The following is a 229,837-nucleotide window of genomic DNA, read 5'->3' as shown; positions in this document are numbered from 1 at the left end:
ATCCTCGGAATCTTCCACTTGGTGACTTGAGTCGTTTCCGTCCGCGGGCGGTCGCCGGCACTGCGCGCCGGCGCCTGCGGTGGCTGCCACAAAGCAGGGTTTGGAAGCCCACCGAGCCTTGTGGCAACCCGGCCCCCGGGAGGGACGGAAACGATGAAAATGGCGAGACAACGCCGAACACGGGGCCCCGCGCGAGGTCCGGTATCTTGAACGCTACCCCCGGTAAGGTCAATAGGCCGAAAATGCGTAAGCGGATGATTTCGCTGCCAATTGTGTTCACGATAAATGACTCGCCGGTCGCCCATTTTGTTGAAAATCAAACACCTGGCGGCGGATAATCCAAACAGTTGTTTGAGCATTTGTGAAAGAGAGTTTCACATCTGCCCAATTGGTGGTGCCATCCAACGGATGCTTATATACTCGCGCCACCCCAAGAACCTCCGCCCGCACCGGCCAGGCCCAACCGCCTCGGGCCCACGGCGTCACGGCGAGGTCCCGGCCGGCCCCGACAAGGCAAAATAAGGGCCGTAACACAACCGAAAGCTAGGAGACAGGCTGTGGAACGCGAATCAATGGAAGTCGACGTCGTTATCGTCGGCGCCGGTCCCTCCGGTCTGGCAACCGCCTGCCGTTTGGGACAAATCGCCCAGGAAAGCGGCCAGGAACTCAGCGTGGTGGTCGTCGAGAAGGGCTCCGAAGTGGGTGCCCATATTCTTTCCGGCGCGGTGTTCGAGCCGCGCGCGCTGAACGAACTGTTCCCCGACTGGAAAGACAAGGGCGCGCCCCTCAATGCCCCGGTCACCGCCGATGAAATCTATTATTTCACCGGCGCCGACAAGGCCAGCAAGGTGCCCGGCCCGTTCGCCCCGAAAACCATGCACAACGAGGGCAACTACGTGATCTCGTTGGGCAACCTGTGCCGCTGGTTGGCGGAACAGGCCGAGGGCCTGGGCATCGAGATTTTCCCGGGCTTCGCCGCCACCGAAATCCTCTATAACGACGATGGCTCCGTGAAGGGCATCGCCACCGGGGACTTCGGCATTGATCACAACGGCGAAAAGAAAGACAGCTACATGCCGGGCATGGAGCTGCACGCCAAGTACACCGTCTTCTCCGAGGGCTGCCGTGGCCACCTGGGCAAGCAGCTGATGGAGAAGTACAACCTGCGCGAAGGCGTCGATCCGCAGCACTACGGCATCGGCATCAAGGAGCTGTGGGAGATCGACCCGTCCAAGCACCAGAAAGGCCTGGTGATGCACAGCGCCGGCTGGCCGCTGAGCGAATCCGGTTCCCCGGGCGGCGCCTTCCTTTATCACCTGGAAGACAACCAGGTGACCCTGGGCCTGATCACCGACCTGGCCTACTCCAACCCGCACGTCTCGCCGTTCGACGAGATGCAGCGCTGGAAGACCCATCCGGAAGTCAAAAAGTACCTGGAAGGCGGCAAGCGCGTCAGCTACGGTGCCCGCGCCATCGCCAAGGGCGGCCTGCAGTCGCTTCCGAAGATGACCTTCCCGGGGGGCCTGCTGGTGGGCTGCGACGCCGGCACCCTGAACTTCGCCAAGATCAAGGGCAACCACACCGCCATGAAGTCCGGCATGATGGCCGCCGAGACCATCGCCAAGGCGATCGCCGATGGCCGCGCCAGCGACGAACTGGGCGAGTACAAGGACACCTTCGAGAAGAGCTGGGTGTACGAGGAACTGCACCAGCAGCGCAACTTCGGCCCGGCCCAGCACAAGTTCGGCAACCTGCTGGGTTCAGCCTTCGCGTTCGTCGATCTGAACATCTTCAACGGCAAGCTGCCGTTCACCATGCACGATACCACCCCGGACCATGACACCCTGAAGCCGGCGGATCAGTGCAAGAAGATCGATTATCCGAAGCCGGACGGCAAACTGACCTTCAACAAGCTGGATTCGGTGTTTCTGTCCAACACCAACCACGAAGAAGATCAGCCCTGCCACCTGCAGCTCAAGGACCCGAGCATTCCGATCGAGTACAACCTGCCCAAGTACAACGAGCCGGCGCAGCGTTATTGTCCGGCGGGCGTGTACGAGGTGGTGACCGACGAGGAAAGCGGTGACAAGCGGTTCCAGATCAATGCCCAGAACTGCGTGCACTGCAAGACCTGCGACATCAAGGACCCCACCCAGAACATCAACTGGGTGGCACCGGAAGGCACCGGCGGGCCGAACTACCCGAACATGTAAGCGGGTCTCTCGCCGGAACAGGAAAAGCGCCCTTCGGGGCGCTTTTTTTTATGCGCCCCCACCTGACCAGGCACGTAGGAGCGACTTCAGTCGCGATCAGCACCAGTGCCATCTTCATCGCGACTGAAGTCGCTCCTACCGGCGAGTTCCATGCCGGCGGGTTCCATGCCGGTGAATTGCATGCCGGCGAATGCCATGCGGGTGATAGGGGGTTTCAGGTTTCGCGGCGGCGTTTCAGCCAGTCGCGCAGCCTGGTTTCCAGGGCGTGGATCAGGCCCAGGGGCGGCATGGCGGGCATCGGGAACGGCGGTTCCGGCGGGCGCTCGGGCAGGGGTTCGGGGTCGTGGCGGTCGGATCGGTCCATGGCTCACCTCCTGAAGGGCCAAGTTGGCGAAAACGTTCTGCAAGCGCAGGATGGCGCCGCCACCTTGTTCAATCCAACGAAAAGTTCTACATTGACCTTTCAGTTTTTCTGAAAGCATCCCGGAGCCCTCATGCCTTCCTCCCCGGACGCCGCTATGCCGCCCCTGCTCGACATCGAGGTGTTGCGCAGCTTCGTGGCGATCGCCGAAAGCGGCAGTTTTACCCGCGCCGCCGGTCAGGTATTCCGCACCCCGTCGGCGTTGAGCATGCAGATCAAAAGACTGGAGGAAACCCTCGGGCACCCGCTGTTCGTGCGCGAGGCCCGTCAGGTGCGGCTGACGCCGGAGGGCGAGACCCTGCTGGGCTACGGCCGGCGGTTGCTGAAACTCAATCAGGAGGCGGTGTCACGGTTTCTGGCGCCGTCGGTGGAAGGCACGGTGCGCCTGGGTACTCCGGACGACGTGGGCACCCGCATCCTGCCCGAGGTGCTGGGCCGCTTCGCGCGCAGCCATCCGGCGGTGCAGGTGGAAGTGCTGGCCGGGCGCAGCGGCGAGCTGGTGCGCCGCATGACCGAGGAACGGCTGGACATGGTGTTGATCACCGAGGGCAACGACGACCTGGCGCCGGGGCTCGGCGAGGTGGTGCATACCGAACCGCTGGTGTGGGCGGGCCGTGACGGAGGCGTGGCGGCAATGCGCTCACCGCTGCCCTTGTCGGTGGCCAACGCCGGCTGCGCCTGGCGGGCCATGGCCCTGGCCGCGCTGGACCGGGCCGGCATCGGCTACCGGGTGGCCTACAGCAGCGAACACTGCGCCGGCCAGGAGGCCGCCATGATCGCCGATCTGGCGGTGGCGGCCTTTCCGCGCAGCCTGGTGCGCCCGCCCCTGCGCATTCTCGGCGAGGAGAGCGGCCTGCCGGCCCTGGGCGACTACCGGGTGGCCCTGGTGCGCGGGGAGGCTCCCTCCCCCGCCGCCGAGGCCCTGGCCGGGCAGATCACCCAAGCGTTCCGCGAGCGCCGTTAGGTTTCCGAATCCAGCGCCTGCTGGCCCTTCCAGACCAGGCTGTAGAGATCCTTGCGGCGATCGCGGATGTTGGTCACCGAGCCCTCGCTGTGCAACAGCTTGAGCTTTTCCAGGTCGACATCGGCGAACAACAGCATTTCGGTGTTGGGCTGGGATTCGCTGATGATGGCGTCGTGGGGGAAGTAGAAGTCACTGGGCGAGAATACCGAGGACTGGGCGTACTGAATGTCCACGTTATCCACCCGCGGCAAATTGCCGACGCTGCCGGAAATGGCCACGTAGCATTCGTTCTCGATGGCCCGTGCCTGGGCGCAATGGCGCACTCGCAGGTAACCGTTCTTGGTGTCGGTCCAGAACGGCACGAACAGGATCTCCATGCCCTGCTCGCCGAGCAGCCGGCCTAATTCCGGGAACTCCACGTCGTAACAGATCAGAATACCGATGCGCCCGGCGTCGGTGTCGAAGATGCGCAGATCATCGCCGCCCTGGATCGCCCAGTCCTTGCGTTCGTGAGGCGTGATGTGGATTTTCTTCTGCTCTTCCACGGAACCATCGCGACGCATCAGGTAGGCCACGTTGTAGATACGGCCGTCCTCTTCCAGGGGCATGGAGCCGCCGATGATGTTGATGTTGTAGCTCACCGCCATGTCCGCCATGGCATCGCGGATTTCCTCGGTGAAGCTGGCCAGGTAGCGTACCGCCTCCACCGAATTGAGATCCGGCTTCAGGCCCATCAGCGGCGCGCTGAAGAATTCCGGCAGCACCGCGAAATCGGCCCGGTAATCGGACAGCGAATCGACGAAGAACTCCACCTGGCCAAGCAGGTCCTCCACCGAGCGGGCGGCGCGCATGCGCCGCTGCACCACGCCCAGGCGCACCACCGAGCGGCGCGGCCAGTCGCCGTCGTCCTCGGGCTGGTAAAGGATATTGTCCCACTCCAGCAGGGTGGCGTAGCCCCGCGAGCTTTCGTCCTCGGGCAGATACTTGACCAGCAGGCGCTTGACGTCGAAACCGTTGGACAGTTGGAACGTCAGGATCGGGTCGTAGATGGCCCGGGATTCCACCTCCTCGATGTACTGGGTGACGCTCATGTTGTCCGCGTAGTCCTTGTAACCGGGCAACCGACCGCCGGCCAGGATGGCGCGCAGGTTTTCTTCCCGGCACAGTTCCTTGCGCGCCTCATAGAGTCGCCGGCCCAGCCGGTAGCCGCGGTACTCCGGATCGACGAACACGTCCAACCCGTAGAGGGCATCGCCCTTGCGGCTGTGTGAGCGCACCTTATCGTCGGTGATCAGGTCCTCGTAGCGGTGGGGGTTGGAGAAGCGGTCGTAGCTCACCTTCACGGTCAGGGCCGTGGCCACCAGGTTGCCGTTGTCCTCAATCGCCAACTGGCCCTCCGGGAACAGGCGGATCAGGGTGGCGATGGTCTCCTCCGGCCAGGCGCCGCCGATGTCGTGGTAGACCTGGTCCATCAGCCGCGCCAGCGCCGGGTAATCCTCCAGGGTCAGTTGACGCAAACGCAGTCGGGTACTTTCTTCGGCCATGCTTGTCTCCAATCGCGGACGGTGTCAGGCATTGAGGGGCGGAAACGGAATCAGCCAGTGGCAATCCCGGTTGCGCAGGGCGTCCTCGCCGGACGCGTAGAGGGCCACGCCGTCCGGGCGCACGAACAGCACCGCGCCGGAGTTAAGGCCGATGTAGCCGGAGCTTTGCTCCGCCACATAGCCGTCCGGTTCCAGGTACAGCGGGCACAGCGCGTCGGGAATCGCCTCGTAGCCCACCAGGCCATTGGCCAGGGGATCTTCCACCGCGCGCCGGTCACGGTACAACGCCACCGCGTCGCCCCCCACCAGCAGCACCATGCCCTGGTGAAAGTGCAGCAGATTGACGGCCCCCCGGGCGGGTAATGACAGGACTTCCTGCCGTGCGATAATCGTATCCATTAAGGCTCCGCGAACGTTCAACGGTAAACGGGAGACGGTGAAGCATGCAGGAAAAGATTGTAATACTTACCGGCGCCGGAATCTCGGCGGAGTCCGGCATCAACACCTTCCGCGACGCCGGCGGCCTGTGGGAAAACCACCGCATCGAGGACGTCGCCACCCCGCAAGCCTTCCAGCGCGATCCCGCCGGCGTGCAGGCATTCTACAACCGCCGCCGCGAGCAACTGCGCGACCCGGCGATTCGCCCCAACGCCGCCCATGAAGCCCTGGCCCGGCTGGAGCGGGAGCGGCCCGGCGAGGTGCTGGTGATCACCCAGAACGTGGACAACCTGCACGAACGGGCCGGCAGCCGCAACCTCATTCACATGCATGGTGAATTGCTCAAGGCGCGCTGCCAAAGCACCGACAGCCTGGTGCCCGTGGACAAGGACCTGAACGTGGACCAGGAGTGCGGGGTGTGCGGCGTAAGCGGCTGCCTGCGCCCGCACGTGGTGTGGTTCGGAGAAATGCCCCTGGAGATGGAGCGCATCTTCGATGCCCTGGCCGGCTGCGAACGCTTCATCAGCATCGGCACCAGCGGCAACGTCTATCCGGCGGCGGGGTTCGTGGCCGAGGCCCGCGCCCACGGGGCTCACACCGTGGAACTCAACCTGGAACCCTCGGAGCAGGCCACCGCCTTCGCCGAGCACCGCCACGGCCCGGCTTCCGAGCGGGTCCCCGAGTACGTGGCGGAGTTGCTGGCCGGCGGCTGAGCCGGCCCCGCTTTACAGCACGAAGGATTTGATCAGCGTGTCCAGGCGCTCGACCTGGCGACGCATTTCCACGGCGGCCGCCGAGGTCTGCTGTACCATGGCCGCGTTCTGCTGGGTCATGGCGTCCATCTCCGCCACCGCCGTGTTGACCTGACCAATGCCCCGACTCTGCTCCCGGGCACCGGTGCTGATGTCGGCGATCAGTTCGCTCACCGGCGTAACGCTGTCGACGATTTCCTTCATGGTGGCGCCGGCCCGGCGCACCAGTTCCGACCCCTGCCGGGTGCGGGTCACGGAGGTATCGATCAAGCCACGGATTTCCGCGGCGGCCTCGCCACTGCGCCCGGCCAGATTGCGCACCTCCTGGGCCACCACCGCGAAGCCCCGGCCATGCTCGCCGGCCCGGGCCGCTTCCACCGAGGCATTCAGCGCCAGAATATTGGTCTGGAAGGCGATGCCATCGATCAAACCAATGATCTCGGCGATGCGTGCCGCCGATTCGTCGATGGCGGCCATGGTGGTTTCCACTTCCTGCATGGCGCGACCGCCCTCCCCGGCCACCCGGGCGGCGCCGGTCACCATGGTGCTGGCCCGTTCGGCGGAGTCCGCGGTGTGATCCACGGTGGCGGTGATCTCCTCCATCGACGCGGAGGTTTCCTGCAGGCTGGCGGCGGATTGCTCGGTGCGGGTGGCCAGTTCCTCGCTGCCGGAGGCGATTTCATCGGCGGCGCCGTTCACCGAACCGGTGGTATCGCGCACCTCGCGCAGCGCATCCTGCATGCGCGACACGAAGGCATTGAACTGGCGCGCCAGATCACCCACCTCGTCGTCGCCGGTGACCACCAGCCGGCGGGTCAGATCGCCTCTGCCCCGGGCGATGTCCTCCATGGCACCGGCGGTGTCACGGATCGGCTTGACCACCCGGCGAACCAGCCACCCGGCGAGCACGCCCACCACCAGCAACAGGGCGGCACCGGCCAGCACGCCGATCACCACCGCATGGCGTTGATCCGCCCGCGCCGCCGCCTCGATGGCGGCCATGTCCTCGTTGATGTCGGTGATATAGACACCGGTGCCAATCACCCAATTCCATTCCGGCACCGATACCAGGTAGGCGTATTTGGTTTCCACCTGGCCGGTGCCTGGATGCAGCCACTTGTATTGATAGTCCCCCTCCCCATGATCCCGGGCAACCTGGACCATGTCGCGGACGATGTATTGACCGTCCGCGTCCTGAAGGTCCCAGGAATTACTGCTCGGATTGTTCGCGTTGGCGACTTTATTGCCCTGGAAGTCGTAGGCGAACAAATAACTGTCACCGTCGAATTTCATGCCAAGGATCATCGTCTTGGCGAGGCGTTGGGCTTGCTCTTCGTCCGCCATGTTCAACAGCGGGCGGATCGCCGAGCGAGCCACTTCCGCGGCGCCGCGGATACCCAGTTCGCGCATCCCGATCATCGCCTGGCGCTGCTGCGCCAGACTGTGGTCCGTCGCCCGGGCCCGCTCCACGGCGGACCACAGCGTCAACACCAGTACCGCCACCACCAGCGGCACCAGCGAGAGCAACAGAATCTTGGCCTGCAGACGCAGACCGCTAAAGGAAAGAGGTTTCATGGCTGTCCCGATGGCTAACGTGAAATAGGCGTCCCCGTTATCGGCGCCATAGGCTGAAACCTTAGCGGTATTCCGCTAGACTGCGGGTCTTCCGGCCATTCCGACCAACAAGCAGCCAGATCATGAGTCAGATACAGGTAGACGACATCAACATCGAGTCCCAGGAGGTGCTGATCACCCCCCGGGCGCTCAAGGAAGAGTTGCCGCTGAGCGACGGCGCGCGGGAAACCGTGCTGCAAGGGCGCCAGCAAATCCGCGATATTCTCGACCGCAAGGACCCGCGCCTGTTCGTGGTGATCGGTCCGTGCTCCATCCACGATCCCAAGGCGGCCATGGAGTACGCGGAGCGGCTCAAGAAGCTGGCCGCCGACGTGGACGACGCTCTGTTTCTGGTGCTGCGTGTGTACTTCGAGAAGCCGCGCACCACGGTGGGTTGGAAGGGGTTGATCAACGACCCCTACATGAACGATTCCTTCAAGGTGGCCGACGGCCTGCACATTGCCCGCAAGCTGCTGCTGGACGTGGCCGAGCTGGGCCTGCCGGCGGCCACCGAAGCGCTCGATCCGACCACCCCGCAGTACATCCAGGATCTGATCTCCTGGTCGGCGATCGGCGCGCGCACCACCGAATCCCAGACCCACCGGGAAATGTCCTCCGGCCTGTCCGGCCCGGTGGGCTTCAAGAATGGCACCGACGGCAGCCTGGACGTGGCGGTCAACGCCATGCTCAGCGTGCGCCACCCGCACCGTTTCCTGGGTATCGACCCGGATGGCCGCGTCGCCCTGACCACCACCAAGGGCAACCAGTACGGCCACGTGGTGCTGCGCGGCGGCGGTGGCAAGCCGAACTACGATTCAGTGTCCGTGGCGCTGGCGGAAACCGCCCTGGACAAGGCCGGTGTATCCACCAACATCATGGTCGACTGCTCCCACGCCAACTCCAACAAGGACCCGAGCCTTCAACCGCTGGTGATGGAAAACATCGGCAACCAGATTCTGGAGGGCAACACCTCCATCGTCGGGTTGATGGTGGAATCCCATCTCAAGCAGGGCAATCAGAAGATCCCCGCCAACCTGGATGATCTGGAGTACGGCGTATCGGTGACCGACGGCTGCATCGGCTGGGACACCACCGAGCAGGCGGTACGCGACCTGGCCGACAAAGTGCGCGACACCCTGCCCCGCCGCGGTAACTGATCCGCCCCTCGCCCGATCCAAAAGCCCCGGCCGGAGCCGGGGCTTTGGTCTTTACGACAATCACGGTAATCGAATCAGGGCGCCAGGCCACCGAGCAGGCCGGTCAGCAGATCCGGCAGGTTCTCGCCGGCCTCCAGCAAGCACTCCACCGGCAGCGTCGGGGTGAACCCGCCGGCTCCCGCCTCCGGGCACAATTGGCCGGTCACCGGATCTCCGCCATCGCCGCCGGCGCCGGCGCCGGCAAGCAGATCCTGCAGCTGCGTCAGATTACCGCCGGCTTCGGTAAGGCAATCCAACGGCGTGGTGGGGCCGATTTCACCCTCGGCGGTGGCCGGACAGATTTGACCGAGCAACTGGTCGGCACCGGGAATTTGCGGGTTGTCACCGCCGCCGGGCAGCGGCAACGCGCCGGGCAGGCCTTCCAGTGCTTCCATGAAGCAGGCCGCCGGGTCCAACTGATCGGCGCCGCCGGCCACCGGGCAGAGAGAACCCGTCAGCGGGTTGTCGCCACCGCCGCCCAGACCACCGAGCAGATCCTCCAGCCCGCCGAAGCCGCTGCCCAGTTCCGCCAGGCATTCGATCGGCGTGGTCGGACCCGGCTCACCGGCCGCCGCGCTCGGGCAGATCTGCTCAAGCAACATACCGGTGCCAGGAATCTGCGGCGTACCACCGCCTCCACCGGAGGGCAGATTGGCCAAGGCTTCGCTGAAGCAGGCCGCCGGGTCCAGTTGCTCCTCCCCGGACGCCACCGGGCACAGGGCGTCGGTGAGCGGGTTGGCGCCGCCCAGTCCGCCGAGCAGGTCGGTCAGGCCACCCAGGGAACCACCGGCCTCGGTGAGGCAGTCCACCGGCGTGGTGGGGCCAATCCCGCCTTCCAGGGTAAGCGGACAGATCGCCGCCAGCGCGTCGCTCAGTTCGCCAGGCAGCTCCGGCGTTCCACCACCGCCACCACCGGGCAGCCCCGGCAAATCACCCAGCCCGGGCAGCGACGGCAGACCGCCGCCGGACAGGGCTTCCTCGAAGCACACCACCGGGTCCACCCGTCCAGTGCTGTCCTCCACCGGGCACAGCGCTTCGGTGACCGGGTTGGGGTTGGTGATCATGTCCATGATGGTGATGTACAGCCGCGTGGTTTCACTCAGGCAGTTGATGGCCATTTCCGGGCCCATTTCACTTTGCGCGGCCTGGGGACACAACTGCCCGGCGCCGCCGATCGGCGAGCCATCACCGCCGCCTCCGGGCAAGCTGGGCAGACCATCGCCTCCCAGGGAAGCGGCGATCTCGGAAAAGCAGGTGGCCGGGTCAAACTGATCCGCCGCCGCGGCCAGTGGACACAGTTGGTCGGTCAGCGGGTTACCGCCACCGATCAATTCCTCGACGCCACCCAGGTTGGTGGCGGATTCCTGCAGGCAGGCCACCGGAAAGCTCAACGGACCATCGGTGAGAAAGCCCTGGGGATCGGCGAAAGCCGCTTCGAACGCCGCCGGATCAAACAGCCCGGTGGGGTCGAAGGAAGCCGCCGCCACCGGGCAGAAGCGGGCCACCACGCCGTCCAGGCCGGGCACGCCGCCTCCCTCTTCCGCTTCTTGTAAACAGGCCGCCGGATCCAGGTCGGCGCCGGGCGCCTGACCATCAGTGGTGTCGGGACAGAATTCACCGGTGAATTCGCTGGTTTCATCCACCACCGCCGCCATTTCCTGCGGCAGTTCACGGGTGGACGGGGTGGGTGTGTTGGCGCCACCGCCATCACCCCCACCGCCGCCACCACCACAGGCGGTGAGCGCCAGGGCCAACAGGCCGCCGCCCAGCAAATGCTTGATATGGATATCCAAGGTCTACCCCTCCCTTATTATTGATTCTCGTCGTTATGCCGTATTGGGAAACACGGTATTTCCGACTATGGAAGGGATGACGCGAAGGCATGTAGACACGGGCCGTTGCGGCTGTGTAATGAAGCGTAGCCCTGGTAATCAAACGGTTAGCATGGCGCCACCAACAGACACCTTTGTTTACCCGGACACGGCTTTTCGGCACGCTGGTTCCAGAGCGCTTGTAGTCAGCCGGGGCGGAACAGGACACAATAGCCGGATTCCACGGCACCGCACCACGAACCGCCACCCCGGTGGCCCGGTAAGGAGGGTTATGAGCCCCGACTCCGCCTCATTGCGCGACCGCTGGCGCCACATTATTTTCGGCACCGACACCCCGGCCGGTCGTTATTTCGACCAGTTGCTGATCATCGCCATCATCGCCAGCGTGATCGCCGTCATGCTGGACAGCGTGCACTCCATCCACCGCGAGTACGGTGCCATCCTTTATGCCGCCGAGTGGTTCTTCACCCTGCTGTTCACGGTGGAATACCTGATCCGCCTGTGGGTCAGCGACCGGCCGGTACGCTACGCGCGCAGCTTCTACGGCATGGTGGACCTGGTGTCGGTGATCCCCACCTACCTGAGCCTGCTGTTCCCCGGCGCCAACTACCTGCTCACCATTCGCGCCCTGCGGGTGTTGCGAGTGTTCCGGGTGCTGAAGCTGGCGCAATTGATGGACGAGGCCAATCAACTCGGCACCACCCTGGTCCGCACCCGCCGCAAGATCGGCGTGTTCATGTTCGCGGTGACGGTGGTGATCATTATCTTCGGCAGCCTGATGTACGTGGTGGAGGGGCCCGCCAATGGCTTCAGCAGCATCCCGCGCAGCATCTACTGGGCCATCGTCACCATCACCACGGTGGGCTACGGGGATATTTCGCCGCAGACCCCGTTCGGCCAGGCGGTGGCGTCCCTGGCGATGATCACCGGCTATGCCATCATCGCCGTGCCCACCGGCATCGTCACCGCGGAGATGTCCAAGGCGCACATGGTGCGCCGTTACGAACGGGAATGCCCGGGCTGCCACCGCCACGATCACGACCCCGACGCGCGCTACTGCAAGCAGTGCGGCACCGGCCTGCCGAAGCCCGGGGAAAACCTCTGAGGGAAGGGGCCGGGCTAAAGCCGGCCCAGTTCGAAGGCGTGGCCGTCGGACTCCACCACCAGAAAGGTGGCGCCGTCGCGTTCTTCCTGGCGCGCCCAATCCACCAGCTGGTAGAACACGTTACGGGCGATCAGCGCTTCCAGGTTGTCGCGCACATGCACATAGGGGGAAGGTTCGCCGCTGTGCGGATCGGTCTCCACGCGCAGCGGATGTTTTTCGCCGGCCACCACATGGCTGTCCACGTTGGTGGTGAACACCAGCTTGTCCGGGCCATCGCCACTGACCCGCTCCACCCCGGTGGCCACGAAAGGCACGTCATCCACCTGGATGCGCAGTTTTTCCACCGGCGTGATCAGGAAGTAATCGTCGCCCTCGCGCAGCAGAATGGTGGAGAACAGCCTGACCATGCGATGGCGCTCGATGGGCGAGCCCTGATAGTACCAGGTGCCGTCCCGGGCGATGCGCATGTCGATGTCGTCATGACGGTCCGGGTTCCATTCGTGCACCGGCGGCAGGCCCTGTTCATCCTGATCGGCCTTTTCCAGCAGCGCCAGTAGTTCCTCGGCTTTGCTCATGGGCTCCTTCCGTCGGGGTTATTTGCCGCGCTGGCCCTTGTTGCCCATGCGGATGCCGATTTCCACCAGGAAGTCGAGGAAATCCGGCTTGTCGTCGATCAGCCGCTGGTAGAACGGCGACTGCATCAACGCCACGGCGCCATGGGCCAGCGCCCAGGCGGCGCAAATGTGGTACATGGGCGGCACGTCCTCCAGGGAACCTTCCTGGATACGTGCCTCGACAATATGAGTCAGCTGGGAGAAGTTGGCCTCGCGCAGGCGGTGCAGCTTGTCCACCAGGTCCGGCACCGCATGATCCTTGATCACCTTGTTCTCGAGCCGGTCGAACAACTGGTAACGGGCCGGGTCGCCGATGCGGAAACGAAAGTATTCGCGGGCCAGAGCTTCCTTGTCGCTGCTATCGGAAATGCTGTCGAAGACCTCGGCCAGATCCTCCTCGTAGCGCAGCATCAGCAACAGGTAAATCTCGTTCTTGGTTTCGAAATGCTTGTAGATGGTGCCTTTGCCGATACCGACCCGGTCAGCGATCATTTCCACCGTGACCCGATCCTCCCCCTGCTCCAGAAACAGCGCCAGGGCGGCGTCGAGGATTTCCTGCTCGCGTTGGCGGAACTCCCGCGCCTTGCGCGTCGCTTTTTCCAGATCACCCATCGACACTTCTCCTCAATCCGCCGCCATCGATGGCGACTGCGTTTACCCTATCACAAGCCGGGACGCTGCACGCCCCCGTCCCGCTCGCTACAATCCCCCGGGAGCGGCTCGCAAGCCGCGCCCCATTCGGGCTGGATCATACTCAAGGAGCCTCCCATGGTCGATCTCAAAGCGGAATTTCCCCTGCGCGACGACGTGCTCTATCTCAACCACGCGGCGGTGGCGCCCTGGCCACGCCGTACCCGCGACGCGGTGGTCGCCTTCGCCGATCAGAACATTCATCTCGGTGCCCGGGATTACCCGGACTGGCTGGCCGTGGAAACGCGCCTGCGCCAGCGCCTGGGCTGGCTGATCGGCACCGACCCGGCGGACGTGGCGCTGCTCAAGAACACCTCCGAGGGTCTGTCGGTGATCGCCCAGGGCCTGGACTGGCGGGCCGGCGACCGGGTGGTGATCAGCGATCAGGAATTTCCCTCCAACCGGATTCCCTGGCAGGCCCTGGCGGATCGGGGCGTGGATGTGGTGGAGGTGGACGTGAGTGGCGAGGGCGCCGAGCAAAAGGTGATCGACGCCATCGGCGAGGGTACCCGGCTGGTGTCGCTATCGTCGGTGCAGTATGGCGCCGGCATCCGCCTGGACCTGGCGCCCATCGGCCGGGCCTGCCGGGAGCGCGGCGTGCTGTTCTGCGTGGACGCCATCCAGAGCCTGGGCGCGCAGGCTTTCGACGCCACCGCCTGTTTTGCTGATTTCGTGGTCGCCGACGGCCATAAATGGATGCTCGGGCCGGAAGGCCTGGCCCTGTTTTATGCCCGCCCGGCAGCCCGCGAACAGCTCACCGTGCACCAGTTTGGCTGGCATATGATCGAAGCCGCCGGTGACTATACCCGTAAGGACTGGAGGATCGCCGAGGGCGCCACCCGTTTCGAGTGCGGCAGCCCCAATATGCTCGCCACCCATGCCTTGGACGCCTCGCTGTCACTGTTCCAGGAACTGGGCATGGACACCGTGCAAGCAGCGCTGCGGGAACGGGTCACCTGGCTGTACGAGGCTCTGAGAGCGCGCGGCGCCGAGTTGCTGAGCCCGGCGGACCCGGCGCGGCGCGCCGGTATCATCACCTTCCAACTGCCGGGCGAGGCGCCGGCGGACACCCGCGCCCGGCTGCAGGCCGGCGGCGTGGTGTGCGCGGAGCGTGGCGGCGGCGTGCGCCTGTCACCGCACTTCTATACTGACTATTCGGTCATGGAACGCGCTCTGGCGCTGCTGTAGGATCGCGCCATGAACTCTCAACGGCTCTACCAATGGTTGTGCGAGCGACTCCAGCGGCAACCGGAGAAAAGCGAATGGCCGCTCGGCGACCTGCAAAGCCAGCGCGCCCAGCTGCGCCCCTGCGATGTGCTGCTGGTGGACGGAGACAGCCGGCTGGACCGCCGTCTTAAGGTCCTTACCGGCGGTCGCTTTTCCCGCGCCCTGCTCTATATCGGCCGACCCCACGAAGTGGCCGACCCGGCGCTGCGCGCCCTGCTCGCCGACTACCTGCCCTGCGGGCCGGATACGCAGCTGGTGCTCGACGCCAGCCTGGAACGGGGTCTGTGGGTGCGGGATCTGAGCAATCTGCGCGGGCTCCATCTGCGCGTATGCCGGGCCCAGAACCTGTCCGCGGAGGAATGCCAGGACGCCCTGCGCTTCGCCATCAGCCGGCTGGGAGCCGGCACCCAGCATGGCTGGAGCACCCTGGCGCTATTGTGGCTGCTGCCCTGGCGGTCCCTGGGCGGACATTCACGCCGGCGCCTGCTCAACCGCTGGGCCAATGACCTTCTGCGCGCCATCACCGGCACCACCGTCGGCGAAGCGTTCGCCTTCATCCAGTTCCCGGTGCATCCCCTGGTCAAGCAGACCGGTGATAATGCCTCCCGCCTGCTGCGTCTTCAGCCGCGCGTGTTTCACGCCGCCGACTTCGACCACTCCCCCTATTTCGACATCATCAAGGCGCCCTATCTGCTAAACGCCGTGCCCGCCGGTTTTGGCGCCGTGCCCTGGAAGGGCAATGCTGGCGCGCTTACCCCGGAGCAACGGCGCTCCCATCTTTCCGTGGTGGATTCAACGGCGGACCGCGGCTAAAGCCGCTCCCACCGCATTCTTCCTCCGTAGGAGCGACTTAAGTCGCGATCAGCCCGCGCCTCGCCGGATCAGCGGCGGCGCAAAACACCCAGCCCCGCCAGCACCACCAGCAGCCAGAAACCAACCGGGCCACCGCCGCCGCCACCACCGCCGCCACCGCCGCTATCACGGGTGCTTTCGGTACCGGCCCGGGACGGCGTCACGAACGCCTGCGTATCGCCGGCGGGGAAATCACCACTGGCGCTGCCCGCCTCCATGTAGACCCGGCCCTCGCCGGTGCCATCAAGCACCAGGGTACGACTGGCCGTCTCGCCACGAGCCAGGTCACCCAGATCACAACGTACCGGCTGGGTGGCCGTGCAACCCTCCGGCAGGCTGCTCCAGTCCCAGCCGTCCGGCACCTGGAAACTGACCCAGGCGTTGAAGGCATCGCGATGATCCGCCCGGTTCTCCACCACGGCGCTGACGCGCACCTTGCCGTCGCGGCGTATCGCCGTGGCGGCCAGCTTCAAATCCGGCTGATCGGAAAACACCAGCTCCAGACTTTCTTCATTGGCGTTGTAATAGTCGTGCTCGTCACTGATCGGTACCACCCGCGCGGAGGCCGCGCCGGTGCCGGCGTCGGCGTGGGACAACCACAGCCGGTGATCATCGCCGGTGGCGCCGGTATCCAGGTTCTCAAAGCCCAGGCAATCGGTGTGATCCGCGAACGCGGTGCAGTCCAGGTTATCGGCGTAGACCGTCAGCCCGCCGCCATGGAAGATCCGCACGCCGACCCGGCGCGCCGCGTTGACCAGGCTGCGGTTACTGACACGGGTATCCAGACTCAACGACTGACCGGGGCCGGCGTAGCGGGCCTCACCATTGGTGTCGCTTTCCAGGTCCACCATGGCGCCGCCGGAGGTTCGCTCGATCCAGTCCAGGTAGGCACTGACCCGGGTATACACCGCCGGCACGCCGGAGGCGCATTGGCGGGTGCCGTAGCTGGTGATGCCGGCCAGCCAGACTCCGCCGTCACGGCGATATACCAGAGGGCCGCCGCTGTCGCCCCGACAGGTGTCCTGATCCACGCCGGCCACCGGGTTCATTTCACCGGCGCAAAGCTGGCCACTGCCCAGGTTATTCCAGTAACGGCCACATTCGCTGGGCGTCACATAGTCCAGCGCCGCCTGCCGCAGGGTCGGCGACATGCTGCTGTCCTCGGTCTTCCCCCAGCCCAGAGCCAGCAGGGCTTCATCCGGATTGCCCCGGCGCAGCCGGTTCATCTCCGCGCTTTTGGCCAGATCCAGCGCCACCATCGCCGAAGGACGCTCCAATTCAAGCAGCGCCAGGTCGTTCTGGTAGATATCGTCGCGGTAGCCCTGGTGCACATGCACCGCCACCACGGCGATGCGTTCCTCCGGCTGTTCCTGACGATTCAGATGACCGAGCGCGGCGAACAGGGTTTCCGGCTCGAAAGTGCCATTGTCGTCGCGAACGCAGTGGGCGGCGGTGAGCACCCAACGGGGCGCCACCAGGGTGCCGCCGCAGCGGGTCGACCCGAAAGAGGGGTTACCCGACAAGCTGCGTTCCACCTCCACCATCCAGGAAGGCGCGCTGCTGACCGCCTCGCCGCCGATGATACGCGGCTCTACCTGATCCGCCTTGACTGATCCGAACGCCCCCGTGAGGAGGATGAAGATTACGAAGATTGAACCGCGCATGGCCTTTTACCTAGAAGATATTCGTAGCACGCGAATACTAGGTACAGACCTGTGAAGAAACCATTAGCAAAAAGATGAAAGAGTCATACTTTTATCTTATTTGTGATCTATTTATTAGCAATAAAGTGGGTCAAATCACAGAAATGAATCGAAAAATATGAAACTCACCGCAGTGAAAAACAATGAAAGGCATTTTGGAACTACGAATATGGAACCAGGAAGGGTGTCATCCCGAGAGCGGCGCCGGACCCGCTAAAGTGCGATGAACCATAAAAAAGCCCCGCCGGCACACGGCCGGCGGGGCTTTCGGGTGGTTCGGGGCTCAGCGATTATTCGGGTACCACCCCACAGGCGGCACGGGCGCCACCACCGCCCAGCGGCTTCGGCTGATCGGCATAGTTATCGCCGCCGGCGTGAATCATCAAGGCGCGGCCCTTGAGGTCGTCCAGGTCCGGGCGCGGAGCCAGCACCGGCAGGGTCGCCTTGCCATCGTCGTCCACATAAAGCGCCGGCAGATCACCCAGATGCCCATCGCCCCAAGGGGTACCGTGGCGACCGGTCTCATCCGGATCGTAGTGACCACCCGCCGCCGCGGCCGCGGTCATCTCACCATTCTTCTTGGCCGGCTCGCAGGAGCCGTTTTGATGCAGATGGAACCCGTGAATACCTTCGTCCAGGCCCTCCAGTTGCGGTGTGAACACCAGGCCATACTCCGACTCGCTGACCGTGATCTGGCCTATACGGTCGCCGACGCCGTCTTCGTCCACGGCGTTCATGGGGATGGTGATCGCGGCCTGGGTGGCGCCAGCCAGAGAGGCGGCGATCAGACCCAGGGCGAAACGTTCGCGAATACGCATTGCTTGCTCCTTGCCAGTGAATACGTTGCCCCCGTTTGTAACGCGGTGGTCATCCTCGTGCCAGGGCGTGGGCGGCGGGAAGCGCGGATTTTTGAGTTGTTTACGTTCCCGCCTCCCAACCCGCTTGTGAGCCGCCCGGGGGCCCCCTACTCTGACTCTTCCAGGGAACGACCGCCACCCATGCAGGAGGCCCCATGGCCAAGCAGGCCCGTGGCGCGCGGCGCGGTGCCGCCCCCGACCCAGGCGGGGGGTGGTCATGATGGCGCGCGCGCCGCACCGCAATACCATGATCGTCGCCCACGACGTGCCGGGGCTGCACCGGCTGTTCGATGGTGATCGTTTGCGCCTGGCGGTTTATCTGTTCGCCAGCACCGTGTTGTTCGCCTCCCTGCTGCTGGCGTTTCTGCTCCATCTACGTACTACCCCGTCGCTGTTCGCCGTCGCCTCACGCAGTCTGCATGCGGAACTCGCCGGTGCCGGCGGTCTGGCCCTTGCCGCCGGCGCCCTGGCACTGAGCGGCGCGGAGCGGGCGGTGCACCGACAACGCCTTGCCCGCGGCCTGGTTCTTACCGCTCTGCTGATGGGGCTGTTGTTTATCGCCTGCCGGGCTCTGGAAGGCTATATGGAATACCGTGCCGGGCTGCTGCCGATTCCCGGCCAACCGTTCGCCTACGAAGGTCCCCGCCCCCACCAGGCCCTGCAATTCTTCCACTTCCACCATTTGCTGGCCGCCCTGCACCTGCTGTTCATGGTGCCCGCGTTGCTGGCCCTGTTACCGGCCCTCGCCGCCCGGGCGAATCCGCAACGGGCGGCGACACGGGTGAAGCTGGCCGCCGGCTACTGGGCGCCGGTGATCCTTGCCTGGGCCGCCTGCTACCCCGCTTTCTATCTGCTCGACCCGGTATGGTGACGGGGCCCCAAAGGCCAGCGCGGCCGGAAACTATCCGGGTCGGCCGCGTGCCACCAATCACCGTAGGGCGTGGCATCCGGATCATCGAGCAGGCTGCCCGGCTCCAGGAATGGATAAAGCCGGTCCAGGGTGACCAGCTCCGTCGCGCCGCGCCGCTGCAGCAGATGGCGCGGCAGTAGCTCCCCCGGGTGCTCGAGGCCGGCGGCGGCGATCAGCTCCGCCAGATGCTCCAGGGTGTGGCGGTGGAAATTGGCCACCCGGGGCGCCTTGTCCGCCACCACCAGGCCGCGCTGGCGGCTGGCGTTCTGGGTTGCCACCCCGGTCGGGCAGCGGTCATTGTGGCAGCTCTTGGTCTGCACGCAGCCCAGGCTGAGCATGAAGGCCCGCGCCGCGTTACACCAATCGGCGCCAAGCGCCAGGTTGGCGGCCAGGGTGTAGGCGCTGTAAACCTTGCCGCTGGCGGCCAGCCGTACCCGTGAACGCAGCCCGGTGCCCACCAGGGCGTTGCGCATCAACAGCAGCCCCTCCCGCAACGGCAGCCCGACATGGTCGGAGAACTCCTCCGGAGCGGCGCCCGTCCCCCCCTCAGCGCCATCCACCACGATGTAGTCCAGCACGATGCCGCTATCCAGCATCGCCTTGCAGAGGGCGAAGACTTCCCAGGGATGACCCACGCACAACTTCACGCCCACTGGCTTGCCGCCGGCGTCCTCGCGCAGGGAGGCGGCGAATTCGAGCAGTTCCCGGGGCGTGGAGAAAGCGCTGTGAAACGCCGGCGACCGGCAATCCTGGTTGAGAGGAATGCGGCGGGTCTCGGCGATCTCCGGGGTGATCTTGGCCGCCGGCAGCACGCCACCGTGGCCGGGCTTGGCACCCTGGCTGAGTTTGATCTCCAGCATGCGCACCTGATCCCGGGCCGCCTGCTCGCGGAACAGCGCCCGGTCAAAACGCCCGCGCTCATCCCGGCAGCCGAAATAACCGCTGCCGATTTCCCACACCAGATCACCGCCGTGGCGCAGATGGTACGGACTGATGGCGCCCTCGCCGGTATCCTGATAGAAACCACCCCGTCGAGCGCCCAGGTTAAGCGCCTCCACCGCCGGCGCGCTCAGTGAACCGAAACTCATCGCCGACACATTCAACAGCGAGGCGTCATAGGGGCGCGCGCATTGCTCCCCTCCCACGCGCACGCGAAAATCCGCGTCCGGCTTCGGACACGGCGCCATGGAGTGCGCCAGCACCTGAAACTCGGCGTCGTAGGCGTCCAGATCACTGCCAAAGGGTTTCACGTCCACCTGATCCTTGGCGCGCTCATAAATCAGCGAACGCTGGTCACGGTTATAGGGCCGCCCCTCCCGGTCGTTCTCAACGATGTACTGGCGCAAAAAAGGCCGCAGGAATTCGAAAAACCAGCGGAAATGCGCCAGCAACGGATAGTTGCGCAGTAGCGAATGACGCGACTGAAACAAGTCCCACACACCACACAGAGCAAGCCCGCCAGTGCCGGCAAGCGCCACCCAGGCGAGCCCGGAACGGGGTGCCACCACTACCGCGGCGGCGGCCAGAAAAGCCAGTAACAACACCAGAATCAGCGGCCCGAAGCGGGCCGACCTGGAACCACTCATGGATCGGTTTCCTTGGCAAATGGGGAACGTCATCCAGCAGGTTAACGCAAAGCCACCCACCTGCCGTCTCGGGATTGTAAAAGCCTCTTAAAGCCCAGGCACCGGAACCGCCGCCCATGCATGGGCGGGACGCCCCAGGTCGATTACACTCTGCCCTCGACGAATGCGGTGGTGGAGATCCATGGCGAGCAAAAAATACATCAAACTTCGCGCGCGGCTAATGCGCGACGAGGAAATCGCCTTTGGCCCCGGCAAGGCGGATCTGCTGGCGGCCATCGACCGTACCGGCTCGATTTCCGCCGCCGCCCGGGACATGGGCATGAGCTACCGGCGGGCCTGGTTGCTGGTGGATACCATGAACCGCTGCTTCCGCTCACCGCTGGTGGATTCCGCCCCCGGCGGCAAACACGGTGGCGGCGCCCGCCTTACCGATACCGGCCGCCGCGTGCGCCAGCGTTACCTGGAAATGGAAGCCGCCCTGCGCGCGCTCGCCGACGAGTTCGAAAAGGATCTGAACAAAGACCTGCGCTGATCACGCCTGGCAAGGCGGTTGCCCTCGCCGACCTCTTCGCTATATCCTGCCGTGCATAACGAATAGCCGAGAGCTTCCATGAAAAAACCGAATCCGCCGGCGGCCTTTCTGTGTCTGCCGCTGGCCTTGCTGTGTGCCGCCCCCCGGGCCGATGAACATCCTTCCCGTTTTGAACTGGGCGTCCTGGAACCGGTGGTCGTCGACGGCTCCCAGGCCGACTTCTCCGACGCCACCACCGAGGAAACCGTCAGTGCCGACGACATGGCGCGCTTCGACCGCACCGACGTCTCCCAGGCGCTGGAGCTGTTGCCCGGCGTCAACACCGTGATGATGGGCGGCCGCAGCGAGCGGCTGATCAATGTGCGCGGTTTCGATTCCCGCCAGGTGCCGCTATTCATCGATGGTATTCCGGTGTACGTGCCCTATGACGGCAACATCGATCTGTCCCGCCTGACCACCTACGACGTGGCGGAAATATCGGTGAGCAAGGGCTACACCTCGCTGCTGGCCGGCCCCAACACCCTGGGCGGCGCCATTAACGTGGTCGGCCGCCGGCCGCGCCTGGGCACCGAGGCGGAAGCCGGCTACGGCATGAGCTTCGACGATCGTTTCTCCCGCAATGCCTGGGACAGCTATGCCAACGTCGGCACCAACCAGGGGCGCTGGTACGCCCAGGTGGGCGGCTCGATCCGCGATCAGGATTATTTCCCGCTGGCCGGTGACTTCGACCCCACCGCCAACGAGGACGGCGGCCGCCGGGAGAATTCGGAGTACACCGACCGCAAACTGTCACTGCGCCTGGGCTTTACCCCCAACGCCTCCGACGAATACGTGTTCAGCTACTACAAGCAGGACGGCGAGAAGCAGACCCCGCCCTACGCCGGCGACGACCCCAACACCCGGGTGCGTTTCTGGCAGTGGCCCTGGTACGACAAGGAAAGCTTCTACTTCAATTCCAGGACCCGGCTGCATGAGCATCTGCAGGCCAAACTACGGCTCTATTACGATAGCTTCGAGAACTCACTGCGCTCCTACGACGACGCCACTTACAGCACCATGAACCGGCCCTACGCCTTCGACAGCACCTACGACGATTACTCCTGGGGCGGCAGCGTGGAGCTGGCCACCGATCTTTTCGAGCGGCACGACCTGCGCCTGGCCGCGCACTACAAAACCGATGTGCACCGGGAGGTGGGCGACATCGGTGACCCGGAGCAACGCTTCGAGGACCGCACCGTGTCGGTGGGCGTGGAGGATCGCTACGCGGCCACCGAACGGCTGACGCTGCTGGCCGGCGTCAGCTATGACCGGCTGCGCGGCGAGCAGGCGGACAATCTGGTCAACGGCGCCATCGAGCCGTTCGACCTGGCCTCCACCTCGGCGGTCAACCTGCAGGCCGGCGCGCTCTATGCCTTCAATGATCGGCTCAAGGGCCGCCTGATCGCCTCCAAACGCAGTCGCTACCCGACCATCAAGGACCGATATTCATTCCGCATGGGGTCCGCCCTGCCGAACCCGGATCTGGACGCGGAAACCAGCACCGGCGTGGAAGCCGGGCTGGCCGGCGATGCCCTGGTCGGCGCCGATACCCGGCTGCACTGGGGCGCAGCCGTGTTCCGCAATGAAATCGACGACAGCATCGAAAGCATCGCCATCGACAACGGCCTGTGCACCTCTCCGCCCTGTTCGCAATTACGGAACGTGGCGGAGTCGGTCCTGCAGGGCGCCGAAGCGGAGCTGACCCTGAACATCGGCAGCGCCTGGCAATACCACCTGAACTACACCTACCTGGACCGGGACAATAAGTCCGACCCGGAGGTGCGGGCATTGGACACTCCGCGCCACAGCGGCTTCACCTACCTGAGCTGGTTTCTCGGCGACACCTGGACGCTCACCGCCAGTGCCCGCGCCGACAGCGGACGCTACAACGACAGCGACGGTACGCGGCAAACCGCGGGCTTCGTCACCACCGGCCTCAAAGCCGCCTGGCGGCCGCTGCCGCAATGGAGGGTGGAAGCCGGCGTGGACAACCTGGGCGACAAACTCTACGCCTACGACGAGGGTTACTACGAGCCGGGCCGCACTTACTTCACCAAGGTGCGCTGGCGCTACTGATGGCCGGCCTTCAGGAGATCGGAATGAAAGTATTACTGGCTCTGGCGCTACTGCCTCTGCCCCTGGCCGCCCTGGCCCAGGCGGAGAACAGTGGTTGTGAAACCTATGCTGCCCCGGAGCAGGCGGTGGTCGAACGGTTCGCCGCTGCGTCCCTGCCGGCCCCGACCGGCGGGGAGGACGGCACCCCGGCGCGCCTGGACACCGGTACCGCCTACCAGGTGACACTGCAGCCACAGGCGCGGGTCCGGTTCGTCGCCGAGCCTGGCCGCCACACCCTGGCGGACGGCGCCTACGCCACCACGCTGGTGTTCCATGCCGACCAGGCCGGCCCCTATCGCGCCTATATCGACGACGCCAGCTGGGTGGACCTGGTGGATGAAAACGGCAAGCGGGTACCCTCGGAGGACTTCGGAGGCCGCCATGACTGCCGTCCGTTGCGCAAATTCGTGGCCTACAGCCTGGAGGCGGACCACGACTATGTGCTGCAACTGAGCGGCGGTACACGGCAGCGGCTACGGGTGCTGGTGCAACCGGACCCTCGTTGATGCGCCCTCGATCGATCCGATGCGCGCCGTTGCTCACCGGCACGCTGATCGGCTTGCTGACCGGGCCGGCGGGCGCCGAGCCACCGCCGGACCCGCGCCGGGGGGAGGCGTTCTTCAACACCGCCTTCGTGGCGGCGCCCTCCCCGGCCACCCTGCGCGATGGTCTCGGCCCGCTGTTCAACGCCGCCGCCTGCGACCAGTGCCACAGCCGGCGCGGCCGGCGCGCGCGGCCCGGCGATGGCGAGCCCTTGCCCAACGCGCTGGTGGTACAGCTTAGCCAGCGCCGGCCCGGTGGCGGCTGGGCACCCCACACCGCCTACGGCACCACCTTCAATCCCCTGGCGGTGGCCGGCGTGCCCGCCGAAGGCCGGGTCATCGTCCATTGGCGCACGGAACAGGGCCGCTACGCCGACGGAAAAAACTGGCGCCGGCAAGCGCCGGACTATGAATTCCAGGCACTCAGCCACGGCCCCCTGGGCCCGGAGGCGGCGTTCTCCGTGCGTGGCGCCGCCGCCCTGGACGGCGTGGGTGCCCTGGCGCGGATTCCGGCGGCGGTGGTGCTGGCCCTGGCCGACGCCGAGGATCGGGACGGCGATGGTATCCGCGGCCGGCCCAACTGGATTGTCGAGGACGGCGAACCACGCCTGGGGCGTTTCGGCTGGAAGGCCAATCACCCGGATCTGGAAAGCCAGATCGCCGCCGCCCTGATCAATGAGCAGGGCATCAGTACCTCGCGGCGCCCGGAATCGGGCTGCGCGCCGCCACAGAAGCGCTGCCAGGCGGCGCCGAACGGCGGCGAGCCGGAGATGGCCGACGACGATCTGGCCGCCCTGGTGGCGTTCGTGGCCGGGTTGGCGCCGCCGGCGCCGGTAGCCGGCCATGACCCGATCGGCCACGGCGCCGCCCTGTTCCGGGCACTGGGCTGCGCCGCCTGCCATCAACCGTCCATCGAATGGCGGGAACAAGGACAGCCGGTACGGCTGGCACCGTACACGGACTTGCTGCTGCACGATCTGGGCGAGGGGTTGGCCGACCATCGACCGGACCAGCACGCCGGTGGCCGGGAATGGCGCACGACGCCGCTGTGGGGGCTGGGGCGGGCGCGACGCGCCGGGCTGCCGGCGTGCTATCTGCACGACTGCCGGGCGCGCACCCTGGAGGAGGCGATTCTCTGGCACGGCGGCGAGGCCGCCGCCAGCCGGGACGCCTTCACCGCCCTGCCCGCCCCACGCCGGCGGACGCTGCTGGATTTCCTGGAAGGCCTTTGATTGGTCGCCCCCATAGCAGCTCCGTAGGAGCCCTGTAGGAAGCAGCTCCGTAGGAGCCCTGTAGGAGCGACTTCAGTCGCGATGGCGAGGCACTCCGCCGCTGATCGCGACTGATGCGGAGCGCCGCCCGGTCGCTCCTACAGCCGCTACGGAGCGTCCCGGTGTGGTCCCCCTTCGGGGACGCGGCCCCGCTGGAGGCGCCGGCCCGCGTTTCCCAATCCGTTAATCGTCGCCGGCGTCGGTGATGTCGTCGGCGCGCTCTTCGCCGTCGTCGTCGTCCACCTTCTCCGGCAACGCCCGGCGCGCCTTGGCACCCAGGTCGCGCAGTTTGTGGGCCTGACCGAGCAGGTTGCCACGCCCTTCGGTGAGACGCTTGTAGGCGGTTTCCCAGGACAGCTGCGCCTTGTCGATCTTGTCGCCCACGTCACCGAGGGCTTCGGTGACGCGGGAAATCTGATCGCAAATCAGGCCGGCCCGGTTGGCGATGTCCAGAGCGTTGCGGTTCTGATACTCGTAGCGCCAGATGTTCTGGATGGTGCGCAACGTGACCAGCAAGGTGGTGGGGCTGACCAGCACGATGTTGCGTTCGTAGGCCTCGGTGTACAGACCCGGGTCGGCGTCCATGGCGGTCATGAAGGCCCCCTCCACGGGGATGAACAGCAGCACGAAATCCAGGCTGCGCACCCCTTCCAGATTGCCGTAGTCCTTGATGTTGAGGCCCTTGATATGGGCGCGCAGGGACTGTAAATGCTGTTCACGGCTGTCGCGGCGGCCTTCCTCGTTCTCGGCGCTGACCAGCCGCTCGTAGGCCACCAGCGACACCTTGGCATCGATCACCACGTCCTTGCCCTCGGGCAGATGGACGATGGCATCCGGCAGGCGGCGACCGCCCTCCTCGCTCTTCAGCGCCACCTGGGTGTCGTATTCACGGCCCTTGGTGAGCCCGGAACTCTCCAGCACCCGCTCCAGGATCATCTCGCCCCAGTTGCCCTGGGTTTTCACCTGCCCCTTGAGCGCCTCGGTGAGATTGCGGGCATCCAGATGCATCTGCTGGTTGAGGCTCTTGAGATGCTGCAACTGTTCGGTCATCGCCGCCTGGGCACGGGCATCATCGCTGTGGATCTGATCCACCCGGCGGCGGAACTCCGCCAGTTGTTCGCGGAATGGATTGAGCAACGTGTCCAGGCCCTGGCGGTTCTTCTCCTCGAACTGCTTGCTGCGGTGCTCGAAGATTTTCGCCGACAGATTCTCGAACTCCTGTTTGAGTTGCTCGCGGCTTTGCTCCAGGAACGCCAGTTTGTCGCGCTGGCCGGTAAGCCTCTCCTCCAGGCGGGCCTTGTCGGCGCGCTCCCGGGCAACCTGGTCCTGGGTGTCCCGTAGTTGTCCTTCCAGCGCCCCCAGTCGCTCCCTTTCGCGCTCTAGTTCCCGACGCAGCGCATCGCCGTCATGAAGCGCCTGGTCGCGCTCGCGGCGCGCCCGGGCCAGCGGCGCCCGCGCCAGGATCAGCGCCAGCAACGCCGTGAGCACCACCGCCAGGGCCACGGCCAACCCCAGTTGCACGGGATCGTTCATGAGGCCGCCTTGCTGAACAGCGTGTAGAAGTTATCGCGGGTAACGCGGGCCAGCTCGGCCACCGGCAGGTCCTTGAGCTCCGCCACGCATTCCGCCACCCGGGCTACATAACGCGGCTCGTTAGGCTTGCCGCGATACGGCACCGGCGCCAGCCAGGGGGAATCGGTTTCAATCAGCAGTCGCTCCACCGGCAGCGCACGCACGGTTTCGCGCAGGGCTTCCGCGTTGCGAAAGGTGACGATACCGGAAATGGAAATGTAGAAACCCAGGGCCATGGCCTGCTCGGCCATGTCGGTGTCCTCGGTAAAGCAATGCAGCACACCGCGCACCTCGCCGCCGCCGTGCTCGCGCAACAGCGCCAGGGTGTCGTCCTTGGCGCCCCGGGTGTGGATCACCAGCGGCAGGCCGGTACGCCGCGCCGCCTCGATGTGCGCCACGAAACGCTTGCGTTGCCACTCCCGCTCATCCTTGGCGTAGAAATAATCCAGACCGGTCTCGCCGATGGCCACCACCCGGGGATGATCCGCCAGGCGCGCCAGTTCGTCGGCGTCCGGTTCCCGGGAATCCTTGTAGAGAGGGTGCACGCCCACGGTGGCGTGAACGTCATCATGGCGTTCCGCCAGTTCGCGCACCCGCGGGAAGGTTTCCAGGTCCACGCCAATGCACAGCATGTGGGAAATGCCGTCGGCGCGGGTGGCGGCCATCATGGCCTGGAAGTCGCCCTGGTAGGCGTCCAGGTTGAGCCGGTCGAGATGGCAATGGGAATCCACCAGGTCGATCGCGGTGTCGGACATAGGGCTCGGCGTCTCCGCTGCTTACTTGAACAAGCGCCCTATTCTACACGCTATCGGGGGGTCACATGGTATGGGTGGGGCGATCCGATTGCAGCGCACCGGCGAGATGATTCTCGATGGTACGGCGGGCGGTATCGTCCTGGTCGGAGAACTGCACGCCGATGCCGGCGGTACGATTGCCCTGGGCGCCCTGGGGGGTGATCCAGACCACCTTGCCGGCCACCGGAATCTTCTCCGGCTCATCCATCACGTTGAGCAACAGAAAGATTTCCTCGCCGAGCTGGTAGTTCTTGTCGGTGGGAATAAAGAGTCCGCCGTTGGTGATGAACGGCATATAAGCGGAATACAGGGCCGCCTTGTCCTTGATGCTCAACGACAGGATGCCGCTGCGGCCTCCAGGCATTTTCATGTCCGTCTCCCCCGTGCGGGAGCCCTCGGGCACCCGTTTTTCTGTTTCAGGCAGATTAGAAGCCGCTGGCGGAGGCGTCAACGCCCACCAGCACCAGCAACCACTGCTCCATCAGCAATTCCTTATTGGGGTTGGCGCCGGCCAGCAGTTGGCGGCGGCCTTCCATGACCCGGTGAGCGGCGCGCAGCAGCCGCGCCGGCGGCACTTGCGCGGCCAATTGGCGCAGCAGGGGCTCCACCTTGGGGTCGGTGACGGTGGCCGGGTCGGCATCGCCACCCTGCTCCCCCAGCGCGGCCAGCACCGCGGCCCGGGCCAGCCAGCCATACAGCACGCCGGCCATCACCCGGGGATCGTGGGCCGCCAGCGCCTGGCCCGCCTGGGCCGGCGACGCGCGCCCCAGGGCCACCGCCAGTAACTGGCCGGCCAGTTGCTCGCGGGCGGCGAACCAGTCCGCCTCCTGTAACCCCAGGGCCCGCAACGGGGAGCCCTGGGCGGCGGCGAGCAGGGCCGGCGCGTCGCGCTCGCCCACCTGGGGTGTAAGCCACTCCAGCGCCGCTTCGCGGCCCGGCAGAGGCAGATAGCGCTGCTGGCAGCGGCTGCGGATGGTCGGCAACAACAGGCTGGGCTGGTCGCTGACCAGGATCAGCACCAGCCCCTCGCCGGGCTCTTCCAGGGTCTTCAAAAGGGCATTCTGGGCGCTGCGATTCAGCGCCTCCGCGGGGGCAATCAGCGCCACCCGGGCACCACCGTAATGGGCGGTGCGGCCGGCGAATTCCACCAGCCGACGTACCTGATCGATCTTGATCGCGTTGGAACCGGCTTCCGGCACCAGGGTCTGGGCATCCGGATGGGTGCCGGCGGCGCTCAGATGGCAGCCGTCGCACTGGCCACAGGCGAGCCCGGCCCGGGGCTGCGCGCAGAGCAACGCCTGGGCCAACGACTGGGCCAGGCGGAACTTGCCAATGCCGGCGGCACCGGCGAACAGCAACGCGTGGGGCAGCCGGCCCTGGCCATGCTGGTCCAGCAGCCTCTGCATCTCGTCCCGGTGCCAGGGACAGGGCACCTGGATCGGTGCCCGGCCCTGGGATTCACTCACCGCCACCGCAGCATCTCCTGAAGATGGGTTTCCAGTTGCGCGCGCACCGCTTCAAGGTCGGCGCCGGCGTCGATCACCCGGAACCGCTCCGGCTCCGCCGCCGCCCGATCAAGATAGCATTGCCGCACCCGCTCGAAGAAAGCCACCGCTTCGCGCTCGATGCGGTCCGGGCTGGAGCGCTTGCCGGCACGGGCCATGCCCTGGGCCACCGGCACATCGAACAGCAGGGTCCGGTCCGGGCTGAGCCCCTCCAGCACCAGGGATTCCAGAGCGGCGATGGCATCGCGGTCGAGGCCCCGGCCGGCGCCCTGGTAGGCCCAGGTGGCGTCCATGAAACGGTCGCACAGCACCCAATCGCCGCGTGCCAGGGCCGGTCGGATGCGCGCCGCCAGATGCTGGGCACGGGCGGCGAACACCAGCAGCAGCTCGGTGGTATCGGCCATCGGCTCGGGCCCCGGGTCCAGCAATACCGCGCGGATTCGCTCCGCCAGTTCGGTGCCGCCCGGCTCCCGGGTCACGGTCACCGCCACCCCGGCGGCGCGCAGGCGCTCGGCCAGCCACTCCAGATTGGAGCTCTTGCCGGCGCCTTCGCCGCCCTCCAGGGTGATAAAGCGGCCGCTCACTGGGACGGCCCCGGGTGCGAGCGGTAATCGGAACGACGCCGCAACTGGTATTCACGCACCGCCCGCTGGTGCTCGGCCAGGGTTCTGGAAAATTTGTGGCTGCCATCGCCCCGGGCCACGAAGTACAGGTCTTCGGTGGGCGCCGGGCGCACCGCCGCGAGGATTGAATCACGCCCGGGCATGGCAATCGGCGTCGGCGGCAGGCCGCTGATACGATAGGTGTTGTAGGGGGTGGCGCGGCGCAGGTCGGAGCGACGGATGTTACCGTCGTAGTCCTCGCCCATGCCGTAGATCACCGTCGGATCGGTCTGCAGGCGCATGCCCCGGCGCAGCCGGTTGATGAACACCCCGGCGATGCGACCACGCTCATCGGGCACGGCGGTTTCCTTTTCGATGATCGAAGCCATGATCAGCGCCTGGTAGGGGTCGTCGTAAGGCAGATCCTCGTCCCGGGACAGCCACGCCTCGTCGAGAATACCCTGCTGACGCCGCAGGGCGCGACGCAGCAGGTCCAGGTCCGAGGTGCCGCGGGTATAGAAATAGGTTTCCGGCGCGAACCAGCCCTCCGGGTGCTGATCCGGCAGCCCCAGGCGGGCCATGATCTCGCTTTCTTCCAGCCCCCGGGTTTCGTGTTCCAATCCGTCCAGCCCTTCCAGCAGGGCCCGCCATTCGCGGAACGTCCAGCCCTCCACCAGGGTAATGCTGCGCTGCATCACCTCGCCCCGATCAATCTTCTCCAGCAGCGTGAGCAGGGAGTCACCGGGGACAAGCTGGTATTCGCCCACGTAGAGACGGCTATCCAGGCCGGTGAAGGCGCTGTACAGCCGCGCGCCCCAGCGGCGCAGACGTGCCTCGCCGGGGTCGCCCAGCAAGCCGTCGCGGCGCATGGCGGCCAGCACGCCACTGAACGTGGCGCCCCTTGGCACATCCACCACCGCGGTGTCTTCCAATGGCAACGACTTGTGCAGATAGCTGCTCACCCAGAAACCGGCCACCGGAATGCCGATCACGATGAACAGCACCAGTAGCCCGAGCAATCGAATTTTTCGGCGCATTATTGAAAAAGGAGATCCAGATCCCGTTGAAATCGTCGTACCGGTTCAGTCACCGGCCAGACCCATGGCGCCAGTTTACGCACCGGCAGCACGCCCACAACACTGTTAGCGAGAAAAACCGCGTCGGCGGCGTGCAGATGTGACAGCGGCCTCATACGCACATCGATGCACCAGCCTTGCCGCTCCGCGTGCTCCAGCAGCCATTCCCGGGCCACTCCCGCCACCCCGGCGCGCTCCAGGGCGGGGGTCCAGAGGGTGTCGCCATGGAGCGCGAACAGATTCATGGCGGTGGCCTCCACCGGCCGCTCCCACTCATCGAGCATCAGCCCTTCATGCCAGCCGTGGCGGGCCACCTCGCGGCGACCCAGCACCTGCGGCAGACGGTTGAGGTGCTTGAAACCCGCCATCGGATCAAGGCCCAGCCGGGTATCACAAATGCCCAGTTCCAGGCCGTCATGGCGACATTCCCGGGACCAGACCGGCGATGGGCCGAAACGGGCGAACAGCGTGGGCGTGGGGGATTCCGGGGGTAGATAACCGCGACCACCGGGGCCGCGGGTCAGGGTCAGCTTGAGCACCCCGGCGCCGGTGGCGCCGGCCAGCGCCTCGGCGCGGCAGCGCTCCACCGTGTCCCGGTCCACGGGAATGCCGAGACGCTCGGCGCCGGCCAGCAGCCGCGCCCGGTGGCGCGGCCACAGCGGCGTGGCGCCGCCAGCGGAGACCCGCAGGGTCTCGAACAGGCCATCGCCGTAGGCAAGGCCCCGGTCATTGCTGGCGACGGTGTCGTTCACACCTTGCGGAACAGCAGGGAACCGTTGGTGCCACCGAAGCCGAAGGAGTTGGACAGGGCCACGTCGATGGGACGGGCCTGGGCTTCGTTGGCCACCAGGTCCAGGTCACAGCCCTCATCCGGGCTGTCCAGGTTGATCGTGGGCGGCGCCACGGAGTCACGCATGGCCAGCAGGGTGAAGATCGCTTCCACCGCGCCGGCGGCACCCAGAAGATGACCCACCATGGATTTGGTGGAGCTCATGGCCAGCTTGTAGGCGTGATCGCCAAAGATCTTCTTCACCGCGTGGATCTCGATCAGATCCCCGACCTTGGTGGAAGTGGCGTGAGCGTTCACGTAGCCCACTTCCGAGGGGTCGATGCCGGCGTCGCGGAAGGCGTTGCCCATGGACAGGGCCGCCCCGGCGCCATCCTCGGAGGGCGCGGTCATGTGATAGGCATCGTCGCTGAGGCCAAAACCGGCCACTTCGCCGTAGATGGTGGCACCCCGTGCCTTGGCACGCTCGTATTCCTCCAGCACCACGGCGCCGGCGCCATCGGCCAGCACGAAGCCGTCACGGTCCTTGTCCCAGGGGCGGCTGGCCGCCTGGGGATCATCGTTGCGGGTGGAGAGCGCGCGGGCGGCGGCGAAGCCCCCCATGCCCAACGGCGTGGACCCCTTCTCGGCACCGCCGGCGATCATCACGTCGGCGGTGCCGAGCTGAATCTGCTGGGCGGCGAAGCCGATGTTGTGAGTGCCGGTGGTGCAGGCGGTGACGGTGGCGAAGTTGGGCCCCTTGAGGCCGTACATGATGGCCAGGTTACCGGCGATCATGTTGATGATGGTACTCGGCACGAAGAACGGAGACAGCTTGCGCGGGCCGGAGGCCAGCAGCTTCTCGTGATTTTCCTCGATATTGGTGAGGCCACCAATGCCCGAGCCGATGGCGGCGCCGATACGCTCGCCGTTTTCCTTGTCCATCTCCAGCCCGGCGTCACGGATCGCCTGAATGGCGGCGATCATGCCGTACTGCACGAACAGGTCCATCTTGCGCGCTTCCTTCGGGGACAGATAGTCCTCCAGCGCGAACTCCGGCACCAGGCCGGCGAATTTGGTGGCGAAGGCCTCGGTATCGAAATGCTCGATCGGCCGGATGCCGCTGCGCCCGGCCTTAATGCCTTCCCAGGTGCTGGCCACGTCCGCCCCCAAGGGACTCAACATACCCAGACCGGTCACTACTACTCGACGTCGTGTCACCTGCTTTCCTCCCGCGTCAGGATTGCCGCGCGGCGACCGCCGCAATCCCCACTGTAGCACGCGCCAGGGCCCCCGAAAGCCCCGGCGCGAGCCGGCGATGTTCCGAAAAAAAACCGCAAGCCCGACGAGCCTGCGGTTTTTTTGACTGTCTGTTCAGTCGGCCGCGATCAGTATCAGCTGTGCGCCTTGATGTAATCCACGGCAGCTTGAACGGTACTGATCTTCTCCGCTTCTTCGTCGGGAATTTCAGTCTCGAATTCTTCCTCGAGGGCCATTACCAGCTCAACAGTGTCCAGGGAATCGGCACCCAGGTCCTCGACGAAGGAGGCTTCGGATTTGACGTCTTCCGGCTTGACGCCGAGTTGTTCGACGATGATCTTCTGGACCCGTTCTTCGATGCTGCTCATGATGTTATAACTCTCCTGTTGATGGTGTGCGAGCACCTATGAGCGGCTATTCTAGGTGAACGCCATTCGCGCTTGCAAGCCGCTCTCGGCACCCGCTTTCACGGATTAGGTTTCCAAATGTTTAGCTTCGGATGCGGGCACGATAGCGTTTTTTGCCGTTCGTGTCCCGTGCAATTCCCTGACCCTGGTCAACCAGTGAACATCCCGCCATTGACGTGCACCGTGGTGCCGGTCACATAACCGCCGCCGTCGCTGGCCAGCCAGTTCACCGCGCTGGCCACTTCCGCCGGCGCGCCCAGGCGCCCCAGGGGAATACCGCTGAGCAGTGCTTCGCGCTGCGCCTCGGGCAAAGCATCGGTCATATCGGTCTGAATAAAGCCCGGCGCCACCGCGTTGACGGTGATATTGCGCGAGCCCAGCTCACGGGCCAACGCCCGGGTGAAGCCTTCCACCCCGCCCTTGGCGGCGGCGTAGTTGGCCTGGCCGGCGTTGCCCATGGTTCCGACCACGGAACTGATGTTGATGATCCTGCCCCAGCGTGCCTTGGTCATGCCCTTAAGGCACGCCTTGGACACCCGGTACAGGGAATTCAGATTGGTGTTGATCACATCCGCCCACTCGTCGGCCTTCATGCGCAGCATGATGTTGTCACGGGTGATACCGGCGTTGTTGACCAGCACCAGCGGCGCGCCGTGGGCCTCGCCGATGTGTTTGACGGTATCGGCCACGGAAGCATCGTCGGCCACGTCCATGACCACCCCGGTGCCCCGCTCGCCGAGATACTCAGCGATGGTGGCGGCCCCTTTTTCGCTGGTGGCGGTGCCCACCACGAACAAGCCGGCATCGGCCAGTTGCTCGGCGATGGCGCGGCCAATGCCACGGGTGGCGCCGGTGACCAGCGCGACTTTACGTTCTTCACTCATTACGAAATCCTCGTCACTCGCCGCTCAGGGCCGCTTCGAAGGCGGCGCTGTTTTCCAGCGGCTTGGCGGTCAGGGAGCGATCAATGCGCTTGGCCAGGCCGCTGAGCACCTTGCCCGGGCCGCACTCGTACAGGGTTTCCACGCCGTCGGCGGCCAGAGCCTGCACCGTTTCCACCCAGCGTACCGGGCAGTACAACTGCCGTACCAGGGCCTCGCGAATGCGCGCCGGATCGGTTTCCCGGGCCACGTCCACATTGTTGATCACCGGCAGTTCGGCCGGGTGGAAATTGGTGTTCTCGAGATGCCCGGCGAGCCGCTCCGCCGCCGGCTTCATCAGCGCGCAGTGGGACGGTACGCTCACCGGCAGGGGCATGGCGCGTTTGGCGCCGGCGTCCTTGCAGGCCGCCACGGCGCGCTCCACGGCACTGGCCTGGCCGGCGATCACCACCTGGCCTGGGGCGTTGAAGTTGACCGCCTCGACCACTTCGCCATCGGCGGCGGCGGCGCAGGCCTGGCGTACCTGGTCATCATCCAGGCCCAGAATCGCGGCCATGCTGCCCTCGCCGTCCGGCACCGCCTGCTGCATCAACTGGCCACGGGTGCGTACCAGGCGCACGGCATCGCCCAGATTCAGCACGCCGGCGCAGGTCAGCGCGGTGTACTCACCCAGGCTGTGGCCGGCCAGCAGCGCCGGGCGCGGCCCACCGGCCTGCTCCCACAGCTTCCACAGCGCCACGCCGGCGGTAAGCAGCAGGGGCTGGGTGTTCTCGGTGCGGTTGAGGGCGTCCTGCGGGCCGTCCTGGGCCAGGGCCCACAGGTCCAGGTCCAGAGCGCCGGAGGCTTCCTGAAAGGCCTGACGCACCGGGGTGCGATCAGCGAAATCGGCCAGCATCCCGAGACTTTGGGAGCCCTGACCGGGAAAAACGAATGCGGTTTTCGACATGGGGATCCTCTATCGGTATTCGCCCGTTGCTTCGTGGCCGGCAGTATGCCCGTCCGCGTCGGACTTGTCCGGTGCCGGCCTGCAACAAAGTATGAACCGGCGCCATTCGGGCCCGCCCCGCGATCGCGACGCCCCGCCCGGCCGCCCCTACAATCGCGCCTACAACAAAGAGTCGGTCGGCGCCAGGGCGTCCCGGATCAGCGCCGGCACGTTACGCTCAGCTTCCAGCACCGCCACTTCCAGGGCGCTGGCGAAGCCTTCCACGCTGGTGCCACCGTGGCTCTTCACCACCACGCCATTGAGCCCCACCAGACTGGCGCCATTGTAACGGTCCGGGTCCATGCGTTTCTTGAGCCCGCCGAGCAGCGGCAAGGCGAACAGGCCGCTGAGCTTGCGCAGCAGCGAACGGCTGGCTTCCTCGCGGATCATGCCGCCGATCATCTTGGCCACGCCTTCCATGGTTTTCAGCGACACATTGCCGACAAAGCCATCGCACACCACCACGTCCACGTCGCCCAGGAAGATGCCATTGCCTTCCACGAAGCCCACGTAGTTCAGGTCCTCGGCCTGGCTCATCAGGTTGGCGGCTTCCTTGATCTGTTCATTGCCCTTGATGTCTTCCTCGCCGATGTTCAGCAACGCCACCTTGGGCCGTTTCTGGCCGTCCACGGCGCGCACCACCGCCTGCCCCATCATGGCGAACTGCAGCAGGTGGGCCGGCTCGGAATCCACATTGGCGCCCAGATCGAGCATGTGGCAGTGGCCGGAGGCGGTGGGAATGGCGGTACAGATGGCAGGCCGGTCGACACCGGGCAGGGTCTTGAGGACGAACCGGCTGACCGCCATCAAGGCACCGGTATTGCCGGCGCTGACGGCGGCCTGGGCGCGGCCTTCCTTGACCTGGTTGATCGCCACGCGCATGGACGAGTCCTTCTTCTGGCGCAGCGCCACCGCCACCGGGTCATCCATGGCGACCACCTCGGAGGCCGGCGCCACGCTCACCCGGGGGTGCGCGTCCAGGCCTTCCTTCTTGAGTTCCGGGGCGAGCGCCTCGGGGGCGCCCACCATGATCACGCTCAGATTGGCGTGGCGGGCCAGCACCCGCGCCACGGCCGGCACGGTCACCGGCAAACCGTGGTCACCGCCCATGGCGTCCACGGCCAAGGTCACAACCGCTGACATGGCAAGATTCCATCTGGGAAGAAGCGACGGCCATGATACGGCGTCGTCATGGCGTTAACAAAACGGGAGCCACCAGGGCTCCCGTCTCGGTTCGGTCCAAACGCCACCGGCGGGCGGCGGCGGGACTTACTTACTCTTCTTCGTCGTCGATCTCGTCATTGCGGATCACCTGACGGCCCTTGTACATGCCGTCCGGAGAGATGTGGTGACGACGGTGCACTTCACCGGTGTTGGCGTCCTCGGTGAGCGTGGGCGCGGACAGCGCGTCGTGGGAACGGCGCATGCCGCGCTTGGAACGGGTCTTGCGATTCTGTTGAACAGCCATTGCTTGCTCCTCGGCGTGTTACTTGCGGCGGCCCTTCAATTGGGCCAGCACGGCAAACGGATTATCCGAATTGGTTTGCGTGTCGTCCGGGTCCTGCTCCGGTTCCGGATCGGAACCGGCCGACGCCGGACGCGGGCACTCATCGTGCAGAGCCACCAGGGGCAGGGCCAGCAGCAGCTCTTCCTCAACGAGCTCCGCCAGGCTCAGGCGCTCCTCGGTGACCAGCAAGGGGTCCAGATGCGTCGGCAACGCCTTCGCCTGATCCTCGCTCCACACCAGCACCAGATCCACGTCGGCCGCGACGGGATGGTGCACCGGTTCCAGACAACGCTGGCAAACCAGTATCAGGGTGGTCTCCACACGACCTTGAACACGTCCGCGGCCGTCATCATCGCGGCCAAAGGCCAGCTTCACCCGAACCGGCTGGTCCTGGCTGTCGCGATATTCCCGCAGACGGGGCAGATCCCCGACCCGGGCTTCGCCTTCGACGACGCGTTCCTGGTCCGCGTACTTGCGCGGTTCCAGATACGGTGGCAGTTGCCCTGAAAACATAAGCGCGCAATTCTAGGCGCGCCCCCGCGTCCTGTCAAAGCCAAATTGCAACCCGGGGACGCACCTTAACTGATTGAGAAAACTGGATTTTTCGTGCACCACCTGGATCGGGCCGGTACACTCCGCCGCGCCCAAGCCTCCAACCGCAAGCGAGTCAGCCATGAAGCAACGGTCTCAACCCCTGATCCTGGCCTCTTCGTCGCCGTTCCGCCGCGAATTGCTCGGCAAGCTCGGGCTGGCGTTCGACCACCACGGCCCGGACATCGACGAAAGCGCCCGGCCCGGGGAAACGCCCACCGAACTGGTGCTGCGTCTGGCCCGCGCCAAAGCCGCCGCGCTGGCCGGGAATCACCCGGACGCGCTGATCATCGGCTCCGACCAGGTCGCCGTGATCGATGACGAGATGCTCGGCAAACCCGGCGACCGGGACACCGCCGTGGCCCAGTTGCGCCGCGCCAGCGGCCGCACCGTGACCTTTCTGACCGGCCTGTGCCTGCTGAACGCGGAAACCGGTCGCCACCAGAGCGCCTGCGAACGTTTCACGGTGCACTTCCGGCGTCTGCGTGACACCCAGATTGAACGTTACATCGAGCTGGAACAACCGCTCAATTGCGCCGGCAGCTTCAAATCCGAAGGGCTCGGCATCGTGCTGTTCAAGAGCCTGGAAGGCCGCGACCCCAACGCCCTGGTGGGCCTGCCGCTGATCCTGCTTACCGACTTCCTGGCCGCCGAAGGCGTCACCCTGCCCTGAGGCGGATCGCGACTAAAGCGGCATGCCGCCCAGTCGCTCCTACGCGCCATTGATTCGCTGTAGGAGCGACTTTAGTCGCGATCAGTCGCTAGCGAATCGTTGGCGCCCCGCTTTCCAGGCCGAGCGCCTGGCCAAGGCCATCACCAATGGACACCCCGAACTTCTTGAGCACCTTGTCCAGCGGCGAGGCGCTCACGGTGTAATCCACGGTGCGCTCCACGCCCACCACGTCCCGGGCCACCTGCCCCGGACTCTTGAGGCCATCCACCAGACCCAGCTCCAGGGCGCGCTGACCGGTCCAGAACAACCCGGAGAACAGCTCCGGATGCCCCTCCACCTTGAGCCGGTCGCCACGGCCCTGCTTGACCGCCCCGATGAACTGCTGGTGAATCTCGTCAAGCATGGCCTGCACGTGCTCGCGGTCCTTGTCCTTCACCGGCGCGAACGGATCAAGAATGTCCTTGTTCTCACCGGCGGTGTAGACGCGACGCTCCACGCCCAGCTTGTCGGCGGCCTCCTGGAGGCCGAAGTTGGCCATGATCACGCCGATGGAGCCGACGATGCTGGCCGGGTCGGCGTAGATCTCATCCGCGGCGGAAGCGATGTAGTAGGCCCCGGAGGCGCCCATGTCGGTGATCGCCGCGTACAGTTTCTTGTCCGGGTGCTCGGCGCGCAGGCGGCGGATTTCGTTGTAAACGAAGCTGGACTGCACCGGCGAACCACCCGGGCTGTTGATGCGCAGGATCACCGCCTTGGCGTTGTCCGCCTCGAAGGCCTCGCGCAGCCCGGTGCTGATCAGGTCGGCGCTGGCCGGGGAATCGGCCATGATGGCGCCGTTCAGATCCACCACCGCCACATGGGGCTCGGCCACCGCCAGGGAGTCCCCGGGCCGGTTGGCGGAAAACAGGAACAGCAGCGAGAACAGGTAAATAAAGCCCAGGCTCTTGAAGAAAATCCCCCAGCGCCGGCTCTTGCGTTGTTCCGCCTGGGCCTGGCCCAGCAGTTTCTCGATCAGTTTCCACTCTTTGTTGTTGCCTTCCATCGTCACACTCTTCGCTCGCGTTCAAGTCGCTCGTGTTCAAGTTCCCCGGGCAGCCCGACCACGGGCAGCAGCTGCGGCAGGGCGTCGATCACCGCCAGGGGGTCGAAGGTCATCAGCCGGCCCACGGGATGGGCGCCATAGCTCACCCCCACCCGATCCACGCCGGCGGCGCGGGCCATTTCCAGATCGAAGGAAGTATCCCCCACCACCAGGGCCCGTTCCGGACGGACAGCCAGTTCCAGCAATAATTCCTCGACCATGGCCGGATGCGGCTTGGAACGGCTCTCATCGGCGCAGCGCGAGGCGTGGAACCAGTGCCCCAGGCCGGCGTTGCTCCACACCCGATCCAGCCCCTTGCGGCTCTTGCCGGTGGCCACCGCCAACCGCAGGCCGGCGTCGCGCAGCGCCGCCAGGGTCGCTTCCGCGTGCGGGTAGAGCCGGCTGGGGGTGGCCTCCGCCGCCACGAAGTGAAACGCGTAGCGGTCGCGCATGCGGCCCAGCATGGGATCGTCGATGTCCGGGTACAGAGCGCGAATCGCCTCCGGCAGCCCCAGGCCGATGATGCCACGCACGGTGTCATCGTCCAGCACCGGCAGATCAAGGTCGCGGCCGGCACTGTGCATGCATTCCACGATGCGCGCCGTGGAGTCCATCACGGTGCCGTCCCAATCGAAAATCACCAGGTCGTAATTCATGCCCGCTTCCCCGCCCTCAGGCCAGCGAGGATGGCCTCGAAATCCTCGTCCAAAGGCGCGGTGACGGTAATCCTCTCACCACTCTCCGGGTGACGGAACGCCAGGGTGCGGGCGTGCAGACACAGCCGCCGCCGACCCAGGTCGGCCAGCTTGCGGTCGCCCCGTTCACTGCCGTACTTGTCGTCGCCGAGCAACGGGAAGCCACCGAACTGGGCATGCACGCGGATCTGATGGGTGCGGCCGGTGCCCAAGGTGGCCTCCACCAGGGCGACGTCGCCAAAACGCTCGATCAGCGCGAAATCGGTGACCGACGGCTTGCCCTCCCGGGACACCCGCACCACCCGCTCATTGCCCTGCATGAGCTTAAGCAGCGGCGCCTCCATGCGGCGCTCCTTGCCCTTGAAGCCCTGGCAGAGCAGCCAGTAACGCTTCTCCACCCCACCCTGCTGCATCAGCCTCTGCAGCTTACGCAGGAATCCCCGGTGACGAGCCACCATGATGCAACCGCTGGTATCCCGGTCGAGCCGATGCACCAGCTCCAGTTGGGTCTCCTTGGGATAGAGCACGCGCAGCGCCTCGATCAACCCCAGGCTGACACCGCTGCCGCCATGCACCGCCAGGCCGGCGGGCTTATTGAAGATCATCAGGCGGTCGTCCTGGTAAATCAGCGCCCGGGACAGGCGCTCGGCGAGGCCGTCGCTGACCACCGGCGGCGCCGACGACTCACTGGTGCGAACAGGCGGGATGCGCACCACGTCGTCGGTGGCCAGCCGGGTGGTGGGCTTGGCGCGCTTCTTGTTCACGCGCACCTCGCCGGCACGGATGATGCGGTAGATACGCGAGCGCGGCACGCCCTTGAGGTGGACGAACAGGAAATTATCCAGGCGTTGGCCGTCGCGCCCGTCATCAATGGTGATGAAGGTGACGCGATCGGCGGCGGGGGTGTCAGACATGCGGCGATTCTAGCCAAGGCGCCCGGCCCGCGCCAGCGCCGGCGCGCGGCCCCGCCCGATTCGTCGACCTTCACCCCCTCATTCATGTATCTGATTGATCGCATTATGGTTTCACTGCTATTATCCGGTGTCGGCCGAGGCTGGCCAACGGCGACGCGCAGCGACCATTCGCCGTCGGTAGACACAGTACCCGCCAGCCCGCCCGACAAAAACAGAGACGAACGGGCCCTTGGGGCCCCGACGCTGCATGGCACCGCGGAGCGGTCACACACTCCCTCCGGCGGCCGACCGAAAACCAACAACGGCGGTCTGCAGCATCAGGTCGAAGACAAAACGGTGTGCCGTCGTGGCCGCGCGTGACGCGCCCGACGACACCCCGGCACGGTATACAGACACGAAGAGTTTACCCGGTCCGACGCGCCTGGCGCGCCGGACACAGCGCGAAGCCGATAAGAGGATATCGCCTCGCGAGCGACGCCAACGGCGCAACTTCACCCGGTCCGGAGAACAAGGAAAGGTCGAGAGCAGGCACCATCACCGTTGATCCGGCGCCCCGCGCCACCACCCGTGACGTTCATGCCTGACAGGCATTTCCCCTCCCCCGGACCGCAGGTCTGATACCGGTTATTGATACCGGCCCGCTGCATGCCGCCACGAACCTTGTGGTAGCACAATGAAACGTATGTTGATCAATGCCACGCACCCCGAAGAAATTCGGGTGGCGCTGGTGGATGGCCAGAGACTTTATGATCTGGACATCGAGCACCGCACCCGCGTGCAGAAAAAAGCCAATATCTATAAAGGCAAGATCACCCGGGTCGAACCTTCCCTGGAAGCCGCTTTCGTGGATTTCGGCGCCGAGCGCCACGGTTTCCTGCCGCTGAAGGAAATCTCCCGTCAGTATTTCCAGAAGGACCCGAAGGACATCCAGGGTCGCATCAACATCAAGGATGTGATCAAGGAAGGCCAGGAAGTGATCATCCAGGTGGACAAGGAAGAGCGCGGTAACAAAGGCGCCGCCCTGACCACTTTCATCAGCCTGGCCGGTCGTTACCTGGTGCTGATGCCCAATAACCCCCGTGCCGGCGGCATCTCCCGCCGCATCGAGGGCGAGGAACGCCAGCAGCTCAAGGAAGCCCTGGGCAGCCTGCAGATCCCCGACGAAATGGGCGTGATCGTGCGCACCGCCGGCCTGGGCCGCTCCGCCGAGGAACTGCAGTGGGACCTCAACTACCTGCTCAAGCTGTGGGGTTCCATCGCCGAGGCGTCCGAGACCCGCAAGGCGCCGTTCCTGATCTATCAGGAATCCAACGTCATTATCCGCGCCATCCGCGACTACCTGCGCAAGGACATCGGCGAAGTACTGATCGATTCCCAGAAGGTCTACGACGAAGCACAGGCCTTCGTGCAGCAGGTGATGACCGACTTCCAGCACAAGATCAAGCTGTACAACGACGACACCCCGCTGTTTTCCCGCTACCAGATCGAGTCGCAGATCGAGACCGCCTTCGAGCGTGAAGTGAAGCTGCCCTCCGGCGGTTCCATCGTCATCGATCCCACCGAGGCACTGGTGTCCATCGACATCAACTCCTCCCGCGCCACCAAGGGCGCGGACATCGAGGAAACCGCCCTGCAGACCAACCTGGAGGCGGCGGACGAAATCGCCCGCCAGCTGCGCCTGCGCGACATCGGCGGCCTGATCGTGGTGGACTTCATCGACATGGGCCCGGCGCGCAACCAGCGCGAAGTGGAAAACCGCATGCGCGAAGCCCTGGAGGCGGATCGCGCGCGCATCCAGTTGGGCCGCATCTCCCGGTTCGGCCTGTTGGAGCTGTCCCGTCAGCGGCTGCGTCCCAGCCTTGGCGAGACCTCCAGCATCGTGTGCCCGCGCTGTGACGGCCTGGGCCACATCCGCGACGTGAAATCCCTGGCCCTGAGCATCCTCCGCCTGATCGAGGAAGAGGTGATGAAGGAGCGCACCGGCGAGATCCAGGCCCAGGTGCCGGTCGCCGTGGGCACCTTCCTTCTCAACGAGAAACGCCAGGTGCTGCGCGAGATCGAGGCCAACCACAATGTGCGCGTGCTGGTGATCCCCAACCCCAATCTGGAGACGCCCCACTTCGAGGTGGAGCGCATCCGCGACGACCAGACCAAGGCCCTCGTGAGCCACGAGCTGGAGTTGCACGAAGGGCACAAGGACCCGGCCACGGTCTCCGCCCAGGACACCGAGATCAAGACCCAGGAGCCCGCCGTCAAGGTGGTGGCGCCGGACACCGCGCCGCCGCCGCCCAAGCCGGTCGCCGAGAAGCCCCGGGAACAGCCGCAGGCCAAACAACAGCCCAACCGGCCCCAGCAAGGCAAACCGCCGGCGGCCAGGAACGATCAGGCGCCGCTGCAGCCCGGGCTGCTGGCACGCTTCTTCACCTGGCTTTCGGCACTGTTCGGTGGCTCCGAGGACGAGCGGAAGGCCCGCGCCAAGGGTCGCGACGAGCAGCGTAAAGGCCAACGTCAGAATCGTGGCGACCGTGACGACGCGCGCGGCAACCGCAACGATAACCGTCGTGGCGGCCAGAACCGCGGCAAGGGCGGAAATCAGCGCGGCGACAAGGCCGGGGGCAACCGCGACCAGAACGACAACCGCAACGGCCAGCGGGACGACAGACGCAAAAGCGGCAAGGACGACGGTGACGGCAGAAACGGCGAAAACCGTGGCCGTAGCCGCAACCGCCGTGGCGGTCGCGGTGGCAACAACCGCAACAATGAAAGTCGCAACGGCGAAGGCCGCAACACGGAAGGCCGCAACGGCGACAATCGTGACGGCAAGGCCGACAACCGTCAGGATAATCGCCAAGACAGCCGTCAGGACGCCAAGCCTGATAATCGGGGCGGCAACGACGGCAAGGCCGGCGGCAGCAGAGGCAAGAGCGCCGACAAGCAGGACAAGGCGCCACGCAAGGACGACGGCCCCAAGGCAACCCGTCGTACCGAGTCCAAGGACGACCGGCCGCTGCGTGAACGTCAACGCCCGGATGGCAAGGACGCCCAGGCCCAGCAGCCCGCCAGGCCCCAGGACCAGGCTCCGGTCGAGGCGCCCCGGGAGGAAGCCACCACCCTGCCCGCGCGCATGACCTCGGAGGACAACACTCCGGGCCGTGATCAGGAGCGCGGTGACAGCCGTCCGCCCAAGGCCAAGCTGGTGCCCGCCGACGAGCACGCGCCCAGCATCGAGCGGCCCGCCCCGGCCGCCCAAGCCGACGCCGAGAAGCCGGCCGCCCAGAGCGACCAGCCCAAGGCCGAACCGGCTCCGGTGCGGGAAGCGAAGCCGGCCCGGGAAGAGAAGCCCGCGCAACAGGACAAGCCCGCCCAGGACGCGAAGCCCGCGGAGCAGGCCCAACCGGTGACGCCGGCGCAACCCGCCGCCGAGAGCCCGGCTGAGCAGCCCGCCGCCAAGCAGCCTGAGCCGGCGTCCAGACAGCCTGAGCCCAAGCAAGCACAGCCTGAGCCCCAGCAAGCACAGCCCGAGCCCCAGCAAGCACAGCCCGAGCCCGATGGGGATAAGCCCGAGCCCAAGCAGCCGGAAGTCGGGACCCGGCAGGCCGAGCAGCAATCGGAGCCGCAACAACCGGAGCAGGCCAAGCCGGCCGTCGCGGAAGCCGAACCGGCTGAACCGGCCCAGCCCGAGCCGGTGAAGCAGCCGGAGCCGCAACAGCCGGCCCCCGCCGCCGAGGCCCCGAAACAGCCGGAACCAGCCGCCGAAGCCAAAGCGGAGGCCCAGGCCAGGCCGGAAGCGGACGCCGAACCGAAGCCCGAGCCCGCCGCCGAGGCGCCCCGCGCCGACGCGGAACAGGCCGCCCCGCGACGGGCCGCCAACGATCCGCGCTCGCGGGCGCCCGGCACCCCGGCGCCGCGTCCGGCGCCCAAGCCGCGGCCCGAGAAGCCGGCTCCGGCGGCCCAGGAAAGCACCTTCGAGGCGCCGACCTTCGCCAAGCCGAAACCGGCGGACATTCCCGCCGGCCGGGCCGGCAACGACCCCCGTCAGCGCCGTCGGCAGCAACAGGCCGAGCAGGCGTCCGGGAATGATCAGGACACCAATCCCGGTACCTGATTGATCCCGCCGTAACGAAAGAAGCCGCCTTCGGGCGGCTTTTTTTTGGTTCATCGCGCTTTGACGGGAAATCAATGCGGGCGGTCTCTATCGGGGACACGGATCTGTGTGGGTGCCTTCCGGGATCGCTCAAGCCATCCATGGGCGCTCCCGTTTTTGGCATCCCTGCCAAAAAGGGTCCCGGAAGGCACCCACACAGCTCCGCTTCGAGGTAGCGGAACCGGGCCGGGTACCAACAACGATGAACCAGGGTGGGTGGTGGTGGCGGCTCCGTAGAACCCATTGCGCGGAAGCTCACAGCTCAGCGGCTCAGGGCGCGATGGCCCGGCGGGTTGGTTAATGCCGCGCCGGTTGATCGGGGTTAAAGCCGCGCTTGCTGCTTTCCATGAGGTCGTCGAGAGCCAGATAGAGGCACGGCACCACGAACAGGATCAGGGCGGTGGCGAACACGATGCCGAAGCCCAGGGAAACCGCCATGGGAATCAGATAGGCCGCCTGCAGGGAGGTCTCGAAGATGATCGGCATCAGACCGGCAAAGGTGGTCAGAGTGGTGAGCAGGATCGGCCGGAAGCGTCGCAGACCGGCTTCGTAGACGGCATCCGCCGCGCTCAGGCGGTGCCGTTGGCGGTTGGCGTAGTCGACCATGATCAGGGAGTCGTTCACCACCACGCCGGCCAGCGCGATGATCCCCATGAAACTCACCAGGGACAGATCCATGCCCAGCAACATGTGGCCAAGCACCGCGCCCACGGCGCCGAACGGAATCGCCAGCATCACCACCAGCGGCTGCAGATAGCTGCCAAAGGCCACCGCCAGAAGGGCGAAAATCACGCCCAGGGCCAGGCCAAAACCGCCCCAAAGCGCCGAGGTGGATTCGCGCATGTCCGCCTGGCCACCCTGGAAGGTCCAGGTCAGTCCCGGGTAGTCAGCGCGCAGTTGCGGCAGGATTTCATCGCGCACCACGTTCAGCACCCGGGTGGTGGCGCTCTTGGGCAGCACGTCGGCGCCCACGGTGATCACCCGGCGGCCATCGCGGCGGTCGATGGAGCGGAACGATTCGCTCACCGAAACCCGCGCCACGTCCATCAGCGGCACCTCGCCGCCGTCCGGCAGTTGAACGATGAAATTATCCAGGTAGCGCAGGTCCTGGCGCTCCGCCTCCGGCAGGCGCACGCGGATTTCATTTTCATTGATGCCGCGCAGCTGGCGCAGGGCGATGGCGCCGTAGAAGGCGTCCCGAAGCTGCCGCCCCACTTCGGCGCCGGTCAGTCCGAGGGCGTCCGCCTGGGGCGTGAGGCTGATGTCGAACTGGGGCTTGCCGGCGGTGTAGCTGTCATTGACGTTGCGCGTCTGGGACAGTCCCTTGAGGGCTTCGAGCAGGCGTTCGCTGGCCTTGGCGAGCACGTCGATGTCGGTGTGGCTAAGATCAACGCTGATGTCGTCGCGCCAGGAGCCGGGCCCCTGCTCCGCCTCGAAGGTGATCTGATCGACGCCCTTGAAATCACCGATCTGGTCACGCCACAGCTCGACGATCTGCTGCACCGTCATGTCCCGCTCGTGCTCCGGCTTGAGCACCAGTTCCACGTCGATCACCCGCTCGCCGCGCACATTGCTTTTTATGCCATGGGCATTGCGACCCAGATCGTGTTCCTCGAACAGGCGCTCGGTTTCGCGGGTCAGCGCCAGGGCGAGATCGGCGGCCTGGCGGGGCGTGGTGCCCACCGGCAGGCGGATACCGGCCTCGATCTCGTCCGCCGGCGCTTCCGGCATCATGATCATGCCCATGTGATCACTGACCGCGTAGGCGCCCACCACCAGCATCAGGGTCACGGCGGCGCTCAGGGTCAGGTAGCGGGCAGCCAGGGCACGGTCCAGCAGCGGTCGGTAGCCACGTTCGACCAGCGCCTGGAAACGTTGGGAGAAGGCGCGCTGCACCCGGTGCAGGGCGCGCCCGTACACGGTCACCGTGCCTCGACCGCTGTGCGCCAGGTGGGCGGGCAGAATGAACAGCGCCTCGAACAGGGAGATCGCCAGCACCACGATCACCACGGCCCCCAGGGGCCACCAGAAATTGCCGGTGACACCGGGCATGAACAGCAGCGGCATGAAGGCGACGATGTTGGTGAGAATACTGAAGGTGACCGGCCCGGCAATGTCGCGGGCACCGCGAATCGCCGCCTCCATGAAATCCATGCCTTGCTCGCGGTATTCGTAGATGTTCTCGCCCACCACGATGGCGTCGTCGACGACGATGCCAAGCACCATCAGGAAGCCGAACATGGAGATCATGTTGATGCTGACGCCCATCACCGGCAGAAACAGCACGCCGCCCACGAACGATACGGTCATGCCCATCATGATCCAGAACGCCAGGCGGTATTCCAGGAACAGGCTGAGCACCACCAGCACGATGACCATGGCCAGCACGCCATTCTCCAGCAGCATGCTCATGCGATCCTCGAACTGCTCGGCGCGGTTGCTGTCGATACGCACCCGGATGCCCTCGGGCAGCGTGGTTTCCAGCTCCGCCATCACCGCCTCGGCGGCCTCGGCGATATCCAGCGGCGACTGCCCGCCGGTGCGGAACAACTCGATTTCCACCGACGGCTTGCCGTTGAAGCGGGAATGGAAGCCCCCCTCCTCGAAACCATCATGGACGGTGGCGATGTCGCCCAGGGTAACCACCGCGCCGGTGTCGGCGCGGCTCACCACGATGCCGGCGAATTCATCGGCCCACTGCTTGCGTTCCTTCAGGCGCAGCAGGATATCGCCGTTGTCGGTGGCCAGGTTGCCAGCGGGCACGTCGCGACTGGACTGCTCGATGATCGACGCCACCTTGTTCAGGGTGAGGCCGTATTCACGCAGCGCGTCCTGGGGAATTTCCACGCTGGTCAGGTAATCCGGCACGTCGCTGATGTCCGCGCGGGTGATGCCCGGTTCACTGAGCAACCGGTTGCGCACCTGTTCGCCAAGCTGTCGCAGAGTCCAGATGTCGACGTCGCCGTACAGCACCAGTTCCATTACGTCCGGGGTGTGCGCCAGCAGGCGCACGCGCGGTTCCTCGGCCTGGTCCGGGAAGGTCCGCACCCGGTCCACCGCCTGTTCGATGTCCTGCAGCGCCTGCATGCGGTTGGCGCCGGCCACCAGTTCGAGCTGGATCACGCCGCTGCCCTCACGGGCGGTGGACACCATCTCGGCGATGCTCTCCACGCCCTGAACCGCCTCCTCCACCGGCATCAGCACGCCCTGCTCCACCTCCTCCGGCGCGGCGCCGGGGTAGGTGACTTCCACTTCCACCACATCAAGCCGCGCTTCCGGGAAGATTTCCTTCTGCACCTGCGCCGCCATCCACAAACCGCCGCCGAGCAGCAGGATCATCAGCAGGTTGGCGGCGATGCTGTTGCGCGCCATCCACTCAATCGGGCCTACCCAGCCCTGGCGGCGCGGCGCGCTCATTCCGGTGCCTCGCCGGCGGGCTGTTCCAGGCGCAGGGGCGCACCGTCCACCACCGTGGCCAGATCGGTGCGCACCACCTGATCACCGTGGGCCAGCCCGTCGGCGATGTAGGCGTATTCACCGTCGCGCAACAGTACCGTCACCGAGCGGATATCCAGGGCGCCGTCGGCCATCACCCAGACGGTGTCGCCGCGACGCACCAGGCCCCGCTCCAGACGTACCACGTGTTCCAACTCACGGCCCTGGATCAGCGCGCTGACGAAGCCGCCCAGCATCAGCGGCGGCGTACCCGCCGGCGCCGCCAGGGCAAGCGGGTCGTCCACGGTGATCAGCACCCGCGCCAGGCGGGCGGCCTCGTCCAGCTCGCCCACCAGCCGCCGCAACCGGCCTTGGCGGTACCGGTCCTCGCCCCACACCGCATCCTGGCGCAGGGTTACCGGCGCGCCCTCCGTGTCGCCCTCGGCGAACCGCAGCCAGCGCAGCCGCGACAGTGGCACGCTGGCTTCCACCCAATAACGATCCGTGGCCACCAGCCGGGCAAGACCGTCGCCGGCGTTGATCTGACTGCCCAGGGTGACCTCGCGGCTCAGAATCTGGGCGTCGAACGGCGCCGTCAGCCGGGTGCGTTCAAGGTCCAGCCGTGCCCGCCGCAACGCCGCTTCGGCGGCCTCTACCCGGGCCCGGGCCTGCTTGAGCTGCGGCTGGCGCAGCACCAGGGCGCGGTTGCCCTGGTCCAGGTCCTCGCCGAGCAGTTCGAAATCCTGCCGCGCCACGGCCTGGCGACCCTGCTCCAGTTCCAGGTCGGCGCGGGCCTGGTCCAGTTCGCTGCGGCGCTGGCGTAACACGGCGTCGTAATCGGCCGGGTCCAGGCGCAGCAATACATCGCCCTCGCCCACCCGGCCACCGGGCTCGAACGCCTCGCGGGTCTCGATGACCCGACCGCCCACCCGCGGGCGCAGGGTCACTTCGCGGGCCGGCACCACCCGGCCCATCACCTCGATGCTCGGGTGGAAGCTGCCCCCTTGCGCCGGCGTCACCTCCACCAACATGGCGGTTTCCCTGGCCACGTCGCGGCGGGTGGCGGTGGGCTCGGTCTTGAAGATCAGTACCATCAGGGCAACCCCGACCAGCAGGATCGCCACCGAGATCAGCGCCGTCTTCAGGCGACCGGCGCGACCGCTTTCCGGGCGGGCGGCCCGATCATCCACCGGCTTGCTCATGCGTTCTCATCCTCCTCGTCAACCGGGAGCCCCCCGGCCAGGGCGCGGTACAGGGCGACCCGAAAGGTCAGCAGTTCCTGGCGGGCGGTGATCAGCGTGCGGCGCAGCGCCTGACGATCCTGCAGCGCGCTGAGCACTTCCAGATAGCCGACCGCGCCGTTGACGTACTGAATGCCCAACTGGCGATAGGCGGTGTCCGCCAGTTCCACCTGCTCGCGCAGGCTCTCCATGCGGCGCTGCTGCTGGCGCTCCTGGACCAGGGCGTCCTCCACTTCCTGGAACGCCACCAACGCCGCCTGGCCGTATTCATGGACACGCTGCTCGCGCAGGGAGCGGAACCGGCGTGCCTCGGCGCGGCGCTGACCGCCGTCCACCAGCGGCAGCACCAGGTTGCCGGCCAGGGTGGAGAGCCAGTCATCGAACAGATCGGCGCTGTCGTCGGCCTCGCTGGTCACCGAGGCGGACAGGGTCAAACGGGGAAAGCGCTCGGCGACGGCCGAGGCCAGGTCGGCGTCGGCGGCGCGCAGCCGGTACCAGGCGCCGAGCAGGTCCGGGCGCCGTTGCACCAGATCCGCCGGCAGCCCGGTGGCGGGCAGCGGCGGCAACGCCGGCAGGGTGCCATCGCCGGGCAGCGTCACGGCGCCCGGCGGCACGCCCAGCAGCACCGCCAACTGGTGTTCCAGCACCTGGATGCGCGCCTCCACATTGAGCAGTTGTTCCCGGGAGGCGGCCACCAACTGGCGCTGGCGCAGCACATCGGCGCTGGCGCTCTCGCCGATGGCGAAGCGGGCACGAATCAGCGACAGCACGTCCTGGTTGGTCTCCAACTGAGCGCGGGCCAGTTGCCGCTGGGTACGCTGGGTGAGCAATTGGAACCAGGTGTTGGCGACCTCCGCCGCCAGGGACAGGGACGCCGCCTGATAGTCCGCCAGGCCGGCGCGGGCGCGCAGGGCCTCGGCATCCGCCTGGGCGCCCACCCGCCCCCACAGATCAAGCTCATAGTCGGCGGCCAGGCCGGCGCTGAACAGATCGCTTTCGGTATCGCCGTCATCGCGACGCTGGGCACCGGCACGGGCTTCCAGGCTGGGGAACAGCCCGGCCCGCTGACGATCACGTAGCGCCCGGGCCTGGCGCAGCCGCTCATGGGCGGCGCGCAGATCCAGGTTGGCGCCCAGGGCCTGCTCCACCAGGGTGTTCAGGGAGGCATCATCGAAATCGGTCCACCAGCGCTGGGGGGCGGGCCGCTCGCCGTCGCGGGAAAAAGCGTCCGGCGGCGACACCGGTGGCGGTGGGGTATCCGGCTTGATCGCGCAGCCGGCCAGCGCCAGCAGCACGGACAGCAAGGCGGCGCGAGCCGCGAACCGGAGGTCGGCGGAGGAGGACATCAACGTCAAGGAATCCTGATTTCTTATTGGCGGCGTGCCAGCGAGGCGAAGCGCTATTAGGCTAACAGGGGCAGCCCGGCATAACCACCGACGAACGGTGGGGCCATTCGGATTCATCGCGCTCGCCGGAACGCCCGCTCTCCATTGGGGCCGCGTCTCCGCAGGTTGGATATTGCTGTAGGAGCGACCGGGCGGCGTACCGCTAACGACCTGGCAGCAGCACCGGTTCCTGCTCCAGATCCACATCGAAGCGCTGGCGCACGTCGGCGCGCACCGCCGCCGCCAGGGCGCGCACGTCGGCGGCGCGGGCGCCGCCGTGGTTGACCAGCACCAGGGCCTGGTCGCGGTGCATGCCCACCGGCCCCAGGCTGCGGCCCTTCCAGCCGGCCCGTTCGATCAGCCAGCCGGCAGCCAGCTTCATGCCGTCGCGGTGCGGGAAGGCCACCAGTTCCGGCCAGACGGCCTTGAGGCGATCGTGATGGGCGGTGGACACCACCGGGTTCTTGAAGAAACTGCCGGCGTTGGGCAGTTCCCGAGGATCGGGTAGCTTGCTTCGCCGCTGCTCGATCACCGCCTGGCGCACCGTGGCCGGGTCCAGACTGGCCGGGTCGGTCCCGGCGAAGCGTGCCGCCAGGGCGCCGTAATCCACCCGGCAGGGGCCGTGGCGGCGCAGGGTCAGGGTAATGCCGGTAATGATGAATTCGCCGCGTCGGCGGCTCTTGAACAGGCTGTCGCGGTAATCGAATTCGCAGTCGGCGGCTTCGAAGCGCACTGGACGGCCATCCGCCACCGCCAGGGTGTCCACGCTGTCCAGCACGTCGGCCAGTTCCACGCCGTAGGCGCCGATGTTCTGAAACGGCGCGGCGCCGGCGGTGCCGGGGATCAACGACAGGTTTTCCAGACCCCGCCAGCCGCGCGTCACGGTGTCCGCCACCAGGGTATCCCAGACCACGCCAGCCCCCACGGTGACGCGCGCGGTATCGCCCTGCTCCCGGTACTCGATGCCGGAGAGCGCCGGGATCAGGGTCAGCCCGGGCAGATCACCGTCGAGCACGATGTTGCTGCCCTGCCCCAGCACGAACAGGGGTTCGCCTGCGGCCCGCGCCGCCAGGGCCTCGGCCAGGGCCTCCTCGCTGGCGGGCCGGGCCAGCCGTTCGGCCCGGGCCGGCAGCGCCAGGGTGTTGGCGCCGGACAGGTCCGCGTTCCGTTCGATCACAGCCGCTCCCGCAGCCGGTCCAGCCACAGATCGCTGGCCTGCTCCACCAGGTCGAGCACGTGGTCGAAGCCATCGTCGCCGCCGTAGTAAGGGTCCGGCACTTCCCGGGGGCCGGCGCCGCCGAGCACGTCCAGGAAGCGGGCCAGCACCACGCCGTCATCGCCCCCCGCCCCGGCACGCAGCGCTTCCAGATCCGCCAGATTGTTATCGTCCATGGCCAGCACATAGTCGAAACGGTGGAAATCGTCGCCGCTGACCTGGCGGGCGCGCAGGTCGTCCATGGCGTAGCCCCGTTGCGCGGCGGCGGCGCTGGCGCGGCGATCCGGCGCCTTGCCGATGTGCCAGTCACCGGTGCCGGCGCTGTCGATGCGAATGCGTTGTTCCAGGCCGGCGTCGATCACCCGCTGCCGGAACACCGCCTCGGCGGTGGGCGAGCGGCAGATGTTGCCCAGGCATACGAACAAAACGGATACCGACATCAGGCTTCTCCCGCCAGGTGGCGACGCATGCGCGCCAGGTCATCCTCGGTGTCGACGCCGCCGGGCACCGGCTCCCGGGCCGGCGCCACATGGATGGCGGCGCCGTTGGCCAGGGCGCGCAATTGCTCCAGGGATTCCAGTTGCTCCAGGGGCGCCGGCGGCCACTGCACGAACTGGTGCAGGAAGCCCACCCGGTAGGCATAGATGCCGATGTGCCGCCACCAGCGGCCACCGCTCAGGTCTTCCCGGTCGCGAGCGAAGCCGTCCCGGTGCCAGGGAATCGGCGCCCGGGAGAAATACAGCGCGCGGCCATTGACGTCGAACACCACCTTGCAGACGTTGCTGTTGAACAGGTCCGCGGCGTCCTCGATGGGTTCACACAGGGTGGCCATGCGGCAATCGTCGTGGCGGCGCAGATTGTCCGCCACCTGATCGATTACCGTCGGCGGAATCAGCGGCTCGTCGCCCTGCACGTTGACCACGATGTCGTCGTCGTCCAGGCCCAGTTGCGCCGCCACTTCCTGCAGCCGGTCGGTGCCGGAGGGATGGTCGTCCCGGGTCATCACCACCCGGGCGGTATCGCCCACCGCGTCACGTACCCGGGGATCATCGGTGGCCACCAGCACCTGGCCGGCGCCGCTGCGCGCGCAGCGTTCCGCCACGCGCACGATCATCGGCTTGCCGGCCAGATCCGCCAGCGGCTTGCCCGGCAGCCGCGACGAGGCGTAACGGGCCGGCACTACCACATAAAAACTCATTGTCTCTCCTCGCGGGGACCCTGCCCCAGGGTCCGGTCGAGCATGGCGTCCAGGATCGCCGGCGGCAGGTCGGCGCGCACCGGCAGCGTCCACAGACGGGGATCATCGAAACCCTGGCATTTTACCGCGTCCTTCTCGGTCATGATCACCGGGCGGTCGTCACCGAAGGTCAGGTCCGAGGGCCGGAAGGCGTGGTGATCGGGGAACGCGTGGGGAGTCACCGTCAGGCCGAGCAAGTCCAGGGTGCGGAAGAACCGCTCCGGGTGGCCAATGCCGGCCACCGCGTGCACCGCCGGATAGCGGTCCCGGAAAGTGGCCGCGTCCAGGGCAGCGCCGTCACTCAGCCGCGACGGATCGCCGGGCACCAGGTGCATGACCACGGCGCCGGGCCAGGGCCCGCCGTTGGCGACCACGAAGTCCACCCGGTCAAGGCGGTCGGCGGGCTCGCGCAGGGGACCGGCCGGCAGGCAGCGACCGTTGCCCAGGCCCCGCCGGGCGTCGATCACCGCCACCTCGGCGGAACGCGGCAAGGCGTAATGCTGCAGCCCGTCATCACTGATCACCAGATCGGCGCCGTGGCGGCGCGCCGCTTCGTCCAGGGCCCGGTCGCGGCGCGGATCAAGCACCACCGGCACGTCCGCGCGGCGGGCGATCAGCAGAGGTTCGTCGCCAACCCGGGCCGGGTCATCATCGGCGCGCACGGTGAGCGGATAGTCACCGCCCTCGCCGCCATAGCCCCGGGAAATCACCACTACCGTGAGCCCCCGCTCCCGGGCCCGGCGCGCCAGGGCGATCACCAGCGGCGTCTTGCCGGTACCACCCACGGTGACATTGCCCACCACCAGCACCGGCACCGGCGGCGCCTCGGCGGCGGCCAGGAAGCGGCGCAGCCGGCGCCGCGCCACCCGGCCCACCAGCCAGCCCAGCGGACGCAATGGCGCCAGCCAGGGGCTGCCGGCGTACCAGCCCTGTTCAACGCGGCGGGCCCAGTCAGCCATTGCCGCTGTCGGCGAAATCCATCTTGTAGAGCTGGGTATAAAGGCCGTTGCGGGCGAGCAGTTCCTCATGGCTGCCCTGCTCGATCAACTGGCCCTGGTCCAGCACCAGGATGCGATCCGCCTTCTCGATGGTGGACAGGCGATGGGCGATCACCAGGGTGGTGCGACCGGCCATCAAGCGCTCCAGCGCCTGCTGAATGTGGTGTTCGGATTCCGTGTCCAGGGCACTGGTGGCCTCGTCCAGAATCAGGATCGGGGCATCCTTGAGCAGCGCCCGGGCGATCGCCAGACGCTGGCGCTGGCCGCCGGAAAGCTGGGCGCCGTCCTGGCCTACCTCGGTGTCCAGGCCATGTTCCAGGCGCTGGATGAAGTCCCAGGCATAGGCGTTGCGCGCCGCCTCCTCGATGGCGGCGTCGTCGGCGCCGCGCATTTCCCCGTAGGCGATGTTGTTGCGCACGGTGTCGTTGAACAGCACCACCTTCTGGCTGACCATGGCGATCTGCGCACGCAGATCCGCCAGTTTATAGTCCGTCAGCGGCACGCCATCGAGGCGCACCTCGCCGGAATCCGGGTCGAAGAAGCGCGGCAGCATCGCCGAGATGGTGCTTTTGCCAGCACCGGAGCGACCCACCAGGGCGATGGTCTCGCCGCTGGTCACCGAAAAACTCAGGTTGCGCAGCACCGGCTGGGCCGGATCATAACCGAACGTGACATTGCGAAATTCGATCTCGCCGCTGGTGCGGCTCAGGGTCTGCGTACCCAGGTCCGGTTCCGTGGGCCGGTCCATCAGCTCGAACAGGGACGAAGCGCCGGTGACGCCACGCTGGATTTTCACGTTCACGTCGGTGAGTTGCTTAAGCGGCTTTTGCACCATGCCGGCGGCGGCGATGTAGGACAGGAAGCCACCCACGGTGAGCGCCTCGCCCATCAGGGTGATGTACAGATAGGTGACCGCGCCGATCGCCGCCGCCACGAACAGCTGCACGATCACCGTGGAGGCGATCTTGCTGGCGTTGAGCTTGGTGTTCTGCCGCGAAAAACGGCGGCTCACGGAATGGAAACGGTCGGCCTCCAGCTTCTGGCCACCAAAGATCTTCACCGCCTGGTTGCCCTCGATGGCCTCGCCCAGGAACTGGGTGATGTTGCCCATGGACGACTGGATGCGCCGGCTGATGCGGCGGAAACGCTTGCTGGTCAGGTTGACCACGGTGGCCACCAGGGGCGCCATCACCAGCAGGATCAAGGTCAGCTTCCAGTTCTGGTAGAGCAAAAAGGTGATCAGCCCGATCACCGTCAGTCCCTCGCGCAGCATCACGATGATGGCGTCGGTGCCGGCGCTGGTGACCTGCTGGGCATCGAAGATGATCTTCGACATGATCCGCCCGGAAGCGTTGTTGTTGTATTCCGCCTGGGGCAGACGCAGCACCTGGCCGAACACTTCGTTGCGCAACCGGTAAACAATCTCCTGGGCCACCCAGGTCATCGAGTAACTGCCCATGAACTGGCCGATGCCCTGGGCCAGGGCGATAAAGAACGGCGCGATGGACACGATCACCACCCGGTGCGGTTCCGGGTTGACCACGGTCTCGCCCAGGTAACCGGCGAGCTGGGCGGCGCCGGCCTGGGTGGCGGCGTAGATGGCGTAACCGAAAAAACTGGCGAGCAGAATCGCCCAGTGGGGTTTTACGTAGGAAAGCAGCCGTTTGTAGGTCTGCCAGGCATCATCGGGTAGTTGGCTCATTGCCCCTCGTCATCGGCTTCGCGCGTGGTGAGCGACAGCTTATCAAAGCCGAGCTGTCCGGCCACGTCCATCACGCGCACCACCGCCTGGTAACTGGCGTTGGCGTCGGCGGTAATGATCATCGGCCGGGTGGTCTTGTCCTGACCCAGACGCAACAGCGCCGAGCGCAGACCCCGCTCGCTGTTGTCGGCGAGCTTCTCGCCATTGATCACATACTCGCCCAGCGGCGACACCAGAATCTCCACCGCCTCGGGCACCGCTTGCGGCGGCGTGCCCTTGGCCTCGGGCAAGGTCAGCGCCAGTTGGGTCTCGCGGGTGAAGGTGGTGGACACCATGAAGAAAATCAACAGCAGGAACACCACGTCGATCAGCGGCGTCAGGTTGACGCTGATTTCCTCCTGACGCGGGCGCGGAAATTTCACGGCTTGCCTCCGGCACCGTCCGCCGGGCCGGCTTCCCGGTCACCGTGCACCAGATCCACCAGGTGCACCGCGTTCTGTTCCATGCCCACGGTAATCTCCTCCACCCGGCGCACGAAGAAGCGGTGGAAGAAAATCGCCGGGATCGCCACCACCAGACCGGCGGCGGTGGTAAGCAGCGCCTGGGAAATGCCGCCGGCCAGTTGGGCGGCGTCACCGGTACCGTGGATCATGATCGCGGCGAACACGTCGATCATGCCAATCACCGTGCCCAGCAGGCCCAGCAGCGGGGCGATGGCGGCGATGGAACCCAGGGTGGCCAGGTATTTTTCCAGGTCGTGGACCACGCCGGTGGCTTCCTCCTGGATGCTCTCCTTCATGATCTCGCGGCCATGGCGGGCATTGGCCAGGCCGGCGGCGAGGATGCGCCCCAACGGCGACTGCTCACGCAAGGCATTGAGGCGCTGGGCGTTGAGTTGCCCTTTGCGCAGCCAGCCGCGCACCTGGTTGAGCGTATCCGGCGGCGACAGTTTACTCGGACGCAGGGTCCAGAAGCGTTCCACCACGATGGCCAGGGCCACCACCGAACTGATCAGGATCGGGAGCATCATCCAGCCCCCGGACCGCACTAGATCCTGCACGTAAGATCCCCTTTCCACGATTCACCAATAGCGCCCGCTGGCGGGCCGGTGCCAGGGCCGGCCATGGTCCTGGCGCCACTTTGTTATAAGCGCGGCATTATCAAGGCCCCCCAGGCGAAACACAATCATGCCGGTCCGGTCGGTGCGCAGAACCGTGACACCGGCCGCTTCCAGGCGGGCGACCAGGTCCGGCGCCGGGTGGTGGAAGCGGTTGGCGTAACCCACCGAGGCCACCGCCCAGCGCGGCGCCAGCGAACGCACCCAGGCGTCGGCGCTGGACGAGGCGCTGCCGTGATGGGCCAATTGCAGTACTTCCACCGGCGCCACCTTGCCCAGCAGTCGGTATTCCACCGCCGTGGTGATGTCGCCGGTGAGCAGCAGGCTGGCGCCCACCGCGTCCACGCGCAGCACACAGCTGGCATCGTTACCGCTCCAGCCATCGTCGCGGGGCCACAGCACCCGGAAATCAACGCCGTCGAAACGCCAGTGCTGACCGGCCCGGCAGGCCGTGGCCGGCGCGGAGAGACGGCCCGGCTCCCCGGCCAGCAAGCGCCCCGGCCAGGGCAGATCCCCCAACCCGCCGGCGTGGTCGCCATCACCATGGCTGACCACCGTGACATCCGGTCGCAGCCGATGACGGCGCAGCCAGGGCACCACCACCCGGGCCATGGCGGAGCCGCCCTCCCAGGCCGGCCCCACGTCGTACAGCACCAGATGCCGGGCGGTGCGCAACGCCAGGACCTGGCCCTGGCCGACCTCGAACACCACCAGATCCACCCGCCCCGGCGGCGGTGCCCCCGGGTCCGGCAACCACCAGGGCAGCAGACACAGCACCAGCAACCGGCGCGGCCAGGGCCAGGCTGGTAACAGCCACAGCAGGCAGGCGGCCAACAGCAATGCCCCACCCCAGCCGGCCGCCGGCGGCAGCGACGGGGCCGGCCAGGTGGCCAGGCAGTCCATGATCGCCACCGCCAGTTCCACGCCGGTCGCCGCCGCCATCAACGGCGGGCCGCTGTCCACGACCGCCCCCAGCAACGCCGCCGGCACCACCAGCAGGCTGAACAGCGGCACCAGCAGCAGATTGGCCAACGGTGCCCACCAGGCCCAGATACCGAACAGCGCGGCGCCGGCCACCGCCATGGGCACCGGCAACGCCAGCATCACCGGCAGGCGCCCGCCGTCGAGCAGCAACAGAATCACCGCCACGGCGCCGAATGACAGCCACAAGCCCGCCGAGAGCGCCGCCAGCGGGTCCACCAGCAGCACCGCCATCAACGCCAGAGCCAGCACCCGGCCGGCGGGAGGCCCACGCCGGCGCAGCCGGCACCAGGCCAGCACCGCCATCATCAGCAGGGCCCGCTGGGTAGGCAGGCTGAACCCGGCCAGAGCGGCATAGCCCAGCCCCCCGGCCAGGGCCTGCAACCAGGCCAGTTGCTGCAGCGCCAGGTGCCGGGCCGGTGGCCACGCCCAGGCGTACAGGGGCGCCAGCAGCCAGCGACCGACCCACCACAACAGGCCGGTGACGAGAGTGAGATGAAGGCCGGAGATCGCCAGCAGATGGGCGGTGCCGGTGGCCTGGAACCGTTCCCGCAGGGTGGGACCCAGGCCGCGCCGGTCACCGGCCACCAGGGCCGGGATCACGGCCGCGCCCAGAGGGCTGCCGGCCAACCGCTCGCGCAGGCGCGCCGCCAGCCGCGCGCGAAAGGCATGCAGCCCCCCGGCAGCCCGCACCGGGCCCTCCACGGCCACCAGCTCGCCACGGGCATCCAGGCGCCGGGACAGCGCGAAACGGGCACCATCCGGCCCGGTCTGGTTGTGCCAGCCATGGGGGAAATAGAGCCGCACCCGGCCCTGGAAGCGGTCTCCGGCCTGGAGGGCGGGCAAAGGCCCCCAGGCGGTGACCCGCACCCGGTGGCGCCCCGGCCAGCGTGGCTCACCAGGACCCGGGCTCACCTCCAGCCATAGCCGCTGCCAGGCCACCGGCTCGCCGTAGCGGGCGCGCTGGTCACGCTCCACCAGATCCACCACCCGGGCCCGCACGCTCAGTTCCTGGCCGTTCAACGGCTCCGGCAGCCGCGCCGCGAGGCCCTGGTGCAGCGTCAGCGCGCCCAGCCCCCAGGCCAGCGCCAGGCTCACGGCCAGGCGCGGCTGGCGGGCCACCACGGCCAGCCCCACCAGAGCCGCCAGGGGCCATGGCGAGGTACTCCATACCGCCGCGACCAAGGCCACGGCGACACCGGCGTAACGCATCCTTGCGCTCCTGATCATCCTGGTCGCGGAGATTCCCTAGGCGACGGCGCCCGGGATCGGCATAATAGCGCCCGCAACGGAACCCTCGTATGGATTCCCGCCCGGGAAGCAGTCTCACATGCCGAAACGGTTATTCCGAAAATACCTGCCCTCGCCGGACCGCCTCAAAGGACATAAGTCCCTGAGCTTTCTGGGTGGCGTGTTGTCGGACCCCAACCTGTGGCACATCAACCGCCATTCCCTGGCCGGCGCCGCCTTCATCGGCGTCTTTACCGGGCTGCTGCCCATTCCCCTGCAGATGGGGCTGGCCGCCCTGCTGGCGGTGCGCTTCCACTGCAACCTGCCGCTGTCGGTGGTTCTGGTATGGATTTCCAACCCCGTTACCTATGTGCCGATCTTTTATTTCACCTACCGGATCGGTGCCTGGATGCTGGGCATGACCCCCAGCCCGCCCCACGGCATCAACGTGGCCTGGTTCGTGGAGCAACTGGTGCCGCTGTGGGCCGGTTCCCTGGTCTGCGCGCTGATCGCCGGCTTCACCTCCTACCTGGCGGTGAAACTGTTCTGGCGGCTGGCGGTGGTGCGCAGCTGGCACCTGCGCGCGCGGCGGCGCCGTCAGCAGCGCCGTAACAGCCGCTGAACCCGGCCACCCGACAGGACGCAGAATACCCGCCACGCCGGGCCGCCGCTGTCGGCCATCGCGGTGTCTTTGCGTAGGCTGGGGCTTACCCGGCGTCAGAACGTTCTGAGAAGACCTTCGTGGAGTTCGTGGCGGGTCTGGCAGCGGCCGGCGATGCGATGATCGTGGGTAACGATCAGCAACGCGGTGCCCAGGCGCCGGTTGAGATCCAGCATCAGTTCCTGAACCTGATCGGCGGTGCGCTCGTCCAGGTTGCCGGTGGGCTCGTCGGCGAGCACCAGGGCCGGGTCGGTGACCAGGGCCCGGGCAATGGCCACCCGTTGGCGTTCGCCGCCGCTGAGCATGGCCGGCTTGTGGCTGGCGCGTGCCGCCAGCCCCACCTGGTCAAGCAGGCGCGCCGCCCGTTCCCGGGCCTCGGCGGGCCGCAAGCGGCGGATCAGCAACGGCATGGCCACGTTTTCCAGGGCGGTGAATTCCGGCAGCAGATGGTGGAACTGGTAAACGAACCCCAGGTAGTGGTTGCGAATACGCCCCAGACCCCGGTCGTTGAGCCCGGCCAGGGGCTGCCCACCGATGGCCACGGTGCCCTCGGTGGGCGCGTCCAGGCCACCGAGCAGATTCAGCAGGGTGGACTTGCCGGAGCCCGAGGCGCCAACGATGGCGGCGGTGTCGCCACGGCGCACGGTCAGGTTGACGCCGCTCAGCACCTCCAGCTCACCCTGCCCTTCCTGGTAGCGTTTGATCAGGCCATCGGCGGCCAGCACGATGTCATTCATAACGCAGCGCCTCCGCCGGCCGCACCCGGCTGGCCCGCCAGGAGGGGTAGAGAGTGGCGGCGAAGGTGATCACCATGGCGATGGCGACGATGATCCCCACGTCGCTCCATTCCAGTTGCGACGGCAAATAGTTGACGAAGTAAGCATCGAACAGCCGGGTATTGAAGGTGCGTTCGATCCAGGCCGCCACCTCGCTGACGTTATTGGCCAGCAGCACCCCGAGCAGGGTGCCGAGGATGGTGCCGGCCAGACCGATCACCGCTCCCTGGACCATGAAGATCCGCATGATGGTACCCGGCGACGCGCCCAGGGTGCGCAGCACGGCGATGTTGCCGCGCTTCTCGGTGACCAGCATCACCTGGCTGGAAATAATATTGAACGCGGCCACCGCGACGATGAAGCTGAGCAGCAGGGTCATCATGCTCTTTTCCATCTTGATGGCCTGGAACAGATTGCCGTGGGTGCGGGTCCAGTCGGTGGTGTAGTAATCCGGGCCAAGTGCTTGCTGCAGCCCCCAGCCGATGTCCGGCGCCGCGAACAGATCGCTCAGCCGCAGATGGATGCCCTCCACGGTGCCAGGCTGGCGGTGCAGCACGGCGGCGTCCCGGGTGGATACATAGGCATACAGGCCGTCCACCTCGGCGCGGGCGCGGAACACCCCCACCACCTTGAAGCGCTTGAAGCGCGGCATCACACCCGCCGGCGACACGCTGGCCTCGGGCAGCACCAGGGTCACCTTGTCACCGACCTCCGCGTTCAGCTTGCGGGCCAGACCGTAGCCCAGCACCACCCCGAAACGGGTATCCGCCAGGGCATCGAAATCCCCTTCCCACATCATGTCGCCAACGATGGAAACGCGCCGTTCCGCCTCCGGCTCGACGCCATTGATCAGGGCGCCGGCCACGTTGCCCTTGTGGGTGAGCATGCCTTCAAGCTGAATGAACGGCGCCGCCGCTTCCACGCCCGGGTAACCGCTCACCTGATCGGCGAGCTGGCGCCAGTCCTCCACCGGCTCGCGGCCATGCACGGACAAATGGGTCACCATCCCCAGGATACGGGTCTGAAGCTCACGGTCGAAGCCGTTCATCACCGACAAGACGGTGATCAATACGGCGACGCCGAGCATCAGCCCGAGCGCGGAGATCAGGGTGATCACGGAAATGAAGCTATTACGGGCCCGGGCGCCGGTGTAGCGCAGGCCCACGAACAGGGCAAAGGGTCGAAACATGGCGCGCATTTAAGCACTAAAAGGCCGCGGGGCGCCAGACGAAAACCGGCCCGCTGCCGGGATTGGCACGGGCGGGTTGTGATCGGCATCCACGACCGTCCAGCGCGGTCCTGGTTGAATTCGAATCCGCCGGCGAACACCGACGGTGTTCGGGCGAGGGTCCCGTTGGGACCGCGCCACTTGAACAAAGGTTCAGACTGTGGATGCTAAGGGGTCCAGATTGGGGGAAGGAACAATATGAACAACATCATTGCCGCGCTGCTCGTGGCGCTGATCGTCTCGCCGATGGCCGCCTGGGCCGCCGACGGCCCTACCCGGGGCATGAGCAAGGCGCAGGTTCGCCAGCAGTTCGGCGAACCGCAACGGGTGCGGACACCGGTGGGCAATCCGCCCATCGGGCGCTGGCACTACCCGGACTTCACCGTTTATTTCGAGAACGACATCGTGCTGCACAGCGTGTCCGAGGAGCGCCCGGCACGCACCGATGAGACCACCACCGTGCGTGAACGGGAAACCGGCCACCCTTTGCCTCCGGACGTGGAGAACGAGGAAACCCAGATCGAAGTGGAGTCGCGCATCAAGAACCGGGACGCGGATTCCGACGATGAGCGCGACAAGAAAAGGGACGACGACGAAACCGACGAATCCGACATCGCCCCGGGCAGCACCGGCGTGCGCGCCGCCGGCAGCGAGCAGGAAGAGGAAGCGGAGCGCGACCTGGATGCCGACCCGCAAGACCAGGACACCGCCACCGACCCGGACAAAGCCGCCGACCGGTTCCGTTTCGACCCGGCGTCCGGCCGCATCGTGATCGAGGATGAGGACGACAACGAGGGCTAGGCGGTTATCATTGACGCTGATCGGCGACCGCCACACAATCGCGCGGTTGCCAATCAGCGAGCCGACCGATGCGCCTGTTATTGCCCGAATGGCACCCCCAGTGGGGGGTGCTGCTGGCCTGGCCCGACGCCGACACCGACTGGGCCCGCCAGTTGGACGCCGCCCACGCCACCTACACCGCCCTGATCCGTGCCCTGCTCGACCACGAGCGGGTGCTGTTGCTGTGCCGTGACGACGAGCGCGCCGACCAGGCCCGCCGATGCCTGGCCGAGGCCGGCGCCGACCTGAGCCGGCTGCGCATCGAGTTGGCCGACTACGACGATACCTGGGCCCGGGACTTCGGCCCCATCAGTGTCGCCGACGACGGCGCCCCGCGACTGCTGGACTTCCGTTTTACCGGCTGGGGCCACAAGTTCCCGGCGCGACGGGACGACGCCCTTAACGCCACCCTGCCCTGGCGCGCCCCCCGGGAAACCGTGGACCTGGTACTGGAAGGCGGCGCCATCGACACCGACGGCCACGGCACCCTGCTCACCACCCGGGCCTGCCTGCGCAACCCCAACCGCAACCCGCTGCTCAGCGAGCAGGAACTGGCCGAACGCCTGCGCGTCACCCTCGGCGTCGAGCGCATCTGGTGGCTGGACCATGGCGAGCTGGAAGGCGACGACACCGACGCCCACGTGGACACCCTGGCGCGCTTCGTCAACGCCAACACCATCGCCTACGTGGGCTGCGACGACCGGGAGGACGCCCACCACGCGGCCCTGGCGGACATGGCCCGGGAACTGGAAGCCCTGGCTGATGCCCACGACCTGAGGCTGGTGCGCCTGCCCATGGCCAACGCCCAATACAACGCCGAGGGCGAGAGGTTGCCGGCCACCTACGCCAACTTCCTGATCACCAACCGCAAGATCCTGGTGCCGGTGTACGGCTGCGCCAGCGACGCGGCGGCACTGAATGCCCTGGCGGCGGTGGCCGGCGAGCGCGCCGTGGAGGGTATCCCCTGCCGGCCGCTGATCGAGCAGGGCGGCAGCCTGCACTGCGTGACCATGCAACTGCCGGAAGGCGTGCTGTAGACTGATTCACCCAACCCCTGAAAAGGAACACCATGCGCGTCGCCGCCATTCAGCAGCAAAACAGCGCCGACCTGGCGCGCAACCTGGACCGCTCCATGGAGAAGATCCGCGAGGCCGCCGCCGCCGGCGCCGAGCTGGTGATGCTCCAGGAGCTGCACCGCAGTCTGTATTTCTGCCAAACCGAGGATACCTCGGTGTTCGACCTGGCCGAGCCGATCCCCGGCCCCAGCACCGACGCGCTCGGCGCCCTGGCCCGGGAGCTGAACATCGTGATCGTGGCCAGCCTGTTCGAGAAGCGCGCCACCGGCCTGTACCACAACACCGCCGTGGTGCTGGAACGCGATGGCAACCTGGCCGGCCTGTACCGCAAGATGCACATCCCCGATGACCCGGGCTTCTACGAGAAGTTCTACTTCACCCCCGGTGACGCCACCTTCAACACCGGCCAGTCCGGCTTCACACCGATCCGCACCAGCGTCGGCAAGCTGGGGGTGCTGGTGTGCTGGGATCAGTGGTACCCGGAAGCGGCGCGGCTGATGGCCCTGGCCGGCGCCGACCTGCTGCTCTACCCCACCGCCATCGGCTGGGATCGCACCGACGAGCCCGACGAGCAGGCCCGTCAGCTGGACGCCTGGATCACCGTGCAGCGGGCCCACGCGGTGGCCAATGGGCTGCCCGTGGTGGTGGCCAACCGTACCGGCTTCGAACCGGCGCCGGACGGCGACGGTGGCATACAATTCTGGGGTAACAGCTTCATCTGCGGCCCCCAGGGCGAATACCTGGCCCGCGCCGGCGACGACCAGGAGCAGATCCTGATCGCCGACCTGGACCCGGCACGCTCCGAATCCGTGCGCCGCATCTGGCCCTACCTGCGCGACCGCCGCATCGACGCCTATGAGGACCTGACCAAGCGCTTCCGGGACTAAACCCTGAGCGACTGTAGGAGCGACTTCAGTCGCGATCCCCCCGCGATCACCCCACCGCGATCCGGTTTGGCAACCGCCGGGGATCGCGGCTGAAGCCGCTCCTACGCGGGCGCTACTCGAACTGGTCGTTCTCGCTGGCGTAGGCCACGAACAGGCAACCGGCGCCCACGTTGATGGCGCCGGTGGGACTCATGGTGGAAATCAGCAGGCGCACGCCGCGCTCCTCCGCCGCCACCTTCAGCTCCGCGTAGCCCGGCATCGCCGAGACACGGCTCACGTCACCGGCGTAGCTCAGGCACACATGGCGGGAAATCAAATGGCCGCCACGAATGCGCCCGGCCACGTGCTCGAACAGCCGCCGCACGGATTTTTCGTAGCTGCGGTTCACCGCCGCCGGATTCTCCTCGCCGCCATGAATGCGGATGATCGGATGCATGGACAACGCCGACCCCACGCTCAGCGCCAGCCCGCGCATGGAATCCGAGAGCCGCTTGCGCTCGCCCTTCTTGAAACCCCGGTCGCGCACATAGCCCAGGTCCGCCGGCACCATGTAGCCGCAAACGTGGGGAACCATCTCATCGATATTGAGGCGAATGGCGTTGCGATTGGCACCGCCGCGAATCAGCTCCACCGCTTCGCAGACCAGTACCGCGGTACCGGAAAAAAGGGTCTTGCTGTCGATCACCCGCATGGAGAACGGGCCTGACACGCCGGCATCGGCGCGCACCTTCTGGTACTCCTTGAGGATCGAGAAGGACGCCTGGGTGGCGTTGTCGAAAATCTGGCTGCGCTTGCCGGACACCGTGATGCAGAACACCAGGTCGTAATCCAGCACCAGTTCCTCAAGGAACACGGCGCGAATCTGATCCGCCGAATAAGGAATGGATTCCGCGTCGCGGCCCTTGGCGTCGAGCTGGTCACGGTAGAAACGCGCGGTGGCGTCCGGGTCCCGCTTGTCCACCAGCAGGTCTTCACCGAGACGGACGGAAATAGGCAGGATGCGAAGATTGTGTTCGCGGAAATATTGTTCCGGCAAATCGCAGGTCGAGTCGACGACGATACCGATACGCATGGTGGTTCCCCCAAATTGTGCTTGTTGTTATGGCGCGGCGGCTGGCCTCAAAAACTAGCACGCCGGTACGGCAACAACCACACCCCGATACCGTGGCATTGACCGTCGGTATCGACATTAGGGGAAAAAAGGTCAGCGGCAATTGGCGCCAGCTTTGCCCGGCCGGGTCGCCGGAGCAAGCGGTCCGGCGCCGCTCAGGCCGGTTTCTTCTCGATCCAGTAAAGGTACAGCTCGCCGTCCTGGCGCCACTCCAGCAGGCGGTGACCGAGAAACTGGCAGAACTTGGGAATATCGCGCTCGGTGGAGGGGTCCGTGGCGCGCACCTCCAGCACCTCACCGGGCGCCATGTCGCGGACCTTGCCGTGCAGCAGCATGACCGGTTCCGGGCACAGCAGGCCGGTGGCGTCGAGGTGGTGTTGCGGCTGAATGTCAGTCATGGGGTATCGGCATTTCGGAGGGTGCGAAAAAAGGGCGGCCATTATAACCGGCCCGCCAAGGGCGGCGGCAAGCGATCACCGCCCACCGCGCCGGTCACGGCGCCCGGGTATCCACCCAGACGGTGATTTCCTCGCGGTCATGGTAAAGATGGGAAGCCTGGATCAGCGCCCCCACCTGGCGGCGTTCCAGGCCATCGGCAAGGCGCTCCAGCAGCGCCCGGCTTTCCCGGTAACGGCGCGCCATGGGCAGCTTGAGGTTGAACAGCGCCGCCCGCGCCCAGCCCTGCTCCAGCCATTTCTGCATCAGCGCCAGAGTTCGCGCCGGCTTGTCCACCACATCGCAGACCACCAGATCCACCGGCCGCTCCGGGCGCCAGGTAAAGGCATCGCCGGACACGTGACGCACCGGGTACTCGTCCAGCAAACGGGCATCCAGGCGCCCATGATCAACGCCGGTGACCTTGAGCCCCAGGCGTGCCAGCTGCCAGCTCCAGCCGCCCGGGGCGGCGCCCAGATCCACGGCGGTGTGCAGGCCCGGCGGCTTGCCCCGGCCCAGGAAGCGCAGCATCGCCTCCTCCAGTTTCAGCGCTGAACGGCTGGGCGCCTCCGGCGCCAGCCGCAGCCGCGTGACGCCGCCTTCCGGCAGCGGCACCTCGATCGGGCTGACGCCCACCCGGCCAGTGCGGGAATCCTCGAAGAAAAGATGCAGGCGGCGATCGGCCCGGTCGCGCAACAGACCGGCCTTGCGCAGGCGCGGTTCCAGGGCCTTACGGAAGCCGCGCAGAAAGCGCGCCAGCTCCCGGCCATCGTTGGTGTCGGGGTGCTCCAGATAGAGCTCGGCGAACGGCCCCTGCAGTGCCAGCTCCGGCCACAGGGCGCCGATGCGATCGTGCTCCGGCAGGTCCTCGAACGTCGCCGTGAGCGGGTAGAACGAGCGACCGAAGATCAGCCCGGTGTGCAGCAGAGCATCCGGGTCCCCCTGCAGGTTGTTCCACAGCACATAGCCGCTGCCGTCGGTGGCCTGGGGGTACCCGGAGGCCCCCAGTTCGGCGCAGCGGTCGGTGAGTTCCCCGGCCAGGTCCGATTCGAACCCGGGCCGGCACAGCGCCAGGAACACTTCCTCGCTGGATGACATGATGACTCCATACAGGGCCCCATCGCGGCTGAAGCCGCTCCTACGAAAACGTGGGGGGCGGCTACTTAACAAACACCACGGTCTTGTTGCCGTCGACGATGATGCGGTCCTCCAGGTGCCAGCGCACCGCGCGCAGCATCACCTGACGTTCCACATCCTGGCCCAGACCGCGCAGCTCGGCGGCGGAATGCCGGTGCGAAACGCGCTGCACGTTCTGCTCGATGATCGGCCCCTGGTCCAGGTCCTCGGTGACGTAGTGGCTGGTGGCGCCGATCAGTTTGACGCCCCGGTCCCAGGCCTGCTGGTAGGGATTGGCGCCGACGAAGGCGGGCAGGAACGAATGGTGGATATTGATGATGCGGTGCGGATGCCGGGACACGAATTCCGGGCTCAGGATCTGCATGTAGCGCGCCAGCACGATCACGTCCGCCTGGCCTTCCAGCAACTCCAGGGCCCGCGCCTCCGCCTCCGCCTTGTTGTCCTTGTTGACCGGGATATGGTGGTAGGGAATGCCGAAGCGTTCCACCTCGTCGCGCAGGTCGTCGTGGTTGCTGATCACCATCGGGATGGTGGCCGGCAGGTCGCCCCGGGATACCCGCCAAAGCAGGTCCATGAGCACATGGTCGTGGCGCGACACCAGGATCGCCATGCGCTTCTTGGCGCCGGGATGGCTGATGTGCCACTGCATGCCATAGCGCGCCGCCACCCGGTTGCGGAAGTTGTTTTCCAGGGCCTCGTGGCTGCAATCCAGATCCGGAGTCTGAAATTCCAGACGCAGGAAGAAAGTGCCATCCTGCTGGTCGCTGGAATGCTGGTCGAAATCGGTGATGTTGGCGCCGTGGTTGTACAGGAACGTGGATACGGCACTGATGATGCCCGGCTGGTCCGGGCAGGTAACGAGCAGGCGCGCGGTGGCGTCGTCAGCGGCGGTCATTGAGGTCTCCGTGGAAATCGCCGAAATGTTGTCGCCGGTAGGCGGACGGGGTCTGGTTGGTCCATTTCTTGAACGCCCGGTGGAAGGAGCTGGCCTCGCTGAAGCCCATCAACAGGGCGATCTCGTCGATGCTCAGCTCCGGCTTGGACAGGTAGTACACCGAGGCGTCCTTGCGGATCGAATCCTTGATCTCCTGATAACTGGTGTTGCCCTCCTTGAGACGGCGGCGCAGGGTTTGCGGGGTCATGTCCAGTTTCTCGCAGATTTCGCCGAAATCCGGAAAGTGGTTGCCGTACTCAGTGGAGATGATGGCGCGAATCCGCGCCGGCAGGCCCACGTTGTGCACCGTGCCGTCGAACAGTTGCGCCAGGGATGCGCGCAGGAACTTGGACAGTGACAACTCGTTCTGCACCAGGGGCAGGTCCAGGTAGTGGGCGGGAAACAGCACCTGGTTGCAATCACTGTCGTGGTAGGTGGGGCAATCGAACATAAAACGGTATTCATCGTCCTCGCGCAGGGGCTCGTAATCCAGGTAAACCGCTTCCGGCACCACCGGCTTGCCCACCAGCCAGCCCATGAAACGCAACGACAGGAACAGCATCGTCTCGATGATCACATCACGGAAATCCAGGCGGGGATCGACCCGGGTGATCAGCCGCGCGGTATCACCGTCGCGCACCAACTCACTGTTCATGCTGAGATTGAACAACTGGTAGAAGCGAATACCCCGGTCCACCGCCGCTTCCAGGTTGGGACAGTTGATCACCGCATGGGCCATCATGGAAAAAGTGCCCGGCTTGGATTTGCGGCCCTGGCCGAAGCCCAGGAACTCGTCCTGGGTCTGCTCCATCACCCGGAGCATCAATTTGATGAAGGTATCGCGCTCGATGCGCGCTTCCGGATCCTCCAGTACCCGCCGTTCGATGCCGCAGTCATCCAGCAGGGCGGGAATGCTCACCCCGCCACGGGCGGCGCCCTGCAGCACCTTCACCACGCGGCGCACATTGATGGTTCTTTTCTGAATCATTGGCCGTCCTGAAGCGTCTTCGTTCCCCGGGGAACCCTGCCCGAAGCGGGCAAGCGCCCCATGATAATGAAACTGACGCCGAATGGCATGGCCGGCACCCTCGTTGGCCGCCGCCGGCCCACGGCGCGGGCGCCGATTCCCCTTTTAATTAAATTAAATATTAATTAAATTAGCGCCATGAAAAAGCCCCCTGCCGCCAAAACGCCGCGACGGCGCGGCCGCCCCAGCGACGAAACCGGCAACCTGCGCGACCGGCTGCTGGACAGTGCCGTGCGCCTGTTCGGCGAGCATGGCGTGGCCGGTACGCCCCTGAACCGCATCGCCCGGGAGGCCGGCGCCACGCCCGCGCTGATGCACTACTACTTCGGCAACAAGGAACGCCTGCTGGAGGCGATCGTCGAGGAGCGCATCCTGACCCTGATGGCGCCGGCCATCACCCTGGTGCTGAACGCCCCGCCGTCGCGACCGGCACGGGCGGTGATCGTCGAGCTGACCCGCCACCTGATCGTCACCGTGGACGCGGCGCCCTGGCTGCCGCCTCTGTGGATCAAGGAAATCATCTCCCGGGAGGGCCAGCTCCGCCCCCTGCTGATGCAACGCGACGCGCCCCGGCTGTTCCGCCAGCTCGGCGAACTGGTGGCCCGGGGTCAGGCGGAAGGTGACCTCAATCCGGATCTCGAGCCGCGCCTGTTTCCCATTTCCCTGATCGGCCTGACCATGTTCACCCTGGCCTCCCGACCGATCTGGTCACGGCTGCCTGATTACGGCGACATCCGCACCGAGGATCTGATCAACCATGTGCTGGCCCTGCTCGACCGGGGCCTGGGGGGACCACCATGAAAACCACTGGCGCCGTTCTGTTCGCCAAGACGGCCATTCGATTTGCCGCCGTGGCCATTCGATTTGTCGCCGTGGCACTGTCCCTGGCCCTGTTGAGCGCCTGCGACGCCGAACCGGAGACGCTGCCTGGCACCCTGGAATGGGACCGGGTCGATATCCTCGCGGAAGCCTCGGAACCGGTGGTGGAGTTGTCGGTTCGGGAGGGCGAGCGGGTCGAGGCGGGGCAATTATTACTGCGCCTGGACCCGCGCCGAACCCAGGCACGGCTGGACGAAGCGCGGGCCACCCTGCGCCAGCAACAGGCCCGCCTGGAAGAGCTGCGCCACGGCGCCCGGCCGGAAACCGTGGATGCCGCCCGGGCGGAACTGGCCCAGGCGGAAAGCGACCGCGACACCGCCCGCACCGCCCTGCGCCGGGCCCGCTCCCTGCAAGAACGGGGCGCGCTCGCCCAAGCCGGCCTGGACGATGCCCGCAACGCCTTCGACACCGCCGAGGCCCGGGTCAACGCCCAGAAGGCCCGCCTCACCGAGTTGCTGCACGGCACCCGCCCGGAGCAACTTGAACAGGCGGAAGCGGCGGTGGACAGCGCCACCGCCCGGGTGGTGGGCCTGGCCATCAGTCGCCAGCGGCTGGACGTGATCGCGCCGGCGCCGGGCCGGGTGGACGCCCTGCCCCATCGCCTCGGCGATCAGCCCACCACCGGCGCCACCCTGGTCACCTTGCTGGCCGGCGCGGCACCTTATGCGCGGGTGTTCATCTCCGAGCCACGACGGGCTTCGATCCATCCCGGGGACCGCTACCGGGTGCGCGTCGACGGCGTCGACACGCCGTTCGACGCCGTCGTGCGCAGTGTGCGCAGCGAGCCTGCCTTTACCCCCTACTACGCACTCACCGGCGACGACGCCAACCGGCTCTCCTATCAGGCGGAGCTGGTATTGCAGGGCGAGGCGGCGCGGCAACTGCCCGCCGGGCTGCCCTGCCAGGCCTGGCCGGCGGAAGACGGTGATGAGCGATAACCCGGGCAGCCCCGCGATCCAAACCCGGGGCCTGACCCGTCGGTTCGGCGACCTGGTGGCCGTGGACCACCTGGACCTGTCGGTGCCGCGCGGCCAGGTGTACGGTTTCCTCGGCCCCAACGGCTGTGGCAAATCCACCACCATCCGCATGCTGTGCGGTCTGTTGCTGCCCAGCGACGGCGACATCCGGGTGCTCGATCTGGACATCCCCCGCCAGGCCGAGACACTCAAGCAGCACATCGGCTACATGACCCAGAGCTTTTCCCTGTACCGGGATCTGAGCGTACGCGAAAACCTGGAATTCGTGGCGCGACTGTTCGGGCTGTCCCGGGCACGCCGGCGCCAGCGGCTCGACGAGCTGTTCCAGACCTACCGCCTGGAAGCCCTCAGCGAGCAACTGGCGGGCACCCTGAGCGGCGGCCAGCGCCAGCGGCTGGCGCTGGCCGCCGCCGTGCTCAACGAACCGGAACTGCTGTTTCTCGACGAGCCCACCAGCGCGGTGGACCCGCAATCCCGACGTGATTTCTGGGACGTGCTGTTCGGCCTCGCGGACAGCGGCACCACCCTGCTGGTGTCCACCCATTACATGGACGAGGCGGAACGCTGCCACCGGCTGGCCATCCTGCAGCAGGGCGAGCTCGTGGCGGAGGGCAGCCCGGACCAGCTCAAGCAACGGATGGAGGCGGTCTCCCTGCTGGTGGAAACCGACCGCCCGCGCCGCGCCCAGCATGCCCTGGACGGCCTGGAAGGAGTGCGCTCCTGCGCCCAGATCGGCGCCACCCTGCGGGTACTGGTGGACGACGAGGCCGCCCTCGCGCCGGTGCGCCAGCGGGTACGCACGGTGGACCCGGACGCCGGGGTGAACGTCACCGACGTTAACCTGGAAGACGTGTTCGTGGCCGCCACCCTGGCCCGCGCCCGGCACGGGGAGGCGCAGTGATGATCGGATTCAGCCCCCGGCGCCTGTGGGCGGTGGTCACCAAGGAACTGCGCCAACTGAAACGGGACCGGCTCACCTATGCCATGATCGTGGGCATCCCGATCATGCAGCTGCTGCTGTTCGGCTACGCCATCAACATGGACGTGCGCCACCTGCCCGCCGCCGTGGTCGACCAGGCGCACAGCAGCCGCAGCCGCCAGGTCATCGATGAACTGCATCAGGCGCGGGTGTTCGATTTCCTGCACGCTCCAACCACCGCCGACCAGGCCCAGCGCCTGCTGCGCGCCGGCGACATCAAGGTGATCCTGGTGGTGCCAGCGGATTTCGAGCACCGTCTGACCACCGACCAGCCGCCGTTGCAGCTGATCGTGGATGGCTCCGACCAGGTGGTGCAGCAGGCCGCCCGCCAGCTCAGCCAGTTCCCGGTGCGCGCCTATCTGAACGGGCAATCACTGAGCCCGCCAGCGGCGCAGGTGGCGGTGGTCGCTTACTACAATCCGGACCGCGAGGCCCCGCTGAACACCGTGCCCGGCCTGATCGGCGTGATTCTGACCATGACCATGGTGATGTTCACCGCCATTGCCCTGGTGCGCGAACGGGAGCACGGCAATCAGGAGTTCCTGATCACCACACCGTTGTCATCTGCGGAACTGACCCTGGGCAAGGTGCTGCCGTTCATCGCCATCGGCCTGATCCAGACCAGCCTGGTGCTACTGCTCGGCAAGCTGATCTTCCAGGTACCGGTGCGCGGCCCGCTGCTGGACCTGTACCTGGCGGCGCTGGTGTTCATCGTCGCCAGCCTGGCGTTGGGCATCCTGATCTCCACCGTGGTGCGCAGCCAGTTCCAGGCCATGCAGGCGGCGATCTTCACCTTCCTGCCACAAATTCTGTTGTCCGGCTTCATGTTCCCGTTCGAGGGCATGCCAAGGCCGGCGCAATGGTTCGCCGAGATTCTGCCGCTCACCCACTTCGTGCGGCTCAGCCGTGGCATCATGCTGCGCGGTGCCGACCTGTCATCGCTGTGGCCGGAACTGCTGGCGCTGACGGTGTTCTCGGTGGTGGCGCTGGGCGTGGCCATTCTGCGCGTCAACAAGCGGCTCGACTGATACCGACCGGCGGCGGCTTGACTCGCCGTTGATGGCCACCGGCTATGCTGGGGCTTCCACCAGCGCGATGCACCATTTGGAAGTCCCATGCCCCGACCCCGCTTGATTCTGATTCTCGGCGACCAGCTCAGCCCCGGCCTGAGCAGCCTGGCCGAGGGCAACCCGGCCCGCGACCGCATTGTCATGGCGGAGGTGCGCGAGGAAGCCGGCTATGTGCCCCACCACCGCAAGAAGCTGGTGTTCCTGTTCAGCGCCATGCGCCACTTCGCCGCGCGCCTGCGCCGCCAGGGCTGGACGGTGGATTACCACGGGCTGGACCAGGGGCTGGGTGACCTGTGTGACGCGGTACTGAAAAGCGCCCGGGAGTTCGACGCCGGCGAATTGCTGGTCACCGAACCCGGCGAATACCGCCTGCGCGAGGCCATGAAACGGCACTGGCCGCAACGGCTGAGCCTGTCGGTACGGCTGTTGGAAGACCGCCGTTTTCTGTGCCGCGCCGAGACGTTCCGCGATTGGGCCGCCGGCCGCAAGCAGTTGCGCATGGAGTTTTTCTACCGGGAAATGCGCCGCCATACCGGCCTGCTGATGGAGCCGGACGGTGAGCCGGTGGGCGGTCGTTGGAATTTCGACGCCGACAATCGCAAGCGCTACGACGGCAAGCTGCGGCTTCCGGGGCCAGCACGCTTCGAACCGGACGCCACCACCCGTCAGGTGATCGACCTGGTGGCCGAACACTACCCGGACCGCTTCGGCGATCTGGAGCCGTTCTGGTTCGCGGTCACCGAAACCCAGGCCGAGGAAGCCCTGGCCCATTTTCTGGAGCAGGCCCTGCCCCACTTCGGCGACTACCAGGACGCCATGACCGAGGGCGACGACTTCCTTTTTCACAGCCTGCTGAGCCCGTACCTCAACGCCGGCCTGCTCGACCCGCTCAAGGTCTGCGAGGCGGCGGAACGCTGCTACCGGGAGGGGCGCGCGCCGCTCAACGCGGTGGAGGGCTTTATTCGCCAGATTCTCGGCTGGCGCGAATACGTGCGTGGCATCTACTGGCTGCTGATGCCGGACTACAAGGAAGAGAACCGGCTCGCCAGCCACGCCGACCTGCCCTGGTTCTACTGGAGCGGCGAGACCAAAATGCGTTGCGTGGCGGAGGCGGTGCGCGCCACCCGGGAGCACGCCTATGCCCATCATATTCAGCGGCTCATGGTCACCGGCAACCTGGCGCTGCTGCTGGGCGTGGAGGTAAAGCAGATCCATGAGTGGTATCTGGCGGTGTACGTGGACGCCTATGAATGGGTGGAACTGCCCAATACCCTGGGCATGGTGATGCACGCCGACGGCGGCTACCTGGGCTCCAAACCCTATGCGGCCAGCGGCAAGTACATCCAGCGCATGTCCGATTACTGCGGCGCCTGCCGGTACAAGGTGAGCAGCGCCGAGGAGGACAACAGCTGCCCCTTCAACAGCCTCTACTGGCACTTTATTCAGCGCCACCGGGGGCGGTTCGGAAAGCACCCGCGCATGGGCATGGTGTACAAGGCCTGGGAGCGCATGGCGCCGGCCAGGCGCCGGGCCATTCTCCAGCGCGCCGAGGCGCTGCTCGACGACATCGAAAACCTGTAGTTCCACCCACGCTTTGGTGGGGTTTTCCATTCGGGCCGCGTCTCGGAAAGGGGCCCACACCGAGACGCTTCGAGGTAGCGTCCCGCGCGGCTCCTACGGAGGCGACCGGCGGTCCAGGGTGGGGCTGGTCCAGGCGCGCTCGAGGGCCGAGGCAAGGCGCTCGTTGCCCCAGAACAATTCGCCGCCGACCACGAAGGACGGCGCACCGAAGATGTCCAGGTCCCGGGCCCGATTGACGTCGGCGCGCAGTCGCTGGCCACCGCCCTCGGCCAGGGCCCGCTCCAGGGGAGCGTCGTCCAGGCCGGCGGCACGCAGGCAGGCCGATACCACCGTCGGCGTGGCCGGGTCGCGACGCTCGGCGAAGCCGGCCCGGAACAAGGCCCGGCAGTATGCGGGCAGGCGCTCGTCCGGCTCGATCCAGGTGGCGGTCTTGGTGGCCAGGGCACTGTTGAACGGGAACCGGGTGGGCCTTTGCCAGGGCACTCCCAACCGGCGGGTCTCGCGCTGCAGATCGCGCCACAGGTAGCGGCCCTTGGCGGGGAACAGATTGAACGGCGAATCGGTCCAGCCCTGTTCCTGGAAGATCGGTCCCAGCACGAAGGGCTTCCAGCGTACCATCACGCCGGCGTCGGCGGCGGCGGGCTCGATCGTCTCCGCCGCCAGGTAGGCGTACGGGCTGGCGAAATCAAACCAGAATTCCAATTCGGCCATGGCTGTTTTCCGGTGAGTCCCCAAAAAAACGCAGTTTAGGCGCAAAAGGCGGGGCGCTTCACCCTCCCGTTGCTCATTTCGCCGTGCGTCGCCCATGGCGTCTTGCCAGCCGGCGGGAAGACGCTATCGTTAGACGCATCCCAGCCGTCCGTGATTCAGCACCGAGGAGCGCCGTTGCGTCAGTCTCTTTCCATTCGTGAAGTAAGTGCCCTGATCCGCACCCGTCTGTGGTTGCAGATCGTGATCGCCATGGTGCTGGGCGTGGCCCTGGGCCTGCCGCTGTCGCCGGAAAGCGGCGGCCCGCTGGCGCTGGACGGCGCCACCGCCGCCGCCCTGGGTGAGTGGCTGACACTGCCCGGCGCGCTGTTCCTGAACATGATTCAGATGGTGGTGATTCCGCTGGTGGCCACCTCCATCATTCTCGGCCTGACCAGCGCCGGCGACGCCGACTTTCTGCGCCGGGCGGCGGTGCGCATCGTGCCCTACTTCGTGGCCACCACCACGGTGGCGGTGCTCATCGGCCTGACCCTGGCGTTATGGCTGCGGCCCGGCGACTACGTGCAGCAGGACCTGCTCAACCTGCCTCCCAGCCAGGCGTCCCTGGACATCGCCGGGGCCGCCCCGGATACCGGTGCCAGCCTGGCGGACACCATTGCCAATCTGATCCCGGCCAGCATCTCGGCGGCCAGCCTGCACAACAACATGCTGCAGATCGTGGTCGCCTCGATCTTCGCCGGCGCCGCCATCGCCGCCCTCGGCCGGCTGCGCACCCGCACCCTGACGCGACTGCTGGAATCGGTGCAGCAGGTATCGTTGAAGATCGTCGGCTGGGCCATGTTCCTGGCGCCGGCGGCGGTATTCGGGCTGATCGCCGACTTCGTGATCCGCGCCGGCGCCACCGCCCTGGCCGGCATGTCGGCGTATATTTTCACCGTGCTGGCCGGTCTGGCGGTGCTGCTGGCGTTCTATCTGCTGCTGGTGGCGGTGTTGGGGCGAACCTCGCCGCTGCATTTTCTCAAGCAGGTGGGCGGTGCTCAGTTGCTGGCGTTTTCCACCTCCAGTTCGGCGGCCACCATGCCGCTATCGCTGAAAACCGCCGAGGACAAGCTGGGTGTGAAACCGCAGGTGGCCGGCGTCATCATTCCGCTGGGCGCCACCGTGAACATGGACGGCACCGCCCTCTATCAGGTGGTGGCTGCGGTGTTCATCGCGCAGATGTTCGGCGTGCAGTTGGAACCGGCCACCCTGGCGCTGCTGATCATCACCGTGGTGGGCGCGTCCATCGGCAGCCCCAGTACCCCCGGGGTGGGTATCGTCATCCTCGCCACCCTGCTCGGCGGGCTGGGCATTCCCGCCGAGGGGGTGGCAATCCTGTTGGGCGTGGACCGGCTGCTGGACATGAGCCGCACGGCGCTCAACGTCACCGGCGACCTGACCGCCTGCCTGATTATGAATCGCTGGCTTTAGACAGGCCCAGTTTATCCAGGTGATAGCGGTACTGGCGCGGCGTCATGCCCAGCGCCCGAGCCGCCCTCGCCTTGTTGCCACCGGCCTCCTCCAGGGCGCCCAGCAACATGTCGCCGTCCTGTTCGCGCACCCGGCGGTAGGGCCGCGCCGCCGGCAACGGGGGCGGCGTGATGGTCGCTGGCGGTGTCGTCGCCGTGGCCCGCGGGCCGTCGGCCAGCGGTGCCGGCACGCTTTGTCCGATGCTCGATTCCTGGGCCAGAATCGCCTCCACGTCGGCGGCGGACACCTGGTCGCTGCGCGCCATCAGCACCGCGCGGCGCAGAATGTTTTCCAACTGACGGATGTTGCCGGGCCAGGCGTAGCTTTCCAGCCGCTCCAGCACACCTTCGCCGAGCACCACATTACGGCGGTACTCCCGGTTGGTGCGGTACAGGAAGTGCCGGGTAAGCAAACGCACGTCGCCCCGGCGCTCGCGCAAGGGCGGCAGATGCAGCGGGAATACATTGAGACGGTAATACAGATCCAGCCGGAAACGGCCCTCGTTCACCGCCTGCTGCAGGTTCTTATGAGTGGCGGCGAGAATGCGCACCGTGACCGGAATATCACGATTGCCGCCGACCCGCTGGATCACCCGCTTTTCCAGCACCCGCAGCAGCTTGGTCTGCAGGTCCGGGCTCATGTCACCGATTTCGTCCAGGAACAGGGTGCCGCCGTCGGCCATTTCGATCTTGCCCTTCTTGGCGGCGTTGGCGCCGGTGAAGGCGCCGCGCTCGTGGCCAAACAGTTCCGATTCCAGCAGTTGCTCGGGGATAGCGGCACAGTTGATGGCCAGGAAAGGACCGTCGCGGCGACCGCTCTGGTCATGCAGCAGTTCGGCGAAACGCTCCTTGCCGGTGCCGGACTCGCCGGTGATCAGCACCGTCACTTCGGTGTCCGCCACCTTGAGGGCGTTGTGCAGGGCGACGCGCAACGGCTCGCTTTCGCCGAGAATGCCGTGGGCCGGCTGGGCGCTGCTAAGGGCGTCCTTGAGCTGGCGGTTCTCGTCGCGCAGGTGGGCGGTGCGCTCCTCCAGCAAGGCATTGAACTTGAGAATCTGGACGATGAACACGGCGATGGTCTGCAGGGTGCCCAGGTCGCGATCGATCTTGCGTGGCCGCTGCCGCAAGCGGTGCGCCGCCAGCACCCCCATGGGCACGCCACCGTCCATCAGCGGCACGGCGATGTAGGCGACGATTTCATCGGGCAGCGTGCGGCGGCGCACGGCGCGACCCAGGAACAGAGGCTCCTGATCAATGTCCTGCACCACCGCCACCTGACCGGTGCGCATCACGCGACCGGCCACCCCCTCGCCGGCGCGATACTGACCACGCTCGCGCTCCTCGTCGGTGAGGCCGTAGGCGTAGCGAATCGTCAGGCCCGGATCGTGGATGCGTGGCAGCATCACCCGGGCGCGGTTGAGGCCCAGCATCTGCGACAGCAGCCGCAGGATGCCACTGATCGCCAGTTCCGGCGATTCGGCGCGACCGATCAGCCGTGCCGCTTCGCGCAGCACGGTGAGATCCACGTCCTCGTCGCCGGCGGCCCCGTCCGGGGCCGGCAGCCCGCCGTCGAGCATCAGCCCTCCAGTTGCCAGTTGAAACGCCGCATCAACATCACGCAGACGCTGTCCAGGGCGTAGCCGATCACGCCGATCACCAGCACCACCGCGGTCAGCGCCGCGTAGTCCAGGGTGTCACGGGCGTCGTTGATGGCGTAGCCCAGGCCGCTGGTGACGCCCAGGTATTCCGCCGGCACCAGCACCACCCAGGCCACGCCCACCGCCAGGCGGATACCGGCCATCATGTCCATCATCACCGCCGGCAGGATCACCCGGCGCAGCATCTGCAGGCTGTCGGCGCCCAGGTTGCGGGCCACCTTGAACCAGCCCGGGTCGATGCGCTTGACGCCGTGGGCGGTGGAAAACACGATCGGCCACAGCGCCGCCATCAGGATCAGGAATACGATGGCGCCGTCCCAGCTGTCGAAGATCAGCACCGCCAGGGGCATCCAGGCCAGCGGGCTGATCATGCGCAGAAACTGGAACGGCAGGTTGGCCATGCGCATGGCCAGGGAGAAATAGCCGATCAGGATGCCCAGGGGAATGCCAATCAGCGCGCCCCAGAACAACCCGGCGCCAATGCGATAAAGGCTGGCGCCGATGGCGTCCCACAGCGCCGTCTCGCCGAGCATCCGCCACAGGGCGGCGAAGGTGGGCCCGGGGGCGAAGTTGGCGAACATCATCGTTTCCGGGTTGCTGGCCAGGTAGAGCCCACCCAGCCACCAGACGAACAGCATCACGGCGATGCCGCCCAACGGCCAGGCCAGCGGCGCCACCCGGCGCCACAGCGCCGGCCAGGCCGGTGCCGCGGGGCGGGCCCGGGAAGCGAGGGTATTCATACGCGGATCACCTCTTCCCGGACAAAGGGGTCGTCGTCGTCCTTCTTGCCGGCGGGGAAGGCGATCAGCGACTTGCGCACGAAACGGTCATCGACCAGATCGCCGGCCACGAACTCCGGGTCCAGGGACTGCAGAAAACCGGTGTCGCCGCTGACCAGGGTGTCCTTCATCTGCTCGACGATGAAGCGGGTGGCGGACGGGTACGGCCAGGAGTGGAAATCCACCCGGCCAGTGTGCCATTCCGGGTGGCGGATGGCGTCCGGGTGCTCATAGTCAGCCGGGTTGTAGTGGGTCATGGCGCGCTCCACCACGTTGGCCGGCATCGGCAGGTAACCCTCGCCATCCCGGGACAACAGCCGGGCCACCTCGGCCTTGTTTTGCTGGGCGTCGTTCTGGGCGCGCACCAGGGCGTTCATCACCTTCTGGGTCCACACCGGCTTGGCGTTGACCTGGTTCTCGTTCATGCACACCACGCAACAGGGGTGGTTCTTCCACATGTCACCGGTGAAGCGCAGCACCTTGCCGCCGGCCAGCAGTTCGCCGGCGGCGTTGAAGGGCTCGGCGACGATGTAGCCATCGATCTTGCGCGCCGCCAGGGCGGCGGGCATGTCCGGCGGCGGCATGATCTGCAGGTTCACTTCCTTGGGCCCGAGCGGCTCGCCCTGCCCCTTGATCACCGGGGTCAGGCCGGCCTGGCGCAGGCCCATCTGCAGCACCACATTGTGCATGGAGTACCAGTACGGCACGGCGATCTGGGTGCCGCCCAGGTCGGCGAACTCCTCGGCGTCGGTATGGCGGCCCACCACGATGGCGGAACCGTTCACATGGGCCCAGGACATCACCTTGACCGGGAAATCGTTGCTGTAACGCATCCAGATCGGGATCGGCTTGAGGAAATGCACCAGGTTGAACTTGCCACTGGCGAAGCCTTCCACCAACGGCGACCAGCCGCGAATCAGGGTGGGCCGTTCCGCCTTCACGCCCTCTTCCTCGAAATAGCCGCGGGCATGGGCCACCAGCAGCACCGCCGCGTCGACGATGGGGATATAGCCGATGCGCAGCACCGGGTCCTGTTCCTCGGCGAACGCCTGCCGGCTCAGCCCCAGGCCACCGGCGGTGAACATGCCGGCACTGGTGGCGGCGACGATGTCGCGCATGAAATCACGCCGGCTCAGCCCGGTGTCGCAGGACTCGCAGGTGGGCAGGACCTGATCGTCGTCGTGGTGGTGGGATGAATCACTCATGAATCGCTCTCCTCGGGATTGAAGGCGGTCAGCCGTTGCTGACGCGACGCAAACGGCCGCCATCGCGGTCCTTTTCCGGCAGCGGCGTGACGCTGTCGGTTTGCTGGAACAGGTCCATCAACGCCCGCCGGCGCTGCTGGAATTCATTGGAGGCCGGGTCCCGGGGCCAGGGCAGCCCCACCTCCAGGCGGCTTTCGATGCGGCCCGGGTTCTGGGCCATGATCAGCACCCGGTCGGCCATCAGGATGGCTTCGTCGATGTCGTGGGTAACGGTGACCAGGGTGATGCCCAGCTCGCCGCAGATGCCCGCCACTTCCTGCTGAAGACTGGCGCGGGTAAAGGCATCCAGCGCGGAAAACGGTTCATCAAGGAGCAGCACGTCCGGGCGCGTGGCCAGGGACCGGGCCAGGGCCACCCGTTGTTGCTGGCCACCGGACAGGCTCTGCACATTGACCCGGCTCTTGTCGGCCAGGCCCACCATCTCCAGCAACTGGTCCACCCGTTCGGCGATGTCCGCCTTGGAGGCGCCCGCGAACAGCAGGCCCAGGCCGACGTTGTCGCGCACATTCATCCACGGATACAGGGAGGGTTTCTGGAACATCATGTTCCACTTGGCGGAAGGCCGGGTGATCTGCCGGCCGCCGATCTTGACGCAACCGTCGGACGGCATCAGCAATCCGGCGATCATGTGCAGCAGGGTGGACTTGCCACACCCGCTGCGTCCGATCAGCACCACCCGTTCACCGCTTTTGATCTGGTCGTCAATGTCCTCGAGGACGGTGGCCGCCCCGGGTTTATAGCGGTGACTGATGGCGTTGAGACTAATGGTGGCTCCCATCTGCGTACTCCGGTTTGCAACGGACCCCTTAACGGGTCGACGCAGTGTGAAGAGCAGGTTCCATGCCAGCTCACCGGGCGGGACGGTGGCGGGCCATCGACCGGACCGGCCCCCAGGCCCGAAAACGCCTTGATAACAGGCACTTGGCGCGGCTCTCGCGGCGGCACGCCGGCGCCGAAGCCGTGCAGAGGCCGGGGCCGGGGCGGCCCGCCAGGAACGACAAAGTCGGACATTGTCGGCTTTGTTGGCCTTTGTCGCCGCTCAAACAGCCCGCTAACGGGGCACCGAAGCGCCGCGACGGCAACCGGACAATGATCGGCAACGAAACCGGACATTGTTTCTGTTTGTCGCGCTTCGTCCCGCCCCACGGGAATGCCGAGAGTCCCGTGATTCCGGCGCCCGGCGCCCCCGGCGTTCCGTTTCATCGCCGCCAACGGCTTGTTTTCCCTGCCTTTTCCCCTCCCTGCCCCGGGCCGGGCGTGGCGCGACAGCGCTTCTGGCACAGCGCTTGCGATAGGGCCCTTCGTGATGGCGGACCGCGCCGGTTCCGCCCCGTTACAACGACCCATGAAGGAGATGTCCCTTGAGCACGCAAACCGCCACTACCGTCAGCACCTACCTGCGCCCGATCGACCGCGACGGCCTTGAGGGCTTCGCCGAAAAAGGCCGCGCCAACCCGGAAAACCGGGGCACCAACAAGGTCCACACGATCTGTGAGGGCCAGTACCGCACGCTCAGCTACGTGGGCGACCATGAGCCGGTGGTGGTGGACGAGCCGCTGCATCTGTTCGGCCAGAACACCGCGCCGGCCCCCGGTGAAATCGTGCTGTCCGCCCTGGGCGGTTGTCTGGCCGTGGGCATCACCGCGGTGGCCACCTGGAAGAAGGTGAAACTGTCCCGCCTGGAACTGTTCCTTGAAGGCGACATTGGCAACACCGCCGCCTGGGGCGCCGGTGGCGCCCACCGCATCCCCTCGCAAATGGGGTTCCAGGAAATCCGCGTGCGCGTGGTGGTGGAAGGCGATGCCAGCCGCGAAGAGCTGGACGAGATCGTCCAGCAGGCCAACTACTACTCCCCGGTGGCCAACACCATGCGCAACCCGATCGCCTTCGACATCGCCCTGGCCGAGTAACCGGCCCGATCCACACACAGCGGCTCCGGCCTCGTGCCGGCGCCCCGGGAGGAGCCCATGAACAGCGCCCAACCCCTTGATGTCACGCCGCCGGACAGCGACGCCGCCCTGCTTGAGCGGGTCGAGGAGATCGCCGCCGGCCCGCTCGCCGCCCTCGCCTACCGCATTGACCAGGAAGGCCATTACCCCCTGGAGATCATCCGGGCCCTGGGCGAGGCCGGCGCCCTCGATCCGCACCTGGCGGATCGCGGTGGCCACTTCGATCTGGCCATCGCCGCCATGCAGCGGGTCAGCCGCCATTGCGGCACCACCGGCTTTTTGATGTGGACCCACCAGGTGTGCGCCCTGTACATGGCGGAATCCGGCAACCCGGCCCTGACCGGGGAGCGCCTGGAAGCCCACCGGCGCGGCGAACGCTTCGGCGGCACCGCCCTGTCCAACCCCATGAAGGCGCTCTCCGGCATTGAACGGATGGCCCTGCGCGCCCGGCCCGACGGCCAGGGCGGTTACCGGGTCAGCGGCGTACTGCCCTGGGTGAGCCATATCCAGAAAGGCCAGTACTGCGGCGCCCTGGCCCGGGTCCACGACGACCAGGGCGGCGACCAAGGCGAAATCATGTTCATGCTGGACTGCGACGACGACGTGGAGCTGCGCCCCTGCCCGGCCTTCGCCGGCATGGAAGGCAGCAGCACCTGGGGCATCCGCCTGGAGGATTACCCGGTGGGCACGGAGCGGCTGATCGCCGACCCGGCGCAGCCGTTCGTGGCGCGCATCCGCGCCGGCTTCATCCTGCTGCAGGCGGGCATGGCCCTGGGCGTGGCCCAGGGCAGCCTGGATTCGATCCTGGAAGTGGAAGGCCAGCTCGGCCACGTCAACCAGTTCCTGGAACAGCGCCCGGAAGCACTGCGCGCGGAAATGGAGGATCTGGAAGCCCGCGCCGTGCGTCTGGCCGCCACCCCCTACGACACCAGCCGCGATTACCTGCTGGACGTGCTCGACCTGCGCACCCAGGGCGCCGAGTTCGCCCTGCGCGCCAGCCAGTCCGCCATGCTGCACCAGGGCGCCCGGGGCTATGCACTGTCCGCCGCCGCCCAGCGGCGCCTGCGCGAGGCCCAGTTCGTGGCCATCGTCACCCCGGCGATCAAGCACCTGCGCTGGGAAATGGACCGGCTGTGCCGGGAGGACTGGCCCGAGGAGGCGGCATCATGAGCGCATCGCAACGCCCCTGGCGCCAATACATCTGCCTGGCCTGCGGCCTGATCTACGACGAGGAGCAGGGCGACCCGGACGGCGGCCTGCCACCGGGCACCCGCTTCGAGGACATCCCCGACGATTGGGAATGCCCGCTGTGCGGCGTCGGTAAAAGCGACTTCGAGCTTTACGAACCGCCCGCCGCCGCGATCAATCCGCCGCAGGCGCCGGCGGCGCGGCCGGTGGACGACAGCATCGTGGTGGTGGGCGCCGGCATCGCCGGCTGGAGCCAGGTGGAAGCGCTGCGCGCCCTGGACCGGGACGTACCCATCACCCTGGTCACCGCCTGCCAGGGCGACGTCTACCACAAGCCGGAGCTGTCGGTGGCCCTGAGCCGGGGTCTGGACGCTCCGGCCCTGGCCCGGGAAAGCGGCGCCGACGCCGCCCGCCGACTGGGCGTTACCCTGCTCGCCAACACCTTCGCGGTGGGGCTGTCACCGGCGCTCAAGCAGCTGCGCACCACCCGCGGCACTCTCACCTACCGGGCTCTGGTGCTGGCCCACGGCGCCCGCCCGGCGCTGCCGCCGGTGCTGCCGGAAACCCTGTGCTGGCGCATCAACCACCTGCATGGCTGGGCCGGCCTGCAAACCGCCCTGGCCGGCGGTGCCCGGCGGGTGGCGGTGGTCGGCGCCGGCATGATCGGCTGTGAACTGGCCGAGGACCTGGCCCACGCCGGCCATGCCGTGACCCTGATCGACCAGCAGCAAGGCCCGCTGGCCAATCTGCTGCCGGCCCCGGCGGTGCGACGCCTGACCCGCCACCTGGCGGACCTGGGCGTGACCTTCCTGGGCGGCACCCGGGTAGCCGGCGTGCGCGCCGCCGACGGCGGCCGTGACCTCACCCTGGAAGACGGCCACCGACTGCACGTCGATCAAGTGGTGGCGGCCACCGGCCTGGTCACCGAGCCACGCCTGGCGCGCCAGGCCGGGCTCGCTTTCGACCGGGGCATCGTGGTGGATGGGGACACCCTGGCCACCAGCCAGCCGGGCATCCATGCCCTCGGCGACTGCATCAGCATCGACGGCGCGCCGTGCCGTTTCATCGAGCCGATCCCCCGGCAGGCGGAGGCCATTGCCCACCATCTGCTGGATCTTCCCCACCCGGGCTATGGCCACCGGCCGCCGGTGGTGCGCCTCAAGACCCGGCGCCTGCCCATCGTGCTGCGCGGCGCTCCCAGCGCCGACCTGGCCTGGGAGGTGGAACACGACGACGACGATTACCTGGCCATGCGTCAATGCCGCGACGGCGAGGTCACCGCCAGCCTGACGGTGGGCCGCGCCCCACGGCGGGACGCCGCCTGATTTTTCATCCCACACTCCCCTCTTTTTCCCACACTCCATGGAGACGCAACCATGATCAGTAACCGCACTCAAGTCACCGAAATGATCCGCGCCGCCAAGGTCGCCAAGGGCCTTACCTGGAAAGCGGTGGCCGACGCCGTCGGCAACAGCAAGGAATGGACCACCGCCGCCTGCCTCGGCCAGATGGCCATGAACAAAGAGCAGGCCGCCGTCGTCGGCGAGCTGTTCGGCCTGTCCGACGAAGCCGTGGCCTGGCTGCAGATCGTTCCCTACAAGGGCGGCGAATCCGACACCCAGCACAAGGACCCGCTGATCTACCGCCTCTACGAAGCAGTGCACGTCTACGGCGGCGCCATGAAGGAACTGATCCACGAGGAATTCGGCGACGGCATCATGAGCGCCATCGATTTCGATCTGGACATCCAGCGCCAGGAAGATCCCAAAGGCGATCGCGTGCGCGTGCTGATGACCGGCAAGTTCCTGCCCTACAAGGTGTACTGACCCCCGCCCCAACAATACCGTGGGAGCGGCTTTAGCCGCTCCTGCGGTGTGGTTCTGGCCTGGCTCAACGCACCGGCACGATCGACAGGGTCACCGTGGCCTTGGCGATCAGCTTGCGCTGGCCGTGCCCGTCCTCGGCGTATACTTCCGATTCGGCCACCGTGATGGCGCGGCCGGCCTTCAGCACCGTGGCCTCGCACACCAGCGCCACGCCCAGGGCCGGGCGCAGCAGGTTGACCTTGTACTCGGCGGTCAACGGCATGTGGGCGTCGTCCAGCAAGGTGCCCGCCGCCGCCCCGGCGGTATGATCCGCCAGGGTGCCCACCGCCCCCGCATGCACATAGCCGTTCTGTTGATGCAGCGCCTCGCGCACCGGTAACCGGGAGACCACCCGACCGGCTTCGATGGACACCGTCTCCACGCCCAGCAGCCTCAGAAACGGCGGCCCCATCAGCTCGGCGATACGATCAAACTGGCCCATGGCCTTTCTCCTCACAGCCGGAAAAACCACAAGCATCTCCCAGGCCGGCACTTTTCTCCAGCCGCGCCTGACGGTGCCATCATCCGGCATTGCCCTCTCAAATCTAACTGGTTCTCATTTACAAATGGGAGGCAATATTCTATAAAGCCGCCTTACCGAGCGCCCCCGGCGTCGGCTTTTTTGGTTTGCCTTTTCAGAAGGATTTGTATCGTGACTTACCCCTCCCACGCCGTTACCGCCCTGGCTCTGGGCGTCGCCCTGGCCACCCAGACCGCCCACGCGGCCCAGCCCGACAACCATGTTCTCGAAGCGGTCACCGTGGTGTCCGCCGCCGGTTTCGAACAGCACATCGCCGACGCGCCGGCGTCGATTTCCGTGATCGACCGGGAACAGCTGGAAACCCATGGTTACCAGGACGTTACCGACGCCCTCAAGGACATTCCCGGCGTCACCATCACCGGCGGCGGCTCCCGCCAGGACATCAGCCTGCGTGGCATGTCCGCCAAGTACACCATGATCCTGGTGGACGGGCGCCGCCTGTCCGGTCGCGAAGCCACCGCCAACGGTAACGACGGCGGCCTGGAGCAGAATTACCTGCCACCGTTGCGCGCCATTGAACGCATCGAGGTGATTCGCGGCCCGATGTCATCACTGTACGGTTCCGAGGCCATGGGCGGGGTCATCAATATCATCACCCGCAAGGTACAGAAACAATGGCTGGGTTCCTTCGGCAGCGAAGTCACCCTGCAGGACAACAGCGAATCCGGCGACGCCCGCCAGTCGGATCTGTACCTGGCCGGCCCGTTGCTCGAGGACAAACTGGGTCTGCAGGTCAACGGCCAGGTCCGCCATCGCGAGGAAGACGACATTCTCGAGGGCTTCGAGGAGCAGAAGGTACGCGGCGGCGGCGCCAAACTGGTGTTCACGCCGGATCACCGCAACGATCTGGCGGTGTCCTACGACGAGGTGCGCCAGGAGCGTAACGGCTCACCGGGCAAATACTACGAGCCCGGCGCGGAAGCCTCGCAACGGCGCTTCAACAAGGAAACCGCCGCCCTCACCCACGAAGGCCGCTTCGGCGCCTGGAGCACCGAGTCCTATGTACAGAACGAAAAAACCGAGAACCCGGATCGGGAAGGCGAATTGCGCGACGGCATCACCCTGGAAACCCTGATCGCCAATACCCAGGCCACCTACTTCGGCGACCGCCACATCGTTACTTTCGGCGCCCAGTACAAGGACGAGGACCTCACCGACTACGCCACCAACCGTTTGCCCACCAGCGACGCCACGGAAATCAGTCGCTGGCAGTACGCGGTATTCCTGGAGGACGAATGGCGGCTGACCCGCACGCTGTCGCTCACCGGCGGCCTGCGCTTCAACAAGGACGAGAACTTCGGCAACCATGTGTCGCCCCGACTCTATGCCGTGCACCACCTGACCCCGGCGCTCACCCTCAAGGGCGGTGTATCCACCGGTTACCGGCAGCCGTCGCTGCGCGAAGCCGCCGACGACTGGGGCGGCGTCACCGGCGGCCCCTGGTCCGCCGCCGGCCAGCCCCGCGCCATCATGAAGGGCAACCCGGATCTGGACCCGGAAACCAGCATCAACTACGAAGCCGGCTTCGCCCTGGACCTGCCCACCGGCATCGCCACCAGCGTCATGCTGTTCCAGACCGACTTCAAGGATAAGATCACCGAATACCGGGAGTGTGAATCCGATCCGTCCTCGGACCGCAACGACCCTTCCACCTGGGATTGCAGCGATTCCGGCGAGGCCTATTACTTCATCAGCAACCGCATGAACGTGGACGAGGCGCGCATGCAGGGCGTGGAGGCCACCCTGGCCTGGCGGCTGGCCACCGATCTGCGCTTCAACGCCAGCTACACCTACACCGATTCCGAACAGCGCACCGGTGAATTCAAGGGCGAGCCACTCAACAAGATTCCCCGCCACATGTTCAACGCCGGCCTGGAATGGCAAACCACCGACAAGCTGCAAAGCTGGGCCCGGGTCAATCATCGTGGCCGCACCTCGGACTATCAGTCCCGGGTCAGCATGGCCGAAGGCACGCCGGGTTATTCGCTGGTGGACGCCGGCCTGAACTACCGCGCCAGCGAGCACCTGACCCTCAAGGCCGGGGTCTACAACCTCACCGATCGCCAGGTCACCAACGAGGACTTCGAGATCATCCTCGACGGCCGCCGCTACAACGCCGGCCTGGTGGTGGATTTCTGATGAGCATCGACCACCGACGCCGTTCCCTGTGCGCCGCCCTGGCCGGGGTCGGGTTGCTGCCCGCCACCGTGCTGGCGCGACCGGACATGACCCGCACCATGGGCACCACCCTGGCCGACACCGGCTCGCGCTGGTACCGGCTGCGAAGCTGGCGCCTGGACGCCGGACCCGACCGCCGCGCCCACCGCATCTGGCTGGCCATTCCCCGTGCCGAGGCCCCCGCCGCCGGTTACCCGGTGCTCTACCTGCTGGACGGCAACGCGACGCTGGCGCGCCTGCGCGAGGAGTGGCTGGCGCCGCTGATCGAAGGCCGGCCGCCGGTGCTGGTGATGATCGGCTACGATACCGATCTGATGTTCGACGGCGCCGCCCGGCAACGGGACTACACGCCACCCCGACCGGACGGCACCCGCCCGCGCGACCGCCGTCATCCGGATCGGGAAAGCGGCGGCGCGGCACGGTTCCTCGAGCGCATCGAGCGTCATATCGTCCCGCGCGTGGCGGATACGGTGGCCATCGATCCGACCCGGCGCGCGCTCTGGGGACATTCCTACGGGGGCCTGTTCACCCTGTTCGCGCTAAGCAGCCGCCCCACCCTGTTCGATGACTACTTCCCCACCAGCCCGTCCCTGGGCTGGGGCGACAACGTGCTGAACGCGCACCTGGAACGCCTTGCCGGGACCCCGCCGGGACAACCGGCGCGGGTCTGGTTGCGGCGCGGCAGCGAGGAACTGCGCGCCCCCGCCGACGCCGATCCGGCCACCCTGGAGCGGCTTCGCCGCCAGGCCAGCGAGCGCTTCTTGTCGTTCTGCGACGAGCTGGCGGACATCCCGTCGCTGACGGTGCGCCGGCGCATCGACCCCGGTCTTGGCCACGGCCCCATGTTCAGTGCATCGCTGCCGGACACCCTGCGGATCGCCGCCGGGCTGGCACCGCTTCAGGACTGGTCAATTGACAATGATTCTCATTACAAATAAAGTCCGGTCGCGATAACAGCTTCGCTTTTTCTCTACTTGCACTTGGGGTGATCGGCATGCACGCGGACGACGACAAACTCAGGGTCTACCTTGAGCACCGTGCCGCGCTGATCAACTACGCCACGCCGCTCACTGGCAGCCGGGCCACCGCCGAGGAGGTGGTCCAGGACGCCTGGCTGCGTTTCGCCAATGCCAACACACCGCGCCAGCCGGCGCAGTATCTGTACCGCATCGTCCGTAATCTGGCCATGGACCTGACCCGCCGCCTGACGGTGGAGAACCGCTACCGCCAGGAACAAGGAGAGGACGCACAGGGCTGGATGGCCCCCGGTGCCCTGCCCGAGCCGGAACGCAGCCTGATCAATGATGAACAGCTCCATGAGGTAGCCCGCGCCATGGCGGCACTGCCGGAGACCACCCGCAAGGCGCTGGAGATGCATCGCCTGGGCGGCGCGCGCCTGCAGGAGATCGCCAAGGCGCTGGGTATTTCCACCTCCTCCGCCCAACGTTTGGTGCATCAGGGCCTGGTGCGGGTGGCCCTGCATCTGGACCGGGCCAACCAGACCGGTTCCGACAATGCCGATCTCCCTGAGTAATTACCCCGACTCATTCGTCATATAGGGGATAAGCACCTATCATGATCAGCCTCTTTTATCCGGGCACGGACCAGCAGGACGGAACCATGACGACGTCGCCGACACCGCGCGAACAAGCCATCAGCGAGGCCATGGACTGGCTGATGCGCCTGCAGGAAGAGCCGGATAACGTCGCCTTGCACGACCAGCACCAGCGCTGGCTCGACGCCGATGAACAGCACCGCGACGCCTGGCGCCACGCGCGCCATTCCTGGCGGCTGATCGGCGCCCTGCCCGCCGCCGAGCCGGCGCCGCCGGCGCAGGCGCGCCCGGCCCGTCGCGGTCGCTGGTATCGGGGCGCCGCCCTGGCGGCGGCGGCCTGCCTGCTGCTGGCCTTGCTGCCGACCCTGTGGCTGCATCTGCGCGCCGACTATCTCACCGGCACCGAGGAAACCCGGCTGGTCACGCTGCCCGATGGCAGCCGGGTTCATCTGGGCGCCGCCAGCGCCCTGCGTACCGATTTCGACCAGGGCCGGCGCCGTGTCACCCTGCTGCGCGGCGAGGCGTTCTTCGACGTGACCCGGGACCCCGCCCATCCCTTCCTGGTACGCACCGACACCCTCGATGTCACGGTGCTCGGCACCCGCTTCAATGTCGCCATCGGCGCCCTGTCGGACACCGTGAGCGTGGCCAGTGGCCGGGTGCGGGTGGCCGACCAGCACCGCCGGCTGGCCGATCTGCGGCCGGGACAGCAGCTGTCGCGCTATCACGACGGCGAGGTGCGCGAGGCCCGGCTGGCCGTCGAGGACGTCGGCGCCTGGCAACAACAACGGCTGTTCGTGGTGGACACCGCCATCGCCGATGTGATCGCCGTTCTGCGGCGCTACGACGACCGGGGCATTCTGCTCGCCGATGATCGCCTGGGCGAACAGCGGGTCACCGGTTCCTTTGATCTGTCGGCGCCGGAACAGGCCCTCGACAATCTGGTGCAACCGCACCAGGGCCGCATCCTGTCCCTGCCGGCGCTGCCGCGATTGGTGTTTCAGTAGAATTTTCTGGGAAAAAACATCCCGGTCTCCGTCTTAGGGTTTTAAGAGAATAAATCTCATTCTCGAACCCAGGACAGGAGAGCCGCTTCATGCCTCAATCGCTACCATGCCACCTGCTGGCGCTGGTACTGATCGCTCTATTCACCACAGGCGCCCAGGCCGCTGGTACCGATCCCGCACCGGCCGCCTCCAGCCAGGATTTCCAGATTCCCGCGCAACCGCTGGCAAGCGCCATCAGCGCCTTTGCCCGGCAATCCGGCTGGCAGGTATCGGTGCGTTCGGAGCTGGCGACGGGCCGCCAGTCCCACGGCGTGAACGGCGCCCTGCCACCGGGGGCCGCGCTGTCGCGGCTGTTGGTCGGCACCGGGCTGGATTGGCGCGCCACCGGCCCCAACGCCGCCGTCATCCACCCGGAGGATCAGGCCGGCGCCACCCTGGAACCGGTACGGGTACAAGCCACCGCGCCCTCCGACTACACCTACCAAACCGCCGGCTCCAAAAGCGTCATCGATCGCGGTCACATCGAACGTTTCCGTGGCACCTCGGTGGGCGATATTTTCCAGGGCACCCCCGGCGTGCTGGTGGGCGAAAACCGCAACAGCGGTGGTCTGGATGTGAATATCCGAGGCATGCAGGGCCAGGGCCGGGTGCCGGTGCTGGTCGACGGCGCCCGCCAGGAAACCACCGTTTACCGGGGCTACGCCGGGGTATCGTCACGTACCTACATTGACCCGGATCTGATCGCCAGCATCGACATCGACAAGGGTCCGGTGATGGACGCCGGCGCCAGCGGCGCCACCGGCGGCGTGGTCAGCATGCGCACCATCGACGCCAATGACATCATCAAGCCCGGCAAGGACTGGGGCCTGCGGCTGCGCGGCACCGCCATCGGCAACAGCAGTTCGCCGCCCCCCTCCGGCACGCCGTCCGGCATCAACGGCACCGGTGCCGTCTACCGCACCGACTGTGCCGTGGCCAGCCTCTGCGAAGGCGAATACGCCCTGCCCGACAGTTTCGGCTCCGACCAGGGCATGGACCGCCCGGGGCTGTTCGACATGCGCAGTTGGGCCGGCAGCATCGCCGCCGCGCGCCGTTTCGAAAACTTCGATCTGCTCGCCGCCTATGCCCAGCGCGATCAAGGCAACTACTACTCCGGTGCCCACGGTCCCACCCCCGAGGTACAACTGGATACCCGCGAGCTGCCGTTCTATACCGAAGTCACCGCGGTGCGTGAGGGGGTGTCCCGATTCCGTGGCGAGGAGCGCATCGTCAACAGCAACAATCGCAGCAACACCCTGCTGCTGAAGGGCAATTTCTATTTGCCCGCCGACCAGATGTGGAAACTCAGCTACCAGCGCTACGACAGCGAGTACGGCGAGCTGATGCCCTCGCAACTGATCTGGTTCGACCAGATCAAGCAGACCCGCCCCAGCACCGTCACCGCTCATACCTATACCAGCCGCTACGACTGGGACCCGCTCGACAACGCCTGGCTGGATCTGCAGTTCAACCTCTGGCACACGCACACCACAAGCGTTAATCGCAGTTACTCCGAGGACGTCTACCAGAGCTTCACCTCCAATCCCTCGCCGGAACGCTATGACCGCTGGGGAAGCGATCTGAACAACGAAAGTCAGTTCGCCTGGTGGGGCGACCACACCGTCAAATATGGACTCACCGCGCAACGGGAAGACATCGATACCGAGGTGCCGGCGGACGCGGCGGGCAACCCGGATCTCAACACCGCCTATGGCCGCATCGGCGACCGCGACGAACTGGGTGCCTTCCTCAACTGGCAATGGCGCCCGATCCGGCCGCTCACCCTGGACGCCGGCATTCGCTATACCCGCGTGGAAACCGACGATCACAAGCTGGTGGTGCCGAAGGGGCACACCGAAAAACTCTACGACGACGACGGCCAGGTGATCGATGAAGTCTACGTGGAAAGCGTGTTCTGCGTGGACAACGACAACGACGGCGCCTGCGACCCGATCCGCTATCGCACCAGGAACAGCGGCAGCGCGCCGGTGTTCAGCGTCACCTGGGAGCCGTGGATGAACGGTCTGCAGTTCTATGCCCTGCACGCCGAGGCGCTGCGCATGCCGAGTCTGTTCGAGGCCACCCAGGGCTGGTCGGTGCAACCGGCCCTGGACGTGCCGCTCCAACCCGAGCATGCCACCAACCGGGAAGTGGGCATCAACTTCCTGGGCCGGGACCTGTTCCTGGGCGGCGACCGGCTCGCCGTCAAACTGGCCCGCTTCGACAACCTGACCGAGGACTACCTGACCCGCACGTCCACCAATACGTGGGAAGACAACCGCCAGCTGTTCGTGATGCGCAACATCGAAAGCGTCTCGCTACGTGGCGTGGAGCTGACCCTGGAATACGACGCCGGCTTCGCCTACATGAAGCTCGCCGGTACCAAATACGACCATATCGAAGTGTGCCACTACGGCAGCTACCGGCGCGAACGCTGCAACGACTACGGCGTCGCCAACTCCTACTTCAACAACATGATTCCGCCGGAATGGCACGCCTCCGCCACCCTGGGCGGCCGGTTGTTCCGGCGCCGCCTGGACATTGGTACCCGGGTGACCTTCATGGGGCGGCGCACCGAAACGCCGGCCTTCAACGACGACACCTCACTCGGTTTTCTCAGCCCGGTGCCGTGGCACGACTACCGCATCGTCGATCTCTACGCCAGTTGGCGACACAACGACACCCTGAGCATCGATTTCAACATCGACAACGTCACCGATCAGTACTACCTGGACGCGCTCAGCCTGGGCATGGTCCCGGCGCCGGGACGCACCGCCCGACTGGGCATGACCCTCAATTTTTAAGCACTCTGAACCCGATGGAGAAAGCATCATGCAATTCCTGAAAACACCGTGCGCCCTGCTGTGCGCGTCACTGCTGCTGATCGCCTGTGGCGGAGGTGGTGGCGGTGGCGGAGGCGGAGGAGATAGCGATGGCGGCGTGGAGAAACCCACCGCCAACGCCGGCAGCGACCAGACCGTGGAGATGGGCACCACCGTGACCCTGGACGGTTCCGCCAGCAGCTCGCCGAACAGCGGCGCCGACATCAGCTACACCTGGACGCTGGCGCGCAAACCGACCAACAGCGACGCTGAACTGTCCGATGACACCGACGAGCGCCCCACCTTCGTCGCCGACCAGCCCGGCATCTACCAGGCCCAGTTGGTGGTCAACGACGGCACCGCCGACAGCGGCCAGGATCAGGTCACCATCACCGCCACCAACCCGGAACCGGTGGCCGTGGCGCGGACACAACATAACGAGCTGGTCGGCACCACGGTGCTTCTGGACGGCGGCGAGAGCCTGCCGCCCACCGGTGGAGACGCCAGTCTGCTCAGCTACGAGTGGCAGCTCACCGAGACCCCCGACGGCAGCACCGCCACCCTGGCCGATACCGGTACCGCCCTGACCAGCCTGTACACCGACGTGGCCGGCACCTACACCGCCACGTTGACGGTGCGCTATCAGGCGCAGACCAGCGAACCGCTCACCGTGACCATCATCGCCGCCGAGGCCAACGCCCGGCCGGTGGCCGATGCCGGCGGCCCCTACACCGTCGAGCGGGGCACCACCCTGACCCTCGATGGCGGCGCCAGCTCCGACGCCAACGGCAACCCGCTCAGCTATCGCTGGTACCTGTTCACGCCCAACACGGAAAGCGGTGACCGCGTCGCGAGCATTCCACGCGGCTCCTCGCTGACCGTGGAGACCGCCCTGCAAGACGCGGACACCGCCACGCCCTCCATTACCCCGGACGTGGTGGGCACCTGGACCGTCTACCTGGTGGTCCATGACGGCACCTCCATCAGCGACGTAAGCAGCGCCGACATCGAAGTCACCTTGCCCGCCGGCGCCGCCAACACCCCCCCGGTGGCGACCTGGTTCCCGAAACCCCATGTCGGCTTCTACACCGGGCGCTACAGCAATGAAGTGGAGCTGGGGGTCACCACCTGGGCCAGCGGCAACTCCTACGACGTGGATGGCAACCGCATCAACAGCGCCAACCGGCGCTATCAATGGATCGCCACCCCGGACGGTTACGATGCCCAGGATCTCAGCGGCAGCGGCTCGTTCAGTTTCACCCCCAGCGTGGAAGGCGACTACACCGTCCAGATGATCGTCAACGACGGCGAGGCGGACAGCGCCCCCGAACAACGCACCTTCACCGCCCGCACCGGCGCCAACAGCGCGCCCTCGGCCCACATCGACGTGGATTCCGGCACCGTGCTGGTGGGCACCCCCGGCTGGTTCGACGGTCGCGAAAGCAGCGATCCCAACGACGACCGCCTGGAATACATCTGGACCCTGTTCGACAAACCCGACGGCAGCAACGCGGGGCTGACCTACCAGGACGTAACCCTGCAGGACGGCACGGTGCTGAACAACGCCCGCGCCGGCATCGTCCCCGACCAGCCCGGCATGTACATCGTGATGCTGGCGGTGCGCGATTCCCTGGGCGCCACCAACCGTCCCTCCGCGTTTCAGTTCGGGCGCCTGCTGGTCAAGTCCGAGAACAATCCGCCCACCGTGAACCTGCCCGGGTTCCGCTCCTCCGGCGTGAACACCAACCCGCTCTACCCGTACTGGGGCATGGATGAGACCCAGCCGGCCCCCACCGGCATCAGCACCATGATCCTGCCCCAGGTGGTCGACCCGGATTTCGACGACCTCTATTACCTCTGGACCCTGGACGAGCAGCCCGCGGGCAGTAATCTGGCCGACGCCTATACCTCGGAAAACCTGAGGCTCATCCCCACCGTGCCCGGTGACTACCGCGTGACCCTGGTGGTCAGTGACGGCATGGACACCTCGGAGCCGCAATCGCTGACCCTGCGGGTCGTCGACGCGGATGCCTACCCGTCGCTGAAACTCAGCCTCGGCGGCATCTACACCGGCGCGACCGTGGGCATCGGCGACGTCCCCGAGGACCTGGCCACCCGCGAAATGGGCAACAACAGCACCGTGACCTTGCCCTACCAGAGTGACGACATCACCACCCAGGGCCTGACGGTGATGTACAAACTGACCGCCTCCGGGGGCGACTACACCATCACCGACCTGGAGGTCAGCACCGCCTACGGCGGCACCGGCCAGGCCCGGCTGGTGGGGCTCAGCGAGGGCCAGGTGATTCGAGAAGGCGAATCGGTGAATTTCGCTCTGGCCAGCCCGTCGGACTACAGCATGATCAGTTCCGACGCGGACTTCCGCTGGTCCTTCAACATCAAGGAACGGGACGACTGGTGGTTCGACTATCACTATCAGCGCGAGCAGCTGGTGATTCCCGGCCTGTGAGACAACCCTGACCAACCGGCCCGCCCCGGCCTTCGTTCCGGGGCGGGCCGACGAGCGGAGAAATCCATGCCCAAGAACATCCGGCCCTGGCTGCTGGTCCTGGCCCTGACCCTGGCCGACCCGGCCCGGGCCGCCGACCCGCGACACATCCAGGCCCTCAACGACGAAGCCCTGTCCCTGCACGCCGCCGGTGATTACGCACAAGCCGCGCAACGCTACCGGGAACTGCTCCCCCTGCTGGACGAACATTTCGGACCGGACAGCCTGGAGGCCGCCCGCATTCGCGCCAGCCTCGCCGACACGCAACTGGCCCGTAAACAGTTCAAGGACGCCGAGGCCAGTTACCGCGACGTGCTCGCCGCGCCGGCCACCGACCAGGCCCCGCTGCTACGTGCGGATGCCCTCAACGGCCTGGCCTCGGCGCTCTATATGCGACGCCAGTACGGCAAAGCCGAACCCCTCTATCAACAGGCCCGGGAGCTGCTGGAGGCACAACCCTCGCCACCGCCGGAACGGCTGGCCCTGGTACTGGACAACCTGTCCTCGCTGTATCGCACCCTGCGCCGTGACGCCCAGGCGCAACGGTATGACGAGCAAGCCCGCAAGCTGCGCCGCCAGCAAAACAGCGCCGCGAAAGACCATCCCTAGGGCCCCGGCGCGCGGATCGGCGGCGACCCTGCCGCAGATCAAGGCGCCGGCGCTGGCCGGCGCCTACATTCACCGGCTGACCCTGATTCGAGGAGGCGACGGAATGGACGCGGATGTGATCATCGTGGGCGCCGGGCCCGCCGGGCTGAGTCTGGCCCGGGTACTGGGCAGCGCCGGCCTTCAGGTGCGGGTTCTGGAGAAACAGCCCCGCGCGGCCCTGGAGGAACCGGCCTTCGACGGTCGCGAGATCGCCCTCACCCACACCTCCCGGCGCCACCTGATCGACTGGGGCATCTGGGAGCATCTGCCCGCCGAGGACATTTCCGATCTGCGCCATGCCCGGGTGTTCGACGACGGCCTGCGCCGCCACAGCCTGGACATCGACGCACGGCTGGGCGGCCGCGACCAGCTCGGCTGGCTGGTGCCCAACCAATGCCTGCGCCGCGCCGCCTGGGCGGCGGTCCGGGCCTGCCCCGGGGTGACCGTGCTGGACGGTGTCGAAGTCAGCGACCCGCGCATCGAGCGCGACGCCGCCAGCGTGGCGCTGGACGACGGCCGGCGTTTGCGCGCCCGCCTGCTGGTGGCCGCCGACAGCCGCTTCTCCGCCACCCGGCGCGCTCTGGGCATCGCCGCCCGGGTCCGTGATTACGGCAAGAGCATGATGGTGTTCCGGGTACGCCACGAACAACCCCACCATCACCAGGCCTGGGAGTGGTTCGGCCACGGCCAGACCCGCGCCCTGCTGCCGCTCAACGGCGACCGGGCGTCGGTGGTGCTGACCCTGCCGGCCAACGAGCTGGAGCGCCTGCTGGCCCTGGACGACGACGCCTTCAACCACGACATCAGCCAGCGCTACCAGGGCCGCCTGGGCGCCATGACGCGCATCAGCGAGCGCCATGTCTATCCGCTGGTGGGGGTCTACGCCAGTCGTTTCCACGGCCCCCGCTTCGCCTTGGTGGGCGACGCCGCCGTGGGCATGCACCCGGTCACCGCCCATGGCTTCAACCTGGGCCTGAGCAGCGTGGCGCATCTGGCCGCGCGCCTGATTCCGGCGCACCGGGCGGGCCGCGATCCCGGCGCCGCCGAGTTGCTGGAAAGCTACCACCGCGCCCACCGACGCGGCAGCCTGCCGCTGTTCAACGCCACCCACCTGGTGGTGTCGCTGTACACCGACGACCGGGCCCCGGCCCGCCTGTTGCGCGGCGCCGCCCTGAAAGCCGCCAACACCCTGACCCCGTTCAAACGGCTGATCGCCCGCCAGGTCACCGGCTGACCCCTGGCGCTCGGCGCCGGGGCGGCCTACCATGCGCGGCGACCACGCCCGTACCGTCCTGACCGCCGGATTAATGCCGTACCGATGTCCAGCCTCCGTTCCTCGCCCTGGCGCCACGCGCTGTCCCTGACCACCCCGGTAATGCTCGGCTATGTGCCCCTGGGCATTGCCTTCGGCGTGCTCTGCGTGCAGATGGGCCACGCCTGGTGGCTGGCGCCGCTGATGTCGGTGGCGATCTACTCCGGCGCCAGCCAGTTCCTGTTGTTGAGCCTGCTGGCGGCGGGCGCCTCGCTGACCGAGATCGGCGTGGCCATCTTTCTGCTCAGCGCCCGACACCTGTTCTATGGCCTTTCCCTGGTGGGCCGGTTCCGGGGCAGCGGCGCGCGCAAACCCTATCTGGTGTATGCGCTCACCGATGAAACCTACTCGCTGCTCAGCTCCCGGGAGGAAACCCGCGACCCGGCGGTGGCCTTCCGTATCAGCCTGCTCAACCAGGGCTGGTGGTTGCTGGGCTCCCTGCTGGGCGCCCTGGCCGGCAGCCTGCTGTCGTTCGACAGCACCGGCATGGAGTTCGCGCTCACCGCTTTGTTCATCGTGCTGACCCTGGAACTGATGGCCACGGTAAGACGTGTCACGCCCTTTGCCATTGGCCTGGCCTGCGGCCTTGGCGCCCTGTTTCTACTGCCCCAGCGGCACATGCTTCTGGCCGCCATCGGCGCCGCCTGCCTGGTGCTGTTGCTGGATTACCGCCGCCGCGCGCCGCGCGCCCTGGAGCAGCGCCCATGAGCACCGATACGGTTTTAGTGGCGGTGGCGATCGGCGCGCTGGCCAGCCTCGCCTCCCGGGCGCTGCCGTTCCTGGCCCTGTCACGGCACCACGACCATCCATTGCTGGCCTGGCTGGGCCGTTATCTGCCCGCCGCCATCATGGTGATTCTGGTGGTCTATTCCCTGGCCGACCTGCGACCGCTGCAACTCCATGATCCGAAGGGCGCGCCGCTGCTGCTGGCCTGCGCGCTGGTGGTGGCTCTGCACCTGTGGCGTCGCAACGTGCTGATCTCCATCGTGGTCGGTACCGGCGCTTATATGGCCATGGTGCAATACGGCACCTGACCGCCCGCTTGTGCCCCGGCGGCCCCATCCTTATAGTTGATAATCATTCTCAACACCACCGATCATCCGGAGCCCTGCATGACGGCGATGCCCGCCCCTCGACGCTTCACCCTGTCCGACTATCAGCGTTTTGGTGAACGCCACGGCTTCGAATACCTTTGGCACGACCTGGAGGGCGACGACGACCCGTGCCTGGCGGAAGGCGTGATGGAGGAAGTGACGGTGGCCGGCGGCCTGACGCTGGTGATCTCCGACGTGCTCAACCATCGACGTTATGGCGCCCGCTCCCTGATGGCCCCCGGTTTTACCTCGATCCTGCTGCTTGAGGGCCACGCCGAGGCCCGTTTGGGCGGTCGCGCCAAGCGGCTGACTCTCAATGACAACGACGCCATCACCGTCAGCCATGGCGACAGCGAGGCGATGAGCGGTGAGCATCAGGCCGGCCTGCGCCTGCGCAGCGTATCGCTGCTGGCCCGGGAATCCACGCTCAGCAACCAGGCAGCGCCGGCGCCCCTGCGCCAGCGACTGGCCCGTGGCGGCTTCAGCCTGAACGGCTGGCGCGCCGATGGTCACCTTCGCGTGTTGGCGGAGAGCCTGTTCCAACCCCGCTGGGACGGCGGCCTCGGCCGCCTCTGGCAGGAAGGCGTGGCCCTGCAGATACTGGCCCAGGCGTTGTCCGTGGGAGACGATGCCACGCCGCCGCCGGCCCGGCTGAGCGAGCGCGACCGGCGCGCCCTGGCCCGTGTCCGGGAGGCACTGCACCAGCAGCCGGAACACGACCACACCCTGGATGCCCTGGCGCGGCTGGCCTGTATGAGCAGCAGCACCCTGCGCCGCAAGTTCCGGTGCGCCTATGGGCAAAGCGTGTTCGATTACCTGCGCGACCGGCGCCTGGAGCGGGCCAGTCACGGCCTGCGCCGGGAAGGCTGGAGCGTGGAACAGGCGGCGGAACGCGCCGGCTACCGCCACGCCAATAACTTCGCCGCCGCCTTCAAACGGCGTTTCGGCATGGTCCCCAGCCGCTGGCGCTAGGGCCTGTTCACAGGCCCTAAAACGCGCGCCGCGCAGCGATTAGCGAACACCGGCCAGCGGCGGCGGCGATGGCCGACGGCGACAATATGGGGCTATTTTCAGCCTGGACCCACGCCCATGAGCCCTACCTCCCCCGCACCGGCTTTCCGCCTGTCTCCCCTGCTCGGCGCCTACCTGTGCTGCACCATGGCGATGATGGCCTTCGTCTCCCTGATCGGCCCGATCGCCCGCCAACTGGGTCTGCCGGCCTGGCAGGCGGGCACCGTGGTGTCGGTGGCCGGGGTACTGTGGATGCTGCTGTCACGGCCCTGGGGCGCCCTGAGTGACCGGTGTGGACGGCGGCCGGTGCTGCTCTCCGGTCTGGTCGGGTTCACCCTGGCCTATGGCGCGCTGTGCGCCTTTCTAATCGCCTGCCTGCGATGGGGCGCCGCGCCCCTGTGGGTGTTCGCCGGCCTGTTGCTGACCCGTGGCCTGGCCGGTGCCTTCTTCGCCGCCGTGCCCACCACCGGCCAGGCCCTGGTGGCGGATCATTTTCCCGTGGGCCGGCGCACCGGCGCCATGGCTTCACTGGGCGCCGCCAACGCCGTGGGCGTGGTGCTGGGGCCGGCGCTGGCCGCCCTGCTGGCCCGCCAGGGGCTATGGCTGCCGCTGCTGGCCACCCCCGTGCTGCCCGTGCTGGCGTTGGCGCTGATCTGGCGTCTGCCGCGCACCGGGCCGGCGCGGGCCGATGACACGGCCTCCATCCTGCCCCTCGGCGACCGCCGTCTGCGCCGCCCCATGGTGGTGGCGTTCCTGGCCATGGGCACGGTGTCGATAGCACAGATCACCGTGGGCTTCTTCGCCATCGACCGTCTGCACCTGTCCCCGGAGGCGGCGGCCCGGGCGGCGGGCCTGGCGCTCACCGTGGTGGGCGTGGCGCTGATCCTGGCGCAGTTGCTGGTAAGGCGCCTGGGCTGGCCGCCGGCACCGCTGATCCGTACCGGCCTGCTGGTGGCCGCCGCCGGCTTCGCCCTGGTGGCCCGGAGCCACGATCACGTCACCCTGATGGCCGGTTTCTTCGTCGCCGGCGCGGGCATGGGCTGGGTGTTCCCGGCCTTCGCCGCGCTGGCCGCGAACGCCGTGGGACCCTCGGAACAGGGTGCCGCCGCCGGCTCCGTGGGCGCCGCCCAGGGCCTCGGTATCGTGCTTGGCCCGCTGGCCGGCAGCTTGTTCTATGAGATCGCGCCGGGGGTTCCCTACGCGGCAGCCGCCCTCGCCCTGGTGATCACGGCGCTGTGGCCGTTACCGGCGCGAACGGCGCAAGCCACCTGAGCGGTGAAGGGGCGGCGAAGGGACGGTGCGGCGTTATACCGCATCCACCCACGCTCCGGCCTTGCTAGAGTCTCGCGCGTTTTTGGACCGCGAGAGACCCAACCATGAAAGCACCCCATCGCCGCGCCGGCGCCCTGTTGCTCCTGGCCCCGGCCGCCACCCTGCACGCCGCCGAACCGACCGGCGACGCCACCACCGACCACCTTCTGGCACCGGTGGTGATTACCTCGGTGGCGCCGTCGTCCCCGCTCACCCTGGAAACCGACCCGGGCGAGCCGCGCCAGCCGGTGCCGGCCAGCGACGCCGCCGACTATCTGAAGACCATCCCCGGTTTCTCGGCGGTGCGCAGCGGTGGCAGCAACGGCGATCCGGTGCTACGTGGCCAGTTCGGCTCGCGGCTTAACCTGCTGGTGGACGGCGGCGAGATGATCGGCGCCTGCCCCAACCGCATGGACGCGCCCAGCTCCTACATCGCCCCGGAAACCTACGACCGGCTGACCGTGATCAAGGGCCCGCAAAGCGTGCAGTGGGGGCCCACCGGCTCCGCCGGCACGGTGCTGTTCGAGCGTGAACCGCTGTATTTCAGCGCCGCCCACCAACAACTCAACGCCGCCTTCCTGGCCGGTTCCCACGGTCGCCGGGACCAGGTGCTGGACGCCACCCTGGGCGACCGCCCCGGCTACCTGCGTTTCAGCGGCAACCACGGCGAAGCGGACGACTACCGGGATGGCCATGGCGAACGGGTGCCATCAAGCTGGGAGAAATGGAACGCCGATGTCAGCGCCGGCTGGACGCCCACCCCGGACGCCCTGATCGAGCTGCGCGCCGGGCGCGGCGACGGCGAAGCCCGCTACGCCGGGCGCGGCATGGACGGCAGCCAGTTCGATCGGGAAAGCCTGGGCCTGCGCTGGCGCTTCGGCGCCCTCGGCGAGGTGCTGGAACGCATCGAGGGTCAGGTCTACTACAACTACGCCGACCATGTGATGGACAACTACAGCCTGCGCACGCCCTCCGGCACCGGCATGATGGCCGGTCCCATGGCCGCCAACGTGGACCGGCGCACCCTGGGCGCCCGGCTCAAGGGCACCTGGCTGTGGCAAGGTACCGAGCTGGTCGCCGGAGTGGACGCCCAGACCAGCACCCACCGGGAACGCAGCGCCATGGGCGTGGACGCCTACCACGCCGAGCCCTGGACCAAGGACGCCGAGTTCCAGCGCCATGGCGCCTTCGCCGAGTTGACCCGGCATCTGAACGGCCCGGCGCGACTGATCGCCGGCGCCCGCCTGGACCACCACACGGTGGAGGACCACCGCGCCACCCTGGGCGGCGGCATGGGCATGCCAATGGCCAACCCCACCGCCGGCGACGAACGCCGGGACACCCTGCCCTCCGGCTTCCTGCGCTACGAGCGCGACCTGCCGGCCCGGGGCGCCACCCTCTACGCCGGCCTGGGCCACGCCCAGCGCTTCCCGGACTACTGGGAGCTGTTCTCCCCGGACGCCGGCCCGGCGGCCAGCGCCAACGCTTTCGACGGCGTCGAGCCGGAGAAGACCACCCAGCTCGACCTGGGCGCCCAGTACCGGAGCGACGCCCTGGACGCCTGGGTGTCCGCCTATGTGGGGCGCATCGAGGACTACATTCTGTTCCGCTACCAGGACGGCATGATGGGCGCCACCAGTCAGGCGGACAATGAGGACGCGCGCATCATGGGTGGTGAGCTGGGCGCCACCTGGCGCTTCGCCGACCATTGGAGCGCCGACGCCAGCCTGGCCTATGCCCGTGGCGACAACCGGGACGACGGCGAACCGCTACCGCAGATCCCGCCGCTGGAAAGCCGCCTGGGGCTGAACTACCAGCGTGGCGACTGGAGCGCCGCCGCCCTGGCCCGGCTGGTGGACGGCCAGCACCGCATCGACGCCGGCAACGGCACCGTGGTGGGCCGGGACCTGGGCGACAGCGGCGGCTTCGCCACCCTGGCCCTGAACGGCGCCTGGCGCGTGAACCGTAGCCTGCGACTGAGCGCCGGCGTCGACAACCTGTTCGACCGCGCCTACGCCGAGCACCTGAACCTGGCCGGCAACGCCGGCTTCGGCTTCCCCGGTGACGAGCGCATCAACGAACCGGGCCGCACCGTCTGGGCGCGGATGGATCTGACGTTCTAGGGCCGCCCGGTGTCCCGGTCCGGCGCGCCGCTGACCCGTTCGGTGAGTGTCTGCACCAGCACATACAGGCCGGGGATAAGAATAATCCCCACCAGGGTCGCCGCCAGCATGCCGCCGAACACGGTGGTGCCCAGGGCGCGGCGGGCCCCGGACCCGGCGCCGGTGGCGAACACCAGCGGCAGGATGCCGAGAATGAACGACAGGGCCGTCATCATCACCGCCCGGAAGCGCTGCTCGGCGGCGATGCGCGCCGCCGCCTGGATGGACTGGCCGGCCTGCTCCCGTTGCACGCGGGCGAACTCCACGATCAGGATGGCGTTCTTGGCGGCCAGGCCGATCAACAGCACCATGCCGATCTGCGCGTACAGGGAATTGGCCTGGCCCGATACCCACAGGGCGAGCGCCGCGCCGGCCACCGCCACGGCCAGCGACAGCAGGATGCTCACCGGCAGGGTCCAGCTCTCGTACTGGGCCACCAGAAACAGATAGGCGAACACCAGCGCCAGGGCGAACACCAACAGCGACGAGCCGGCGGTCTGCTTTTCCTGAAACGACAGGCCGGACCACTCGAAGGCATAACCCGCCGGCAGTTCATGGTCGGCCAGCGCTTCCACCGCCTCGAGGGCATCCCCGGAGCTCACCCCCGGGGCGGCGGCGCCGTTCACCGGCGCCGCCACATAACGGTTGTAGCTGGACAGCGAATAGGGAGCCAGCACGGTGCGCACGCTGGCCAGCACCCGCAACGGCACCATTTCACCCTGGTCATTGCGCACCCGTACCGCGAGCACGTTTTCCGGGTAGGCCCGGAAGTCGGCGTCGGCCTGCACGCTGACCTGGAAGATGCGGCCTTCGTGGGTGAAGTCGTTGACGTAGCGGCTGCCGAACACCGCCCCCAGGGTGGAATAGATGCGCGCCACCGGCACCCCCATGGCCTGGGCGCGGTCGCGATCCACATCCAGGTAGAGCTGCGGCACGTCGGCGCTGAACGCACTGGTGGCGCCGGCGACTTCGGGCAAGGCGTTCACGCCGGCGAGAAAGGCGCGGGTCACCTGGGCCAGTTGTTCCGGAGGCTGGCCCTGCAAAGCCTGCAAGCGCAGGTCGAAACCACCCACCGCCCCCACGCCGGGGATCGGCGGCGGCGAAAACACCGAAACGATGGCACCGGGCAGCACGCCCAGCTCCCCCTGAATGCGTGACTGCAACGCATCCAGGCGCAGCGACCGTTCCTCCCGCTCGCTCCACGGATCCAGGGTCACCAGCATGAAACCGCCATTGGGGCTGGAGGCGCTCTGCAACAGGCTGAAACCGGCCACCGAGATCACGTTCTCCACCCCCGGCGTCGCCAGCAGGCGCTCCTCCACGTCACTGATCAACACCGTGGTGCGTTGCAGGGAGGCGCCGTCGGGCAGGCGGACATCCACGAACAGCGCGCCCTGATCCTCGTCCGGCAAAAAGCTGGAAGGCAGGCCCGAAAACGCCAGCAGAGCCACCGCGACAGCCAAGACAATCCCCAGCGCGGCGGCCCACCAGTAGCCCACCAGACGTTCCACCAGCCGCGCATAGCCGCCCCGCACCCGGTCCAGCCCATCGGAAAACAAACGCAACGGCCCGCGCGCCGGGCGCGGTGGGCGCAGCAGGGTGGCGCACAGGGCCGGGCTGAGCGTCAGGGCCAGTACCGAGGACAACACCATGCTCGACGACAGCGTCACCGCGAACTGGCGGTACAACTGGCCATTGATGCCGGGAATGAAAGCGGTGGGCACGAACACCGCCAGCAGCACCAGGGTGGTGGAGATCACCGGGCCAGTGACCTGCCCCATGGCCTTCCAGGTGGCCTCCGGCGCGGGCAGCCCTTCCTCCTCCATGATCCTCTGCACGTTCTCCAACACCAGAATGGTGTCATCCACCAGCACGCCGATGGCCAGGATCATCGCCAACAAGGTCACCGTGTTGGCGGAATAACCCACCGCCAGCAACACCGCGAAACTGGCGATCAACGACACCGGTACCGTCAGCGACGGGATCAGCGTGGAGCGCCAGTCGCGCAGGAATACGAACACCACCGCCACCACGATCAGGAAAGTGACGATGAAAGTGATGATGATCTCGCGGATAGTGACGTCCACGAAGCGGGTGGCGTCGTACACCGTGCGGTACTCGAAATCCTCCGGGAAGGTGGCGGCCAGACGCTGCAACTCGGCGCGCACTCCCGCCGCCGTGTCCACCGCGTTGGAACCCGGCGCCTGGTTGATGCTGAGCATGGCGGTCTGCTGGCCATTGAGCAGCGCGCTGGCGCTGTAGCTACGGGCCCCCAGCTCCACGCGACCGACGTCGCGCAGTCGCACGATACCGCCATCGGGATCGGAGCGAATCACGATGTTCTCGAAGGACTCCGGGTCCGAGAGGCTGCCCTGGGCGGTCAGCGTGTACTCCAGCGCCATGCCGTCCGGCGCCGGTTCACCCCCCACCTGGCCAAGGGACGCCTGCACGTTCTGGGTCTGGATCGCCGTTGCCACGTCCTCCGGGGTCAGCGACAGGGCCGCCAGACGACCGGGGTCGATCCAGATACGCATGGCGTATTCGGAGGTCCCCACCACCGAGGCCTGGCCGACGCCTGGCACCCGGGCAATCACATCGACGATGTTATTCGAGGCGTAGTTGGACAGGGCCAGCGCATCCATGGCGCCACCCGGCGAAATGAAGCCGATGGCCATCATGAAATCCGGGGAACGGGTGTTCACCGTGACCCCCTGCTCGGTCACGGAGGCGGGCAGCCGGGTCAGCGCCGACTGCAGCCGGTTTTGCACGTTGATACGCGCCAGATCCGGGTCGGTGCCCACCGCGAAGGTCACCGACAATGAATAGGTGCCGGCGTTGGAGGCGTTGGACGACATATACAGCATGCCATCCACGCCATTGACGGCTTCCTCGATGGGGCCGCCCACCGCCTCGGAGATCACCTGGGCACTGGCGCCGGGGTAGACCGCCGACACCTGCACGGTGGGCGGTGACATATCCGGATACTGGGTCACCGGAATGGCGCGCAACGCCAGGGCACCGGCCAGGAACATGATGATCGCCACCACCAGGGCGACCCGGGGGCGACGGATGAACACCCCGGAGATCATGGCTGCTCCGGAGCCGCGTTACCGGCCGGGCCGGCCTCGCTTTCAGTCACCGGCACGCCATCGGCGAGGCGCTGCGTGCCCTGCACCACCACGCGCTCACCGGCGCTCAGGCCATCACGGACGAACCAGCCCCGGTCATGGCGCTCGCCGGTGACGATACGGCGCTGCCGGGCCACCCCCTGGTCATCGATGACGAACACATATTCGCCCTCGCGATCACGCAGAACCGCCGACTGCGGCACCAGCGGCGCCGACTCCGCCCGAGCCGCGCCGATCAGCAGCGTGACGTACTGGCCGGGCACCAGCAGGCCGTCGGGGTTATCAAAACGAGCCAGGAACCCGAGCAGGCCGGTGCCCGGGTTGATTTCATTGCCCACCACGGCCAGCGTGCCGTGTCCCGGGTAAAGGCTGTTATTGGGCAGACGCAGGCGCATCGACACCGACGCCGGGTCCAGGTCATCCAGGGGGCCATACCGCTGCCGGAGAGAGACCACCTGCCCTTCCGGCAGGTCGAACGCCACGTAAACCGGATCGGTACGCACGACCCGGGCCAGCGCGCCCGACCCGGGACCGGCCAGATTGCCCCGGGTCAGCGCCGGCGCGCTGATCTGACCGGTGATCGGCGACGGCAGGTGGGTGTCGGCCAGGTCCAGGCGCGCGGCCCGGACTTGCGCCTCGGCGGTTTGCACCTCCGCCTCGGCGACCCGCAATGCCGCCTCCGCCTCGTCCAGGGAGGCCCGCGACACGGTGCCTCTCCGGGCCAGCGTGCGCATGCGCTCGTGGTTCTGGCGAGCGTTGTCACGGCTGGCCCGGGCCCGCGCCAGCCCGGCTTCGGCGGCGGCCAGCGCCGCCTCGTAACGGCGCGGGTCCAGGGAGAACAAAAGATCGCCCTCTTCCACCTGTTCACCACCGGTGAACGCTACCTCGGCGATCACCCCCTCCACCTGGGCGCGCACATCCACCGCCTCGATGGCCCGTACCCGGGCGACGAATTCCGTGCTCCGATCACGGGGTTGCTCGGTGACCGCGCCGGTGACCACCGGCACCGCCGGGCCTGCTCCCTTCGCCACCGCGCCGGCGCCGGCGAGCAGCAGTGCCACCACCAGCGAGACCGCGCGCGGCACCGTGATTGCCTTATGCATTCCTAACAACCCCTTTTATCCGTCCTGGCCCGGCTTGCCCCACCGCGGCCGGGTCAACGGGCCGGATAGTACCGCACGGCCCCACCGAAACCCAGACGGGCGCCGGCGCGACACCTCCTCGACTGGTCGAGGGAGCGGCGTGGGGGTCAACCAGGGGGCAGAGCGCCCTCCACGTGCAACACCGGTCCATCCGGGTGATCGAGCCAGCGACTGCGCAGGCCATAGACAGCGGCCAGCCGCTCCGGGGTGAGCACCCGGGCCGGTGCGTCGTCCGCCAGCAGGCGGCCCCGGTCCAGCATCAACACCCGCGAGGCGAAGGCATTGGCCAGGGTCAGGTCGTGGCACACCAGCACGATCAGATAGTCGCCCTGCTCGGCCAGCGCCGCCAGGGTTTCCAGCACCCGGTACTGCTGGGCCGGGTCCAGCGCCGAGGTGCTTTCGTCCAGCAGCAGCAGGCGCGGCCCCGGGGTTTCCCAGATCTGCGCCAGCACGCGGGCCAGATGCACCCGTTGCTGCTCGCCACCGGATAGCGACGGATAGGCCCGCCCACGCAGGTGGGCGACGCCGAAGCGGTCCAGCAGGTGTGCCACCAGCGGGTCGTTGGCGTTGCCGTGGCGGCGCCCGGGCAGGCCCAGGGCCACCACTTCATCGGCGCGCACCGGAAACCCCACCGGCGTTTGTTGCAACATCACCGAGCGGCGCCGCGCCAGTTCCGACAGCGGCCAGTCCGGCAGCGGCCTGCCGTGCAGGGTCACGGCGCCGGCGTCCGGGGTAAGATCGCCGGCCAGGGCTCGCATCAGGGTGGACTTGCCGGCGCCGTTGGGGCCCAGCAGGGCCAGGCGCTCGCCGGCGCGGGCCTGGAAGCTCACCTCCGAGAGCAGCGCACGATCACCGGCGCGCACGGTCACGCCGGCCACGTTCAGGAGCGTATCGGTCATCGCTCAGACTCCGTTGCGGCGCAGCAGCAGCACCAGGAAGAAAGGACCGCCCAGCAACGCCATCACCAGGCCGATGGGCAATTCCGCCGGTGCCACCAGGGTGCGCGCCAGGGTATCGGCGAACACCGTGAGCAAGGCGCCGAGCACCCCGGCACCGGGGATCAGCCAACGGTGATCGACGCCGATCAACAAGCGCACCAGGTGTGGCGCCACCAGGCCGACGAAGCTGATCTGCCCGGCGGCGGCCACCGCCGCGCCCACCGACACCGCCCCCAACACCATTACCGCGCGCTTTGCTCGCGGTACCGTATGGCCCAGGTGCAGCGCCGCCTGCTCACCCAGCATCAAGCCATTGAGCGGTCGCGCCAGCAACGGCATCAGGACGATGCCGGCCAGCAGCCAGGGCGCCACCAGGGCGACGTCGGACCAGCGACTGTGCGCCAAGCTGCCCATGGCCCAGAACGTCAGGGTGCGCAGTTCGTTGTCATCGGCCAGGAAGGTGAGCACGCCGGTCAGCGCCATGGCGATGGCGCCGATGGCGATGCCCGCCAGCAGCAACAGGGCGACACGGGTCTCGCCGCCCCGGGAAGCGATGCGCCACATCAGGAAGGTGGTCACCAGGGCACCGGTGAAGGCGGCCAGCGGGATCGCCTGGTGGCCCAGGGCGCCACCGCCGAGCACGATCACCGCCACGGCGCCGAGGGCGGCGCCGGCGGAAATACCGATCAGGCCGGGGTCGGCGAGGGGGTTGCGGAACAGCCCCTGAAGGGCCGCGCCGGTGGACGCCAACGCTGCTCCCACCAGAGTGGCCATGATGATGCGAGGCAGGCGCAGATCGCGCACCACCCGGTAGCCGGGCTCATCACCGGCGCCCCAGAGCCCCTGCCACAGGGTCGCCGGCGCCACCGACAGCGGGCCGGCCAGGGCGGCGATGACCATGCCCAACGCCAGCAGCGCGGCGAGCGCGCCAAGGGTCGGCGCCACCGGCCAGCGCCGGGGCTCAGCCTCCCTCACCGGTGACCACCTCCAGGACTTCTTCCATGGCGTCCGGCAGGCGCGGGCCGAAGCCCAGCAGGCGCATGCCATCGGCCACCAGCACCCGGCCATGGGCACCGGCATCCGTGCTTTCCAGCAAGGGCAACTGTTCCGGCTGGAAGCTGCCGGGGCGGGTCTCGGCGATGATGATCAACTGCGGGTCCGCGGCCAGCACCGCTTCCGCGTTGAGTGGCTTGTAGCCCTCCCCTTCCGCCACATTGGGCAGACCCAGGGCATCCAGCAGGGCCTGGCCCTGGGTGCCCTTGCCCGCCACCTGCACGCCGTGGCGGCCAGCGGACAACACCAGCAGGGTGCGCGGCGGGTCCGCCAGCGGCAGCCGTTCATCCAGGGTCGCGAAGCGCTCGCGCAGCTCGGCGTTCAGTTGCTCGCCGCGCTCTTGCAGATCCAGCGCCTCGGCGACCTGCTCGACCCGGGCCAGCAGCCCGGTCGGGCTCCACTCCGGATCGATCACGCGTACTTCCGTGGCCTGCTTCAACTGAGCCACCGCCGGCGGCGGGCCGGCCTCCCCGGACAGCAGCACCAGATCCGGCCTCAGGGCCAGGGTGCCCTCCACCGGCAGCGCCCGCACATAGCCCAGCTTGGGCAGTTGCCGCGCCGCCGCCGGGTAATTGCTGGTGGAGTCCACCGCCACCAGCCGCTCGCCGGCATCCAGCGCGTAGACGATCTCGGTCAATTCACCGCCGGCCACCACCAGACGCTGCTGGGCCTGGCCGGCCACCGCCATGCACAGTGCCAGCAGCCCAATCAGAACTCGCATGCCATCCCTCATGCCATTACCGCTTCCACGGATTCGCGCACGAACGCGAACGCGGCCCGGGCGCCGCGCACCGCCTGGTCCTGCCCGGCGTCGCCCAGCCCCAGCTCATCAAGCTGGGCCTTGAAACGCTTCCAGTGCAGGCCGCGACCGTCCGGATGGCCGGCCAGATGACGGGCGCCGAAGTCGGCGCTCAGATCCAGCTCCTGCTGGGCGCGCTTGAACAGAAAGGCGGCCCCCAGATTGGAGCCCTCGTTGGTGTACAGCCAGCCGATCACGGCGTCGCCGTCTTCGATGGCCGCCGCCCGACCGGCGGCGCGGTCCGCCTCGATGTCGGCCTCGGCGATGCCCAGATCACGGCAATCCGCCTCGATCAGATCCACCCGGCTGCGCTCCAGCAGCCCCGGGAACCGTTGCTGCAGATCATCGCGCTCATAGAGCGGCGCGGTGGCGGTCTGGAAACGCAGCTGTACGCGCAGGAAACGGGCGTAGTGCGCGCGGTCCAGGAACGGCGACAGGGCGCTGATGCGGCTGTCCAGCGCGTCGTGGATGGCGTGGGTTTCCTGCTTGAGGCGGGCGGACAGAGTGCGGTCCGCTTGGGCGGGGTCGGCAAGCGTGGTCATCGGCTGTTCCTCGTGGTTATCCATGAAACGAGCCCGGGTTAAACCCGGGCCCTACCACTAAAGACGAACAGCTCGCGGATTTTCCTCACCGGAATGGTGAAATTCTGGCGCCGGCCATTGATCAGCCCACTTAGTGGACGCCGATCACCGATACGATCACCCCGGTGGTGATGGCGATCAGCACGAAATCATTGTCCACCTTGATCCAGCGGCGATCCTTGCCGGGCGCCGGCAGATCGTGGTGGCGCCAGTCATCGACGACGTGGCGATCACCCCGGTAGGCCTCCGGCAACCGATCCCCCTGGTGCCAGCCGGCGGGGTCCCGTTTGGAGGCGGCGGGGGCCGGTCGTGCTTCCGGGGCGGCCTGGTGATGCTCGGGGGCCGCGTTGCCACGGTGGTCGGGCTCATCCCCCGGGCGCGGGCCGGCCCAGGCGGTGGTCAGGCTGCCCAGGCTCAGGCACAGAATAAGAAGGTTGCGGGTGCGTGCGTTCATGACGGTGTCTCCGTTGGGTACGTACCACCACCCTGCCGGCTCAACGCGCAAGAAATGCGCCCGCTTTGTGCAAATAATCAGAAGCCACCACGGCCCCGCCCCGGGGTTTCGCTCAAAAAAAGCCGGCGCTGGCGGCGCCCGGCTGTTCCAGAGCGTCGGCGATCAGATGCAGGGCCTGGGCCAGGTCCTGACGGCTGGCGGGACCGCCCAGGCACAGGCGCACCGCCTCCGGCGGCTTGCCATTGACGGCGAAGGCGTCGCTGACCACCACGTTGATGTTCTGGGCGCGCAGCCGGGCGGCGAACGCCACCCGGCTCCAGGCCTCGGGCATCTTCAACCACACATGGAACGCCTCCGGATGAGAGCGGTAATCGGCGCCGGCGAGAATCTCGGTGACCAGCGCCTGGCGGGCCTGGGATTCCTGGCGGGTCAGCGACAGCGCCAGATCGGCGGTGCCGTCCTGCACCCAGCAGGAGGCCAGCGCGGCGGTGATCGGCGAGGCCATCACGGTGGTGGCACGCAGGGTCACCGTGAGCCGGGACCGCACCCGGGCCGAGGGCAACGCCAGGTAGGCCACGCGCAGCCCGGCCCCCAGGGATTTACTGAATCCGCACAGATAGTAGGTCAGCTCCGGCACCAGGCTGGCCAGGGCCGGCGGTCGGTGGCTGGGCAGCAAACCATAGGCGTCGTCCTCGATGATCGGCAGGTTGTGCTTGCGGGCGATCTGCGCCACCCGGTGGCGGCGTTCCTCGCTGAGCGTCACCGCCGCCGGGTTGAGCAGCACCGGGTTGCAGTACAGCGCCTTGGGGTGGTGTTCGGCGCACAACCGCGCCAGCGCGTCCGGGTCGAAACCGTCGTCATCCAGCGGCAACCCCACCAGGCGGATGCCGAGCTGGCCGGCGATGGCGCGCAGACCCGGATAGGTCAGGGACTCGCACAGCACCACGTCGCCGGGCCGCGCCAGGCTGCCGAGCACCGCCAGCAGCGCGCTCTGCACCCCCGGGCACACCAGCACCCGGTCCTCGCTGACGCGCAGGGGCCGGCGTTGCAGCCAGGCCACCGCCGCGTCCCGGTCCTCGGCGGACCCACCGAACTCCTGGTAACGCATCAGCGGCTGCAGATCCGGCCCCAGGGCTCGCAGGCCCGCTTCCATGCGCTCTCGCAGCAGCGGGTCGCGAGGCTCCGGCGGCAGATTCATGGTCATGTCCACGGCGCGGGCGGCGCTGGCGCTACGCCGGCTGAGCCGGCCCGGCTGGCAGACAAAGGACCCCTGCCCCACCCGCGAGTAGATCAACCCGCGCCGCTGGGCCTCGTTGTAGGCCCGCGACACGGTGGCGTAGTTGAGGTTAAGCGCCGCCGCCAGGTCACGCAGCGGCGGCAGTCGTTCACCCACGGTAAGCCGACCGGCCAGGATATCGTCGCCGATGGCGTCGGCGATGCGCAGGTAGACCGCCTTGCCGCCGGTTTTGAGTTGCGGCCGCCAGCCGTCCTTTTTCGCACTATCGATGGTCATGCTCTGCACCAGGGTTGTTCACCGGCGCCGGGGGATGTCCGGCGCCGCGTACCGCTTTGATTGGTCGCCGGCCCGAGGCGCCGTCCGCATACCCCGGCCAAACGCCGCCCATTGGGCCACAACAGCCCAAACCAATCAATCAATTTAATACTTGATTGGCATCTTGATTGCAGTTGTTTGAGTGCCCGATCCCGGGCCATGCGCCGGCGCCCCGCGCCGGTGCGCGACATACGACATACGCAGAGGGAGGCGGCTATGCCCACCGTAGAAAAAGCAGCGCATCAAAAAGGCGATTTCTTCGTCGACTACGAAGAGAAGGTGTTCGAGGACGTCAAGGCGGAACCCGGCGAGAAGGCGCTGGTAACCTTCCATACCGTGGCGTTCGAAGGCTCCATTGGCCTGGTCAACATGCTTCAGGCGACGCGCCTGCTGCGCAAGGGGTTTGATACCTCGGTGCTGCTGTACGGCCCCGGTGTCACCCTGGGCTTGCAGCGGGGTTTCCCGACCCTGGGCGACGAGGCCTTCCCGGGCCATCTGGCGGTCAACAACCAGCTCACCAAATTCATGGGCGAAGGCGGCAAGGTGTATGCCTGCCGGTTCGCGTTGCAGGCTCTTTACGGCCATGGCGAGCCATCATTGATTGAGGGGATAACACCAATCAATCCTCTGGACGTGCTCGACCTGGTGCTGCTGCACCGCCGGGACAACGCCTTCATCCTCGACACCTGGACCCTGTAAGGAGGGCGCCATGAGCGAGGCAAGGATGGTACGGGCGGCGGCGGCGCAAATCGCGCCGGATCTGGAGACCGCCGGCGGCACCCTGGACAAGGTCCGCGAGTGGATCGACGACGCCGCCGAACAGGGTGTGCAATTGCTCGTTTTCCCCGAAACCCTGGTGCCCTACTACCCCTACTTCTCGTTCGTGCGCCCCCCGGCGCTCTCCGGCCCGGACCATCTCGCCCTGTACCAGCGGGCGGTGACGGTGCCGGGCCGGGAGATCGACCGGGTCGCCGAGCGCGCCCGCCACCACGGCATGGTGGTGGTGCTGGGCGTCAACGAACGGGACCGGGGCACGCTCTACAACACCCAGGTGGTGTTGGACGGCGACGGTCGGCTGTTGCTCAAACGTCGCAAGATCACCCCCACCTACCACGAACGCATGATCTGGGGTCAGGGCGACGCCAGTGGCCTGCAAGTGGTGGACAGCGCCGTGGGCCGGATTGGCGCGCTGGCCTGCTGGGAGCATTACAACCCGCTGGCCCGCTACGCGCTGATGACCCAGCACGAGGAAATCCACTGCGCCCAGTTTCCCGGCTCCATGGTGGGGCCGGTGTTCGCCGATCAGATCGAGGCGGCCATGCGCCATCACGCCGCCGAGTCCGGCTGCTTCGTGGTCAACGCCACCGGCTGGCTGGAGGACCACCAGATCAGCGCCATCACCGACGACCCGGCCCAACAAAAGGCCCTGCGCGGCGGTTGCATGACGATGATCGTGTCGCCGGAGGGCAAGGTGCTGGGCGAGCCGGTCACCGAGGGCGAGGGGCTGTGCGTGGCGGACCTGGACATGGCCCTGATTCTCAAGCGCAAGCGGATGATGGATTCCGTGGGGCATTACGCCCGCCCGGAATTACTGAGTCTGCTGATCGACCGCCGTCCGGCGGCCCCCGTTCATGACCTGAACGATTTGCACGACCTTCACGGCCCGCGCGGCGACGCCGCCGGGGCCTCCATCGGGAGCGATGAGCATGAGCAGCAAGAGTACCCGCTTCAATCAGCGGCTCATCAATGAGCTGCAGACCCGGGGCGTGCGGCTGAGCGATCCGGCCGCCGGCGCCCCCAGCCGGCGTGGCGGCGCCGGCCCCTCCGACCACAAGGCGGTGGAAATCGGCGGCAAGGTGGTGATGATTCCGGTGCACACCGCCGGCGCCGGCGACTCCCCCTATGAACTGGACGGCCGCCGGGTCACCCGGGGCGGCGAGGAGATCGCGCGCATGGCGTTCACCGACCGGCCGCGTTTCTACGATCTGAGCACCGCCGACGGCGTACCCTACTCCCACATCGCCACCCTGCACGGCAAGGACGTGCTCGCCACCACCGTGTTGCAGACCTGCATCCGTTACAACAACCGCAAGGTGTCCTGTCAGTTCTGCGCCATCGGCCAGTCCCTGGACGAGGGCCGCACCATCGCCCACAAAACGCCGGCGCAACTGGCCGAGGTGGCGAAAGCGGCGGTGGAACTGGACGGCGTCAAACACATGGTGATGACCACCGGCACCCCGAATCTGCAGGATCGCGGTGCCCGGGTGCTGTGCGACAGCGCCCGCGCCGTGCGCGCCGCCGTGAACCTGCCGATCCAGGGCCAGTGCGAGCCGCCGGACGACCGCGCCTGGTTCCGGCGGCTGCGCGACAGCGGCATCGAAAGCCTGGGCATGCACCTGGAAATCGCCACCCCGGCCCTGCGCGAGAGGATCATGCCGAGCAAGGCGTCGATCAGCGTGGACCAGTACCTGGAGGCGTTCGCCGACGCCGTGGACGTGTTCGGGCGCGGCCAGGTAAGCACCTATCTGCTGGCCGGCCTGGGCGACACGGTGGAAGACACCCTCGCCCTGTGCCGGCGGCTGGTGGCGCTGGGCGTATACCCGTTCGTGGTGCCGTTCGTGCCGATTTCCGGCACCCCGCTGGAACATCACCCTTCGCCCTCGGCGGTGCATATGCGCCGTATTCTGGAGCCGCTGGGCGCGCTGCTGCGCGGCGGCGGCCTGCGCTCGGCGGACATCAAGGCCGGCTGTGGCCGCTGCGGCGCCTGCTCGTCGCTGTCCGCCTTCGAGGACGTGGAGCAAGCCTCATGATCCTGGAGCCGGTGACCCCGTTCCGCAGCCGCGAGTACGCGGTGAAGCTCACCTCCGAGGCCTGGGAATACCAGGCCGCCCGTGACCTGCGTCGCCGGGTGTTCTGCCACGAGCAGGGCCTGTTCGACGGCGATGATGGTGATCCGCTGGACCGTCGCGCCCTGACCATCGTGGCGCTGGCCTATGTGGCCGGCGGCCCGGACGAGGTGGTCGGCACGGTGCGCATCCACAGCGACCGGCCCGGTATCTGGTATGGCTCCCGGCTGGCGGTGGCGCGTGGTTACCGGCGAGATGCCCATCTGGGCAGCGCCCTGATCCGGCTGGCGGTGGGCAGCGCCCGGGCGCGCGGTTGCGAGGCGTTCTTCGCCCAGGTGCAGGCCGTCAACGAACCCCTGTTCCGCGCCCTCCACTGGGACAGCCTTCGGCCCCTGGCCCTGCACGGTCGCGATCACGTGCTGATGCGCGCGCGCCTGTCCCACTACCCGCCGCTGCCGGACGGTCGGCTGCCACTGCTGGCCACCAGCCGGCAGGCATCCTAGGGAGGTCCGCATGGAGCTGGAGGCGCTGATCAGCGCGCTACGCGACGCCCCGGCGTTCGCCCACAAGGGCGATATCCGACCGGTGATGGCGGGCCTCGCCGGCCTCGACAGCGGCCACCTGCCGCTGGGCGATGACGCCGCCGCCCTGGCCGACGGCGACGGCTTTCTGCTGATGGCCATGGAAGGCTTCGTCAACGAATTCGTGGCCACCGAGCCGTTCTTCGCCGGCTACTGTGGCGTCATGGTGAACGTCAGCGACATCGCCGCCATGGGCGGTCGCGCCCTGGCGGTCACCGACGCACTGTGGAGCCGGGGCGACGATCAGAGCGCGGCGATCCTGGCCGGGCTGCGCGAAGCGGCGGGCAAATACGGCGTCCCCCTGGTGGGCGGCCACAGCAACGCCCATTGCGACCGGCCGCAACTGTCGGTGGCGATCCTGGGCCGCGCCCGGGCCCTGCTCACCAGTTTCGATGCCCGCCCCGGCGATACCCTGCTGGTGGCCTGCGACCTGCGCGGGCGCTACCGGGCCGTGGGCGACAATTGGGATGCCAGCAGCGACGCTCCCGGGGCACGCCTGCGCGATGACCTGGCGATCCTGCCGGGGCTGGCCGAGGACGGCCTGTGCCAGGCCGGCAAGGACATCTCCATGGCCGGGCCGGTGGGCACCGCCCTGATGCTGCTGGAAGCCTCCGGGGTAGGCGCGGAGCTGAGCCTGGATGCCCTGCCCCGGCCACCGGGGGTGCCGCTGGAACGCTGGCTGCGCACCTTCCCCAGCTATGGCTTCGTGCTGGCGGTGGCACCGGACCGGGTGGCCGAGGTGACACGGCGTTTCCGGCGCCGCCAGCTGGCCGTGGCCGACGCGGGCCGGGTCACCTCCGGCGGCCATCTCACCCTGACCCTGGGTGACCAGCGGTTGCCGTTCTGGAACCACCACGAAACCCCGTACCTGGGGCGCCCCTTCCCCCCTTCTTCCCCAGCCCGTCATCAAGGAGGCCACTATGCCTGAAGTGCATTTCAACGTGCGCTGGCCGGATCACAGCGAACAGAGTTGTTACTCCCCGTCCACCGTGATCCACGATTTTCTGCGCGCCGGCGAGAGTTATCCGCTGGCGGAATTCCTGACCCTGAGCCGGGACGCCCTGACCCTGGCCGGCGACCGGGTGGAGCAAAAGTACGGTTTCCGCTGCACCAGCGCCGACAGCCAGTTACTGGCCCTGGAAACCAGGGGCCGGCAATTCGCCGGACAGGCCGACGCCCGCGTCACCGTGACCCGGGTAGGCGCCGCCACGCTCGCCCCTTCGTCCACCGACCCGTCCATGACCAACAAGGAATCCTCATGACCTTCGCCCAACGCCATTACCCGGTGATCGTGGTGGGCGGCGGCCAGGCCGGCCTGTCCACCAGTTACCTGCTCCAGCAACGGCGCATCGAACACCTGGTGCTGGAAAAGGAGCAAGCCTTCCACGCCTGGAAGGCGCAACGCTGGGACAGCTTCTGCCTGGTCACGCCGAACTGGCAGTGCCGACTGCCGGATCACCCCTATGACGGCGACGATCCCCACGGTTTCATGGTCAAGGAAGAAATCGTCGCCTGGATGGAACGCTTCCGTGCTTCCTTCGAACCGCCCCTGATCGAGGGCATTACCGTGCAGGCGGTGCGTGCCCTGCCGGTGGGCGGCTACCGCCTGGACACCGACCGGGGCCCGCTCACCGCCGACCAGGTGGTGATGGCGGTCAGCAGCTACCACCAGCCCAAGGTGCCGGATTACGCCCGCCGGCTGCCGGCACGGATCAAACAGGTGGATGCCTCCGCCTACCGCAACCCGGCGACCCTGCCGGAGGGCGCGGTGCTGGTGGTGGGCACCGGCCAGTCCGGCTGCCAGATCGCCGAGGACCTGCACCTGGCCGGTCGTCGGGTGCACCTGGCGGTGGGACCGGCGCCCCGCGTATCGCGTTTCTACCGTGGCCGCGACGTGGTGGACTGGCTCGATGACATGGGCCACTACCGGATTCCGGTGCAGGAACACCTCACCGAGGACCAGGTGCGCGCCAAGGCCAACCACTATGTCACTGGTCGCGACGGCGGTCGTGATATCGATCTGCGCCGCTTTGCCCTGGAGGGCATGCGCCTGCATGGCCGGCTGGAGAATGTTGAATCCGGCCAGGCCCACTTCGGCGATGACCTGACCAAGAACCTGGACCAGGCCGATGCCACCAACGCCCGCATCAAGAACAGCATCGACGAATACATCGCCCGGCAGGGCATCGACGCACCGCTGGAAGCGCCCTATGAACCGCTTTGGGAACCGCCCCGGGACCTGGAGCGAGGACTGGACCTGGACGCGGAGGGCATCGCCGCCGTGATCTGGTGCATCGGCTACGCCCCGGACTTTTCCTGGATCGACGCCCCGGCCTTCGACGCCAGCGGCTACCCGAAACACCGGCGTGGCGTCACCGCCAGCCCGGGCCTGTATTTCCTGGGTCTGCCGTGGCTGCACACCTGGGGCTCGGGGCGCATCTATGCCATCGCCGAGGACGCGGAACATCTGGTGGACCACATCGAGGCGGCGCGGCTGCCCCTGCGCGAGCAATACCTGGCCGGTATCGCCTGAAGGGCCTTGGCGGCGCGCTAGGAGCGACTTCAGTCGCGAAAAAAGCGGTGGTGATATCCTCGCGCGCGCATCGCGGCTGAAGCCGCTCCTACAATGGACCAACAGACGGCAATGGAGCGACAGGCGGCGACGCCAGCACATAAAAAACCCCGCCTTGCGGCGGGGCTTTCGGGTCGCGGAAAGCGGCGTTGTTGTTATTTGAAGATGTCGCCTTTTTCCGCTTTTTCCACCAGCAGTTTCGGCGGCGTGAAGCGCTCGCCGTAGGTGTTGGCCAGTTCCTGGGCGCGAGCCACGAAGCCGCGCAGGCCACCGTCGTACTGGTTCATGTACTGCACCACGCCGCCGGTCCAGGCTGGGAAGCCAATGCCGAAGATGGAACCGATGTTGGTGTCGCCCACCGAATCGATCACTCCTTCCTCGAAGCACTTCACCGTCTCAATGGCCTCGGCGAACATCATGCGCTCCTGCATGTCCTGGAACGGGATCGGGTCCCGGGCCGGGAACTGCTCTTTCAAACCGGGCCACAGGTGGGCCTTGCCGCCTTCCGGATACTCGTAGAAGCCCTTGCCGTCCAGCTTGCCCGGGCGATCCAGCTCGTTGACCATCTTCTCCATCACCGCCAGGGCCGGGTGTTGCCGGGCTTCACCGCCAGACTGCTCGGCGGCCTGCTTGTACTCGCCGGCGATCTTCAGGGACAGCTTCATGTTGATCTCGTCGATCAGCTTGAGCGCGCCCACCGGGTAGCCGGCCTGGGTGGCCGCCTGTTCGATGGAGTTGGCGTTCTGCCCTTCGCCGACCATGGCGATGGCCTCGTTGATAAAGGTGCCGATCACGCGGCTGGTGAAGAAGCCCCGGGAATCGTGCACCACGATAGGGGTCTTCTTGATCTGCAGGGTGTAGTCGAACACCTTGGCCAGCACTTCGTCGCTGGTGTTCTTGCCACGGATGATTTCCACCAGCGGCATCTTGTCCACCGGGCTGAAGAAGTGGATACCGATAAAGTTATCCTGCTTTTTCACGCCCTCGGCGAGGCCGGTGATCGGCAGCGTGGAGGTGTTGGAGCCGAGCACCGCGTCCGCGTTGACCACGTCCTCGATTTCCTGGAACACCTTGTGCTTGAGCTCGGTGTTCTCGAACACCGCCTCGATCACGAAGTCCACGCCTTCCAGATCCTTGGCGTCGGCGGCCGGGGTGATGCGCGCGAGAATTTCTTCTTTCTTCTCCTTGCTCATCTTGCCCTTGGACACTTCCTTGTCGAGCAGCTTCTCGGAGTAGGCCTTGCCCTTCTCCGCGTTCTCCATGGAAACGTCCTTGAGCACCACCCGGGCGCCGGAGCGGGCGGTGACATAGGCGATGCCCGCGCCCATCATGCCGGCGCCCAGCACCGCCACTTTTTCGGCTTTGTACTTGGGCACGTCCTTGGGACGGCTGGCGCCGGCGTTAATGGCCTGCAGGTTGAAGAAGAAGGCGTTGATCATGTTCTTCGCCACCTGGCTGCGCGCCAGTTCCACGAAGTAACGGCCTTCAATGGTGAGCGCATCGTCGAAGCCCACCTGGGCGCCTTCCACGGCGGCGGCCATGATGTTGCGCGGCGCCGGGTAGTTGGCGCCCTTGAGCTGCTTGCGCAGGTTGGCCGGGAACGCCGGCAGGTTCTGGGCGAACGCCGGGGTGCTGGGGGTGCCGCCGGGGATCTTGTAGCCTTTTTCGTCCCAGGGTTGTTTGGCTTTCGGGTTGGCCTTGATCCATTCCCGGGCCTTGGCCAGCATCGCGTCTTCGCTGTCGGCGATGTCATCGATGATGCCCACGGCTTTGGCTTTTTCCACCTTCAGCCGCTGGCCCTGCATCAGCACCTGCATCAGCGCGTTCTGGATACCCAGCATGCGCACCGTGCGCACCACGCCGCCGGCGCCGGGCAACAGGCCCAGAGTCACTTCCGGAAAACCGAACTGCGCCTTCGGATTGTTCAGCGCCACCCGGTGATGGCAGGCCAGCGCGATTTCCAGGCCACCGCCCAGGGCGGTGCCGTTAAGCGCCGCCACCACCGGTTTGCCCAGGGTTTCCAGGCGGCGCAGCTGCGCCTTGCCGGCTTCCACGCCCTTGGCGAATTCCGGCGCGTTTTCCTTGGTGACCTTGGCCAGATCACGCAGGTCGCCACCGGCGAAGAAGGTGCTCTTGGCGGAGGTGATGATCACCCCGGCGATGTTGTCCTTCTCTTTTTCCAGCCGGCTTACCATTTCTTCCATGGAACGCATGTAGCGCTCGTTCATGGTGTTCGCGGATTGCTGGGGATCGTCCAGGATCAGGGTGACGATGTTGTCCGCGTCCTGTTCCCAGCGGATCGTGCTGTCTTTATCGCTCATGGTCTCTCTCCGTTGGGTCCGTTACAGACGCTCGATGATGGTGGCGATGCCCATGCCGCCGCCCACGCACAGGGTGCACAGGGCGAATTTCTTGTCGCGGCGTTCCAGCTCGTCCAGCGCGGTGCCCAGGATCATGGCGCCGGTGGCGCCCAGCGGATGGCCCATGGCGATGGCGCCGCCGTTGACGTTGACCTTGTCGTGGCTGAGGCCCATGTCCTTCATGAAACGCATGGCCACGGAGGCGAACGCTTCGTTGATTTCCACCAGATCAATCTGCTCCACGGTCATGCCGGCTTTCTTGAGCACCTTGCGGCAGGCCGGGGCCGGGCCGGTGAGCATGATGGTGGAATCGGCGCCGCTGATGGCGGTGGCGACGATGCGACCGCGCGGCGTCATGCCGTAGTCCTTGCCCACCTGTTCATTGCCCAGCACCACCAGGGCGGCGCCGTCGACGATGCCGGAGGAGTTACCGCCGGTGTGCACGTGGTTGATCTTTTCCACCTGGTGATACTTCTGCAGGGCCACGGCGTCAAAGCCGCCCATCTCGCCCATCACCGCGAAGGAGGGATTCAGTTCACCGAGCTTGTCGGCACTGGTGCCGGGGCGGATGTGTTCGTCCTTTTCCAGCACCATCATGCCGTTGCGGTCCTTGACCGGCACCACGGAACGCTGGAAGTAGCCTTTTTCCCAGGCATTGGCGGCGCGGGCCTGGGATTCGGCGGCGAACTCGTCCACGTCCCGGCGCGAGAAACCTTCCAGGGTGGCGATCAGATCGGCGCCGATGCCCTGTGGCACGAAGCCGGTGTTGTAGTTGGTGATCGGGTCCATGGCCCAGGCGCCGCCGTCGGAGCCCATGGGAACCCGGCTCATGGCTTCCACGCCGCCGGCCAGGATCAGGTCGTCCCAGCCGGACGCCACTTTCTGGGCGCCGGTGTTAACCGCTTCCAGGCCGGAGGCGCAAAACCGGTTGAGCTGGTAGCCGGCCACGGTGTCCGGCAAGCCGGCGGCCAGGGCGGCGGTCTTGGCGATGCAGGCGCCCTGGTCGCCGACCGGCGTGACCACGCCGAGCAGCACGTCGTCGATACGGTTCACGTCCATATCGGGGAAGCGGTGGCGCACTTCGTCGATCAGGCCCACCACCAGATCCAGGGGCTTGACGGTGTGCAGGGAACCATCGCTCTTGCCGCGACCCCGCGGGGTACGGATAGCGTCATAGATATAGGCTTCGGTCATGTAACCTTTCCTCTCGCCTTGGGCAGTAACCGGCGCGGCGCGGGCGGGGCCCGGCGGCACCGGCGTCGGTGAAAAGCAGACCGCCAGGGTGCCCCAGGGCCGGGGCGGCGGCAATGACAGGAGTGCTCAGCGGCCCTGAGCGGAACGGCCAGCGCATCGCGGATCGCGGCTGAAGCCGCTCCTACAGCGTGCATGGAACCCGTAGGCAGCGCGCATAAAACCCGTAGGAGCGACTGGCGGCACTCCGCTTCAGTCGCGATCCCCCGGCGCAACGGCCATTGCAAGCGGCCTGGCGCGGCCCCAGGGTAACCACCAAACCGTAACAGGAGACTCCCATGCATTCCCTGGACGTGGCCCGTTCCCTGGCCTCCACCCTGGCCCAGCAGGGCCGGGGCATCGCCACCCACGGCGCCGCCCACCAGCCGGCGGAGCCGCTGGAACTCTATGATATGGAAGGCTGTCCGTTCTGCCGGCTGGTGCGCGAGGCGCTCACCGACCTGGATCTGGACGTGCTCACCTACCCCTGCCCCAAAGGCGGCGACCGCTACCGGCCGCTGGTGGAGAAACTGGGCGGCAAGCAGCTTTTCCCCTACCTGATGGACCCCAACACCGGCGTGGCGCTGTACGAGTCCGCCGACATCATCGACTACCTGTACCGTGAATACGGCAACCGTCCGGCCCCCACGGGCTGGCGGCTGCGGGCACGCACCGCCGCCTCCATGGCGGCCTCCGTGCCGCGTGCCGGGCACGGCCTGCGGGCCCGCGACGCGGAGGTGCCCGAGCAGGCGCTGATTCTGTATTCCTTCGAGGGCAGCCCATTCGCGCGGCTGGTGCGCGAGCGCCTGTGCGAGATGCAGATCCCCTATCTGGTGCGCCAATGCGGTCGCGATCAGTGGCAGGACTGGGTACTGCCGCCGGTGCGCAACGCCCTGGACATGGAGTACCTGCCCACCCAGCGCCACCGCCAGGAATTGATGGCCCGGGCCGGTCGGGTGGCGGTGCCCTACCTGATCGACCCGAACAGCGGCGAGGAGCTGTTCGAGTCGGAACGCATTCTCGCCTACCTGGAGCAACGCTACGGTCGCTGACCAACGACGGGAAAGCGTTTTTTGTTAAGCCGGCACCTTCTCCGTGCCGGAATTCAGTGCTATATAAGGGTGGGAATCATCCCACCCTAACCCAGCTTTAAGAGTAGTGAACGATGAGTCGTCGCCACTTTGATGACTACGACGCCCGCGAGTGGGAAGAAGAGCACAAACGGGTCGTCAGCAAGGAACGCCGTAAACGGGACGCCAAGAAACAGCGCCACCAGCTCGACGACGCGGACGACGCCCCCACGGGTCGGGTCCGCGTGCCGCGCCCGACGCACTGATCCTCCCCCCCGGCCCGGCCCGCCGACGGGGCAGCGTGCTGCTCCGCGGTTGGCTTTTGCCGCCATTTGCCATCCGCCCTTCACGCTATCACGCATGGCATTGCGGGCTGTCAGGCCCTAGTATGAGTGTTTCCTTGAGGGCGTGTAGGAGGCGACGAGCCATGGGCGACTATGACGACGACCTGTTCCAACGTGAGATGACCGGCGTGGCGCCTCTCAAGGAAGACGACCGGATACACCCCGGCCGTCGCCGCGAGCCGACCCTGGCGCAGCGCCTGCGGCGGGCTTCCGCCAGCGCCCGGCCCAACCGCGACCCCAATCCCCTTTCACTGCCCGAGCAGGTGCCCCAGGCGGACCCTTACGACATCGTCGGACTGAAGAAGAACGGCGTGCAGGAAGGCGTGTACCGCAAGCTGCGGCTGGGCAAGTACGAACCCCAGGCGCGGCTGGATCTGCACCGGGTACGGCTGGCGGCGGCCCGCGATCAGGTCTATCTGTTTATCCGCGAGGCCCAGCAAAACGGTCTGCGTACCGTTCTGATCAACCACGGCAAGGGCCAGCACAGCGAGCGCCCGGCACTGCTCAAGAGCTATGTGCTGCACTGGCTGGAAGAATTCGATCAGGTGCTTGCCTTCCATAGTGCGCCGGCCAACCAGGGCGGCGCCGGCGTCACCCTGGCGCTGCTGCGCAAGACCGGCGACGCCAGCCAGAAGAACCGGGAGTTCTTCTACGAGCGCAGCCGCGCCCAGCGGTAAGCGATCGCCGCAACGACCTCTAACGTTTGACCCGGTTCATGCCATTGATCGCCGCCACCCGGTACGCCTCGGCCATGGTCGGGTAGTTGAAGGTGGTGTCGATGAAATAGTTGATGGTGTTGTTGGGCGGCGGCTGGCGCATCACCGCCTGCCCCACGTGCACGATCTCCATCGCCTGGTACCCGAAGCAATGGATGCCGAGCACCGCCAGGGTATCGCGGTGAAACAGGATCTTCAGCATGCCGACCCGCTCACCGGTGATCTGCGCCCGGGCCAGGCTTTTGAAAAACGCCTGGCCTACTTCATAGGGCACCTTGGCCTCGGTGAGTTCCTGTTCGGTGCGCCCCACGGAACTGATCCCGGGAATAGTGTAAATGCCGGTGGGCACATCGGTGACCTGCTTGACCGGGCCGCCGTCGACAATGCCGGCGGCGCAAAAACGCCCCTGGTCGTAGGAGGCACTGGCCAGCGACGGCCACCCCACCACGTCGCCCACCGCGTACACCCCTTCCACCTCGGTTTGGTAGCGTTCGTCCACCGCAAGCTGGCCACGGCCATTGGCCTGCAAGCCGATGTTTTCCAGGCCGATGTTCTGGGTGTTGCCGGAGCGGCCATTGCTCCACAGCAACGCATCCGCGCGCAGCCTCTTTCCGGATTCCAGCTCCAGGGTAACGCCTTCGTCGTCGGCGACCACCCGGGTGTAGTGTTCGCTGTGGCGAATGGTGGCGCCCTGCTCGCGCAGATGATAACTGAGCGCGTCGGAGATTTCGGTATCCAGGAAATCGAGCAGGTGCTCACGGCTGTTGACCAGATCCACGCGCATGCCCAGGCCGGTGAACAGGCAAGCGTATTCGCAACCAATCACGCCGGCGCCGTAGATGATGATGTGCCGGGGCGTGTGGTTCATGCGCAGGATGGTGTCGGAGTCGTACACCCGAGGATGGTCGAAATCCACGTCCTCCGGATGATATGGCCGCGAGCCGGTGGCGATGATGATATTGCGGGTTTGCAGCAGCCACTGGCGGCCGGCGTCGTCGTCCACGCGCACCTGGTCGGGCGCCTGGATCACGCCACGACCGGCGAACACCTTGACCCGGTTGCGGATATAAAAGTCGCCGCGCACCTGCACCTGGGAATCCACCACTTCACCGGAACGCTTGATCAGATCCTGCCAGCGCACCTGACGCGGGTTGATCAAACCACGCAGCAACGGATTGCGCTGCGAGCGGATCACCTGGCGCACCTGGTGGCGCAGGGCCTTGGAGGGAATCGTGCCCCAGTGAGTGCAGTTGCCGCCAATCTGATCGCCCTTGTCGATCACCGCCACCCGCAACCCGCCCTTGGCCGCCTGCATGGCGGCGGCCTCGCCGGCCGGGCCACTGCCCAGCACCACCAGATCCCATCCGGAACTGATATCCATAGACGCTGCTCGCCTCCCTTGTTGATGAACCGATACTGTGAAAGATTGGGGGGAAACCGCAAGGAGCCAAGTCATGGAACCGGATCCCTACGACAGCCCTCGCCCGGGCTCGAAACTGGGCCGCGCCGCCAAGGGCGGCGGCCGCTGGCTGCGGCGCCACCCGCTGGGAGCGCTGCAGATTCTACTGCTGATCCTGGTGTTGATCGTGGTCGCCCAGAACCTGGAGCCCACCTCCATCGACCTGCTGTTCTGGACCGTGGCGGCGCTGCCCAAGCTGGTACTGATGCTGCTGAGCATGGTGGTCGGCGCGCTGGTCTGGGAGGGCCTGCGTCGGCGCTGGTTGAAACCCGGACGGCGCCATGGCGCCACGCCGAAGGACACCGGCGCTACCAGCCAAACACGTCCTTGACGAACGGAATGGTGGGGGCCCGCTGCCGGGCCAGGGCGGTACGGTCCAGGGTGGCCAGCCGCTCCAGCAGCAGCGCCGGTGAACGCTCGCTGCGCATCACCATGAAGCGCGCCACCTCCGGCCCCAGCTTCAGCCCCCGTTCCCGGGCGCGCTCGGCCAGCAGGCCGGCCAGATCCTCCTCCTCCATGGGCTGAAGGCGGAACACCGGGCCCGCCGCCAGGCGCGTGGCCAGGTCCGGCAACAGCCAGCCCAGCGCCCCGGGCGCCGCCGTGGCGCTGAACAGCAGCGCGCCACCGCGCGCCATCATGCGGTTGTAGAGGTGAAACAAGGCTTCTTCCCAGGCCGCCTCGCCGGCGAAGCGGTCCACGTCGTCCACCGCCAGCAGATCGAACTGTTCCATGGACTCCAGCACGTCCGGCACCAGCGGCAACAACTCGGCGGCGGGCAGCAGGCAGGCATGGCGGCCCAACTCCTGGGCACGGCGCACGGCGCCCTCCAGCAGGTGGCTGCGGCCCTGCCCGGCGGCGCCCCAGATGAACGCCTGGCGCTCCTCGCCCTCGGCGGCGGCACGCACCGTGGCCAGAGCGGCGCCGTTGGGGCCGGCATGGAAGTTATCCAGCGCGTGGCCCTCGCGCAGTTCCAGGGCCAGGGGCAATTGACTCATCGCAGGCAGTAGGTCAGTGGCGGCGCGGTCGGATCACCGCAATCACGCACCGCGTCCAGGCTGGCGACCAGACGCGCCAGCTCGGCGCGGTCGCCGGAGAACGCCAGCTCGAACTGCACCCGATCATCGCTGACCACGCGCAGGGCCACCTTGCGCACCGGGCCCAGGTCGGCCAGTTCCTGGTAAAGACGATGCCAGGCGCCGAGGGTATCGACGCCGCGCACGGTGATCACCCGGTCGTCGCGCAGCAGGATATCGCCGCCGGCAGTGTCCGGCGCCGTGGATTCCGGTTCATCGCCGCCCACCGCGTAGCGTTCGGCCATCTGATCGGACAGCGCGGCAATGAAATCGTCCAGGGCGGCGTCGGTGCCATCGGCGCGGGCACGCTCGCCGGCCACCGCCTCGCCGTCGTGCAACAACCGCCAGTTAAGGGTGGAAGCGGCGCCGTCGTAGAGTACCGCGGTGGCCACCCAGGCGGTGTCGTAGCGGCGCGAGGCCTGCAGCACCGGCCCATCGAAGCGGCCGCGCACATCGGCCACGGTGACCGTGTCCCGGTCACGCTGGTCGCCTTCCGGCAGCACCAGCGACAGACCACGGCGCTCCGCCACCTGCTCGAGGCGCCGGGCCAGAGGGTCGCCACCGGTGACCAGGTCGCCGCGTCCGGTGCCCTCGGTGACCAGCCACACCAGCACCGGCGGCTGGCTGCCGCCCCAAACCGGGGCACCGTGGTCGGCCAGATAGCGGGTCAGGGCGCGATCGTCGAACAGCGCGCTCAGGCGCGGCGGCTCGCCGGCCTCGTAGGAATAGCGGGACAGCCAGCGCCGCGGGTCGGCCAGCGCCTCGGCCACGCCCGGCAGCTCCGCCACCCGGTCGCGACCGGTGAGCCGCGTGATGACCGTTTCCAGCCCCTGGCGCAGCGCCGCCTGCCGGGCCTCGTCGCCGCGCGGCTGGTCCCCTTGCAGGGGCACCGACACCTGGCCGGCCTCCGCCGCCCAGGCCGGCGTCGCCGCCAGCAGTACCATCACCAGACACAACAACAATCGATACATCGATACGTCCAAAACCGGGTTTGTGAGCGCGCGCCATTATCCCTGATATGACCGCCTCTGGCGAACCGGATTCCCACGGATGCAAATAGAATGAACAGGCCCTAGAATACGCAGCCTTCAAGCCCCCAGGAGCCCCTTGCCATGAGCGAACAGAAACGGCCGTTGACCTACCGCGATGCCGGCGTCGACATCGATGCCGGCAACGAACTGGTAAAACGCATCGCCCCGGTGGCGAAACGCACCCAACGCCCGGAAGTGCTCGGCGGCCTGGGCGGTTTCGGCGCCCTGTGCGCCCTGCCCGAGGGCTACAAGAACCCGGTTTTGGTGGCCGGCACCGACGGCGTCGGCACCAAGCTGCGCCTGGCGATGGAAAACGACCGCCACGACAAGGTGGGCATCGACCTGGTGGCCATGTGCGTCAATGACCTGGTGGTGGGCGGCGCCGAGCCACTGTTCTTCCTGGACTACTACGCCACCGGCAAGCTGGACGTGGACACCGCCGCCCGGGTGGTGAGTGGCATCGGCGAGGGCTGCGAACAGGCCGGCTGCGCCCTGATCGGTGGCGAAACCGCCGAAATGCCCGGCATGTACCAGGGCGAGGACTACGACCTGGCGGGCTTCTGCGTGGGCGTGGTGGAGCGTGACGGCGTGCTCGACGGCTCCGCCGTGGAAGCCGGCGACAAGGTGATCGGCCTGGCCTCTTCCGGCCCCCACTCCAACGGCTACTCCTTGATCCGCCGCATCCTCGAACAGGCGGACAGGACCGAGATCGACGGCCAGCCGGTGATCGACCTGCTGCTGGAACCGACCCGTATCTACGTCAAACCACTGCTGGAACTGATCAAACAGGTGCCGGTGCACGCGCTGGCCCACATCACCGGCGGCGGCCTCACCGAGAACCTGCCCCGGGTGCTGCCCAACGGTACCCGCGCCGTGATCGATACCGCCGTCTGGCAGTGGCCGCCGGTATTCCAGTGGCTGCAGGAACAGGGCCAGGTACCGGTGCCGGAAATGTACCGTACCTTCAACTGCGGCGTGGGCATGGCCGTGGTGGTCCCCGACAACGCCGTGGACCAGACCCTGGCGCTGCTTGCCGCCGCCGGCGAGAGTGCTTTCCTGATCGGCGAGATCCGCGCCAGCGACAACGACGAACCGGAGGTGCTGCTGGAAGGCGTGGCCCCGTGACGCACCGGCTCGCGGTGCTGCTCAGCGGCGCCGGCACCAACCTGCAGGCCATTCTCGACGCCATCGCGACCGGCGATCTGCCGGCCCGGGTCACGCTGGTGCTCAGCAACCGCGCCGGGGCGCCCGGCGTGGCCCGGGCGCGGAGGGCCGGGCTGCCCACGGCGGTCATCGATCACCGCGACTACCCGGACCGCGAGGCCTTCGACCGGGCCATGATCGGGCGCATCGACGCCGCCGGCGCCGATACCGTGGTGCTGGCCGGTTTCATGCGCATTCTTTCACCACTGTTCGTGCGCCATTACCGGGGCCGGCTGATCAATATCCACCCATCCCTGCTGCCCAAGTACCCGGGGCTGGACACCCATGCCCGCGCCCTGGCCGCCGGTGACGCCCGGCACGGCTGCTCGCTGCACTTCGTCACCGACGAACTGGACGGCGGGCCACTGATCGCCCGGGCCGAAGTGGCCGTGGAACAGAACGATAACGTCGAAACCCTGTCAAAACGGGTTCAGCAACAGGAACACAGCCTGTACCCTCGGGTTCTTCGATGGCGCGCCGAAGGCCGCCTGCATCTGACCGACCAGGGAGTGGAACTGGATGGCGAAACCCTGCCCGCCTCGGGCCTTTCACCGGGCACTCCGGCTTAGCGGCCTGCTCGCCGCGCTGACGCTGGGCTCCACCGCCATGGCGGCGCCGCCGGTGGCCGCCTTCCAAAGCGAATACCGCCTCAAGGCCGCCGGCTTTCCATTCTCGGTGAGTGCCACCCGCTCCCTGAGCCCGGCCGCCAACGGTGGCTGGAAAATGGAGGTGAAGGCCAAGAACTTCATCGGCGAGATCCGCGAGACCTCGTTGTTTGAGTGGCAGGGCTGCGTGCCGGTGACCCGCTACTACGGCTACCGCCGCGCCGGCCTGGGCCGGGTGAAGACCGCCGAACTGCGCATCGACCCGGCCACCCACCGGGCCACCAGCGAGCGCAGCGGCCATGAGCCGCGCGACTACGACGCTGGCGCCGCCGCCACCGACGAGATCGCCCTGCCACTGGCGCTGCAATGCATGCTGTCCCGGGATCAGGACAACCTGACCCTGCGGGTGGCGGACGAACGCGAGGTGGAAACCCACCGTTACCAGGTGGAAGGCCGGGAAACGCTGGAAGTCGGCGACCACGAAGTGGCGACCATCAAGGTGCGTCGCGTGCGCGAGCGCGACAACGGCCGCGAGACCTGGCTGTGGTTCGCGCCGGAGCACGATTACGCCCTGGTGCAACTGGTGCAGCGCAACAACGACGGGCGCCACGTGCTGCGCCTGGAGAACTTGCCCTGATGCGTTTGCCCCTGATCCTGACGGCGTTGCTGTGGCTGGCGCCGCTGATCGCCGGCGCCGCGCCCCTGGCGCCGTTCTCCGCGGAATACCGCATCTACGTCAACAAGATCCCCACCACCATCAAGGCCACCCTGGTTCTTGAGCCGGTGGCCGGTGACGACCGCTACCACATGTTGTTCGAGGCCCATTCCTTGCTGCTCAACAACCGCGAGGAAAGCTGGTTTCACTGGAACCGCTGCGCGCCGCGCACGATTCGCTACGAGCATGAGTTCAACGGCTTCGGCAAGCACCGTTATTACCACACCGATTTCGACTGGGACAAACCCGGCGTGATCACCAAGTCCGACGATGGCGTGGAAGCCTTCGCCATTCCCGAGGACGCCCTGGACGAGCTGAGCATGCTGCTGCGCGCGCGCTGCGTGTTCGCCAGCGGTGACAAGGAATACGACGCCACCAGCGTGTACGGTGACGACCTGCGTCATCACCATTTCGTGGTGGTGGACCGGGAAACCATCGACACGCCCATGGGCGAGCTGGACACCCTGGTGGTGGAAAAGAAACGGGACAAGGACCGGGACGAAAAACGTCGCACCCTGTTCTGGGTAGCACCCAAGGTGGGCTACATGGTGGTCAAGGCCCGGCACATCGAGAGCGCGCTGCTGCACGGCGAGCTGATCATGCGGGAGTACAACGGGCCCTTGCCGGAGTAAGACGGGTGCAGGATGCAGGCGCGATGGGTTTCAGGCGCGCGGCAGGGTCACGCCCTTCTGGCCCTGGTACTTGCCGCCGCGGTCCTTGTAGGACGTTTCACACACCTCGTCGGATTCCAGGAACAGCATCTGCGCCACGCCCTCGTTGGCGTAAATGCGCGCCGGCAGGTTCGTGGTGTTGGAGAATTCCAGGGTCACATGCCCTTCCCACTCCGGCTCCAACGGCGTCACGTTGACGATGATGCCGCAGCGCGCGTAAGTGGATTTACCCAGACAGATGGTCAGCACGTTACGGGGAATGCGGAAGTATTCCACGGTGCGCGCCAGGGCGAAGGAATTGGGCGGGATGGTGCAGTAATCGCCCTTGATGTCCACGAAACTCTTTTCGTCGAAGTGCTTGGGGTCCACGGTGGCCGAGTGAATATTGGTGAACACCTTGAACTCATCGGCGCAGCGCACGTCGTAGCCGTAGCTGGACACGCCGTAGGAGATCAGCTTCTCGCCGTCGGCATCGGTGCGTACCTGCCCGTCCTGGAACGGCTCGATCATGCCGTGCTCCAGGGCCATGCGTTTGATCCAGCGGTCGGCTTTGATGCTCATGGAAGTCCTTTATGTCGGCGTCGACGGAATCGGGCAATGGTACCCAAGCGGCGGTGGAAAAACAGCCCCGGGGTGAAAAGCCAGCGTAGGAGCGAGCGACTTCAGTCGCGATCGCTCAATGCTGGGTCATCACCTTGGGAAACGGCCGCCGGCCGGCGCGGGTCAGCGACAGCCGCGCCGCCATGCGCCGGGCGGTGTCGCGGTAGATACGAGCTTCGGCGCTGTCCGGCTCCGCCACCACCGTGGGCGTGCCGCCGTCGGCCTGCTCGCGGATGCGCAGTGACAGCGGCAGCGAGCCGAGCACCGGGGCGTCGTATTCCCGGCTCATGCGCTCGGCGCCCCCCTGCCCGAAGATGTGTTCCTCATGGCCGCAGTTGGAGCAGATGTGCACCGCCATGTTCTCCACCACGCCGAGCACGCCCACATCCACCTTGCGGAACATTTCCACGCCCTTGATGGCATCCAGCAAGGCAATGTCCTGGGGCGTGGTCACCACCACCGCGCCGGCCACCGGGATTTTCTGCGCCAGGGTCAACTGGATATCGCCGGTGCCGGGCGGCAGATCGACGATCAGATAATCCAGGTCGTGCCAGGCGGTCTGCTGCATCATCTGGGTCAGCGCGCCACTGGCCTTGGGCCCGCGCCATACCACCGGGGTCTGTTCGGTGATCAGGTAGCCCATGGACATGGTCTGCAGGCCGTGGGCCGGCACCGGAATGAAGGTGTTGCCGTCGCGTACTTCCGGCCGGGTGCCTTTGGGTAACCCCAGCATCACCGGCTGGCTGGGCCCGAAGATATCGGCGTCCAGCAGCCCCACCCGCGCGCCTTCCGCGTGCAGCGCCAGGGCCAGGTTCACCGCCGTGGTGGATTTGCCCACCCCGCCCTTGCCGGAGGCCACCGCGATCACATTGGCCACCTGCAGCATGGACGGCATGTCGTGCTGAGCACGGTGCGGCGTGATGTGCACCGCCAGATCTAGGTCCAGCTCGCGACCTTCCAGCAACGGCGCCACTTTTTCCTCGATGGCGGCGCGTAACGCGGGCAGCCGCGACTGGCAGGGGTAGCCAAGGCGCACCACCAGGCGCACGGCGGTATCGCTTTCCACGATTTCCTTCACCGTTCCCGCGGAAATCAGGTCCACGCCCAGATCCTCGGGGATCAAATCCGCCAGGGACTGTCTAATCGCCTGTTCAATTCGCATTTCAGGACCTCCTGCATCCGGGGAGGGAATGATAAAGTTGCGGGCTGGACTGAACCAGCCCCCGATCAAGGAGATCAACATGGTAAAACCCGCCCCCCTGTTCGCCGGCCTGCTGGCCGCCCTGCTGCTCACCGCCTGCGGCGCGCCCGCCGGGCCGCAACAGCGGGACACCGTCAATGTGTCCGGCGAGGGCAGCGTCAAGGCGCGCCCGGATGTGTTCTCGCTGACCGCCGTGGCCCGCGAACGGGGCGATGACATCGCCGCCATGAAAAGCACCGTGGACGACCAGGTGCGGGCGATGCTGGACCTGGCCGATGACCTGGATATCCCGGAAAAGAGCGTCACCGCCAGCGATATCCAGATCAGTCCGGAGTGGCAGTACCAGCCCGAACGCAAGTTGATCGGCCATCAGGTCAGCCGTGAGGTCACCTTCAAGGTGTCCGGGGTGGAACGCTACGCGGAACTGGCCGACGGCCTGGCCGGCCAGGGCCTCAAGGAACTTCGTCCGGCCGGCAGCGAAATCAGCAACGCCGACGAACTGGCCCGGCAGGCACTGGAAAAAGCGGTCGAGGACGCCCGCGACAAGGCCAGGATTCTGGCCCGCGCCGCTGGCCGCGACCTCGGCGAGGCCATGCAGATCAATGCCCAGGGCTACCAGATGCCCCAGCCAATCATGATGCGCGCCGCCATGGCCAAGGAAGACAGCGCCGAGAGCTACCGCCCCGGCGAGCAGGACGTCACCGCCAGCGTGCAGATCACCTTCGAGCTGGAGTAACACGCCGGCATGGACCCGCTGGGTTTCATCTCGGTGGCGGCGCTGCGCCAGTACCTGGCCAGCGCCCGGGTTCTGCGCGTGGACGTGGACCAGGCCCTGGCCACGGCGGGCATCGCCACCACCGAGCTTACCGACCCTGAAGCGCGCATTCGCGGCGCCCGCTTCGAACGGCTGCTCAATGAACTGATCGAGCGCGGCAACGACCCGCTGTTCGGGCTGCACACCAGCGAGCACGTGCAGCCCGGCTCCTACAACGTGATGGGCTACATCGCGATGAGCGCCGGCACCGTGGGCGAGGCGCTGTCCAAGGTGTCCCGCTACGAAAAGCTGGTCGGCGACATGGGTACCACGGAAACCCGCCTGCACGAAGAACACTCGGAAATTCTCTGGCATTGCCGTTATCCTCGCCAGCCGGCGCGCCGCCATCTGATCGAGAACGTGTTCGGCTCCTGGCTGCACTACACCCGCTGGCTCACCGGCGATCTGAGGCTGGCGCCCGGCGAGGTATGGTTCGAGCATCCCGGGCCCCGCTTTCTGCACCAGCAGCGCGAATACGAGCGGGTGTTCCGTTGTCCGGTGCGCTTCAACCGTCCCTATTCAGCGCTGATCGGCCCGCGACGGTTACTGGACTACCCCCTGCGCCAGCCGGACCCTACCCTGCTGTCGACCCTGGAGGCCCATGCCGCCCGCCAGCTACAGGCCCTGGGCATCGCCACCAGCCTGGGACAGCGCGTGCGCCAGTGCCTGGAGGCCGCCTTGGGCGGTCGCCTGCCGGACCGCGACCAGGTGGCCCGGGAACTGCGCCTGAATACCCGCACCCTGCATCGCCGCCTGGCCGCCGAGGGCACCGGCTGGCAGCGTATCCTCGACGACGTGCGCCTGGAGCGCGCCAAGCAGCGGCTGCGCGACAGTGACTGCCCTCAGGGCGAGATCGCCGAGGACCTGGGTTACGCGGACATCCGCTGCTTCCAGCGCAGCTTCAAACGCCGCACCGGGCTGACGCCGGGCCAGTGGCGCCGCGGCCTCCGGGACGCTGGCTGAGAGCGCCGTTTCTTTTTGACATTGCTCGATGTCAATATTAATGTCTTGTCGGACAATCCAAGCGATGAAAGCGCGCCGACCGCCGCTAGACTGGCCCGCGAACACAATAAAAGTGCCAGGGAGAACCGCCAATGAAACGCACGCTCAAGCAGCTTGAGCGCGCCATCGAGCACGCCAGCACCCATGAGGAATGGCTCGAGGCCAGCCGTGAACACGACCGGCTGTCCGGCGCCAATGACTGGAAGGAAATCGACCGCTCCCCGCACTACGACTACGAACTGATCCGCAACCGACTGTGGCAGATCCGCCAGGCCCGCGAGCGTGGCGACGTCAACAAGCTGGTATTCCACCTCCACGAAGGGCTGCACGGCAACCTGGGCAATATCTCCAACCCGGCCCTCTATGGCCACGCCCGGGTCGGTACCAAGCAACTCATCGAGCGTTACCTGGATGAGGTGTGCACCGCTCTGGAGTGGGTCTGTGACGGCGACTTCAAGGACTTCGGGCTCAAACAGAAACTGGACTTCTTCGAGACCACCGGCGCCGCCTTCGGGCAAAGCTGCCTGATGCTGTCCGGCGGCGCCGCCCTGGGCCTGTTCCACGTGGGCGTGGTCAAGACGCTTTGGGAGCACGGCCTGCTACCGTCGGTGATTTCCGGCTCCAGCGCCGGCAGCATCGTCGCCGCCGTGGTCGGCACCCACAACGACAGCGAGCTGGCCGCCAAGCTGGAGCCGGAGAACCTGTATCTGGAAGCGTTCCGGGCGATTGGCTGGAAGGGCGTGCTGCGCGGCACCCCGGTGCTCGATGGCGACCATCTGGAAGCCTGCCTGGAAGAGAACATCCAGGACCTCACCTTCGAAGAGGCGTATCGCAAGACCGGCCGCGAAATCAACATCACGGTCAGCCCCTACGACCGCAACCAGCACGCCCGCCTGCTTAACTGGCGCACCTCGCCCAATGTGTTGATCCGCAAGGCGGCCCTGGCCAGCTGTGCGATTCCCGGCATCTACCCGCCGGTGACCCTGTGGGCCAAGAGCCTGGACGGCGAGCGGGTACCCTATATTCCCGGCCGCAAGTTCGTGGACGGCTCGATCCAGGACGACCTGCCGATTCGCCGCCTGTCGCGGCTGTTCGGCGTCAACCACTCCATCGTCAGCCAGACCAACCCCCATGTGGTGCCGTTCCTGCCGCGCAGCGAAAGCACCAACTCCAGCCTCAGTACCCTGGGCGACTGGGCGATCCGCAATGTGTCCATGAACCTGCACTACGCGCTGGAGCTGGTGCGTCGCCGGGTGCAATCCAACGACCTGGGGCTGATCGTGGACAAGGCGCAAACCGTGGTGAAGCAACGCTACATCGGCGATATCAACCTGATTCCACCGCGCCAACCGCTCAATGCTCTGCGCGTGCTCAGCAATCCGTCCCTGGATGATGTGCGCGCCTTCATCCGCGCCGGCGAGAAAAGCACCTGGCCAAAGCTGTGGATGATCGGCAACACCACCCGCATCAGCCGCACCTTCCGGGCCTGCCGCGAACGGCTCGACCGCCTGGAGGAGCGCACCCTCAACCGCCTGCAGATGGTGACCACGGTATAGCCCATGCGCCGGGCCCCGCCCGGCGCTATTTGCTTAGCTCGATTCTTTCTTTCACGGCCCTTTAAAGGCGGCGTGCAAGCCTCTATGTTTGGAACATTGGTATTCAATGGATTCGTGATTACACAGACCAGGAGGCACGACATGGCACTGCAGCTCGGCGATACCGCCCCGGATTTCAAACAGGATTCCACCGAAGGCCCGATTTCCTTCCACGACTGGGCCGGCGACAGCTGGGTGGTGCTGTTCTCCCACCCCAAGGACTTCACCCCGGTGTGCACCACCGAGCTGGGTGAGGTGGCGCGCCTGAAGCCCGAGTTCGACAAGCGCAACGTCAAGACCATCGGCCTGTCGGTGGACCCGCTGGACGACCACAACGCCTGGTGCGGCGACATTGAGGAAACCCAGGGCTCAGCCCTCAACTTCCCGCTGCTCGCCGACGCCGACCGCACCGTGTCCAACCTGTACGGCATGATCCACCCCAATGCCGACAACACCCTCACGGTGCGCAGCGTGTTCATCATCGACCCCAACAAGAAGATCCGTCTGACCATCACCTATCCGGCCAGCACCGGCCGTAACTTCGACGAGATCCTGCGGGTCATCGACAGCCTGCAGCTCACCGACGGCTACAAGGTGGCCACCCCGGTGAACTGGACCGAGGGCAAGGACGTGATCATCGTGCCCTCGCTGAACAACGAGGAAGCCGCCAAGCTGTTCCCGGAAGGCTGGGACGAGAAAAAACCCTACCTGCGCATGGTCAAGCAACCCAAGCGCGGCTGAGCCCGACCACCGGCACGCCCATCGGCGTGCCGGTTCCCCTCCCGACTCCGGGGCTTATTGGCCCGCCGGTCGGCGCCCGATCAGGTTCATCGCCTTGAAGCTCGCCACCACCTCACCGTTCTGATTGATCCCCTCCACCAGGGTATGCACCAGGCCGCGATCCGGCTTGGACCGCGAAGGCCGGGCATCGGTGATGGTCAGCCGCACGCGTAGCTGATCGCCAGGGCGCACCGGCTTAATCCAACGCACCTCGTCCACCCCCGGCGAAGCCAGGCTGGCCACCGAGGTGAGGTAATGATCCACGAACAACCGCATCATCAGCCCGATGGTGTGCCAGCCGCTGGCGATCAGCCCCTGGAAGGGGCCCCGCGCCGCCGCTTCGGGATTGATGTGCATGGCCTGTGGGTCGAAACGGCGCGCAAAGTCGATAATGTCGCTCTGTTCGGCGCCAATGGGACCGTACTCGAACGTCGCTCCTTTCTGGTAGTCCTCGAAGTAACGTTGATCCGGCGGGGTGCTGAAATCGGACATTGGCATGGTCGTGCTCCGTGTTATGGCGCTGGGTCATGAGTGGATATTGAACCGGGGCGCCCGTTTTTCCAGGAATGCTCGCATGCCCTCCTCACGATCAGCCAGTGAGAGGCTGTGATGGAAAGCGGCCCGTTCCCGGCGCAACCCTTCTTGCAGCGGAAGGCTGGCGCCGGATCGCGCGGTCCGCTTGATCAGCAGCAGGACCTCCCCGGACAGCGACGCCATGTCGGCCACCAGCCTGCGCCCCTCCTCCAGCAGATGCTCCGTCGGCACCACACGCGAAACCAAGCCGCCACGCTCCGCCTCCCGGGCATCCATGCGGCGCCCGGTGAGCAGCAGATCCAGCGCCTTGGCCATGCCCAGCAAGCGCGGCAGACGCTGGGTGCCGCCCGCCCCGGACAGGGTACCAACCCGCACCTCCGGATGGCCGAATACGGCGTTCTCCGCCGCCAGCACGATGTCGCACATCTCCACCAGCTCGCAGCCGCCGCCCAGGGCAAAGCCCTGCACCAGTGCCACCACCGGCTTCGGGAAGTCACCCAGCGGCGCGCAGCAGCCGGCGAAATCCGTGCCACGGGCCTGCTCCGCGCTGATGTCGAGCATTTCCTTGATATCGGCGCCGGCGGCGAAATGATCCCCCTCCGCACGCAGCAGCACCACCCGCACGTCGGGCGCGGCGGCCAGCCGTTCAAGATGATCGGCCATGGCGTCGGTCAGGGAGCGGCACAGGGCATTGCGGGCGGCGGGCCGGTCAATGATCAGCTCGGCGTAGCCGGCGGGATCTTGCTGGCATCGAATGAAGTCGGACTGCATGGGCATCTCCTGGCAAGAGGAACGGCGGCACCGGTCCAGAACCCGGCGCCGGGCAATACGCCCGAGTCTGCCGCGCGTTCCGGCGCCGGACCAAGCGCGAATATCTCAGCCACGGTTGAATATTTTTCCCGCCGCCATCAGTGGCCGGCGCCGTCACCGACCTGTTCGCGCAGCCAGCCCCGCAGGTTGTCGAGGCGTCGGTCCTCACTCAACGCCTTGGGATAGACCAGCCAGAAGCCGACTCCCGCCTTCACCGGGTGCTTGAAAACCGACTCCAGACGCCCCAAACGCACGGCGCTTTCCGCCAGCTCACACACGGCAATCGATACCCCGGCGCCGTCGGCGGCGGCCTGCAGGGTAAGCCCGCCGGAATCCACGCGGGTAACCATGGCGGGTTCGAAAGGCCCGCCGGGCAGACTGTCCATCCAGCGGCGCCAGGTCAGGCAGTGTCGGGAAACGAACAGATTGGCCCGGGAAACCCGCTCGATGCGCGCGCGGCGCGCGCCAGACGCGAAGCCCGGCCGGCCATACAGGTCGATGGTGGCCTCGAACAGCAAATCCGCTTCCAGGCCAGGCCATTGCCCACCGCCGTACCAGATGCCGGCGTCCGCCACACCCGCCGCCAGATCCACATCCTCCTGGGTGGTGGAGATGTCCAACGAGAAACCCCGCCGTTCAAACGGGTACAGACTCAGACGCGGCGACAGCCAGTTGGTGGCGAACGTGGGCAGCATGTTCACCCGCAGCGGCCCCTCGCGCCGCTCCTCGCGCACACCCGCCACCGCTTCGGCGATCAGCGTCAAACCCTGATGCAGGCCCGGCGCCAGCCGCTGGCCAGCCGGGGTCAGTTCCAACCCGGTCCCCGCGCGACGCAGCAACGTCACGCCCAGCATGTCCTCCAGCGTACGCAACTGATGGCTCACGGCGGACGGCGTGACGGCCAGTTCCAGGGCCGCTTCCTTGATGGAAAGATGGCGTGCCGCCGCCTCGAAGGCACGCAGTGCATTCAGTGGAACAGGGATGCGCATGGCAGGACCATCCTCCCGTGGATCATGGGGTTGTTCATGGCCCCATTAAACAGGAAATCACCCCGAAGCCGCTCCGTTCCCCAGCGAGCAAAACTCAGCTTCATCTGAGATTTGCTCACTGGAGGCGGCTACCCGGCGGCGACGCGGAGGGCGTCGTAGGCCTGCATATGGGCGAGACTCACTCTCAACAACGGCGCCTCCAACCCTGCTTCGCGCGCGCGGCGCACCATGTCTCCGATGATGTGGTCATGCTCGGTGGCCCCGCCGCCTTGCAGGTCACGTAGCATCGAGGCGGTGCCGCTGGAACCATGCTGGGTCAGCGTCGCCAGCATCCGGTCATAGGCCTCCTGGGAGGGTATGTACCGGGACGCGGCGGCGGTGGCGACGCATTCGCCAAGCATACGGCGCACCAGCGCTTCGCCCTCTTGGGCCCGCAATATGGCGCCGATCGGCGCGCGCATCAGCGTCGTCATACCGGCGTAGGTGGTCAGGAAGACGAACTTTTCCCACATCTCCCGCTGGATGTCCGGGCTCAGCACCGGCGCGAAACCACCTTGTTTCAGCACCCCATGCAGAGCGCGGGCGGCGTCCCGCTGACCCTCGGCGCGCGCGCCCAGCACCAGGAGCTGCAACGTGTTGAGGTGCAACACCTCGCCGGCGGCGCCAAGAGCCGCGCCGATGTGGCACAGCCCCCCCAGAATCCGTTCCGCGCCGAAGCGCGCATCCAGGTAGTCCAGATGCCGCATGCCGTTGAGCAATGGCACGATCAAGGTGGAGGGGCCGACAGCGGGGGCAATGGCTTCCACGGCGCCCTCAAGATCGTAGGCCTTGCAGGCCAGCAGCACGGCGTCCACCGGTGATGGCGCTTCGGTCACGGTGCTCACCGGAGTGACCAGATCACCCAGAGGGCTCTTGATCACGAGCCCGCTATCGGCGAGCTGTGCGGCGCGCCGTGAGCGCACCAGGAAACGCACGTCGACACCGGCGGCGGCCAGCCGTCCGCCAAAATAGCCACCGATCCCCCCTGCCCCAAGCACCAGAAGACGCATCACCCTGTTCCTCTTTGAATTCACCGCATTTCACTATAGAGGCCGAATGAGCGGCAGTCTTCCAGATCGTGATCCATGATCGGACCAGGAGGTAAGCGACCGAATGGATCGAGAGCGCGAGCGCCCCTCCGCGGCCCCGGATCAAAACTCAATGTCCTCTGAGATTTGCTCACTCGTGCCGATGGCCAGCAGGCGGCACACTGAAGCCATCGACAACCAATACGCGGTGTGCCCCATGCTCACTTCCCTCGACGATCGCGATGGCCTGATCTGGCTCGATGGCGAGTTACTACCCTGGCGCGAGGCGCGTCTGCACGTGCTTACCCATGCGCTGCATATGGGCGGGGCCGTGTTCGAAGGCATGCGCGCCTATGGCGGACGGGTGTTTCTCGATGCCCCCCACCTGGAGCGCTTTCAGCGTTCCGCCGTGCTGCTCGACTACCGCTTGCCCTGGTCATCGGACGAACTGAGCCAGGCCATCAACGCGGTGCTTTGGGCCAATCAGCTCGACGATGCCTACATCCGGCCACTGGCCTGGCGCGGCACGGAAAGCGTCTCCATCGCTTCACCGCATGCCCGCATCCACGTGGCCATCGCGGCCTGGGACTGGCCCACGGCGGCCTCCCAGGGCCGCGCGGAGGAAGGCATCCGGCTGCATCTGGCCCATTGGCGCCGCCCGCGCCCGGACACCTCTCCCACCGAAGCCAAATGCTCCGGGCTCTACATGATCGGCACCCTGGCGCGCCATGCCGCCACGGCGGCGGGCTGCGACGATGCGCTGCTGCTCGACAGCGAAGGGCTGGTGGCGGAGACCACGGCCACCAACCTGTTGATGATCCGCGACGGCGTGCTGACCTCGCCCCTGCCGACCTGCTTCCTGGACGGGATCACCAAACGTCATGTCATGGAGCTGGCCCGCCAGCGCGGCCTGCGGGTCGAGGAGAGGGCCGTGACCCTCGAGGAATTGCGCCGCGCCTCCGAGGTGTTCACCGCCGGTACCTCGGTGGAGCTGCAGCCGGTGGTGGCCCTGGTGGAGCGGGCCGGCACCACTGAATGGCCGGTGGGGCCGATAACCCGGCAACTGATTCGGGACTTTCGCCGGTCCGTGACCGCGACCCGCCAGGAAAACGCGGCCCCGCGGGACCGGCAACAACACACGAACGCAGCCCACACCGTGGATGGGTGTACTACGCCATGACCCGCTACCGCCTCATGATTTACCGGCATGGCAAGGCTACTCCGGGTGGCCATGGCCCATGGCCCCCTGGACAGCGGCCCGGTTTCCCGGTGTAATAGCCGCCCATCGCGGGTGTAGCTCAATGGTAGAGCAGAAGCTTCCCAAGCTTACGACGAGGGTTCGATTCCCTTCACCCGCTCCAAACTCGAAAGGGTCGCCTCGGCGGCCCTTTTTTGGTTTCAAAGCCTGGGATTTTCTCCTACGAAACCCGCCAAATTGCCACACTTCGATTGGGATTTTGCTTACACGACTTTCAGCACGGCGCCGATAGCCGTCGTCTCCCTCACGATCGAGACTGGTTGTTCAGGATTTGAACAACCACAGGGAGGCAGGAAGCATGTCCCGACCGATTGTGTATTTCGTGGTCACCGTGATCGTGGTGTTCCTCACCGTGGCCGCCACCGTGGGCCACGGCAAGACCACGCCGGCCCTGATGCTGGCCAACGTCTACCAGGACGACGTCAACCTGGCCAATTACTGGGTCAGCGAGAAATTCGACGGCGTGCGCGCCTACTGGGACGGCCGGCGGCTGATCAGTCGCAATGGCAACATCATCCACACCCCGCCTGGCTTCACCGAGGGGTTTCCGGATCAGCCCATGGACGGAGAACTGTGGCGCGGGCGCGGCACCTTCGCCCGGCTGATGGGCGCGCTGGGCCGCGCCGAGCCGCAACCGGAGCAATGGCGGAACATCTATTACATGGTGTTCGACCTGCCCAAGGCCAGCGGCCCCTTCGATAAACGCCTGCGCGAACTGCGCGCCTTGCTCGAAAACCGGCCCGCTCCACATCTCAGGCCGGTGCCTCAGCAACGGGTGGCCGACCGGGATCAACTCATGGCCTGGCTGGACCAGGTGGTGGCCGCCGGCGGCGAGGGGTTGATGCTGCACCGGGGCAGCGCCCCCTATCGCAGCTACCGGTCCGACGATCTGCTCAAGCTCAAGCCCTACCGGGACGCCGAAGGCCGGGTGGTGGCGCACCTGCCCGGTGAAGGCAGGCTGGAAGGCATGATGGGCGCCCTGCTGGTGGAAACGCCGTCCGGCCTGCATTTCCGGCTTGGCACCGGCTTCAGCGACGCGGAGCGGGCCAACCCGCCGCCCATCGGCAGCATCGTCACCTACCAGTACCACGGCCACACCAAGAGTGGCCTGCCGCGCTTCGCCAGCTACCTGCGAACGCGCAGCCGGGGCCCGGGATATGTACGCTGAACGCGCCTCAGCGCATCGCCCGGTAGACCCGGAAGCGATTGGTCTCGCGCATCACCTGAACGTGCTTGAAAGCACCGTCCAGCCACTGCACGTAGGGCAGCTCCCGGTTCGCCACCATCCACAGCACCCCATCACCTTCCAGGTGCGCCGGGGCCTTCTCGATCAACCGGCGGGTGATCGACGTGGTGCGGTCGCGACCATCATGGAACGGCGGGTTGGTGATCACCGCCTGGTAACGCCCGGCCACGCCCTCGTAGAGATCGCCGCCCACCACCTTGCCCTGCAAATGGTTGCGCTCCAGGGTGGCGGTGGTGGCGGCCACCGCGGTGGCGCTCACATCGGTGGCGGTGACATGGCAGCCGCCGTGGGCCAGGGTGGCGCTGAGGGCGCCGCCCCCACAGCCCATGTCCAGTACCTTACCCCGGGGCAGCCCTTCGGCAAGCGCATCCAGCAGCAGGGCCGTACCCTCATCGAGGCGGCCATGACTGAATACCCCGGGGTAACTGACCACCTCAAGATCGCCGACCTTCACCCAGGACGCCACGTCTTCCAGCGCCAGCGCCGGCCCCGGCCGCAGCATGGCCCGGTAGAGCTTGCAATGACGGGCGCTGTCCACCAGCGTGACCTCGTCGGCGAACCGGGACAGGCGCGTCACCCCACCACGAATACCGCCCTTGGCGGGGCCCACCAGCCACACTTCCAGCGCCACGTCCACGGCGCCGGCCAGCGCACGCAGCAGCAATTCCAGCCGTTCGGCGGCCTTGGGCAGTGGCAGAATCACCAGGTCCACGTCGTCCGGCAAGGTGGGCAACGGCGCCCACTGATGGGCGCCCACGGTGTAATCATCAGCGTGCAGATAAAGCTGCTCGGCGGGCAGCGTCGCCAGTTCCGGGTCGTTCGCCTCCACCACCAGGGCGCGACGTCCGGCCAGGAGTTGCGCCTGCCGGCGAAGCAATTGCGTGCTGTTTTCCATGCCACTTCCTGCCACCAATGAAGGCGGCAGTATAAAGGAAGCCACCGGGTCGGACCCAGGCGGGTTTTCAGGGCGGCCAAGTTTTACATAAACACGACGCGGGGCCGCCTGGTCCTGGCTAGAATAGGGCCAACAGATGCAGTCGTGGAGGCAAGGATGTTCCGTTCCGCAGTTCTGGCCGTGATCGCCGTGATCGTCGCCATGCCGGCCCAGGCCGCCGATACCCCTTTCCAGGAGGCGTTGCACGCCGCCCGCAACGACGACTGGGAAACCCTCAGCCGTGCCCAGAACCACCTTGGCGACCACCATCCGCTACAGGCCTACCTGGACTTTCACCGGCTGCGCGCCGCCCTCCCCGACCTGAACCCCCAGCGGGTCCGGGACTACGCCGAACGCTACCCGGACTCCCCGCTTCCCAACGACATCCGCCAATTGGCCCTGGTGGCTTACGCGCGGGACGAGCGCTGGGACGCCGCCCGCGCCGTCTACGACAGTGCCCCCCGCTCCACGGAGCTGAGTTGCCTGTACTGGCACGCCCAATGGCAGGCCGGCAACCAGGAAGCCCTCAATCAGGCCCGGGAACTCTGGCTGTCCGGCAACTCCCGGCCTTCCGCCTGCGATCCGATCTTCAACGCCGCCCGTCAGCACGGGCAAATCGGCGACAAGGAAATCTGGCGGCGCATGGAACTGGCCTTCTACGAGCGCAGCCCGGGCCTGATGCGCTACCTGCGTCCGATGCTCGACGACAGCGCCTACGCTACCGCCGCCGACTGGCTGCTCGACCTCTACGGCGACCCGGATACGCTCACCGATCTGCCCAAGGATCTGGCCGACGATCAGCGCCAGGTGCTGCTCGCCGCTGGCTTCCGCCGCCTCGCCTACACTGACACCGAAACCGCCCGGGAATGGTTCGAGGACAAACGCGGCGATCTGGGCTTCACCGACGCCGCCCTGGTGGAACGCGCCGGCCAGCGCATCGCCTGGTACTCCACCATCCGAGGCGTGGAAGACAACCGCGACTGGCTGGACCAATGGCTGCGCGAAAAGGGGGGCGACGACTTGCTGGATCAGCGTGCCCGGCGCGCCATTATCGAACAGAACTGGGATGAGCTCCCCGACTGGGTGGCGCGCCTGTCACAAGGTGAACGCAAGGACAGCCGCTGGCTGTACTGGCTGGGCCGCGCCGCCGAGGAAAACGGCGACGACGACAAGGCCAGAAGCCTGTGGCAGCAGGCCGCCGGGCAACGGAACTTCTATGGTTTCCTGGCCGCCGACCGTATCGGTGAAGCGTACCGCTTCGCCAACGCCGTCCCCACCGGCGATCAGCCGCTGCCGGACCTGCCCGCCCTGGCCCGCGTCAAGCTGCTGCGCGAGCAGAACGAGCCCGGCCTCGCCTGGAGCGAATGGAACTGGCTGATGTGGCACAGCGACGAAAACCGCCAGCGCCAACTCGCCCAATACGCCGTGGACGCCGGCTGGTATGACCTGGCGGTACAGGCCTCGATCCAGGCCCGTGCCTGGGACGTGCTCGCATGGCGCTTCCCCGCCGCCCACCGCGAACGCTTCCGGGAAGCCGCCCGCCGCAACAATCTCGACCCCTGGCTGCCCATGGCCGTGGCCCGCCGGGAAAGCGCCTTCTACCCCAACGCCCGCTCCCCGGTCGGCGCCCTGGGTCTGATGCAGCTGATGCCCGGCACGGCGCGCAAAGTATCCCGCGAAGCCGGTCAGGCAGTGCCCGGCGAACAGCAGATTCTGAACCCCGACACCAACATCGCCCTGGGCAGCCGCTACCTCGCCGACCTGCTTAAGCAGTTCAACGGCAACCGCATCCTTGCCCTGGCCGCCTACAACGCCGGCCCCAACCGGGTCGAGCAATGGCTCGCCGACAAAGAGGATGACGCCGTACCCGTGGACGTCTGGATCGAATCCATCCCGTTCCGCGAAACCCGAGCCTACGTCCAGGCCGTGCTCACCTACCGGGTCCTGTTCCAGGGCCTCCACGGCGACGCCGAAGAGCGCACCGCCCTGCTCCTGCTCCCCCGGGAACGCGGTACGCCCTACTCCGTGGCCATGATCGAGGATTAAGAGTTAAGGGGCTCAAAGAGCCGGGTTGCGATCAAAACCGCGACCCGGCCTTTTTCTGGCTAGCGGCGGCCAACCCGGTACTCCGCCAGCTGCCCGCCGATCTGCTCGGCGCACTGCTCCGCCACATGGCTCAAGGTCCGGGTCAGGATGCCGTCCCGGTTCTCCTCGAAGTCCGAATAACCCGCCGTCCACTCGGAACCTTTCTCCGGCCGAACCGCGCAACTGCCGGTCCCCAGCACCGCCTCGGACGCCGCGTCGATAAAACGGGCATCGGCCCGGTAAGTAATCGAATAGGTGCCCCAGGCCGACTTGTAATAGATCAACTGCCAAACACTGGTCCGCACATCCACCACCACATCCGCGTCACCGCTCGCCGCCACGATCTCGGCGGCGTCCGCCCCCTCAACCACACCCCCCGGCGGCAGCGCCTCGCCGCCAAAAATAGTCGCCAGCCGGCCCGCCAGACTGCGGGACACGGAGGAAGCCGGGTCCGCCACATCGTGGCTTTCGATGATCTTCTTGCCGGCGGCATTCATCGCCATATTGCCCAGGAACCCGAACTGCGCCTTGGTCGGCGTGATCGCCGACATCGCCGGCATCGGATGTTCGGTGGCGGCCACCTTATCAATCCTCCTGCCCTCCAAGGCCTTCACATCCAACGCCACCGGCTTCACCGTGGCGCAACCTCCCAGAACCAACATCGCGGCAAGCGAAAATATCCTTTTCATTTACACTCTCCAATAATCATTAAAATTTAAAAAAACAGCCAAAAGAACAATGCGCCAAAAAACACACAGACCTGAGCCCTTCTTATTTTTTCAAAAACCGGAAGCAATTCGTCCGGCACTTTTCCATATATATGCTTATTTGAAAACGGATGCACGATTGAAAACAAACCCTTAAATTCTCCAACCCCCTCATACCTAAATCTCACATAGAGGACCACAAACACGACCTCCAGAAGAATAAATAAAAAGACCATCACCTCAGCCAAAATAAAACCCCTGATCAATCCATGAAATCAACATAGTGATATTTGTAGAAGTCTTCAATTTTATACGATTCCTCGTAAGAAGATTCAGCCCAGCCAGCCTCTGCCGAAAGACCAAAACCGAACGACACACCTCCGCCCATTTGGCCTTTCGAGCCTCCAAAGTTACCACCAACTAAAAAGGCCCCACTCACATTACCCCCCAATCCATCAAAAGGTTTCCCTTGCTTAACATTAGTCGCATTTTCAATTTTAACGAGCCCCTTTGAAATATTAAGCATTGCTGAAACTGGACTCCCCGCAGAGCCAGCCCCTCCAGCCCCAGAATAGCGATGCACCAAACCGTTATTAGGGTCTACCAGATAGTAGCTGGAGTATGACCCGCCAGCCTTAAGGATTCCTAAGGAGCTACTTTCGGAATAATATTGATAAGTGCCACTATCGACATCACCAACATATTCAAAACCGAAATTGGACACATCCGTTTCCAAAGGACCCCCAACTGCCCTTCCCCAAGGGTCTTGCCACTGAGAACCGTTTTCACCATCGAATCTCGAAAGATAGATTGTGTCGCTGAACTCACCTTCAGGTTCCGGCAGGACAGGCACCCCATAGTCATAGCCCAACTTACCGGTATTGGCTATCACATATTCAGCCAGATCTTTATCCAGGGCTTGTGGATTTTGCACCATGTAGCGAAGCACACCATCTTCTCCTGGAGTACCTAACCAGTCACCACCATAATCAAAATAGATGTCTTTATAATCTTCACCCTGCAAGGCATCACTTCGCAAGTCGACGATCATTTCATCCGTGACGAGCCGGCCATTTTTATGGTCATTAAGTGCTCTAAGCGTTTCTTCGATATCCTCGGCTGTGTATATGCCATTACTGTTTTTGGCGAGCACCTTAGCCAGCGTTTTTTCCTGCGGGTGCAGTTGGCGATTGTATGTATCCGCCTGCTTCCCTATCCACGCACCTTGCTCAACGTCACCATTGACCAGGCCCGAGCCAAACATTCCTGCAAGCTGTGATGCCGCGGGTTTCCAGGCCCCCTGGCTATCGACATGCGGAGAAAACAATTGATTCATAGCCCCTGCTGCTGCGCCGGTCTTGAAATCGCCGCTTATGGCGCCGGTGACCAACCCGCCCGTACCCGCATGTAGGAGGGTTTTCCCTGCGCCGCCCTCCAACCACCACTTGCTTTGCTCCAACGTCGAAGGAATATTCGACGCCAGCGTGCCGGCTCCGTGAAAAGCCAAGGCGGAAAGCACGTTGTTGCCCTGGCTCTCCAGGTTCCCGATCAGGTGATCCTGGAAGCTGCCGCCCTGGATGGCGGCGGTGGCGCTGGCGTTGATCAGGCCCTGGCCGGCACTGTGCGCCGCGAAGCCCAGGGCGCCCTGGGCGGTGCCCAGGTCGAAGCCACGGGTGATGGAGTTGATCGGGTCGCTTTGGATGCCGGCGGCTTTACCGAACTCCATGTTGTCGAAGGCCGGGTCCAGCAGGCCCGAGGTGAGGCCGGCGGTGACGCCGCCGACGGCCAGGCCGCGCAGCGTGTCGCCGCTGCCCAGGGTGTCCAGGGTGGCGCCCAGGTCGCCGCCGTTGTTGATGGTGCTGACGGCGGCGGTACTGGCCGCGCTGGTCACTACGGCGGAGGTGGCCGAGCTGATGGCGGTGGCCGTGGCGCCGGTGGTGCCCCCGGCCACGGCGCCGCCCGCTGCCGCGCCTGCGCCGGCGGTCATTGCTGTGACCACGATGGTCACCGCCAGGGCGGTGGCGGGGCCCATGCCCTGGCTGCTGTATTCCCAGCTGTCGTGGAGTTCGCGCACCTGGCGCCAGTCCACGTCGCCGCGTTGGTAGGCGTCCTTCATCCAGGCCAGGTCCGGGTTTTCGGCGGCCATACCGTCGATCATTCGTTCGACGGTTTGCTGGTCCACTTGTTTGACGTCGATGTGGAGGCCTTCGGCGGCGTCGATGGCCAGGTTGCCGGCGGCGACGATTTCGGTTTGGCGGAGGGTTTCGTCGGTGAAGCCTTCGCCTTCCATCTTCTGCCAGGCCAGGTCACCCTGACTTTTTTCGTGGCTCTCCTGGACCAGGTCCTTCACCGATTCGAAGGTGATGCGCCCGCCGCTTTTCAGGGTGGTGTCGCCGCCACTTTCCAGGCGGGCGGCCTGGTAAAGCTGGTCGCCGCCGCTGGTCAGGGTGAGGTCGCCGCCGGCGGTGGCGGTGCTGGTGACGTTGTCCACGTGGGTGACTTCGTCCCGTTTGAAGCTGTGGGCGCCGTAGTCGCCGTCTTTCTCGCTCATGGAGAAGTGGTAGTCGCGGTCCTGGGTGGCCAGGAAGGCGATGCGACCGCCGGCGGCGAGGCCCATGTCGCCGCCGCTGCTCAGGTCGCTGCCGGCCACCAGCAGATCGCGGCCGGCGTCGATGCGCAGATCGTCACCGGCGCTGACGGTGGCCTTGCGCTGGCGGACGGTGTCGTGGGTGTATTGTTTTTCTTCGTGGCTGGCTTCGCGGTGGTAGTTTTCGTAGTCGCGGTTGGCGGCGGACTGGATGATGACGTCGCCGCCGGCGGCCAGGCTGGCGCTGCCGCCGGCGCTGACGTCGGAGGCGGTGACACCGATATCCCGGCCGGCGGTGATCAGCAGGTCGCCGGTGGCGTCCACCTGGCTGGCGATTTGCTCGATGGTCTGGGTCTGATAGCGGCCGCCGTTGGCGCGGCCGTCGAAGCCCCGTTCCAGGGTCTGGCTTTCGATGCGCACGTCACCGCCGGCGTTGAGGCCCACGGCGTCGCCCTGGACGCGGCTGCCGGTGACGACGATGTCGCGGCCGGCGTCCAGGGATACGGTGTCGGCGGCCTGGATCACGCCGGCGTCACCGTGGTCGGTGCGGCGATGGGTGCCGTGGTCCCATTCGGTGACCACTTGCTCGGTCCAGGATTCATTGATGATGTCGCCCTGGCTGCGGATCGAGACCCGGCCGGCGCGGACGGCACCGCTCTGGTTCTTCACATCGCCGAGGGAATCAATGGCGAGGCCGGTGCCCGCTTGCAGGGTGCCTTCCAGGTTCACCACGCCCTTGTTGCCAGCCTGTACGTTGAGGCCGTTGGCGGCGGCGATGATGCCGCTGTTGCCGAGGCCGCCGGCGCGCACATTGATGGTGTCACCGGCGATCACCGCGCCTTCGGCGGTGAGCCGGCTGCTGCCCGGAGCCAGATAGAGCACTGGCACCAGCACGGCGTGGCCGTCCACCTGGCGCTCTTCCATCCACACCAGATCCTGACGCAGGCTGGCCACCTGCTCGGCGGTGAGTGCCACGCCCATGGACAGCTCCAGCCGTTGCGCTTCGGAGAGGGCGTTGTCCATCAGGCGCTGGTATTGCTGCTGGTCGGATTGGACGTCGGCGTCCAGGAAGCGGCGGCCGGTGGCGGCAAGGATGGCGTCGCGGACCAGCTGCGTTTCGTAGTAGCTGTCGCCGAGGCGGCGCAGTTGCCGGTCCGGGTCGGTGTTCAGGCGGTCGAGCAGGTAGTCCGAGCCGAGGAAACCGTCCAGGGAAGCAAACAGCGGGTTGGTTTCGATCAGGTAGGGGTGGTCGGCGTCGTCGACCACCGTGTAGAGGCTGCTGCGGTTGTCGAGGATGTCGCGCAGGCCGGCGTTGAGGGTGCCGATGACCCGGCTGTCGTCGCTGAGATCCCAGGACACTGGCTGGGGTGAGCCGCCGCCGTCTTCTCCACCACCGCCGGCGCCGCCGCCGTTGTCCTCGTCCTGGTAGTCGCCGTCGTCGAAGAGCACTTCCTGGTCGAAGCGTTCCTCGGTGTAGTTGCCCGCCTCTTCCTGAAAATCCAGGGTCACGTTGCCGCCGGCGGAGATCACGCTGGCCACCTGCTCGCCCAGGCCGAACCCTATGTCCTCGGTGTCGGTGACCTCCATTGGCTCGCCGGGGCTGGGTTCATGGTGGAAGTTGTGCCATCTCCGCAGACCGGTTTCCAGGATGGCATGCCGCTTAAGTTCCACCGCTTTGTTGATCAGGCGGTCTCCTTCCAGGTGAAGGTCCCCGGCAGCGGCGAGGGTGCTGTATTCGTTCCGAAGCACGTCGGCGTTGATGGTCAGATTGCCCGCGGAGGACAGGACCGATTGCACGTCTTCGGAGGACGGATCGATGATATCGTCGTAGGCTTCGGCGCCGAACCGGTATTGGTAGATTGCACCGTGGTCGCAATCCGCATCACCTTTTCCATTCCAACCATTGCGTCCCTCGCCACAGGAGAAGTTACGCAGATAAAGGCCACCGCCGTCCTCATCCAGTTTGGCCCGGGTGTGGGCCAGGAAACGCTGGTATTTAAGCGGTGCCCGGTCCTTGAGCAGTTGGGTGACCCGGACCACCAAGTAGAACGTCTCGGCCAATGGATTTTTAGTGTCTCCGGTTCCCCCATAAGCTTCGCCGCCACCGGGAAGGAACTTATACACCGAACCCTCAACAGAACCTTGCTCGGTGGGGCCGCGAAGGGTTTCCTGGAGATACTGAATATCAGCGTCGGAAAGCAGACCGCCCATCTCGTCGTTGATGTAGTCGGTGTATTGCTCTACCCAGTAGTCCACCCAATAAAAACGAGGCGAGCCTTTGGTGACGAACCGCACCAGCGAAGATTCCAGATCCGGGTCATAGATAAAGGCCCAGTCGTCCTCGCTGAAGGTGACGTCATCGATGGTGAGCCCGATTTCCATCATTTCCATCAGTTGGGCAATGGTCAGGGGATCGCTTTTGCCCAGCGTCACTTCCCGGCTGTTGTCCAGGGAGTGGGTAAAGATCGCCAGGTCGCCGGCGTTGGTGGTAATGGTGCCGGAATGGTTGATGACCTGGCCGGTCTTGCCCTGCTCCTGGTCGGCGGCGATCAGCAGGTTGCCGTTGGCGACGATGTCGGCGCGGTCGTTGGTGACGCGCTCAGAGGCGAGCAGCGCCATGGCGCCGCCGCTGCCGAGCAGAGCGCCGTCGCGGTTGGTGAGTCGCTCGCCCTGGAACAGAACATCGCCGGCGGCGCCCAGGGTGCCGTCCTGGCCGCTGGCCTGGGCGGCGCGTTCGTTGAGCAGTTCGCCGACCTGAAGCGCCAGGTTGCCGGCGGCGAACACCAGCCCGTGGTTGGTCAGGCGCTCGCCGGTAACGACGGCGTTGCCGCCGCTGCGCAGGATGGCACCGGCGCGGTTGTCGATCTCATCGGCAGTCAGGGACAGCCCCTGGGCGCCGGCCACGGTACCTTCATTGCGCAGCGACGCCACGCCGTCGGTCAGGGTCAGCACGCCGCCGGCTTCTAGAGTGGAGGTGTTGGTGATGCCGGTCTGGTCCAGGGTCAGGTCACCGGCCACGCTGATCAGGCCGTCGTCGTTGTTCAGTGCGTCGCCGCTCAGGGTGGCGTCACCGCCGGCCATCACGTCGCCGCGCTGGGTGAGCGCGCCGTCGGTGTGGACGTCCAGATCGCCGTTGGTGAGCAGATCACCGTCGTTGTCCAGGCTGCCCGCGTTCAGGGCCAGATTGCCTTCGGTCTGCACGGCGCCGGTATTGGCGAGCGCGTCCTCGGTGTCGATGGCCAGATCGCCCACCGCCAGCACCTGGCCGCTGTTGTCCAGGGAGCCGGCCTCAATCCCGGCGTCGCCCAGACTCTGCAGCGCCCCCTGGTTGATGAGCGCCCCGTCCACGGAGACCGCCAGTTGCTCCTCCGCCACCAGGGTGCCCTGGTTGTCCAGTTCGCCGGCGTCCACGGTGAGCGTGGAGCCGGCGGTTACCAGGGCGCGGTTGTCGAGGCGGTCGGCCACGTTCAGGGTGACGTCGCCAGCGGACTGGATGCGGCCTTGCCGGTGTTCCAGGTTGGTGGCGGTGACCGTGGTTTGTTCGCCACCGTGGGCCAAACCCTGATTGGTCACGGCGTCGGCGCTCACCGCCAGGGTACCGTTGGCGATGGTTTCGGAGCCGTCGTCCAGGGTCAGTTCGGTGGCGGCCAGCCGGGCATCACCGCCGGCGGTGACCGAGCCGGCCTGGCGCAGGGCGCCGTCCGCGCCCAGCGTCACGTCGCCGTTGGCGGAGACGGTGCCGGTGTTGTCCAAAGTGCCACCGTGCACCTCGGCCTGCCCATCGGCGAGGATTTGGCCGCCGTTGTCCAGATCATCCTCGGCGCGAACGGTTACCTGTGCGCCGGCCAGTTCCCCCTGGTTGTCCACCGTGCCGGCGTCCAGGGTCAGGTCCTCCACACCCAGCCAGCGAGCACCCTGATCCAGGCGGACGCTGTCCAGTGCCATCGCCAGATGGTTGGCGGAGGTGGTGCCGGCCACGGCGTGGTAGGCCTCGGCCTGCACATCGATGCGGTCGCCGGCCACCAGGTTGCCTTCGGCGGTGATGTCGTTGGCGGCGAGCTGGACCGAGTCGGACGCGCTGATTTCCTTGAAACGCAGTTGGCCGTTGGCGCTCAGGGTAACGTCGCCGTTCTGGGCCGCCACCGGCGCGTCCAGGCGTACGCCCACGCCCTTGTCGTTGCCGATCAGGCGGATGCGGTTGGCGTACATGCCGCCCAGGGCGGCGGAATCGATGGCGAACTCCGGCCCGTCGCCGTCGTCCTCATGGGCCTGGGTGGCGAGGCTTTCCCGGTCCACTTCCTGGCGGCCGGCCACCACGTTGAGCCGGTCGGCGTTGATCTCGCCGCTGATCGACACCGAGCGCGCGATCAGGTCGAAACGGTCCACGTTGGTGGTAGTGGCACCGTCCTCGCCGATGCGTACCTGGCCACCTTGCACGTCGAAGGCTCGCAGAGCGCCGTCCTCGTCCATGATGGCGCGGCCAGTGGTGAGGGTGGCATGGTCGGTGTTGATGAAGCCGCAGCCCTGGCAGGAAATGCCATTGGGGTTGGCCACCACGATGTCCGCCTTGGCGCCACCCACTTCGAGATAGCCGTGCAACGCCGAGGGGTTGGCGCCGATCACCTCGTTGAGGATCACCTTGGCGCTGCCATTACGCAGATTGGGGTTGGCCTCGATGTAACCGGCCAGCTCAGTGCGGCTGAGCTGGCGCCCGTTGTTGAGGATCAGCCCGCGCTCGTCGACGTTGAAATCCTGGTAGAAGTTTTGCGAGACACCGGCGCCGTTGGGGTTCCGGATATTGACCACCGGCACGCCGTTAGCGGCCCGGTCGGTGGCGCCCCGGGTAGGCGTGACACCGTCGGCGGCCGCCAGCAGCGGCTGCCAGATGAGCAGTAGCGACAGGCCGTAAACCAGGCCGCGCCGCGCCCTTCCGTGGGCGTTAGAATTGGACGTACAGGCTCGCCAGGACTGTGTATTCATGATCCGTCATCTCCGTTGAATGCTGCTCCATGGGCCAGGTGATCTGGGTGGTCAACTGAATATCGCGGTAGCCGAGGCCGAGCCCGGCGGTGGCCGAGGCCAGGCGGGTAAAGTCGTCCTCGTTGCCGTTGTCGGGCACCACGCCCAGGTCGTAGGCGACGAACGGCTTGAGGCTTACCGGGCCGGTGATCGGCGGGTAGAAATCGAATTGCAGGCTGCCGGCGGTGGCGCTGTTGCCGCTCACCGAAAGGCTGTCGTAGCCGCGCACCGCGGCGCTGGAGGCCAGGGACAAGCGTTCCGAGGGGAACAGTTCGTGGCGGCTGTACTGGCTGTTCAGCCGCAACTGCAGGGCACCGTAAAGCGGCTGGATGAAACGGGTGGCGGACAGAAACAGTTGGTAGCGGTCATGCACCGCGTCGGCCACTTCAGCGCCGTCCGGCAGCCGGGTGGCCGGGCCGGCGGTCCAGGCCCGTTCGGCGGTGAGGTTGCCGGCCAGTTGCACCCGGCCAAGCCGGGACTTGCCGCTCAGACGCAGGCCGCCGGTGCGCAGTTGATAGCTGCTCACCTGGATGGTGGTCTCCTCGATGCGGTTGTCCACGTCGGTGTAAGCGCCGAGCAACGCCAGGGACAACCGCGTGCGCTGGGAGCGGTGCAGCAGCCGGGTGAGCTCGAAGCGGGAAATTTCCGTGAGACCGGAGGAATCGAAGCGCTGGAAAATCCCCGCCACCTCGTTCTGGTAGGCCTGGCGGCTGTAGCCCACGGCCAGATTCCAGTAGCCCAGGCTGATGTCGTAGTCCAGGCTGGCGCCCCAGGCGCGGTCGGAGAACTCCTGGTCCAGATCGCCGTTGACGCCCAATGACAAGCGATCGGTGACGCCGAAGGGGCTGCCCCAGTCCAGATTGAACTGGCCGGTGCCGTGGGTGACGTCGCCGTAGTGTTTTTCGTTGAGAATCAGACTGCCCTGGTAGCGTCGCGGCCAATCGGCGTGGCCGACGATCACGGTGCCACCCTGCCCCTGGCCGGGCGCCAGATCCATCTCCGCGTCCAGATGCGGCAGCCGGGCCAGGGTTTCCACGGTGTGTTCCAGGGCGCGCAGGTTCAGCAGGTCGCCGGCGCGCAATGGCAGGGCCCATTCCAGCACCCGGTCGGGCAGGCCCTCGCCGCGCCAGCCCTCCACCCGTCCGGGCACCAGCAGCAGGGTCAGTTCGCCGTCGGCGATGTCCTGCTCGGGCAGCAGCACCCGGCTGGTGACATAGCCCCGGTCAATCAAACGGTTGCTCAGCTCCGCCTGCAAGACACGGATGTCGTTGAGGGTCAGGCATTGCCCTCGCAGCGGTTCCAGCGGCGCGGTTAACCAATGGCCGAACGGGATGGCCGCGCCATCCGGCGTGGTCAGCGTGAGCCGCTCCACGATGAAGCAGCCCCCACCGTCGGTGTCCTCCGGCTCGGGTACCCGGGCACCGGGCCGGTCGCCGGGCACGCGCATTTCCTCCAGGCGTTGCTCCTGGCGCTGCCGGTCCTGTTCCTGAAGACGGTCATACATACGTTGCTGGGGATCCGGAGCCGCCCAGGCGGTGGCGACGAATACGAAACCCGCGAGCAAAAGAAGAGAAAATCTGATCGGTCTTTCCCCCAAGCCATCCATGACATGGTCCCGACCCCGCCGGCCCCCACCGGCTTGCCACGACGCCGCGCCATCCGGGCGCGTCGTCAGAGTCAGGCGTTATTATGAGGCTGAGTATAGGAAAGAGAGCCGACACCTTCACCGCCGAAAACGACGGCGAGCGGCACTTTATGCAAAAAACTTGACCTTATTCACAAAACCACCCCCCTCCCGCCACGGGGCCGGGACCGCCCCGCTCAGGAGTGCGATTCGTGATGATGGCCCCGGTGCGCCAGAGTCCGTTTGCGTGCGTCGGATTTCAGGAACCACTGCTCTCCGGCGGCGAGCAGGATCATGGTGACCAGCGCCACCCCGATCACGAACGGGTCGGACGCCAGCTTGGTGATCACGAAGCCGCCCAGCGCCAGCAGATCGAGGATGATCGCGGTCACAGGTACCCAGCGTCGGGCGCCGATATCGTCCAGCAGGTAGCGCAGCACGCCCCAGTGAATGGCGATGTCCATGATCAGGTAGAAGATGATGCCCAGCGCCGCGATGCGCGACAGATCAAAGAAGGCGGTAAGGATCAGGCCCAGAACCACGGTGTAGACCAGGGTGTGTTTCTGGATGGTGCCGGGCATGCCGAAATGGCTGTGCGGCACCAGCTTCATTTCCGTGAGCATGGCCAGCATCCGCGAGACCGCGAAAATGCTGGCAAGGATGCCGCCCGCCGTGGCCAGCATTGCGATGGCGACGGTGAACCAGACGCCGTACTCACCCAGCGCGGGTCGGGCGGCGGCGGCGAGGGAGTAGTCACGGGTAGCGACAATCTCGCTCAACGATAGATTGCTCGCCACGGCAAACCCCACCAGCGTGTAGATCACGATGCAGGCGGCGATGGAAATGACGATGGCACGGCCCACGTTACGGTGCGGGTCGATCACCTCGGAACCGCTGTTGGTGATGGTGGTAAAGCCCTTGAAGGCGAGAATCCCCAGAGCGGTGGCGCCAAGAAAACCGCCGATGCCGGCGCTTTCCCCCACGCGATTGAAGTCCACTGCCACGCTGTCCGCCAGCCATATGCCGACCAGGCCGAACATCAGAATCCCGCCGATTTTCAAAACGCCAATGAAACCCGCCACGCCCTGGATCAGGCGGTTACCGAGCAAGTTGATGATGAAGGCGGTGAGAATCAGCGCCACGCCCAGGGTGGGCACCATGCGCCCGGATTCATCGCCGCCAAACAGCTGCATGGTGTAGGCGCCGAAGGTACGTGCCAGGAAGCTCTGCGCGATGACCATGGAAAAGTACATCAGCAAGGCGTTGAACGCCGTGGGCAGCCGGTCGCCGTAGGCCTTGTGCAAGTACATGCCAATGCCGCCGGCGGACGGATAGGCGTTGGAAATCTTGACGTAGGAGTAGGCGCTGAACGACACGATCACCGCCGCCGCCAGGAACGCCAGGGGAAACAAGGCACCGGTCATCTGGGCCATCTGTCCGGTGAGCGCGAAAATGCCGGCGCCGATCATCACCCCGGTGCCCAGCATGACCGTGCCCGCCAGGGTCAGGCTGCCTTCGGCGTATTTCGTGGTGCGGTCCTGATCCGCCATGAAGTGCCCCCTTGAAGCATGTGACGCGTGCGAGGAAAGAGGCAAAAAATAGCATTTTCGCCGGGTTTGTTCAGCCGGCGTCGGTGGCCACGCGGTACAGCAGGGTGTCCTCGTAGCCACTGGTGATCGGCCACAGGCCGCACAGCGCCCGGTCCAGCTCCGGGTCGCCGGTGTCCACCACCAGGGGGCGGCCTTGCAGGGTGCCGAGTTTGGTGCGGCTGGCCAGGATCTGGATGTTGGCCTTGCCGAGCCGGCGGATCACCGCCGGGCTGAACTGCTGGTTGCCACGCCCGAACAGGTGGCCCTGGCCGCCGATCACGGTAAGCAGGGCTCGGGCCGGTTGATCGCCGATGATGTCGAGGATTTGTTCGGCGCCAACGTCGGCGGCCACCACTTCCTGATCGCGGATGATGTCCACGCCGAGCAGCGTGTTGGGCAAACCGAGCAGTTCCATCACGGTGGCCACGGTGGAACCGGAGCCCACCAGGTACCAGGTGCCCGGTTCCAGGTTGTCGATCACCGAGGCGGCGATTTCGGTGACCACCAGATCCTCCACCTCTCGGCCGCCGCATTTCACCTGTTGCAGGTAGCGGCCTTCGGCGGGCACTTTCAATTCGCCGTAGTGGCGGGCGCGGACCTCACCGTGGCGAAAGGCATCCTCGTCGATGTCGCGGACCTCGGCGTCGTGCAGCGCCACCAGGCCACCGTGGACCAGGTCCGCCAGCAGCCGGCCGGCGGCGTCCGGGTTGATGGCATAGACCGCCGAGTGCATCTTGCAGCCGGCGGGGACGCCGAGCACCGGGATGCCGTCACCCACCGCGTCCACCAGATCCCGGGCGGTGCCGTCGCCGCCGGCGAACAGCAGCAGCTGGGCGCCGGCGTCCAACAGCGCGCGGGCCGCCTCGCGGCTGTGCGCGGCGTCACTGGGAGACGGCGAGGCGCCGATCACTTCGGCCTCCAGGCCCGCCGCCCGGCAACTGTGCTCGCCCATGTCGCCACCCCAGGTGAGCACGCGCAGGTGGCCGGCGTCACCGGCCACCGCCTGCAGGGCACGGGTCATACGCGCCACCGCCATCGGTGTGGCGCCCCGGCGCAGGGCTTCCTCGCGGGTGGCTTCGCCGTCGCTGCCCTTAAGGCCCACGGCGCCGCCGATGCCGGCGAACGGGTTCACGAGAACACCGACCACCAGAACATTGCGCGCTTGTGTCATAAAACGATCACACCTTTTTCCAACAATGACCGCGTCGAGGAAAACAGCGGAGAAGCATCATGAACCGTCTTCAGTATTCACAGGCCGCCGGTCGTCGGGAATTCAACGGCGCGGCGCTGGTTGACGAGCAGGGCCGGGAAATTCCCATCACCGAGGCGATGATCCTGCGCGCCTGCCGTGAGCTGGAGCAAGCCTGGCACTACCCTACTCCGGCGCGAAAAGCCGGCTGACCAGGGGTTTGAACGGCGCCGCCACCCCGCCCGCGTGGCGCCAGTAGAGCAATTCATGCCGGGCCGGGTATTCCTTGCGCAGGGCGTCGAAGGCGGCCCCCGGGTCCGGCGCGCGCACGGCTTCACGCAGGCGTGCGTCGTCCTCGTGGAGCCGGTAGGCACGGCGCAGCAGCGCCAGCAGGTCCGCTTCGTCGTGGACCGGCGCGTCCAGCTCCGCGTCCTCCGTTGGTGGCGCCATCTCCGGCGCGCTCTCGCCGCGCCAGTGGCACCAGGCCCGGTACAACATGGCGGTGCCGCGCCATTTGCCTTCCATGCTGTAGCCGGCCACATGGGGCGACCCCAGAAACACCCGGTCGAGCAGCGCCGGGTCCAGGCACGGTTCATTCTCCCATACATCCAGCAGCGTCAGCGGCGCGTCCTCTTCTTCCAGCCGTGTGGCCAGGGCCCGGTTGTCGATCACCGGGCCCCGGCAGGTGCTGATCAGGGTCTGGTCGGGGCCGAGGCGAACCAGACGCCCGGCATCGATCAGATGGTGGGTGGCGTCGTCGCCATCCCGGGTGAGCGGCACGTGCAGGGTGATCAGGTCCGCTTCCAGGGCGGCGTCGAGGGGCCCCAGGGGCACCGGGGCGCGGGTGCCGGCCCGGGCCAGGGGCGGATCGCAGCCGATCACGGTGACGCCCAGGGCATTGAGCCAGTCCGCCAGGCGGCCGCCCACGTTGCCCAGGCCGACGATGCCGACGCGGCTTTCGCGCAGCGTTCTTCCCTGTTTGTGGCAGGCCAGTAGCAGCGCCTGAAGCACGTACTCGGCGACGGCGCGGGCATTGCAGCCGGGGGCGTGGGCGAAGGCGATTCCCAGTTCCCGCAGGGCCTGGCGGTCGATGTGGTCGGTGCCGATGGTGGCGGAGCCAACGAAACGCACCGGGGTGCCTTCCAGCAGGGCGCGGTCGACCCGGGTGACCGAGCGGACCAGCAGCACCTCGGTGTCCTGGAGTTGGTCGCGGGTCAGGGTGCGACCGTTGACGCGGGTGACCTGGCCCAGGGATTCGAAGGGGGTCAGGGCGGGCATGTTTTCGTCGGCGACGATGCGCATTGAATCAGGACTCTCTATTGGAGGTTACTACGTAGCGGGGACGCTCACGGCCGGGTACAGCCGGGCGCGGACACGCTACGAGTTCGTCCCTGAAGGCTCGGGTTTGGCCATCCCTGGCCAAACACGGTCCGCGCCCGGCTGTACCCGGCCGTGAGCGTCGTGTCACACCTCATACTCTGCCCTTTTATTCACAGAGGAGGGAGAGGGCGCTGTCTTCGGTGGTTTCGGTGTAGGGGCCACCGAAGAGGTTGTGGTGGTTGAGGAGATGATACAGGTTGTAAAGGCGGCTGCGGTGCTGGAAATCACGGTCGTGGGGGTCCTGGCCGTGGGCGCGCCAGAGCGCGGCGCCGGTATTCGCCGGGGGCGCAGCCCTTCCAGCGTTTGAAGGCGTGGTAGAAGTTGGCGGTGTCGGAGAATCCCAGATACAGCGCCAGATGGCCCATGTCGCAACAGGGCTCGCGCAGCCGACGGCAGGCGTATTCCATGCGCACCTGATCGCGCAGGCGGGCGAACTGGACGCCTTCGTCGCGCAGCCGGCGTTGCAGGGTACGGGCGGTCATGTTGAGGTCCGCGGCCACCCGCTCCACGGTGAGACCGCCCTGCCCCAACCCGCCCCGCAGGCGCTCCAGTACGCGCCCGGCGACACCGCCGGCCCGGGACAAATCCAGCAGCAGGCCGGCGGCGGCGGCCTCCAGGCGCGCCCGGCGGTGGGCGTTGGCGGCGGGCAGCGTCTGGCCCAGCAGCGCCGGGGAAAACTCAATGGCGTTGCTGGGAGCACCAAAATTCAGCGGACATTGAAAGAAGGCGTCGTATTCGTCCCGTTGCGTGGGCGGCGGGTGGCGAACCAGCACCCGATGCACCGGCATGCGGCCACCCAACAAGGAGCGCCCTACCGCCACCAGGCTGGCCAGCACCAGATCGTCATGGGCCGGGTGGCGGGCAAAGGTCAGCCCGTCACCGCCGGTGATCGTCAGGGTGCAGTGGTGCTCGCCGCGCTCAAGCTGGAACGCCAGGTACGGCACCACCAGGTTCTTGTAGCGGAACAGCAGCGCCAGCGCCTGTTCCAGGGTGCTGGCGGCGGCCATCAGGCGCCCCAGCAGGTCCAGGCGGCGATAATCGTGGTCACGGCCGGCGCGCAGGCCGAACAGCGGATCACCGGCATCGCGAAATACCGTGCTCAACAGGCGGTCGAGCTGATCCAGGGTCAGATAGCGATCGCCGGCGCCGAGGTCCACGCCGGCGCGCTCGAACAGGGTGGCCGCGTCGAGCCGGCCGCGCAGGGCCATCTCCAGCAGGCCCGGCAGGACCGACGCGGGCAGGTGCGTTCCCACCATCACGTTTCCTCGTTGATTATTATTCTATCCGTGCCGTCGTGGGCGGACCTTCATGGAACGATGATGGCGTCGCGCCCACATTGACCGAAGGTTCTCCAGGTCGGTCCCGCCGGTCAAGGGCATAGGGACCAATTAGGTGGTGAGCGCCGGTCATGATGGGTACTCTTGGGGCCTCCGGAAAACGAGGACGTTATGCTGAAACGCTACTTCATCGACGAAGTGACCGACACCCGCGCCTCCCCCCGCCAGGCCTTTTCCCTGTTCAGCCAGGTCGACGGCTGGTCCGACTGGTGTTCCGTGGTACGCCACGCGCGGCTGTTCGGCGGCCAGTGGCGACGCGGCGCCAGCCTGCTGTTCGTGGCCGATCTGCCGCGCCTGCCGCCGGCGCCGGTGGTGGTGCGCGTGCATGAGTACCGGGAAAATGAGTGCATCGCCTGGGGGCTGGATCTGCCCATGGCGCGCCTGATCCACCGCTTCACCTTCATCGCCGACGGCGACGGCGGTTGCCGGGTGCATCAGGAGGAATGGTCCGAGGGGCTGCTGACTCTGCTTACCCTGCCCGCCGGCCGCCTCATTCACCGCTTCGATCAGCGTTTCGCCGCGGAATTCGCGGCCATGTTCTAGGGCCCGTCATGATGTCTCGATTGTTCCGCGCGTATTGCGCGGTGGTACTGCGCCACCCGATGCTCTGGCTGCTGGTGGTGGCTCTGATGTGCGGCGTCGCCGCCTGGCAGGCCCGCGATTTCAAACTGGATGCCTCCGCCGAATCCCTGACCCTGGAAAACGACCAGGCCCTGGAGTACTACCGCAAGATCGCCAAGCAGTACGGGGGCAGCGATTTCCTGGTGGTCACCTATACCCCCAGCGACAGCGAACTGTTCAGCCGCGACACACTGAAGGATCTGCAAAGCCTGCAGAACAAGCTCAAGAGCCTGGACCGGGTTGCCTCGGTGTACAGCCTGCTGGACGTGCCCCTGCTGTTCAGCCCCAAGGTGGAATTCACCGATCTTTCCGACGGCTACCGCACGGTGCTGGACCCGGACGTGGACCTGCCCCTGGCGAAACAGGAATTCACCGACACCAACCCGCTCTATGAGGACCTGCTGGTCAGCGACGATGGTCTCACCACCGCCATGCTGGTGACCTTCGAGCGCGACGAACGCTATTTCGAGCTGCTCAACCGGCGCAACGCACTGCGCGAACAGCAACGCCAGGGGACCTTGAGCGACGCCGACGCGGCGGAGCTGGAACGGGTCGATGCCGAGTTCAGCGACTACAACAGCCAGGTGCAGGCGCGCACCGCCGAGGAGATCGAGGCGATTCGCGGCATCATGGACGGCTACCGGGACCGGGCCCGGCTGGTGCTCGGCGGCGTGCCGATGATCGCCTCGGACATGATCCGCTTTATCCGCTCGGACCTGGAAATTTTCGGCATCGGGGTGGTGGCGTTTCTGATCCTCACCCTGTTCCTGATTTTCCGGCGCCCGCGCTGGGTGGTGGTACCGCTGCTGTGCTGTGGCGTCACCGTGCTGACCGTGACCGGCTGGCTCGGCTTCATGGACTGGAAGGTGACGGTGATCAGCAGCAACTATCTGTCGTTGCTGCTGATCATCACCATGTCGATCACCATCCACCTGACCGTGCGCTATCGGGAGCTGCACGAGGAGAATCCGGACGCCACCCAGGGCTGGCTGCTGCGCGAAACCGCCGCCCATATGATGCGCCCCAGTGTGTACATGATCCTGACCACCATGGTGGGCTTCTCGTCCCTGGTGATCAGCGATATCCGCCCGGTGATCGACTTCGGCTGGATGATGACCGTGGGCCTGGGCGTGGCACTGGTGACCTGTTTTCTGGTGTTCCCCAGCCTGCTCGGCGGCCTGACGCCGGGCCAACCGCGCCAGGGCCGCGACCTGACCCGTCAGGTGACCCTGGGCTTCGCCGGCTTCACCGAACGCCACCGCGCCACCCTGTTGGTGGTCACCCTGGTGGGGATGGCGGCGGCGCTGTGGGGCATGACCCGCCTGACCGTGGAAAACCGTTTTATCGATTATTTCCAGAAGGACACGGAAATCTATCAGGGCATGCTGCAGATCGATCGCAAGCTGGGCGGCACCACCCCTCTGGACATCGTCATCGACGCGCCGCCCCGGGAGCGCAAAACCGCCGGCCATGGCAGCGCCGCGCCCGCCCGGGACGCGGACGGTTTCGACGCGGTCCAGGATGATCCATTCGCCGGCGGCGCCACCGCGTCCCGTGACGATGCATCCAGCGGCGACCCGGCCGCTACCAACGATGGTTTCGGAGCCGTCCAGGACGACCCGTTCGCCGCGGGCGAGAGTGACGATTTCGGCGCCGGACAGGACCCGTTCGCCAGCAATGCGCCGAAGGCCGCCGCCGACCCGGGCCCGGATCTTCAGGGCGCGTACTGGTACACGCCGCAGCGGTTGGAACGGATCATCGAGATCGAGGATTACCTGCAATCGTTGCCGGAGACCGGCAAGGTGCTGTCCATCGCGACCACCTACAAGGTGGCCAAGAAGATCAACGGCGGCCCGCTCAGCTATGTGCAGTTGATGCTGCTGGCCAGCTTCATTCCCGAGGATCTGCGCGGCCAGCTGGTGAGCCCCTACTTGTCCGACGACGGCCGCCAGATCCGCATCAGCGTGCGGGTGGTGGATTCCTACCCGGGGCTGAACCGGGACGATCTGCTCAAGAAGATCAACGACGACCTGGTCAGCCGGTTCGATCTGAAGCCGGAGCAGGTGCATCTGACCGGCGCCATGGTGCTTTACAACAATATGCTGCAGAGTCTGTTCGACTCACAGATCAAGACCCTGGGCTATGTGTTCACGGCGATTCTGATCATGCTGCTGTTGCTGTTCCGCTCCCTGCCGGTGGCACTGATCAGCATGGTGCCGAGCCTCGTCAGCGCGGCCACGGTGCTGGGGCTGATGGGTTGGATCGGGCTGCCGCTGGATCTGATGACCATCACCATCACCGCCATCACCATCGGCATCGCGGTGGACGATACCATTCACTATGTGCATCGCTTCCACGAGGAGTGGCCGGTGGACCGTGACTACGTGGCGACCATGCGGCGCTGCCACGGCTCCATCGGCAAGGCGATGTATTACACCTCCCTGGTGATCATCGCGGGCTTCTCGATTCTGGCGTTTTCCAACTTCAACCCGACGGTGTATTTCGGTCTGCTGACCGGGCTGGCGATGCTGGTGGCGTTGCTGAGCAACCTGACGTTGTTGCCGGCGCTGTTGATCACCGTGCGGCCGAAGCTGCGCGCTGGCCAGGCTGATTGACGTTAGCCGGGCCGCCCCCGGGGGGGGGGGGGGGTGACGGCGGCGCGGGGCGCGGGATTCCGGGCTATCGCGGCTAAAGCCGCTCCTACGCGGCTTTAGAATGCGGTAGGAGCGGCTTTAGCCGCGATCCGGTTCGACCGGGACGTGGGGCGGATCGGGCACCGGGTCGTGGTGGATGATCACCTCGGCGGCGGGGTAATGCTTGAGGATATCGGCGCGGATACGCTCCCCCAGGGCGTGGGCTTCCTTGAGCGGCAACGTCTCGTCCATGTCCACGTGCAACTGAATGAACCAGGTACGCCCGGACTGGCGGGTACGCAGGTCGTGGAAACCCAGCGCCTGCTCATGCTCGCCGACCACGGCGCCGATCACGTCGCGCACCTCGCCGGGCAGTTCCCGGTCCAGCAGCAATTGCACGGATTCCCAGCCGATCTTCCAGGCCGAACGCAGAATGTAGAGCGCGATCACCAGGCCCACCAGGCCGTCGGCGGCGTCAAAGCCCAGGCCGCTGACCAGCAGCGCCAGGATAATACCGGCGTTGACCGCCAGGTCCGACAGATAGTGTAGTGAGTCCGCGTCGATGGCGGTGGAGCCGGTGCGTCGCACCACGTACTTTTGCACCACCAGCAGCAGCGCCGTAAGCGCGATGGAGAACACCATTACCCCGACGCCCAGGCCGGTGGCTTCCAGGGGTTGCGGATCGAGCAGCTTAAGCACCGCTTCCCGAAGCAGGTAGAGCGCCGAGCCGGCGATCAGCACGGACTGCCCCAGGCCGGCCAGGGCCTCCGCCTTGCCATGACCGAAGCGGTGCTCGTCGTCCGCCGGCACCAGGGAATAGCGGATCGCCGCGAAGTTCACCAACGACGCCAGGGAATCCATGATCGAGTCGATCAGCGATGCCAGCAGGCTCACCGAGCCGGTCAGGGTCCAGGCCACGCTCTTCACCGCGATCAGGATCAAGGCGGTGAGCACCGAGGCGCTGGCGGCGAGGGTCAGCAGCCGGCGGGCCTGATGATCGTCGAGGGCGTCGGGCATGGATCAGGATTTCCTTGGCAACAGAGTGAGCGGGTCCACTGGCTGGCCGTCCTTGCGGATCTCGAAGTGCAGTTGAGTATGCAGGGTACCGCTGGCGCCCATGGTGGCGATTTCCTCGCCGGCGCTCACCTGGTCACCTTCCTTCACCAGCAGTTTCTTGTTGTGGGCGTAGGCGCTCAGCCAGCGGTCGTTGTGCTTGATGATCAGCAGGTTGCCGTAGCCGGTCAGCCCGCTGCCCCGGTACACCACCCGGCCGGCGGCGGCGGCCCGCACCGGGCTCCCCTCGCGACCACCGATGGCGATGCCACGGCGGCCTCCGGCGGCGGTGGAGTAGCGTTCCAGCAACTTGCCGTCCGCCGGCCACTGCCAGGGCACCGGGCCGGTACTGGCCGGGCTGCTGGTCTTGGGCGGCGCCGGCGGGCTGCTGGAACGGCTGGCGGTGCTGGAACCGGAAGACGCGGCACGGGAGCCGGCGGAGGAGGACGAGGAGGAAGCGGTGCGCCGCTCCGGCGTGGTCTCGGTGGCCGACGCGCCGCCGAACGAAATCACCTGCCCCGGATAAATGGTATAGGGCGCGCCGATGCCGTTGGTGCGCGCCAGGGACCGGTAGTCCCAGCCGTAGCGCCAGGCGATGGAATACAGGGTTTCGCCGCGCTGTACCCGATGGCTGCCGGAGGTGACCCGGGTGCCCTGCTCATCGCGTTGGTAAATGTCGACCACCGGCGGCGGGTTCCGCACGGCGCAGCCGCACAGAATCATCGATACGACTATGGGAAGCCAAACACGCAAAAGGTTACTCGTCCGTTGCCGTGGCTTCATTATGCACGGGGGCGGCGAAGGAAAGTAGCCAGACCAGCACCAGCCCCACCGCCATCATCAGCAGCGCCAGCCCCAGCTGGCTGCCGCCGTCCACGACGCGGGCATAGTCCGCCGGCCACAGCCAGCGCTCGCTGACGCCCTGATCCATCGGCAACCGCCACGGCCAGAGCTTGACCAGGGAGCCGGCCATGAAACCGCCCAGCAGCGCCATCACGGTATCGTGATAACGGTGCAGCAGCCATTTGAGCAGGCGCACGAACGCCAGCAGCCCGCAGGCGCAGCCGGCCATGAAAGCGAGCAGCAGTGGCCAGTCGCCCTGCTCCACCGCCGCCAGCACGGACGGATAAAGACCCAGTAATAACAGGATAAAACTGCCGGAGATGCCGGGCAGGATCATGGCGCAGATGGCCACGGCGCCACCCAGGAAGAACACCAGCGGCGACACGCCCAGAGCGGTGAGCCCTGGCGCCAGCGCGATCGCCACCGCCAGCCCGGTACCAGCGGTGAACGCCAGCCACTGGGGTGGGCCGCGCTGGCGCAACGGCGCCAGCACCAGCACGATGCTGGCCAGGATCAGCCCGCAAAAGAACGCCCACACCGGCACCGGATGATGTTCCAACAGCCAGGTGAGCAGCCGCGCCAGCAGCGCGATGCTGGTGAGAATCCCCGCCAGCAAAGTGAAAAGGAAAGTAAAATTACCGGCTCGCCAGAACGCCACGAACCCCTCGCGGCGCCACACGGCCAGCAAACGGGGGCCGATGCCGCCGAGGGTATCGATCAGTTCCTCGTAGATGCCGGTGATCAGCGCCAGGGTGCCGCCGGACACCCCCGGCACCACATCCGCCGCTCCCATGGCCAGGCCGCGCACGTACACGCCCGGGCGCCACGCCCGCCGCGTCATTGCACGCCCCGCTGGAACGGCACGAAGCGTACCGCGTCCAGTTTGCGAGTGCGGATTTCGTCACCCTGACGGTCCACCACGGTGAGATGCTGGGCGCGATCCCCCACCGGCATCACCAGCCGGCCACCATCGGCGAGCTGGTCGAGCAGTTCCTGGGGAATGTCCGGCCGCGCGCAGGCCACCAGAATGCCGTTGAAGGGCCCGGCGGTTTTCCAGCCGAAACCGCCGTCGGCGTGCTTGAGCTGCACCCGCGCCAACCCCAGGCTGAGCAGCCGCTGGCGCGCCTGCTCCTGCAGCGGGCGGATGCGTTCGACCGAGTACACCTGCTGGCACAGGGCGGCCAGCACCGCGGTCTGGTAGCCGCAACCGGTGCCAATCTCCAGCACCTTGTCGGGGACGCCGTCGCTGATCAGCAGCTCGGTCATGCGCGCCACCACCCAGGGCTGGGAGATGGTCTGGCCGTGGCCGATGGGCAAGGCGGTATCGTCGTAGGCCTGGTGCGCCAGGGCCTCGTCGATGAACATATGCCGGGGGGTGCTGCGGATCACCTCCAGCACCCGCTCATTCTCGATGCCGGCTTCCCGCAGCCGGTTGATGAGCCGTTCCCGGGTTCTCGCCGATGTCATGCCGATGCCACGCAATTCCGTATCCATGTCCGTCGGTGGATCCCCCATCCCCGTTTCATTTTCGTGCGCCCGACTCGCATCGGGCATCGCGGCTTCAACCGCGATTCGCCGAAGGCACCCGGGTGGTCAACAACTCCGCCAGCACGGCGGTGGCGAACGCCCCGGTGGGCAGCCGGAAGGTCAGTTCCAGCGTATCGCCGACGCACTGCCATTGCAGCGCGCTCACCGGCAGCCGGGTGGCGCGCCGCTCGGCGTCCAGGCCCAGGTCCGCGAGCGCCTCCACCAGGGCGACGTGGTCGGCCAGCACCGTGTCTTCCAGTTGCCGGCAAGCGCCCGATGATGCCATGCCCATGCGCCCCGGCAAAGGGGCCGTGGGGTGTACGGTACCGGCGGCCACCCGGGCGGCGGCGTCGTGATCGTCGTCGGCGCTGAACAGCCCCCGGCTGCCATCGGGCTGCAGCAGGTCGCCGTCCAGCAGCCGGTGCCAAACATCGCGCCGCACCCGCTCGGCGAGCACCGCGTTGAACAGGCCCGAGCGCACCCCGGACAACCAGAAATTGCGCAGCGGTCGCTTGCGCGGCGCCTCGCCACCCAGCAACCAGGCGCGCCCCCGGGTCCAGTTGGCGCCGTCACGGCCGAAGCGCTGTTCACCAAAATAGTTGGGCACGCCCTCGGCGGCGATGCGCTCCAGCCGTGCCGCCAGGGCGTCCTGGTCCGCCGCCAGCTCACGCAGACGCAGGCGGAAGGTGTTGCCCCGGTGGGTGCCACGATTGAGCTTACGCCGGTGGCGCGCGGCGCGCAGCGACCGCAGCCCCGGCGGCCACTGGAATTCCGGGTCCGGCTTGCCGGGCAGATGCAGGCTGAACCACTGGCGGGTCACCGCGCGGCGGTCCTTGAGACCGCTGTAACCCACCGACAGCCGGTGCAGGCCGGCGTTCCTGGCCAGCCACAGGGCCACGTCCTCGGTGTTCCAATCGGTCTTCTCGATCTCCAGCCAGAGGTGCTCACCCTCCCCCTCCGGCTCCACCACCATGATCTCGTCGACCTGGAAATCCGCCGGTTCGGCGCGCAGCACCGCTTCGCCCACCGGCTCGCCATGGGCCCGAGGGGTGGCCGGGGGGCGCGCCAGGGCGTCGCTGTGGGGGTCGCCCAACGCCTCACTCACGGGCGCTGTTCCAGCAACGCGGAGGCCTGCACGGCGATGCCCTCGCCCCGGCCGGTGAAGCCCAGCCGCTCGGTGGTGGTGGCCTTCACGGAGACCCGATCCAGCTCGCAGTCGAGCAGGCCGGCGATGCGCTCGCGCATGGCGGCGATGTGCGGCGCCAGTTTCGGCGCCTGGCAGATCACCGTCAGGTCCACGTTGCCGACCCGCCAACCGGCGCCGTTGATGTCCTCCATCACCCGGGCCAGCAGGAGGCCGGAGTCGGCGCCCTTCCATTGCGGATCGTTGTCCGGGAAATAGTGGCCGATGTCGCCCAGGGCCAGAGCACCAAGCAGGGCGTCGGTGAGCGCGTGCAAGGCCACGTCGCCATCGGAATGGGCCTTGAGCCCGCGCTCATGGGCAATGCGCACACCACCCAGCATCACATGGTCACCGTCCTCGGCGAAGGCGTGCACGTCGAAGCCGTTGCCAATGCGAATGGCGCCTAGGGATACCATGCCAGCCCCTCCTCTTCCTGGGCCCGCAAATAAAACCGGGCCAGGGCCAGGTCCTCGGGCAAGGTGATCTTGATATTGTCGGCATGGCCCTCCACCAGGGCCGGGCGCCGCCCGGCGGCCTCCAGGGCGGAGGCCTCATCGGTGATCGCGTCCAGATCGCCGCCCAGGGCATCGTGCAGGTCGCGGGCGGCGAACAGCTGCGGCGTCAGTGCCCGCCAAATGTGGCGGCGATCCAGGGTGGCGGTGATGTGGTCGTCGCCGTCGCCGCGCTTGATGGTATCGGTGACCCGCCGCGCCAGGATGGCGCCGTCTTGACGACAATGCTCCACCAGATTCTGGATATCCGACAGGCGCACCAGCGGGCGCGCCATGTCGTGGACCAGCACCCAGGCGTCCGGGTCCCGGGCCAGCACCGCCGCCACCCCGGCACGCACCGAGGCCGCCCGGCTGGCGCCACCGGTGACGGTGTCCACCCGGCGGTGGCCGGCCACCGGCAGCTGCGGCCACCAGGGGTCGCCGTTGGCCACCGCCACCACCACCCGGCGCAGCGGCGCGAACGCCAACAGTCGGGTGATGGTGTGCTCGGCCACCGTGCGACCTTCCAGGGTCAGATATTGCTTGGGCAGGCCGGCGCCCATGCGAGCGCCGATCCCGGCGGCGGGCACCACCGCGTAAAGCGGTCCCGGTTTACTCACTGGCTTGCGGTTCCACGATCTGAAAAAAGGTTTCGCCGTCACGGATCATGCCCAGATCCTTGCGGGCAATCTCCTCCACCGCCTCGCTGCCCTCCTTGAGGTCGCGCACGTCGGCGGCCATCAGGCGGTTGCGCTCGGCCAGCTCGGCGTTCTGCTCGCTCAGCGACGCCACCTGGTGCTCCAGGGTGGCCACATGGCGAAGGCTGCCCTCGCCGAACCAGAGCCGCGCCTGCAGCCCCAGCAACAACAGGGCCAGCGCGGCGAGAACCACCTGACGGGCCGGGGACAGCTTCATTCGCCCTCCCCGACCGTCGGCAGACCGGCCTTCAAGGGCTTACAGGAACCGGAATTCTTGGCGGCCGTTGTAAGCGGCACGTCCCAGTTCCTCTTCGATGCGGATCAGACGGTTGTACTTGGCCACCCGGTCGGAGCGGCACAAGGAACCGGTCTTGATCTGGCCGGCGGCGGTGGCCACCGCCAGGTCGGCGATGGTGGTGTCGGCGGTCTCGCCACTGCGGTGGGAGATCACCGCCGTGTAGCCGGCGTCCTTGGCCATCTTGATGGCGTCCAGGGTCTCGGACAGGGAGCCGATCTGGTTGAACTTGATCAGGATCGAGTTGGCCACCTTCTCGTCGATGCCGCGCTTGAGGATCTTGGTGTTGGTCACGAACAGGTCGTCGCCCACCAACTGCACCTTGTCACCGAGCTTCTCGGTGAGGATCTTCCAGCCGTCCCAGTCGGACTCGTCCATGCCATCCTCGATGGAGATGATCGGGTAACGGTCGCACAGCTCGGCCAGATAATCGGCGAAGCCGGCGGAATCCATGCTGCGGTTCTCGCCGGCCAGCACGTACTGGCCATCCTTGTAGAATTCGCTGGAGGCGCAATCCAGGGCCAGGGTGATGTCCTCGCCGGCCTTGTAGCCCGCCTTGTCGATGGCTTCCATGATCGCTTCCAGGGCCGCCTCGTTGCTGGGCAGGTCCGGCGCGAAACCGCCTTCGTCGCCGACGGCGGTGTTCAGGCCACGGGCCTTGAGCACGCCCTTGAGCGCGTGAAACACCTCGGCGCCGTAACGGATCGCCTCGGCCACGGTGGGCGCGCCCACCGGCTGGATCATGAATTCCTGAATGTCCACGTTGTTATCGGCGTGCTCACCGCCGTTGATGATGTTCATCATCGGCACCGGCAGGGAGTACTCGTTGTCGTCGTCCTGCAGGTCGGAGATGTATTCGTAGAGCGGCTTGCCCTGGGCCAGGGCTTCCGCCTTGGCGGCGGCCAGGGACACCGCCAGGATCGCGTTGGCGCCCAGGTTGCCTTTGTTCTCGGTGCCGTCGGCGTCGATCATGGCCTGGTCCAGGCCGCGCTGGTCGGCGGCGTCCACGCCCACCAGCAGTTCACGGATCTGGGAATTGACGTTGCCCACCGCGCGGGTCACGCCCTTGCCCAGGTAACGGCTCTTGTCGCCGTCGCGCAGTTCCAGCGCTTCCCGGGAGCCGGTGGAGGCGCCACTGGGGGCGCAGGCGCTGGCGCTGTGGCCGGACTCCAGGATCACATCGGCTTCGATGGTGGGGTTGCCGCGGGAATCGAGAATCTCGCGGGCCTTGACGTCGACGATTTTGGACATGGGTCGGTCTCTCTAGATACGAACTCAGTGGTTGTCGAAGGCGGGCAACGCCTTGACGGCATTATCCAGGGTTTGCATTTGTTCAAGGAATGGCTGCAGCCGGTCCAGGCGCAGGGCGCAGGGGCCATCGCACTTGGCGTTGTCCGGGTCCGGGTGGGCCTCCAGGAACAGGCCGGCGATACCCTGGCTGATGCCGGCGCGGGCCAGCTCGCCCACCTGCTGGCGGCGGCCACCGGCGGAATCGGACCGGCCGCCGGGCATTTGCAGCGCATGGGTGACATCGAAGAACAGCGGGTAGCGGAACTGCTTCATGATGCCGAAGCCGAGCATGTCCACCACCAGGTTGTTGTAACCGAAGCAGGAACCGCGCTCGCACAGAATCAGTTTGTCGTTCCCGGCTTCCTCGCACTTGTGCAGGATGTGCTTCATTTCCTGGGGCGCGACGAACTGGGGTTTCTTGATGTTGATGATGGCGCCGGTTCTGGCCATCGCCACCACCAGATCGGTCTGCCGCGCCAGGAAGGCGGGCAGCTGGATGATGTCGGCCACCTCCGCCACCGGCGCCGCCTGATAGGGCTCGTGCACGTCGGTGATGATCGGGCAGTCGTAGGTGTCCTTGATCTCCTGGAAGATCTTCAGGCCTTCTTCCAGGCCCGGCCCGCGAAACGAATGCAGCGACGAGCGGTTGGCCTTGTCGAAGCTGGCCTTGAACACCCAGGGGATGTTCAGGGCGGTGGTGGCCTCGGCGTAGGCTTCCGCCACGCGCATGGCCAGGTCCCGGGATTCCAGCACGTTCATGCCGCCAAACAGCGCCATGGGCTGGTCGTTGCCGAAGCTCAGGTCGCCGAGCCGCAGGGTGATGGGGTCCGTCATCGTCGCTGTCCTTACTCTTTGCCAGCGGCCTGGTGGGCCGCCAGGGCCGCTTCCACGTAGCCCTTGAACAGGCCGTGGCCGTCACGGGGCGTGGAGGTGAATTCCGGGTGGAACTGGCAGGCCACGAACCACGGATGGTCGGCCACCTCGATCACTTCCACCAGCTCACCGTCCCCGGAACGACCGGCGATGCGCAGGCCCGCCTCTTCCAGACGCGCCACGAAATTGTTGTTCACCTCGTAGCGGTGACGGTGGCGTTCGATGATATGGGTGTGGCCATAGCAACGCGCCGCCAGGGAGCTTTCGTCAAGCACGCACTCCTGACCGCCCAGGCGCATGGTACCACCCAGGTCCGAAGCTTCCGAGCGGGTCTCCTTGGCGCCATCCTCGCGGGTCCATTCGGTGATCAGCGCCACCACCGGGCTGGCCGTGCCGGGCTTGAGCTCGGTGGAATGGGCGTCGCCGATACCGGCCACGTCGCGGGCGTACTCGATCACCGCCAGCTGCATGCCCAGGCAGATGCCCAGGTACGGCACCTTGTTCTCACGGGCGTAGCGAATGGCGGCGATCTTGCCTTCGGTGCCCCGGTCGCCGAAGCCACCGGGCACCAGAATGGCGTCCACCTTGTTCAGCTCGCCGGTGCCCTCGCGCTCGATGTCCTCGGCGTCGATATAACGGATATTGACCCGGGCCCGGGTGGCGATGCCGGCGTGCATCAGTGCCTCGTTGAGGGACTTGTAGGCGTCCGCCAGATCGATGTACTTGCCAACCATGCCGATGGTGATTTCGTGCTCGGGGTTGAGCTGTGCTTCCACCACCCGGTCCCATTCGGTGAGGTCCGGGGCGGGCAGGTCGAGGCCGAATTTCTCGACGATGATGTCGTCCATGCCCTGCTCGTGGAGCACACGGGGCACCGCGTAGATGGTTTTCGAGTCCGGGCAGGACACCACGGCGCGGGCTTCCACGTTGGTGAACAGCGCGATCTTCTCGCGCGCCCCCTGGGGAATCGGGTGATCGGCCCGACATACCAGCATGTCCGGCTGCAGGCCGATGGAGCGCAGCTCCTTGACCGAGTGCTGGGTAGGCTTGGTCTTGATCTCGCCGGCGGAGGCGATGTACGGCACCAGCGTCAGGTGCACCAGCAGGGAACGGCTGGAACCCAGCTCCACGCGCATCTGGCGCACCGCTTCCAGGAACGGCAGCGATTCGATGTCGCCGGCGGTACCGCCGATCTCCACGATCGCCACGTCGGCGTCGCCGGCGCCTTCCTGGATCTTGAGCTTGATCTCATCGGTGATGTGCGGGATCACCTGCACGGTGGCTCCCAGGTATTCACCGCGCCGCTCCTTGTCCAGCACGTCCTGATAGACGCGACCGGTGGTGAAACTGTTGCGGCGGCTCAGCCGGGTGCGGATGAAACGCTCATAGTGGCCCAGGTCCAGATCAGTCTCGGCGCCATCCTCGGTGACGAACACCTCGCCGTGCTGATAAGGGCTCATGGTGCCCGGGTCCACGTTGATGTAGGGGTCCATCTTGATCAGGGTGACCTTGAGGCCACGGGCTTCCAGCAAGGAAGCGAGGGACGCCGAGGTAATGCCCTTGCCCAGGGACGACACCACCCCACCGGTGACGAAAATAAAACGTGCCATGCACCCACCAGAATATGTCATGGATTGAACGCGCTCACCGCGCGGCCCGAACACACTCGCCATCCAAAAAAAATACCCTTGCCCGCCGAAGGGGGCAAAGGTTCTCTGTTCTGGACACGTTGAAACGGGCTGTCGACGGCTGGAACCCCCGCGATATCAGGGAGTTGCGCGACGTCAGGATGGGAAGAAATGGTAACAGAACGGGGTCGGGCGGGCTACTGGAAAGGTGGGGATTTTACTTGGGGGATGGAGGCCGGATGCTTGACGCCGGACGCCTAACCCGTGGCGGAAGGCATACGGGTGTTTCCTGCCAGTCGCATATCAGCATCACGGAAAACACGCCAACGCTTTCCGAACCGGGTTGAGCGTCCGTCGTCCGGCGTCCGGCGTCAAGCGTCCGGCGCAACAACCGCCTCCAGCCGCCACACCTCCAACCGCCGGTCGCGCCAGGCATCCGCCACCCCCACCCCGGGCACGCAACGCAGGGTGTCACCCTCGTAGACCAGTGGCCACTGGGCGCGGCGCCAGGGCGGCACGCCGGCGGCGCGCCACAATTCCGAGACCCGCTGATGACAGCCGTTACGGAACAGCCGCTCACCGCCGGTAGCGGGTACCAGACGCAGCGGGCCGGCGTCCCGGGGCCTCCAGAGCAGCGGCGTGGAGGCCGGTGCCGGGGGCGCCGGAGCGTCCGCCACCGGCTCCAGCCGCCAAGCGCCAAGGGAGAACGCATCCTGGCCCGGTGGCCAGCCCCATTCCTCCGTCAGCGGCGCCAGGGTAGCGCGGTCCAGCAGGTGCAGCTCGCCGCCGAAACGGCGCAGTTGCCAGCCGCCCCACTCCACCCGGGCGGCGCGGTCCGCCGGTGCCGCCAGCAGCCCCTCGATCTGCGCCAGCAGGGCCTGGCTGGGCGCGCCGGCGCCGGCTTCCCGCAACCACCAGCGCAGCAGATTGCGGCGCCGGGGGCCGCTCAGCGAGGCCACCGTCAGCGCCAGCCGGTCCCCGGTGGCGCCCAGGGCGGCGGCGTCCTCGGCGGCGCGCTCGTCGAGCAACGCGGCGGCCTCGGCCTGGTGATCGGCGGCCCGGGCCAGGGTCGCCAAAACCCCAGGCCAGCGCCGCGACAGGGCCGGTAGCACGGTGCCGCGCAGGTAATTGCGATCCAGGCTCTGGTCCGTGTTACTGGGGTCTTCCAGCCAGGACCAGCCGCCCTGCTCCGCCCGTTCCAGCAACCGCCGCCGCGACAGACCCAGCAGAGGCCGCCATAGCGGCGTGTCGCCCCGGCGCCCGTGCTCACGGATGGCCGCCAGGCCGGCCACGCCGGCCCCCCGTAACAGCCGCAGCAACAGTGTCTCGGCCTGGTCGTCCCGATGGTGGGCGGTGATCAGGGTAGCGCTGCCGGCGCGGGCCGTGAGCGCCCGGTAACGGGCGTCCCGGGCACCGGCTTCCAGGCCGGCGGCCCGGTCCACGGTCACCTTGGTGCTCTCGAAGGCGACCCCCAGATGCCGGGCCACCGTCTGGCAATGGGCGGCCCAGGCGGCACTGTCGGGATGCAGCCCGTGGTCCACGTGCAAGGCGGTGAGGCGGGCGCCGAGGCCGGCGCCGGCGAGAAGATGGAGAAGAACGGTGGAGTCGAGCCCGCCGCTAAATGCCAGCCACAGGGGCCCGGGCGGGGCGCGCCGGGCCAGCTCGGCGCTCAGTTCGTCCATGGAGGAGTGGGTCGGGGGCGCCATGACCGCGCCCCGCTCAGTCGTCGGCGGCGTCGGTGGCCACGTTGCCGTAGCTCATCAGCCGCCGGTAGCGACGCTCCACCAGTTCCTCCACCGGCAGCTCACCGAGACCGGCGAGTTGCTCGACCAGGGCACGACGGATGGCATCGGCGGCCTGCTCATGATCCCGGTGGGCGCCGCCCAGAGGTTCCTTGATCACCTGATCGACGATGCCCAGCTCGTGCAGGCGGCCGGCGCCCACTCCCATGGCCTCGGCGGCCTCCGGGGCCTTGTCGGCGCTGCGCCACAGGATCGACGCGCAACCTTCCGGGGAGATCACCGAGTAGGTGGAATATTCCAGCATCTGCAGATGGTCGCAGACGCCAATGGCCAGGGCCCCACCGGAGCCGCCTTCGCCAATCACGGTGGCGATGATCGGCACCTTGAGACGGGACATGACGCGCAGATTGCGGGCGATGGCCTCGGACTGGCCACGCTCTTCCGCGTCGATACCGGGGAAGGCCCCGGGGGTGTCGATAAAGGTGAGGATCGGCATCTTGAAGCGTTCGGCCATTTCCATCAGGCGCAGCGCCTTGCGGTAGCCCTCCGGCTTGGGCATGCCGAAATTGCGGCGCACCTTTTCCTTCACCTCGCGGCCCTTCTGGTGGCCGATCACCATTACCGGCTGGTCGTCCAGGCGGGTGACGCCACCGACAATGGCCGGATCGTCGGCGAAGGCGCGGTCGCCGTGCAGTTCGTCGAACCCGCCGAACAGCCGCTGCACGTAATCCAGCGTATAGGGCCGCTTCGGATGTCGCGCCAGCTGGGAAATCTGCCAGGCGGTCAGATTGCCGAAGATGTTCTCGGTGAGGGCGATGCTTTTTTCCTGCAGCTTGGCGATCTCCTCGGAGATATTGACCTCACTGCCACTGCCCACCAGCCGGAGTTCCTCGATTTTCGCTTCCAAATCGGCGATGGGTTGTTCAAATTCGAGGAAATTCGGATTCATGTGCTACCCCTTTCTACGGTGCCGGTAAGTGTAGCCGCAAGGCCCGGACAGCGTCGAGAGACCGGCTTCCCTCTTAGGTTGCAAGTTGTTACCGGCGGCGCGGCACGCTGGCACGCTGGCACGCTGGCACGCTGGCACGCTAGACCCGGCGCGGAGATCGTTGGTGTGTTTTCTGCGGGGCCGGGGGCCGGTGCTAACAGGAAACACGTCACACCAACCCGGTTAAGGGTTGAGCGTGCAAGCGTGTTGCGTGCAAGCGTGCTGCGTGCCAGCGAGGTTGCGCCCTCAGTCAATACTCCAACGTCACCGACTTGTCGCCGTAGCGCCCGCGCAGATCATCCACCAGGGACTCGTGCGGAATCACCCGCCAGTCGTCGCCGAGGAACAGCGCCGCGTCCGCTTCCTGGTGGCTCAGATCCAGCAGCACCGTCAGGCCACCGCCCTGCCCATTGGCGCGGTACGGCGCCAGGGTACGGCCAAGCACCTCCGGCAGGTTGTCCTCCACCGGCACCTTGACGCGTAGCCGGCGGCCGAAGGTTTCCCGGGCCTGACTCATGTCCATGACCTCGTCGGCCACCAGGTTGAAACCACCGGTGTAGTCATCCATGCGCACACCGCCACGCACCACCAGCAGGGCGTCCTTCTGCACCCGCTCGCCGTATTGGGCGAAGGTCTTGCCGAACACCGACACCTCCAGGCGACCGGTTTTATCGTCCAGGGTGATGAACGCCATGCGCTCGCCGCTGCGCTTGCTGCGCGTGATACGCAGCGCCACCACCAGGCCGGCGACGGTGGCGGCCTCGCCCTTGCCGGTGGGCTGCAGGGCGTTCAGGCGGCTGGTGACGAACTGTCGCACCTCGGTTTCGAACTGGTCGATGGGGTGGCCGGTGAGGAACAGCCCCAGGGTATCCCGTTCGCCGTTAAGGCGGATGTCATCGTTCCATTCCCGGGCCGGTTTCCAGGCCACCACGGTGGCCGGCTGGTCGTCACCACCACCGCCGAACAGATCCATCATCCCCGCTTCCTGGTTGCGGGCGTCCTGCTCGGCGGCGGCGATGGCATCCGGCAGCGTGGCCAGCAACACGGCACGGTCGCTGAAGTGGCCGTTGGGCCCGAGCTTGTCCAGAGCGCCGGCGCGCACCAGGGCCTCCAGGGAGCGTTTGTTGATCTTCTTGAGATCGATGCGGCGGCAGAAATCGAACAGATCCTCGAAGGCTTTCTCACTGGCTTCGCCGCCGGCGCTTTCGGCGTCGCCCTGCCCGCGCGCATTGACGATGGCGTCGATGGGGCCCTCGCCGAGGCCCTTGATGGCGCCCAGACCGTAGACGATGTCACCTTCCGGGTTAACGGTGAACCGGTAGCCACAGGAATTCACATCCGGCGGCAACACCCGCAGGCCCATGTTCTTGGCCTCGTCGATGAAGGTCACCACCTTGTCGGTGTTCTGCATATCCGCGGAGATCACCGCGGCCATGAACTCCGCCGGATAATGGGCCTTGAGCCAGGCGGTCTGGTAGGCCACCAACGCGTAGGCGGCGGAGTGGGATTTGTTGAAGCCGTAGCCGGCGAACTTCTCCACCAGGTCGAAGATCTTCATCGCCAGATCCGGATCAATGCCCTTCTCCTCGGCGCCGGACTGGAAGATCTCGCGCTGCTTGGCCATTTCCTCGGGCTTCTTCTTACCCATGGCGCGGCGCAGCATGTCCGCGCCGCCCAGCGTGTAGCCGGCCAGTACCTGGGCGATCTGCATCACCTGTTCCTGGTACAGGATCACCCCGTAGGTGGGCTTGAGGATCGGCTTGAGCCAGTCGTGCTGGTATTGCGGGTCCGGGTAGGACACCGGCTCGCGACCGTGCTTCCGGTTGATGAAGTTGTCCACCATGCCCGATTCCAGCGGCCCGGGACGGTACAACGCCACCAGCGCGATGATGTCCTCGAAGACATCGGGCTTGAGCTTCTTGATCAGCTCCTTCATGCCCTGGCTTTCAAGCTGGAACACGGCGGTGGTGTCGCCTTTCTTGAGCAACTCGAAGCTGGGCTTGTCATCGAGCGGAATACGCTCGATTTCCAGCGGCCCCTCGCCATCCCGGGCGCGGCGCACGTTGGCGGCCTTCACCGCCCAGTCGATGATGGTCAGCGTCTTCAGGCCCAGGAAGTCGAACTTCACCAGGCCGGCGGCTTCCACGTCGTCCTTGTCGTACTGGGTGACCAGGTTGTCGCCTTCCTCGTCGCAGTGCAGCGGCGCGAAGTCGGTGAGCTTGCCCGGGGCGATCACCACGCCGCCGGCGTGCTTGCCCACGTTGCGGGTCAGGCCTTCCAGCTTGAAGGCCATTTCCATGATCTCGTTGACCGCTTCCTTGTCCGGGTTGCCGTCGTCCTCCAGGAATTCGCGCAGGTTGTCTTCCTGCTCCAGAGCCTTGGCCAGGGTCATGCCCGGGGTGCCGGGGATCATCTTGGAGAGGCGGTCGGCCATGCCGTAGGGCTTGCCCTGCACCCGCGCCACGTCGCGCACCACCGCCTTGGCGGCCATGGTGCCGAAGGTGATGATCTGACTCACCGCGTCGCGGCCGTACTTGTCGGCCACGTAATTGATCACCCGGTCGCGCTTCTCCATGCAGAAGTCCACGTCGAAGTCGGGCATGGAGACCCGTTCCGGGTTCAGGAACCGTTCGAACAGCAGGTCGTATTCAATCGGGTCCAGGTCGGTAATACCCAGCGCGTAGGCCACCAGGGAGCCGGCGCCGGAGCCCCGGCCCGGGCCCACCGGTACCTGGTTGTCCTTGGCCCACTGAATGAAGTCCGCCACGATCAGGAAGTAGCCGGGGAAGCCCATCTGGTTGATGATGCCCAGCTCCATTTCCAGCCGCTCGTAATAAACGCCACGCTGGGCCTCATAGTCCTCCGCCGCCGGGTCCAGGATGCGGCCCAGGCGGGTTTCCAGCCCTTCCTCGGAGACCTTTTCCAGGTATTCCTCGATGGTCAGCCCCTCGGGGATCGGGAATTCCGGCAGGAAGTTCTCGCCCAGGCGGATGTCCAGGGTGCAGCGGCGGGCGATCTCGACGCTGTTTTCCAGTGCCTCCGGCAGGTCGGAGAACAGCTCCGCCATTTCCTCGGCGCTTTTCAGATACTGTGCCTCGGAGTACTTGCGGGGCCGGCGCGGGTCGTCCAGAGCGTTGCCGTCGTGAATGCAGACGCGGGCCTCATGGGCCTCGAAATCCTCACGGCGCACGAAGCGCACGTCGTTGGTGGCCACCACCGGCAGCCCCAGGTCGGCGGCCAGGGCGACGCTGGCGTGCAGGCAGTCCTCGTCGCCGGGCCGTTCGGTGCGCTGCACTTCCAGGTAGAAGCGGTCGCCGAACACTTCCTGATATTCCCGGGCACGCTGCGCGGCGGCGTCGGTCTTGCCGGACAGCAGCAGGCGCCCCACGTCGCCAACCCGGGCACCGGACAGCAGAATCAGGCCTTCATTGAGTTCCAGCAGCCATTCCCGGCGGATCATGGCTCTATCGCGGTGCTGGTTATGCTGCCAGGCACGGCTGATCAGCAGGGTGAGGTTGCGGTAGCCGGCCTCGTTCTGCACCAGGCAGCACAGGTAATGGGGCTCGTCCTCCGGGTCGTCGGCCTGCAGCCACAGGTCGGCGCCCATGATCGGCTTGAGGCCGGCGTTCATGGCACCGGAATAGAACTTGATCAGCGCGAACAGGTTGTTTTCGTCGGTGACCGCCACCGCCGGCATGCGCTGGTCGACGCTGGCCTTGATCAACTCCTTGACGCGGGCCACGCCGTCCACCAGGGAATAATCGGTGTGCACGCGCAAATGGACGAAACGGGGTTCAGTCACGGCCGGACTCCTGTGATTCTGGGCCTTGCGATTCATAACATGCCGCCACCGGCGCGAAGGAGCGGCGGTGTTCGGCGAGCGGGCCGTGCTCGCGCAGGGCGGCGAGGTGGGCGGCCGTGGGATAGCCCTTGTGGCGGTCGAAGCCGTACCGTGGATAGCGCCGATGCAGGACCACCATTTCCGCGTCGCGGGCCACCTTGGCGAGAATCGAGGCGGCGGCGATCGCCGGCACCCGACCGTCGCCCTTGACCACCGGTTCGGAGGGGCAGGCGAACGTCGGGCTTCGATTACCGTCCACCAGCACCGCGTCCACGTCAATAGTCAGGGCTTCCACCGCCCGTACCATGGCCAGATGGGTGGCGTGGTAGATGTTCAGGCGATCGATCTCATCCGGTTCGGCCCGGCCCAGGGCCCAGCCCAGGGCGCGCTCACGGATCGCCGTGGCGAGCCGCTCGCGGCGCGCCGGGGTGAGCTTCTTGGAATCCGCCAGGCCATCAATGGGCCGGGCCGGGTCCAGCACCACGGCGGCGGTGACCACGGCGCCCACCAGCGGCCCCCGGCCCACCTCGTCGACGCCGGCCAGGCGCATGCCGGCGCGCCAGGCGAAGGCGCTGGGGTAAAACGGCTCGGCCAGCCGGTACTCGGCGAACGGATCAGTCATTGGCCACATCCCCGGCGATCACGGCGGCCACCGCCTCGGCGGCTTTCTCGCTGGCGCCGCCGCGCAGTTGTTCATGGACCCGGGTGAAGTCGTCCTTGAGGCGGGCGACGCCGTCCGGGTCATCCAACCAGCCGGCCACCGCGTCCGCCAGGGCGGCGCCGCTGAGCGCGTTCTGCACCAGTTCCGGCACCAGGGGCTTGCGGCACAGCAGGTTGGGCAGCGCCACGTATTCGCTTTTCACCAGCCGCGACAGGATCGCATAGCTGATCGCCCCGAGCCGGTAACCCACCACCATGGGCTTCTTGAGCAGCAGCCCCTCCAGGGTGGCGGTGCCGGACGCCATCATCACCACGTCGGCGGCGGCCATCACGGTGCGGCCCTGGCCGTCCACCACCGTCACCGGCAGCTCGGTGCCGCCCAGAGCGGCGTCGATCTGGGCGCGGCGGGCGGCGTTGGCGGCGGGGATTACGAAACGCAGGTCCGGGTAACGCTGGTGTAACCGCGCCATGGCGTCGGTGAAATCAGGCAGCAACTGCCCCACTTCGCCGCCCCGGCTGCCGGGCAACACCGCCAGCACGCGGCCCTCCACCTCCAGGCCCAGCTCCTCGCGGGCGCCGGCGGTGTCCACGCTGAGCCCGATCATGTCGGCCAGCGGGTGGCCGACGAAGGTCACCGGCACGCCATGTTCCTCATAGAAGCGGGCCTCGAACGGAAACAGGGTGAGCATGTGGTCCACGTCGCGGCGGATGCCCTTCACCCGGCCCTGGCGCCAGGCCCATACCGAGGGGCTGACGTAGTGCACGGTCTTGAGACCGGCGGCATGGACCCGCTTGGCCACGCCCAGGGTGAAATCCGGGGAATCGATGGTAATCACCACCGCCGGGCGACGCGCCAGCAGGTCGCCCACCAACCGCCGGCGCAGACGGAACAGCTCCGGCAGATGGCGGATCACCTCGGTGAGCCCCATCACGGAGAGCTTTTCCATGGGAAACAGGCTGTGCTGGCCGGCGGCGGCCATGCGCTCGCCGCCGACACCGATGAAGCGCGCGTCCGGCCAGCGCCGGCGCAGCGCCTCGATCAGGCCGGCGCCGAGCAGATCGCCGGAGGTTTCTCCGGCGATCAGCGCGATCAGGGGGGCGTTGGAGGCATCCATGGCGGATACCGTCAACGGGTGATGCCGCGTTCCGAGGCGCGCAGGGAATCCAGGAACAGGGCCAGCGGCGGGCAGTCGTCCTGCCCGGGCTCCAGCTCGGCAAGCGCCTGCTCCAGGGTCAGGCCACGGCGGAACACGGTTTTGTAGGCACGCCGCAGGGTGGCGATCACGTCCGCGTCCCAGCCGCGCCGGCGCATGCCCTCGAAGTTCATGCTGCGCGCCGCCGCCGGGTTACCGCCCACCATCACGAAGGCGGGGATATCCTTGAGCACCAGGCTGCAACCGGCGGTCATGGCGTAGGAGCCGATACGGCAGAACTGATGGATGCCGGTCATGCCGCCGAGGATCACGCCATCGCCGATCTTCACGTGGCCGGCGATGCCGGTGGTGTTGGCGAAGATGTTGTCGTTGCCGATGCGGCAGTCATGGGCCACGTGCACGGTGGCCATGAGCAAATTGTTGTTGCCCAGGCTGGTGATGCCCTCGTCCTGGACGGTGCCGCGATGCAGGGTGCAGTGCTCGCGGATCACGTTGTTGTCACCGATCTCCAGGCGGGTGGGTTCGCCCCGGTACTTCTTGTCCTGGCATTCCTCGCCCACGGACGCGAACTGAAAGATGCGGTTGTTCTCACCAATGCGGGTCGGGCCCTGGATCACCACGTGCGGGCCGATCACGGTACCCGCGCCAATGGTCACATGGGCTCCGATCACGGAGTACGGCCCGACTTCCACGTCGCTGGCCAGTTCCGCCTTGGGGTCGATGATGGCTGTGGGATGAATCATGGTTGGAGAGGGTCCACCCTGGCGTTGCGAAATGGTATGGGAAGGCGACGAGTATACCCCGGGGCCACCGCTCATCGCGACGACCTCGGGGGCGCTTCACACCCGCTGTTCGGCCACCAGCAGATCGCAGGCCGCCACCAGCTTGCCGTCCACCTCGGCGCGGCAGGAGAATTTGGCGATGTTGCGGCGCAGGGTGAGCCAGTCGGCGTGCAGGGCGAGCCGGTCGCCGGGCACCACCTGACGCTTGAAACGGGCCTTGTCGGTACCCACCAGCAGATAAATGAAACCGTCCGCCGGGCGCTTGTTCTCGGTGACGAAACCGAGGATGCCGGCGGCCTGGGCCAGCGCCTCGATGATCAGCACGCCGGGCATGATCGGTTCCTGGGGAAAGTGCCCGTTGAAGAAGGGCTCGTTGATGGAGACGTTTTTGTACGCCTCGATGCGTTTGCCCGGCTCCACGGAGACCACGCGGTCGACCAGCAAAAAGGGATAGCGGTGAGGCAGGTATTCCCTCACCTCATGGATGTCCATCATGAGCATTATCCAAACAGATGTGAGTCGCGGGCCGGGGGCTAGTCCCCGGCGTCGCGCTCTAGCTTACGCACCCGGCGATGGAGTTCGTCCAGGTGCCGAAAACGGGCCACATTGCGGCGGTAGCGATCCTGCTTGTCCACCGGCAGCGCCGAACCGTAGGTGCCGGGCTCGGTGATCGAGCGGGACACCAGCGACATGCCCAGCACCTGAACCTTGTCGCAGATCTCCAGGTGGCCGGATATACCCACCGCGCCGCCGATCATGCACTGCGAACCGATACGCGCGCTGCCGGCGATGCCCACCTTGCCGGCGATGGCGGTGAAGTCACCGATCACCACGTTGTGGGCCACCTGGATCTGGTTGTCCAGGATCACGCCATTACCGATGACGGTGTCGTCGATGGCGCCCCGGTCGATGGTGGTGCCGGCGCCGATTTCCACATCGGCGCCGATACGCACGCCGCCCACCTGGGCGATCTTGGTCCAGCCACCGGGGCCGGGCGCGAAACCAAAGCCGTCGGCACCCACCACGCAATGGGCGTGTATGATAGTGCGCGGCCCGATCGTCACACCATGGTAAATTGTAACATTTGGCCAGATATGACAGCCATCACCCAGCTCGGTGCGGGCGCCGATCACCGTGTTGGCGCCGATCACCACGCCCTCCCCCAGCACCACGTCCGCCTCGATCACCACATTGGGACCGATACTCGCCGACGCCGGCACCCGGGCCGACGGTGCCACCACCGCCGACGGATGGACGCCGGCGTCCGGCGCCGGCGCGGTGTCGAACACATGGCTGACGCGGGCATAGGCCATGTAGGGGTCGTCCACCACCAGCGCCGCCGTCGGGCAGTGCTCGACCTGATCGGCGCGCAGCAGCACGGCGCCGGCGCCGGTGCTTTCCAGTTGCGCGCGGTAACGCGGGTTGGCCAGGAAGCTGAGCCGGTCGGCGCCGGCGGTGGCCAGGGTCCCCAGCCCGGCCACTTCCCGGTCCGCCGGGCCGTGCAGCTCGGCGTCCAGATATTCGGCGAGGTAGGCCAGTGTCACCGACATTGGCTTACTTCATCGCATTGAGCTGTTTGGTGACCGCCTCGGTGATGTCCATGTCGGATTGCACGTACACCACCGCCTGGGCATTGACCACCAGGTCCAGGTTCTCCCGCTCGGCCACGGTTTCCACCGCCTGCTTGAGCTTGGGCTCCATGACATCAAGGATTTCCTGCTGGCCCTTGCCCATTTTGCGCTGGGCGGATTTACGCAGGTTCTGCAGCTCGATCATTTTCTGCTGACCCTGGGTCTGCAGATCCTGACGCTGGTCCTCGCTCATGGTCATGCCCTCTTTCTCCAGGCGACCACGCAGCTTCTCCACTTCACCGCCGAGGCGGTCGAGGCGGGACTGCTCGTCCTTCAGGGAAGATTCCAGTTTTTCAAAACGGTCCTGGAATTCCTCGGCCTGCTGGAGGGCGCCAATCGGATCGACCACGCCGACGCGCTGCTCGGCGGCGGCCAGAGCGGGCAGGATGAGGAAAACGGCAAGCAGAATTTTTTTCATGTTTAACTCCTAGAAAGTTTGGCCCAGGGAGAACTGGAACACTTCCGTGTCGTCGCCGGATTCATCGTTGATCGGCGTGGCCAGGTTGAAGCTGAGCGGGCCGATGGCGGTCAGCCAGCTCAGCCCGATGCCCACGGAGGTGCGCAGTTCGGTGGCATCGAAATCGTCGCCGATATCGGTGCGCTGGGTCTCGAACACATTGCCCGCGTCGGCGAACAGGAAAGTCCGCACGCTGCGCGAGTCGGCCGCGAACGGCGTCGGGAAGATCAGCTCCAGGCTGGCTTCGGTGAGCAGGTTACCACCAATCGGGTCCGGATCGGGATCGTTGGTGCCCTGCTGCTGATAGTAAAGCGCTTCGGAACGCGGGCCCAGTGAACGCGACTCAAAACCGCGCACCGAACCGATGCCGCCGGCGTAGTAGGCTTCGAAGAACGGCAGCACTTCATCGTCGCCGTAGCCGTCACCGTAACCCACGTTGGCGCGGGTACGCAGCGTCCAGTCGCCAACGATCGGGAAGTACTTCTCCCCTTCCCAGCTCACTTTATAGAACAGGTAATCGGAGCCGGGCACCGCGGTCTCCAGCTCGAAGGTGCTGGCCCAGCCACGATCCGGCAGGATGCCGCGGTTCAGGGTGCTGGTGCGCAGCGAGGCATTGAACTTGAACTCGTTGAACTTCTCGCCTTCCTGCTCGATGAAATCATCGATCGCCACGGCGATGTAGTCGCCGCGCTGCACCTTGGTCTGCTCGACACCACCGCCGAAGTTCAGACGGGTGTATTCGGAAATCGGATAACCGAAGGTCACCGAGCCGCCGGCGCGGTCCGCCGCGTAGGACGAGATGCGGGTCTCGTCGAAGTCGATTTTCGAGTAGAACAGGCTGAAGCCCCGGCTCACCCCGTCCAGAGTGTAGTACGGGTTGTAGTGCGAGAAGCTGTAGGAGTCGCGGATATCACTGCGGCTCAGGGAGAACGACACCCGGTTGCCGCTGCCACGGAAGTTGTTCTGGCTGATGTTGGCGCCGAAGATCACGCCGGAGGCATCGGAATAGCCCACGTTGGCGCCGATGGAACCGGACGGCTGCTCTTCCACGTCATAGTTCACGTCCACCAGATCCTCGGAGCCCGGCACCCGCTCGGTATCCGCCTGCACGGTACTGAAGTAGCCGAGCCGCTGCAGACGTTCCCGGGAAAGATCGATCAGAGAAGTGTTGGCCGGCGCGTCCTCGAACTGACGCAGCTCGCGGCGCAGCACTTCGTCGGAAGTCTTGGCGTTGCCGCTGAAGCCGATGCGGCGCACATAGACGCGGCGACCCGGATCCACGTAGAAGGTCACGTCCACGGTATTGCCGTCGCCGGTCTCCTGCTCCACGCCGCGCACCTCGGCGAAGGTGTAGCCTTCGTTGCCCAGGCGGCGCTTGATCAGGTCACTGGTGTAGGTCACCAGTTGCTGGCTGAACACCTGGCCCTTCTGGATCACCACCAGCGGTTTCAACTCCTTCTCGCTGACCACCAGATCACCGGAAAGCTGCACGTCGTTGACGCGGAACTGCTCGCCCTCGGCCACGTTCACGGTGATCAGCACACGTTCGCGATCCGGAGTCACGGACACCTGGGTGGATTCGATGGAGAAGTTGATGTAGCCCCGGTCCAGGTAATAGGAACGCAACCGTTCCAGGTCACCGGCCAGACGTTGACGGGAATATTTATCGTCGCCCTTGATGAACGACCAGAAGTGGGACGGGCTGAGCTCAAAGTCCTCGAGCAATTCCTCGTCGCTGAACAGGGTATTGCCGACGATATTGATGTCGCTGATGCGCGCCGCCTTGCCCTCGTAGATGTTGATCTTGAGAGCCACCCGGTTGCGCGGCAGCGGCGTCACCTCGGTTTCGATGTCCGCGCCATAACGGCCCTGGGCGATGTACTGGCGCTCCAGCTCGCCGGAGATCGACTCCAGGGTGGAGCGCTGGAACACCTCGCCCTCGGCCAGGCCGGCCTGGGTGAGCCCCTTGCGCAGGTCCTCTTCCTGAATCGACTTGTTCCCGTCCAGCTCGATGCGGGCGATGCTGGGGCGCTCGGCCACCACCACCACCAGATCGTCGCCGTCGCGGCCCAGTTGCACATTCTCGTAGTTGCCGGTGGCGAACAGCCGCTTGACCGCCTCGCGCACGTCATCCTTGTCGATGGTGTCACCGGGCTGGATCGGCAGGGCCGCGTAGACCCGTTCCACCGGCAACCGCTGCAGGCCCTCGACGCGGATGTCATGGACCTTGTACGGCAACAGTCCGGCGGACGTTTGCGCCTGGGCCGGGAAGAAAATGCAGAAAGAAACGATGACGAGCGTGGCGCCAAGCAGGCGACTTAGAGGGTTATTCGCGGCGAAATTCATGAAAACTGTCGCACCAGGTCGTTATAGATGGCCAACAACATGAAACTGACCACCAGCGTCAGCCCCACGCCCTGAGCGGTCATCAGCAACCGCTCCGGCAGGCTGCGCCCGCGTATCATTTCAATGATGCCGAAGAGAATCCAGCCACCGTCCAGCATGGGCACGGGCAGCAAATTGATCACCCCGAGGGTGATGCTCAGATACGCCAGCAGCATAAGGAAGCTGGCGAAACCCACGGCGGCGCTTTCACCGGCCACCTGGGCAATGGTCACCGGGCCGCCGAGACTGTCCAGCGGCAAATGCCCGGTGAATAACTTGACCACGCTGGCCCAGATCACGTTCACCTGTTGGGCGAAACGATCACCGGCGGCACCCACCGCGGCCACGGGATTGTAGGTGTGCTCCACCAGGCCGCCGGGCGCCACGCCCAACTGGCCCACGGTGCGCCCCTGATACTCCACCGGCAACGGATACAACGTCAGTGACACCTGACGACCGTCGCGCAGCACGGTGGCGGGCAGCGCCTCGCCGGCGCTGGCCTGCAGCAGATCACGCCAGGACGTCCAACCGGTGACCGGCTCGTCGGCGGTGGTCAGCACCTGATCGCCGACGCGGATGTCGGAACGGGTGGCGCCGCTGTCCTCGGCGACCCGGCCAATCAGCACCGCCTGGTGCAGGCCCAGGGCGGAGAACGGCGATTGCTCCGGATCGGCGGACCACGGGCCCAGGTTCAGCTCGCGCACCGTGGTGCCGCCGCCGGCCTCGCGGACCCGTACCGGCACCGGTGCTTCCTCGCCCAGGTGCAGCACCAGGGCGCTGATCACGTCCTGCCAGCCTTCCACCTCGCGGCCATCCACCGCCAGCCACTGGTCACCGGCCTGGAAACCGGCCTCGGCCGCCGCCGATTGCGGCGCCGGCGCGCCCACCACCGCCAGGCTGTCGCGCTGGCCCACGGCCATCATCAGCAGCCAGTAGATCAGGAAGGCAAGAATGAAATTGAACACCGGGCCGGCGGCATAGACCACCACCCGCTGCCAGGCCGGCTTGCCGGAGAACTCCTCGTCCTCGCGGGCGTCCGGCGGCAGTTCATCGTCACGGCGATCCAGCGGCTTGACGAAGCCGCCCAGGGGAATGGCGCTGATTACCCAGTCGGTGCCTTTTTTGTCGGTAAAACGCGCCAGGCGCGGGCCGAACCCCACGGAGAAGGTGAGCACGCGCACACCGAAAGCGCGCATGGCCAGAAAGTGGCCCCACTCATGAAATGCCACGATGACCACGATGGTGACCACAAAGGCCAGCAGCGTCAGCATGCCTTCTCCTCGATCAGGCGCCGGGCCAGGCCGCGCGCCTCGCTATCCACATTCATCACCGCGTCCACGTCGGCGCAGGCCGGCGCCGGCAGTCGCGACAGGGTCTCCGCCACCACCGCTCCGATGCCGTTGAAGCTCAGGCGGCGGTCGAGAAAGGCGGCCACCGCCTCCTCGTTGGCGGCATTGAGCACCGCGGTGGCGGCGCCGCCGGTTTCCATGGCCTGACGGGCCAGCCCCAGGCAGGGAAAGGCCGCGTCGTCCGGGGCCTGGAAATCCAGGCCCGCCAGGGCCGCGAAATCCAGCCCCGGCGCGCCGGATTCAATACGATCCGGCCAGGACAAGGCGCAAGCGATCGGCGTGCGCATGTCCGGCGTGCCCATCTGCGCCAGCACCGAACCATCCAGGTACTCGACCATGGAGTGCACCACGCTTTGCGGGTGAATCACCACCTCGATGCGCGCCGGCGGCACGTCGAACAGCCAGCACGCCTCGATGAACTCCAGCCCTTTGTTCATCAGGGTGGCGGAGTCCACGGAAATCTTCGGGCCCATGTCCCAGTTGGGATGGCGTACCGCCTGCTCCGGCGTCACCGACGCCAGCCGCGCCCGGTCCCAGCCCAGAAAAGGGCCGCCGGAAGCGGTCAGCAGCAGGCGCCGAACGCCGGGGCCCACGCCGTCGGCGGGCAGGCACTGGAAGATGGCGTTGTGCTCCGAATCCACCGGCAACAGCGTGGCGCCGTGGTGTTTCACGGCGTCCATGAACAGAGCGCCGGTGACCACCAGGGTCTCCTTGTTGGCGAGCAGGATCTTCTTGCCCGCCTCCACCGCCGCCAGAGTCGGCCGCACGCCGGCGGCGCCGACGATGGCCGCCACCACGGTATCCGCCTCGTCCAGGGCCGCCACGCGGGCCACGCCCTCGTGGCCACCCAGGACCTCGGTGTCAGACCCGGCCTCCCGGAGATGGTTCCGGAGCGCCTCGGCGCCGGCCTCGTCGGCCAGGGCGGCGTAGCGCGGGTGCCAGGCCAGGCAGTGTTCGGCCAGTTCCCGCCAGCGATGGCCGGCGGTCAGGCCGACCACTCGGTAGCGCTCCGGGTGGCGCGCCAGCACGTCCAGGGTCTGGCGACCGATGCTGCCGGTGGCGCCGAGAATGGTAACCGCTTCAACGGGCTCAGTCTTCCCGATCAAGGATGACCTCCCGGGAGCGCGAACCAGTTGAGGCCGGCCAGCGCCACCGGCAGCGCCGCGGTGACGCTGTCGATACGGTCCAGCATGCCGCCGTGGCCGGGCAGCACCGTGCCGCTGTCCTTGATGCCACGCTCGCGCTTGACCATGCTCTCGAACAAATCACCCAGCACCGAGGCCAGGACCGTCATCAGGGCCACCACCATGAGCGCCGGCAGCGAGGCATTCAGCCAGCCGGTGTAGAACACCGCCGCCACCACCGCCAGGGCCAGCACCACGCCACCGACCAGGCCTTCCACGGTCTTGCCGGGGCTCACCAGGGGCGCCAGCTTGTGGCGGCCCAGGGCACGTCCGGCGAAGTAGGCGCCGGTATCCGCCGCCCACACCCAGACCAGAATGAACAACAATGCCCAGGGGCCGGCCAGCCCCAGGGCACCGTGGTCCTGCAGCTCCACCACCGCCATCCAGGACGGCACCAGCAGCAGCCAGCCCACCGGCGCCATCAGCGCCGGCCGGAACCAGTAGCGGGCATTGCGCGGATAGCCCAGCACCGCCACCAGAGCGAGCAGCCACCACAGCGGCAGCACGGTAAGCACCCAGGCCGGGCGCAGGGTCTCGGCGGCCACCATCAGCACCGCCAGCAGCACGCACCAGAGCAGGCGCAGCGCCAGGGACCAGCGGCCGATCATCGCCGACCATTCCCAGCCACCGACCAGGAAGAAGGCCCCCGCCACCAGCGCGAAGGGCGTCCGCCCCAGCCCGAAAACCGCCCCCAGAACCACGGGCAGCAGGACCAGGGCGGTGATCACCCGGAGTTTCAGCATTGTTGTTCTCCGTCGGGCTCGTTCACCTGATCGCCGGAGCGACCGAAACGGCGCTGGCGGCCCGCATAGTCTTCCAGGGCGGCATCCAGGGCGTCGCCGTCGAAATCCGGCCACAGCGCCGGCGTGAAGTACAACTCCGCGTAGGCCGCCTGCCAAAGCAGAAAATTGCTTAAACGCCGCTCGCCACCGGTGCGGATCAACAGATCAAGCGGCGGCAAGCCGGCGGTGGAAACACGGGCGTCGAGGGCGGCGGCGTTGATGTCCGCCGGGTCCAGGCGGCCATCGCGGGCATCGCGGGCCAGGGAGGCGGCGGCCTGGGCCAGATCCCACTGGCCACCATAATTGACCGCCACCACCAGGGTCATGCGGTCATTGCCGGCGGTGCGCGCCTCGGCCTCGGCCATGCCCAGGCGCAACGGCTCCACGAAAGCGTCGCGGTCACCGATGAAACGCAGCCGCACGCCGTTGCCGTGCAGTTCGTCGACGCGCTCGCCGAGCGCGTTCACGAACAGCCCCATGAGGTGGTTGACCTCGTCCTCGGGACGGCGCCAGTTCTCGGAGCTGAAGGCGAACAGGGTGACCACTTCGATGCCATGGCGGGCCGCCCGGCGGATCACTTTCTGCACGGTGCGCTCGCCGGCGCGGTGGCCGTCCGCGCCGGGCAGGCCGCGATGCCGCGCCCAGCGGTTGTTGCCATCCATGATGATCGCCAGGTGCCGGGGCACGGCGCCCCGGTGACTGTCGATATCCGGCGCGGAAGAGTCGGGTGTCTTATCGTCCATAAAAAAAGATCGGGCTGCCGCAAGCGGCATCCCGATATCACCGTTCAGTGTATTCGGACAACGGCCGGAGCGGGCGCTGCGCCCTGCCCGCTTATACCGTCATCAACTCCTCTTCCTTCACTTTCAGCATCTTGTCCACTTCAGCCACCATCTTGTCGGTAAGCTGCTGGATCTGTTCCTCGCCGTGCCGGGCCTCATCCTCGGAGATTTCCTTCTCCTTGAGCAGGTCCTTGAGGTCACCGTTGGCGTCACGGCGGATATTGCGAATCGCCACTTTGGCGTTCTCGCCCTCACCGCGCACGTGCTTCACCAGGCCCTTGCGGGTTTCCTCGGTGAGCGGCGGCAGCGGCAAGCGGATCACGGTGCCGGCGGTGGAGGGATTGAGCCCCAGATCGGAGGTCATGATCGCCTTTTCCACATCCGGAACCAGGGATTTGTCGAACGGCGACACGATCAGGGTGCGACCCTCTTCCACGGAGATATTGGCCACCTGATTGAGCGGCGTATCGGACCCGTAGTAACTCACGTGAATTCCGTCCAGCAGGCTCGGATGGGCCCGCCCGGTACGGGTTTTCTTGAGCGCCGAATCCAGCGCCTCAAGGCTTTTCTTCATGCGTGACTGGGCGTCTTTCCGGATGTCCTCGATCACCTTTGTTCCTCGCTGGCTGCTTCCACCAGGGTGCCCTCGTTACCGCCGAGCATCAGGCTCAGCAGCGCACCCTGCTTGTTCATGTTGAACACACGCAACGGCATGTCGTGGTCACGGCACAGACAGATCGCGGTCAGGTCCATGACGCCGAGCTTGCGGTCGATGACCTCGTCGTAGGTCAACCGATCGTATTTCTCGGCCTGCGGATTGGTCACCGGATCGTCATTGTAGACGCCGTCCACCTTGGTGGCCTTAAGAACCACGTCGGCGCTGATTTCGATGCCGCGCAGGCAGGCCGCGGAATCCGTGGTGAAGAACGGATTGCCGGTGCCGGCGCAGAAAATCACCACCTCGCCGTTCTTGAGATGGCGGTTGGCGTTGCGGTGGTCATAATGCTCCACGATACCGCTCATGGGAATGGCCGACATGAGACGGGTGCGGATATTGGAGCGTTCCAGGGCATCGCGCATGGCCAGCCCGTTCATTACCGTGGCCAGCATGCCCATGTGGTCACCGGCCACGCGGTCCAGGCCGGCGGTCTGCAAAGCGGCGCCACGGAACAGGTTGCCGCCGCCGATCACCAGCCCGACTTGCACGCCGATACCCACCAGCTGGCCAATTTCCAATGACAGGGTGTCCAGCACCCGGGGGTCGATGCCGAACCCCTCCTCGCCCGCCAACGCCTCACCGCTCAACTTCAGCAGAATGCGGTTGTAGCGCGGCGAGCGCTCCTTGTTCTTGGCCATCTCTTGATCTCCGCCACTCATGAATACCCGCCGTTTTTCCGACCGCCGGCTCGCTGCCGGCGGTTAATGAAACCATTTGGAGGCGATCAAGCCAAGGCACCCGGCCGATTTGGCCCGTTCCCCGCCCGATAACGCCCCGGGCCGCGCGTCCGCCCGAAAAAAACGCCTTGCTGGGCTCGGCCAACAAGGCGTTCTTGCGCGGCAGCGCGACAAAGCCAAGCCCCAGCGGGCTTACTGCTTCGCCTGTGCCATCACTTCCGCGGCGAAGTCCACTTCTTCCTTCTCGATGCCCTCGCCGACCACCAGGCGCTCGAACGCCACCACTTCGGCACCGGCGTCCTGCACCAGTTTGCCCACGGTGGTGTTGGGGTCCTTCACGAACGGCTGATCGTTCAGGCTCACTTCCTTGAGGAACTTGTTGATGCGGCCGCCGAGCATCTTCTCGACGATTTCCGCCGGCTTGCCTTCCATGTCCGGCTGGGCACGGATGATTTCACGCTCTTTGTCGAGCACGTCCTCGGGCACCTGGTCGGACTTGACCACCATCGGCGCCACGGCCGCCACGTGCATGGACACATCCTTGGCCAGCTCGGCGTCGCCGCCACCGGACAGGGCCACCAGCACGCCGATCTTGCCGCCGTGCACGTAGGAACCGACCAGGCCGTCGGTGGCGTTCAGACGCACCGCGCGGCGCACCTGGATGTTCTCACCGATTTTCTGAACCAGCGCCTGACGGGCTTCTTCCACGGTGGCGCCCTCTTCGAGCTTGAGCTCGCCGATCTTGGCGGCGTCCACTTCGTCGGCGGCCAGAGCGGCACCGGCAACTTTTTCGCAGAAGCCCAGGAAGTTGTCATCACGGGCCACGAAGTCGGTTTCGGAGTTGATCTCCACCATCACCGCGCGGGTGTTATCGTCGCTGGAAGCCACCACCACGGCGCCTTCGGCGGCGGTGCGGCCGGCTTTCTTGGCGGCTTTCGCCTGGCCGGACTTACGCAGGTCGTCAATGGCTTTCTCGATGTCGCCATCCGCTTCCACCAGCGCTTTTTTGCACTCCATCATGCCGAGCCCGGTGCGCTCGCGCAGCTCTTTCACCATTGCAGCAGTTACAGCAGCCATGCTTAACCTCTTGAAACTTTGTATTCGGGAATGCGTTCGGGGCGGGCCCGGCCCGCCCCGGCGTGATCAGCCTTCGGCTTGCTCGCTGGCGGCTTCGCCTTCGGCGGCCTCCACTTCGACGAACTCGCTCTCGCCGCCGCCCTGGGTCTGGGCGTACTCACGGCCTTCCAGAATGGTGTCGGCGACCGCCTTCACGTACAGCTGGATGGCACGGATGGCGTCGTCGTTGCCCGGGATCACGTAATCGATGTCGTCCGGATTGGAGTTGGTGTCCACCACGGCCACCACCGGAATACCCAGCTTGCGGGCTTCCTGAACGGCGATGTCCTCATGGTCCACGTCCACCACGAACAGAGCATCGGGCAGGCCGCCCATGTCCTTGATGCCGCCGATGGAGCGTTCCAGCTTCTCCATCTCGCGCTGACGCATCAGGTGCTCTTTCTTGGTCAGCTTGCCGAGGGTGCCATCCTGCTCCTGGGCTTCCAGGTCACGCAGGCGCTTGATGGACTGACGAATGGTCTTCCAGTTGGTGAGCATGCCGCCCAGCCAGCGGTGATCCACGTAGGGCATGCCGCAGCGCTTGGCTTCCTCGCGGATCGCCTTCTGCGCGGCGCGCTTGGTGCCAACGAACAGGATCTTGTTGTTGCTGGCCGCCAGCTTGTTCAGGAACGACAGGGCGTCGGTGAACAGCGGCAGGGTGCTTTCCAGATTGATGATGTGGATCTTGTTCCGGGCACCGAAGATGTAGGGTTTCATCTTCGGGTTCCAGTAACGGGTTTGGTGGCCGAAGTGCACGCCGGCCTTCAGCATATCGCGCATGTTTACGCTCATGGTTTTCTCTCCTGGGTTAGGCCTCCACGCTCCCGCATGACCCAACCCTTCTTCCTGGGAAGAACGGGCACCCGGAGCCATGTGACGGAGCGTGTGTGTGATTTCCCTTCGCCGACGCCCAGCGGGTACAATGGCGCACCGCTTCACGGGGCCTGCCCACCGGGGAGCGACGAAGGCGCGCGCTTTATACCACAGCCGCCTGTCACGGGCAACGAGAAAGCGGTATACAGCGCCCGGCCACCACCCGCTTTCTGGCCACCCAAGCCACTGAAAACGCTGGAGTTTCCCTGATCAACATGAATGTCACGATTAAAACCCCGGAAGACATCGCCAAGATGCGCGTAGCCGGCCGCCTGGCGGCGGAAGTGCTGGAAATGATCGGCGAGCACGTGCGCCCCGGGGTCACCACCGAGGAACTGGACCGGCTCTGCCACGACTACATCGTCAACGAGCAGGACGCGATTCCCGCCTGCCTGGGCTACCGGGGCTTCCCCAAGTCCGTGTGCACCTCCGTGAACCATGTGATCTGCCACGGTATCCCCAGCGACAAGAAGGCGCTCAAGAAGGGCGACATCATCAATATCGACGTCACCGTCATCAAGGACGGCTGGCACGGCGATACCAGCAAGATGTTCTACGTGGGCGAACCGTCGGTGCTGGCCCGCCGTCTGGTGGAAACCACCCGGGAATGCATGCTCACCGGCATCAGGATGGTGAAACCCGGCGTGCGCCTGGGCGACATCGGCCACGCCATCCAGAAGCACGCCGAGGCGGAACGCTTCTCGGTGGTGCGCGAATACTGCGGCCACGGCATCGGCCAGGTGTTCCATGAGGAACCCCAGGTGCTCCATTACGGCAAACCCGGCACCGGCCTGGAACTCCAGGAAGGCATGGTGTTCACCATCGAGCCGATGATCAACGCCGGCAAGGCCGCCAACAAGGTGCTGCCCGACGGCTGGACCGTGGTCACCAAGGACCGCAAGCTGTCCGCCCAGTGGGAGCACACCCTGGTGGTCACCGCCGACGGCTACGAGGTACTCACCGCCCGCCAGGAAGAAACCGACCTTTATTAAGGACGCGACGCCGCCACTATGGATTTGACGCCCCAGGATTTGACGCCCCCGCTCAGCCCCGAAAAGCTGCTTGCCGCCCTGCGCGACAGCGACCAGCCCGGCCAACGGGCCCGCGATTTTCTCGAAGAGGGCCAGGCACGGCTGGACGCCGCCTTCGACAAGGCCCCCATCGAGGCCCTGGTGCACGGGCGCGCCGATCTGGTGGACCGGGTGCTGGTGGCGGCCTGGTCCCTGTTCGGCCTGGACGATTTCCAGGACGTGGCCCTGGTGGCGGTGGGCGGCTATGGCCGTGGCGAGCTGCACCCCCATTCCGATGTGGACCTGATGGTGCTGTTCCGCGCCACGCCGACCCAGGACGCCTGCTCCGCCCTGGAGGGTTTCGTCGCCTTCCTGTGGGACATCGGCCTGGAGATCGGCCACAGCGTGCGCACCCTGGATGAGTGCGAAACCCTGGCCGGCCAGGACATCACCGTGGCCACCAACATCATGGAAGCGCGCACCCTGGCCGGCGATGACCGGGTCCGCGAGGATCTGGCGGTGCGCACCGGGCCGGACCGCATGTGGCCCACCGACCGGTTCTTCGCCGCCAAATGGGAAGAACAGACCGCCCGCCACCGCAAGTTCAACGACACCGAATACAACCTGGAACCGGACATCAAGAACGCCCCGGGCGGCCTGCGCGACGTGCAGATGATTGCCTGGGTAGCCAAGCGCCACTTCGGCGGCGACAGTCTGGAGGCCCTGGTGGACGCCGGTTTCATCACCCGCGTTGAGTTCGACGCCGTGACCCGCTGCCTGGACTACCTGTGGCGGGTGCGCTGGCAGCTCCATTCGCTCACCGGCCGCAACGAAAACCGGCTGCTGTTCGACCATCAGCGGCAACTGGCGGAGCGCCTCGGCCACCGCGATTCCAACGCCAATCTGGCGGTGGAACTGTTCATGAAGGAGTTCTACCGGGCGGCGCTGGCCCTGTCGGTGCTCAATGACATGCTGCTGCAGCTGTTCGACGAGGCGATCCTGCGCGCCGGCGAGCCGGAACAGGTGCGCCCGCTCAACCGCCGCTTCCAGGTACGCAACAACTACCTGGAGATGAGCGCCCCGGACACCTTCCGCAAGCATCCGTCCGCGCTGCTGGAAGCCTTCGTGCTGATGGCCCAGAACCCGGATCTGAAGGGCATCCGCGCCGCCACCGTGCGCGAGCTGATTCACTGCCGACGGCTGATTGACGACGACTTCCGCAACGACCCGGCCAACACCGGCCTGTTCATGCAGCTGCTGCGCAGCCCCCATGCGCTGTTCACCCAACTGCGGCGGATGAAGCGCTACGGCATCCTCGGCAAGTACCTGCCCGAGTTCGGTCGCATCATCGGCATGATGCAGTACGACCTGTTCCATATTTACACCGTGGACGCGCACACCCTGCTGGTGCTCAAGAACATGCGCCGGCTGCGCTACGAGAACATGCGCGATGAGTTTCCGGTGGCCTGCGAGGTGTACTACCGCTTGCCCAAGCCGGAGCTGCTGTACGTAGCCGGCCTGTATCACGACATCGCCAAGGGCCGCGGCGGCGACCACTCGGAACTGGGCGCCGACGACGCCATCGCTTTCTGTCAGCGCCACGGTCTGACCAGTTGGGACGCCAAGCTGTGCGCCTGGCTGGTGCGCAATCACCTGACCATGAGCGTGACCGCCCAGCGCAAGGACATCTCCGACCCGGACGTGGTGCACGAATTCGCTCGCACCGTGGGCGACCTGGTGCACCTGGACTACCTTTACGTGCTCACCGTGGCGGACATCAACGCCACCAATCCGGCATTGTGGAATTCCTGGCGCGCCTCCCTGATGCGCCAGCTTTATATGGAAACCAAGCGCGCCCTGCGCCGCGGGCTCAACAACCCTCAGGACAAGCAGGACTGGATCGACGAGACCCGGGACGAGGCGCTCAAGCTACTCGCCGAACGGGACCACGACATCAAGGCCATCGAGGCCCTGTGGGCCAACATCGGCGACGAGTACTTCCTGCGCGAAACGCCCTGGGACATCGCCTGGCACACTGAAGCGCTACTGGAACGCACCAACGATCGGGACCCGCTGGTGCTGATCCGTGAATCGGAAACCAGCCCGGGTAACCTGGAAGGCGGCTCGCAAATATTCATCTACACGCCGGACACCCGCAATCTGTTCGCCGCCACCGTGAACGCCATCGACAGCCTCGGCCTGACCATCATGGACGCGCGTATTATCACCAGCGCCGACGGTTTCAGCCTGGACACCTACATCGTGCTCGACGAGAACGGCACGCCGATCGGCGACGACTGGCCGCGCATTGAACACATCCGCAAGACGCTCACCGAGACCCTCAAGGAGCCGGAGCACTTCGGCAACACGGTGAGCCGGCGCATGCCCCGGCGCAACAAGCACTTCGACGTCCCCACCCAGGTCACCATCAGCAACGACATCGTCAATGACCGCACCGTGGTGGACGTGCAGACCCTGGACCGCCCCGGCCTGCTGGCGCACATTGGGCGCATCTTCGTGCAATTCGAGCTGCTGGTGCAGAACGCGCGCATCGCCACCCTGGGCGAGAAAGCCGAGGACGTGTTCTTCATTACCGATCTGGACGGCCAACCGGTGTCCGACCCGGAGCTGTGCGAGCGTCTGCGCGATACCCTGATCCGCGAACTGGACGACCGCAGCAAGAACGACACTCTGTCCGTCACCCTCTAGGCCCTGATAAGGAACACCATGAATCCCGATCTGGAACGGCTGCACCCGTATCCGTTTGAAAAGCTGGGAGCCCTGTTCGCCGGCCTGACCCCGGCGGACAAAGCACCCATCGCCCTGTCCATCGGCGAGCCTCAGCACCCGGCGCCGGCGTTCGTGCAACAGGCGCTGCGCGACAATACCGCCCTGCTCGCCAAATACCCGGCCACCGCCGGCCTGCCGGAATTGCGCCAGGCCATTGCCGGCTGGCTGACCCGGCGCTTCAAGCTGGAGAGCGTGGACGCCGACCATCAGGTATTGCCGGTGAACGGCACCCGGGAAGCCCTGTTCGCCTTCGCCCAGGCCCTGCTCGACCGCCGCCGCGACCCGCTGGTATTGATGCCCAACCCCTTCTACCAGATCTACGAAGGGGCCGCCCTGCTCGGCGGCGGCGAACCGGTGTATCTGCCCTGCACCCAGGCCAGCGGCCTGCAACCGGACTTCGACGCCGTGGAAGAGGACGTCTGGCGGCGCACCCAGTTGCTGTTCATCTGCACGCCGGGCAATCCCACCGGCGCGGTGCTCACCAAGGCGCAGCTCAAGGCACTGATCCAGCTCGCCGATAAGTACGACTTCGTGATCGCGTCCGACGAGTGCTATTCGGAAATCTACCGGGACCAGGCGCCCCCGGGGCTGCTGCAGGCCTGCGCCGAACTGGGCCGCCACGACTACCGCCGCTGCGTGGTGTTCCACTCGCTGTCCAAGCGCTCCAACCTGCCCGGGCTGCGCTCCGGCTTCGTCGCCGGTGACGCCGAAATCCTGGCGGGCTTCCTGCGCTATCGCACCTACCACGGCTGCGCCATGCCCGTGCACCACCAACTGGCCAGCATCGCCGCTTGGAACGACGAAGCCCACGTGCGGGAGAACCGCGACTTCTACAACGCCAAGTTCGACGCGGTGCTGGACATTCTCGGCGAGCCTCTTAAGGTATCCGCCCCGGACGCGGGCTTCTATCTGTGGCCAAAGACGCCGGTGGACGACGAGACCTTCGCCCGCCGTCTCAAGGCCGAGGAAAACGTCACCGTGCTGCCCGGCCGTTATCTGTCACGCACCGTGGACGGTCGCAACCCCGGCAAGAACCGGGTACGCATGGCCCTGGTGGCGGAACTCGACCAGTGCATCGAGGGCGCGCGACGCATCCGCGCCCTGATTGAAAGGTTGTAACGGCATCGCGGCCGAAGCCGCTCCTGCAGTCGCTTTGTAGGAGCGGCTTCAGCCACGATCCCAGCATGAAGGAAGCACCACGATGACCACGATCTACGGCATCAAGAACTGCGATACCATGAAGAAGGCCATGAAGTGGCTGGATGAACAAGGCGTGGATTATCATTTCCACGACTATCGCAAGGAAGGCGTGCCCGAGGACCATCTGCGCCGGTGGATGGCGGAACTGGGCTGGGACACGGTGATCAACCGTCGCGGCACCACCTGGCGCAAGCTCGACCCCGAGGTGCGCGACAACATGGACACCGACAGCGCCGTGGCGCAAGCACTGGCCAACCCGTCCCTGATCAAGCGACCGATCCTGCGTACCGATAAACACCTGCGCGCCGGCTTCAACGCCGACGAGTGGAAGACACTGATTTAAAACGCCGGACGCTGGACGCCAGACGCCGGACGCATACCACGAACAAGGGTTTTTGGCGTCCGGCGTCCAGCGTCAGGCGTCCAGCGCCCAAACAGGAGGCAACATGAGCACGATTTTCGCGATGGCCCTGGGCTGTGGCACCAAGAACCGCGACGAGCAATGGCTGGAAGTTTTCTATCCGGACCCCTACCTGAAACCGGACCCGAAACTGGTGGAGGTGGTCCGCGAGGAAGTGGGCTACGAAGGCGGCAACGCGGCCCTCGAACTGACCCACCGGCAGATCCAGCATCTCGCCCGGGAATGGCGGGAAGCCGGCTTCGAGCACGAAGCGAGCTACGCGGTGGCGTTCCAGGAAAGCGAGCGTCCGGTGGTGCTCACCATCCTGGAAACCGACGCCGAACCCGCCTCCACCCCGGAGGCCTACCTGAAGCTGCACCTGCTCTCCCACCGCCTGGTCAAACCCCATGGCGTGGTGCTCAGCGGCATCTTCCCGCTGCTGCCCAACGTGGCCTGGACCAACGAAGGCGCCATCGACCTGAACGAGCTGCCCGAGCGGCAACTGCTTGCACGCCTCAACGGCAAGCTGCTGGAAGTGAACAGCGTCGACAAGTTCCCCAAGATGACCGACTACGTGGTACCCGCCGGCGTACGCATCGCCGACACCGCCCGCGTCCGCCTGGGCGCCTACGTGGGTGAAGGCACCACCGTCATGCACGAAGGGTTCATCAACTTCAACGCTGGCACCGAAGGCCCGGGCATGATCGAAGGCCGCATCTCCTCCGGTGTGTTTGTCGGCAAGGGCTCCGACCTGGGCGGCAGTTCCTCCACCATGGGCACCCTGTCCGGCGGCGGCAACATCGTCATCTCCCTGGGCGAAAACTGCCTGCTCGGCGCCAACGCCGGCACCGGCATTCCCCTGGGCGACCGCTGCACCATCGAAGCCGGCCTGTACATCACCTCCGGCACCAAGGTGGAAGTGCTCGACGAGGACGGCAAGGTGGCCGACACCGTCAAGGCCCGCGACCTGGCCGGCCAGTCCGATCTGCTGTTCCGTCGTAACTCCGTGAGCGGCGCGGTGCAATGCCAGACCAACAAGAGCGCCATCGCCCTCAACGAAGAGCTGCATAAACACAACTGATGCCCGCACGCCGGCACGCGGCACGCACCACGCTTTCCGGCGTGCCAGCGTGCAGCGTGCAGCGTGCCGGCGAAGCCGGAGCCTTCATGAGCCGTACACTGGACTACGCCAAGGAACTCATCCGCCGCCCCTCGGTAACCCCCGAGGACAAAGGCTGTCAGGACTGGATGGTGGAAAAACTGGAGGCCCTGGGTTTCCGGTGCGAAACCCTGTGGTTCGAGGAAGTGCGTAATCTCTGGGCCCGGCGCGGCGACGCCGGCCCGCTGTTCGTGTTCGCCGGCCACACCGACGTGGTGCCCACCGGCGACACCAACGCCTGGCGCTTCGACCCGTTCCAACCCACCGAGCACGACGGCCAGCTCTACGGCCGTGGCGCCGCCGACATGAAAGGCTCCATCGCCGCCATGCTGGTGGCGGTGGAAGAATTCGTGGCCGCCCACCCGGACCACGCCGGCAGCATCGGCTTTCTGATCACCGCCGACGAGGAAGGCCCCTCGGTGAACGGCACCGTCAAGGTGGTGGACACCCTGCAGGCGCGTAATGAAGCCATCGACTACTGCCTGGTGGGCGAACCCTCCTCCACCGACACCGTGGGCGACGTGATCAAGAACGGCCGGCGCGGGTCCCTGGGCGCCGTGCTCACCGTGAAAGGCGTACAGGGCCACGTGGCCTACCCGCACCTGGCCCGCAACCCGGTTCACGACGCCGCTCCCGCCCTGGCGGAACTGGCCGCCACCGAATGGGACCAGGGCAACGACTTCTTTCCGGCCACCAGCTTCCAGATCTCCAACCTTAACGCCGGCACCGGCGCCACCAACGTGATCCCCGGCACCTGCGAAGTGGTGTTCAACTTCCGGTTCTCCACGGAGCTCACCGAGGACGAACTGCGCCGGCGCACCGAGGCGGTCCTGGACAGGCACGGCCTGGATTACGAGATCGACTGGAAGCTCTCCGGCCAGCCCTTCCTCACCGACCGGGGCGCGCTGGTGGACGCCACCGTGGCGGCGATCCGCGACGGCCTGGGCCGCGACACCGAACTGTCCACCGCCGGTGGCACCAGCGACGGCCGCTTTATCGCCCCCACCGGCGCCCAGGTGGTGGAACTCGGCCCGGTCAACGCCACCATCCACAAAGTGGACGAGCACACCGACATCGCCGAACTGGACGCCCTCACCGGCGTTTACCGCCGCGTCCTCGAGAACCTGCTCACCTGACGGCGATCGCGACTGAAGCGGAGTGCCGCCCAGTCGCGATACCCTCTACCGGAACGTCATCCTTTATCCCGCCCCGCCGTCTCCCGCGTCCCCAGCACAAACAGATAAATCACCCCCACGATGGGGATGAACGCCGCCACGAACCCGGCGGCGGTGGGCAGCAACGACTTCATCCCCTTGTGCCGCGCGATCAAAAAACTCAACAGCGTACACACCAGGATCCAGGTCCCGGCCAGGGGCGCCCACTGGGCATAGTTGTACTCTTCAAGCATGGCTTCGCCGTCCTCTTCCTTCGATGCCGGCGAGTATCGCAAGCCCACGCACCCCGCGCCAGCCGCCCCCGGCGCCTTTGACGCCGGCGACGCCGCTCGCCGCCGGTTCGCCATTCCCCCGCGCCCGGCGTTATGCTCTGCTGGCGTCTTTGCCGCCTTCCGCCGAAGGGAGTGTCCCATGACCGCCGAGCAGCAGACCGTCACCGACTACAACCCGGCCACCGGCGCCGCCGTGGCCGAGCTCAACCACACCGACCTGGCCACCCTGCCCGAGCGCATCGCCAAGGCCCGCGCCGCCCAACACCGCTGGGCCGCCAAAAGCTTCAAGGAACGGGCCCGGCACCTGCGCCTGATGCGTGACTACATCGTCGAACGCGCCGAGGACCTGGCCACCATCGTCAGCGACAGCAACGGCAAAACCCGGGTCGACGCCCTGGCCACGGAAGTACTCCCCTGTGCCCTCGCCTGTAGCTGGTACGGCAAAAACGCCGGCAAGGTACTGGCTCCCCAAAGGCGCGGCGGCCATCTGCTGTTCGCCAACAAAAGCACCACCGTGGAACACCTGCCCCTGGGCGTGGTGGGCATCATCAGCCCCTGGAACTACCCGCTCTCCATCCCCTTCGGCGAAATCACCATGGCGCTGATGGCCGGCAACGCCGTGCTGCTCAAGGTGGCCGCCGCCACCCCCGCCGTGGGCCGCGCCATCGAACGCATCCTCGACGCCGGCGAGCTGCCCGAGGGCCTGTTCCAGCACATCGTCGGCTCCGGCTCGCAAGTGGCCACCGCCTTCTTCGAGAACGGCATCGACAAGCTGTTCTTCACCGGCAGCGTGCCCGCCGGCAAGACCCTCATGGCCCAGGCCGCGCAAACCCTCACGCCCGTGTCTCTGGAACTGGGCGGCAACGATCCCATGATCGTACTCGCCGACGCCGACCTGGAACGAGCCACCAACGGCGCCGCCTGGGCCGGCTACCAGAACGCAGGCCAAAGCTGCGGCGGCGTGGAACGCATCTACGTGGAAGACAGTGTCCACGACGAGTTCGTCGCCCTGCTCGCCAAGAAAACCCGCGCCCTGCGCCACGGCCCCGGCCGACGCGACGACATCAGCGTGGACATCGGCAGCCTCACCACCGAAGGCCAGCTGCGCACCGTGCAACAACACCTGGAAGACGCCCTCGCCAAAGGCGCGCGCATCGAAGCCCAATCGCAACCAGTCGGCGACGTGGAACACGGCTACTTCTTCCCCGCCACCCTGCTCACCGGCGTCAACGACACCATGCTCACCGTGTGCGAGGAAACCTTCGGCCCGATCATCGCCGTGGAAAGAGTCACCGACGCCGAACAGGCCCTGACCCGCGCCAACCGCTCCAACCTGGCGCTCACCTCCTCGATCTGGACCCGCGACACCCGCAAAGGCCGCGCGCTCGCCGCGCGCCTGCAAACCGGCGTCACCACCCTCAACGACCACCTCTACACCCACGGCCTCTCCGAAGCCCCCTGGGGCGGCTGGAAAGAATCCGGCATCGGCCGCACCCACGGCCCGGAAGGCCTGCTCGAAATGACCAACGCCAAGGTCATCAACTGGGACCGGCTACCCGCCAAACGCAACCTCTGGTGGTACCCCTTCGACCAGGCCACCTACCGGGGCCTGCTCAACGCCCTCCACTTCGCCTTCCCCCGCGGCCCCCTCAAATGGCTCGGCGCCAGCCTCAAGCTGACGCCCTTCCTGGTCCGCAAGATGTTCAGCAAATGGAAGGTGGATTAGGGCCTGTCACTTCAAGGGCTCGCCCAATCCTCGACGACCAGCCCGTCTACCCGGTCGAACTCCCGACGGTTATTGGTGACCAGGCGGGCCTCGGTGGCGAGGGTATGGCCGGCGATCAGCAGATCATTGCCGCCAATCACCTCGCCCCGCGCCGACAAACGTGCAGTTGGTATCCAGCATGTACACCGTCATTCCGAGCGGCCTTCCAGGTCATCGTCCGTGAAGATTGTAATCCCCCCATTTGTAATCGCCGATTTGAGTAGAGGGTTAACCGGTTTGTAACAGCCGGGTCGGCGGCACGCCGCCGATAGCCGAGTTCGGTCGCTCGTGATTGTAATGCCAGAGCCACTGGGCCGCTAATAGCTGGGCGTGAGCAACGCTGGTGAACTCATGCAGATCCAGCCATTCATGCCGTGCGGTTCGGTTGAACCGCTCAATGTAGGCGTTCTGGGTCGGTCTGCCGAGCTGGATGTAGATCAGTGTAATCCGCTTCCTGTTGGCCCACTCCACCAGCGCCTGCGAAATATATTCCGGGCCGTTATCACAGCGCAGGGCGGCGGGCTTTCCTCGCCATTCGATGATCTGGTCAAGCGCACGTATCACTCGTTGTGCAGGCAGTGACAGGTCAACTTCAATGCCAAGCCCTTCGCGATTGTAGTCGTCGATCACATTGAACGTTCTCAGTGACTTGCCGCTGACCAGCTGGTCGCCCATGAAGTCCATAGACCAGACCTGATTCGGTGCCGTCGGCACCGCCAAATCGCCCGGATAATCCCGCTTGATCCGCCGCCGTGGCTTGATCCGCAGGTTGAGCTCCAGCTCCCGGTAGATCCGATACACCCGCTTGTGATTCCAGGCATAGCCCTTCACGTTACGTAAATACAGGAAACATAACCCAAACCCCCAGCGCTTGTGGGTCTGCGTGAGCTTGAGCAACCAGTGCGCAATCAGGGCGTTCTCACCGTTGAGCTTTGCCTGGTAGCGGTAGCAGGTTTCACGAATGCCGTACACCACACAGGCCAGCCGGATACTGAGCCCGTGCTTGGCCACGCCCTTCAGGGCCATCTCCCGGCGCTGAGACGGCCTTACAGCTTTCCCTCCAGGGCTTCCTCGCGCAGCTCCGCTTTGAGCCGCTCTTCCGCATACATCTTCTTCAGGCGGGCGTTCTCAGCCTCCAACTCCTTCAACCGCTTCATCAGCGACGCGTCCATGCCGCCAAACTTCGACCGCCATTGATAGATCAGCGCCGTACTCACGTTGTGTTCGCGGGACAGTTCCGCCACCGGAACCCCGGCTTCGTGCTGCTTCAGAATCGCCAGGATCTGGCTGTCGGAAAATCGAGACTTCTTCATGTATCGCTCCTCAATGCGATCAGTGTAAAAGTCTCTACTCAAAACCTCGATTACTTTTCGGGGGGATTACAAGAACGTCTTCCGCGTCATTTCTACCGATGAAATAGAAGTGACATTCATATTTAGTGAAACTCACGTTTGGTGTCGAGTAATTGAAGACGATCAGCAGCTTTTCTTATTATTCATTTCCATTCATTTCAGTCAACGCATCAGATATAGAAGAAGAACCAGCTTTAGTTTGTTCTTTCAAGAGTGCTTCTTTAAGTTTGGTAATTACATAGCCCTTGTGATCATCATCTATAAAATTGCTAAGTAAATTTGCTGTTGCACAGCGCACACGGTAATCAGAGTCTGACAAGCAGGACAAAACATCATCCAAATACTTTGAATCTCCTAATGTATAAAGCGCCATAGCAGAAGATAGCCGCTCCAATCCCGATAAAGATGGGTGCTTTCCAGCAAGAAAAGAGACTGTATCGGGTCTTCCAATCTGACCTAAAGCTGTTATAGCTGCCGATCTAACAAGCTGTGATTCATCATGTATGCAATTGTATAAGAGCTCAACTGAACACTTATCTTCCCAGTCCCCTATCAGCTCCGCACAAGTAGTACGAACCAATTCATCAACGTCAGATAAGCCTTGCCGAACCCTACACAGCATTTCATTGGTAACAGTATATTTTTCCAATGCTTCGATTGATCTGAATCGCACTTCTTCGTCGCTGTCGTAAGATAGCTCAAGAAGACGGCTTAGTGTTTGGGGAGTAGGATGCCGTATAAGCCCCTCAATTTCAGTCAGCTTCTCATTCATCGCCATCACCAACTATCACAGTCATTACCGCATTTATCTGGATAAAGCTCACAGCACTGATCGGGGTGCTGGATACAAAAGCAATCTGCTGTGGTTAGACAAGGAATACCAAATAGCCCTCCACCAAACTTCCCACCTTTTCCTTTACCCTTATTCCTTTTGGTTTTGTTTCGTTGCTTTCGAGCTTTTTCTTCCTTCTGTGCTTTACGTCGATCCTCTTTGCTAACATTAGGGTCACGTGCTTGTTTAGACACATCAGCATCAGACATACCATCGAATTCAGAACTACGTTGATTTTGGTTGCCACCCTTTGCAAGACCGTAGGGATCGATCCAGTACAATGGGTTTTGCCCCACGTAGCCATAAACGTGATTTAACACTTCACCCGCTGAGCCAGTTTCCTCCAACGTGCCCATGCTGATTGCAACTTGAAGCTGTGGGTCACTGTAGTCGCGTAGGATGCCTATTGGGTCAGACTGAAGATACCTTCCAAGACTGGGGTCATAGTCCCGAAACCAATTCTGGTGCAGGCCTATCTCCTGATCAAAATACTGCCCCGGGAACCGAAGCGGATTGCTCTCCGTATTGACTTGTACGTCGACTTCCCCGAAAGGTGATCGGATGCCATCCCAAACAACGTCTTGATTACCATCAGTCAGCTTCAGCGGGCTACCCAGCTGATCATTGTGGAAGTAGTAAACCTCTCCTTGCCGCACCAAAGCCATCGGTTCGCCCGCCAGATACACATACTCGCGAATCACCTGGCCAGAGGCATCGTATTCGCCGATCAACTGGCCGCCTTGGCCATAAACAAAGTGTGTCTCAGCGCCGGCGTGGTTCTTGTATGACCGTTGTCCCAGGGCGTTGTACTCATATTCCGCGATCAGCGACTGGTTGCGTTCCGTGGTCTGGCGCCGGTTGCGCGCTCCATAGGTGAAGGTGTCGCCAGCCAGGGCAAGCATGTTGCCGATGGCATCATAGGGTACGGTCTGGCCGTCAATGTCGGTAAGGCGGTTGCTGTCGGGTGCGTAGCCATAGGTCGTTTGCTGGCTATCCTTGGTCAACCGGGTGCGGTTACCCACCGCATCGTACTCGTAGGCTCGCACGCCATAAGCCCCGCTGGCGCCGGTGAGGCGATCAAGGGCGTCGTAGTCGAATGTCTGGGTCCGTGCCGGGATGACCCCGTCCTGGATTTCCGTGATGTTACCCACGAGATCATAGGCCCAGTCGAGATCCTGTATGGGCATGGCGCTTCGGCTCGTCAGGCGGCCCGCCAGATCGTACTGCCGGACTTCGGTCAGGCCGTTGCCGTAGGTAAGGCCGGTTATGCCTCCGAAGGGCTGATACTGAATTTGACTGGCGAGCTGCGAGCCTTCGCCATCAATGGTGGCCTCCACCGAGGTCACTCTACCCATGGTATCCCGAGTCAGATCAATGCGCAGTCCACTGGGGTAAACCAGAGCAGTGAGGTTATCCGCCAGATCGTATTCGTATTTGGTGGTGAAGCTGGGCCCCGCAGTGCTGGTATGGATGCGTGTGAGTACATTGCCCCTCGGGTCATACGTCATCGTGGTCGACCCACTAGCGTCGCTGAAGCCCGTTAGTTGCCCTTTACCATAGACGCCCTGATCGTAGACATAAGTTACATCTTCTTCGGTACCGGGGTAATCGATGGCTGTGAGCCGGTTGAGTGCGTCATAACTGTAGGAGGCGGTCACGCCTCGGGCATCGGTCCTGGTCGCGCGGTTACCCGCAGCGTCATAAGTATAGGTGGTCGCGCCAGCGTCCGGGCTGTGTTCGGCGATAACGTCACCGAAGGCGTTGTATTCATAGGTGGTGGACACTCCACGGGGGTCGATGACCTTGGTCAAGTTATCTAGCGCGTCGTATTCGTACGAGGCAACCCCATTAATAGCATTAGTGGTTTCCACCAATCGATCAAGGCTATCATATTTATAGTTCGTTACCCGCCCCAAAGCATCCGTAGAAACTACACGGTCACCTGCGCTGTTATAGCCGTACTCCTTGCGCGCACCCACACCATTAATTTCAACTATCACTCTGCCCAAAAGATCGTACTCTTTCATATGTTTTTTTATAATAATCCCTTCGGGGTCGAGAACTTGCTTGGATTTATGGTTGCCGGCATCATCCAACAGATATCGTATCTGCTGTCCGCCACTATTCATTACTGCGGTCAAATACCCCGCTTCATTGTAATGAAAATTCAGTCTAGAACCAGAAGGAGCATAAACCTCTCTAACTTGACCAGCACCATTATATAAAAATTTTTCAATGGAATTCTCAATGGAACGCTCCGTAACTCTGCCATACTCATCATATGACAAATTAACTTCAACCCCATTAACACCTACTATTCTTTTCGGATCACCCCTTCCATTATAAGAGCCCACTTCTCTTACTTGGGAAAGCCCATTAGAAACACTCAGAAGCCTCCCCATTTCGTCGTATTCATAACTATAAACATCATTAACATCCACTCTGGGCCCATCTCTCTCCTTTAGCAGACCAAACGCCGAATAAGAGAACGTATCTACCCTTTCTTCCCCTGTTTTTTCATCCACAATTTTTCTTCGAACGAGGTTGCCATCAGCGTCATAAGATAACTCTATATAGCGACCAGACTGAACCATTTTTACAGGAAGAGAATACTCATCATGCCAATCATATGTTTTATGTCTAACATCAACCCCACCCTTTGATTCAACCTCGTCTACCACCAAACCTCGAGAATTATATTCATACACCCTAATCGTGCCATCAAAATCAGAAACAGAATCAACAAAACCATTTTCATCATAAGAAAACATCTTTTCCAGAACAATCCCACCACCAACATGGAGATTTATTTTTTTTGGCTTCCACCGACCACCAACATTCTGGAATTCGTAGTCATATCTAGCGCCCAGCGGATCCGTCACAGAAGCGGCTCCGCCTTCCCCATATTCAATATGATAACCGCCCCCCTCACCCAGATAATTCCTCACAACCCGCCCAAACTCATCATATTCCCACGAAACCCGCCAACCATCCTCCTCGTTAATAATGCCAGTCAATAAATAGAGGTCGGCAGGATCATCATATCTATAAATATAAGAAGAACCATCAATATTCTTAACGGACTCAAGCTTTCCATAATTATCGTAATTATAAAAACTCTCCACGCCAGAAGGATACCTTATTTTATTAATCCGCCCACCATCATAAAAAAAATAAATCTTTCTACCATATGAGTCCACGACCGATACTATAAGGCCATCATCCCCATATTCCATAGATTTTGAATAACCATCACGGTAATCAATTCTTAACAAGCGCCCTTCGGCGTCATAAAATTCTTTCTCATCCCTCTCTGTCAAATAAAGAAAGCCATCCTCCTTTATAAAAAGCCTCCCCCTACCCCCACCATATGACAGACAGATGCCTTCCGAGCAATAGAATTTAAAATAATCTCCATTATCCCTTTTAACATCGACAATACGCCCCGCGTCAGAAATACCGGATAGAGCATCACTATCAGTATGCAAAATAACAGCAGCACTCCCATCTGATAACATACAGCGCCCATCCACATATGAGGCCGTCACGCCACCGAATTCAGCATTATCATTCGCTACCTGGGGCCAACCTTGGACACATGCATCCGAGGCGGTATCAAATGCGGTTGAATGAAAGACTGCCCCCTCACCCCCATTAAAAAACGTTCTAACCTCAACCCTCTTCGAGTATTCAATTGTCCATCGCCTATCTCCCCAAAAATCACCATGACTATTATAAAATCTCTTTATTCCCAACCGCCCATCAGCTGTCTTATAGTCCAACTCTTCTCTAAACATCAGTCCTGTCGCAGGGTCAACTGGGTCAGCCACCTGGCAGCCGGACCGACAATTTGGCTCAGGCCTAACCCTTTCAGGCGGAGCCGAAACATAATAACCAGATCGACACATAGGAGTCCCATGTTCATTATAATACTCCAAGGTCGTTCCCTCAGGACATCCGGCGTACCTGAACTCCATGCAATTATCATTGCCTGACACAACTCCAAATCCGGGACCCGCCTTCTTCAACGTAACGGGAAGGTCCCTATACCAGCGACTAGAAACATCACCGTAATCATAACTCCTTCCCTTGCAATTCTGATAATAATACAGGCTTGCACCCGAAACTAAGCCGTCAGCAAGAGTCTCCCCCTGAAGGAAGAAGAAACAGAAAATAAAAACGATTCCGCGAATAGAAAAATAACTACGCATCCCCACCCCAACCCTTTTTATATTGCCTCCATGTATTCATGAGAATCTCATGAATCCCCACCAATTACTCAACGAACTTTCCATATTTTGAACTGGTTACTATTTACCCTGACTAGCGTTCCCTCGGAGGCATATTTCTACCGATCCCAAACCAGAATCAGCAAGCCGCTGCCGGTGATCAGGCCGATGCCGAGCCAGGTCGAGGGGTCGGGGAAGTCGCCGAAGATGAGCCAGCCGATGAGGACGGCGGAGACCATTTCCATGTAGCTCACTGGGGCGAGGATGGGGGCGGCGGCGTATTCGAAGGCGCGGATGATGAGGAAGTGGGCGAAGGCGCCGATGGCGCCCATGAGCACCATCAGGGCCCAGCCGTCGGGGTCCGGGGCGCGCCAGGTGGCGGGGACGATCAGGCTGAGCACGGCGAGGCCGAAGACAGCGGTGTAGAGCAGGGTTACCGAGGGGCGGCCGCTGCCGGCGAGGCGGCGGGTGGTGAGTTGGTAGAAGGCGTAGCTGAGGCCGGCGCCGAGGGCCAGCAGGCTGGCCCAGTGGAAGGCGCCGACGCCGGGGCGGATTACCACCAGGGTGCCGGCGAAGCCGATCGCCACGGCGATCCAGCGGCGCGGGCCGGCGCGTTCGCCAAGGATCAGCGGCGCCAGGGCGGTGCTGGCGAGGGGGCCGATGAATACCAGGGCCAGGGCGTTGGCCATGGGCAGGTACGCCAGGGCGCCGAAGTAGCCCAGGGTGGTGAGCAGCAGGCAGGCGCTGCGCAGGGTCTGCATGCCCAGGTGGCGGGGGATCAGGTCACGGGGGCGCAGGCGCCAGAGCAGCAGCGCGCCGAGCAGCAGGAAGTGGAACAGGTAGCGGGCCCAGGTGACCTGGACCACGTGGTACTGCTCGCTGAGGGACTTGGCCAGGCCGTCCATGAGCGGCAGGGTCATGACGCCGGCGGCCATCAGGGCAATGCCCAGCCAGGGTCTGGGCGGTCGGCTGCCGAGCGCCGTGGCGGGCGGGCCCGGCGGCGCCGGCGGCGGAGTGGTCGGCGCCCGTGGCGGGTAATTCGGCGCCCGTGGCGGATAACTCAAAGCGCCGCCAGCCACTCCTGGGTGGGGGCGTACCACCAGGAGCTGGTCACCGGGTGGGTGAAGTCCAGCATGCGGTCGCGGACGCCGTCCTCGGTGAGGCCGTACATGCGCCGCAGCAGGTAATCGAAGCGGTCCAGTTCGCAGCTGAAGGCGAGGAAATACAGGCCGTGCTCGGTGGTGGAGCCGTAGGGCACGGAGCGGCGCCAGATTTTCTGCGGCACGCCGTCGCGGTCCACGTCGGTGCGTCCCACGTGGGCGTTGTCCGGCATGCGTTCATCGTCGAATTCCACGGCGTCGGCCTTGGTGCGGCCGAACACGTTTTCCTGCTCGGCCACCGGCATTTTGTGGAAGTCCTCCAGACCGCCGTGCACCCATTTCTGGCTGAGCACCCAGCTGCCGCCGGCGGCGGGATGGGGATCAGGGATAATGGCGGCCTGGCGGGCGGCCTCCCCTTCCGGGTTGCCGATGCCATCGACGAAGCCGCTCAGGTCGCGCAGGTCGTGGTAGACGAAGGCGTCCACTTCCAGTTGCAGGGCCAGCTCATCGCGCAGTTGCCGGTGCACCGCCAGGCCGGTGTCGAACAGGTCGCCGCGGTTGTCGGCCTGCACCCAGACGAACAGGTCACCCTGGGTGGCGGGTACCTGGCCTTCCAGGTAGAAAGCGGGAAAATCAAACTTCGAGGACAGACGCGACCACAGCCCGGGGCCGAAGGCCACCAGTACCGGCGTGCGCTCACCGGCCAGGGCCAGGGCCTGGCGCAGGGCCCGGCGGATGCGGTCTTTGTCGTGGCCGCCACCGAGGGCGTATTCGAGAAACAAATGCTGGGTGTAGCTGCGGTCGAAAATCCCCGCCTGATGCTCTGACACCTGGCTTCCCCCTTGTCTTGTATTGAATCATTGAGGTCGGGATTCTACGGCGCCGTGACAGCCGCGCGCCAGTGCGACATACGGTGGTGCGCGAGACCGCTCTCCTTAGGTAGAATCGGCGGTCCATTCGCCACGATTTTGGCCCCTATGACGCCCTGGTTAGGACTGGACCGACTTTTCTTCCTGTTGATCCGCGCGTTCATGCGCCTGTGCACCCGGATCCGGGCACTGCCCGGCGATCCGGAAGAACTGCAGCTGGATCCCAATAAACCCGTGGTGTATGTGCTGCGCGACCGCTCCGTGGCGGACGCCGCGGTGGCGGACCAGGCGGCGCGGCGGCTGGGCCTGAGCGCGCCCAAGGCATCGCTGACCCTGGGCAAGCAGCATCTGTCGCGCAGCTATTTCCATGTCTACAAACGCGAGATGTCGGTGGCGCGACAGCGCCGGGCGATCACCCCCGCGCGGCTGCAGCGGCTGGTGGCGGGGCTCAAACAGAACGCCGAGCTGGACGTGCAGCTGGTGCCGGTATCCGTGTTCTGGGGTCGTCAGCCGGAGAAGGAAAGCTCCCTGTGGCGGATCATCTTCTCCAACAACTGGTCGCCGCCGGGCCTGATCAAGAAATTCCTGATCATCCTGACCCAGGGTCGGGATCTGTACGTGCAGTTCAGCCCGCCGGTGTCCCTGCGCCAGGTGATGGATCAGTGCCGCTCCGACGACCAGGTGGTGCGCAAGACCTCGCGCATTCTGCGCGTGCATTTCCGGCGCCAGCAGGAGGCGGCCATCGGGCCGGACCTGTCCCACCGCCGCACGCTGAGCTACGCCATCATGGAGGCGCCCTCGGTGCGCGAGGCGATCGCCGAGGCCGCCGCCGAGAACAACGAGAGCGAGGATAAGGTGATGGCCCGCGCCCGGGGCTATGCCCTGGAGATCGCGGCGGACTATTCGCACACCGTGATCCGTGCCCTGGAGCTGTTTCTCAACTGGCTGTGGAACCGGCTTTACGACGGCATCCGCCTGTACAATCTTGAGCACCTGACCCAGGTGGCCCGCGACCACGAAGTGATCTACGTGCCCTGCCACCGTAGCCACATCGACTACCTGCTGCTCAGCTTCGTGGTCTACCGCAATGGCCTGGTGCCGCCGCACATCGCCGCCGGCATCAACCTGAACCTGCCGGTGGTGGGCACCATCCTGCGCCGGGGCGGTGCCTTCTTCATGCGCCGCAGCTTCCGCGATAACCCGCTCTACGCGGCGGTGTTCTACGAATACCTGCACAGCATCACCACCCGGGGCTTTTCCATCGAGTATTTCGTGGAGGGTGGCCGCAGCCGCTCCGGGCGCATGCTGCAACCGCGCACCGGCATGCTGGCGATGACGGTGCGCAGCTTCCTGCGCGACGCGCGCAAGCCGATCGCCTTCGTGCCGGTGTACATCGGCTACGAAAAGGTGATTGAAGCCAGCACCTACATGGGCGAGCTGGGCGGCGGCAAGAAGAAGAAGGAATCGATATTCCGCCTGGTGAAATCCCTGAAAGTGCTGCGCAGCCACTTCGGCCAGGTGCACGTGAACTTCGGCGAGCCGATCAAGCTGGTGGACTATCTGGACGATCACCGGGAGGGCTGGCGCAACGAGGAACTGAGCGTCAACGAGACCCCGGACTGGTTCAAGCACACCATCAACGACCTGGGCCGCGACGTGGTCACCGGCATCAATGCCGCCGCCGTGGCCAACCCGGTGAACCTGATCAGCCTGGCGCTGCTGGCCACGCCCAAGCACACCATGGATCTGCAGCAGCTGCGCCAGCAGTTGCAGCTCTACATCAATCTGCTCGGCGAGGCGCCCTACAGCGACACCGCCCGCCTGGCGGAGACCGACGCCGAGACCATCATCGAGTACGGCCTGGAACACGAGTTCCTGATCCGCGTGGCGCACCCACTGGGCGACGTGGTCACCACCGATCCCAAGACCGCCCTGCAGATGGCCTATGTGCGCAACAACAGCCTGCACCTGTTCATCCTGCCCGGGCTGATCTGCTCGCTGTTCCTCAACGCCCGGAGCATCAGCCTGGACGTGCTGCAGAGCATGATCGCCCTGCTCTACCCGTTCTTCCGCAACGAGTATTTCCTGCACTGGCGCGAGGACCAGGACCTGACCGCGGCGGTGGAGCGCATCGCCACGGTGCTGGAGGAACACGGCCTGGTGAACCGCGAAGGCGACTGCCTGCACGGCGCCGCCATCCACACCCACGCCTCGGACATGCTCGCCCATCTGGGGCAGACGGTGATGCCCTCCCTGGAGCGCTACTACCTGACCATCCGCCTGCTGGTGCAGTACGGCGACGGACGGCTCACCGCCGACCAGCTCGGCGACCTAGCCCACCACACCGCCCAGCGGCTGTCGCTGCTGTATGAGTTCAACTCACCGGAATTCTTCGACAAGGTGGTGCTGCGCAACTTCATTCGCCAGTTGCTGGACACCGAGCTGGTGTGGCTGGACGACGACGACCAGTTGCACTTTGGCGACAACCTGCGCGCCCTGGACGACGAGGCCCGGCGCATTCTCAGCCCGGACATCAGCCAGGCGATCCAGCGCGTCACCCGGGTGCCGCAGTTGGAGGAAGCCCTGGCCCGCACCGCCGAAGAGGAACAATCCGCGGACGCCAACCCGGCGAAAGGCACTGAGGCGGGCAAATAGCCCGCCGCGCCTTAGTTAACAGTGAACAGTGAATAGTTAATAGCTAACTTCAAAACACCGTTGCAGAAACGCAGGGCAGGCGCTGCGGGTTCGCAAGGCCTGCGCGCGGTCAGTGCCGCCGGGCTGATCGCGACTGAAGTCGCTCCTACGGACCCTCTCCCTTGCGGTAGGAGCGACTGGGCGGCATTCCGCTTCAGTCGCGATCGGCCTCTAAGCCGGCGACAACGGCCCATAAACATCGAAGCGTACGGTTTTGCCTTCGTGGCCGTGGTGCGGCGCCACGCCGGCCAGGGGCGGCGCCTTGCGGGGGCGCTTCACCACCACGCGGCGGGCGTTCCGGGCCCGGGCCAGGGCCAGCAGCGCCGCCTCTTCCTCCACGTCCGGATAAGCGCACAGCGTCTGCAGCCATTGCAGATCCTGCTTCACGGCGGCGCTCTTGGCCCGCGCCGGGAACATGGGGTCCAGATACACCGCGTGCCAGGGCCCGGCGGGCAATGCCACCTCGGTGGCCTCGCCGGCGGGCAGCAGGGTCAGACGCGCCGCCAACTCGGTGTCGGCGGCCCGGGCCAGGCCGTCCGCCAGCAGCGCCTGCAGTGCCGGCTGGCGCTCCACCAGGGTCACCGGAAAACCGGCGGCGGCCATCAGGGCGGCGTCGCGGCCCAGGCCGGCGGTCAGATCCAGCACCCGGTCAATACCGTCCCGGGGCTTGCCCAAGGCCTTGATCAGGCGCTCATGGCGGGCGCGCTCGGCGGCCAGCCGGTAGCCCTGGCGGCCGCCGAGAAAATCCACCTTGAGCGGCGCGGCGCGGGCCGCCGGGTCCCACAAACTGAGGGCGCCATCGTCACCGGCCGGGCCCAGCACCAGGGCGAAACCCCGCTCCCGCGCCTCGGCCGCCGTGGCCACCGGCGCGCCGCCGGCCACCGCCGGGGCACCGGGCAGGCAGCCCACCGCCGCGCTCATACGAACCAGATAAAGAGAATGGCGCCCAACAACAGGCGGTAGACCATGAACGGCAGCATGCCGAGCCGGTCCAGCAGGCGCAGGAAGAAGACGATGGTCAGGTAGGCGGTGATCGCGCTTACCGCCACGCCCAGGGCCATATGGGCCCAATCCACCGCCTGCTGGCTTTCGATCAGGTCCTTGGTCTTGAGCAGGCCGGCGCCCAGAATCACCGGCACCGACATCAGGAACGAAAAGCGCGCCGCGTCCTCGCGGCGGAAGCCCAGCGCCAACGCCGCGGTAATGGTGATGCCGCTGCGCGAGGTGCCGGGAATCAGCGCCACCGCCTGGGCCAGCCCGATCAGCAGGGCACTGCCCACGCCCACCTGATCCACACCCCGGCGCCGGGCACCGAATACGTCCGCCAGCCACAGGGCGACGCCGAACACCACCGTGGTGGTGGCGATCACCGCCGCCGAGCGCAGCTCGTTCTCGATCAGGTCCTTGAGCAGAAAGCCCGCCGCCACCGCCGGAATGGTGGCCAGCACCACCAGCAGGCCCAGGCGCAGGTCAGGGTTCATGCGCCGTTCCACCAGGCCCTGGCCGGCACCCCGGGTCATGCCCCACAGATCCCGGCGGTAGTAAACCACCACCGCCAGCAAGGTGCCCAGATGCACCGCCACGTCGAACGCCAGCCCCTGGTCCGGCCAGCCCAGCACCTGGGAGGGCAGAATCAGATGGGCGGAGCTGGAGATCGGCAGGAATTCCGTCAGTCCCTGAATCAGCGCCAGGATCAGCGCCTGGAAATTGTCCATTCAATGATTTCCTTATTCCTCGGCGGTGATCTGGTAGCCGCTGAGGAATTCCGGCGGCATGCGGCGCGGCTTGCCGGAATCCAGGGCCACGCACACCCATTTGGTGCGCCCGCGCAGCAGGGTCAGGCCGTCGCTTTCGCGCACGATCTGGTAACGGCGGGTGATGGTGATGCGCTGGTCGTTTTCCACGATCCAGGTACCCACCCGCAGGGTCTCGCCCTGGTAGGCCGGGGCCAGGTAGTCCACCTCGGTGTGGCGCGCCACCATGCAGCGGTTGAGGCGCTGGTATTCATCCCAACCCAGCCCCAGCACCTGGGTGTGCTGCCAGGCAATCCTCTCCATGTAACGCAGGTACTCGGTGTTGTTCACATGGCCGAGCACATCGATGGATTCCGGCGCCACCACCACTTGCAGCTCGTGAACATCCGGCAGGTCCCATTCGATCATTTCGTTTCTCCTTGGCGTGGCGCGATCCGGCGCCGAAATCATACTACCCGGTCACGCAGGTAGACCGGCTGCGCCTGTTCCGCCGGTACCGTGAGGCCGGCGGCCACCAGCGGCGCCGCCAGCCGGGCCACCGCCGAGGCCCGCGGCGCGGCGGCCTCGTCCACCTCCGCCAGAGTCACCCGGGTGGCGATGCGCTCCCGATAAACCGCGCCGGAGCCGGCCAGCAGCCAGTCGCCACCGTCCAGGGCGGGCACGTCGTCCGGGTCGAACAGGCCATCCGCCAGCAGCGCCTCGACGCGCTCGCCCTGACCGTTGCCGCCCGCGTAACAGTGGTAGGCACCCAGATACAGCTCGCCCATGCGCGCGTCGAAGGCCGCCAGTACCCGTGGCCGGGCCGGGTGGGCGTCGAAGGCCGCCAGCGCGCAGGCGGCCAGAGTGGAGACGCCGGCCACCGGCAGGTCGCGGGCGAACGCCAGACCCTGGATCACCGAGGTGGCCACGCGCACGCCGGTAAAGGCGCCCGGGCCCTGGCCGAACGCCAGGGCATCCAGGGCGGCCAGGCCGATACCGGCCTCGGCCAGCAGTTCATCCACCAGCGGCAGCACCCGCTCGGTCTGGCGGCGGGCGCCGGGTTCGAAGCGCTCCAGCACCTCGCCGTCCCGGTAGAGCGCCACCGAACAGGCGTCGGTGGCGGTTTCAATGGCCAGAATGTGCGTCATGGGTCGGCTCTTGCGGGGCGGGCGCCGGTGGCGCCTCGCCGGTTTTCGATTGCGCCAGGCGTTCCGCCTGCAGGCGGGCAATGTGCGGAAAGAAACGTTGCACCACCTCCGCTTTGCGGGTGCGCGTCATGCCCGGCAGGCTGTCCAGGAACAGGCGCCCGTAGCCCTTGGTCACCAGGCGCGGATCGCCCACCACCAGCAAACCGTGGTCGTTGGGGTCGCGGATCAACCGGCCGGCGCCCTGGCGCAGGGCCAGCACCGCCTGGGGCAGCTGATAATCGCGGAAGGCGTTGCCGCCGTTGGCGTTGATGTGCTCGATGCGCGCCGCCGCCACCGGGTCCCCGGGGGAACCGAACGGCAGTTTGTCGATGATCACGCAACTGAGCGCCTCGCCACGCACGTCGATGCCCTCCCAGAAACTGCTGGTGCCGAGCAGCACCGCATTACCCAGACGCCGAAACTCGTCCAACAGTTCCCGACGGCCGGCCTCGCCTTGCACCAGCAGCGGGTATTCCAGCTTTGCCTCGCGCAACAACGCCGCCGCCTCACGCAGGGCCCGATGGCTGGTGAACAGAAAGAAAGTGCGGCCTTCGGCGGCGCGGATCACCGGGATCATCGCCCGCGTCAGGCTGGCGGTGTAATCCGGCGACGACGGCGCCGGCAGATTCTCGGGCACGTAGAACACCGCCTGCCGCTTGAAATCAAACGGGCTCTCCAGGCTCAGGGTGTCCGCCTCGTCCAGGCCCAGGCGCTTCTGCAGGTGCTCGAAGCGCCCCGCCACCGACAGGGTCGCCGAGGTCAGAATCCAGGTGCAGGGATGCTTGTCGCGCTGGGCGCGCAGTTGCCCGGCCACCGACAGCGGCGTGCTGTGCAGCACCACGGTGCGGCGGAAGGTCTCGAACCAGTAGACCCGGTTGGGGCCATTGGCATCGAGGATCGATTTGAGCGTCAGCACATGCTCGGAGGCGCGCCGGGCACAGGACTCCAGGCCACGGCTGGCGCGGGCCTCGGGTTCCAGAAAATCATTCAGGTCGATGAGCCCGTCGAGCAGCGCCTCGCCGGCCTCGCGCACCGCCGGCAGTTCCGCCACCTCGGACCAGGGCGCGCGCCGCTCCTGCTCGCCCAGGCTCAGGCGCAGGTCCTGGCCGGCCTTGTCCAGGGCGGAAATGTGCTGGTTCAGCGCCGCCAGATCGAGCGCCGAGTGCGCCGCCTCGGACAACGCGTCACGGCCCAGTTCCTGAATCTGACGGGTGCTCAGGGAATCGCCGAAGAAGGTGGCGGCCACCTCCGGCAACTGGTGGGCTTCATCGAAGATCACCGTGTTGGCGCTGGGCAGCAGTTCGGAAACGCCCTCCCCGCGCAACGCCGCGTCGGCGAAGAACAAATGGTGGTTGACCACCACCAGGTCCGCCTCCTGGGCTTCCTTGCGGGCGTTCATCAGCGGGCATTCGCTGTACTTGGGGCATTCGGTGCCGAGGCAGTTGTCGGCGGTGCTGGTTACCCAGGGCCATACCGGAGCATCCTCCGGGAGCTGCTTGAGCTCGGCGATGTCGCCGGTCCTGGTGCGCCCGGCCCAGTGCGCCACCACCTGCAGTTGCTCGGCGGTTTCCCGGGTCAGGAAGCGGGCTTCCTCCTGGTGCAGCTCCAGCCGGTAGGGGCACAGGTAATTGGCGCGCCCCTTGAGCAGCGCCGCCTTGCGGGGCAGGCCCAGGGCCTTGAGCACCACCGGCAGATCTTTGAAGAAAAGCTGATCCTGCAGGCTTTTGGTGCCGGTGGAGACCAGCGTGGGCCCGTCGGACAACAGCGCCGGCAGCAGGTAGGCCAGCGTCTTGCCGGTGCCGGTTTGCGCCTCCACCAACAGCGTGCCGCGCGCGCGGATCGCTTCCGCCACGGCATCCGCCATGCGCAACTGGGGCTCGCGGGGACGGTAACCGTCCAGCAAGCGACCAAAGCGGTCGATGTCGTTAAGATAGTCGCGGGCGCTGTTCACTCAGGGTCTCATGCGGCTGCGGGCTGCCATTGCCTGGGCGCAGAGGATAGCGGATAAGCGAGCACACTCCCAATATGGATCTTTTCTACACATTGCTGATTCTGGCCGGCGGCGAGGGGCGCCGCATGGGCGGCCGCGACAAGGGCCTGGTGGAGATCGACGGCGAGACGCTGATCGACCGGCTCTTGGACGCGGTGGCGCCACCCGGGCCGGTGGTAATCAGCGCCAACCGCAACCTGGATCTCTACCAGGGCCGGGCGGACAAAGTGGTGCGCGACCGCCGCGACGGCTACCGGGGCCCCATGGCCGGGCTCGAGGCGGGCCTGGCCGTCTGCGGCGACGGCCCGGTGTTGTGCCTGCCCTGCGACCTGATGGCGCCGCCGCCCACCCTGCCCGGCCTGCTGCTCGACGGCCTGCCCAGCGACCGGGTGCGCCGGCTGGAGGACGACCACGGCCCCCAACCGCTGTGCCTGGGGCTGCACGGCGAGCGCTGGGTGGCCTCCATCACCGACTACCTGGACCGGGGCGGCGGCAGCGTGCGCGGCTGGCTCAAGAGCGTGCCCCACGACGTGGTGCGCCTCCACGGGCGGCTGGAGAACCGCAACCGGGAAGAGCGCGGCTGACACGGCCTGCGGTATCGCGACTGAAGTCGCTCCTACACTACCCCCTGCCCGTATGAGCGACTTCAGTCGCGATCCGCTCGCAAAGAAAAACGCCCGCTTGAGGCGGGCGTCTTCGATTCACCGAGGCGAAGGCGGATCAGGCGGTCACGTCCTGGATCTGCTTCATCAGCTGCTTCTGCTCGTCGGTGGGTTGAGCGGACTGCAGGGACATCAGCTTGCTCATGTCGCCCTCGACCTTGATCTGACCGCTCATGAAGCCTTGCATGCCGGCGGACTGGTCGCCCTCGATGAAGATGCGCTTGGCCAGGTCCGCGGGCAGGATCAGGGTGGTGGCCGCGTCCTCGTGCTGGCCTTCCTCGATCATGCCGCCCACCAGGGAAAGGTGCTTCTCGCCATCGTCGGTGTTCACCTTGATGTTGATGACCAGGTCAGCCAGGGCGGCGGGCGCTTCCACGTCGCCGGCGGACTCACGGATTTCCTTGACCTTCGCGAACCATTCGTCGGACAGAAATTCCACGCTCATTGTTGTCTCCTTGGTTGGATTCCGCTTCGACGCCCGGCTCGGTGCCAGGACCGGATTCAAACGAGCGTTCGAAACTTTCCCGTACCTTATAGAAAGCCCCAGAGGCTGACAATGCTTTACTGGCGGTCGCCACGGGCCAATACGGTCAGTCCCGCCCGTCGTGCCCGCCGCCGCGCAGCAGCGCCTTGTAATGCTCGATGCAGCCAATGTTTTCGCGCGGATACTCCGGCGCCAGCGTGGCCAGCAGGTCCGCCATCAGAGCGGCCACCCGGGCCCGGGCGGCATGCTTGTCGTCGTTGGCGATCAGATGCCAGGGCGAGTGGTCGGTATGGGTGGCGGTGAGGGTTTCGTTGACCAGCGCCAGGTAACGGTCCCGGGCCCGCCAGCTCTCGATGTCGGAGGGGTCGAACTTCCAGCGTTTACGGGGCTTGTCCAGGCGTTTGAGCAAGCGCCGGCGCTGCTCGTCCCGGGAAGTGTTCAGCCACACCTTGACCAGGCGCATGCCCTCGCGATGCAGATGCCCCTCGAACTCGTTGATGGCGCGATAACGACCGCGCCAGTCCGGCGGCGGCTCGGCGGTGGGCCACAGCCGCTCCGCCAGCACCGCCTCGTAATGACTGCGGTTGAAGGCCACCACCTGGCCGCGCGCCGGCAGATGCCGCCATACCCGCCACAGGAAATCGTGATCGACCTCCTCCCCCAGGGGCCGGGCGAAGGAATGGGCGCGGAAGGCGGCCGGGTCCATGGCCCGGGCCAGGGTACGGATCAGGCTGTCCTTGCCCGCGGCATCCAGGCCCTGCACCACCAGCAGCACGCCATGTCGGCGGCCGGCGTAGAGCCGGCGCTGGTGTTCGTGAATACGCTCCAGGCTGTCCGCCAGCGGCGCCACGCCGTTCCCCACCACCCGGGCGGGAAGCTGGCGAACGTCCAGCGCGCCGGCGCGCGGCCAGCCGTAGGGGTCCAGATCCATGACGACTCCTTGGGAAAAGATCTCCCCCGAGCATACTGGACCCCGGCCGGCGGCGTCAGATGTCGTAACCGCGCTCCTCGTGCAACGCGATGTCCAGACCCTGGCTTTCCTCCTCGGCGGTAACGCGCAACGGCGTGAACAGGCCCACCAGCTTGAGCAGCGCCCAGGTCAGCACCGCCGTGTAAACGAAGGTGACCACCACGCCCAGGGCCTGCACGCCCAGCTGCTGGAGCATGCCGTAGTCCGGCTTGGCGAAGCCGTAGCCGGAAAACACGCCCAACTCCGTGGAAGCGAATACCCCGGCCAGCAGGGTACCGAGGATGCCGCCCACACCGTGCACCGGAAACACGTCCAGGGAATCGTCAATGCGCCAGCGCTGCTTGACCACCAGCACCATGTAGAAGCAGATCACGCCGGCGGCCAGGCCAATAATCAGCGCCCCACCGGGGCCCACGAAGCCGGACGCCGGGGTGATGGTGCCCAGCCCCGCCACCATGCCGGTGGCGATGCCCAGGGCCGAGGGCTTGCCGAACTTCCGCGCCTCCAGGGTCAACCAGGCCAGGGAACCGGCGGCGGCGGAAATGTGGGTCACCAGCATGGCCATGGCGGCATTGCCGTCGGCGGCCAGCGCCGAACCACCATTGAAGCCGAACCAGCCCACCCACAGCATGCCCGCGCCCATCACCGTCATGGTCATGTTGTGCGGCTTCATGGCCTGGCCCGGCCAGTCCTGCCGCCGGCCCAGCACCACCGCCGCCACCAGGGCGGCGACGCCGGCGGTAATATGCACCACGGTACCGCCGGCGAAATCATACAAACCCAGCTCCGCCAGCCAGCCACCGCCCCACACCCAGTGGCACACCGGCACATAGACACCCAGCACCCACAGCACCGAAAACGCCAGCATGGCGCCAAAACGCATGCGCTCGGCGAAGGCGCCCACGATCAGCGCCGGAGTGATGATGGCGAAGGTCATCTGGAACAGGCCATGCAGGCTTTGCGGCAGGGAACCCGCCAGGCTGTCGCGGTCGATACCGGCGAAGAACGCGTGCTGCAGGCCGCCGATCCAGGCGTTGACGGCGCCGCCATCGGAAAACGCCAGGGAATAACCGACCACCAGCCACACCAGCGACACCGCGCAGGCAATGGCGAAGCATTGCATCAGCACCGACAGCACGTTCTTGTTACGCACCAGGCCGCCGTAGAACAGGCTCAGGCCGGGCAACGTCATCATCAGCACCAACGCGGTGGCCACCAGAATCCAGGCGGTATCGCTCTTGTCCACGGTATCCGCCACCGCCATCGAGGGCATCAGCGCCAGCAAGCCGGCGACTCGGTATTTGATTCGCATTATTGGTTCCCTTGTCCTCGGGGCCGAAACGCGGCCCGGAATTGCACCGCCGGGACGCACCCCGACGGCATTGCACCGGAAAAGGGCATACAAGAATCAAGCCAGATCACAAAGCCAGCGAACACGCCCTCTCAGGGCGCAACCCGCACAAAATCCGGGCAAATACGCACCCAAAATGTGCACATACACCCTGAGAAGCACCAATATCGATCACGAATAAGAAGAAAGCCTGCGCCACAAACAGGCATGTAGAGACCATAGGTAGGCAGGTAGAGGCCCTAGAAGCCACATCCAACCGCCAACGCCACAACAACGCCCCACTACGGAGCCGCGCGGAACGCTACCTCGGAGCGTCCCGGTGTGGGCCCCCTTTCCGGGACCCTGTCAAACAGGACGTTTGACAGGGAGCCTACAGGGACGTACTCGCGGCGTTCCCGGAAAGGGGGCCCACACCGGGACGCGGCCCCAATGGAGGGCCCGGCGGCGCCCCCACCGACGACTCAATGCAGATAGGTGAACATCTTGCGCCGATACTGGCTCGCCAGCGGATCACCCTTGGGCAGGCAATCGAACACCTCCAGCAACGCCGCCCGCGCCACCCCATCCTTGTAGTCGCGATGATCACGCAGCAACGTCAGCAACGCCCGCAGCCCCGCCTCGAACTGACCGGCGGCGGCGGCCCGCAGGCCATAGGCGTGCAGATCCTCAGGCGCCGGATCGCTCTCGATGCGGGCGGCCAGCTCGTGCAAGCTCTCGCCGCCCCCCTCCAGCTTCTCCAGCAACGCGAAACGAGCCCGGAACGGCCGCAGCTCTTCCACGTCCTCGACCACCTCCGCCAGCACGGACTGCGCCTCATCGGTGCGCCCCTCGCCCAGCAGGTACTCCACCAGCAGCGCGCGGAAAGCGTGCTTGTCGGGCTGCTCGGCCAGGGTCTGGCGCAGCGCCTGCTCCGCCTGGCCGCCATGGCCGGCCTCGATGGCCTGGCGCACCTGCTCCAGGAACTGCTGCTCCTGCTCCGCCTGAGCGGCGTCCGGGTCCACCACCGGCGCCAGCCACTGGCGCAGCGCGCCCTCGGTCTGGGCGCCGTCCAACTCGCTGACCAGCTGCCCCTGATAGACCAGCTTCAGCGACGGCAGGCTGCGCACGCCGAACTGGGCGGCGATGTTCTGCTGGGCGTCGGCGTCCACCTTGGCAAGCAGGAACTTGCCCTGGTATTCGCCCGCCAGTTTCTCCAGCAGCGGCGCCATCTGCTGGCACGGCTGGCACCAGGAGGCCCAGAAGTCGAACAGCACCGGAATCTGCCGGGAACTTTCCAGTACCTGTTGAATGTTCTGTTCGGTAACGTCGATGATCGAAGCGTTGTCCTGCACCGGAGACTCCTGTGACGGGAATTTTGATTGGCGGCAATTGTACGAAATTCCAAGGGTCCATAAACAGATTAAAAACTGTTAAAACGGCAACAGGACGGAATGATCGGCGTACACTGAAACAATCGTTCACGCACCCTCCATGCCCGCTGGGTAAGGTATGGAGGCATTCCTGAACCTCCGCAAAGCATCCTGGCAAAGGAGATGACCATGCTGAGCCTTTTGGCCCTGGTAATACTGGCCGCCACCCTGGTGGCCATATTCTACATGCAGCTGTCACTGACCACCGGCAGCGCCGTGTTCGCGGTGGTCTGGTTGCTGTGCGGCCTGTTGGCATCCTGGCTGTACAATCCGCTTCTGCTGATTCTGGTCGCCGCCGTGCTGGTGGTGCTCAACCACCCCGGCCTGCGCGCCAAACTGATCAGTCGCCCGGTCTTCAAGACCCTCGGCAAGATGATGCCGCCCATCGGCGACACCGAGCGCGAGGCCATCGAGGCCGGCGCCACCTGGTTCGAGGCGGAACTGTTCGGCGGCAAGCCGGACTGGGATGAATTCTCCAAGACCGACTTCACCCGCCTCACCGACGAGGAACAGGCGTTCCTGGACAACGAGGTCGAGCAGCTCTGCGACATGCTCGATGAGTGGAAGATCTACCACGAGCTCAAGGACCTGCCCGAGGAGGTCTGGGAATTCCTCAAGACCAAGGGCTTCTTCAGCCTGATCATCCCCAAGGAATACGGCGGCAAGGATTTCAGCCCCTACGCGCAAAGCCGCACCATGAGCAAAATCGCCACCCGCTCGCTGACCACGGCGGTCACCGCCATGGTGCCCAACTCCCTGGGCCCGGGCGAACTGCTGGCCAAATACGGCACCGACGAGCAGAAACAGCGCTGGCTGCCCGGCCTGTCCTCCGGCGAGGAAATCCCCTGCTTCGGCCTGACCGGCCCGGAAGCCGGCTCCGACGCCGGCGCCATCCCGGACAAGGGCGTGGTTTGCAAGCGCACCGTGGACGGCGAGGAAGTGGTGGGCATCAGCCTGGACTTCGCCAAACGCTGGATCACCCTGGCCCCGGTGGCCACCGTGGTGGGCCTGGCGTTCAAGCTTTATGACCCGGAACACCTGCTCGGCGACCAGGACGACATCGGCATCACCTGTGCCCTGCTGCCCGCCGACACCGAAGGCGTGGAGATCGGCCGCCGCCACAACCCGGGCGGATCGCCGTTCATGAACGGCCCGATCAACGGCAAGGACGTGTTCGTGCCCCTGGACGCCATCATTGGCGGCCCGGAAATGGCCGGCAAGGGCTGGCGCATGCTGATCGAGTGCCTGGGCGCCGGCCGCGGCGTCTCCCTGCCCGCCCTGGCCACCGCCAGCGGCGAGATCGGCTATCGCATGACCGGTGCCTTCGCCCGTATCCGCCGCCAGTTCGGCACCGCGGTGGGCCACTTCGAAGGTGTGCAGGAGGCCTCCGCCGACGTGGCCGGCCTGGCCTACACCCTGGAAGCCTACCGGCACCTGGTGACCCGGGGCCTGGAGGAAGGCACCATCTCGGTGGTCACCGCGATGGCCAAGTACCACTCCACGGAAATGATGCGCGTACTGATCAACAACGGCATGGACATCGCCAGCGGTCGCGCCGTGCAGATGGGCCCGCGCAACTTCATGGCGCTGCCCTACCAGTCCATCCCGGTGGCGATCACCGTGGAAGGCGCCAACATCCTCACCCGCTCGCTGATGATCTTCGGCCAGGGCGCGATGCGCTGCCATCCGTACCTGTACGATGAGCTCCAGGCGATCCAGGACGAGGACCAGGAACGCGGCTTCAACAACTTCGAGCGGTTGTTCTTCAAGCACGCCGGCCACTCCCTGGGCAACATCAGCCGTGGCCTGGTGCACGGCCTGAGCGGCGCCCGGCTGGCGGAAATCCCCGCTAACGCGGACAGCTTCAGTGCCCCCTGGTACCGCCTGATCACCCGCTACAGCGCGGTGCTGGCGAGCCTGTCCGATGTGGCCTTCGCCCTGCTCGGCGGCGACCTCAAGCGCCGTGAGATGGTGTCCGCGCGGCTCGGCGACCTGCACAGCCAGTTGCTGATCAGCTGCGCGATCCTCAAGTACCACGCCACCCTGCCCCGGGACGAGGCCAACGACGCCCACGCTACCTATGCGCTGCAGCGTTCCCTGAGCCAGGCCCATGAGGCGATCGAGGACTTCTGCCGCAACTTCGGCTACTTCGGCGTGGCGCGGGTGCTCAAGGCACTGTTCTTCCCGCTGGGCCGTCCGTGCCTGGCGCACAAGCCCAGCGATGAACTGATCCGCACCCTGGGCGAGCAGATCATGAGCCCCTCCAGCGTGCGCGATGCCCTGGCCGCCAACGCCTACATTCCCGAGGACCCGGAGGACAACATCGGTCGGGTGGAAGCCACCTACAACAAGCTGCTGGAGGTGGAATCCGACTTCGAGGCGTTCTACAAGGCGGATCTCAAAGGCAAGCTGGAAGGCGACACCCTGCGCGCCAAGGTGGAGAACGCCGCCGCCCAGGGCATCATCCCCGAGGACAAGGTGGCGGCGATTCTCGAGTACGACGAGATGCGCTACGACTGCCTGCTCACCGACGCCTTCGACAAGGAGTTCAAGGAAGTGAAGATGCACACCGAGCGGCCGATCTGATCCGCCCCGTCCGTCCGCGAGCAAAAAACCGCCCTCCGGGGCGGTTTTTTATGCCTGATGGTTTGGCGCAAAAGCCAGGGGGTGATCCCTCCATCGGGGCCGCGTCTCGGTGTGGGCCCCTTTCCGGGAACGCCGTGAACCCGTCCCTGGGGGCTCCCGGTTTGACATCCTGT

General features: G+C 66.2%; 200 protein-coding genes and 1 tRNA gene. 77 read left to right on the top strand and 124 right to left on the bottom strand.

Going from position 1 to position 229,837, the window contains the following annotated elements; translation table 11 throughout:
• Positions 1-557: 557 nt before the first annotated feature.
• On the top strand, positions 558-2,213 hold the full coding sequence (locus ACLD02_RS14680) for a 4Fe-4S dicluster domain-containing protein (protein ID WP_203099901.1): 1,656 nt from the start codon (positions 558-560) through the stop codon (positions 2,211-2,213).
• 214 nt (positions 2,214-2,427) lie between these two features.
• Here ACLD02_RS14680 and ACLD02_RS14675 read toward each other — a convergent pair whose 3' ends face one another.
• Entirely contained in the window at positions 2,428-2,577 is a 150-nt protein-coding gene (locus tag ACLD02_RS14675; protein ID WP_410299043.1) for a hypothetical protein, read from the bottom strand.
• A 130-nt stretch (positions 2,578-2,707) separates the two neighbouring features.
• On the opposite strand from ACLD02_RS14675, the gene ACLD02_RS14670 reads away from it, so the two are divergent.
• Positions 2,708-3,598 carry a LysR family transcriptional regulator gene (locus ACLD02_RS14670; protein ID WP_203099905.1) on the top strand — a complete coding sequence of 297 codons (891 nt, stop codon included), beginning with the start codon at positions 2,708-2,710 and terminating at the stop codon, positions 3,596-3,598.
• Here ACLD02_RS14670 and ACLD02_RS14665 read toward each other — a convergent pair.
• The gene (locus ACLD02_RS14665; RefSeq protein WP_203099907.1) at positions 3,595-5,142 is read right to left on the bottom strand and encodes a bifunctional GNAT family N-acetyltransferase/carbon-nitrogen hydrolase family protein; all 1,548 of its coding nucleotides are present in this window, start codon (positions 5,140-5,142) and stop codon (positions 3,595-3,597) included. The two genes, ACLD02_RS14670 and ACLD02_RS14665, sit on opposite strands and share 4 nt — an antisense overlap.
• Before the next feature lie 24 nt (positions 5,143-5,166).
• The gene (locus tag ACLD02_RS14660) at positions 5,167-5,541 is read right to left on the bottom strand and encodes a hypothetical protein (protein WP_203099909.1); all 375 of its coding nucleotides are present in this window, start codon (positions 5,539-5,541) and stop codon (positions 5,167-5,169) included.
• Between the two features lie 44 nt (positions 5,542-5,585).
• Between ACLD02_RS14660 and cobB the strand changes: the two genes are divergently transcribed.
• On the top strand, positions 5,586-6,293 hold the full coding sequence (cobB, locus tag ACLD02_RS14655) for a Sir2 family NAD+-dependent deacetylase (protein ID WP_410299042.1): 708 nt from the start codon (positions 5,586-5,588) through the stop codon (positions 6,291-6,293).
• A 12-nt stretch (positions 6,294-6,305) separates the two neighbouring features.
• Here the strand turns inward: cobB and ACLD02_RS14650 are convergent, their stop codons facing one another.
• On the bottom strand, positions 6,306-7,907 hold the full coding sequence (locus ACLD02_RS14650; protein ID WP_410299041.1) for a methyl-accepting chemotaxis protein: 1,602 nt from the start codon (positions 7,905-7,907) through the stop codon (positions 6,306-6,308).
• A gap of 122 nt (positions 7,908-8,029) precedes the next feature.
• Here ACLD02_RS14650 and ACLD02_RS14645 point away from each other — a divergent pair, with 122 nt between their 5' ends.
• Positions 8,030-9,103: a 3-deoxy-7-phosphoheptulonate synthase gene (locus ACLD02_RS14645; RefSeq protein ID WP_203099915.1), complete on the top strand. Its 1,074-nt coding sequence runs from the start codon at positions 8,030-8,032 to the stop codon at positions 9,101-9,103.
• A gap of 74 nt (positions 9,104-9,177) precedes the next feature.
• Here the strand turns inward: ACLD02_RS14645 and ACLD02_RS14640 are convergent, their stop codons facing one another.
• Entirely contained in the window at positions 9,178-10,935 is a 1,758-nt protein-coding gene (locus ACLD02_RS14640) for a hypothetical protein (protein WP_410299040.1), read from the bottom strand.
• 310 nt (positions 10,936-11,245) lie between these two features.
• Between ACLD02_RS14640 and ACLD02_RS14635 the strand changes: the two genes are divergently transcribed.
• Positions 11,246-12,079 carry an ion transporter gene (locus ACLD02_RS14635; RefSeq protein WP_203099919.1) on the top strand — a complete coding sequence of 278 codons (834 nt, stop codon included), beginning with the start codon at positions 11,246-11,248 and terminating at the stop codon, positions 12,077-12,079.
• A 14-nt stretch (positions 12,080-12,093) separates the two neighbouring features.
• Here the strand turns inward: ACLD02_RS14635 and ACLD02_RS14630 are convergent, their stop codons facing one another.
• Both ACLD02_RS14630 and ACLD02_RS14625 read right to left on the bottom strand, forming a co-directional pair.
• Positions 12,094-12,654, bottom strand: a complete 561-nt coding sequence (locus ACLD02_RS14630) for a DUF1285 domain-containing protein (protein ID WP_203099921.1) — start codon at positions 12,652-12,654, stop codon at positions 12,094-12,096.
• An 18-nt stretch (positions 12,655-12,672) separates the two neighbouring features.
• Positions 12,673-13,305 carry a TetR/AcrR family transcriptional regulator gene (locus ACLD02_RS14625; protein ID WP_228462105.1) on the bottom strand — a complete coding sequence of 211 codons (633 nt, stop codon included), beginning with the start codon at positions 13,303-13,305 and terminating at the stop codon, positions 12,673-12,675.
• Between the two features lie 156 nt (positions 13,306-13,461).
• Between ACLD02_RS14625 and ACLD02_RS14620 the strand changes: the two genes are divergently transcribed.
• Positions 13,462-14,571 carry an aminotransferase class V-fold PLP-dependent enzyme gene (locus ACLD02_RS14620; protein WP_203099923.1) on the top strand — a complete coding sequence of 370 codons (1,110 nt, stop codon included), beginning with the start codon at positions 13,462-13,464 and terminating at the stop codon, positions 14,569-14,571.
• 9 nt (positions 14,572-14,580) lie between these two features.
• Positions 14,581-15,423 carry a hypothetical protein gene (locus ACLD02_RS14615; protein ID WP_203099925.1) on the top strand — a complete coding sequence of 281 codons (843 nt, stop codon included), beginning with the start codon at positions 14,581-14,583 and terminating at the stop codon, positions 15,421-15,423.
• A gap of 68 nt (positions 15,424-15,491) precedes the next feature.
• Here ACLD02_RS14615 and ACLD02_RS14610 read toward each other — a convergent pair whose 3' ends face one another.
• Positions 15,492-17,126, bottom strand: a complete 1,635-nt coding sequence (locus ACLD02_RS14610; RefSeq protein ID WP_203099927.1) for a S1 family peptidase — start codon at positions 17,124-17,126, stop codon at positions 15,492-15,494.
• Between the two features lie 329 nt (positions 17,127-17,455).
• Complete coding sequence (sodC, locus tag ACLD02_RS14605) at positions 17,456-17,983, bottom strand: superoxide dismutase [Cu-Zn] SodC (RefSeq protein WP_238400756.1); 528 nt, start codon at positions 17,981-17,983, stop codon at positions 17,456-17,458.
• Between the two features lie 256 nt (positions 17,984-18,239).
• Between sodC and ACLD02_RS14600 the strand changes: the two genes are divergently transcribed.
• Positions 18,240-18,893, top strand: a complete 654-nt coding sequence (locus ACLD02_RS14600) for a hypothetical protein (RefSeq protein ID WP_203099929.1) — start codon at positions 18,240-18,242, stop codon at positions 18,891-18,893.
• On the opposite strand, the gene ACLD02_RS14595 is transcribed toward ACLD02_RS14600, so the two are convergent.
• On the bottom strand, positions 18,869-20,518 hold the full coding sequence (locus ACLD02_RS14595; RefSeq protein ID WP_203099931.1) for an FMN-binding glutamate synthase family protein: 1,650 nt from the start codon (positions 20,516-20,518) through the stop codon (positions 18,869-18,871). The two genes, ACLD02_RS14600 and ACLD02_RS14595, sit on opposite strands and share 25 nt — an antisense overlap.
• A gap of 181 nt (positions 20,519-20,699) precedes the next feature.
• On the opposite strand from ACLD02_RS14595, the gene ACLD02_RS14590 reads away from it, so the two are divergent.
• The 4 genes from ACLD02_RS14590 (at position 20,700) to ACLD02_RS14575 (ending at position 24,978) form a co-directional block, all read left to right on the top strand.
• Complete coding sequence (locus ACLD02_RS14590) at positions 20,700-21,050, top strand: winged helix-turn-helix domain-containing protein (RefSeq protein ID WP_203099932.1); 351 nt, start codon at positions 20,700-20,702, stop codon at positions 21,048-21,050.
• Between the two features lie 78 nt (positions 21,051-21,128).
• Positions 21,129-23,165 (top strand): TonB-dependent receptor plug domain-containing protein, encoded by a 2,037-nt coding sequence (locus tag ACLD02_RS14585; RefSeq protein WP_410299039.1) that lies wholly within the window; start codon positions 21,129-21,131, stop codon positions 23,163-23,165.
• A 23-nt stretch (positions 23,166-23,188) separates the two neighbouring features.
• On the top strand, positions 23,189-23,710 hold the full coding sequence (locus ACLD02_RS14580; RefSeq protein WP_410299038.1) for a hypothetical protein: 522 nt from the start codon (positions 23,189-23,191) through the stop codon (positions 23,708-23,710).
• On the top strand, positions 23,710-24,978 hold the full coding sequence (locus ACLD02_RS14575) for a di-heme oxidoredictase family protein (protein ID WP_410299037.1): 1,269 nt from the start codon (positions 23,710-23,712) through the stop codon (positions 24,976-24,978). Before ACLD02_RS14580 ends, ACLD02_RS14575 begins: the two co-directional genes overlap by 1 nt.
• 222 nt (positions 24,979-25,200) lie before the next feature.
• Here the strand turns inward: ACLD02_RS14575 and ACLD02_RS14570 are convergent, their stop codons facing one another.
• The 14 genes from ACLD02_RS14570 to ACLD02_RS14505 form a co-directional block, all read right to left on the bottom strand.
• Positions 25,201-26,550: a DNA recombination protein RmuC gene (locus tag ACLD02_RS14570; RefSeq protein ID WP_410299036.1), complete on the bottom strand. Its 1,350-nt coding sequence runs from the start codon at positions 26,548-26,550 to the stop codon at positions 25,201-25,203.
• A complete protein-coding gene (locus tag ACLD02_RS14565) occupies positions 26,547-27,344 on the bottom strand; it encodes a TatD family hydrolase (protein WP_410299035.1) in 798 nt (265 codons plus the stop codon). The genes ACLD02_RS14570 and ACLD02_RS14565 overlap by 4 nt, the downstream gene beginning before the upstream one ends.
• 61 nt (positions 27,345-27,405) lie before the next feature.
• Positions 27,406-27,753: a PilZ domain-containing protein gene (locus ACLD02_RS14560; RefSeq protein WP_203099951.1), complete on the bottom strand. Its 348-nt coding sequence runs from the start codon at positions 27,751-27,753 to the stop codon at positions 27,406-27,408.
• A gap of 55 nt (positions 27,754-27,808) precedes the next feature.
• Positions 27,809-28,855, bottom strand: coding sequence for a DNA polymerase III subunit delta' (locus ACLD02_RS14555; protein ID WP_410299034.1), 1,047 nt, complete (start codon positions 28,853-28,855; stop codon positions 27,809-27,811).
• Positions 28,846-29,472: a dTMP kinase gene (gene tmk / locus ACLD02_RS14550; RefSeq protein WP_203099955.1), complete on the bottom strand. Its 627-nt coding sequence runs from the start codon at positions 29,470-29,472 to the stop codon at positions 28,846-28,848. The genes ACLD02_RS14555 and tmk overlap by 10 nt, the downstream gene beginning before the upstream one ends.
• Positions 29,469-30,527 (bottom strand): endolytic transglycosylase MltG, encoded by a 1,059-nt coding sequence (gene mltG, locus ACLD02_RS14545; RefSeq protein ID WP_203099957.1) that lies wholly within the window; start codon positions 30,525-30,527, stop codon positions 29,469-29,471. Before mltG ends, tmk begins: the two co-directional genes overlap by 4 nt.
• Entirely contained in the window at positions 30,527-31,318 is a 792-nt protein-coding gene (gene pabC, locus ACLD02_RS14540) for an aminodeoxychorismate lyase (protein ID WP_203099959.1), read from the bottom strand. The genes mltG and pabC overlap by 1 nt, the downstream gene beginning before the upstream one ends.
• Entirely contained in the window at positions 31,315-32,553 is a 1,239-nt protein-coding gene (fabF, locus tag ACLD02_RS14535) for a beta-ketoacyl-ACP synthase II (protein WP_203099961.1), read from the bottom strand. The genes pabC and fabF overlap by 4 nt, the downstream gene beginning before the upstream one ends.
• A gap of 173 nt (positions 32,554-32,726) precedes the next feature.
• Positions 32,727-32,960 (bottom strand): acyl carrier protein, encoded by a 234-nt coding sequence (acpP, locus tag ACLD02_RS14530; protein WP_008928079.1) that lies wholly within the window; start codon positions 32,958-32,960, stop codon positions 32,727-32,729.
• 188 nt (positions 32,961-33,148) lie between these two features.
• A complete protein-coding gene (gene fabG / locus ACLD02_RS14525) occupies positions 33,149-33,883 on the bottom strand; it encodes a 3-oxoacyl-ACP reductase FabG (protein ID WP_203099963.1) in 735 nt (244 codons plus the stop codon).
• A gap of 13 nt (positions 33,884-33,896) precedes the next feature.
• Entirely contained in the window at positions 33,897-34,826 is a 930-nt protein-coding gene (gene fabD, locus ACLD02_RS14520; RefSeq protein ID WP_410299033.1) for an ACP S-malonyltransferase, read from the bottom strand.
• Positions 34,827-34,985: 159 nt separating this feature from the next.
• Positions 34,986-36,008 carry a phosphate acyltransferase PlsX gene (gene plsX, locus ACLD02_RS14515; RefSeq protein WP_203099967.1) on the bottom strand — a complete coding sequence of 341 codons (1,023 nt, stop codon included), beginning with the start codon at positions 36,006-36,008 and terminating at the stop codon, positions 34,986-34,988.
• Positions 36,009-36,138: 130 nt separating this feature from the next.
• Positions 36,139-36,333, bottom strand: a complete 195-nt coding sequence (rpmF, locus tag ACLD02_RS14510; protein WP_194296105.1) for a 50S ribosomal protein L32 — start codon at positions 36,331-36,333, stop codon at positions 36,139-36,141.
• A gap of 18 nt (positions 36,334-36,351) precedes the next feature.
• Positions 36,352-36,885 carry a YceD family protein gene (locus tag ACLD02_RS14505; RefSeq protein ID WP_203099969.1) on the bottom strand — a complete coding sequence of 178 codons (534 nt, stop codon included), beginning with the start codon at positions 36,883-36,885 and terminating at the stop codon, positions 36,352-36,354.
• Between the two features lie 160 nt (positions 36,886-37,045).
• On the opposite strand from ACLD02_RS14505, the gene ACLD02_RS14500 reads away from it, so the two are divergent.
• Entirely contained in the window at positions 37,046-37,636 is a 591-nt protein-coding gene (locus tag ACLD02_RS14500) for a Maf family protein (protein WP_410299032.1), read from the top strand.
• An 88-nt stretch (positions 37,637-37,724) separates the two neighbouring features.
• Here ACLD02_RS14500 and sppA read toward each other — a convergent pair whose 3' ends face one another.
• Genes sppA through ACLD02_RS14485 form a run of 3 tightly spaced genes read right to left on the bottom strand, consistent with a single transcriptional unit; the run spans position 37,725 to position 40,326 of the window.
• On the bottom strand, positions 37,725-38,678 hold the full coding sequence (gene sppA, locus ACLD02_RS14495; protein WP_203099973.1) for a signal peptide peptidase SppA: 954 nt from the start codon (positions 38,676-38,678) through the stop codon (positions 37,725-37,727).
• Positions 38,679-38,680: 2 nt separating this feature from the next.
• Positions 38,681-39,373 carry an HAD-IA family hydrolase gene (locus ACLD02_RS14490; RefSeq protein ID WP_203099975.1) on the bottom strand — a complete coding sequence of 231 codons (693 nt, stop codon included), beginning with the start codon at positions 39,371-39,373 and terminating at the stop codon, positions 38,681-38,683.
• Positions 39,370-40,326 carry an RluA family pseudouridine synthase gene (locus tag ACLD02_RS14485; RefSeq protein WP_203099977.1) on the bottom strand — a complete coding sequence of 319 codons (957 nt, stop codon included), beginning with the start codon at positions 40,324-40,326 and terminating at the stop codon, positions 39,370-39,372. The genes ACLD02_RS14490 and ACLD02_RS14485 overlap by 4 nt, the downstream gene beginning before the upstream one ends.
• 673 nt (positions 40,327-40,999) lie before the next feature.
• On the opposite strand from ACLD02_RS14485, the gene rne reads away from it, so the two are divergent.
• Positions 41,000-44,431: a ribonuclease E gene (gene rne / locus ACLD02_RS14480; protein WP_410299031.1), complete on the top strand. Its 3,432-nt coding sequence runs from the start codon at positions 41,000-41,002 to the stop codon at positions 44,429-44,431.
• A 336-nt stretch (positions 44,432-44,767) separates the two neighbouring features.
• Here the strand turns inward: rne and ACLD02_RS14475 are convergent, their stop codons facing one another.
• From ACLD02_RS14475 to ACLD02_RS14425, 11 genes are all read right to left on the bottom strand, one after another.
• Positions 44,768-47,887, bottom strand: a complete 3,120-nt coding sequence (locus ACLD02_RS14475) for an efflux RND transporter permease subunit (protein WP_203099981.1) — start codon at positions 47,885-47,887, stop codon at positions 44,768-44,770.
• A complete protein-coding gene (locus ACLD02_RS14470; RefSeq protein WP_203099983.1) occupies positions 47,884-49,107 on the bottom strand; it encodes an efflux RND transporter periplasmic adaptor subunit in 1,224 nt (407 codons plus the stop codon). Before ACLD02_RS14470 ends, ACLD02_RS14475 begins: the two co-directional genes overlap by 4 nt.
• A complete protein-coding gene (locus ACLD02_RS14465; RefSeq protein ID WP_203099985.1) occupies positions 49,104-50,492 on the bottom strand; it encodes an efflux transporter outer membrane subunit in 1,389 nt (462 codons plus the stop codon). Before ACLD02_RS14465 ends, ACLD02_RS14470 begins: the two co-directional genes overlap by 4 nt.
• A 202-nt stretch (positions 50,493-50,694) precedes the next feature.
• Positions 50,695-51,708 (bottom strand): UDP-N-acetylmuramate dehydrogenase, encoded by a 1,014-nt coding sequence (gene murB, locus ACLD02_RS14460; protein ID WP_203099987.1) that lies wholly within the window; start codon positions 51,706-51,708, stop codon positions 50,695-50,697.
• Positions 51,705-52,187, bottom strand: a complete 483-nt coding sequence (locus tag ACLD02_RS14455; RefSeq protein ID WP_203099989.1) for a low molecular weight protein-tyrosine-phosphatase — start codon at positions 52,185-52,187, stop codon at positions 51,705-51,707. The genes murB and ACLD02_RS14455 overlap by 4 nt, the downstream gene beginning before the upstream one ends.
• Positions 52,187-52,945: a 3-deoxy-manno-octulosonate cytidylyltransferase gene (gene kdsB, locus ACLD02_RS14450; protein ID WP_203099991.1), complete on the bottom strand. Its 759-nt coding sequence runs from the start codon at positions 52,943-52,945 to the stop codon at positions 52,187-52,189. The genes ACLD02_RS14455 and kdsB overlap by 1 nt, the downstream gene beginning before the upstream one ends.
• A complete protein-coding gene (lpxK, locus tag ACLD02_RS14445) occupies positions 52,942-53,943 on the bottom strand; it encodes a tetraacyldisaccharide 4'-kinase (RefSeq protein ID WP_410299030.1) in 1,002 nt (333 codons plus the stop codon). Before lpxK ends, kdsB begins: the two co-directional genes overlap by 4 nt.
• Positions 53,936-55,684, bottom strand: coding sequence for a lipid A export permease/ATP-binding protein MsbA (gene msbA, locus ACLD02_RS14440; protein WP_203099995.1), 1,749 nt, complete (start codon positions 55,682-55,684; stop codon positions 53,936-53,938). Before msbA ends, lpxK begins: the two co-directional genes overlap by 8 nt.
• On the bottom strand, positions 55,681-56,106 hold the full coding sequence (locus ACLD02_RS14435; RefSeq protein ID WP_203099997.1) for a biopolymer transporter ExbD: 426 nt from the start codon (positions 56,104-56,106) through the stop codon (positions 55,681-55,683). Before ACLD02_RS14435 ends, msbA begins: the two co-directional genes overlap by 4 nt.
• Positions 56,103-56,744 carry a MotA/TolQ/ExbB proton channel family protein gene (locus ACLD02_RS14430; RefSeq protein WP_203099999.1) on the bottom strand — a complete coding sequence of 214 codons (642 nt, stop codon included), beginning with the start codon at positions 56,742-56,744 and terminating at the stop codon, positions 56,103-56,105. The genes ACLD02_RS14435 and ACLD02_RS14430 overlap by 4 nt, the downstream gene beginning before the upstream one ends.
• 21 nt (positions 56,745-56,765) lie before the next feature.
• Entirely contained in the window at positions 56,766-58,994 is a 2,229-nt protein-coding gene (locus tag ACLD02_RS14425) for a DNA internalization-related competence protein ComEC/Rec2 (RefSeq protein ID WP_410299029.1), read from the bottom strand.
• A gap of 118 nt (positions 58,995-59,112) precedes the next feature.
• Between ACLD02_RS14425 and ACLD02_RS14420 the strand changes: the two genes are divergently transcribed.
• A complete protein-coding gene (locus ACLD02_RS14420) occupies positions 59,113-59,634 on the top strand; it encodes a DUF2062 domain-containing protein (RefSeq protein ID WP_203100003.1) in 522 nt (173 codons plus the stop codon).
• Positions 59,635-59,729: 95 nt separating this feature from the next.
• Here ACLD02_RS14420 and ACLD02_RS14415 read toward each other — a convergent pair whose 3' ends face one another.
• Positions 59,730-60,410, bottom strand: coding sequence for an ABC transporter ATP-binding protein (locus tag ACLD02_RS14415; RefSeq protein WP_203100005.1), 681 nt, complete (start codon positions 60,408-60,410; stop codon positions 59,730-59,732).
• Positions 60,403-61,638 carry a lipoprotein-releasing ABC transporter permease subunit gene (locus ACLD02_RS14410; protein ID WP_203100007.1) on the bottom strand — a complete coding sequence of 412 codons (1,236 nt, stop codon included), beginning with the start codon at positions 61,636-61,638 and terminating at the stop codon, positions 60,403-60,405. The genes ACLD02_RS14415 and ACLD02_RS14410 overlap by 8 nt, the downstream gene beginning before the upstream one ends.
• Positions 61,639-61,875: 237 nt before the next feature.
• On the opposite strand from ACLD02_RS14410, the gene ACLD02_RS14405 reads away from it, so the two are divergent.
• From ACLD02_RS14405 to ACLD02_RS14395, 3 genes are all read left to right on the top strand, one after another.
• A complete protein-coding gene (locus tag ACLD02_RS14405; protein ID WP_203100009.1) occupies positions 61,876-62,478 on the top strand; it encodes a hypothetical protein in 603 nt (200 codons plus the stop codon).
• Between the two features lie 68 nt (positions 62,479-62,546).
• Entirely contained in the window at positions 62,547-63,554 is a 1,008-nt protein-coding gene (locus ACLD02_RS14400) for an agmatine/peptidylarginine deiminase (RefSeq protein ID WP_203100011.1), read from the top strand.
• Between the two features lie 32 nt (positions 63,555-63,586).
• Positions 63,587-64,480 (top strand): carbon-nitrogen hydrolase, encoded by an 894-nt coding sequence (locus ACLD02_RS14395; RefSeq protein WP_203100013.1) that lies wholly within the window; start codon positions 63,587-63,589, stop codon positions 64,478-64,480.
• Between the two features lie 112 nt (positions 64,481-64,592).
• On the opposite strand, the gene ACLD02_RS14390 is transcribed toward ACLD02_RS14395, so the two are convergent.
• The 5 genes from ACLD02_RS14390 to ACLD02_RS14370 all read right to left on the bottom strand — a co-directional run bounded on the left by ACLD02_RS14390 (position 64,593) and on the right by ACLD02_RS14370 (position 69,085).
• Positions 64,593-65,552, bottom strand: coding sequence for a DegV family protein (locus ACLD02_RS14390; RefSeq protein WP_203100015.1), 960 nt, complete (start codon positions 65,550-65,552; stop codon positions 64,593-64,595).
• A gap of 194 nt (positions 65,553-65,746) precedes the next feature.
• Positions 65,747-65,989, bottom strand: a complete 243-nt coding sequence (tusA, locus tag ACLD02_RS14385) for a sulfurtransferase TusA (RefSeq protein ID WP_203100017.1) — start codon at positions 65,987-65,989, stop codon at positions 65,747-65,749.
• 94 nt (positions 65,990-66,083) lie between these two features.
• Positions 66,084-67,124, bottom strand: coding sequence for a 23S rRNA (cytidine(2498)-2'-O)-methyltransferase RlmM (gene rlmM, locus ACLD02_RS14380; RefSeq protein WP_410299028.1), 1,041 nt, complete (start codon positions 67,122-67,124; stop codon positions 66,084-66,086).
• A 61-nt stretch (positions 67,125-67,185) separates the two neighbouring features.
• A complete protein-coding gene (purU, locus tag ACLD02_RS14375; RefSeq protein WP_203100021.1) occupies positions 67,186-68,058 on the bottom strand; it encodes a formyltetrahydrofolate deformylase in 873 nt (290 codons plus the stop codon).
• Entirely contained in the window at positions 68,045-69,085 is a 1,041-nt protein-coding gene (locus ACLD02_RS14370) for an AraC family transcriptional regulator (protein WP_203100023.1), read from the bottom strand. The genes purU and ACLD02_RS14370 overlap by 14 nt, the downstream gene beginning before the upstream one ends.
• 177 nt (positions 69,086-69,262) lie before the next feature.
• Here ACLD02_RS14370 and ACLD02_RS14365 point away from each other — a divergent pair, with 177 nt between their 5' ends.
• The 5 genes from ACLD02_RS14365 (at position 69,263) to ACLD02_RS14345 (ending at position 74,610) form a co-directional block, all read left to right on the top strand.
• Positions 69,263-69,925 (top strand): TetR/AcrR family transcriptional regulator, encoded by a 663-nt coding sequence (locus ACLD02_RS14365; RefSeq protein WP_410299027.1) that lies wholly within the window; start codon positions 69,263-69,265, stop codon positions 69,923-69,925.
• The gene (locus ACLD02_RS14360) at positions 69,922-70,941 is read left to right on the top strand and encodes an HlyD family secretion protein (RefSeq protein WP_410299026.1); all 1,020 of its coding nucleotides are present in this window, start codon (positions 69,922-69,924) and stop codon (positions 70,939-70,941) included. Before ACLD02_RS14365 ends, ACLD02_RS14360 begins: the two co-directional genes overlap by 4 nt.
• Positions 70,931-71,881, top strand: coding sequence for an ABC transporter ATP-binding protein (locus ACLD02_RS14355; protein ID WP_203100029.1), 951 nt, complete (start codon positions 70,931-70,933; stop codon positions 71,879-71,881). Before ACLD02_RS14360 ends, ACLD02_RS14355 begins: the two co-directional genes overlap by 11 nt.
• On the top strand, positions 71,881-72,987 hold the full coding sequence (locus ACLD02_RS14350) for an ABC transporter permease (RefSeq protein WP_410299025.1): 1,107 nt from the start codon (positions 71,881-71,883) through the stop codon (positions 72,985-72,987). The genes ACLD02_RS14355 and ACLD02_RS14350 overlap by 1 nt, the downstream gene beginning before the upstream one ends.
• 87 nt (positions 72,988-73,074) lie before the next feature.
• Positions 73,075-74,610 carry a cryptochrome/photolyase family protein gene (locus tag ACLD02_RS14345; protein WP_410299024.1) on the top strand — a complete coding sequence of 512 codons (1,536 nt, stop codon included), beginning with the start codon at positions 73,075-73,077 and terminating at the stop codon, positions 74,608-74,610.
• Positions 74,611-74,703: 93 nt separating this feature from the next.
• Here the strand turns inward: ACLD02_RS14345 and ACLD02_RS14340 are convergent, their stop codons facing one another.
• Positions 74,704-75,321: a 2-hydroxychromene-2-carboxylate isomerase gene (locus ACLD02_RS14340; protein WP_203100033.1), complete on the bottom strand. Its 618-nt coding sequence runs from the start codon at positions 75,319-75,321 to the stop codon at positions 74,704-74,706.
• A gap of 174 nt (positions 75,322-75,495) precedes the next feature.
• Here ACLD02_RS14340 and ACLD02_RS14335 point away from each other — a divergent pair, with 174 nt between their 5' ends.
• A complete protein-coding gene (locus ACLD02_RS14335) occupies positions 75,496-76,788 on the top strand; it encodes a dicarboxylate/amino acid:cation symporter (RefSeq protein ID WP_238400760.1) in 1,293 nt (430 codons plus the stop codon).
• Here ACLD02_RS14335 and ACLD02_RS14330 read toward each other — a convergent pair.
• Genes ACLD02_RS14330 through ACLD02_RS14315 form a run of 4 tightly spaced genes read right to left on the bottom strand, consistent with a single transcriptional unit; the run spans position 76,769 to position 81,306 of the window.
• A complete protein-coding gene (locus ACLD02_RS14330) occupies positions 76,769-78,403 on the bottom strand; it encodes a sigma 54-interacting transcriptional regulator (protein WP_410299023.1) in 1,635 nt (544 codons plus the stop codon). The genes ACLD02_RS14335 and ACLD02_RS14330 overlap by 20 nt on opposite strands.
• Complete coding sequence (locus ACLD02_RS14325) at positions 78,403-79,224, bottom strand: ABC transporter permease (RefSeq protein ID WP_203100037.1); 822 nt, start codon at positions 79,222-79,224, stop codon at positions 78,403-78,405. Before ACLD02_RS14325 ends, ACLD02_RS14330 begins: the two co-directional genes overlap by 1 nt.
• On the bottom strand, positions 79,221-80,468 hold the full coding sequence (locus tag ACLD02_RS14320; RefSeq protein WP_203100038.1) for an ABC transporter substrate-binding protein: 1,248 nt from the start codon (positions 80,466-80,468) through the stop codon (positions 79,221-79,223). Before ACLD02_RS14320 ends, ACLD02_RS14325 begins: the two co-directional genes overlap by 4 nt.
• A 28-nt stretch (positions 80,469-80,496) precedes the next feature.
• A complete protein-coding gene (locus tag ACLD02_RS14315; protein WP_203100040.1) occupies positions 80,497-81,306 on the bottom strand; it encodes an ABC transporter ATP-binding protein in 810 nt (269 codons plus the stop codon).
• Between the two features lie 583 nt (positions 81,307-81,889).
• Between ACLD02_RS14315 and ACLD02_RS14310 the strand changes: the two genes are divergently transcribed.
• From ACLD02_RS14310 to cynS, 4 genes are read left to right on the top strand one after another with little or no spacing between them, the layout of a single operon-like run.
• Complete coding sequence (locus ACLD02_RS14310; protein ID WP_203100042.1) at positions 81,890-82,438, top strand: OsmC family protein; 549 nt, start codon at positions 81,890-81,892, stop codon at positions 82,436-82,438.
• A 57-nt stretch (positions 82,439-82,495) separates the two neighbouring features.
• Positions 82,496-83,647 (top strand): acyl-CoA dehydrogenase family protein, encoded by a 1,152-nt coding sequence (locus tag ACLD02_RS14305; protein ID WP_410299022.1) that lies wholly within the window; start codon positions 82,496-82,498, stop codon positions 83,645-83,647.
• Positions 83,644-84,990 (top strand): FAD-dependent oxidoreductase, encoded by a 1,347-nt coding sequence (locus tag ACLD02_RS14300; protein ID WP_203100046.1) that lies wholly within the window; start codon positions 83,644-83,646, stop codon positions 84,988-84,990. Before ACLD02_RS14305 ends, ACLD02_RS14300 begins: the two co-directional genes overlap by 4 nt.
• A gap of 51 nt (positions 84,991-85,041) precedes the next feature.
• The gene (gene cynS / locus ACLD02_RS14295) at positions 85,042-85,491 is read left to right on the top strand and encodes a cyanase (RefSeq protein WP_203100048.1); all 450 of its coding nucleotides are present in this window, start codon (positions 85,042-85,044) and stop codon (positions 85,489-85,491) included.
• 64 nt (positions 85,492-85,555) lie between these two features.
• On the opposite strand, the gene ACLD02_RS14290 is transcribed toward cynS, so the two are convergent.
• Positions 85,556-85,972, bottom strand: coding sequence for a PaaI family thioesterase (locus ACLD02_RS14290; RefSeq protein ID WP_203100050.1), 417 nt, complete (start codon positions 85,970-85,972; stop codon positions 85,556-85,558).
• Positions 85,973-86,182: 210 nt separating this feature from the next.
• On the opposite strand from ACLD02_RS14290, the gene ACLD02_RS14285 reads away from it, so the two are divergent.
• The 13 genes from ACLD02_RS14285 (at position 86,183) to ACLD02_RS14225 (ending at position 103,680) form a co-directional block, all read left to right on the top strand.
• Positions 86,183-88,210 (top strand): TonB-dependent receptor domain-containing protein, encoded by a 2,028-nt coding sequence (locus ACLD02_RS14285; protein WP_338015152.1) that lies wholly within the window; start codon positions 86,183-86,185, stop codon positions 88,208-88,210.
• The gene (locus ACLD02_RS14280) at positions 88,210-89,187 is read left to right on the top strand and encodes an alpha/beta hydrolase (protein WP_410299021.1); all 978 of its coding nucleotides are present in this window, start codon (positions 88,210-88,212) and stop codon (positions 89,185-89,187) included. The genes ACLD02_RS14285 and ACLD02_RS14280 overlap by 1 nt, the downstream gene beginning before the upstream one ends.
• Before the next feature lie 56 nt (positions 89,188-89,243).
• Complete coding sequence (locus tag ACLD02_RS14275; protein ID WP_203100054.1) at positions 89,244-89,783, top strand: sigma-70 family RNA polymerase sigma factor; 540 nt, start codon at positions 89,244-89,246, stop codon at positions 89,781-89,783.
• Positions 89,784-89,869: 86 nt separating this feature from the next.
• Positions 89,870-90,811, top strand: a complete 942-nt coding sequence (locus ACLD02_RS14270) for a FecR family protein (RefSeq protein WP_410299020.1) — start codon at positions 89,870-89,872, stop codon at positions 90,809-90,811.
• Between the two features lie 89 nt (positions 90,812-90,900).
• Complete coding sequence (locus ACLD02_RS14265) at positions 90,901-93,654, top strand: TonB-dependent receptor domain-containing protein (protein WP_410299019.1); 2,754 nt, start codon at positions 90,901-90,903, stop codon at positions 93,652-93,654.
• A 28-nt stretch (positions 93,655-93,682) separates the two neighbouring features.
• Positions 93,683-96,142 (top strand): PKD domain-containing protein, encoded by a 2,460-nt coding sequence (locus tag ACLD02_RS14260; protein ID WP_410299018.1) that lies wholly within the window; start codon positions 93,683-93,685, stop codon positions 96,140-96,142.
• A 66-nt stretch (positions 96,143-96,208) separates the two neighbouring features.
• Positions 96,209-96,790: a tetratricopeptide repeat protein gene (locus ACLD02_RS14255; protein ID WP_410299017.1), complete on the top strand. Its 582-nt coding sequence runs from the start codon at positions 96,209-96,211 to the stop codon at positions 96,788-96,790.
• The gene (gene ubiM, locus ACLD02_RS14250) at positions 96,729-98,063 is read left to right on the top strand and encodes a 5-demethoxyubiquinol-8 5-hydroxylase UbiM (RefSeq protein WP_203100063.1); all 1,335 of its coding nucleotides are present in this window, start codon (positions 96,729-96,731) and stop codon (positions 98,061-98,063) included. Before ACLD02_RS14255 ends, ubiM begins: the two co-directional genes overlap by 62 nt.
• 84 nt (positions 98,064-98,147) lie before the next feature.
• The gene (locus ACLD02_RS14245) at positions 98,148-98,849 is read left to right on the top strand and encodes an AzlC family ABC transporter permease (RefSeq protein WP_410299016.1); all 702 of its coding nucleotides are present in this window, start codon (positions 98,148-98,150) and stop codon (positions 98,847-98,849) included.
• A complete protein-coding gene (locus ACLD02_RS14240) occupies positions 98,846-99,175 on the top strand; it encodes a branched-chain amino acid transporter permease (RefSeq protein WP_203100065.1) in 330 nt (109 codons plus the stop codon). The genes ACLD02_RS14245 and ACLD02_RS14240 overlap by 4 nt, the downstream gene beginning before the upstream one ends.
• 78 nt (positions 99,176-99,253) lie before the next feature.
• Positions 99,254-100,207: a helix-turn-helix transcriptional regulator gene (locus tag ACLD02_RS14235; protein ID WP_410299015.1), complete on the top strand. Its 954-nt coding sequence runs from the start codon at positions 99,254-99,256 to the stop codon at positions 100,205-100,207.
• Between the two features lie 117 nt (positions 100,208-100,324).
• A complete protein-coding gene (locus tag ACLD02_RS14230) occupies positions 100,325-101,518 on the top strand; it encodes an MFS transporter (protein WP_410299014.1) in 1,194 nt (397 codons plus the stop codon).
• A 104-nt stretch (positions 101,519-101,622) separates the two neighbouring features.
• A complete protein-coding gene (locus tag ACLD02_RS14225; RefSeq protein WP_410299013.1) occupies positions 101,623-103,680 on the top strand; it encodes a TonB-dependent copper receptor in 2,058 nt (685 codons plus the stop codon).
• Here ACLD02_RS14225 and ACLD02_RS14220 read toward each other — a convergent pair.
• The 8 genes from ACLD02_RS14220 to ACLD02_RS14185 form a co-directional block, all read right to left on the bottom strand.
• Positions 103,677-106,808 carry an efflux RND transporter permease subunit gene (locus ACLD02_RS14220; protein WP_410299012.1) on the bottom strand — a complete coding sequence of 1,044 codons (3,132 nt, stop codon included), beginning with the start codon at positions 106,806-106,808 and terminating at the stop codon, positions 103,677-103,679. The two genes, ACLD02_RS14225 and ACLD02_RS14220, sit on opposite strands and share 4 nt — an antisense overlap.
• Positions 106,805-107,950: an efflux RND transporter periplasmic adaptor subunit gene (locus ACLD02_RS14215; RefSeq protein ID WP_410299011.1), complete on the bottom strand. Its 1,146-nt coding sequence runs from the start codon at positions 107,948-107,950 to the stop codon at positions 106,805-106,807. Before ACLD02_RS14215 ends, ACLD02_RS14220 begins: the two co-directional genes overlap by 4 nt.
• A 146-nt stretch (positions 107,951-108,096) precedes the next feature.
• Complete coding sequence (locus ACLD02_RS14210; protein ID WP_410299010.1) at positions 108,097-108,888, bottom strand: heme ABC transporter ATP-binding protein; 792 nt, start codon at positions 108,886-108,888, stop codon at positions 108,097-108,099.
• Between the two features lie 3 nt (positions 108,889-108,891).
• Positions 108,892-109,902 carry a FecCD family ABC transporter permease gene (locus tag ACLD02_RS14205; RefSeq protein ID WP_410299009.1) on the bottom strand — a complete coding sequence of 337 codons (1,011 nt, stop codon included), beginning with the start codon at positions 109,900-109,902 and terminating at the stop codon, positions 108,892-108,894.
• Positions 109,889-110,701, bottom strand: a complete 813-nt coding sequence (locus ACLD02_RS14200; RefSeq protein WP_410299008.1) for a hemin ABC transporter substrate-binding protein — start codon at positions 110,699-110,701, stop codon at positions 109,889-109,891. Before ACLD02_RS14200 ends, ACLD02_RS14205 begins: the two co-directional genes overlap by 14 nt.
• 8 nt (positions 110,702-110,709) lie before the next feature.
• Positions 110,710-111,321 carry a biliverdin-producing heme oxygenase gene (locus tag ACLD02_RS14195; RefSeq protein ID WP_203100085.1) on the bottom strand — a complete coding sequence of 204 codons (612 nt, stop codon included), beginning with the start codon at positions 111,319-111,321 and terminating at the stop codon, positions 110,710-110,712.
• Positions 111,322-111,451: 130 nt separating this feature from the next.
• Positions 111,452-111,814, bottom strand: a complete 363-nt coding sequence (locus tag ACLD02_RS14190) for an RcnB family protein (protein WP_410299007.1) — start codon at positions 111,812-111,814, stop codon at positions 111,452-111,454.
• A gap of 112 nt (positions 111,815-111,926) precedes the next feature.
• On the bottom strand, positions 111,927-113,327 hold the full coding sequence (locus ACLD02_RS14185; RefSeq protein WP_410299006.1) for a PLP-dependent aminotransferase family protein: 1,401 nt from the start codon (positions 113,325-113,327) through the stop codon (positions 111,927-111,929).
• 255 nt (positions 113,328-113,582) lie between these two features.
• Here ACLD02_RS14185 and ACLD02_RS14180 point away from each other — a divergent pair, with 255 nt between their 5' ends.
• From ACLD02_RS14180 to ACLD02_RS14150, 7 genes are read left to right on the top strand one after another with little or no spacing between them, the layout of a single operon-like run.
• Positions 113,583-114,065 (top strand): MSMEG_0572/Sll0783 family nitrogen starvation response protein, encoded by a 483-nt coding sequence (locus ACLD02_RS14180; protein ID WP_203100088.1) that lies wholly within the window; start codon positions 113,583-113,585, stop codon positions 114,063-114,065.
• 10 nt (positions 114,066-114,075) lie between these two features.
• Entirely contained in the window at positions 114,076-115,116 is a 1,041-nt protein-coding gene (locus ACLD02_RS14175; RefSeq protein WP_410299005.1) for a Nit6803 family nitrilase, read from the top strand.
• Positions 115,073-116,176, top strand: coding sequence for an MSMEG_0568 family radical SAM protein (locus ACLD02_RS14170; RefSeq protein ID WP_410299003.1), 1,104 nt, complete (start codon positions 115,073-115,075; stop codon positions 116,174-116,176). The genes ACLD02_RS14175 and ACLD02_RS14170 overlap by 44 nt, the downstream gene beginning before the upstream one ends.
• On the top strand, positions 116,173-116,715 hold the full coding sequence (locus ACLD02_RS14165) for an MSMEG_0567/Sll0786 family nitrogen starvation N-acetyltransferase (RefSeq protein ID WP_203100094.1): 543 nt from the start codon (positions 116,173-116,175) through the stop codon (positions 116,713-116,715). The genes ACLD02_RS14170 and ACLD02_RS14165 overlap by 4 nt, the downstream gene beginning before the upstream one ends.
• A 10-nt stretch (positions 116,716-116,725) precedes the next feature.
• Positions 116,726-117,721 (top strand): sll0787 family AIR synthase-like protein, encoded by a 996-nt coding sequence (locus ACLD02_RS14160; protein WP_410299002.1) that lies wholly within the window; start codon positions 116,726-116,728, stop codon positions 117,719-117,721.
• Positions 117,714-118,055 (top strand): MSMEG_0570 family nitrogen starvation response protein, encoded by a 342-nt coding sequence (locus ACLD02_RS14155; protein ID WP_410299001.1) that lies wholly within the window; start codon positions 117,714-117,716, stop codon positions 118,053-118,055. Before ACLD02_RS14160 ends, ACLD02_RS14155 begins: the two co-directional genes overlap by 8 nt.
• Entirely contained in the window at positions 118,052-119,326 is a 1,275-nt protein-coding gene (locus tag ACLD02_RS14150) for an MSMEG_0569 family flavin-dependent oxidoreductase (protein ID WP_410299000.1), read from the top strand. Before ACLD02_RS14155 ends, ACLD02_RS14150 begins: the two co-directional genes overlap by 4 nt.
• A 194-nt stretch (positions 119,327-119,520) precedes the next feature.
• Here ACLD02_RS14150 and ACLD02_RS14145 read toward each other — a convergent pair whose 3' ends face one another.
• Complete coding sequence (locus tag ACLD02_RS14145) at positions 119,521-121,686, bottom strand: 3-hydroxyacyl-CoA dehydrogenase NAD-binding domain-containing protein (protein ID WP_410298999.1); 2,166 nt, start codon at positions 121,684-121,686, stop codon at positions 119,521-119,523.
• Between the two features lie 21 nt (positions 121,687-121,707).
• On the bottom strand, positions 121,708-122,919 hold the full coding sequence (locus ACLD02_RS14140; RefSeq protein WP_203100104.1) for an acetyl-CoA C-acetyltransferase: 1,212 nt from the start codon (positions 122,917-122,919) through the stop codon (positions 121,708-121,710).
• Between the two features lie 335 nt (positions 122,920-123,254).
• On the opposite strand from ACLD02_RS14140, the gene ACLD02_RS14135 reads away from it, so the two are divergent.
• The 3 genes from ACLD02_RS14135 to smrA all read left to right on the top strand — a co-directional run bounded on the left by ACLD02_RS14135 (position 123,255) and on the right by smrA (position 125,046).
• Positions 123,255-124,007 (top strand): glutathione S-transferase N-terminal domain-containing protein, encoded by a 753-nt coding sequence (locus ACLD02_RS14135; RefSeq protein WP_410298998.1) that lies wholly within the window; start codon positions 123,255-123,257, stop codon positions 124,005-124,007.
• Positions 124,008-124,120: 113 nt separating this feature from the next.
• Positions 124,121-124,291 carry a hypothetical protein gene (locus ACLD02_RS14130; RefSeq protein WP_203100108.1) on the top strand — a complete coding sequence of 57 codons (171 nt, stop codon included), beginning with the start codon at positions 124,121-124,123 and terminating at the stop codon, positions 124,289-124,291.
• Positions 124,292-124,452: 161 nt separating this feature from the next.
• Positions 124,453-125,046, top strand: coding sequence for a DNA endonuclease SmrA (smrA, locus tag ACLD02_RS14125; protein ID WP_203100110.1), 594 nt, complete (start codon positions 124,453-124,455; stop codon positions 125,044-125,046).
• A 19-nt stretch (positions 125,047-125,065) separates the two neighbouring features.
• Here the strand turns inward: smrA and sthA are convergent, their stop codons facing one another.
• Positions 125,066-126,466 (bottom strand): Si-specific NAD(P)(+) transhydrogenase, encoded by a 1,401-nt coding sequence (gene sthA, locus ACLD02_RS14120; RefSeq protein WP_203100112.1) that lies wholly within the window; start codon positions 126,464-126,466, stop codon positions 125,066-125,068.
• Positions 126,467-126,539: 73 nt separating this feature from the next.
• Between sthA and ACLD02_RS14115 the strand changes: the two genes are divergently transcribed.
• Positions 126,540-126,875: a hypothetical protein gene (locus ACLD02_RS14115; protein ID WP_410298997.1), complete on the top strand. Its 336-nt coding sequence runs from the start codon at positions 126,540-126,542 to the stop codon at positions 126,873-126,875.
• Here ACLD02_RS14115 and hda read toward each other — a convergent pair.
• Entirely contained in the window at positions 126,853-127,539 is a 687-nt protein-coding gene (gene hda, locus ACLD02_RS14110) for a DnaA regulatory inactivator Hda (RefSeq protein ID WP_410298996.1), read from the bottom strand. The genes ACLD02_RS14115 and hda overlap by 23 nt on opposite strands.
• Positions 127,536-128,588, bottom strand: coding sequence for a DUF2066 domain-containing protein (locus tag ACLD02_RS14105; RefSeq protein ID WP_410298995.1), 1,053 nt, complete (start codon positions 128,586-128,588; stop codon positions 127,536-127,538). The genes hda and ACLD02_RS14105 overlap by 4 nt, the downstream gene beginning before the upstream one ends.
• 141 nt (positions 128,589-128,729) lie before the next feature.
• Here ACLD02_RS14105 and purM point away from each other — a divergent pair, with 141 nt between their 5' ends.
• From purM to ACLD02_RS14085, 4 genes are read left to right on the top strand one after another with little or no spacing between them, the layout of a single operon-like run.
• Positions 128,730-129,773, top strand: a complete 1,044-nt coding sequence (gene purM / locus ACLD02_RS14100) for a phosphoribosylformylglycinamidine cyclo-ligase (protein ID WP_410298994.1) — start codon at positions 128,730-128,732, stop codon at positions 129,771-129,773.
• Positions 129,770-130,420 carry a phosphoribosylglycinamide formyltransferase gene (purN, locus tag ACLD02_RS14095; protein ID WP_410298992.1) on the top strand — a complete coding sequence of 217 codons (651 nt, stop codon included), beginning with the start codon at positions 129,770-129,772 and terminating at the stop codon, positions 130,418-130,420. Before purM ends, purN begins: the two co-directional genes overlap by 4 nt.
• Positions 130,371-131,093 carry a DUF3108 domain-containing protein gene (locus ACLD02_RS14090; RefSeq protein ID WP_410298991.1) on the top strand — a complete coding sequence of 241 codons (723 nt, stop codon included), beginning with the start codon at positions 130,371-130,373 and terminating at the stop codon, positions 131,091-131,093. The genes purN and ACLD02_RS14090 overlap by 50 nt, the downstream gene beginning before the upstream one ends.
• A complete protein-coding gene (locus tag ACLD02_RS14085; protein ID WP_203100126.1) occupies positions 131,093-131,803 on the top strand; it encodes a DUF3108 domain-containing protein in 711 nt (236 codons plus the stop codon). The genes ACLD02_RS14090 and ACLD02_RS14085 overlap by 1 nt, the downstream gene beginning before the upstream one ends.
• Before the next feature lie 30 nt (positions 131,804-131,833).
• On the opposite strand, the gene dcd is transcribed toward ACLD02_RS14085, so the two are convergent.
• Both dcd and apbC read right to left on the bottom strand, forming a co-directional pair.
• On the bottom strand, positions 131,834-132,403 hold the full coding sequence (gene dcd, locus ACLD02_RS14080; RefSeq protein ID WP_203100128.1) for a dCTP deaminase: 570 nt from the start codon (positions 132,401-132,403) through the stop codon (positions 131,834-131,836).
• Between the two features lie 115 nt (positions 132,404-132,518).
• Positions 132,519-133,604, bottom strand: coding sequence for an iron-sulfur cluster carrier protein ApbC (gene apbC / locus ACLD02_RS14075; RefSeq protein WP_410298990.1), 1,086 nt, complete (start codon positions 133,602-133,604; stop codon positions 132,519-132,521).
• 79 nt (positions 133,605-133,683) lie between these two features.
• On the opposite strand from apbC, the gene ACLD02_RS14070 reads away from it, so the two are divergent.
• The 4 genes from ACLD02_RS14070 to ACLD02_RS14055 all read left to right on the top strand — a co-directional run bounded on the left by ACLD02_RS14070 (position 133,684) and on the right by ACLD02_RS14055 (position 137,795).
• Entirely contained in the window at positions 133,684-134,379 is a 696-nt protein-coding gene (locus ACLD02_RS14070) for an SIMPL domain-containing protein (RefSeq protein WP_203100132.1), read from the top strand.
• 9 nt (positions 134,380-134,388) lie between these two features.
• On the top strand, positions 134,389-135,420 hold the full coding sequence (locus ACLD02_RS14065; protein WP_410298989.1) for an AraC family transcriptional regulator: 1,032 nt from the start codon (positions 134,389-134,391) through the stop codon (positions 135,418-135,420).
• A 131-nt stretch (positions 135,421-135,551) separates the two neighbouring features.
• On the top strand, positions 135,552-137,015 hold the full coding sequence (locus ACLD02_RS14060) for a DUF3336 domain-containing protein (RefSeq protein WP_410298988.1): 1,464 nt from the start codon (positions 135,552-135,554) through the stop codon (positions 137,013-137,015).
• Between the two features lie 141 nt (positions 137,016-137,156).
• Positions 137,157-137,795, top strand: a complete 639-nt coding sequence (locus tag ACLD02_RS14055; protein WP_203100138.1) for a peroxiredoxin — start codon at positions 137,157-137,159, stop codon at positions 137,793-137,795.
• A gap of 54 nt (positions 137,796-137,849) precedes the next feature.
• Here ACLD02_RS14055 and ACLD02_RS14050 read toward each other — a convergent pair whose 3' ends face one another.
• The 4 genes from ACLD02_RS14050 to ACLD02_RS14035 all read right to left on the bottom strand — a co-directional run bounded on the left by ACLD02_RS14050 (position 137,850) and on the right by ACLD02_RS14035 (position 141,204).
• Positions 137,850-138,332 (bottom strand): MaoC family dehydratase, encoded by a 483-nt coding sequence (locus ACLD02_RS14050; RefSeq protein WP_203100140.1) that lies wholly within the window; start codon positions 138,330-138,332, stop codon positions 137,850-137,852.
• A 27-nt stretch (positions 138,333-138,359) separates the two neighbouring features.
• Positions 138,360-139,139: an enoyl-CoA hydratase/isomerase family protein gene (locus ACLD02_RS14045; protein ID WP_203100142.1), complete on the bottom strand. Its 780-nt coding sequence runs from the start codon at positions 139,137-139,139 to the stop codon at positions 138,360-138,362.
• A gap of 137 nt (positions 139,140-139,276) precedes the next feature.
• On the bottom strand, positions 139,277-140,167 hold the full coding sequence (locus ACLD02_RS14040) for a LysR substrate-binding domain-containing protein (RefSeq protein ID WP_410298987.1): 891 nt from the start codon (positions 140,165-140,167) through the stop codon (positions 139,277-139,279).
• Positions 140,168-140,295: 128 nt separating this feature from the next.
• On the bottom strand, positions 140,296-141,204 hold the full coding sequence (locus ACLD02_RS14035; protein ID WP_410298985.1) for a ketopantoate reductase family protein: 909 nt from the start codon (positions 141,202-141,204) through the stop codon (positions 140,296-140,298).
• A 163-nt stretch (positions 141,205-141,367) separates the two neighbouring features.
• On the opposite strand from ACLD02_RS14035, the gene ilvE reads away from it, so the two are divergent.
• The 3 genes from ilvE to ACLD02_RS14020 all read left to right on the top strand — a co-directional run bounded on the left by ilvE (position 141,368) and on the right by ACLD02_RS14020 (position 143,660).
• Positions 141,368-142,414 carry a branched-chain-amino-acid transaminase gene (gene ilvE, locus ACLD02_RS14030; protein WP_410298984.1) on the top strand — a complete coding sequence of 349 codons (1,047 nt, stop codon included), beginning with the start codon at positions 141,368-141,370 and terminating at the stop codon, positions 142,412-142,414.
• Between the two features lie 107 nt (positions 142,415-142,521).
• Positions 142,522-142,595, top strand: a tRNA-Gly gene (locus ACLD02_RS14025).
• Between the two features lie 195 nt (positions 142,596-142,790).
• Entirely contained in the window at positions 142,791-143,660 is an 870-nt protein-coding gene (locus ACLD02_RS14020) for a DNA ligase (RefSeq protein ID WP_410298983.1), read from the top strand.
• Positions 143,661-143,667: 7 nt separating this feature from the next.
• On the opposite strand, the gene ACLD02_RS14015 is transcribed toward ACLD02_RS14020, so the two are convergent.
• Complete coding sequence (locus ACLD02_RS14015; RefSeq protein ID WP_410298982.1) at positions 143,668-144,633, bottom strand: methyltransferase; 966 nt, start codon at positions 144,631-144,633, stop codon at positions 143,668-143,670.
• 156 nt (positions 144,634-144,789) lie between these two features.
• Here ACLD02_RS14015 and ACLD02_RS14010 point away from each other — a divergent pair, with 156 nt between their 5' ends.
• A complete protein-coding gene (locus tag ACLD02_RS14010) occupies positions 144,790-146,718 on the top strand; it encodes a transglycosylase SLT domain-containing protein (RefSeq protein WP_410298981.1) in 1,929 nt (642 codons plus the stop codon).
• Positions 146,719-146,777: 59 nt separating this feature from the next.
• Here ACLD02_RS14010 and ACLD02_RS14005 read toward each other — a convergent pair whose 3' ends face one another.
• The 5 genes from ACLD02_RS14005 to ACLD02_RS13985 form a co-directional block, all read right to left on the bottom strand.
• Positions 146,778-147,446 (bottom strand): hypothetical protein, encoded by a 669-nt coding sequence (locus ACLD02_RS14005; protein WP_410298980.1) that lies wholly within the window; start codon positions 147,444-147,446, stop codon positions 146,778-146,780.
• Positions 147,447-147,726: 280 nt separating this feature from the next.
• Positions 147,727-155,031 carry a DUF637 domain-containing protein gene (locus ACLD02_RS14000; RefSeq protein ID WP_410298979.1) on the bottom strand — a complete coding sequence of 2,435 codons (7,305 nt, stop codon included), beginning with the start codon at positions 155,029-155,031 and terminating at the stop codon, positions 147,727-147,729.
• The gene (locus ACLD02_RS13995; RefSeq protein WP_410298978.1) at positions 154,991-156,574 is read right to left on the bottom strand and encodes a ShlB/FhaC/HecB family hemolysin secretion/activation protein; all 1,584 of its coding nucleotides are present in this window, start codon (positions 156,572-156,574) and stop codon (positions 154,991-154,993) included. Before ACLD02_RS13995 ends, ACLD02_RS14000 begins: the two co-directional genes overlap by 41 nt.
• Before the next feature lie 317 nt (positions 156,575-156,891).
• Positions 156,892-158,244 carry an APC family permease gene (locus ACLD02_RS13990; protein ID WP_194296041.1) on the bottom strand — a complete coding sequence of 451 codons (1,353 nt, stop codon included), beginning with the start codon at positions 158,242-158,244 and terminating at the stop codon, positions 156,892-156,894.
• 70 nt (positions 158,245-158,314) lie between these two features.
• The gene (locus ACLD02_RS13985) at positions 158,315-159,454 is read right to left on the bottom strand and encodes an ATP-NAD kinase family protein (protein WP_410298977.1); all 1,140 of its coding nucleotides are present in this window, start codon (positions 159,452-159,454) and stop codon (positions 158,315-158,317) included.
• Between the two features lie 59 nt (positions 159,455-159,513).
• On the opposite strand from ACLD02_RS13985, the gene ACLD02_RS13980 reads away from it, so the two are divergent.
• On the top strand, positions 159,514-159,684 hold the full coding sequence (locus tag ACLD02_RS13980; protein WP_203100171.1) for a PA1571 family protein: 171 nt from the start codon (positions 159,514-159,516) through the stop codon (positions 159,682-159,684).
• Here the strand turns inward: ACLD02_RS13980 and ACLD02_RS13975 are convergent.
• The 3 genes from ACLD02_RS13975 to ACLD02_RS13965 form a co-directional block, all read right to left on the bottom strand.
• A complete protein-coding gene (locus ACLD02_RS13975; RefSeq protein ID WP_203100173.1) occupies positions 159,659-160,774 on the bottom strand; it encodes a 4-phosphoerythronate dehydrogenase in 1,116 nt (371 codons plus the stop codon). The genes ACLD02_RS13980 and ACLD02_RS13975 overlap by 26 nt on opposite strands.
• Before the next feature lie 184 nt (positions 160,775-160,958).
• Positions 160,959-161,048, bottom strand: coding sequence for a hypothetical protein (locus ACLD02_RS13970; protein ID WP_410299094.1), 90 nt, complete (start codon positions 161,046-161,048; stop codon positions 160,959-160,961).
• A gap of 28 nt (positions 161,049-161,076) precedes the next feature.
• Positions 161,077-162,108 (bottom strand): AraC family transcriptional regulator, encoded by a 1,032-nt coding sequence (locus tag ACLD02_RS13965; protein WP_410298976.1) that lies wholly within the window; start codon positions 162,106-162,108, stop codon positions 161,077-161,079.
• A gap of 192 nt (positions 162,109-162,300) precedes the next feature.
• On the opposite strand from ACLD02_RS13965, the gene ACLD02_RS13960 reads away from it, so the two are divergent.
• Entirely contained in the window at positions 162,301-162,732 is a 432-nt protein-coding gene (locus ACLD02_RS13960; RefSeq protein WP_203100177.1) for an SRPBCC family protein, read from the top strand.
• Positions 162,733-162,740: 8 nt separating this feature from the next.
• Positions 162,741-165,425, top strand: coding sequence for an efflux RND transporter permease subunit (locus ACLD02_RS13955; RefSeq protein ID WP_410298975.1), 2,685 nt, complete (start codon positions 162,741-162,743; stop codon positions 165,423-165,425).
• 117 nt (positions 165,426-165,542) lie between these two features.
• On the opposite strand, the gene ACLD02_RS13950 is transcribed toward ACLD02_RS13955, so the two are convergent.
• From ACLD02_RS13950 to rpsB, 29 genes are all read right to left on the bottom strand, one after another.
• Positions 165,543-166,460: a cation diffusion facilitator family transporter gene (locus ACLD02_RS13950; protein WP_203100185.1), complete on the bottom strand. Its 918-nt coding sequence runs from the start codon at positions 166,458-166,460 to the stop codon at positions 165,543-165,545.
• A 3-nt stretch (positions 166,461-166,463) separates the two neighbouring features.
• On the bottom strand, positions 166,464-167,180 hold the full coding sequence (locus ACLD02_RS13945; RefSeq protein WP_410298974.1) for a peptidoglycan DD-metalloendopeptidase family protein: 717 nt from the start codon (positions 167,178-167,180) through the stop codon (positions 166,464-166,466).
• A gap of 73 nt (positions 167,181-167,253) precedes the next feature.
• On the bottom strand, positions 167,254-168,180 hold the full coding sequence (locus ACLD02_RS13940; protein WP_410298973.1) for a DUF368 domain-containing protein: 927 nt from the start codon (positions 168,178-168,180) through the stop codon (positions 167,254-167,256).
• Positions 168,177-168,833: a protein-L-isoaspartate(D-aspartate) O-methyltransferase gene (locus ACLD02_RS13935; protein WP_203100190.1), complete on the bottom strand. Its 657-nt coding sequence runs from the start codon at positions 168,831-168,833 to the stop codon at positions 168,177-168,179. Before ACLD02_RS13935 ends, ACLD02_RS13940 begins: the two co-directional genes overlap by 4 nt.
• A gap of 67 nt (positions 168,834-168,900) precedes the next feature.
• Positions 168,901-169,971 (bottom strand): tRNA pseudouridine(13) synthase TruD, encoded by a 1,071-nt coding sequence (truD, locus tag ACLD02_RS13930; protein ID WP_410298972.1) that lies wholly within the window; start codon positions 169,969-169,971, stop codon positions 168,901-168,903.
• Complete coding sequence (gene ispF / locus ACLD02_RS13925) at positions 169,968-170,465, bottom strand: 2-C-methyl-D-erythritol 2,4-cyclodiphosphate synthase (RefSeq protein WP_238400763.1); 498 nt, start codon at positions 170,463-170,465, stop codon at positions 169,968-169,970. The genes truD and ispF overlap by 4 nt, the downstream gene beginning before the upstream one ends.
• Entirely contained in the window at positions 170,453-171,160 is a 708-nt protein-coding gene (gene ispD, locus ACLD02_RS13920; protein WP_338015156.1) for a 2-C-methyl-D-erythritol 4-phosphate cytidylyltransferase, read from the bottom strand. Before ispD ends, ispF begins: the two co-directional genes overlap by 13 nt.
• Positions 171,153-171,455, bottom strand: coding sequence for an FtsB family cell division protein (locus tag ACLD02_RS13915; RefSeq protein ID WP_203100192.1), 303 nt, complete (start codon positions 171,453-171,455; stop codon positions 171,153-171,155). Before ACLD02_RS13915 ends, ispD begins: the two co-directional genes overlap by 8 nt.
• A gap of 39 nt (positions 171,456-171,494) precedes the next feature.
• Complete coding sequence (gene eno, locus ACLD02_RS13910) at positions 171,495-172,784, bottom strand: phosphopyruvate hydratase (RefSeq protein WP_203100194.1); 1,290 nt, start codon at positions 172,782-172,784, stop codon at positions 171,495-171,497.
• Positions 172,785-172,808: 24 nt separating this feature from the next.
• Positions 172,809-173,657, bottom strand: coding sequence for a 3-deoxy-8-phosphooctulonate synthase (gene kdsA, locus ACLD02_RS13905; protein WP_410298971.1), 849 nt, complete (start codon positions 173,655-173,657; stop codon positions 172,809-172,811).
• A gap of 11 nt (positions 173,658-173,668) precedes the next feature.
• Complete coding sequence (locus ACLD02_RS13900; protein ID WP_410298970.1) at positions 173,669-175,306, bottom strand: CTP synthase; 1,638 nt, start codon at positions 175,304-175,306, stop codon at positions 173,669-173,671.
• A gap of 389 nt (positions 175,307-175,695) precedes the next feature.
• Positions 175,696-177,030, bottom strand: a complete 1,335-nt coding sequence (gene tilS / locus ACLD02_RS13895) for a tRNA lysidine(34) synthetase TilS (protein ID WP_410298969.1) — start codon at positions 177,028-177,030, stop codon at positions 175,696-175,698.
• 13 nt (positions 177,031-177,043) lie between these two features.
• Positions 177,044-178,015 carry an acetyl-CoA carboxylase carboxyltransferase subunit alpha gene (locus ACLD02_RS13890; RefSeq protein WP_203100200.1) on the bottom strand — a complete coding sequence of 324 codons (972 nt, stop codon included), beginning with the start codon at positions 178,013-178,015 and terminating at the stop codon, positions 177,044-177,046.
• Between the two features lie 289 nt (positions 178,016-178,304).
• Positions 178,305-181,856 carry a DNA polymerase III subunit alpha gene (gene dnaE / locus ACLD02_RS13885; RefSeq protein ID WP_203100202.1) on the bottom strand — a complete coding sequence of 1,184 codons (3,552 nt, stop codon included), beginning with the start codon at positions 181,854-181,856 and terminating at the stop codon, positions 178,305-178,307.
• Positions 181,849-182,517 (bottom strand): ribonuclease HII, encoded by a 669-nt coding sequence (gene rnhB / locus ACLD02_RS13880; protein ID WP_410298968.1) that lies wholly within the window; start codon positions 182,515-182,517, stop codon positions 181,849-181,851. Before rnhB ends, dnaE begins: the two co-directional genes overlap by 8 nt.
• The gene (lpxB, locus tag ACLD02_RS13875; RefSeq protein ID WP_410298967.1) at positions 182,510-183,670 is read right to left on the bottom strand and encodes a lipid-A-disaccharide synthase; all 1,161 of its coding nucleotides are present in this window, start codon (positions 183,668-183,670) and stop codon (positions 182,510-182,512) included. Before lpxB ends, rnhB begins: the two co-directional genes overlap by 8 nt.
• Positions 183,671-183,681: 11 nt before the next feature.
• On the bottom strand, positions 183,682-184,452 hold the full coding sequence (lpxA, locus tag ACLD02_RS13870) for an acyl-ACP--UDP-N-acetylglucosamine O-acyltransferase (protein ID WP_203100208.1): 771 nt from the start codon (positions 184,450-184,452) through the stop codon (positions 183,682-183,684).
• Between the two features lie 96 nt (positions 184,453-184,548).
• Positions 184,549-184,986: a 3-hydroxyacyl-ACP dehydratase FabZ gene (gene fabZ, locus ACLD02_RS13865; protein ID WP_203100210.1), complete on the bottom strand. Its 438-nt coding sequence runs from the start codon at positions 184,984-184,986 to the stop codon at positions 184,549-184,551.
• A gap of 38 nt (positions 184,987-185,024) precedes the next feature.
• Positions 185,025-186,041, bottom strand: coding sequence for a UDP-3-O-(3-hydroxymyristoyl)glucosamine N-acyltransferase (gene lpxD / locus ACLD02_RS13860; RefSeq protein WP_203100212.1), 1,017 nt, complete (start codon positions 186,039-186,041; stop codon positions 185,025-185,027).
• 4 nt (positions 186,042-186,045) lie between these two features.
• Positions 186,046-186,540 carry an OmpH family outer membrane protein gene (locus tag ACLD02_RS13855; protein WP_203100214.1) on the bottom strand — a complete coding sequence of 165 codons (495 nt, stop codon included), beginning with the start codon at positions 186,538-186,540 and terminating at the stop codon, positions 186,046-186,048.
• Positions 186,541-186,549: 9 nt separating this feature from the next.
• Positions 186,550-188,925: an outer membrane protein assembly factor BamA gene (gene bamA, locus ACLD02_RS13850; protein WP_203100216.1), complete on the bottom strand. Its 2,376-nt coding sequence runs from the start codon at positions 188,923-188,925 to the stop codon at positions 186,550-186,552.
• Positions 188,922-190,235 (bottom strand): RIP metalloprotease RseP, encoded by a 1,314-nt coding sequence (gene rseP, locus ACLD02_RS13845; protein ID WP_410298966.1) that lies wholly within the window; start codon positions 190,233-190,235, stop codon positions 188,922-188,924. The genes bamA and rseP overlap by 4 nt, the downstream gene beginning before the upstream one ends.
• Complete coding sequence (gene ispC / locus ACLD02_RS13840; protein WP_238400766.1) at positions 190,229-191,419, bottom strand: 1-deoxy-D-xylulose-5-phosphate reductoisomerase; 1,191 nt, start codon at positions 191,417-191,419, stop codon at positions 190,229-190,231. Before ispC ends, rseP begins: the two co-directional genes overlap by 7 nt.
• A complete protein-coding gene (locus tag ACLD02_RS13835; RefSeq protein ID WP_203100220.1) occupies positions 191,416-192,240 on the bottom strand; it encodes a phosphatidate cytidylyltransferase in 825 nt (274 codons plus the stop codon). Before ACLD02_RS13835 ends, ispC begins: the two co-directional genes overlap by 4 nt.
• Positions 192,234-193,022 carry a polyprenyl diphosphate synthase gene (uppS, locus tag ACLD02_RS13830; protein WP_410298965.1) on the bottom strand — a complete coding sequence of 263 codons (789 nt, stop codon included), beginning with the start codon at positions 193,020-193,022 and terminating at the stop codon, positions 192,234-192,236. Before uppS ends, ACLD02_RS13835 begins: the two co-directional genes overlap by 7 nt.
• A gap of 91 nt (positions 193,023-193,113) precedes the next feature.
• A complete protein-coding gene (gene frr, locus ACLD02_RS13825) occupies positions 193,114-193,671 on the bottom strand; it encodes a ribosome recycling factor (protein WP_203100224.1) in 558 nt (185 codons plus the stop codon).
• Positions 193,668-194,417: a UMP kinase gene (gene pyrH / locus ACLD02_RS13820; protein WP_203100226.1), complete on the bottom strand. Its 750-nt coding sequence runs from the start codon at positions 194,415-194,417 to the stop codon at positions 193,668-193,670. The genes frr and pyrH overlap by 4 nt, the downstream gene beginning before the upstream one ends.
• Positions 194,418-194,648: 231 nt before the next feature.
• The gene (gene tsf, locus ACLD02_RS13815) at positions 194,649-195,533 is read right to left on the bottom strand and encodes a translation elongation factor Ts (protein WP_203100228.1); all 885 of its coding nucleotides are present in this window, start codon (positions 195,531-195,533) and stop codon (positions 194,649-194,651) included.
• A 66-nt stretch (positions 195,534-195,599) separates the two neighbouring features.
• Positions 195,600-196,364: a 30S ribosomal protein S2 gene (gene rpsB, locus ACLD02_RS13810; protein WP_203100230.1), complete on the bottom strand. Its 765-nt coding sequence runs from the start codon at positions 196,362-196,364 to the stop codon at positions 195,600-195,602.
• Between the two features lie 296 nt (positions 196,365-196,660).
• Here rpsB and map point away from each other — a divergent pair, with 296 nt between their 5' ends.
• From map to dapE, 6 genes are all read left to right on the top strand, one after another.
• Entirely contained in the window at positions 196,661-197,437 is a 777-nt protein-coding gene (map, locus tag ACLD02_RS13805) for a type I methionyl aminopeptidase (RefSeq protein WP_203100232.1), read from the top strand.
• Between the two features lie 18 nt (positions 197,438-197,455).
• Complete coding sequence (locus tag ACLD02_RS13800) at positions 197,456-200,164, top strand: [protein-PII] uridylyltransferase (protein WP_410298964.1); 2,709 nt, start codon at positions 197,456-197,458, stop codon at positions 200,162-200,164.
• 18 nt (positions 200,165-200,182) lie between these two features.
• Positions 200,183-201,364, top strand: a complete 1,182-nt coding sequence (gene dapC / locus ACLD02_RS13795) for a succinyldiaminopimelate transaminase (protein ID WP_203100236.1) — start codon at positions 200,183-200,185, stop codon at positions 201,362-201,364.
• An 82-nt stretch (positions 201,365-201,446) separates the two neighbouring features.
• On the top strand, positions 201,447-201,788 hold the full coding sequence (locus ACLD02_RS13790; protein WP_410298963.1) for an ArsC family reductase: 342 nt from the start codon (positions 201,447-201,449) through the stop codon (positions 201,786-201,788).
• A 103-nt stretch (positions 201,789-201,891) separates the two neighbouring features.
• Positions 201,892-202,926, top strand: coding sequence for a 2,3,4,5-tetrahydropyridine-2,6-dicarboxylate N-succinyltransferase (gene dapD / locus ACLD02_RS13785; RefSeq protein ID WP_410298962.1), 1,035 nt, complete (start codon positions 201,892-201,894; stop codon positions 202,924-202,926).
• Positions 202,927-203,012: 86 nt separating this feature from the next.
• Complete coding sequence (dapE, locus tag ACLD02_RS13780) at positions 203,013-204,140, top strand: succinyl-diaminopimelate desuccinylase (protein ID WP_410298961.1); 1,128 nt, start codon at positions 203,013-203,015, stop codon at positions 204,138-204,140.
• Positions 204,141-204,196: 56 nt separating this feature from the next.
• Here dapE and ACLD02_RS13775 read toward each other — a convergent pair whose 3' ends face one another.
• Positions 204,197-204,412, bottom strand: coding sequence for a hypothetical protein (locus ACLD02_RS13775; protein WP_410298960.1), 216 nt, complete (start codon positions 204,410-204,412; stop codon positions 204,197-204,199).
• Positions 204,413-204,590: 178 nt separating this feature from the next.
• Between ACLD02_RS13775 and ACLD02_RS13770 the strand changes: the two genes are divergently transcribed.
• Positions 204,591-206,177, top strand: a complete 1,587-nt coding sequence (locus ACLD02_RS13770) for an aldehyde dehydrogenase family protein (RefSeq protein WP_410298959.1) — start codon at positions 204,591-204,593, stop codon at positions 206,175-206,177.
• A gap of 11 nt (positions 206,178-206,188) precedes the next feature.
• Here the strand turns inward: ACLD02_RS13770 and ACLD02_RS13765 are convergent, their stop codons facing one another.
• The 6 genes from ACLD02_RS13765 to ACLD02_RS13740 all read right to left on the bottom strand — a co-directional run bounded on the left by ACLD02_RS13765 (position 206,189) and on the right by ACLD02_RS13740 (position 214,559).
• On the bottom strand, positions 206,189-206,335 hold the full coding sequence (locus ACLD02_RS13765; protein WP_410298958.1) for a hypothetical protein: 147 nt from the start codon (positions 206,333-206,335) through the stop codon (positions 206,189-206,191).
• A gap of 109 nt (positions 206,336-206,444) precedes the next feature.
• Positions 206,445-207,529 (bottom strand): IS3 family transposase gene (locus ACLD02_RS13760; protein WP_410298957.1). Its coding sequence is split into 2 segments (ribosomal slippage): positions 206,445-207,280 and positions 207,280-207,529, totalling 1,086 coding nucleotides; the frame shifts between segments, so codons are not numbered across the junction.
• A 178-nt stretch (positions 207,530-207,707) separates the two neighbouring features.
• Positions 207,708-208,340 (bottom strand): HEAT repeat domain-containing protein, encoded by a 633-nt coding sequence (locus ACLD02_RS13755; RefSeq protein ID WP_410298956.1) that lies wholly within the window; start codon positions 208,338-208,340, stop codon positions 207,708-207,710.
• 5 nt (positions 208,341-208,345) lie between these two features.
• Entirely contained in the window at positions 208,346-212,308 is a 3,963-nt protein-coding gene (locus ACLD02_RS13750; protein WP_410299093.1) for an RHS repeat-associated core domain-containing protein, read from the bottom strand.
• Between the two features lie 440 nt (positions 212,309-212,748).
• Entirely contained in the window at positions 212,749-213,693 is a 945-nt protein-coding gene (locus ACLD02_RS13745; RefSeq protein WP_410298955.1) for a DMT family transporter, read from the bottom strand.
• Positions 213,690-214,559 (bottom strand): Dyp-type peroxidase, encoded by an 870-nt coding sequence (locus tag ACLD02_RS13740; protein WP_203100252.1) that lies wholly within the window; start codon positions 214,557-214,559, stop codon positions 213,690-213,692. The genes ACLD02_RS13745 and ACLD02_RS13740 overlap by 4 nt, the downstream gene beginning before the upstream one ends.
• A gap of 147 nt (positions 214,560-214,706) precedes the next feature.
• Here ACLD02_RS13740 and plsB point away from each other — a divergent pair, with 147 nt between their 5' ends.
• A complete protein-coding gene (gene plsB, locus ACLD02_RS13735; protein ID WP_410298954.1) occupies positions 214,707-217,253 on the top strand; it encodes a glycerol-3-phosphate 1-O-acyltransferase PlsB in 2,547 nt (848 codons plus the stop codon).
• Positions 217,254-217,463: 210 nt separating this feature from the next.
• Here plsB and ACLD02_RS13730 read toward each other — a convergent pair whose 3' ends face one another.
• The 5 genes from ACLD02_RS13730 to ACLD02_RS13710 are packed head-to-tail and all read right to left on the bottom strand — an operon-like array spanning position 217,464 to position 222,163.
• Positions 217,464-218,213 carry a class I SAM-dependent methyltransferase gene (locus ACLD02_RS13730; protein ID WP_410298953.1) on the bottom strand — a complete coding sequence of 250 codons (750 nt, stop codon included), beginning with the start codon at positions 218,211-218,213 and terminating at the stop codon, positions 217,464-217,466.
• On the bottom strand, positions 218,210-219,007 hold the full coding sequence (locus ACLD02_RS13725; RefSeq protein WP_203100256.1) for an undecaprenyl-diphosphate phosphatase: 798 nt from the start codon (positions 219,005-219,007) through the stop codon (positions 218,210-218,212). The genes ACLD02_RS13730 and ACLD02_RS13725 overlap by 4 nt, the downstream gene beginning before the upstream one ends.
• Positions 219,008-219,019: 12 nt before the next feature.
• Positions 219,020-219,454, bottom strand: coding sequence for an acyl-CoA thioesterase (locus tag ACLD02_RS13720; RefSeq protein WP_203100258.1), 435 nt, complete (start codon positions 219,452-219,454; stop codon positions 219,020-219,022).
• Between the two features lie 38 nt (positions 219,455-219,492).
• Entirely contained in the window at positions 219,493-220,173 is a 681-nt protein-coding gene (gene tsaB, locus ACLD02_RS13715; protein ID WP_410298952.1) for a tRNA (adenosine(37)-N6)-threonylcarbamoyltransferase complex dimerization subunit type 1 TsaB, read from the bottom strand.
• On the bottom strand, positions 220,151-222,163 hold the full coding sequence (locus ACLD02_RS13710) for an ATP-dependent DNA helicase (RefSeq protein WP_410298951.1): 2,013 nt from the start codon (positions 222,161-222,163) through the stop codon (positions 220,151-220,153). The genes tsaB and ACLD02_RS13710 overlap by 23 nt, the downstream gene beginning before the upstream one ends.
• Positions 222,164-222,237: 74 nt before the next feature.
• Here ACLD02_RS13710 and ACLD02_RS13705 point away from each other — a divergent pair, with 74 nt between their 5' ends.
• A complete protein-coding gene (locus ACLD02_RS13705) occupies positions 222,238-222,786 on the top strand; it encodes a molybdenum cofactor guanylyltransferase (protein ID WP_410298950.1) in 549 nt (182 codons plus the stop codon).
• 136 nt (positions 222,787-222,922) lie between these two features.
• On the opposite strand, the gene ACLD02_RS13700 is transcribed toward ACLD02_RS13705, so the two are convergent.
• The 4 genes from ACLD02_RS13700 to ACLD02_RS13685 form a co-directional block, all read right to left on the bottom strand.
• Positions 222,923-223,309, bottom strand: coding sequence for an SCP2 sterol-binding domain-containing protein (locus ACLD02_RS13700; RefSeq protein WP_203100272.1), 387 nt, complete (start codon positions 223,307-223,309; stop codon positions 222,923-222,925).
• Between the two features lie 145 nt (positions 223,310-223,454).
• The gene (locus ACLD02_RS13695; protein WP_410298948.1) at positions 223,455-224,279 is read right to left on the bottom strand and encodes a polyphosphate kinase 2 family protein; all 825 of its coding nucleotides are present in this window, start codon (positions 224,277-224,279) and stop codon (positions 223,455-223,457) included.
• A 55-nt stretch (positions 224,280-224,334) separates the two neighbouring features.
• Positions 224,335-225,630: an ammonium transporter gene (locus ACLD02_RS13690; RefSeq protein ID WP_238400767.1), complete on the bottom strand. Its 1,296-nt coding sequence runs from the start codon at positions 225,628-225,630 to the stop codon at positions 224,335-224,337.
• A gap of 500 nt (positions 225,631-226,130) precedes the next feature.
• Positions 226,131-227,000 (bottom strand): tetratricopeptide repeat protein, encoded by an 870-nt coding sequence (locus ACLD02_RS13685; protein WP_203100275.1) that lies wholly within the window; start codon positions 226,998-227,000, stop codon positions 226,131-226,133.
• A gap of 207 nt (positions 227,001-227,207) precedes the next feature.
• On the opposite strand from ACLD02_RS13685, the gene ACLD02_RS13680 reads away from it, so the two are divergent.
• Positions 227,208-229,664, top strand: a complete 2,457-nt coding sequence (locus ACLD02_RS13680; protein ID WP_410298946.1) for an acyl-CoA dehydrogenase — start codon at positions 227,208-227,210, stop codon at positions 229,662-229,664.
• The last annotated feature ends 173 nt before the right edge of the window (positions 229,665-229,837 follow it).

The organism is Alloalcanivorax sp. C16-2, assembly GCF_046507615.1.
Taxonomy (GTDB): Bacteria; Pseudomonadota; Gammaproteobacteria; order Pseudomonadales; family Alcanivoracaceae; genus Alloalcanivorax; species Alloalcanivorax marinus_A.
This window is presented reverse-complemented; position numbering and strand designations above follow the sequence as displayed.

Excerpts from the sequence above, each read along its gene's own strand:
- rnhB (WP_410298968.1), bottom strand. The coding sequence starts at position 182,517 with ATGACTGATCCGTTCGCCGAGTACCGGCTGGCCGAGCCGTTTTACCCC.
- ACLD02_RS14595 (WP_203099931.1), bottom strand. The coding sequence starts at position 20,518 with ATGAGTGGTTCCAGGTCGGCCCGCTTCGGGCCGCTGATTCTGGTGTTG.
- ACLD02_RS13690 (WP_238400767.1), bottom strand. The coding sequence starts at position 225,630 with ATGCGAATCAAATACCGAGTCGCCGGCTTGCTGGCGCTGATGCCCTCG.
- ACLD02_RS14155 (WP_410299001.1), top strand. The coding sequence starts at position 117,714 with ATGCCTGAAGTGCATTTCAACGTGCGCTGGCCGGATCACAGCGAACAG.
- ACLD02_RS14300 (WP_203100046.1), top strand. The coding sequence starts at position 83,644 with ATGAGCGCATCGCAACGCCCCTGGCGCCAATACATCTGCCTGGCCTGC.
- tsaB (WP_410298952.1), bottom strand. The coding sequence starts at position 220,173 with ATGACGCACATTCTGGCCATTGAAACCGCCACCGACGCCTGTTCGGTG.
- ACLD02_RS13960 (WP_203100177.1), top strand. The coding sequence starts at position 162,301 with ATGCTGAAACGCTACTTCATCGACGAAGTGACCGACACCCGCGCCTCC.
- ACLD02_RS14235 (WP_410299015.1), top strand. The coding sequence starts at position 99,254 with ATGACGGCGATGCCCGCCCCTCGACGCTTCACCCTGTCCGACTATCAG.
- ACLD02_RS13750 (WP_410299093.1), bottom strand. The coding sequence starts at position 212,308 with ATGTGTCGATCTGGTTATTATGTTTCGGCTCCGCCTGAAAGGGTTAGG.
- ACLD02_RS13980 (WP_203100171.1), top strand. The coding sequence starts at position 159,514 with ATGAACCGTCTTCAGTATTCACAGGCCGCCGGTCGTCGGGAATTCAAC.
- smrA (WP_203100110.1), top strand. The coding sequence starts at position 124,453 with ATGGGCGACTATGACGACGACCTGTTCCAACGTGAGATGACCGGCGTG.
- tilS (WP_410298969.1), bottom strand. The coding sequence starts at position 177,030 with ATGGCGCCCCCGACCCACTCCTCCATGGACGAACTGAGCGCCGAGCTG.
- lpxA (WP_203100208.1), bottom strand. The coding sequence starts at position 184,452 with ATGATTCATCCCACAGCCATCATCGACCCCAAGGCGGAACTGGCCAGC.
- ACLD02_RS13855 (WP_203100214.1), bottom strand. The coding sequence starts at position 186,540 with ATGAAAAAAATTCTGCTTGCCGTTTTCCTCATCCTGCCCGCTCTGGCC.
- ACLD02_RS14185 (WP_410299006.1), bottom strand. The coding sequence starts at position 113,327 with ATGACCATCGATAGTGCGAAAAAGGACGGCTGGCGGCCGCAACTCAAA.
- ACLD02_RS14270 (WP_410299020.1), top strand. The coding sequence starts at position 89,870 with ATGACGACGTCGCCGACACCGCGCGAACAAGCCATCAGCGAGGCCATG.
- ACLD02_RS14350 (WP_410299025.1), top strand. The coding sequence starts at position 71,881 with ATGATCGGATTCAGCCCCCGGCGCCTGTGGGCGGTGGTCACCAAGGAA.
- ACLD02_RS14590 (WP_203099932.1), top strand. The coding sequence starts at position 20,700 with ATGGCGAGCAAAAAATACATCAAACTTCGCGCGCGGCTAATGCGCGAC.
- ACLD02_RS14265 (WP_410299019.1), top strand. The coding sequence starts at position 90,901 with ATGCCTCAATCGCTACCATGCCACCTGCTGGCGCTGGTACTGATCGCT.
- ACLD02_RS14240 (WP_203100065.1), top strand. The coding sequence starts at position 98,846 with ATGAGCACCGATACGGTTTTAGTGGCGGTGGCGATCGGCGCGCTGGCC.
- ACLD02_RS13720 (WP_203100258.1), bottom strand. The coding sequence starts at position 219,454 with ATGATCGAATGGGACCTGCCGGATGTTCACGAGCTGCAAGTGGTGGTG.
- ACLD02_RS14175 (WP_410299005.1), top strand. The coding sequence starts at position 114,076 with ATGAGCGAGGCAAGGATGGTACGGGCGGCGGCGGCGCAAATCGCGCCG.
- ACLD02_RS14500 (WP_410299032.1), top strand. The coding sequence starts at position 37,046 with ATGAAGCAACGGTCTCAACCCCTGATCCTGGCCTCTTCGTCGCCGTTC.
- ACLD02_RS14040 (WP_410298987.1), bottom strand. The coding sequence starts at position 140,167 with ATGCGCATCCCTGTTCCACTGAATGCACTGCGTGCCTTCGAGGCGGCG.
- ACLD02_RS13975 (WP_203100173.1), bottom strand. The coding sequence starts at position 160,774 with ATGCGCATCGTCGCCGACGAAAACATGCCCGCCCTGACCCCCTTCGAA.
- ACLD02_RS14210 (WP_410299010.1), bottom strand. The coding sequence starts at position 108,888 with ATGACCGATACGCTCCTGAACGTGGCCGGCGTGACCGTGCGCGCCGGT.
- ACLD02_RS14565 (WP_410299035.1), bottom strand. The coding sequence starts at position 27,344 with ATGTCCGACACCGCGATCGACCTGGTGGATTCCCATTGCCATCTCGAC.
- ACLD02_RS14645 (WP_203099915.1), top strand. The coding sequence starts at position 8,030 with ATGAGTCAGATACAGGTAGACGACATCAACATCGAGTCCCAGGAGGTG.
- fabG (WP_203099963.1), bottom strand. The coding sequence starts at position 33,883 with ATGAGTGAAGAACGTAAAGTCGCGCTGGTCACCGGCGCCACCCGTGGC.
- lpxD (WP_203100212.1), bottom strand. The coding sequence starts at position 186,041 with ATGTCGGTGACACTGGCCTACCTCGCCGAATATCTGGACGCCGAGCTG.
- tusA (WP_203100017.1), bottom strand. The coding sequence starts at position 65,989 with ATGACTGACATTCAGCCGCAACACCACCTCGACGCCACCGGCCTGCTG.
- ACLD02_RS13990 (WP_194296041.1), bottom strand. The coding sequence starts at position 158,244 with ATGGCGGATCAGGACCGCACCACGAAATACGCCGAAGGCAGCCTGACC.
- ACLD02_RS14615 (WP_203099925.1), top strand. The coding sequence starts at position 14,581 with ATGAACTCTCAACGGCTCTACCAATGGTTGTGCGAGCGACTCCAGCGG.
- ACLD02_RS14045 (WP_203100142.1), bottom strand. The coding sequence starts at position 139,139 with ATGCAGTCCGACTTCATTCGATGCCAGCAAGATCCCGCCGGCTACGCC.
- ACLD02_RS14010 (WP_410298981.1), top strand. The coding sequence starts at position 144,790 with ATGTTCCGTTCCGCAGTTCTGGCCGTGATCGCCGTGATCGTCGCCATG.
- lpxB (WP_410298967.1), bottom strand. The coding sequence starts at position 183,670 with ATGGATGCCTCCAACGCCCCCCTGATCGCGCTGATCGCCGGAGAAACC.
- ACLD02_RS13890 (WP_203100200.1), bottom strand. The coding sequence starts at position 178,015 with ATGAATCCGAATTTCCTCGAATTTGAACAACCCATCGCCGATTTGGAA.
- ACLD02_RS14415 (WP_203100005.1), bottom strand. The coding sequence starts at position 60,410 with ATGAATGACATCGTGCTGGCCGCCGATGGCCTGATCAAACGCTACCAG.
- ACLD02_RS14170 (WP_410299003.1), top strand. The coding sequence starts at position 115,073 with ATGAGCAGCAAGAGTACCCGCTTCAATCAGCGGCTCATCAATGAGCTG.
- ACLD02_RS14230 (WP_410299014.1), top strand. The coding sequence starts at position 100,325 with ATGAGCCCTACCTCCCCCGCACCGGCTTTCCGCCTGTCTCCCCTGCTC.
- kdsB (WP_203099991.1), bottom strand. The coding sequence starts at position 52,945 with ATGAGTTTTTATGTGGTAGTGCCGGCCCGTTACGCCTCGTCGCGGCTG.
- ACLD02_RS14575 (WP_410299037.1), top strand. The coding sequence starts at position 23,710 with ATGCGCCCTCGATCGATCCGATGCGCGCCGTTGCTCACCGGCACGCTG.
- ACLD02_RS14395 (WP_203100013.1), top strand. The coding sequence starts at position 63,587 with ATGCGCGTCGCCGCCATTCAGCAGCAAAACAGCGCCGACCTGGCGCGC.
- ACLD02_RS14085 (WP_203100126.1), top strand. The coding sequence starts at position 131,093 with ATGCGTTTGCCCCTGATCCTGACGGCGTTGCTGTGGCTGGCGCCGCTG.
- ACLD02_RS14015 (WP_410298982.1), bottom strand. The coding sequence starts at position 144,633 with ATGGAAAACAGCACGCAATTGCTTCGCCGGCAGGCGCAACTCCTGGCC.
- ACLD02_RS14650 (WP_410299041.1), bottom strand. The coding sequence starts at position 7,907 with ATGAAACCTCTTTCCTTTAGCGGTCTGCGTCTGCAGGCCAAGATTCTG.
- ACLD02_RS14490 (WP_203099975.1), bottom strand. The coding sequence starts at position 39,373 with ATGAATTACGACCTGGTGATTTTCGATTGGGACGGCACCGTGATGGAC.
- ACLD02_RS14225 (WP_410299013.1), top strand. The coding sequence starts at position 101,623 with ATGAAAGCACCCCATCGCCGCGCCGGCGCCCTGTTGCTCCTGGCCCCG.
- dapE (WP_410298961.1), top strand. The coding sequence starts at position 203,013 with ATGAGCCGTACACTGGACTACGCCAAGGAACTCATCCGCCGCCCCTCG.
- rpmF (WP_194296105.1), bottom strand. The coding sequence starts at position 36,333 with ATGGCTGTTCAACAGAATCGCAAGACCCGTTCCAAGCGCGGCATGCGC.
- ACLD02_RS14320 (WP_203100038.1), bottom strand. The coding sequence starts at position 80,468 with ATGAGTGATTCATCCCACCACCACGACGACGATCAGGTCCTGCCCACC.
- rpsB (WP_203100230.1), bottom strand. The coding sequence starts at position 196,364 with ATGAGCGTAAACATGCGCGATATGCTGAAGGCCGGCGTGCACTTCGGC.
- ACLD02_RS14115 (WP_410298997.1), top strand. The coding sequence starts at position 126,540 with ATGGAACCGGATCCCTACGACAGCCCTCGCCCGGGCTCGAAACTGGGC.
- ACLD02_RS13680 (WP_410298946.1), top strand. The coding sequence starts at position 227,208 with ATGCTGAGCCTTTTGGCCCTGGTAATACTGGCCGCCACCCTGGTGGCC.
- ACLD02_RS13995 (WP_410298978.1), bottom strand. The coding sequence starts at position 156,574 with ATGTATGACCGTCTTCAGGAACAGGACCGGCAGCGCCAGGAGCAACGC.
- ACLD02_RS14405 (WP_203100009.1), top strand. The coding sequence starts at position 61,876 with ATGAACAACATCATTGCCGCGCTGCTCGTGGCGCTGATCGTCTCGCCG.
- ACLD02_RS14275 (WP_203100054.1), top strand. The coding sequence starts at position 89,244 with ATGCACGCGGACGACGACAAACTCAGGGTCTACCTTGAGCACCGTGCC.
- ACLD02_RS14660 (WP_203099909.1), bottom strand. The coding sequence starts at position 5,541 with ATGGATACGATTATCGCACGGCAGGAAGTCCTGTCATTACCCGCCCGG.
- rne (WP_410299031.1), top strand. The coding sequence starts at position 41,000 with ATGAAACGTATGTTGATCAATGCCACGCACCCCGAAGAAATTCGGGTG.
- ACLD02_RS13900 (WP_410298970.1), bottom strand. The coding sequence starts at position 175,306 with ATGGCACGTTTTATTTTCGTCACCGGTGGGGTGGTGTCGTCCCTGGGC.
- cobB (WP_410299042.1), top strand. The coding sequence starts at position 5,586 with ATGCAGGAAAAGATTGTAATACTTACCGGCGCCGGAATCTCGGCGGAG.
- ACLD02_RS14330 (WP_410299023.1), bottom strand. The coding sequence starts at position 78,403 with ATGCTCGACGGCGGGCTGCCGGCCCCGGACGGGGCCGCCGGCGACGAG.
- ACLD02_RS13800 (WP_410298964.1), top strand. The coding sequence starts at position 197,456 with ATGGATTTGACGCCCCAGGATTTGACGCCCCCGCTCAGCCCCGAAAAG.
- msbA (WP_203099995.1), bottom strand. The coding sequence starts at position 55,684 with ATGAGCCAACTACCCGATGATGCCTGGCAGACCTACAAACGGCTGCTT.
- ACLD02_RS14290 (WP_203100050.1), bottom strand. The coding sequence starts at position 85,972 with ATGGGCCAGTTTGATCGTATCGCCGAGCTGATGGGGCCGCCGTTTCTG.
- ilvE (WP_410298984.1), top strand. The coding sequence starts at position 141,368 with ATGTCCTCTGAGATTTGCTCACTCGTGCCGATGGCCAGCAGGCGGCAC.
- ACLD02_RS14280 (WP_410299021.1), top strand. The coding sequence starts at position 88,210 with ATGAGCATCGACCACCGACGCCGTTCCCTGTGCGCCGCCCTGGCCGGG.
- ACLD02_RS13965 (WP_410298976.1), bottom strand. The coding sequence starts at position 162,108 with ATGGTGGGAACGCACCTGCCCGCGTCGGTCCTGCCGGGCCTGCTGGAG.
- ACLD02_RS14665 (WP_203099907.1), bottom strand. The coding sequence starts at position 5,142 with ATGGCCGAAGAAAGTACCCGACTGCGTTTGCGTCAACTGACCCTGGAG.
- ACLD02_RS14165 (WP_203100094.1), top strand. The coding sequence starts at position 116,173 with ATGATCCTGGAGCCGGTGACCCCGTTCCGCAGCCGCGAGTACGCGGTG.
- plsB (WP_410298954.1), top strand. The coding sequence starts at position 214,707 with ATGACGCCCTGGTTAGGACTGGACCGACTTTTCTTCCTGTTGATCCGC.
- ACLD02_RS14365 (WP_410299027.1), top strand. The coding sequence starts at position 69,263 with ATGAAAAAGCCCCCTGCCGCCAAAACGCCGCGACGGCGCGGCCGCCCC.
- sodC (WP_238400756.1), bottom strand. The coding sequence starts at position 17,983 with ATGCGTATTCGCGAACGTTTCGCCCTGGGTCTGATCGCCGCCTCTCTG.
- ACLD02_RS13915 (WP_203100192.1), bottom strand. The coding sequence starts at position 171,455 with ATGAAGCTGTCCCCGGCCCGTCAGGTGGTTCTCGCCGCGCTGGCCCTG.
- ACLD02_RS14670 (WP_203099905.1), top strand. The coding sequence starts at position 2,708 with ATGCCTTCCTCCCCGGACGCCGCTATGCCGCCCCTGCTCGACATCGAG.
- ACLD02_RS14470 (WP_203099983.1), bottom strand. The coding sequence starts at position 49,107 with ATGAGCAAGCCGGTGGATGATCGGGCCGCCCGCCCGGAAAGCGGTCGC.
- ACLD02_RS14195 (WP_203100085.1), bottom strand. The coding sequence starts at position 111,321 with ATGACCACGCTTGCCGACCCCGCCCAAGCGGACCGCACTCTGTCCGCC.
- ACLD02_RS14370 (WP_203100023.1), bottom strand. The coding sequence starts at position 69,085 with ATGATTCAGAAAAGAACCATCAATGTGCGCCGCGTGGTGAAGGTGCTG.
- rlmM (WP_410299028.1), bottom strand. The coding sequence starts at position 67,124 with ATGTCATCCAGCGAGGAAGTGTTCCTGGCGCTGTGCCGGCCCGGGTTC.
- eno (WP_203100194.1), bottom strand. The coding sequence starts at position 172,784 with ATGTCCAAAATCGTCGACGTCAAGGCCCGCGAGATTCTCGATTCCCGC.
- ACLD02_RS14620 (WP_203099923.1), top strand. The coding sequence starts at position 13,462 with ATGGTCGATCTCAAAGCGGAATTTCCCCTGCGCGACGACGTGCTCTAT.
- ACLD02_RS14245 (WP_410299016.1), top strand. The coding sequence starts at position 98,148 with ATGTCCAGCCTCCGTTCCTCGCCCTGGCGCCACGCGCTGTCCCTGACC.
- ACLD02_RS14220 (WP_410299012.1), bottom strand. The coding sequence starts at position 106,808 with ATGATCTCCGGGGTGTTCATCCGTCGCCCCCGGGTCGCCCTGGTGGTG.
- ACLD02_RS14145 (WP_410298999.1), bottom strand. The coding sequence starts at position 121,686 with ATGAGCGATAAAGACAGCACGATCCGCTGGGAACAGGACGCGGACAAC.
- ACLD02_RS13940 (WP_410298973.1), bottom strand. The coding sequence starts at position 168,180 with ATGACGCGGCGGGCGTGGCGCCCGGGCGTGTACGTGCGCGGCCTGGCC.
- ACLD02_RS13935 (WP_203100190.1), bottom strand. The coding sequence starts at position 168,833 with ATGGATACGGAATTGCGTGGCATCGGCATGACATCGGCGAGAACCCGG.
- ACLD02_RS14635 (WP_203099919.1), top strand. The coding sequence starts at position 11,246 with ATGAGCCCCGACTCCGCCTCATTGCGCGACCGCTGGCGCCACATTATT.
- ACLD02_RS13790 (WP_410298963.1), top strand. The coding sequence starts at position 201,447 with ATGACCACGATCTACGGCATCAAGAACTGCGATACCATGAAGAAGGCC.
- ACLD02_RS14130 (WP_203100108.1), top strand. The coding sequence starts at position 124,121 with ATGAGTCGTCGCCACTTTGATGACTACGACGCCCGCGAGTGGGAAGAA.
- ACLD02_RS14560 (WP_203099951.1), bottom strand. The coding sequence starts at position 27,753 with ATGAAAATGCCTGGAGGCCGCAGCGGCATCCTGTCGTTGAGCATCAAG.
- apbC (WP_410298990.1), bottom strand. The coding sequence starts at position 133,604 with ATGCGAATTGAACAGGCGATTAGACAGTCCCTGGCGGATTTGATCCCC.
- ACLD02_RS14420 (WP_203100003.1), top strand. The coding sequence starts at position 59,113 with ATGCCGAAACGGTTATTCCGAAAATACCTGCCCTCGCCGGACCGCCTC.
- ACLD02_RS13770 (WP_410298959.1), top strand. The coding sequence starts at position 204,591 with ATGACCGCCGAGCAGCAGACCGTCACCGACTACAACCCGGCCACCGGC.
- ACLD02_RS14425 (WP_410299029.1), bottom strand. The coding sequence starts at position 58,994 with ATGCGTTACGCCGGTGTCGCCGTGGCCTTGGTCGCGGCGGTATGGAGT.
- purM (WP_410298994.1), top strand. The coding sequence starts at position 128,730 with ATGAGCGAACAGAAACGGCCGTTGACCTACCGCGATGCCGGCGTCGAC.
- lpxK (WP_410299030.1), bottom strand. The coding sequence starts at position 53,943 with ATGGCTGACTGGGCCCGCCGCGTTGAACAGGGCTGGTACGCCGGCAGC.
- ACLD02_RS14150 (WP_410299000.1), top strand. The coding sequence starts at position 118,052 with ATGACCTTCGCCCAACGCCATTACCCGGTGATCGTGGTGGGCGGCGGC.
- ACLD02_RS14065 (WP_410298989.1), top strand. The coding sequence starts at position 134,389 with ATGGACCCGCTGGGTTTCATCTCGGTGGCGGCGCTGCGCCAGTACCTG.
- ACLD02_RS14505 (WP_203099969.1), bottom strand. The coding sequence starts at position 36,885 with ATGTTTTCAGGGCAACTGCCACCGTATCTGGAACCGCGCAAGTACGCG.
- ACLD02_RS14625 (WP_228462105.1), bottom strand. The coding sequence starts at position 13,305 with ATGGGTGATCTGGAAAAAGCGACGCGCAAGGCGCGGGAGTTCCGCCAA.
- ACLD02_RS13835 (WP_203100220.1), bottom strand. The coding sequence starts at position 192,240 with ATGCTGAAACTCCGGGTGATCACCGCCCTGGTCCTGCTGCCCGTGGTT.
- ACLD02_RS14570 (WP_410299036.1), bottom strand. The coding sequence starts at position 26,550 with ATGAACGATCCCGTGCAACTGGGGTTGGCCGTGGCCCTGGCGGTGGTG.
- kdsA (WP_410298971.1), bottom strand. The coding sequence starts at position 173,657 with ATGACGGACCCCATCACCCTGCGGCTCGGCGACCTGAGCTTCGGCAAC.
- ACLD02_RS14140 (WP_203100104.1), bottom strand. The coding sequence starts at position 122,919 with ATGACCGAAGCCTATATCTATGACGCTATCCGTACCCCGCGGGGTCGC.
- ACLD02_RS14325 (WP_203100037.1), bottom strand. The coding sequence starts at position 79,224 with ATGAATACCCTCGCTTCCCGGGCCCGCCCCGCGGCACCGGCCTGGCCG.
- ACLD02_RS14600 (WP_203099929.1), top strand. The coding sequence starts at position 18,240 with ATGATGGCGCGCGCGCCGCACCGCAATACCATGATCGTCGCCCACGAC.
- ACLD02_RS14630 (WP_203099921.1), bottom strand. The coding sequence starts at position 12,654 with ATGAGCAAAGCCGAGGAACTACTGGCGCTGCTGGAAAAGGCCGATCAG.
- ACLD02_RS14050 (WP_203100140.1), bottom strand. The coding sequence starts at position 138,332 with ATGCCAATGTCCGATTTCAGCACCCCGCCGGATCAACGTTACTTCGAG.
- ACLD02_RS14055 (WP_203100138.1), top strand. The coding sequence starts at position 137,157 with ATGGCACTGCAGCTCGGCGATACCGCCCCGGATTTCAAACAGGATTCC.
- ACLD02_RS14070 (WP_203100132.1), top strand. The coding sequence starts at position 133,684 with ATGGTAAAACCCGCCCCCCTGTTCGCCGGCCTGCTGGCCGCCCTGCTG.
- ACLD02_RS14360 (WP_410299026.1), top strand. The coding sequence starts at position 69,922 with ATGAAAACCACTGGCGCCGTTCTGTTCGCCAAGACGGCCATTCGATTT.
- ACLD02_RS14135 (WP_410298998.1), top strand. The coding sequence starts at position 123,255 with ATGCATTCCCTGGACGTGGCCCGTTCCCTGGCCTCCACCCTGGCCCAG.
- acpP (WP_008928079.1), bottom strand. The coding sequence starts at position 32,960 with ATGAGCAGCATCGAAGAACGGGTCCAGAAGATCATCGTCGAACAACTC.
- ACLD02_RS13775 (WP_410298960.1), bottom strand. The coding sequence starts at position 204,412 with ATGCTTGAAGAGTACAACTATGCCCAGTGGGCGCCCCTGGCCGGGACC.
- uppS (WP_410298965.1), bottom strand. The coding sequence starts at position 193,022 with ATGGACGATAAGACACCCGACTCTTCCGCGCCGGATATCGACAGTCAC.
- hda (WP_410298996.1), bottom strand. The coding sequence starts at position 127,539 with ATGAGTCAATTGCCCCTGGCCCTGGAACTGCGCGAGGGCCACGCGCTG.
- ACLD02_RS13705 (WP_410298950.1), top strand. The coding sequence starts at position 222,238 with ATGGATCTTTTCTACACATTGCTGATTCTGGCCGGCGGCGAGGGGCGC.
- ACLD02_RS14215 (WP_410299011.1), bottom strand. The coding sequence starts at position 107,950 with ATGCATAAGGCAATCACGGTGCCGCGCGCGGTCTCGCTGGTGGTGGCA.
- ACLD02_RS14610 (WP_203099927.1), bottom strand. The coding sequence starts at position 17,126 with ATGCGCGGTTCAATCTTCGTAATCTTCATCCTCCTCACGGGGGCGTTC.
- ACLD02_RS14160 (WP_410299002.1), top strand. The coding sequence starts at position 116,726 with ATGGAGCTGGAGGCGCTGATCAGCGCGCTACGCGACGCCCCGGCGTTC.
- ACLD02_RS14390 (WP_203100015.1), bottom strand. The coding sequence starts at position 65,552 with ATGCGTATCGGTATCGTCGTCGACTCGACCTGCGATTTGCCGGAACAA.
- ACLD02_RS14000 (WP_410298979.1), bottom strand. The coding sequence starts at position 155,031 with ATGAATACACAGTCCTGGCGAGCCTGTACGTCCAATTCTAACGCCCAC.
- ACLD02_RS14340 (WP_203100033.1), bottom strand. The coding sequence starts at position 75,321 with ATGGCCGAATTGGAATTCTGGTTTGATTTCGCCAGCCCGTACGCCTAC.
- ACLD02_RS14675 (WP_410299043.1), bottom strand. The coding sequence starts at position 2,577 with ATGGACCGATCCGACCGCCACGACCCCGAACCCCTGCCCGAGCGCCCG.
- purU (WP_203100021.1), bottom strand. The coding sequence starts at position 68,058 with ATGACCGCCGCTGACGACGCCACCGCGCGCCTGCTCGTTACCTGCCCG.
- ACLD02_RS14060 (WP_410298988.1), top strand. The coding sequence starts at position 135,552 with ATGAAACGCACGCTCAAGCAGCTTGAGCGCGCCATCGAGCACGCCAGC.
- ACLD02_RS14260 (WP_410299018.1), top strand. The coding sequence starts at position 93,683 with ATGCAATTCCTGAAAACACCGTGCGCCCTGCTGTGCGCGTCACTGCTG.
- rseP (WP_410298966.1), bottom strand. The coding sequence starts at position 190,235 with ATGCTGACGCTGCTGGCCTTTGTGGTCACCATCGTGGTCATCGTGGCA.
- ACLD02_RS14020 (WP_410298983.1), top strand. The coding sequence starts at position 142,791 with ATGTCCCGACCGATTGTGTATTTCGTGGTCACCGTGATCGTGGTGTTC.
- ACLD02_RS13950 (WP_203100185.1), bottom strand. The coding sequence starts at position 166,460 with ATGCCCGACGCCCTCGACGATCATCAGGCCCGCCGGCTGCTGACCCTC.
- ACLD02_RS13755 (WP_410298956.1), bottom strand. The coding sequence starts at position 208,340 with ATGAATGAGAAGCTGACTGAAATTGAGGGGCTTATACGGCATCCTACT.
- ACLD02_RS14410 (WP_203100007.1), bottom strand. The coding sequence starts at position 61,638 with ATGTTTCGACCCTTTGCCCTGTTCGTGGGCCTGCGCTACACCGGCGCC.
- fabZ (WP_203100210.1), bottom strand. The coding sequence starts at position 184,986 with ATGATGGACATCCATGAGGTGAGGGAATACCTGCCTCACCGCTATCCC.
- dcd (WP_203100128.1), bottom strand. The coding sequence starts at position 132,403 with ATGAGCATCAAAGCCGACCGCTGGATCAAACGCATGGCCCTGGAGCAC.
- ispF (WP_238400763.1), bottom strand. The coding sequence starts at position 170,465 with ATGGTATCCCTAGGCGCCATTCGCATTGGCAACGGCTTCGACGTGCAC.
- ACLD02_RS14315 (WP_203100040.1), bottom strand. The coding sequence starts at position 81,306 with ATGGGAGCCACCATTAGTCTCAACGCCATCAGTCACCGCTATAAACCC.
- ACLD02_RS14465 (WP_203099985.1), bottom strand. The coding sequence starts at position 50,492 with ATGTCCTCCTCCGCCGACCTCCGGTTCGCGGCTCGCGCCGCCTTGCTG.
- ACLD02_RS14090 (WP_410298991.1), top strand. The coding sequence starts at position 130,371 with ATGGCGAAACCCTGCCCGCCTCGGGCCTTTCACCGGGCACTCCGGCTT.
- ACLD02_RS14585 (WP_410299039.1), top strand. The coding sequence starts at position 21,129 with ATGAAAAAACCGAATCCGCCGGCGGCCTTTCTGTGTCTGCCGCTGGCC.
- ACLD02_RS14345 (WP_410299024.1), top strand. The coding sequence starts at position 73,075 with ATGCCCCGACCCCGCTTGATTCTGATTCTCGGCGACCAGCTCAGCCCC.
- ubiM (WP_203100063.1), top strand. The coding sequence starts at position 96,729 with ATGACGAGCAAGCCCGCAAGCTGCGCCGCCAGCAAAACAGCGCCGCGA.
- sthA (WP_203100112.1), bottom strand. The coding sequence starts at position 126,466 with ATGGATATCAGTTCCGGATGGGATCTGGTGGTGCTGGGCAGTGGCCCG.
- ACLD02_RS13730 (WP_410298953.1), bottom strand. The coding sequence starts at position 218,213 with ATGAGCGCGGCGGTGGGCTGCCTGCCCGGTGCCCCGGCGGTGGCCGGC.
- map (WP_203100232.1), top strand. The coding sequence starts at position 196,661 with ATGAATGTCACGATTAAAACCCCGGAAGACATCGCCAAGATGCGCGTA.
- ACLD02_RS14190 (WP_410299007.1), bottom strand. The coding sequence starts at position 111,814 with ATGAACGCACGCACCCGCAACCTTCTTATTCTGTGCCTGAGCCTGGGC.
- mltG (WP_203099957.1), bottom strand. The coding sequence starts at position 30,527 with ATGCGCCGAAAAATTCGATTGCTCGGGCTACTGGTGCTGTTCATCGTG.
- ACLD02_RS14105 (WP_410298995.1), bottom strand. The coding sequence starts at position 128,588 with ATGTATCGATTGTTGTTGTGTCTGGTGATGGTACTGCTGGCGGCGACG.
- cynS (WP_203100048.1), top strand. The coding sequence starts at position 85,042 with ATGATCAGTAACCGCACTCAAGTCACCGAAATGATCCGCGCCGCCAAG.
- tsf (WP_203100228.1), bottom strand. The coding sequence starts at position 195,533 with ATGGCTGCTGTAACTGCTGCAATGGTGAAAGAGCTGCGCGAGCGCACC.
- ACLD02_RS13700 (WP_203100272.1), bottom strand. The coding sequence starts at position 223,309 with ATGAGCGTGGAATTTCTGTCCGACGAATGGTTCGCGAAGGTCAAGGAA.
- ACLD02_RS14005 (WP_410298980.1), bottom strand. The coding sequence starts at position 147,446 with ATGAAAAGGATATTTTCGCTTGCCGCGATGTTGGTTCTGGGAGGTTGC.
- ACLD02_RS14180 (WP_203100088.1), top strand. The coding sequence starts at position 113,583 with ATGCCCACCGTAGAAAAAGCAGCGCATCAAAAAGGCGATTTCTTCGTC.
- ACLD02_RS14580 (WP_410299038.1), top strand. The coding sequence starts at position 23,189 with ATGAAAGTATTACTGGCTCTGGCGCTACTGCCTCTGCCCCTGGCCGCC.
- ACLD02_RS14485 (WP_203099977.1), bottom strand. The coding sequence starts at position 40,326 with ATGTCTGACACCCCCGCCGCCGATCGCGTCACCTTCATCACCATTGAT.
- plsX (WP_203099967.1), bottom strand. The coding sequence starts at position 36,008 with ATGTCAGCGGTTGTGACCTTGGCCGTGGACGCCATGGGCGGTGACCAC.
- dapC (WP_203100236.1), top strand. The coding sequence starts at position 200,183 with ATGAATCCCGATCTGGAACGGCTGCACCCGTATCCGTTTGAAAAGCTG.
- ACLD02_RS13725 (WP_203100256.1), bottom strand. The coding sequence starts at position 219,007 with ATGGACAATTTCCAGGCGCTGATCCTGGCGCTGATTCAGGGACTGACG.
- ACLD02_RS14200 (WP_410299008.1), bottom strand. The coding sequence starts at position 110,701 with ATGCGAGTTCTGATTGGGCTGCTGGCACTGTGCATGGCGGTGGCCGGC.
- ACLD02_RS14455 (WP_203099989.1), bottom strand. The coding sequence starts at position 52,187 with ATGTCGGTATCCGTTTTGTTCGTATGCCTGGGCAACATCTGCCGCTCG.
- sppA (WP_203099973.1), bottom strand. The coding sequence starts at position 38,678 with ATGGAAGGCAACAACAAAGAGTGGAAACTGATCGAGAAACTGCTGGGC.
- ACLD02_RS13695 (WP_410298948.1), bottom strand. The coding sequence starts at position 224,279 with ATGGATCTGGACCCCTACGGCTGGCCGCGCGCCGGCGCGCTGGACGTT.
- pyrH (WP_203100226.1), bottom strand. The coding sequence starts at position 194,417 with ATGGCCAAGAACAAGGAGCGCTCGCCGCGCTACAACCGCATTCTGCTG.
- bamA (WP_203100216.1), bottom strand. The coding sequence starts at position 188,925 with ATGAATTTCGCCGCGAATAACCCTCTAAGTCGCCTGCTTGGCGCCACG.
- fabD (WP_410299033.1), bottom strand. The coding sequence starts at position 34,826 with ATGTCGAAAACCGCATTCGTTTTTCCCGGTCAGGGCTCCCAAAGTCTC.
- ACLD02_RS13955 (WP_410298975.1), top strand. The coding sequence starts at position 162,741 with ATGATGTCTCGATTGTTCCGCGCGTATTGCGCGGTGGTACTGCGCCAC.
- ACLD02_RS14475 (WP_203099981.1), bottom strand. The coding sequence starts at position 47,887 with ATGAGCGCGCCGCGCCGCCAGGGCTGGGTAGGCCCGATTGAGTGGATG.
- ACLD02_RS14305 (WP_410299022.1), top strand. The coding sequence starts at position 82,496 with ATGAACAGCGCCCAACCCCTTGATGTCACGCCGCCGGACAGCGACGCC.
- ACLD02_RS14255 (WP_410299017.1), top strand. The coding sequence starts at position 96,209 with ATGCCCAAGAACATCCGGCCCTGGCTGCTGGTCCTGGCCCTGACCCTG.
- ACLD02_RS13985 (WP_410298977.1), bottom strand. The coding sequence starts at position 159,454 with ATGACACAAGCGCGCAATGTTCTGGTGGTCGGTGTTCTCGTGAACCCG.
- ACLD02_RS14355 (WP_203100029.1), top strand. The coding sequence starts at position 70,931 with ATGAGCGATAACCCGGGCAGCCCCGCGATCCAAACCCGGGGCCTGACC.
- ACLD02_RS14400 (WP_203100011.1), top strand. The coding sequence starts at position 62,547 with ATGCGCCTGTTATTGCCCGAATGGCACCCCCAGTGGGGGGTGCTGCTG.
- dapD (WP_410298962.1), top strand. The coding sequence starts at position 201,892 with ATGAGCACGATTTTCGCGATGGCCCTGGGCTGTGGCACCAAGAACCGC.